Below are 198578 nucleotides of genomic sequence, written 5' to 3'. Positions count from 1 at the left end.
AGTTCGATTTATTCAACAAAGCTCTCAGCAAAAGTTCGATTTATTCAACAAAGCCCTTTTCTGTCTGTCCGTTTCCTTGCGGACTCAACATCCGCAGCCACCGCCGGGACGTTTGTCTCGCTCACCCGGCCACTGACGCTCCCCTGCGGGGAACGCCAGCGTTTTCCTCTCTCTTTCCCCGTCGCCGGTTAGCGGAACGGCGGTTCGTTGAAGGTGCGTAGCTTACGCGAGTGCATGTGATCCCCCTCGGCGCGCAGCAGGTCGATGGCCCGAATGCCGATCTGCAGATGCTCAGAGATGGCCCCCTCATAAAAGCGGTTGGCCTGACCGGGGAGCTTGATCTCACCGTGCAGCGGCTTGTCCGAGACGCAGAGCAGCGTGCCGTAGGGGACGCGGAAGCGATAACCCTGGGCGGCGATGGTCGCGCTCTCCATATCGATAGCCACCGCGCGGCTGAGATTAAAGCGCAGCGCGGAAGCGGAATAGCGCAGCTCCCAGTTACGGTCGTCGGTGGTGACCACCGTCCCGGTACGCAGCCGCTGCTTCACTTCCTCGCCCGGCATCCCGCTCACCTGCTTGGTGGCGTCGTACAGGGCGCGCTGCACTTCGGCAATGCTGGGGATGGGAATATCCGGCGGTAGCACCGCATCCAGTACATGGTCGTCGCGCAGATAGGCGTGGGCCAGCACATAGTCGCCGATGGCCTGGCTTTCACGCAGGCCGCCGCAGTGGCCTATCATCAGCCAGACATCCGGGCGCAGCACTGCCAGGTGGTCGCAGATGGTTTTGGCGTTGGCCGGGCCGACGCCAATGTTAATCAGGGTGATCCCTTTGCCATCGTGGGTGATCAGATGCCAGGCCGGCATCTGGTGCTTCTTCCACGCCAGATCGGAAATGGCCTGCTCCGGCGCTTCGGTTTCGGCGGTGATCCAGATCCCGCCGGCGCAGGAGAGGGCGATATAGGGGCTGTCAGGATCGAGGATCTGGCTGCAGCCCCAGCTGACAAACTCATCCACGTAGCGGGTATAGTTGGTGAACAGCACGTAGGGCTGGAAGTGTTCCGCCGGGGTGCCGGTATAGTGCCGCAGACGCGCCAGCGAAAAATCGACGCGCCGCGCGTCAAAGTGCGACAGCGGATAGAACTCGGTAGGATGGAACAGGCCGTCCGCGGTCTCATCGCCAATCTGCGACAGCTCGGTGGTGGGGAAATAGCGCGTCAGACCGGCGCTCATCGAACGGTCAAGGGTCAGGGTGGAACCGTCTATCACGTAAGGGTAGGGGATTTCATGCTGCGACAGCTCGACGCTAATATGGGCGCCATAGTCCTGATACAGCAGGGTCAGCTGTTCGAGTAAATAGTGGCGGAACAGTTTCGGGTTGGTGATAGTGGTGGTATAGCACCCGGCATGGGTGAAACGTCCCCAGGCGCGCGTTTTAAGGGCTTTATGATCGGCGCCGTCCCAGGAGACCGACAGCTGCGGATAGACAAAAAGGCCTTCCGCGCGGGCTTCGGTATCAGGGAGCGTATGATGGTCAATATAGTCGCCGATGGCTTTGCGCAACGCCGTGACCGAGGCTTCATAACGCGCTTCCAGCTCGGCAAGCGCTTGTTCCGGGGTCAGACTGCGGCCTTGTTATTCATGATTCGCTCCTTGTTTCAGGTCTGCTGACATTCCCGATAGTATGTCACAGCGGGAAAAGGGCGAAGGGGAATTTATCTGTCAGTTGCGAAGATACTCAGCTCAATACCGGCACAGGGGCCGGACTCGATTTATTTGCCGGCGTTTGCCCAGCGCGCGCTGCTATAATGGCTGGCGTTGCGGATCTTCAATGTTTGCGTCGGATTATTATTCAGACAATAGCGCGCATCGGCCAGCGGTGTGAGTTTATCCCCTTCCCGCAGGCGGAGGCGACAGGCTTCAATCTCAGCGATCATCTCCAGTGCGCCGCTCTGGAGCACGACGCGGCAGGGGCTGGACGGAGAATTATCCTGGACTTTTTTTACCCACCACTCCATCTGTTTTTTTCCTCTCCTGGTGACACATCCGCCGATAATTCATGTTTCTTAAAAATCTGACAATAAGATTATCCCGCTGGTTTATGCAGTGTTTAAAAACAGGCGACCAAACGTTGATCTCAGCGGTAGGTTTTTTTTCGCCGGCAGGGAATGATCTGCCGGGTTTAATTTGCCGGAAGCGATGACTATGCTGAAAAGCAGACCGTGAGAAGCGCTTGTCAGGAATAGGGCAGAACGCGTTCGGCTACGCGATAAATATCAGAGAGAGCGTTATGAAGCATCTATTACGACACTGGCGAACGTCGGGCGCCGTTATCGGCTCACTGCTGAAAAAAGGGAGCATTGCGGTGCTGGCGCTGCTGGTGGTGTTTCTCGCCGGACGGATCTATGAGTCGCAGCGCGGCCCGGCGCTGCATCGCTGGCATACCTGGCGCGGCAATGAGATGGCGGCCAAAGAGATCGACCAGGCGACCTTTGCCCAATATCTGGCGCGGGAGAAGACCATTTTCGCCGATCTCCAGCGCGAGGTGACGGATGCTTTACCGGAGGAAGATAAAACCCCCGTCAACCGCTTTTATCGCCACAGCCGCGTCTGGCCGGGACAGTTTACGCAGGACTGGAACCGTTCTTTTATACTGTTGCCGCAGGGCAAGCCGCGCGGCAGCGTGGTGCTGCTCCATGGCCTGACCGATTCGCCCTACAGCGTGCGCTATCTGGCGCAACTCTGGCGGCAGCGGGGCTATGTGGCGGTGGCGCCGCGTTTGCCGGGCCACGGCACCGCGCCGGGGGCGTTAACCGCCGTTGACTGGGAGACCTGGCTGGCGGCAACGCGTCTGGCGGTGCGGGAAGCGACGCGCCTGGCAGGGGCGGACGTGCCGCTGCATCTGGTCGGCTACTCTAACGGCGGCGCGCTGGCGCTCAAGTATGCCCTCGATAGCCTGGAGGACAGCCACTTGCGCCAGCCGCAGCAGATTATCCTGTTGTCGCCGATGATCGGCGTGACGGCGTTTGCCCGTTTCGCCGGTCTCGCCGGGCTGCCGTCCATCTTCCCGGCGTTTGCCCGCGCGGCCTGGCTGAACGTGGCGCCTGAGTTTAATCCGTTCAAGTACAACTCGTTTCCGGTAAAAGCGGCGAGACAGTCCTGGCTGTTGAGCCAGGCGCTGCAGCAGCAGATTATTCGCGCGTCCCGTCAGGGGGCGCTGAAAGCGCTGCCGCCGGTCCTCACCTTTCAGTCGGTAATGGATTCCACCGTCAGCACCCGGGCGGTGGTGGAGTCCCTGTATCGCTACCTGCCGGACAACGGCAGCGAGCTGGTGGTGTTCGACATAAATCAGGCGGCGGATCTCCGGGTCCTGTTCCGTCCCGCGCTCTATGCGGCGGTGAATACGCTGTTGCCGCCGGCGCCGCGGGCCTATACCACGACGGTGGTGACCAACGCGACGGCGCACACCCTGCAGACCATCGCCCGTACCACGCTGGCGCAGGAACGGGAAGAGCATCGTTATCCTTTACACCTTGCCTGGCCGGCGGATATGTACTCCCTGTCGCATGTGGCAGTGCCGTTTCCCCTGAGCGACTCGCTGTATGGTCGTGAGCCGGACGAGAAGAACCGCTACGGCATTAGCCTGGGCACCATTTCACTGCGCGGAGAGACCGGGACGCTGAGCGTGGGGCTGGAGACGTTAATGCGCGTCACCTCCAATCCTTTCTTTCCGTGGATGCTGGCCCGCGTCGATGAGTATATCGCCTGCGGCGAGCAGGCGGCGGTGGTGGCCTGCCTGAAGGCGCAGGCCAGCGCGGAGGCGTTAAAAGAGGATCAGGTGCAGGACGGTGCGCAGCAGAATGCCGACGATCGCCGCGGGAGCCACGAAGCGAAACAGGCGGACAAACCGTGAGCTGATGCCGAGGAAAATACCGATTCCGGGCAGATCGAAGGTCTGGATCAGCAGGCCTGCCGAGGCGTTGACCTGGCTGACGGTGACTTTGCCCTGCTGGATCAGCTCGGAAATGACGCCAAAATAAGCGGTGCCCCCGGCGACGTACTTCACCAGCGCCGGTAGCACAAAGTTCTGCGGAATATGCAGCCAGCCGAGCACCGGTTTCAGCAGCTGCTGTAGGAGGTCGATGACGCCTGCGCCCTGCAGCAGTCCGACGATGGTTAACGACAGGATCAGCATCGGCACCGCGCCGAGCGCCAGGCGGATGGCGTCGGAGCCGGCGCTGTTGATCACCGCCAGAATGCCCTGACTGTTCTGCTCGGCGTTGGGCAGCGCTTCCGCGCGAGGGTTCTCGGCGACCGATAGGCGCCGTCCGGTGACGTGCCAGGCGACCGCCGCCGCGCACAGGCCGCCGACCACTGAGATAACGATCGAGGCCAGCCAGTGCAGGCCGAAAGGGGTGAGGGGATAAAAGACGTTGCCTTGCCCCATGGCGAAGACCATGGCCAGGGTGGCGGCCATTTGCCGGTCAGAAACGCCGCATTTGTCCATAATCGACAGCGTGGCCAGCGGGGCGGCGAAGCTGACAAAGTTAATCTGGATCAGGGCGAAGGCGCTCATCCCGGTTAAGCCGAAGGGCTTCAGCAATGGCGCAACCCAGCGCACAATCACATCGAGGATGCCGCGGACCTCCAGATATTTCATGATAATCAGCATGATCACCATGATCGGCAACAGCGTATACAGCGCGACGTCAACGGACGATTTGCCCGCCGCCATAATGATGCTTATGACATCCATTTACGTTCTTTACCACTCGCAAAGCCATTCGTTCGCGTCATCATAATCCCGTGGGGAAGGAAATGATATGTCAGGATCGCCCCGGGGACCGGCGCCGTGGGGCGCCGGGAGGAGAGGATTACCGGCCGATGTTGACCAGCGTGCGGCCATGAATATTGTTGCTGAGGAAATCTGCGGCATACGCTGGCGCCTGCTCCAGCGTGATTTCCGTGGCTGCCTGTTGGTAGTAGCTTTCCGGCAGCAGCTGGGCCAGACGCTGCCACACCGCGTCGCGTTCTGCGGTGGGCACCATCACCGAATCCACCCCCTGCAGACGCACATTGCGCAGAATAAACGGCATCACGGTGGTTGGCAGATCGAAGCCCCCGGCCAGACCGCAGGCGGCGACGCAGCCGCGATAGTGCGTTTGCGCCAGCACTTTGGCCAGCATCGTGCCGCCAACGGTATCCACCGCGCCCGCCCACAGCTGTTTCTCCAGCGGGCGGGTCTCTGCAAAGTCGCTGCGCGGCAGGATGGCGTCGGCCCCGAGCTGGCGAAGGTAGTCGTGCGTCGACTCGCGGCCCGATACGGCCGTCACCCGGTAGCCGAGCGCTTTCAGCAGTACCACGGCGGTGCTGCCGACCCCGCCGCTGGCGCCGGTGACCAGGATATCACCGCTTTCCGGGGTGATGCCCGCGCTGACGAGGGCATCGACGCACAGCATCGCGGTGAAGCCGGCGGTGCCGATGATCATCGCCTGGCGCGCGCTGAGCGCCTCCGGCAGGGCAACCAGCCAGTCGCCTTTGACACAGGCCTCGGTGGCCAGACCGCCCCAGTGGTTTTCGCCCACGCCCCAGCCGGTGAGGATCACGGCCTGGCCGGGAACAAAGCGCGGATCGCGGCTTTCACTTACCCGGCCGGCAAAATCAATCCCCGGCACCATCGGGAACTGGCGGATGATTTTGCCTTTGCCGGTGATCGCCAGGGCATCTTTATAGTTGAGACTCGACCAGTCGATGGCGACCCGCACGTCGCCTTCGGTAAGGGCGGGCAGGTCAATCGCTTTGACGTCGGCCACGGTGCGGTTGTCAATCTGGTCCAGAACTAATGCTTTCATGACTGAGTATTCCTCGTCTGAAGGGAGTTATCGGCGCTATCGCCGTCCTGTGCAGGTGTTATTGCCATCATAGTGTGCGCAAAGAAATCCCAGTACTGGTTAAGGGGAGCGGCGGACTGGACCAGCCTGGCGCGCATCACCGCGCCTTCCCAGCCGATCCAGAACACCTGGGCCAGCGCCTCCGGCGAGGTGTCGCTGGCGATCGTCCCGGCAGCTCGCGCCTCGTGCAGGCAGCGGGCCACGCGCGCCTCCCATGCCGCCAGGATGGTCTGCAACCGCTGGGGAAATGCCTCGGGCAACAGGGGAGCTTCCTGCAGCAGGTTGCCTACCAGGCAGCCGCGACGAAACTGGTATTTCTCCATTCCCTGACCGGCATCACGCACGAAGGCCGCCATCCGTTCCAGCGGCGGCATGGCGTCGTCCAGCAGGAATTTATCTAATTTATGCGCAAAGTAGTCGCCATAGGCGGCAAGCACGGCGAGGCCAAAGGCCTCCTTGCTTTTGAAACAGTGGTAAAACGACCCCTTCGGCACGGCGATGTTCTTGATCACCGCATCAATACCCGCCGCGAGATAGCCCGTTTCGGTCAGCACCTCCAGGCCCGAGCGAATCAGCGCCTGTCGCGTGTCGACAAACTGGCGATCGGCCTTTGGCGGTCGGCCGCGGCGGGGCTTCTGGTTGGCGGAGGTAGCGGGATTCATCATTTAGACCGTATGGTTTAATTGTTTGTCAGGGTACCCCCAATCCCGGTGGGGGGCAAGCCATGTAAGGCAGAGAAGGGCGGGATTTCGAGGCAGTCAGCTTATGAAGGCGACGCGGATTATCATCAATTATTAATGCGTGGTTCTCCGCGCGGCTGCTGCAGAGAATATCAATCCGCTGACCATATATCTCTCTGGTCGCCACGGAATGATAAGGATGAATGGTAGCGATTATATTGCCGGGCTGGCGATGATTGGCAGACCCTGGCGGATTGACAACACCGGCCTGATAAAACACATTGTCCCCCCTGAAGGGGCGCCGGTTGCCAGCTCAGTTTAAATAAAAACGCCGCAAGACAGGAAAGCCTGTCCTTTATTATCGGCGTCTGGATAAATAACCCGCCGCCGAAACCACACCTGCGAAAAAGGAATAACAGCCTGATGTACAGAATGAATATTGCCGTCAAAGGAGGGGATGAATGTCGCTAATCGCTATTGTGCTGGTCTTTATGATGGCCATCGTGGTGACGGTGTTCATTTCCCATCTTCTGCCCGTTAAAGTGCCGCTGCCGCTGATCCAGATCGCCGCGGGCGCCGCGCTGGCCGCCGGTGGTTTTCAGGTCGATTTCGATCCGCACATCTTTTTGCTGTTGTTTATCCCGCCGCTGCTTTTCCTCGATGGCTGGCGGATCCCGAAAGACGCGTTTTTCCGCGATATGAAGCCGATTCTGTCGCTGGCGATAGGCCTGGTGATGGTCACTATCCTCGGCATTGGCCTGTTTATTCACTGGCTTATTCCGGCGATCACCGTGGCGGCGGGGTTTGCCCTGGCGGCGATTCTGTCACCCACCGATCCGGTGGCGGTATCGGCAATGACCGCCAGCTCGCCGCTGCCTTCCCGGATGGCGCATATCCTCGAAGGGGAATCGCTGTTAAACGATGCTTCGGGCCTCGTCGCTTTTAATTTCGCCATCGCCGCGGTGCTGACCGGCAGCTTCTCCCCGGGAGAGGCGGTGATGAAGTTTTTCCTGATGGCGTTCGGGGGCATCCTCAGTGGGCTCGTGGTGGTGTGGGTCACCGGCAAATGTAATAACTTTCTGGTGCGGCGCACCCGCGAGGAGCCGGCCATCCAGATCCTGATCAGCCTGCTTATCCCCTTCGCCGCCTACCTGCTGGCCGAGGCGTTCCAAGTCTCCGGCATTCTTGCCGCCGTCGCCGCCGGCATTGCGATGCACTATGAACAGCTGTCGGGGCCCCGGCTACCCGCGACGCGCATGAAAAGCAGCGCGGTGTGGTCCATGCTGCAGACTACCCTCAACGGGATGATCTTCCTGATGCTGGGCGAGCAGTTGCCCCGCATGCTCAGGACGTTGCCGGCGGTAGCCAGCCAGGCCGGCGTCCCTTCGCCCTGGTATCTGCTGCTGTACGCCGTGGCCATCACCCTCGCGCTCGGTCTGATGCGTTTCGCCTGGGTATGGCTGTCGATGACGTTGACCATTTTTCGCCGCAAACGCCGGGGCAAAGCCATCACCGTCCGTCCGCGATTCAGCATCCTCGCCGTCATGGCGCTGGCGGGGGTCAAAGGCTCCGTGACGCTCGCCGGTATTCTGACGCTGCCGGCGGTGCTGGCGGATGGTTCACCATTCCCGGGCCGCGAACTGCTGATCTTTCTCTCAATGGCGGTGATCCTGATGTCGCTGGTGGTGGCGGCTATCGGTCTGCCGTTCATGACCCGCTATCTTGCCGATGATTTACCCCATGACACCGGCAAAGACGATATTGGCGCCGTCATGACCGAAGTGGCTATCAACCGGCTGAATGCGCTACTCGACGAGCCGGTGGAGGATCCGACTGAGCAGGCCCTGCGTGCTGATGCCGGCAATATGCTGCTGGAAACCTACCAGCGGCGGCTGCACTATAACGACAATGACGAAGGGCAGGACGTCGGGCTGGAGCTGGCTAAGCGCGCCAGGCTGGAGAAATATATGCAAAGAGAGGTCATTATCGCCCAGCGTCAGGAGCTGTTCCGGCTGCGTCGCGCCCACAACATTAGCGATATCACCTTTTATGAGGTGCTGCGAGAGATAGACCTGAAGGAAGAGAGCTTGCGCTAGGGGCGCCATCGCCGGAGGGGGGATCCTTCGCCTTCCGGCAGCGCGGCTGGCGCGGAAAAGCAAAAAGCCTGCTCGAAAGCAGGCTTTTTAAATTTGGCTCCTCTGACTGGACTCGAACCAGTGACATACGGATTAACAGTCCGCCGTTCTACCGACTGAACTACAGAGGAATCGTGTGAACGGGGCGCATATTAACGATGCCACCCGGCCTTGTCAAAGCCTGATTCAAAGAATTGCGTTCGACTGCTGACAATTTCAGCAACCCCCGCGCATGCGCTGTTTTTTTCACCAGATTGCACCGTTGTAGTGCGAATGTACCCCTAATGGGGCATACCACAATCTGCTTACCGGGCAAATAAAAACCGGATTGCTATCACTATCCCTTATAACACCGCCTGTGGCGGGCAACGGCAGCGGAAATGAAAAGCTGGCAAGCAAATTGCACAACCAGTTTCATCATACTTCCAGCGTTGACGCTGGCGTTCCTTACAGGAGGCAAAATGAACTTAAGACGACTGAAATATTTTGTGAAAATCGTCGATATCGGCAGTCTGACCCAGGCCGCTGAAGTCTTGCACATCGCCCAACCGGCCCTCAGCCAGCAGGTCGCGACCCTGGAAGGTGAAATGGACCAGCAGCTTCTGATACGCACCAAGCGAGGGGTCACGCCAACGGAAGCCGGTAAAATCCTTTATACCCATGCGCGGACCATTCTGCGCCAGTGTGAGCAGGCGCAGCTGGCGGTCAATAACGTCGGCCAGACGCTGCGTGGCCAGGTCTCGATCGGCCTGGCGCCGGGCACAGCGGCCTCCGCCATTACCATGCCGTTGCTGCAGACGGTGCGTAATGAGCTGCCCGAGGTGATGGTCTATCTGCAGGAGAGCAGCGGCACTGCGCTGAATGACAAGCTGCTGGCGGGCCAGCTGGATATGGCGGTGCTGTATGAGCGTTCGCCGGTGGCCGGCATCGTCAGCCAGCCGCTGCTGAAAGAAGACCTCTACCTGGTCGGCACCCGCGACTGCCCGGGGCAGAGCGTGGACCTCACGGCGGTGGCGGAGATGAACCTGTTCCTGCCGCGAGATTACAGCGCGGTACGGGCGCGGGTCACCGAGGCGTTCACCCTGCGTCGTCTGTCGGCGAAAATTATCGGCGAGATCGAATCCATTACCACCCTGACCGCGGCCATCGCCAGCGGCATGGGGGCGACGGTCCTGCCGGAATCCGCTGCCCGCTCCCTGTGCGGCGCGGCGAACGGCTGGATGGCGCGGATTAGCACGCCGTCAATGAGCCTGTCGCTGTCGCTGAACATGTCGGCGCGCGGCGGTTTGTCGCCGCAGGCGCAGGCGGTGAAGGAGATCCTGCTGTCTCTGGTGAGCCGTCCGTCGCTGGAGAACCGCGAACTGCAGCTGGTTAGTTAAGCTATATTCTCTTAAGGAATAAGTTGCTGGTTTTTATTATTTGTTACCCGGGACAACAGACTTTAACAATAGCAGATACGTTAAGTCCATTGGCCCGGAGGAAAGGGTGAACTTCCAGCAACTGAAAATTATCCGTGAGGCGGCCCGTCAGGATTACAACCTGACGGAAGTCGCGAATATGCTCTATACCTCGCAGTCAGGCGTCAGCCGCCATATCCGGGAACTGGAAGAGGAGCTGGGGATTGAGATCTTTATCCGTCGCGGCAAACGCCTGTTAGGCATGACCGAGCCGGGTAAAGCGCTGTTATCCATTGCTGAGCGGATCCTCAATGAAGCCAGCAACGTCCGGCGGCTGGCGGATCTCTTCACTAACGATGCCTCCGGCGTCTTAACCATCGCCACCACCCATACCCAGGCGCGCTACAGCCTGCCCCCGGTGATTAAAGCTTTCCGCGAGCTGTTCTCCGACGTTCGCGTCGAGCTGGTGCAGGGCACCCCGCAGGAAATCGAAGCGCTGCTGCATAACGGCGGGGCGGATATCGGCATCGCCAGCGAGCGTCTGAGCAACGACCCGACGCTGGCGGCTTTCCCCTGGTTCCGCTGGCATCACAGCCTGCTGGTACCCAAAGAGCATCCCCTGACCCAGGTGTCTCCTCTGACGCTGGAGGCGATTGCCCGTTGGCCGTTAATCACCTATCGCCAGGGGATCACCGGCCGTTCGCGGATCGATGAGGCCTTCAACCGCAAAGGGCTGATGCCGGATATTGTGCTGAGCGCCCAGGATTCCGATGTGATCAAGACCTACGTCGAGCTGGGGCTGGGCGTCGGGCTGGTTGCCGAGCAGTCCGGGGATGCCCGCGAAGCGGACACCTTTACGCGGCTCGATACCCGCCATCTGTTTGATGCCAATACCGTATGGCTGGGACTGAAGCGGGGTCAGCTGCAGCGTAATTACGTCTGGCGCTTTATCGAATTGTGCAATGCCGGACTGTCGCTGGATGAGATCAAGCGCCAGGCGATGGAGCCGGAAGAGGCCGCTATCGACTATCAGATTTAAGGAAATGCTGGCCAGCGGATCGGGGAGAGGAAATGCCGCTATAATTCACACACGAGAGTCGCGACTGAGGAAGGGAAAATGACGATGCGGCGTGTGACATTACTCTGTTCGGCGCTGATGCTGTTCGCCAGCCACAGCGCGCTGGCCGTCAGCTATCCGCTGCCGCCGGAGGGGAGCCGTCTGGTGGGCAGCGCTTTTACCATTGCCGTGCCGGAGAACAACACTCAACCACTGGAAAGCTTTGCCGCCCAGTACGGCCAGGGGTTGAGCAATATGCTGGAGGCTAACCCCGGCGTCGATGTCTATTTGCCGCACTCCGGTTCGACGCTGACCATTCCGCAGCAGCTGATCCTGCCTGACACCGTGCGTGAGGGGATCGTTATCAACGTCGCCGAGATGCGCCTCTATTATTACCCGCCGCTGGGCAATAGCGTGGAAGTCCTGCCAATCGGCATTGGCCAGGCGGGACGCGAAACGCCGCGTAACTGGGTGACGGCGGTAGAGCGCAAGCAGGAAGGGCCCACCTGGGTACCGACCGCCAATACCCGCCGTGAATATGCGAAAGAGGGCAAAACCCTGCCGGCGATGGTGCCGCCCGGCCCCGATAATCCGATGGGGCTGTATGCGATCTATATCGGCAGGCTGTACGCCATCCACGGCACCAATGCCAACTTTGGCATCGGGCTGCGCGTCAGCCAGGGATGCATCCGCCTGCGCAATGACGACATTAAATTCCTGTTTGATAACGTACCGGTGGGGACGCGCGTCCAGCTGATCGATCAGCCGGTGAAGTACACCGTGGAACCGGATGGCAGCCACTGGCTGGAGGTGCACGAGCCGCTGTCGCGCAACCGGGCGGAATTTGAATCCGACAGAAAAGTCCCCTTGCCGATGACCTCGGCGCTGCGCGAATTTACTCAGGGGCCGGGAGTGAGTCCTTCGCAGGCCGAGCAAACCCTGCAGCGCCGCTCCGGCATGCCGGTGAATATCAGCGCCACAGCGGCGCAGGGGAGTTTGTAGCGGGTCGTTTAGTCTGATTAACGGCTATTGAAAGAAGGCTCTTTTGCTGTCGATGTATTCAACGTTGTTGGGGATAAGGATCGGGAAACCGATCCTTAACTTATCAACAGTGGCGGTGATGGCGTGTTAATGAGGGCGCCAGGAGAGGCTCAGGCGGAGATGATAAAGTCTGCAAATATATCTATGGACTTAATATTGTTACTGAGGATCTTTTTTTTGGCTGCCATTGTCCATGAAAGCGAATATCCCCGTTATGATAGCCAATATCCAGAATATAATACTGATGAGTGCTGCAGAATCCCTATTGTCAAAACACGCCTGACCACAGTCACTACTACTGGCCCCCATCGTCGTTGATAAGCGAATCAGGGGGCTGGGATGTCGTTATTTATTGTTGGCAATCGGGACATGCTGCTGCATCACTTCAACGATCCAGTCAATAAAAACGCGCAGCTTGGCGTTGACATGGCGGTTCGGTGGAAACGCCAGGTACAGAGGCATTGGGCTAATCCGCCATTGTGTAAATAATGGAATCAAAGCGCCAACGGCCTGATGCGCTACCGCCATATAGTTGGGCAGCGCAATCACGCCTAAGCCAGCTAACCCAGCTTCGAGGTAAGCATTGCCATCATCCACGGCAAGGACGTAGTTGCCCGTGATTTCAATACGTTCATTCTCACTGCGCAGTACCAAAGGATCAATCTTACTGGTGCGTGAGGACAAGAATCCCACTATGCAATGGTCAGTATTTTGCAGCTCTCGCGGGTGTGCGGGAGCGCCAAGGCGTTCCACATAACGGGGGGCGACGTAGACGCCGATTGGCAAATCGCCGACATGGCGTGCGATTAGGGACTGGTCGGTGATTTCGCCACCGCGCAGGACGCAATCCACGTTGTCGCCGATCAGATCTACCTTCCGGTCGCTCACGCCCATGTCGAACTGGATATCAGGGTAGCGGGCGTGGAAAGCCGGTAGCGCCGGCACCAGGATGAGGCGGGCGAGCGGACTGGGCACATCCACCCGTAGCCGTCCCCTGGGCGTCATCGCCGCACTGGACAGGCTGTTTTCAGCATCCTCCATGTCCGCCAGCAGGCGGATGACGCGCTCGTAGTAGACCGCGCCATCGGGAGTCACTCCAAGCTTGCGGGTGGTGCGATGGAGCAATTTGACGCGCAGTCTCGCTTCCAGTTGCTGAATGAGTTGCGTCACCGTGGTTTTGCTCATATGAAGCGTTTGGGCAGCCTTCGTGAAGCTCCCTGCCTCCACCACCCGAGCAAAGGCGCGCATCGCATCGAAACGATCCATTTCTTATCCTGTCTTTCATCGATTGTTTGGATATTACAAACAATGAGCGACAAAGTCGCTTGTTTATCCGCCCGATCTGGCCGTTGTACAGTGTCTTTACATTCACCGGGCTGATTTCGCCCCAGCATAAAGGTACAAACATGACAGCACGCGAAGCCGTTTTTCCCCTCGGTCGGCAGGCGCTCTATGAGCGCAATCGTTATTCACCGGCCATCAAATCCAATGGTTTCTTGTTTGTTTCGGGGCAGGTAGGTAGCCACGAGGATGGTTCGCCTGAGCACGATCTGAAAGCACAGGTCAGGCTGGCGTTCAAAAATCTTAATGCTGTGCTCGCAGCGGCGGGCTGCACGTTTAGGGACGTGGTTGACGTTACCCTCTTTGTCGTCGATCCTGAGTCAAATCTCGACGCTATCTGGAGTATCCTGCCAGAATATTGGGGAGAAGCGCCTTACCCTACGCTGACCGGGATCGGCGTGACGTGGCTTTATGGATTTAAGTTCGAGATTAAGGTTATTGCCAGGCTACCCTAAGCGTTACGGGTCTTTCCGCCAGTTGGGCAGCCCGCGCTGTCTGCAGCGGTAACTGCCGAATCGGGATCGTCTGCTACCCAGCGCCAGACCCAGTGGTTACCGTCGGATCGAAAGTCGGTAGCCATAAGGTTGGGAGCAGCGGCGCTGCTTTTCACCTGCGGGGATCGCATACGGAACGTTGGACGGTACCAACGGTACGATGCTGCTTATACCCGCTGGCGTGGGGCTCACGGAAAGCAAAAAGCCCGCTCAGGTTTCCCTGAGCGGGCTTTTTAAATTTGGCTCCTCTGACTGGACTCGAACCAGTGACATACGGATTAACAGTCCGCCGTTCTACCGACTGAACTACAGAGGAATCGTGTGAACGAGGCGCATACTACTGGCCCGGCATTTTTGTGTCAACACTAAAATTAACCTGCTGATTCAAATGGCTAAATTTAGCTCAACACGTTGTTTTAGTGAACAATGCGCCGCTCGTCTTCGTCCTGCAGGCCATTTTCACGTCTGCGCGCCAGCGGATCCTGGCGGTAAAAATGGCAAAAACGTTGCCACAGGGCCGGGAAGCGGGGCGCGAACAGTTCAGGCGCGCTGAAAAAATATTCCGAAAGGACGGCGAAGCATTCCGCGGGATCGGTGGCGGCATAGGCGTCAATGCTGGCGGCGCTTTCCCCTACCAGATCTATCTCATCCTGAATGTTGTTCATCGCCGCGTGGAGATCGTGCTCCCAGCCGGCGACTTCGCGCAGTGGGATCAGCGGCACCCCGCTGGCCCGATCACCATTCCGCGCATCAAGCTTATGCGCCACCTCATGCACCACAAGGTTAAAGCCTGACGCATCAAAGGAGTCCTGAATATCCAGCCAGTTCAGCACTACGGGACCCTGCTGCCAGCTTTGCCCCGACTGCACCACCCGCTGGTTGTGGACCAGACCAATATCATCCTCCCATTCATCATCCACGACAAAGGGGGCAGGGTAGATCAGCACTTCGTGAAAACCGTCCAGCCACTCAATCCCCAGCTCAAGTACCGGCAGGCAGAAGAGCATAGCTATCCGCGCCTGGTGCAACGGAGTCAGTTCCAGCCCCTGAAGCGCCACCAGACGTTTTAGCTGTAAGAAACGGGCAGCCATCTGCGTCAGCTTGTGCTGCTCAGCGGGCGAAAGGTGGGCTAAAACCGGAATGGCAAGCGCTTGCTCCCAGGGCATCTCTGCGTTGCCGGACTCATCATCTGCTTTCCAGGGCCATTTAAACATCATATTGCTCGCAAAGTCGTCACTTGAACACGATTACCGAAACGGGAGCTATTAAAATGCCAAAGATCCTGGCATTATAGCAACCACAACAGCGGAGAGATGCCGGAGCGGCTGAACGGACCGGTCTCGAAAACCGGAGTAGGGGCAACTCTACCGGGGGTTCAAATCCCCCTCTCTCCGCCAACTATTCTTTCTCTGACCATTCCCCTTCAATAACACCGTTAGCTTCAGGTATAACGCCTGCGCTGGGGTATCGCCATCATCATCGTCCTGGTTTCAGCGTAAAGACGCGGTAGTGCGCCTTGTCCTTTTGTGGTCTTACCGCCGCAATTTGCCCGAACGAGCTTAAACGCATCATAAAGAGGGAAGGTACGCCTGGAAAGCGGCAATGTTGAAAAGAGTGATCTCAACGGAGCGGGAACAAGAAAAAGCCCGCTGAGCGCGGGCTTTGATGGGGATCAGAACTGGTAAACCAGACCGAGGGCCACGATATCATCGGTCGAGATACCGTTGTTGCGGTAGAAGCGGTCGTCTTCATCCAGCAGGTTGATTTTGTAATCCACATAGGTGGACATATTCTTATTGAAGTAGTGGGTCATGCCGATGTCGACATACTTGACCAGATCCTTGTCGCTATAGCGAGAATAGTTGTAAAGATCTTTCCCCTTCGATTGCAGATAGGCCACGGATGGACGCAGCGGTAAATTATACTCATCGAACTGGTACTGGGCGACGACTTCAAAGTTCTGCGTCTTGTTGGCAATAGCGCCGTTGCCGTAGAAGGTCATGTTGCGGGTTTCCGCATACATGGCGGCCAGATAAATGTTGTTGGCGTCATATTTTGCGCCGACGGTCCAGGCCTCGGCTTTATCACCGTTAGCGTAAATATGGCTGCTGCGTGCTGCCGCCAGCTGGTTATGGGTACGGTCGGAAGCCGAGTAGGCGGCCCCGAAGCTGATGCCCATATCGAGATCGTAGTAGCTGGAAATACCAAACCCGTCGCCATTTTCCCGCGCCAGTTTACGAGCGCCACCGTTGTTTGTGCCTTCGCCAGAACCGGCGTTTTCATTATTCCCCTGATACTGCAGGGCGAAATGCAGGCCGTCGACGAGGCCGAAGAAATCGCTGTTACGGTAGGTGGCCACCCCGTTGGTGCGGCCGGTCATGTAAACGTCGGTCTGAGTGTAGGTATCACCGCCGAATTCCGGCAGCATATCAGTCCAGGATTCGATGTCGTACACCACGCCGTAGTTACGGCCATAGTCCAGTGAGCCATAGTCAGCAAACTTCAGACCGGCGAAGGCCAGACGAGTCCATGAATTCGCGCCTTCTCCTTCGCTGGTGTTCGCTTTGACATTGTATTCCCACTGACCGTAGCCGGTTAACTCGGAAGCGATCTGCGTTTCGCCTTTGATGCCTAAGCGAGCATAGGTCTGGTCGCCGTCCTCGCTGGTGTCGTCAGAGAAGTAACGCAGGCCGGCGACTTTCCCATAAAGGTCCAGTTTGTTGGCGTTGTTGTTATAAATTTCTGCAGCATTAACGGCATTGACCATGAGTAATGCCGATACCATGAGTGCCAGTACTTTTCTTTTCATTATATATTCCCTTTTAATAATAATTTCTGTGAATTATGACAATCCCTCCGGAATGCCTGTCAGATACTAACGACTAAGTTCATTTTTATTTAAAATAAAATATGTAAATAAATAATGTAAGATATTACAAAATGTTTCTGTGTGGTTCATTATATTAAATTTAAATGAATCTGTTTTAATGATTATTTTGTTGTATAGCAATGAGTTATGTGGATGCGTTGCGATCGTGGTTAACAGAATGAAATCATTTATATTAATTTAAAGCGAGTTGGTCATTCAGCCTTTAAATATAATTTATTAGTCAATGCCGCCGGCGGATTGATAATTACACTACGCGGCATGGCTGGGTGTCGTTAATGTTTAAGCCCGTGGGTAAAGAATAAAAAAAACCACCCCTGCGTATTTCCATTGGCAGAATAAGTGATAAGTGGGTGCAGAAGACAAGGATGAAACTGCTGCCTGTGGCGCAGCATGGCGGTATAATGTGATGAGCGTCACGTTTTTGAGTGGCGGTAGTATGATTTGTCACGGAGAGGAATGAGATGGAAGAGCAGGCAAAACGCAGCCCGGGCGGCAAACTCGCGCTATGGGCGTTGTATGCCTTTTGCGGATATTGTGTCTGGGTCATTGTGCGTTACTGGTGGGTGGTGGGAAAAATTCACAGCGTCCCCGGCGCCAGCGCGGAGGGCGACTTTGGCACCATGGCAGGGAAATGGCTTGGCGCCCTGTTGGGAATGCTGGTGCTCGCCGGCATTGGCGCGATCCTCGGCGCTGTCGTCTGGTATACACGGCCCTCCGGAAGCGGGCGGGATCATCGGTCGTAAAGTTGCTATGCTCGAGGCTGACCTACAGATAAAGGAACGCCTATGAACCTGGTTGACTGGCAGCAGCGATTTGAGCACTGGATATTGACGCATCACGCCCGGGAGGATGCGGCGCACGATCTGTCCCATTTTCGTCGCGTCTGGGCCACCGCCACCCGGCTGGCCGCCGGGGAGGAGGAGGTCGACGGACTGGTGCTTCTCACGGCCTGCTATTTTCATGACATTGTCAGTCTGCCTAAAAATCATCCGGAGCGAAGCCGCTCCTCGATGATGGCTGCCGAGAAAACCCTGGCTATTTTGCAGTCGTCGTTTGCCGATTTTCCCGCAGACCGGTATGCGGCGGTCAGCCACGCTATTGAGGCGCACAGCTTCAGCGCGGCGCTCCCGCCGCGCACGCTGGAGGCGAAAATCGTCCAGGACGCCGACCGTCTCGAGTCGCTGGGGGCGATAGGCCTGGCGCGGGTCTTCGCCGTCGCCGGCGCCCTGAACACCATTCTGTTTGATGCCGACGATCCTTTCGCCGACCGGAGATCGCTGGATGACAGAAAATATGCCCTCGACCATTTCCAGTGCAAGCTCCTGCGCCTGCCGGAAACCATGCAGACCGCCGGAGGAAGGGCTATGGCGCAGCATAATGCGCGCTTCCTCGTCGAGTTTATGGCCAAGATCAGCGCGGAGCTGAAGGGGGAACCCCTGGCGCTGGATGAGGCGGTTTTACGCCGCTTTGCACCACAGCCGTCAACCGACCAGTGATTTATGGTACTCTCTGCAAAAATTGTCCGCGCTGGTTGAGGATATGCCACAAAAGTTAAGCAAGGAAAACATGTCGTTGTCATTGACGGAACAGGCCGGTGAAGAGGCTCAGGCGCTGCTGCGCCAGCTGATGACGATCTACGATGTGAAAACGCTGGTCGCCGAGCTGGTGAGCGTCGGGGAGCAGCACTGGAGCGCGGCGATCCTCAAGCGCGTGGCGGCCCTCAGCCGCGCGGCAGCGCGTTTGCGTCCGCAGGAGGTCGCTCATCTGGCGACGCTCCTGCCGTCGCCGCCGGCCCATCATCCGCACTATGGATTCCGCTTTGTCGATCTGTTTGCCGGTATCGGCGGGATCCGCAGCGGTTTTGAAGCTATCGGCGGGCAGTGCGTCTTTACCAGCGAGTGGAACAAGCATGCGGTGCGCACCTATAAGGCCAACTGGTATTGTGATCCGCAGCAACACCGTTTCAATGAAGATATTCGCGATATCACCCTCAGCCATCGCCCCGACGTTAGCGATGACGAGGCGGCGCAGCATATCCGCGAGACTATCCCGCAGCATGATGTGCTGCTGGCCGGCTTTCCCTGCCAGCCTTTCTCACTCGCCGGCGTGTCGAAAAAAAATGCCATGGGTCGCGCCCACGGCTTTGCCTGCGAAACCCAGGGGACGCTGTTTTTTGATGTGGTGAGAATTATCGCTGCCCGTCAGCCGGCGATCTTTGTGCTGGAGAATGTTAAAAATCTCAAAAGCCACGATCAGGGGCGGACCTTCCGCATCATCATGCAGACGCTGGATGAGCTGGGGTATGAGGTCGCTGACGCCGCGCATAGCGGGCCGGACGATCCGAAGGTGATCGACGGGCGCCATTTCTTACCGCAGCACCGGGAGCGCATCGTGCTGGTGGGCTTCCGTCGCGATCTGCAGCTGCACGAGGGCTTTACGCTGCGCGATATCGCGGCGCTGTACCCGACGGTTCGGCCAACATTTGGCGAGCTGCTGGAGCCGACGGTGGATGCCAAATTTATCCTCACGCCGGTACTGTGGAAATATCTTTATCGATATGCCCGCAAGCATCAGGCGCGGGGCAATGGCTTTGGTTATGGCCTGGTGGACCCCGCCAATCCCCACAGCGTGGCCCGGACGCTCTCCGCCCGCTACTATAAAGATGGCGCCGAAATTCTCGTCGATCGCGGCTGGGACCGGCCGCTGGGCGAGACGCATTTTGACGATCCGCAGAATCAACAGCGGCGTCCTCGTCGGCTGACGCCGCGGGAGTGCGCCCGGTTGATGGGTTTCGAATCGCCTCAGGGGGCGCGTTTCCGCATTCCGGTGTCGGATACCCAGGCCTATCGTCAGTTCGGCAACTCGGTGGTGGTTCCGGTCTTCGCCGCGGTGGCGAAGCTCCTGGCCCCGCGCATCGCTCAGGCGGTGGCGCGTCGCGAAGCGGGTGATAACGATGGCGGATGTTCACGATAAAGCCACGCGCAGTAAAAATATGCGGGCTATCGCCACGCGCGATACGGCGATCGAGAAGCGGATAGCGGCGCTGTTGACTCAGGCGGGATTCACCTTTGTTGCCCAGGAGCGTGAGCTGCCGGGACGCCCTGATTTCGTTTTACCCGATTACCGTTGCGTCATCTTTACCCACGGCTGTTTCTGGCATCACCATGACTGTTACCTGTTTAAGGTGCCGGCCACCCGGACGGCGTTCTGGCTGGACAAGATCGCCGGCAACGTGGCGCGCGATGCCCGTGACCGGCGAAAGCTGGCCGAGCAGGGCTGGCGGGTGCTTATCGTCTGGGAATGCGCCCTGCGCGGTCGGCTGAAGCTGAATGACGAGGCGCTCACCGAGCGTCTGGAAGAGTGGATCTGCGGCGCCGGACACGACGCGCAGATCGACACCCAGGGGATCCGCGAACTGGCGCTTATTTCGACGCCTTACAAGGGGTAGCTTCGCTGCGAACCGGGAAGAGATATTTCCCCAGCGTCACCAGCACGACGGCGAAAATAATCACCGCCAGCGCCAGCCACTCGATCAGGGACAGGCTTTCGCCACCGAATCCGGTACCAAGCAGAACCGCCACCACCGGGTTGACATAGGCGTAGCTGGTGGCCACCGCCGGGGTGACATTGCGGATCAAAAACATATAGGCGTTGATGGCAATCAGCGAGCCAAAGATAGCCAGGTAGGCCACAGCGGCGATCCCGGACCACGACGGAACACGGGTTAAGGTTTCGCCGCTCAGCCATGACGCGGCCAGCAGGACGATCCCGGCGGCAAGCATCTCGATTGCCCCCGCCATCATGCCGGTCGGCAGTTCGATCCGCGAGCCGTAAACCGAGCCGAAGGCCCAGCTCAGGGAGCCAATCAGGATCAGCAGCGCGCCCCAGGGGTTGCCGTTCAGGTTGCCTCCGCTGTTAAGCATCACAATACCCGCGAGGCCAATGGCAATCCCCAGCCATTCCAGTTTACGAGTGGCGATGCCGAAAAAGCGGCTGAAGCACAGGGTGAACAGCGGAACGGTGGCGACCATGACCGCGGCGATCCCGGAGGGAACGTGCTGATGTTCGGCCAGGGTGACAAAGCCGTTGCCGACGGCCAGCAGCAAAACCCCGATCAGCGCGGCGTTAAGCAACGGTCCGCGGGCCGGCAGTTTATGGCCGGTGGCCAACAGCCATCCCAGTAGCAGCACGCCGGCAGAGAGAAAGCGAATTCCGGCCATCATCAGCGGCGGCCAGCTGGCGACGCCGACGGCGATGGCGAAATAGGTAGAGCCCCAAATGATATACAGCGCAAACAGCGCCCCGATAAGCGGTAACAGCTGACGGGTAGACATACTTCCTCACGACGGTGCAGAGATAGAAAGGGGACATATAGTAAACGTGAAAACTATCCTGCTGGCGAGCGCTTAATTTGCGTCAGGTTGTTAAATTTATATTGACTAATTGTACCTTGGGCAGCGGCCGTTTTTTAACGCATACTCGAGGGAGACATTGATGAAAAGAGAAGGAAAATCATTTTGGCAGGAAGTAGTCTTTTAACATTACTCGATGATATCGCCACGCTGCTGGACGATATTTCCATGATGGGCAAGCTGGCGGCGAAAAAAACGGCGGGGGTGCTGGGCGACGATCTCTCCCTCAACGCCCAACAGGTGACCGGCGTGCGGGCAAATCGTGAGCTGCCTGTGGTCTGGGGCGTGGCGAAAGGGTCGTTCGTCAATAAAATCATCCTCGTGCCGCTGGCCCTGCTAATCAGCGCCTTCATTCCCTGGGCGATTACGCCGCTGCTGATGTTGGGCGGCGCGTTTCTCTGTTTTGAAGGGGTGGAAAAGGTGCTCCACAGCCTGGAAGCGCGTAAGCACAAAGAGGACCCAGCGCAACGGCAGCAGCGTCTTCAGGCGCTGGCGGATCGTGATCCGCTGGCCTTTGAGCGTGACAAAGTCAAAGGGGCGATCCGCACCGACTTTATTTTGTCCGCGGAAATTGTCGCCATCACCCTCGGCATTGTCGCGGAAGCGCCGCTGCTGAATCAGATCCTCATTCTGTCGGGGATCGCGATTCTGGTCACCGTCGGGGTCTATGGCCTGGTGGGGGTGATCGTCAAACTGGATGACATGGGCTACTGGCTGGCGGAGAAACGCAGTACCCTGGCGCAGTGGCTGGGCAAAGGGTTATTGACCGTGGCCCCCTGGCTGATGAAAGTGCTCTCTATCGTCGGAACGCTGGCCATGTTCCTCGTGGGCGGCGGGATTGTGGTTCACGGTATTGCGCCGCTGCACCATGCCATTGAGCACTGGAGCGCGGGGCTGGGCGGCATGTTGGCCGCCTTGCTGCCGATGGTCGCTAATCTGGTGCTGGGTTTTATCATCGGCGCGGTGGTGCTGGCGGGCGTCAAGGCGGTCAGTCGCCTGCGTGGCGCGGTGAAGTAGTCAGGTGCGGCGCCGCATGACGGCGCCGCGTGGTCTACGCTAAAAGCGCCTCCGGTATCGACAGAGACCGGGCGTGCTGACGACGTCAGATTTGCGCAACGTACTGCGAGAGAAAGATGGAAAAGCCACTACGGTTGAAGTTGAAAAAACTCTACCACCTGACTCGCCCGGCGCATGTGGTTAACATTTGTTTTATCGTGGTGCTGTTTTTCTCCACGCTGCTGATCTGGCGCGAAATCAATGTCCTGGAAGAGGCCTACGTGGCGAACCAGCGCAATAATCTGGCTAACGTCGCGCATGAAATGGATGGCCTGCTGCAGTTCAACATCGACAGGATGATGTTTTTTCGCCACGGTATGCAGTCCGCGCTTGAACGCCCGCTCGACGTCGATGTGTTGCACGAAGCCAGCCAGCGCTATCTGAGCCAACGCCACCAGGAGACCTGGCGGGTGGCGCTCCCCAACCGCCGGACGCTGCCGGTGTTTGGCGTCTCGGAGGGCGTCGTCAGGGATCACCCGCTGCTCTTGCCGGACGATCCGCTGGTGGTCAATGAACTGATGGCGACGCTGGAGCTGGGTTATCTGTTAAACCTGACGCAGCATGACCGCGATTTTGCCGAGCGGATGCAATATATCTCCCGCAGCGGTTTTTTCACCTCGACCCTGCCGCTGCGCGATGAATCGCAGGTGAAGACCTACTATTCGCGCGCCATCAGCGCCCTCTGGTTTACCCGGCAGACCCAGCGGAACAATCCGCACCGCGGCGTTATCTGGCAAACCTTTCCTGACGATGACCCGCAGCTGGAAGAGCAGGTGGTCACCGCCTCGATACCGCTGGATTTTGCCGGTTACTGGCGCGGCGTGCTGGCGATGGATTTCTCAGTCAGCGAAATAAAAGCATTTTTAATCAGCGCGATGCAGGGCGGGCAGGAGGGGGAATACCAGCTTTACGACAGCCATCTTAGCCTGCTGGCCTCTTCTGCGCCGGGGAATGTCCTGACGCTGCTGTCGCCGCGCGAACAGGAACTGCTCAGCCGCGCGTTTGCCCATGATAATCAGGGCGGCCTGCGTCTGCTGACGCGCTATATCAGCTGGGCCAAACTGCGCAATTTTGACGGCGTGCTGCTGCGGATCCATACCCTGCGGGAAGGCGTACGCGGCAACTTTGGCACCATCACCATCGCCCTGACCCTGATGTGGATCCTCTTCACCTTAATGCTGCTGCTCTCCTGGCTGGTGATCCGCCGTATGGTCCGCAATATGAGCGTCCTCCAGACCTCCCTGGAGTGGCAGGCCTGGCACGATGCCTTAACCCGCCTGCTCAATCGCGGGGCGCTGTTTGAGAAGGCGATGGCGGTAGCCAGCGACTGCCAGCGCAGCGGACGACCGCTGGCGGTCATCCAGCTCGATTTGGATCACTTTAAGGGCATTAACGATCGCTATGGCCATCAGGCGGGTGACAGAGTGCTGTCGATGGTGGCCAGTACGCTTGCCGGCACCGTCCGGGACGGTGATTTGCTGGGCCGCGTGGGCGAAGAGGAGTTTTGTGTCGTGCTGCCGAATACCACGCTGCAGGAAGCGGCGGCGGTAGCGGAGCGGCTACGCCTGCGTATTCATGGCCGGGAGGTCTTTTTGCATAACAACGTGACGCTGCGGGTCAGCGCGTCGTTAGGGGTAAGCGGCAGCGAAGAGCGGGGGGAGTATCATTTTGAAGCTCTGCAGTCGGTCGCCGATGGTCGACTGTATCTGGCCAAGCAAAATGGCCGCAACCAGGTCTGGTATCGCAGCGAAGCGTGAGCAAAACGTTTCGCCCGAATCAGGCAAAATGAGATTTTTCTTAAAGTGTTCGACGGGGATCGCGCTATCGAATGAAACCGGTTTGCGGCTAAGCCTTATCGCATCAGCCCTGCAGCCCTTTCTGCTGCGAAGCGCCAACTTTCTCAATATTTTGCGCCATGAATATCGCTTGTCATGCAAAATAATTGAGGATAATGTTTCAACGCATCGGATTTCCCGGTGTAACGAATTTTCAAGTGCTTCTTGCATTAGCAAGTTTGATCCCGACTCCTGCGAGTCGGGATTTTTTTCGCCCATCGCTAGCGGTTGGCTTCACTGGCGCTGAAATCATGAATATCGAGTTCAAATGCCTCCGCCAGTTCACGCCAGGTATGCGCCCCGCGGCCATCGATACTGGCGCGCTGTGGGTCATCGAGGATGCGATGGACTTCGCTTTCGCTGATCTCATTAATCGCCGCCAGCAGAGCATCAACGTTGACATCAACGTCGCTCCCGGTCTGGTCTGTCAATCGGTTCTTCATCATTACCCCCCTCGCTGAGCGTCGCTCAAGCCTCTTTAAGTATAGTCGGTCTAAAAAAACGCCAGTCACTGCCCGCGACGCTGCGAGCGGCGTGGTTTTGTTCTACACTGGCTGGAAATAGAGAGGAGATGGATTATGCAGGTGAACGATCGTGTCACGGTGAAGACCGACGGTGGCCCACGTCGATCGGGCGTAGTGCTGGCAATTGAGTCGTTTAGTGAAGGGACGATGTATCTGGTTTCGCTGGAAGACTATCCCCTGGGGATCTGGTTTTTCAATGAAATAGGGCACCCGGATGGGATCTTCGTGGAAAAAGAAATCTCGTAAAACCGAACTGGCGGGACCACCGCCAGTTTGTTTCAGCGTAGATTCACCTGAATACCGCTGGTAATGTTTTCGGTCAGCCGAACGATGTGGTAAATCACCTGCTTATTATGCGTCTGTATTTTCTTTTTAATATTGCCTTTATGCGATGATACCGTTTTCGCTTTGATGTTCATTTGCGTTGAAATTTGCGAAGTACCATGCCCGGCCATCCACATTTGCAGCATATTTGATTCTGTTTTGCTCAGCGACAACGTCGGTAAATTTAACTGCCCCAGACTCGTGTTCTTGTATTTAAGATAATTAACCAGAATGACATCAAGGTCTTTTGGAGTGATCGATTTTGAGCTGATTAGCAGGTTCTTACGCACCCGTAGATAGCGGTCAAAATGGATGTTCGCCAGCGACATAAAAATCACAAACAACGTCGCCGGATTTTGCGTGATGATCTGGCGAATAATGCCATTACTTTCATCATCATGCACAAAGCAATCTTCATTCAGAAACACCACCGCCGGGCAACATGACGCACAGTGCCTGTGCAGATCCTCAGCGCAGTTGACCTCAACGATTTCCTGTTTTTTAATTCCCCGACTGGTCAGATATCCCGTTAGTCCCAACCGGGTATAACTGCACAAATCCATAATCATCGTTGACATGACCCATCCTCAATCAACACGTAACGATATACACTTCACACTGGCTGTGCGAAGCAGTCCTTGCAGGCGGTGATAATAGTAGGTTTAAGAAAGAACCCATTAGTTCCATTAAACTATTCCGCATCTCTGTAAATAATTTGCCAGGAAAACTCTTAAAGTAAAGTCAAGAACCGGTAGTGTGAGCGAATTAAAAACAAAAAGTGCCCGCGGATGCTATGGTTAGGCCCCAAACATTCTTTTACTTTCAGAATTTCCTTATTTCAAATGAAGGCTGCGATGCCTGGCCGTGTGTTGCCCGACTTCTCCGCCTGCGGCGGGGGTGGAAGGCTTAACGCTTTAATGCCACAATACTTTTTTATCAGCTTGTGGGATGAATGATGAAACAGTTAGTTTTTGCTGGCATGGTGCTGGCGCTGGCCGGATGCGTGCAGGTTGATCGTTACGAAGACGTTGTTAAAGCGCCAGCGCCGGCAGGCCTGGAAGGCTACTGGCAGACGAAAGGGCCGCAGAGTGAGATGATGAGTCCGGACGCCATCGCCAGCCTGATCGTCACCAAAGAAGGGGACACCTTCGACTGCCGCCAGTGGCAGCGTGTGATCGCCCAGCCGGGGAAACTGATGAACCGCGATAGCGATATCTACAACGTGACCGCTTCCCTGGATATCTACCCGATCGAGCGCGAGGGCAACACCCTTTCCTACGATCGTATGACGTTGACCCGCGTTGAACGTCTCACCCCGGAGTGCGAGAAGGCGTGGGCTAAAGCGCGTGCGGCCGCTCCGGTCAGCGCGCCGACCACCGCGCGCTAAGGTTCCGGCGGGCCACTGCTGGCCCGTCCGGCGTCAGATGACTACAGCACCGCTTCCAGCACCCACACGCTGACGCTTCCCCCGTTACAGGTAAAGGTTGCGCAGCCTTCGTCGTCGGTTTCGACAATCTCTTCCCGGTTGCCCAGGAAATCCCGCCAGCGTTTGTTGCCATAGTTCTCGCCCAGCGTCAGGGTCTTTTCTCCCTCATCACCATTGGACATCACCACCACGCAGCCGGGATCCTCGTCGGTGCCGCTGCGGCTGAAGGCAATGCAGTTGGGGTGATCGAACCAGAGAGTCTGCACGCCGTGGGCAAAGCGCTGACGGGCATCGATCAGTTCGTGTAGCTGCTCGATGACGGGCATTTCTATGGCGTAGGTTTGTCCGTCGCCGCCGGTATCTTCATAGGAAGCGCCGAAGAGATCGGCATAGAAGACCGAGGGCACGCCATTTTCACGCAACAGGATCAGCGCATAGGCCAGCGGTTTAAACCATGGCTCAACCGGCGCCTCGAGCGCCTGCAGCGGCTGGGTATCATGGTTGGTGACCAGGGTGACGGCATGGAAGGGGTCGGCTTCCACCAGCGTCCCGCTGAAAATCTGGCTCATGTCGTAATCGCGCCCCTGGCGGGACGCTTCATGAAATTTCATCTGCAGCGGGGCATCGAACAGCATCGTCTTGCCCTCGACGAGGTCGATATACTGCTGGAGCTTTTCCACTTCATGGGACCAGTATTCCGCGACAATAAACAGCGGCTGCGGGGCCACCTCCTGAACATGTTCGATCCACGCTTTGTAAAACCAGGCGGGGATATGCTTCACGGCGTCAAGACGAAAACCGTCGCAGCCGGTCTGCTCCATCACCCAGCGCGCCCAGTATTTGATCTCTTCGGTGACGGCGTGATTACGAAAATCGATATTAGCGCCCATCAGGTAGTCGAAGTTGCCAAGCTCATCATCGACCTGCTCATTCCAGCCTTCGCCGGTGTAGTCGTTGACGATTTTAAATACTCCGTCTTCCGTCGGATTCTCGATGTGGTCAATGCCGCTAAAACACTTGTAGTCCCAGACAAACTGCGAATACTGCCCGGCGCGCACCGGGAAGGTATAGCGAGTCCATGCCTCGCACTCTATGATCGTCTCGTCAATTTGCGTGCGATCCTGCTCATCGACGCGCTGCACGCGCAAGGCCTCTTTTTCATCGGCGCCCATTTTATGGTTCACTACCACGTCCAGCAGCACGGCGATGTCGTGCTCCTTCAGGGCGTTAACCGCCGCCAGCAGCTGGGTTTTATCGCCATATTTGGTGGCGACAGAACCTTTTTGATCAAACTCGCCGAGGTCGAAGAGATCGTAGGTGTCATAGCCGACAGAATAACCGCCCGAGGCGCCTTTGTAGGCGGGTGGCAACCAGACCATATTGATGCCGATTTCGTTAAGACTGGGGGCCAGCGCTTCGACTTCACGCCACAGTTCGCCGCCGGCGGGGTAGTACCAGTGAAAACATTGCAACAAGGTGGGGTTTTTCATCTTCCATGCTCCAGACGTCAACAGGCTGACCTTTGCAGTATGGGAGATATCCCGCAAAACGGGTGAGGAAAGCCCTGAATTTCGCTATACCCTAAAGCGGATCATATATAATAAATTTGCATAAGATGTAGCGTAACGATGTTGGTGTCGGGCCGTTAAGCGCCTTACACTACAGGAAAATCCTAATCTTCGGGGTATCTATGAAATTAGCACTTCTGGGTCGTCAGGCGCTGATGGGCGCAATGGCCGTTGTTTTAATGGCTGGCGTTAGCGTGAAAACTTTTGCGGCGGAAAACCTGCTCAATCAGATTAAAGAGCGCGGCACGCTGCGCGTGGGCCTCGAAGGCACCTATCCTCCCTTTAGCTTCCAGGGTGATGACGGCAAGCTGACCGGCTTTGAAGTGGAGTTCGCCAACGAGCTGGCGAAACATCTGGGCGTGAAGGCCGACCTCAAACCGACCAAGTGGGACGGTATGCTGGCCTCGCTGGACTCCAAACGCATTGACGTGGTGATTAACCAGGTCACTATCTCCGATGAGCGTAAGAAGAAATACGATTTCTCTACCCCGTACACGATCTCCGGTGTGCAGGCGCTGGTGAAGAAAGGCAACGAAGGCGCGATTAAAACCGCGGCGGATCTGAAAGGCAAGAAAGTGGGCGTCGGGCTGGGCACTAACTATGAAGAGTGGCTGCGTCAGAACGTCCAGGGCGTGGATGTCCGCACCTATGACGACGACCCGACCAAATACCAGGATCTGCGCGTAGGCCGTATTGACGCCATTCTGGTTGACCGTCTGGCGGCGCTGGATCTGGTGAAGAAAACCAACAATACGCTGGCGGTCACCGGCGAAGCGTTCTCCCGTCAGGAAGCTGGCGTTGCGCTGCGTAAAGGCAACGATGACCTGCTGAAAGCGGTAGATGGCGCGATTGCGGATATGCAGAAAGATGGCAGCCTGAAGGCGCTGTCCGAGAAATGGTTTGGCGCTGACGTGACAAAATAACGGCCAGCGGTGAAAAAAGGCGCTCCTGGAAGCGCCTTTTTTTATTTAGCGCGTAACTGTGTGCATAATGAAGCATAACTGAGTCAGGAGGGGCCATGTCACTGCAAAATTTAACCCGCTTTCCGCGTCTGGAACTGATCGGCGCGCCGACGCCGCTGGAGTATCTTCCGCGTCTGTCCGATCACCTCGGGCGCGAAATTTTTATCAAACGTGATGATACGACGCCGCTGGCGATGGGGGGCAACAAACTGCGTAAGCTGGAGTTTCTCGCCGCCGATGCGCTGCGCGAAGGGGCGGATACGTTAATCACCGCCGGCGCGATCCAGTCTAACCATGTGCGCCAGACGGCGGCGGTCGCCGCCAAACTGGGCCTGCACTGCGTAGCGCTGCTGGAAAATCCCATCGGCACCCGGGCGGAGAACTATCTGAGCAATGGCAACCGCCTGCTGCTGGATCTGTTTAATACCCAGATTGAGATGTGCGATGCCCTGACCGATCCCGCAGCCCAGCTCGACGAGCTGGCGACCCGTATCGAAGCGCAGGGGTACCGCCCGTATGTCATTCCGGTCGGCGGCTCTAACGCCCTTGGGGCGCTAGGCTATGTAGAAAGCGCGCTGGAAATCGCCCAGCAGTGCGAAGACGCAGTGGAGATTTCGTCGGTGGTGGTCGCCTCCGGGAGCGCTGGCACCCATGCCGGACTGGCGGTCGGCCTTGAACAGCTGATGCCGCAGGCGGAACTGATCGGGGTGACGGTGTCGCGCGCTGTTGCCGACCAGCTGCCGAAAGTGGTGGCGCTGCAGCAGGCCGTGGCCAACAGCCTTGAGCTGCAGGCGAAAGCCGACATCATCCTGTGGGATGATTACTTTGCACCGGGCTACGGGACGCCAAACGAGGAAGGGATGGCCGCCGTGAAGCTGCTGGCGCAACTGGAAGGTATTTTGCTTGACCCGGTCTATACCGGCAAAGCGATGGCCGGACTTATCGATGGCATTACGCAGAAGCGCTTTAAGGATGAAGGGCCGATTTTGTTCGTCCATACTGGCGGAGCGCCAGCGCTGTTTGCCTATCATCCTCACGTCTAATATAGAAACCACAGCATGCAAGAAAGTATCCAACTGGTCATCGATTCCGCGCCTTTTCTGCTGAAAGGCGCCGTCTTTACGCTGCAGCTGAGCATTGGCGGGATGTTTTTCGGCCTGGTGCTGGGCTTTATCCTGGCGCTGATGCGCATGTCGCCCCTCTGGCCGGTAAAATGGCTGGCGCGCATGTATATCTCCATTTTTCGCGGGACACCGCTTATCGCCCAGCTGTTCATGATCTACTACGGTTTGCCGCAGTTTGGCATTGAACTTGACCCGATCCCGGCGGCGATGATCGGCCTGTCGCTGAACACGGCGGCCTACGCGGCGGAAACCCTGCGCGCGGCCATCGCCTCGATTGACAAAGGGCAATGGGAAGCGGCGGCCAGTATCGGTATGACCCCGTGGCAGACAATGCGTCGGGCTATTTTACCCCAGGCGGCGCGGGTCGCTTTGCCGCCGCTCTCTAACAGTTTTATCAGCCTGGTAAAAGATACCTCGCTGGCGGCGACGATCCAGGTGCCGGAGCTGTTCCGTCAGGCGCAGCTTATCACCTCGCGAACGCTGGAGGTCTTCACCATGTATCTGGCAGCCTCTCTGATCTACTGGGTGATGGCGACGGTACTCTCCTCGCTGCAGAACTATTTTGAAAACCAGCTGAACCGCCAGGAGCGTGATCCGAAATGAGTGCGATTGAAGTAAAAAGCCTGGTGAAAAAATTCCATGGCCAGACGGTGCTCCACGGTATCGACCTGGAGGTGCAGGAAGGCGAAGTGGTGGCGATCATCGGTCCCAGCGGCTCGGGGAAGACTACCCTGCTGCGCAGCATTAATCTGCTGGAGCAACCGGAGAGTGGCACTATCCGCGTCGGCGATGTGACGATCGACGCCGGTCGCAGCCTCGGGCCGCAAAAAGGGCTTATTCGGCGGCTGCGCCAGCACGTGGGTTTTGTCTTCCAGAACTTTAACCTGTTTCCCCACCGGACGGTGCTGGAGAACATTATTGAAGGGCCGGTCATCGTAAAAGGCGAAGACAAGCAGGAGTCGATGGCGCGGGCGCGCGATCTGCTGGCGAAGGTAGGCCTCAGCGGCAAAGAGAACAGCTATCCGCGCCGCCTCTCCGGCGGTCAGCAGCAGCGGGTCGCCATTGCTCGCGCGCTGGCCATGCGTCCGGACGTGATCCTGTTTGATGAACCGACCTCGGCCCTTGATCCTGAGCTGGTAGGGGAGGTGCTCAATACCATCCGCCAGCTGGCGCAGGAGAAACGCACCATGGTTATCGTGACCCATGAAATGAGCTTCGCTCGCGACGTTGCCGATCGGGCGATTTTTATGGATCAGGGACGCATCGTTGAACAAGGCGAGGCCAAAGCGCTGTTCGCCTCGCCTCAGCAGCCGCGTACCCGCCAGTTCCTCGAAAAATTCCTGATGCAGTAGAGCAGGCGCTGGCGCGGCGGCGCTCCATCGCGAGGGCCGCCGCGTTCAGCCCGCTTCCACGCCGGGGGAACGCCCCATCATCACATTTTCGTGCTATTGACTCCCCTGGCCGTATACACCGCTTCCCATCCCCCCGTGTAGGGTGTAGAAAATGAAAGGAGGGCCTTAGTTTCAGCGCAGCGAGCGGAAAAAAGGCAAGCCTTCAGGCTAATAAATGCGACAGCCACGATATTTTATACATATAAATAAGATTTATGTGTTAGTTTTCTGTATTTATAATAATGATTATCAATCAGGAGTTATTTGCACAGCTATGAGGGACAATGATTTTTTCAGCTGGCGGCGGGATATGCTGCATCAATTTCAGTCCATGGCCGCCGGTGAGGAGGTTTATAATCTCCTGCAACGAGAAACAGAAACGCTGGAATATGATTACTACACGCTTTGTGTGCGTCACCCGGTGCCTTTCACTCGCCCCCGCGTCACGTTTCAGTCGACCTATCCCCGCGCATGGATGTCTCATTACCAGGCAGAGAATTATTTCACGATAGATCCCGTGTTACGCCCGGAGAATTTTATGCGTGGCCATCTGCCATGGGAAGATGGGCTGTTTCGCGATGCGCAGGCATTATGGGACGGGGCGCGCGACCATGGTTTGCAAAAAGGGGTGACACAGTGTCTGACGTTGCCGAATCATGCTCAGGGTTTTCTCTCCGTCTCCGCGAACAACCGTTTGCCGAACGCTTATCCTGATGATGAACTGGAGCTGCGCCTGCGAACGCTGACGGAGTTGAGCCTGTTGACGCTCTTGCGTCTGGAAGATGAGATGGTGATGCCGCCGGAGATGAAGTTCAGCCGGCGCGAACTGGAGATCCTCAAATGGACCGCGGAAGGAAAGACCTCGGCGGAGGTGGCGATGATTCTCTCGATTTCGGAAAATACGGTTAATTTCCATCAGAAGAATATGCAACGGAAATTTAACGCGCCGAATAAAACGCAAATTGCCTGTTACGCCGTGGCGACAGGGCTAATCTGAATGCGCCTGCCGTTCTGCGTGCCAGACGTGATACCGGCTGTCAGTCATACTTTCAGCCGGTACAAGATTACTGCCGGTATGCTTGTTTAATTTGCTTAACGGTGCTGGAGAATACGGCGGCCTGAGCCTCATCTTCCATCTGCGCGATCTGCTTTTCCATTTTAATAATCACGCGACCCGCGTCTGCCTGACCCATCGCCTGCAGCATTAGCGTCATCAGCGCTTTCAGGCAGGAGACTTCCTGCGCCAGTTCTTGATTATTTTCTGCAGTGGAAAAATCTGGTGTGCTCATCGATATCCTCGTTTGCTCGCTGCGCTATTGCGCCTGTCTGAATGTGAAGGCCGCGCAGTATACCACAAGCGACAGAAAAAAAAGGAGTGCTTAATTTCTGTTCTCTCATCTGAGTTGTGAATGATTTTATGCATCAGATAAGACGTAATAGCTGTCAGCAGCGCAATAATTTCCCCCCATTATTTAGCACGTTAATAATTGTTACATATTTTGCCTCGTATTTATGCGCTACGTAATCTGTTGTGTTTTTTGTGCCTTCTGTATGAGGATTGTTAAAAAATAAGCCCCGGGCAACTGATTGTTCGCAATGACTTTCCACTCAGTGTGCACAGACATTGCCATAAATGAGAGCCAAATCGAGGGGACGGCATTTTTTTGCCTTTTAAATTAGCAATAAAACCCGGTAATATGTGGGAGATAAAGTATCAGTAGCGTTATCCCTCATTCTGGAGATTATTCCTTTGATCAACGTTCTTCTTGTTGATGACCACGAACTGGTGCGCGCAGGGATACGACGCATTCTGGAAGATATAAAAGGGATTAAAGTCGCTGGCGAAGCCTGCTGCGGCGAAGACGCCGTCAAGTGGTGCCGGGCTAATTCCGCTGATGTCGTCCTGATGGACATGAACATGCCCGGGATCGGTGGTCTGGAAGCGACGCGCAAAATCGCGCGCTCGGTAGCGGGCACGAAAGTGATCATGTTGACCGTACATACCGAGAATCCTTTACCTGCCAAGGTCATGCAGGCAGGGGCGGCAGGGTATCTCAGTAAGGGCGCTGCGCCACAGGAAGTGGTGAATGCGATTCGCTGCGTCGCGTCCGGGCAACGTTACATTGCCTCCGATATTGCTCAGCAAATGGCGTTAAGTCAGATTGAACCGGAAAAAACGGAATCGCCGTTTGCCAGTTTGTCTGAACGCGAATTGCAGATTATGCTGATGATCACCAAAGGTCAGAAGGTGAATGAGATCTCAGAGCAGCTGAATCTGAGTCCTAAAACGGTTAACAGCTATCGCTATCGGATGTTCAGCAAATTGAACATTCATGGCGATGTCGAGCTGACCCACCTGGCAATTCGCCATGGCCTGTGTAATGCGGAGTCGTTAGCAAGCCAGTGAGTGATGTTTTTGACGCAAAAGCTTTCCTGAAAACGGTAACCAGCCAGCCCGGTGTATATCGGATGTATGATGCTGGCGGAACCGTCATCTATGTTGGCAAAGCCAAAGATTTGAAAAAGCGGCTCAGCAGCTACTTCCGCAGCAACCTCGCGTCGCGTAAAACGGAAGCGCTGGTGGCGCTGATCGCGCAAATCGACGTGACCGTCACCCATACTGAGACGGAAGCGCTGCTGCTTGAACACAACTATATCAAGCTGTACCAGCCGCGGTACAACGTGCTGTTGCGCGACGATAAGTCGTATCCTTTTATCTTCCTCAGCGGCGATACCCATCCGCGTCTGGCGATGCATCGTGGCGCCAAACATGCGAAGGGCGAGTATTTTGGTCCTTTTCCCAACGGCTATGCCGTGCGCGAGACCCTGGCGCTGCTGCAGAAAATCTTTCCCATCCGTCAGTGTGAAAACAGCGTCTACCGCAATCGCTCCCGTCCCTGTCTACAGTATCAGATTGGCCGCTGCCTGGGGCCGTGCGTGGCGGGGCTGGTCAGTGAAGACGAGTATGCTCAGCAGGTGGAGTATGTGCGGCTGTTTCTCGCCGGCAAAGATGATCAGGTGCTGACTCAGCTCATCGCGAGGATGGAGAAGGCGAGTCAGAACCTCGAGTTCGAAGAGGCGGCGCGCATTCGCGACCAGATTCAGGCCGTCCGCCGCGTGACGGAGAAACAGTTTGTCTCTAACACCGGCGACGATCTTGACGTGATCGGGGTTGCCTTTGATGCCGGAATGGCCTGCGTCCATGTGCTGTTTATCCGCCAGGGGAAAGTGCTGGGCAGCCGCAGCTACTTCCCGAAAGTGCCGGGCGGCACCGAGCTGGGCGAGGTCGGGGAGACCTTTGTCGGCCAGTTCTACCTGCAGGGCAGCCAGATGCGCACGCTGCCGGGAGAGATTTTGCTCGACTTCAACCTCGGGGATAAGACGCTGCTGGCCGAGTCGCTGTCGGAGCTGGCGGGGCGCCGAATTCATGTGCAGACTAAACCGCGCGGCGACCGGGCGCGTTACCTTAAGCTGGCGCGCACCAATGCCGCCACGGCGTTAACCACGAAATTGTCTCAGCAATCGACCATCCATCAGCGTCTGCAGGCGCTGGCCTCCGTGCTGGAGCTGCCGGCCGTGAAGCGGATGGAGTGCTTTGATATCAGCCACACCATGGGCGAACAGACCGTCGCCTCCTGCGTGGTATTTGACAGCAATGGCCCCCTGCGCGCGGAGTACCGGCGCTACAATATCGCCGGCATCACCCCGGGCGATGACTATGCGGCGATCAATCAGGTCCTGCGCCGTCGCTATGGTAAAGCGATTGATGACAACAAGATTCCGGATGTGATCCTGATAGACGGCGGCAAGGGGCAGCTGGCGCAGGCGAAAGCGGTGTTTGCCGAGCTGGACGTCCCTTGGGATAAACATCATCCGCTGCTGCTGGGCGTGGCGAAAGGTAGCGATCGTAAAGCCGGCCTGGAAACGTTATTCTTTGAACCAGAGGGCGAGGGGTTTAGCCTGCCGCCGGATTCGCCGGCCCTGCACGTGATCCAGCATATCCGCGATGAATCGCACGATCATGCGATCTCCGGACATCGCAAAAAACGGGCGAAAGTGAAGAGCACCAGCTCGCTTGAGACTATCGAGGGGGTGGGGCCGAAGCGTCGCCAGATGCTGCTGAAGTACATGGGGGGGCTGCAGGGGCTGCAGCAGGCCAGCGTCGAAGAAATTGCCAAAGTACCGGGCATCTCTCACGCTCTGGCAGAAAAGATCTTCTACTCGTTGAAACATTAGGGGCTCTGTAGCAACATAGGGCTAATTTTTACTTACAACAGATAGTTACCCGTCACTATGCAATTTAATATCCCTACGTTGCTTACTCTGTTCCGCGTCATCCTGATCCCGTTCTTTGTGCTGGCGTTTTATCTGCCTTTTAGCTGGGCGCCGTTTGCCTGCGCGCTGATTTTCTTTGTTGCCGCCGTGACCGACTGGTTTGATGGTTTCCTCGCCCGTCGCTGGAACCAGAGTACCCGGTTCGGCGCCTTCCTCGATCCGGTGGCCGATAAAGTCATGGTGGCTATCGCCATGGTGCTGGTCGCTGAGCACTATCACACCTGGTGGGTCACGCTGCCGGCGGCGACGATGATTGCCCGTGAAATTATTATCTCCGCGCTGCGCGAGTGGATGGCGGAGCTGGGAAAACGCAGCAGCGTGGCGGTCTCGTGGATTGGCAAAGTGAAAACCACCGCACAGATGACTGCCCTGGTGTGGATGCTGTGGCGTCCTTATCCGTGGGTGGAATGGGCCGGGATCGCGCTTTTCCTCGTGGCGGCGGTGCTGACGCTGTGGTCGATGCTGCAATATTTGAACGCGGCGCGCGGCGATTTGCTTGATCAGTGATCGTTTCGCCGTTATTTTCAGCAAACGATGCAAAGTTGCGAAAAATACCGTTGACTCACCGCGAGAGATAAGTAGAATGCAACGCATCGAACGGCGGCACAGTCTTCCAGACGATAACAAAATCAAGTGATTAGCAAATAACTTGATGATGCGGGAATAGCTCAGTTGGTAGAGCACGACCTTGCCAAGGTCGGGGTCGCGAGTTCGAGTCTCGTTTCCCGCTCCAGATTAACAGCATCGGCAGTAGCGGGTGCTTCAGAATTAAAGGCGCGTTAGCAAAGCGGTTATGTAGCGGATTGCAAATCCGTCTAGTCCGGTTCGACTCCGGAACGCGCCTCCACTTTATATCCCGAGCCCGGATGGTGGAATCGGTAGACACAAGGGATTTAAAATCCCTCGGCGTTCGCGCTGTGTGGGTTCAAGTCCCACTCCGGGTACCATTGGGATAAAAGCAGAATAATCAAAGCAATAAGCAGTGTCGTGAAACCACCTACGGGTGGTTTTTTTGTTTTCAACCCCGCTTTATCACGACATGTCATCCTGTTTTTCTTCTCCACCTTGTCCTGCACCCGAAACATTGTTATTGGCTAAGCCTGCGCCTGATGATACGGGATGCCGTTCTGACTCCGGGCAAGGAGAGGCCTGAAGTCATGGTCTGTGATCGGCACAGACCTCTGGCGTAGAGGCTTACCGTAGTGAAGCCGGTCCGGGTCGCGGCGGATAATAGGCTTAGCGGGTGGGGGATTATATGATCGGAACGATCTCGCTCCCCCAGGCCAGCAGGGGGAGGCAAGCGGGTACACAGCGAACCGGCGTTGAAACCGTCTCTACAGTTCGAGGTTGAAAGAAAGTACTTTCGATATAAATACCATCTCATCCGTAAGCGAGGGGAATTTGCCGGTAAATCTTTCTTCAGACTCAGGGGTAAAACGATATAGCGAATAATTCTCCCCGGACGCGATGCTCTCCAGCTGAAGGTGAGAGGGTTTCCGCAGTGAAAAAGCTAACAGATAAAAGTTCGTCGTGTGCTGAGCAAGTTCAGCGACTAATGCCGGGAGCGCCTTGGCAAGGTCGATCTCTTCTCTGCAGCAAATGACAAAAAGCTTGCCATCCGCGCTTTTTAATATGTTCCTGAATCTCTTTACTGCGCGGAGGTAATACGCATAATCGGCTGGGGTGGTGGGATCGCGATGGGTGAAGATATCATTCAGGTTATATTTTTGTTTATATTTATTGTGGTGGGCGCCGGGTTCTTTGGACTGGCGATTTAATGAGCTATATTCGTTTTTGTCTAAAAAAATCTGAAAATCGTCCCTCAGGCAATCGATGACCATCGCCGGGCAGGAAAAAATCCAGTCAAAAGGCAGAGAGTTTTTTTTCAGATTAAATTTTTTCAGTGTCCACGACGTTAAACAATGGCTTCCTAATGACACAATGTGCTTCACAGCCCATTGTCCTTGAGTTTCAATCCCTGATACAGGATGTGGCGGGATACATACAATCTCGAATGCCATTCTGGATGGTGTTAATCCCTTGAACTCGTCACTATTCATCAGCGATGCGTTAAGAAGTTGTGCTGATTCGGCAAGCGACTTGTCAGAAATTGCATGGTAATAATTTTTAAGACCGTCAGGATCTGCGGGGCGACCCAGTAATGTTTTATACGTAGACTTTATTAACAATATTTTGAGATATTTTTTCTGGATGTCATTTGCCATTTTTTATCCGCTTGAAGCCATAGTGTTGCTTTATTTAATTGCTGCTTAAATATATAGCCATATAAATTGCGCGGGATTATGACAAGTTGATTTAAGATTGGCAATCCAGCAAAAAATAGCGACTGCAGGGCACGGCGTCGTTGAATATCCTCGGCAGAATCTGGTGGCTATCGATGACTGGGCTGACGGCGGCAATCTCGCGAACGGGATCACCACGTAGTGGGAAACAATCCATTGTCACCGGCAATCGCTCATTTGTCCCAGGACAAAACGATCTCTCCCTGCTACTATCGTCCGGACACTTCATCCAGCCTGCCGGAGGCATCATGTTCACAGGGCTTTGCGCATTTCCGCTGACGCCGCTGCATCAGCAAACTATCGATGAAAAAGCGTTTATTCGTCTTCTTGCTCGTCTTACCGATGCCGGCGTCGACTCCCTGGGCATCTTAGGCTCAACCGGCAGCTACGCCTATCTCAGTCGTGAACAGCGCAAGCGGGTGGTGCAGGTGGCGAAGGCGCATGCCGGGTCGACCCCGATAATGATCGGCGTCGGCGCCATCGCCACCAGCGAGGTGCTCCGGCTGGTGGAGGATGCCCAGCAGGCCGGGGCGGATGCATTGCTCCTGCCGATGATGTCCTATCAGCCGCTCTTTGCGGAGGAGATCTACGCTTTTTACGAGGAGGTCTGCCGGCATGCCTCGGTGCCGGTTTGCCTGTATGACAACCCCCGTACCACCCACGTGACGTTATCGGATGAGCTGCAGGGGCAGATTGCTGCCTTACCGGCCATCGCCTCGATAAAAATTCCCGGTCTGCCCGCGCCGCAGGCGAGTGAACGAGTGGCGGCTCTGCGTCGTCATCTGCCTGGCGGCGTGACGCTTGGCGTTAGCGGTGACGTTCGCGCGACAGCGGGCTTGCAGGCCGGCTGCGAGGTCTGGTACTCGGTCTGCGGCGGCCTCTTTCCTCGTATCTCTCTGGCGCTGGTGAAAGCCATCCGTCACGGCGATGCGGCACAGGTGGCGGCGCTGAATAAGCAACTTGCGCCCCTCTGGCGGTGCTTTGACCGCTACGGCGGCAGCCTGCGGGTGGTCGCCGCCGCTGCGGCCATTCTGGGATTGTGTGATCCTGACTCGCTTCCCCGCCCCTTGCTGCCGTTAGGGGAGGAGGCCTGTCGCGACGTGGCGGCGGCGCTGCACGGGCTGGCCTGATTGTGTCGGGTCGACGCAGGCGCAATGGGCGCTGCCGGGTGGCTTTCTGCCGGCATTTCGGCTACTGTAGGCCCGATTTTTACCATGCGAGCCTGTGAATGAATACCGGACCTTTAAACGAAAACGAACTGGAATGGCTGGACGAGACGCTGGCGAAATACGCCACCGAAGGCGCTATTCTGGATGTCTCTGAACTGGATGGCCTGCTGACGGCGATCCTCTCGGCGCCCACCGCTATCGAACCCGCCCAGTGGCTGCTGGCTATCTGGGGTGGTGCCGATAATGTGCCACGCTGGGCCAACGACCGCGAGCGCGATCGCTTTGTCAATCTGACGCTGCAGCATATGAGCGATATCGCCGAACGGCTGGAGTCTTATCCCGATCAGTTCGAACCGCTGTTCGGCACCCGTGAAGCGGAAGGTCAGGAGCTGACCATCGTTGAAGAGTGGTGTTTTGGCTATCTGCGCGGCGTGGCGCTGAGCGACTGGTCGACGCTGCCTGCTGAACTTCAGCCTGAGCTGGAGGCGATTGCGCTCCACGGTAGCGAAGAACAGTTTTCCGCGCTGGATAATCTGACGGCGGATGAATTTATCGCCAGCATCGAGCGCATCACCCCGGCGGCGCTGGCGCTTTACCAGTACTGGATGGCGAATCCACAGCCGGAGGTGGTCCCGCAGCCGGTAAGAAATGAGACGAAAGTCGGACGTAACGATCCCTGTCCGTGCGGCAGCGGTAAAAAGTATAAGCAGTGTTGCTTAGCGAAATGAAAAAGGGGCCAGCTGGCCCCTTTTTTTATCCCACCGCCGGTAACAGCCCGGCGACGATGCAGAACTGGATCGCTACGATGCCGATCCCGCACAGCAGGACCAGCCACAGCGCCGGGGCGCCGCCGGCCACCCGCCAGGCCGCCTGCGGATGCAGTCGGCGGCTCTTCATGACCAGCATGGCCGGTAACATCAGGGCCAGCACGGCCAACGCCACCCCGGCGTAGCCCAGGGCCATGACGAAGCCGCGGGGATAGAACAGGGCGAACGCCAGCGGCGGCAGAAAGGTGATCATCCCGCTCTGCAGACGCCCGCTGACGCTGTTTTTGCGCTGAAACATATCGGCCAGATAATCAAACAGCCCGAGCGAGACGCCGAGGAAGGAGGTCGCCAGCGCAAGGTCGGCAAACAGGTGTACGGCCAGCTCCACGTGCGGTGACGCTACCACTTCGCGGATCGCCTCCAGCAGACCGTTCAGACCGGCATGTTGCGCCAGCAGGGCGGTAAAGGCCGGAGCGTCGATACTGCCCAGCGTCGCCAGCTGCCAGAAAATATAGGCCACCAGCGGAATAAAACTGCCGATAATAAACACCCGGCGCAGCTTACGGATATCGCCCCCCAGATAGCTGACGACGCTCGGCACGCTGCCGTGAAAGCCAAAAGAGGTAAAGATCACCGGAATGGCCGACAGCGCCAGGCCTTGCTCAACCGGCAGTGTGAGCAGGTTCACCTGATGAATGTGCGGCATCAGCAGAGCCAGCATAATCACCAGGAAGACGATTTTGGCGCTAAACAGGAAGCGATTGAACAGGTCGACCAGCGCGGTGCCAATGCACACCACCGCCCCGCCGAGCAGGGTGAAGATCAGTACGCCGGCAGCCGGCGGCAGCTGCCAGTCCAGCCACTGGTTGAGGCTGGAAGCGAGTAATTCGCCGGCGCCACTGATGTAGGCCGCCGTGAGGGCGTACAGCAGAAACAGCATGCAGAACCCGGTGATCCATTGTCCATAACGGCCCAGATAGCGCGCCGCCAGGGAACCGAGCCCCATATCGGCAGGGACATGCTGGTAGACTTCCAGCAGCAAAAGGGCGGTATAGCACATCAATGCCCACAGGGTGAAAAGTAAACCCAGCGTGACGGTAAAGCCGACGCCTGCGGCGGCCAATGGCATCGCCAACATACCTGCACCGATTGTGGTGCCGGCTACGATTAAAATACTGCCCAGAGTGCGGTTCTTCACGCTTTTCGCTATCCCTACAGCAAATCACAATAATTTATGCCGCGCAGAGTAGGGGATATTGCGTCTTTCGTCAAATCAGGGTTACAAGCTCTGTAATTAAAACTTTACAAGGTCCAAAGGATGAAAGCCTGCGCTGGCGCAAGGCGCGGGCCGTCGGTCTGGCCTAAGCTGGCGTTTTTTTCCGGAGGGGTTATGTCTTCTATTCATGGTCATGAAGTGCTGCAGATAATGCTGGCGTCGAAGGAGTGCTGGACGGTGGCTTCGCTGGAGGCGGCCATTCACCGTCGCTTTGGCGCAGAGGCGCGCTTTCACACCTGTTCGGCGGAAAATCTGAGCGCTGCGGAGCTGGTGGCGTTTTTAGAGCAGAAAGGCAAATTTATTGCCAGAGAGGCAGGATTTACCACCGCAGAAAACAAGATTTGTCAGCATTGAAAATGCCGCGACGGAGAAGCGTCGCGGCGCGGGCAATTAATTCTGCGTATCGAGGGTGGCCAGCTCTTTGTCGATAAAGTACAGACCTTCACCGCTTTTCCCGGCGAGGGTCAGTTTATCAATTACCGATTTAAATAATTTCTCTTCTTCATGCTGTTCGGCGACATACCACTGCAGGAAATTAAAGGTCGGGTAATCCTGACTGGTCATAGCCGCGTGCGCCAGTTCATTAATTTTTTGCGTGATCAGCTGCTCGTGCTCATAGGTCTGGCGGAACAGTTCATCCAGTGACGCATACTCGGCAAACGGGGAGGCGATAGCGTTGATGCGCGGCAGGCTGCCGGTGTCGGTCAGGTAGTCGAACAGGCGCTGCATATGGGTCATCTCTTCCTGGGCATGGCGACGCAGGAAGGCCGCAGCCCCTTCAAAACTATGGTAACTGCACCAGGCACTCATCTGCTGATAAAGAAGAGAAGAATAGAGTTCAAGATTCATCTGTTCATTCAGTTTGTCGATCATTTCCGTTTTCAGCATCGTCGCGCTCCTGGAATTAAAATATAGATGTTATCGGCTGCCACTATAATTTGTTATTTAATTATTTGCAAAAAGTAAATTTAAAAAGATTTTATTTAAAATGCTAATGGGAATAACACGCATTGGCAGTTTAATAATAAATGAGAATGGTTTTAATTTATTATTAGTTTTTTGCGGAGGCGAAATGACTGCCTCGGCGGATTGCGAGGCGGGGAGCGCCAGGCGGAGTCGTCCTGATGAGGAGGCGACACGCTAACCTGAGCGACAGAGGCGGCGAAAGTGTGAAGCGATGCGTAATTTTTAAAACAACTTTTCATAAAATTTGAAAGTTTGTTTTCCAGGTAGTAGAGTGCAGTCAATGCCAATGACATTTTGCGGGCAGGCCCGCACAGCATTCAGGAGAGTAAACCATGAAGATTGCACTGATGATGGAGAACAGCCAGGCGAACAAAAACGCCATCATCCTCAAGGAGCTTAACGCGGTTGCCGACGAAAAAGGATTTCCGGTCTATAACGTCGGTATGAGCGATGAGAACGATCATCATCTGACCTATATTCACCTCGGGATCATGGCCAGCATCCTGCTGAATTCGAAGGCGGTCGACTTCGTGGTCACCGGATGCGGTACCGGCCAGGGAGCGCTGATGTCGCTGAACATCCATCCTGGCGTGGTCTGCGGCTACTGTATCGACCCGGCGGATGCGTTCCTGTTTGCCCAGATCAACAACGGTAACGCGCTGTCGCTGCCGTTTGCCAAAGGTTTCGGCTGGGGCGCCGAGCTGAACGTGCGGTTTATCTTTGAAAAAGCCTTTACCGGTCGTAACGGCGAAGGCTATCCGCCGGAGCGCAAAGAACCGCAGGTGCGTAATGCCGGGATCCTCAACCAGGTCAAAGCGGCGGTAGTCAAAGAAAATTATCTCGATACCCTGCGCGCCATCGATCCGGAACTGGTGAAAACCGCGGTCTCTGGCCCTCGCTTCCAGCAGTGCTTCTTCGAAAACTGCCAGGATAAAGCGATCGAAGCGTTTGTCCGCCAGATCGTCGGGTAATCGTTATCAGGGCCAGCGCCGCTGGCCCTTCCATCCTCTACGATTTCTTCGCCGACACGCTGCTGCCTGCCGTTTTGGCCAGATGCAGGCTGTCGATCATCCCCACCAGACAAATCACCGCGATAAACACAAACGCCAGGCGAAAGCTGATCCCCGGTACGGCGGAAAGGTGCAGCCAGTCGCCGACCTGTTCACCCAGGCGAATGCCGATTGCCCCAAGGGTGATCCCCAGCCCCACCGCCAGCTGCGACGCGGTACTGAACAGGGTATTGGCATCGCTCATCTGCGCGGCGGGGACATCGGCAAAGGCCAGCGTGCTCACGCCCGTGAACTGGACTGAGCGAAACACCCCGCCGAGATAAAGGATCAGCATGATCGCCCAGACCGGGGTTTGCGGCGTGAGCAGCGCGCAGGCCAGCAGCGAACAGACGTTCAGCGCGCCGTTGATCAACAGCAGGCGACGAAAACCCAGCCAGCGGATCAGCGGCGTGGTGGCGGGTTTAATCGTTAAATTGCCGACAAATACCGCCAGCACCAGCAGACCAGAGTGAAAGGGATCCATGCCGAACCCCACCTGAAACAGCAGCGGCAGGAGAAAGGGGACCGCGCTGATGGAGGCCCGGAACAGCGAGCCGCCGTACATCGTCACGCGGAACGTCGGCACCTGCAACGCCGTCAGACGAACCATAGGCGCTGTCGCCCGGCGGAAGTGGCGGATAGCATACGCCAGACAGCCGAAGCCAAGCGCGGCGAGGGCCAGCGTCGGCCAGATCTGCGGCTGACGATCGCCGAGCCGTTCCATCGCCGTGACCAGGCTGACCATCGCCACCGCGGTCGTGATAAACCCTGTCATATCAAAGGCGCGCCGCTCTGCTTCGCGGATATCAGGAATGATGCGCAGCGACAGGATAATCGCCGCGACGCCCAGCGGGACATTGATAAAGAAGATCCAGTGCCAGCTGGCGTAGCGGGTAATAAAGCCTCCCAAAGGCGGGCCGATAATAGGGGCCACCAGCGCCGGCCAGGTGAGGGTGGCGATGGCCTTTATCAGCAGGTGTTTCGGCGTGGTGCGCAGTACCGCCAGACGACCGACGGGGACCATCAGCGCGCCGCCGATCCCCTGCAGGATACGCATGGCGACAAAGATATGCATCTCGCTGGAGAGGCCGCAAAAGATCGAGGCAAGGGTAAAAATGGCCAGGGCGAGGGTGAAGATAGCCCGGGCGCCGAAGCGATCGGCGATCCAGCCGCTGGCGGGGATCAGCACCGCGAGGGTAATCAGATAGGCGCTGATGCCGATATTCAGCTCGACGGCGGTAACGCCAAAATCTCTCGCCATGTCGGGCAGGGCGGTAGCGATCACCGTCCCGTCGAGAAACTCCATAAAAAAGGCGCCAGCCACCAGCAGCGCTGGGGCTGAAAAAGCACGTTCGTTCCCGGAAGAGATCGCGGTATTCATGTTGTCGCTGCCATCAAGGGGATCCTCGGCAAAGCGGCAGCAAAGGTGCCGCCAGCCACTCGGGTGGCCAAAAAACCTGCCACGGCAGGTTTTATTATCGTTAACGATTTAGGGTACTATTACGCTCCTGGAAAAAGGAGTAATTAATGTCTCAACATCTTACCGAACACGACGAGCTGGTTTCCGATGTGGTTGCCTGCCAGCTGGTTATCAAGCAGATCCTCGACGTGATTGACGTCATCGCGCCGGTGGAAGTGCGTGAAAAAATGACCAGCCAGCTGAAAGCCATTGACTTCGCCAGCCACCCGGCCTCTGCCGATCCGGTGACGCTTCGTGCGGTGCAAAAAGCGATTGCCCTGATTGAGCTGAAGTTTACCCCGCAGGAAGAAACGCATTAATAACCGGCCCCGCGGGTGACCGACGGGGCCTTTTCCTTTAATGGGAAACCACGGTCTGCGTTGGCGCAGCCTCAGCGGTTTTAAACAATTTGCTGTTGCCCCAGCACTCTTCGTAGCGATGGCCAACCAGATCCTCAACGATTGCCCGCACCTCCGGCGCAATATCACTGATTTTACCGCCCGCTTTAATCCGCGCGACTTCCTGCAGGACCACCAGATGGGCTTTACGGTCCAGTTTCATCTGCTTACTGAAGACGATAGCGGCCAGGGCTAAGGCGACGACACCGACACAGAATACCACCGCGATGGCGGTCACAGCGCTTTCCGGTTGGCTGTGCGCTTTTGACTGGAAACCGTAAAAGCTCAGGATGGCCCCCATCGAAAACACCACAATCGAGCGCAGAATTTTCCCTGAGAAGGTCATGGCGCCGGCATAGATCCCTTCCCGGCGGCGTCCGGTGTAGATCTCGTCGACATCGGCGAGGAAGGTGTAAACGGTCCAGGGAATATAGTAAACCCCGCCGGTCCCCAGGCCGAACAGCACGGTAATACCGAACATCAGCACGGTCGCCAGGCCTGACGGCAGATGGAAGAACCACAGCGAGGTATACAGCAGGACTGCGAAAATCACGATCCCCAGCGCGAGGATATAGGGTTTGCTGAAGCCCTTTTTCACACACAGGCCGATAAACAGCGCGGTGGAGATCAGCTGCAAAATCGAGTTCAGGCTGTTCAGCCCGGCCACCATTGCCGGATCGTGCTGCAGAACGAATATCACGAAATAGGTGAAGATGGAGGCAAACAGCCATTCCGCGCCAAACCCGCACAGGTACATACCGAGATGTTTGCGGAACACGCGCAGATAAAAGGTGGAACGCATGTCTTTCGCCAGCGACAGCAGGGTGCTCAGCAGCCCCTTTTTCGCGCTGGTATCCACGGCTTCCGCACGCTCGCGCTCCCAGCTGCACAGCCACAGACAGGTAATCGCGACGATCAGGATCGCGCCGTAGGTCAGGCCGGTGAGGAAGAAAGGGGTGGCGGAATCTTTGCCGTACAGCAGAATGAACTGTCCGGGAATAAATGCGGCGAGGAAGTTGGCCAGCTTGCCGAAGATGGCTTTATAGCCGGTGAGCTTTGAGCGTAGCGAGAAATCATCGGTCATCTCTGTCGCCAGCGTTTCATAGGGCACCATGATGGAGGTGTAGATGATCTCAAACACCACGTAGGTGCACAGGTAGTACCAGAAACTCAGGCCCTCTACCCACAGCAGCGGGTAGAACAGCATCAGCGGAATGCCGATCAGCAAAAAGAAGCGCCGACGGCCAAAGCGCTTGCCTAACCGCGTTTTGCCAAAGTTATCCGTCAGATAGCCCATCAGCGGGTTGCTGATGGCGTCGATGATGCTGGCGACGGAGAAGATAAATGAGGCCTCGATCAGCGTCAGGCCGCAAAAGGTCGTATAAAAATAGAGTAGCCATGCCCCGCTTATCGCCAGTGCGCCACTCCCTAACAGATTACCGCCGCCGTAGGCTAACTGATGGCGTAACAAGATCGGTCTTCCCTGCAGCCCTTCAGAGGCTGAAGCCGTGTATCGAGCCATAAAAAATAAACCTCATGTTTTATATTTTTGAAACACTGTTTTTATATTTCTTTGTGGCTCAACAAAAAGTGACCGCGCTCACTAATCCCCCCAAAGGGGTAACGGTGAGGAGGGAATGGGATCGAGTTAAAACTTTTTTATTCTTTTGAGGAATAAATGGCAGGGGAGTATAGCGATAACGGATTAATAAACAGGGCGGGGCAGCGCGAACGCGCTCCCCCTGATCGGGCGAGAAAGGCCCGACACCTCTGATTAATGAGGTTTCTGTGACGCTCCGACGAGGGCCATCAGACGGCGATCGGTCTGTTCCATACCGATCCCGGCTTTGTCGGCATTGCGAATTTCCTCGAGCACGCTTTGCAGCAGCAGCCCATCCTGCTGCTGCTCTTCCGCCAGCCGGGTCAGAAAACGCCAGGTGTTGTCATCGCTCTGCGCTTTGGCTTCTTCGGCGAGACCGCTCAGCATACTGCTACGCTGGCGGTAATCGACCAGGGTTTGGGTAAAGAGATCTTCCAGCGAGGTACATTCGGGATTACAGGCGCGGTCGGGATTCACTATCGGCCAGCTGCCGGCTTTTTTCAGATAGTCAAATACGCGCATGGTGAGGGTGATGCTGCATTGCGCGCGGTTGCGCAAAAATGTCGCGGCGCCGTCGAAGCGATGCCGGGCGCACCACTCGCTTAAGTTCAGGTAAACGTTAGAGGCGTGGAACTCAAGGTTCATCTGGGTGTTTAGCTTTTGTGCCATTCCTGGAACTGCCATAAAAATATCCTTATTAACCGGGAAGGGGTTACTGGTGCGCGTCAGCGGTTCCTGCGGTAAACAACAGGATAAAAGAGTGGCGCGCTGCACTGTTGCAGAATAATAAAACTCTACACATTCCGTATGAGTCGGGTAATTTTTCCTCTTGCCGACAATTTTAGAATACTCGCTGAATGGAATTAAGAAAACTCTCAAGATGGATAATTTACGTTTTGTTACACGATTATTCCTGAATGACGACTGGCGGGGGATTGGCGGCGTAGACCGGGGCGCTAGCGCGGTGTACCAGGTATAAGTTATAGGTATTTGACTACGAGATTCGTCGTATAACGCAAAGCTATAAGTTATTTCAGAGAGCAATGTTTCATGGTGATGATAATTATTTTTATTTTTTGTTGCAGGCTTTTTTATGTATCCGGAATATCTTTTTCAATTCGGAATAAATTACGCAAAAGATCCGTTTCATCGCGATATAAAACGGCCGATGCGCGGACTGGCGACGCGCGTCTGCTGATCTTCAGCGCCGGCAGGCAGTTGACCGCCGCTGCGACCCCGTTAGCCACTGGATATACCAGTGCCGTAACCCTCTGTTAAACACCCTCTGACATCACAGGGATAACCCTGCTGGTGGTATAGATGATCCTGCTATTCGCCGGTTAAATTGTATGATAATTATGTCTTTTTTTATGTCTTTTTTTGCTAAATCTATGTACGCAATTACTGTAATTCCGCGATGTGATAATGCTCTCGTATGGAGAAATAATTTCCGGGTATTACTACTCTAACAACGGCAGTAGGGAATGTGATTTTTCTAATGCCTTGTTTTGATGCTGATAAAAAAGTTAATTCCGATTTTTCCCTACATGAAAGCGAATTAAAGCTGGAGTTTACCATGCACAAATTTACTAAAGCGCTGGCGGCCATTGGTCTCGCAGCGGTTATGTCACAATCAGCTATGGCGGAAAACCTGAAATTGGGTTTTCTGGTGAAACAGCCGGAAGAGCCATGGTTCCAGACCGAGTGGAAATTTGCTGATAAAGCAGGAAAAGATTTAGGCTTTGACGTCATTAAAATTGCGGTGCCGGATGGTGAGAAAACCCTGAACGCCATCGATAGCCTGGCGGCCAGCGGCGCGAAGGGCTTTGTCATCTGTACCCCCGATCCTAAGCTCGGCTCGGCGATTGTCGCTAAGGCGCGCGGCTATGACATGAAGGTGATTACCGTCGATGACCAGTTCGTCAACGCCAAAGGTAAACCGATGGAGAGCGTGCCGCTGGTGATGATGGCGGCCAGCGAAATCGGCGCCCGCCAGGGGCAGGAGCTGTATAAAGAGATGCAGAAACGCGGCTGGGATGTCAAAGACACCGCGGTGATGGCCATCACCGCCGATGAGCTGGACACCGCCCGCCGTCGTACCACTGGCTCCATCGATGCCCTGAAGGCGGCCGGTTTCCCGGAAGCGCAAATCTACCGCGTTCCGACAAAATCTAACGATATCCCGGGGGCGTTTGACGCCGGTAACTCGATGCTGGTCCAGCACCCGCAGGTTAAACACTGGCTGATCGTTGGGATGAACGATAACACCGTGCTTGGCGGCGTGCGTGCCACTGAAGGCCAGGGCTTTAAAGCGCCGGATGTGATTGGCATTGGCATCAACGGCGTGGATGCCGTCAACGAACTGTCGAAGGCGCAGCCGACCGGTTTCTATGGCTCCCTGCTGCCTAGCCCGGATATTCATGGCTATAAAACCAGCGAAATGCTCTACAACTGGGTCACCAAGGGCGTTGAGCCGCCGAAGTTCACTGCGGTGACCGATGTGGTGCTGATTACCCGCGATAACTTCAAAGAAGAACTGGCGAAAAAAGGGCTGTAACAGCCCGGTTGAACTGGCCCCCGCCGCGGCGGGGGCTGAGTGCAGAAGAGCGGAGTCGTTATGCAACAGTCTACCCCTTATCTCTCATTTCGCGGCATCACCATGACGTTCCCTGGCGTAAAGGCCTTGTCCGATATCAGTTTTGACTGCTACCCAGGACAGATCCACGCGCTGATGGGCGAAAATGGCGCAGGCAAATCGACGCTGCTGAAAATCCTCAGCGGTAACTACATCCCCACCGCGGGCCACCTGCAGATCGGCGGTCAGCAGATGGCGTTCACCAATACGATGGCGGCGCTCAACGCCGGCGTGGCGATTATCTATCAGGAACTGCATCTGATCCCGGAGATGACCGTCGCCGAAAATATCTATCTTGGCCAGCTGCCGCACAGAGGCGGCATCGTCAACCGCTCGCTGCTCAACTACGAGGCCCGCCTGCAGCTTGAGCATCTGGGGCTGGATATCGACCCGGAGACGCCGCTGAAGTATCTCTCCATTGGCCAGTGGCAGATGGTGGAGATTGCGAAAGCGCTGGCGCGTAACGCCAAAATTATCGCCTTCGATGAACCGACCAGTTCGCTCTCTGCCCGGGAGATCGACAACCTGTTTCGCGTTATCCGCGAGCTACGGGAGGAGGGGCGCGTCATCATCTATGTTTCACACCGGATGGAAGAAATTTTTGCCCTCAGCGATGCCATCACCGTCTTTAAAGATGGCCGCTACGTCTGCACTTTTGACGATATGCCGAGCGTCAGCCACGACGCGCTGGTTCAGGCGATGGTGGGACGCAATCTGGGGGATATTTACGGCTGGAAACCTCGCCCCTACGGCGAAGAGCGACTGCGTCTGGAGGAGGTGAAGGCCCCGGGCGTACGCACGCCGGTCAGCCTCTCGGTGCGCAGTGGCGAAATCGTCGGCCTGTTTGGGCTGGTGGGCGCCGGGCGCAGCGAACTGATGAAAGGTCTGTTCGGCGGGACGCGGATCACCGGCGGTCAGGTGTATATCGATGGCCAGCCCGTCGACATACGCAAACCGGCCCAGGCCATCCAGGCCGGGATGATGCTGTGCCCGGAAGATCGGAAAGCGGAGGGGATTATTCCGGTTCACTCCGTGCGCGACAACATCAATATCAGCGCCCGGCGCAAGCATATCCACGCCGGGTGCCTGATCAACAACGCCTGGGAGGCGGAAAACGCCGATCAGCATATCCAGTCGCTGAACATTAAAACGCCGGGCCCGGAACAGCTGATCATGAACCTGTCTGGCGGCAACCAGCAGAAAGCGATCCTGGGCCGCTGGCTGTCGGAAGAGATGAAGGTGATCCTGCTCGATGAGCCCACCCGCGGTATCGATGTCGGCGCCAAACATGAAATTTACAACGTGATATATGGCCTCGCCGCCTCCGGTGTCGCCGTGGTATTTGCCTCCAGCGACCTGCCGGAAGTGCTGGGCGTCGCCGACCGCATCGTGGTGATGCGTGAAGGGCAAGTCGCCGGCGAACTGCTGCATGAAGAAGCCAATGAACAGCAGGCGTTAAGCCTTGCGATGCCAAAAGTGAGTCAGGCTGTCGCCTGAGTAAGGAGTAAATGATGTCATCAGTGACTACGTCCGGCGCTACCCGCTCTGCCTTTAGCTTTGCCCGTATCTGGGATCAGTTTGGCATGCTGGTGGTGTTTGCGGTGCTGTTTATCGGCTGCGTAATTTTTGTGCCTAACTTTGCCTCATTCGTCAATATGAAGGGGCTGGGGCTGGCGATCTCGATGTCCGGGATGGTGGCCTGCGGTATGCTCTTCTGCCTGGCCTCCGGCGATTTCGACCTGTCGGTGGCGTCGGTTATCGCCTGTGCCGGGGTCACTACCGCCGTGGTGATTAACCTGAGCGAAAACCTGTGGCTGGGGATTGCCGCCGGTCTGCTGCTGGGGGCGATCAGTGGCCTGGTCAACGGCTTTGTCATTGCCCGCCTGAAGATCAACGCCCTGATCACCACGCTGGCCACTATGCAGATTGTCCGCGGTCTGGCCTACATTATCTCCGACGGTAAAGCGGTAGGGATCGAAGATGAACGCTTCTTCACCCTCGGTTACGCCAACTGGTTTGGTCTGCCGGCGCCGATCTGGCTGACGGTCGCCTGCCTGGTGGTTTTCGGATTATTACTAAACAAAACCACCTTTGGCCGTAATACGCTGGCTATAGGCGGCAATGAAGAGGCGGCGCGTCTGGCCGGTGTTCCGGTGGTGCGCACCAAGATTATTATCTTTGTGCTCTCCGGTCTGGTATCGGCCGCGGCGGGAATTATCCTGGCGTCGCGGATGACCAGCGGCCAGCCGATGACCTCGATTGGCTATGAGCTGATTGTTATTTCGGCCTGTGTGCTGGGCGGGGTATCGCTGAAGGGCGGGATCGGCAAGATCTCCTACGTGGTGGCCGGGATCCTGATCCTCGGGACCGTGGAGAACGCGATGAACCTGTTGAACATCTCGCCGTTCTCACAATACGTCGTGCGCGGGGTCATCCTGCTGGCGGCGGTAATTTTTGACCGCTACAAACAAAAAGCCAAACGTGCGGCCTGATTTCAGGCATAACTTTTAAGTCTACAGAGTAATTACCGCCAGCGCCCGTTTCGCTGGCGGTAACTATCAAAAATGGCGAGGTTGGTCACACTGTCTATACTTACATGGCTAACATATAATTAACAACCAGCTTCGGCTGGCCATGATAAGGAGGAAACAGGGTGGATAACCAGATATCTGTACCGCCTGCGCTAACCGGAAACTACGCTTTTTTCTTTGACCTCGACGGTACTCTTGCCGATATCCAGCCGCACCCCGATCAGGTGGTGATACCCGACAACACGCTGCAGGCGCTCAACGCGCTGGCCCGGCAGCAGGGCGGGGCGGTGGCATTGATTTCAGGGCGCTCAATGTCTGAACTTGACGCGCTAACCCATCCCTGGCGGCTACCGCTGGCCGGTGTTCACGGGGCTGAACGCCGTGATATCAATGGTAAAACCTATATTGTCTCTCTGCCGTCGGCTCTGCGCGATGAAATCGCGGCTGAGCTGACCTCGGCGTTGCAGGCGCTCCCCGGGTGCGAGCTGGAGAGTAAAGAGATGGCCTTCGCGCTCCACTACCGCCAGGCGCCGCAGCAGCAGAGCGCGGTGCTGGAGCTGGCGCAGCGCATCGTTCAGCGCTACCCGCTGCTGGCGCTACAGCTTGGCAAGTGCGTAGTGGAGATTAAACCCCGCGGTGTCAACAAAGGGGAGGCGATCACCGCCTTCATGCAGGAAGCGCCGTTTGCCGGTCGCGAACCGGTTTTTGTCGGCGATGATTTGACCGACGAAGCGGGATTCAGCGTGGTGAATCAACTGCAGGGAATGTCGATAAAAGTGGGCGCCGGGGAAACCCAGGCGCACTGGCGGTTGGCGGATGCCGCCGCCGTAAGGACGTGGTTGCAACATCTGGCGTATGACGCGCAAACCGAAAGGAGGGATGACCATGAGTCGTTTAGTCGTAGTCTCTAACCGTATCGCCTTACCGGACGATAAAAAATCGAGCGCTGGCGGTCTGGCCGTCGGCATCCTGGGGGCACTGAAAGCGGCAGGGGGTCTGTGGTTTGGCTGGAGCGGCGAAATTGGCGATGACCAGCAACCGCTGAAGCAGGTCTCCCGCGGAAATATTTCATGGGCGTCGTTCAACCTTAATGAACGTGACCATGATGAATACTACAACCAGTTCTCTAATGCCGTGCTGTGGCCGGCCTTCCATTATCGTCTAGATCTGGTCAGCTTCCAGCGCGAAGCCTGGGAGGGATATCAGCGAGTTAACGCCATGCTGGCGGACAAGCTTCTGCCGCTGATCGAACCAGACGATACGCTGTGGATCCATGATTACCATCTGCTACCCTTCGCCAGCGAACTGCGCAAGCGTGGGGTCAACAACCGGATCGGCTTCTTTTTGCATATTCCGTTCCCGACGCCGGAGATTTTTAACGCGCTACCGCCGCACGCTGAGCTGCTGGAACAACTGTGCGATTACGACCTGTTGGGCTTCCAGACTGAAAGCGACAGAACCGCGTTTCTTGACAGCATTGCCATGCAGACCCGACTCTCCGACCTCGGAGACAAACGCTATCAGGCGTGGGGTAAGGCGTTCAGCACTGAGGTTTATCCGATAGGGATCGATCCGGACGAGATTATGCGCAATGCCAAAGGTCCGCTGCCGCCGAAACTGGTCCAGCTGAAAAACGAGCTCAAAAACGTGAAGAATATCTTCTCGGTGGAGCGGCTTGACTACTCGAAAGGGTTGCCGGAGCGGTTCCTCGCCTATGAGACGCTGCTCGAAAAGTATCCTCAGCATCACGGTAAGATCCGTTATACCCAGATCGCACCGACCTCCCGCGGCGATGTGCAGGCCTATCAGGACATCCGCCACCAGCTGGAAACCGCATCCGGGCGCATCAATGGCCAGTTTGGCCAGCTTGGCTGGACCCCGCTCTACTACCTGAACCAGCATTTTGACCGTAAGCTGCTGATGAAGGTCTTCCGCTACTCTGACGTCGGCCTGGTGACGCCCCTGCGCGATGGTATGAACCTGGTGGCGAAGGAATACGTGGCAGCGCAGGATCCGGATAACCCTGGCGTACTGGTCCTGTCACAGTTTGCCGGCGCGGCGCAGGAGCTGACCAGCGCCCTGATCGTCAACCCCTACGATCGCGACGAGGTTGCCGCCGCGCTGGATCGCGCCCTTAGCATGCCGCTGGCGGAACGTATTGCCCGTCATTCTGCGATGCTGGACGTGATCAGAGAAAATGATATTCATAACTGGCAGGCGCGCTTTGTCGACGATCTGCAGCATATTTCACCGCGCAGTGAGGAGAGCCGCCTGCGGGGGAAGATAGCCACGTTCCCTAAACTGGCCTAGTTCAGGAAAAGGGCTAACCGGCGTTAGCCCTTTTCAAGGGAAACCAGCAGGACATCGACGCCGCAGCTGCCGACGATATTTTTCGCCGAGCAGGTGGCGCGCGAAAAAAGGGAATGGTTATGATTGCCGCAGATCACCAGATCGACCTGGTGCGACCGGCAGAAGTCCTTAATATGATGGCCCAGTTCGCCGCAGGCGATGGTCATTTTCTCTATCGGGTAGTCCGCGTGACGCGCCAGCTCGTTGAGAAAATCACGCGTCTCTTCCTGCATCACCTCGCGCAGATTTTCCATCATCGGCGCAGCGAACTGGTTATACAGCTCCGGATCCGTGGCGAGGGTGATAAAGCTCACTTTCGCGTTCACGGGCCGGGCAATCGACACCGCTTTTTTAATTAATACCTGACTCTCCGGCGTTGGCGCGACGGCAACCAGCAGATGTGAATAAGGCATCTGGCCTCCTTGAGATACGCGGAATAACCCTCTCTTTCCTTCTTTCTTTACTCCTGTTTACCCGGCTGCGCAAGGGCCGATCCCGGGATTTGCGAGCCTCTTCGCCAGTCGGTGTTTTTCCGGTCAGATTACAATGATGAACCTATCTTTTGATTTAAAAGAAATGCCGTTTTATAAATGAGTGAAGTGAAGACGTCATCTCTTTGTCATTTTGCCACCGGCGGCGGTTGCGTGGCAAAAGCACAAAGGTAACGTCGTTTCGCTGCTTTTAGTGTAGCCAGGTACCCACTCCCTTCCGGTGGCAAATCCGGAAAGATTGTCGGCGTTCTCTTAAAAAAAGACACAGGATCACGGCGATGAAAACACGAAAGATTGGACTGGCTAACTACCTGGCCTACGGCGCGGGCGATTTCCTCGGCGCCGGCACCACGGCGCTAACCGCCGCATGGCTGCTCTACTTTTACACCACCTTCTGCGGACTCTCTCCGATAGAAGCCACGCTGATATTCGCTTCCGCCCGCGTACTGGATGCGGTGGTGAGCCCGCTGATGGGCTTTCTCACCGATAACTTCGGCACCACCTGGCTCGGCAAGCGCTTCGGCCGCAGAAAATTCTTTATTCTGCTCGGCATCCCGTGCGTATTCAGCTACTCGGCGATGTGGGTTGGCGAGATGGGCTTCTGGTACTACCTGATCACCTATCTGCTGTTTGATATGGTCTACACCATGATTCTGGTGCCCTACGAGACGCTGGTGCCGGAGATGACCGATGACTTTAAACAGAAAACCAAATTCTCCGGCGCGCGCATCTCAATGGCGCAAATGTCGGCGATTTTAGCCTCCTTTCTGCCGGGGATCCTCCTTACCTGGCTCGGCAAAGACAATGCCAGCTCGTTCTTTTATGCCAGTCTGGTGTTCTCGGTCCTGTGCGCGGTGATGCTGACCTTCGTCTGGTGTTTCACCTGGGAGCGGCCGCGTGAGGCCTGGTCAGAGGCGGCGCTGCGGGCGGAAGCGGAAAAACAGAACTTAACCCTCGCCCAGAGCCTCAATCGCCTGGTGATTGAGCTGAGCTCCACGCTGCGGATAAAAATTTTCCGCCAGCACCTCGGCATGTATCTGGGGGGCTATATCGCCCAGGACGTCTTCAATGCCGTGTTCACCTATTACGTGGTCTTTGTTCTGATGCAGGAGGCCTCTGTCGCCTCGAATCTGCTGGGGACGATGGCGATTTTCCAGTTTATCGCCGTGATCGCCATGATCCCGCTGTGCATTCGCTTTGGCCCCGCGCCGTCGTACCGCATGGTGGTGGTCCTCTTTGGCCTGAGCTCGCTCTCCTATGCGCTGCTCTACTACGCCGGACTGAGCGACGTCTATTCGTTATTGCTGCTCATCTCTGCTGTCGCCGGACTGGGACGCGGCGGGATTAACTACGTACCGTGGAATACCTACACCTATATTGCCGACGTCGACGAAGCGATCACCGGCCAGCGCCGGGAGGGGATTTTTGCCGGCATCATGACGCTGACCCGCAAAGCCTCGCAGGCGGGGGCGGTGATGCTGGTGGGCATCATCATGCAGCTGTCCGGGTTTGTCTCCGGGCAAAAAATACAGCCTGAAGGGGTCAGCCATACCATTTTGCTGATCCTCAGCGTCGGCACGCTGGTGGTCTTAGCCTGCGGCTTCCTCGTTTCGCTGCGCTTCAAACTCAATCTGCATACCCACAGCGTCCTGCGCAGCGAAACCCTAAGAATGCGCGAAAGCGGTCACGCCCAGCCGGAACTGACCAGTGCGGAACATCGCGCGGTCGTCGAGATGCTGGCGGGGATGCCCTACGACTGCCTGTGGGGAAATAACAATATTGGCTACCTGAATCGTCATAAACCTGCTGCCCCGGCGCCCACCCAGGGCGGCGCTTTGAATTCGACATATACCCGAGGTTAACAACATGAAAGTTTGGCCGGTCAAACATAGCCCATTACTCTGTCAGCCTGAGCGTTTTATCGCCCGTAGCGAACTGCAGGCGCTCATCCGCAACGTGACGCAAAACCTGGTGAATATTAAGGATGAGAGCGGGCAATTTTTACTGCGCCTGGATGACGGGCGCGTTATTGATACCAAAGGCTGGGCCGGCTGGGAGTGGACCCACGGCGTCGGGCTGTATGGCATCTATCAGTATTATCAGCAAACCGGCGATCTCGAGATGCGCGATATTATTGACCGCTGGTTTGCCGACCGTTTCGCCGAGGGGGCAACGACCAAAAACGTCAACACCATGGCGCCGTTCCTGACCCTGGCCTATCGCTTTGAAGAGACCGGATGTAAGGCGTATCTGCCGTGGCTGGAGAGCTGGGCGGAGTGGGCAATGTATGAGATGCCTCGTACCGAGCAGGGCGGCATGCAGCACATCACCCTGGCGGAAGAAAACCACCAGCAAATGTGGGATGACACCCTGATGATGACCGTGTTGCCGTTAGCCAAAATTGGCAAGCTGCTTCACCGTCCGCAGTATGTGGAGGAGGCGACCTATCAGTTCCTGCTCCACGTGCAGAACCTGATGGACCGGGAAACCGGGCTGTGGTTTCACGGCTGGAGCTATGACGGTCGGCATAATTTTGCCCGGGCGCGCTGGGCGCGGGGCAACAGCTGGCTCACTATGGTGATCCCGGATTTTCTTGAGTTAGTGGATCTCCCGGAAGGGAATGCGGTACGGCGCTATCTGACCGAGGTGCTGAACGCGCAAATTGCCGCCTTAGCGAAATGTCAGGACGACAGCGGCCTGTGGCATACCCTACTGGACGACCCGCACTCTTATCCAGAGGCCTCGGCGACCGCCGGCTTTGCCTACGGCATACTCAAAGCGGTGCGCAAGCGATATGTCGGGCAGCACTACGCCGGGGTGGCTGAAAAAGCGATTCGCGGAATTGTGCAGAATATTTCGCCGCAGGGGGAGCTGCTGCAGACTTCCTTTGGCACAGGAATGGGGTCAGACCTTGATTTCTATCGCCAGATCCCGCTCACCTCGATGCCCTACGGCCAGGCGATGGCGATCCTCTGTCTGACCGAGTATCTGCGCAAGTATTTCTGAGCAGGAGACCCCGCAGGCGCGGCGCCTGAAAAAACTAACCCGGCTTTCGCCGGGTTGGTTTTACATACGCTCGACGGTTTCGATACCGAGGGTATCGAGGCCCAGCTTGAGGGTTTTCGCCGTCAGCAGCGCCAGCTTCAGGCGGCTGTTGCGGGTCGCTTCGCTTTCCGCGCTGAGGATCGGGCAGTGCTCGTAGAAACCGGAGAACAGGCCCGCCAGATCGTAGAGGTAGGCGCACATCACGTGCGGCGTCCCTTCGCGAGCGACCACGGAGAGGGTCTCTTCAAACTGCAGCAGGCGCGCGGCCAGCTGGGCTTCGCGATCTTCCGCAATCACCACCGGCGCGTCGGTGAGGGCGTTTTCGTCAATGCCGGCTTTGCGGAACACGGAGAGCACGCGGGTATAGGCATACTGCATATACGGCGCGGTGTTGCCTTCGAACGCCAGCATATTATCCCAGTCGAAAACGTAGTCGGTGGTGCGGTTTTTCGACAGGTCGGCGTATTTCACCGCGCCGATACCCACCACTTTCGCCAGATTTTCCAGCTCATCAGCGGACATCTCCGGGTTCTTCTCGGCCACCAGGCGACGCGCGCGCTCCAGCGCTTCGTCCAGCAGATCCGCCAGCTTCACGGTGCCGCCGGCGCGGGTTTTAAACGGCTTGCCGTCTTTACCCAGCATCATGCCGAACATATGGTGTTCCAGCGGCACGGAGTCCGGCACATAGCCTGCTTTACGCACGATGGTCCACGCCTGCATCAGGTGCTGGTGCTGACGGGAGTCGATGTAGTAGAGCACGCGGTCGGCGTGCAGTGTTTCATAGCGATACTTCGCACAGGCGATATCGGTGGTGGTATAGAGGTAGCCGCCATCCTTTTTCTGGATGATGACGCCCATCGGTTCGCCTTCTTTGTTTTTATACTCATCAAGAAACACCACGGTGGCGCCTTCGCTCTCCACGGCCAGCCCTTTGGCTTTCAGATCGGCGACGATCCCCGGCAGCATCGGGTTGTACAGGCTTTCGCCCATCACGTCATCGCGGGTCAGCGTCACATTCAGGCGATCGTAGGTGATCTGGTTCTGCGACATGGTGATGTCCACCAGCTTACGCCACATCTGCAGGAAGTACTCATCGCCGCCCTGCAGCTTAACCACGTAGCTGCGCGCGCGCTCGGCGAAGGCTTCGTCTTCGTCGTAGTGTTTTTTCGCTTCGCGATAAAAACCTTCGAGGTCGGCCAGGGCCATCTCGCCGGCGTTTTCCTGCTGCTGTTTTTCCAGATACGCGATCAGCATGCCGAACTGGGTGCCCCAGTCGCCGACGTGGTTGGCGCGGATCACCTTATGGCCCAGGAACTCCAGGGTACGGACCGAGGCATCGCCAATGATGGTCGAACGCAGATGGCCGACGTGCATCTCTTTCGCCACGTTTGGCGCCGAGTAGTCGACGACGATGGTCTGTACCTGCGGCGTGGCGACGCCCAGGCGTTCTGACTGCAGCGCGCGGTTGACGTTGTCCGCCAGGAACGCGGGGTCGAGGAAAATATTGATAAAGCCCGGCCCGGCGATTTCAACCTTGCTGGCAATGCCGTTGAGGTCAAGATGAGACAGTACCTGCTCTGCAAGTTGTCGCGGCGCCATGCCCAGTTTTTTGGCGACAGCCATCACGCCGTTGGCCTGATAGTCACCGAACTGAACTTTTGCTGACTGGCGGACCTGAGGTTCGCAATCGGCAGGCGCGCCTGCCGCGATCAGGGCCTGGCTGACTTTTTCTGAGAGAAGAGCCTGAATATTCACCGGAATACCTTACGTGTAATGCGCCAGCCCCCGAGGGAGGCGGCGCCGGAATGTGGACAAATTAGGGCGGGAGTATACTGCATTTGTCCCCGTCCGTCAGCATCGCGCGCGGCGCGGCGGCATGGGCAATCCATCGTCGGTCGGTCACGCAGCGGCAGGGTGGCGGTTGGTCCGCGGCCTAAAACACGGTAGATTAGCCTTTTTATTATTGATGAACATAAGTGACGAGCAAACCCATGGCGAACTGGCAGCAGATTGAACAACTGGCCGATATTACGGCGGATCTCCCGCGATTTTCCGATGCGCTACAGCGCTTCGCTGCGCGACTGGGACTGGAGATCGGCGGACTCGACGCCGACCATATCTCCCTGCGCTGTCATCAGAACGCCACCGCGGAGCGCTGGCGCAGTGGGTTGGCGCAGTGCGGAACCCTGCTGTCGGAGAATATGATCAACGGTCGGCCTATCTGCTTGTTTAAACTGGCGGAGCCGGTCTGCGTGGCGCACTGGCGCTTTCATATCGTAGAGCTGCCGTGGCCGGGTGAAAAGCGTTATCCCCATGAAGGCTGGGAGCATATTGAAATTGTCCTGCCCGGCGATCCGGCTACCTTAAATGCCCGCGCTCTGGCGCTGCTGGCCGATGACGGACTCAGCCAGCCGGGGATCGTCGTCAAAACCAGCTCGCCGAAAGGGGAACATGAGCGTCTGCCGAATCCCACCCTGGCGGTCACCGACGGCAGCGTGACGGTCAAATTTCACCCATGGTCTATTGAACAAATCGTCGCCAGCGAGCAAGCCGATACATAACAGTGTGAAGCCGCGCGGCGTCTGCCGCGTGAAATCATGACATGCTGAGAAGGTTGTCTGGATCAGGGAGTGAGCAATGGCGGTACTGGAAGTTTGTTGTTACAGCATGGCGTGCGCCCGGGAGGCTGAGCGCTGCGGCGCCGATCGTATTGAACTCTGCGCCGCGCCGCAGGAAGGGGGACTAACACCCTCTTACGGGGTGCTGGTCTCGGTCCGCGAGGCGATTACCCTCCCGGTGCATCCGATTATCCGCCCGCGCGGCGGCGATTTCTGCTACACCGAAGAGGAGTTCGCCGCGATGCTTGGCGATATCCGCATGGTGCGGGAGCTCGGCTTTCCCGGGCTGGTGACCGGCGTGCTGAATGCCGATGGTCAGGTCGATATCCCGCGGATGAAAAAAATAATGGCCGCAGCCGGGCCGCTGGCGGTGACCTTTCATCGCGCGTTCGATCTGTGCGCCGACCCGCGTCAGGCCTGGGAGACGCTGGGTGAGCTGGGGGTTAAACGTATCCTGACTTCCGGTCAGCAATCCTCGGCGGAGAAAGGTATTTCATTAATTACGGAACTTATTGCCGCAGGGGATACTCCAATCATTATGGCCGGTGCGGGAGTGCGCGCCGCGAACCTGCCGCTGTTTCTGCAGGCGGGGGTGAAAGAGGTTCATAGCTCTGCAGGCCAGTGGTTGCCATCGGAAATGCGCTTTCGTCATCCAGGCGTTTCGATGTCAGCCGATCCCGATGCGGACGAATACAGACGCTACGCCGTCAATGGCGCAGCGGTGGCGGAGATGAAAAAGATAATTTCCGCTGACAGAAGTTAAACGGTTTTTGCTGCACATCATGTCGCCCAATATGATGATTGCCCGTACCAGGCCCCTGCCCATTAAACAGGGGCCTTTTTTTATCTCGCTTTCTTCGCCAGCGACTGCTGCGTTTCCGGTTTGGTGGCGATAATCACCGCGCGCAGCGGCGCCGGATAGCCTTCCACGGTTTTGCGCTGATCCTGTGGGTCGAGGAAATCGGCCAGCGATTCGCTGGTCATCCATTCGGTGCGCCGCTGCTCTTCCGTCGAGGTGACGCAGGCGTCGACGATGCGCACATCGATAAACCCGCACTTCTCCAGCCACATTTTCAGGGCCGCCGCGGAGGGAATAAAATAGACGTTGCGCATCTGCGCATAGCGATCGCCCGGAACCAGCACCGTATTTTCATCGCCTTCGACCACCAGCGTCTCCAGTACCAGCTCGCCACCCGGCGCCAGCTGATCTTTCAGCTGCCACAGGTGGTCCAGCGGCGAGCGGCGATGGTAGAGCACGCCCATCGAGAACACGGTGTCAAAGGCCTCCAGCGCCGGGAGCTGCTCGATGCCCAGCGGCAGGAGATGCGCCCGCTGGTCGTTGCCAAGCAGCTTACGCACCGCTTCAAACTGGCACAGGAACAGCTGGGTGGGATCGATGCCGACCGCCAGATGCGCGCCCGCGCCGATCATCCGCCACATGTGATAGCCGCTGCCGCAGCCCACGTCGAGGATGGTCCGTCCGCTAAGATCGGACAGATGCGGCAGGACGCGCTCCCATTTCCAGTCGGAGCGCCATTCGGTATCGATGTTGATGCCGTACAGCGAATAAGGGCCTTTGCGCCATGGCATCAGGTTTTTAAGCAGGTTTTCTACCCGCAGCCGATGGCCTTCGCTGAGCGGCGTTTCGCTTTCGGCGGTGACGCTGTGCAGGAGGTCCAGACGCCAGGGCGTTAATTCCGGAAGAAACTCAACGGCGCGCTCCCATTCGCGAAACTTGCCGTGCAGGGCCTCGCGCTGCCAGGCGGCTACCTGGGCAGGCAGCGTCTCCAGCCAGTGAGACAGCGGGCTTTTGGCGATCAGCTGATAAAAGTTACTGAAGTCGATCATGCCTGCTCCCCGGATTTTACTGCCACCAGCGAGCCAAAGTTAAAGCACTGGAACCACAGTTCAGCATGTTCGAACCCCGCCTGACGCAGGCGTTTTTTATGGGTTTCCACAGAGTCGGTCAGCATCACGTTTTCCAGCATGCTGCGTTTCTGGCTAATCTCCAGCTCGCTGTAGCCGTTCGCGCGCTTAAAGTCATGATGCATATTGAACAGCAGCTCACCGACGTGGGCGTCTTCGAAGCTGAATTTCTCCGATAGCACCAGCGCGCCGCCGGGATTCAGCCCCTGATAGACTTTATTCAGGATCGCCTGACGATCGCCCGGCTCAAGGAACTGAATGGTAAAGTTCAGGATCACCAGCGAGGCGTTTTCAATGGCCACATCGCGGATATCCCCTTCAATCACCTCGACCGGCGTCGGCGCTTTATAGGCGTCAATATGGCGACGGCAGCGCTCCACCATCGCCGGGGAGTTGTCGATGGCGATAATGCGACATCCCGGATGGCTAATATTGCGGCGCACGGAGAGGGTGGCGGCGCCCAGCGAACAGCCAAGATCGTAAACCTGGGTGTGGGGCTGAACGAAGCGCTCGGCCAGCATGCCGATCATCGAGATGATATTGGAGTAGCCAGGCACAGAACGCTGGATCATATCGGGGAAGACTTCAGCAACCCGTTCATCAAAGGTCCAGTCGCCAAGGCTGGCAATCGGCGCGGAAAAAAGCGTATCGCGGTGAGACATAACGTTAAACCCGAAAAAACGAAAACGGCGTATTGTGCGCTAACGGAGGGAGAAAACCAACTCCCAGGGCATATACCAGAGATTGGCCAGCACCATCAGCAACAACGCGCACCAGGTGGCGCTCATGCCGGAGCGGCGCCAGTGGTAGACGCGGTGATGAAAACCCCAGGAGTGCATCAGTCGTCCGACGATCAATAAAATGCCGCAAACGTGCACCATCCAGGTCTGGGCGCCGTTCATCTCCATAAATAACAGTAAAATGAGGCCAATCGGCACATATTCGACGGCATTGCCGTGAACGCGGATGGCGACCTGCAGCTCGCTGAAGCCGCCGTCGCCGTAGCCTACATGGTATTGGGTGCGCAAACGCACCACGTCAAATGAGAACTTCACTAACAATAACGCACCTAAAACGGCATACAGCGCGCTGACCATACGAAAACTCCCTTTAACTCTGGCAGATGGCTCCGGATATGATAGCAGGATATCAGAAAAGAGAAGATTGCTGCGGAATCGACGGCGCATTTCCTGCCGCCGGCAGGGCGGCGCGCAGATCGCCCCACAGGGTATCGACCAGCGTCGGCGCGTAGGCAATATCGGGGGTATGCAGGAACAGCCACGGCGTCCCTGACTGATGCCATTTCGGCAGCGTCTGCAGCCAGACGCGAAACAGTTCCCGGTTATGGACCATATCGTCGCCGCCGATAAAGCGCACCATTGGCTGCCGGGCGGTCATCACCGCATGCACCGGCACCTTCGGTTTCTTTTGTTGCGCGTCGATCATCGCCGGACTGGTGGCCGCGGCGCTATGGACCGGGCGGCTGTCGAGGATCACGCGGTTGACGTTGCGCTGGTGCAGCCCGCGGTTGAGCTGCTGTTCCGCTTCCCCTTTGGCGAAGAACTCGGGGTGACGAACTTCGACGCCGTAGGTGAAATCCTTCGGCAGTGCGTCGAGAAAATGCCATAGCGCCGGGAGATCGCGAGGGCCGAAGGTCGCCGGCAGCTGCAGCCAGTACTGGCCGATGCGCGAGGCCAGCGGCGCCAGGCGGGTGAAGAATTCACGGCTTAAATCGTCGCAGTGGCGCAGGGCGGCCTGGTGCGAGATAGTCGCCGGGAATTTAAAGCAGAAGCGGAAGTCATCGTGGGTCTGCTCGTACCAGCGGGCGACAATCTCCGGCTTCGGTAGCGCATACAGGGTGGTGTTGCCCTCGACGCAATTGAAGTGGCGGGCATACTCTTCAAGGCTGGTGATGCCAAGGCGCACCCATTTCGGGTGCGACCACTGGGGAAGCCCAATATAAATCATAACGCGGCGAGGATCTCCTCGGTGCTGCGCACACGGCCGATGCGCGGGAAAATATGCGTCATGCTGCCCTGATGCTGCTCGGCGGAGCCGGCGCTGCAGGCATCTTCGGCAATGACCAGGTTAAAACCCAGCTCCCAGGCGTTGCGGGCGGTGGATTCGACGCCGATGTTGGTGGCGATGCCGCAGAGAATAATGGTGTCGATACCGCGGCGACGCAGCTGAAGCTCAAGGTCGGTGCCATAGAACGCGCCCCACTGGCGTTTGGTCACTTCGATATCGCTCTCCTGCTTACCCAGCGTGGCCGGATAGGTCCACCAGTTCTCAGGCAGCGTATGCGCCCCGGCCTGCGCGTCGACAGGCTGTTTCAGCGCTTCGGCGAAATCGGCCGACCAGCCGACGCGGACCATGATGACCGGCGAACCCTGTTGTCGGCACTTGTCTGCCAGGCGGGCGGCGCGAGCCACCACCTCGTCAGCCCGATGTGGGCCGCCGGCAAAAGGCAAAATGCCTTCCTGCAGATCGATCACCACCAGCGCCGTGTTTTTCGCATTGAGTTCTAACATGGTATCCCCGTATCTTCATCTGTTGTCAGGCGGCTACAATACCTTTGCGGCTTCAGCAAAAGGGTAACAAATTTTGTTAATTTATGTGAGTGTGGACGTTAAGCGCGCAGCAAAGCAGCGTACATCGTGCGTCGGACTTATCGAACGACAGAATTTCCAGTATAATAGCCGCCTTTTTTCATTCAGTTGTGACATCAGCTAAAGCTGCGACCTCGTCGCCTGCAGGGCAGACGACAATCCGCCGACGGCTAAGTTAAGGGATATCTCATGCGTACAGAATATTGCGGACAGCTTCGACAGTCCCACGTTGGGCAGCAGGTGACTCTGTGTGGTTGGGTCAACCGCCGTCGCGATCTCGGTAGCCTCATTTTTATCGATATGCGCGACCGCGAAGGCATCGTTCAGGTGTTTTTCGATCCGGATCGTGCGGATGCGTTGAAGTTAGCCTCTGAACTGCGTAATGAGTTCTGCATTCAGGTCACTGGCACCGTTCGCGCGCGTGAAGAGAAAAACATCAACGCGGACATGGCCACCGGCGCTATCGAAGTGCTGGCTTCCGATCTGACGATCATTAACCGCTCAGAATCGCTGCCGCTGGACTCCAATCACGTCAACACCGAAGAAGCGCGTCTGAAATACCGCTACCTCGACCTGCGTCGTCCGGAAATGGCGCAGCGTCTGAAAACCCGCGCGAAAATCACCAGCTTTGTGCGCCGCTTTATGGATGACCATGGCTTCCTCGACATCGAAACCCCGATGCTGACCAAAGCCACCCCGGAAGGCGCCCGCGATTACCTCGTGCCTTCCCGCGTGCACAAAGGCAAATTCTACGCGCTGCCGCAGTCGCCGCAGCTGTTCAAACAGCTGCTGATGATGTCCGGCTTCGACCGCTACTATCAGATCGTCAAATGCTTCCGCGATGAAGACCTGCGTGCCGACCGTCAGCCTGAATTTACCCAGATCGACGTGGAAACCTCCTTTATGACCGCGCCGCAGGTGCGTGAGATCATGGAAGCGATGGTGCGTCAGCTGTGGCTGGAGATTAAAGGCGTCGATCTGGGCGACTTCCCGATCATGACCTTCGCCGAAGCCGAACGTCGCTACGGCTCCGATAAACCGGACCTGCGTAACCCGATGGAGCTGGTGGACGTCGCCGACCTGCTGAAATCAGTGGAGTTCGCGGTCTTTGCCGGCCCGGCCAACGATCCGAAAGGGCGCGTGGCGGCGCTGCGCGTGCCGGGCGGGGCTTCTCTGACCCGCAAGCTGATCGACGAATACGGCAACTTTGTCAAGATCTACGGCGCGAAAGGGCTGGCCTATATTAAAGTGACCGAACGTGCCAAAGGCATGGACGGGATCAACAGCCCGGTGGCCAAGTTCCTGACCGCTGAAATCGTGGAAGCGATCCTCGACCGCACCGGCGCGCAGGACGGAGACATGATCTTCTTCGGCGCCGACAACAAGAAAGTGGTGGCCGACGCGCTGGGCGCGCTGCGTCTGAAGCTGGGCAAAGATCTGAGCCTGACTGACGAGAGCAAATGGGCGCCGCTGTGGGTGATCGACTTCCCGATGTTCGAAGACGACGGCGAAGGCGGCCTGACGGCGATGCACCATCCGTTCACCTCGCCGAAAGATATGACGGCGGACGAGCTGAAAGCTGCGCCGGAAGAGGCCGTGGCCAACGCCTACGATATGGTCATTAACGGTTATGAAGTCGGCGGCGGTTCGGTGCGTATCCACCGCGGCGACATGCAGCAGACGGTATTTGGTATTCTGGGCATTAACGAACAGGAACAGCGTGAGAAATTCGGCTTCCTGCTCGATGCGCTGAAATACGGTACCCCGCCGCATGCGGGCCTGGCGTTCGGTCTTGACCGTCTGACCATGCTGCTGACCGGCACCGATAACATCCGCGACGTTATCGCTTTCCCGAAAACCACCGCGGCCGCCTGCCTGATGACCGAAGCGCCAAGCTTCGCCAATCCGGCGGCGCTCAGTGAACTGGGTATTCAGGTTGTGGAGAAAGAGGCAAAAGCGTCTCTGGAGAACAAGTAATATGTCATTTAAGCTGCCCGTTTCGGTGCTGGTGGTGATTTACGCCGAAGATACCAAACGGGTGCTGATGTTGCAGCGGCGCGACGATCCCGCGTTCTGGCAGTCGGTCACCGGCAGCCTGGAAGCAGGAGAGACCGCGCTGCAGGCCGCCGCGCGTGAAGTAAAGGAAGAGGTCGCCATTGACGTTGCCTGCGAGCAACTGACCTTAATCGACTGTCAGCGCACGGTGGAGTTCGAGATATTTTCTCATTTGCGTCATCGCTATGCGCCGGGAGTGGAGCGTAATACGGAATTTTGGTTCTGTCTTGCGCTGCCTCATGAGCGGGAAATTACCTTTACCGAACATCTGGCCTACCGCTGGGTCAGCGCGACGGAAGCCGCTGCGCTGACCAAGTCGTGGAGCAACCGGCAGGCGATTGAAGAATTTGTAATTAACGCCGCCTGAAAGGGCGCGCTTTTTGGAGAGTTTTTTATGGCAGGTCATAGTAAATGGGCCAACACCAAACACCGCAAAGCGGCACAGGATGCCAAGCGCGGTAAAATCTTTACGAAAATCATTCGCGAACTGGTTACCGCAGCGCGTCTGGGCGGCGGCGATCCGGCGTCCAACCCGCGTCTGCGTGCGGCGGTGGATAAAGCGCTGTCTAACAACATGACCCGCGACACCCTGAACCGCGCCATCGCGCGCGGCGTCGGCGGCGATGAAGACGCGAACATGGAAACCATCATTTATGAAGGCTATGGCCCTGGCGGCACCGCGGTGATGGTGGAATGTCTGTCGGACAACCGTAACCGTACCGTTGCGGAAGTGCGTCACGCCTTCACTAAAACCGGTGGTAACCTCGGCACCGACGGTTCCGTCTCCTACCTGTTCAGCAAAAAAGGCGTCATCTCCTTCGAGAAAGGCGATGAAGACACCATCATGGAAGCGGCGCTGGAAGCTGGCGCTGAAGACGTGGTGACCTATGACGACGGCGCGATCGACGTCTACACCGCCTGGGAAGAGATGGGCGCCGTACGCGACGCGCTGGAAGCCGCTGGCCTGAAAGCCGACGCTGCCGAAGTCTCGATGATCCCGTCCACCAAAGCGGATATGGATGCCGAGACGGCGCCGAAGCTGCTGCGTCTGATCGATATGCTCGAAGACTGCGACGACGTGCAGGAAGTGTACCATAACGGCGAGATCTCCGACGAGGTCGCAGCCACCCTGTGATGCAGTCGCATCCACGGTTAACCGGAGGCGCGTGATGGCTATTATTCTCGGCATTGACCCGGGGTCGCGCGTTACCGGTTATGGCGTGATTCGTCAGGTTGGCCGGCAGCTGAGCTACCTTGGCAGCGGCTGTATCCGCACCAAAGTGGACGATTTGCCGTCGCGGCTGAAGCTGATCTACGCCGGAGTGACGGAGATCATCACCCAGTTCCAGCCTGACTTTTTCGCCATTGAGCAGGTCTTTATGGCCAAGAATGCCGACTCGGCGTTAAAGCTCGGGCAGGCGCGCGGGGTGGCGATCGTGGCGGCGACCAATCAGTCGTTACCGGTGTTTGAATATGCCGCCCGCCAGGTTAAGCAGACGGTTGTCGGCATCGGCAGCGCTGAAAAGAGTCAGGTCCAGCACATGGTGCGCACCCTGCTCAAGCTGCCTGCCAATCCGCAAGCGGATGCGGCGGATGCGCTGGCGATCGCCATCACCCATTGCCATGTCAGCCAGAATGCCGCGCAGATCAGCGAGACCCGGCTCAATCTGGCGCGAGGGCGCTTACGATAATCGCAAATCAGGCTGGATATCTATCCAGCCTTTTTTTATGATACCGCCAGATACTTAGACCATAACGCAGGAGCCCCACGTGATAGGCAGACTCAGAGGCATCATTCTCGAAAAACAACCCCCGCTGGTGTTGCTGGAAACGGCGGGCGTCGGCTATGAAGTGCACATGCCAATGACCTGCTTCTATGAGCTGCCGGAAGCCGGGCAGGAGGCGATTGTCTTCACCCACTTTGTGGTGCGTGAAGATGCCCAGCTGCTGTATGGGTTTAACAACAAACAGGAGCGTACCCTGTTTAAAGAACTGATCAAAACCAACGGCGTAGGGCCAAAGCTGGCGCTGGCGATCCTCTCCGGCATGTCGGCGCAGCAGTTCGTCAACGCCGTTGAGCGGGAAGAGGTTGCCTCGCTGGTGAAGCTGCCGGGGATTGGCAAAAAAACCGCTGAACGCCTGATCGTTGAGATGAAAGACCGCTTCAAAGGGCTGCACGGCGATCTGTTTACCCCGGCCGCCGATCTGGTACTGACCTCACCGGCAGGCCCGACGGCGGACGATGCCGAGCAGGAAGCGGTTGCCGCGCTGGTCGCGCTGGGCTATAAACCGCAGGAGGCCAGCCGGATGGTCAGCAAGATCACGCGTCCGGACGCCAACAGTGAAACGCTAATCCGCGAAGCGCTGCGCGCCGCGTTGTGAGGTAAGGGATGATTGAAGCAGACCGGCTGGTATCGGCAGACAGCAGCGGCTTCGAAGAGGCCGCTGACCGCGCCATCCGCCCAAAATTGCTGGCAGAGTATGTCGGCCAGCCGCAGGTGCGTTCGCAGATGGAGATTTTTATCCAGGCGGCGAAGCTGCGCGGCGACGCCCTCGATCACCTGCTGATTTTTGGCCCGCCAGGGTTGGGGAAAACCACCCTGGCCAATATCGTCGCCAATGAAATGGGGGTGAATCTGCGTACCACCTCCGGCCCGGTGCTGGAGAAAGCGGGCGATCTCGCCGCGATGCTCACCAACCTTGAACCGCACGATGTGCTGTTTATCGATGAGATCCATCGCCTCTCGCCGGTGGTGGAAGAGGTGCTCTATCCGGCAATGGAAGATTACCAGCTGGATATCATGATTGGCGAAGGTCCGGCGGCGCGCTCGATTAAAATCGACCTGCCGCCGTTTACCCTGATCGGCGCCACCACCCGGGCCGGTTCATTGACTTCGCCGCTGCGCGACCGCTTTGGCATCGTGCAGCGTCTGGAGTTCTATCAGATCCCCGATCTGCAGCATATTGTCAGCCGCAGCGCCCGCCATATGGGGCTGGAGATGAGCGACGAGGGCGCGCTGGAAGTGGCCCGCCGTTCACGCGGCACGCCGCGTATTGCCAACCGTCTGCTGCGTAGGGTGCGTGACTTCGCGGAAGTGCGCCACGACGGCACCATCTCCGCCGACATTGCCGCCCAGGCGCTGGATATGCTCAACGTCGATGCGGAAGGGTTCGACTATATGGACCGCAAGCTGCTGCTGGCGGTGATAGATAAGTTCTTCGGCGGACCGGTGGGGCTGGATAACCTCGCCGCCGCGATTGGCGAAGAGCGGGAAACCATTGAAGATGTGCTGGAGCCCTACTTAATTCAGCAGGGTTTTCTGCAGCGTACGCCGCGGGGAAGAATGGCGACGGTGCGCGCCTGGAATCATTTCGGGATTACGCCGCCGGAGATGCCGTAGTTCGCTACGGATGTGTCGTTCATCGGGAGACCCGGTCAGCAGCGCGACCGGGTTTTTCATTTTTAGCTGGCGGCTTTTTTCGTCATGCTGAGAATAAACAGCACCGCGGCGCACAGCACCACCGATGGACCGGCCGGCGTGTCGTAGAAAGCCGAGAAGGTTAACCCGCCGGTGACGGCCAGCATGCCCACGCCCACCGCCACGGCGGCCATCTGCTCCGGCGTGCGGGCAAAACGGCGGGCGGTGGCGGCCGGGATAATCAGCAGGGAAGTGATGATCAGCGCCCCGACGAACTTCATCGCCACGCCGATAGTCAGGGCGGTGACCAGCATCAACAGCAGCTTGACCCGCTGCAGCTTCACGCCATCGACAAACGCCAGGTCCGGACTGATGGTCATCGCCAGCAGATTCCGCCACTGCCAGAGCAGAATGCCAATCACAATCACCACGCCCATGGCAATGGCGATCAGGTCCTGCGGGGTGACCGCCAGCAGATCGCCGAACAGGTACGCCATCAGATCGACGCGGACGTTAGACATCAGACTGACCACCACCAGCCCCAGGGAGAGCGCGCTGTGCGCCATGATGCCCAGCAGGGTATCGATCGCCAGATGCGGCCGTTTTTCCAGCCATACCAGCCCGCCGGCCAGCAGCAGGGTGACGGCGATCACCGCATAAAACGGATTGACGTTCAGCAGTAAACCGAAAGCGACGCCGAGCAGCGAGGCATGCGCCAGCGTGTCGCCGAAATAGGACATACGGCGCCAGACCACAAAGGAGCCCAGCGGGCCGGCGGCGCAGGCCAGCATCATCCCGGCCAGCCAGCCAGGTAACAAAAGTTCAATCATTAGCGGCTGTTTCCCCGACGCAGTACAATTCGCCCCTGAAGATCGTGGCGGTGATTATGGTGATGGCGGTAGATCCCCAGCTGTTCCGCGCCGCGTGGGCCGAACATGGAGATAAACTCCGGATGCATTGAGACGACCTCTGGTGCGCCGGAGCAGCAGATATGCTGGTTCAGGCACAATACCTCGTCGGTTTTGGCCATGACCAGATGCAGGTCGTGGGAGACCATCAGCACCGCGCAGTCCAGCTCATGGCGCAGCTGGTCGATAAGATCGTAGAGCGCAACCTGACCATTGACGTCGACGCCCTGGGTCGGTTCATCCAGCACCAGCAGCTGCGGGCGATTGAGCAGGGCGCGAGCCAGCAGCACGCGCTGGGTTTCTCCGCCGGAAAGTTTTTGCATCGGGGCGTCGATCAGATGCCCGGCCTGCACGCGCTTCAGCGCCGGCAGGATGTCGTCTTTGCGGGTGCCTGGACGCAAACGCAGGAAGCGGCTGACGGTCAGCGGCAGCGTGGCGTCGAGATGCAGTTTCTGCGGCACATAGCCGATCCGCAGGCGTTCTTCGCGCTTGATAACACCCTCTGTCGGTGCTACCAGCCCCAGAACCACCCGCACAAGCGTCGATTTGCCGGCGCCGTTGGGGCCCAGGAGGGTCAATATTTTGCCTGGCGTGAGAGCCAGCGAGATGTCAGACAGCACGCGGCGTTGGCCAAAGGCCACCGAGACATTTTCCAGCGTTACAAGGTTTGTCATAATCATTTAGGGGTTGCACAAGCTAGTGAATGTTATAATATCACATCACACTCACTCGTTTCGATGACTAGACGCATTATGTTACATAAAAATACGCTTCTTTGCGCTGGACTTGGCGCTGTTTTTTTGTTCGCACAGGTACCGCAGGCCAGTGCCGCCGTGGTGACTTCCATGAAACCGCTGGGCTTTATCGCGGCGGCTATCGCCGATGGGGTTACCGACACCCAGGTGCTGCTGCCTGATGGCGCCTCCGAGCATGATTATTCTCTCCGTCCTTCCGATGTAAAACGCTTACAGAACGCAGACTTAGTGGTGTGGATCGGTCCGGAAATGGAAGCCTTTATGGATAAGTCGACGCAAAGCATTGCGGCGAATAAAAAGGTGACTATCGCAGAGCTGGATGGGGTCAAACCGCTGCTGATGACCGGCGCTGACGACGATGACGATCATCATGGTCATGACCATGGCGCAGCGGAAAAAAGTGACGGCGATCACCATCACGGTATCTACAATATGCATCTGTGGTTATCCCCAGAGATAGCGCGGCTTTCGGCGGTTGCAATCCACGATAAATTATTGGAACTTATGCCGCAGAGTCGAGCCAAACTCGACAGCAACCTGCAGCAGTTCGAGGCCGCGCTGGCGGCGACCGACAAGCAGGTTAGCAATGAGCTGGCACCGCTGAAAGGAAAGGGCTATTTCGTTTTTCATGACGCCTACGGTTACTTTGAAAAACACTACGGTTTGACCTCGCTGGGGCATTTTACCGTCAACCCTGAAATACAGCCCGGTGCGCAGCGTTTACACGAAATCAGAACACAACTGGTTGAGCAGAAAGCCACTTGCGTTTTTGCTGAGCCACAGTTCAGGCCAGCGGTTATCGAAGCTGTTGCCCGGGGCACGTCTGTGCGCATGGGGACCCTGGATCCACTGGGTAGCGGAATTAAGCTGGGTAAAGCGAGTTACCCGCAATTCCTCACCCAGCTGGCGAATCAGTATTCGAGCTGCCTGAAAGGAGATTAACGAGGAAGTGAATACGTGCAACAGATAGCCCGCGCTGTCACTCAGGCATTTAACAATCTGCCACGACCTCATCGCGTCATGCTGGGGTCGCTTAGCGTTCTTACCTTAGCGGTCGCCGTCTGGCGACCGTACATTTACCACCCGGAATCCGCCCCCATCGTCAGAACCATTGAACTGGAAAAAAGCGAGATCCGCTCCCTGCTGCCGGAAGCCTCCGAGCCGATCGACCAGGCCCCGCAGGAAGAAGAAGCCATTCCTCAGGATGAACTCGACGAAAAAGCCGATAGCGATGCCGGCGGGCACGAATACGTGGTGTCGACCGGCGATACCCTCAGCAGCATCCTGAACCAGTACGGTATCGATATGGGTGATATCGCCCAGCTCTCCTCCGCCGATAAAGAGTTGCGTAATCTGAAGATTGGCCAGCAGCTCTCCTGGACCCTGACCGCCGACGGCGATCTGCAGAGTCTGACCTGGGAGATGTCCCGCCGCGAAACCCGCACCTACACCCGCGTGGCTAACGGCTTTAAAATGAGCAGCGAGCTGCAGAAAGGCGACTGGGTCAACAGCGTGCTGAAGGGCACCGTCGGCGCCAGCTTTGTCTCCAGCGCGCGCGATGCCGGGCTGACCAGCACGGAAATCAGCGCGGTGATCAAGGCCATGCAGTGGCAGATGGATTTCCGTAAGCTGAAGAAAGGCGATGAGTTCTCGGTATTGATGTCGCGCGAAATGCTTGACGGCAAACGCGAGCAAAGCCAGCTGCTTGGCGTGCGTCTGCGTTCTGACGGGAAGGACTACTTTGCCATCCGTGCCGAAGACGGAAAATTCTACGACCGCAACGGGACGGGGCTGGCGAAAGGCTTTATGCGCTTCCCGACGGCGCGTCAGTTCCGCGTCTCCTCTAACTTTAACCCGCGTCGTCTGAACCCGGTCACCGGGCGCGTCGCGCCGCACCGTGGCGTCGATTTCGCGATGCCGCAGGGAACGCCGGTGCTGGCGGTGGGTGATGGCGAAGTGGTGGTGGCCAAGCGTAGCGGCGCCGCCGGGTATTACGTGGCCATCCGCCACGGTCGTACCTATACCACTCGCTACATGCACCTGCGTAAGCTGCTGGTGAAGCCGGGGCAGAAAGTGAAGCGCGGGGATCGTATTGCGCTGTCGGGGAATACCGGACGCTCAACCGGGCCGCACCTGCACTACGAAGTGTGGATCAACCAGCAGGCGGTCAACCCGCTGACGGCGAAACTGCCGCGTACTGAAGGGCTGAGCGGTTCCGACCGTACCGATTATCTGGCGCAGGTCAAAGAGGTCGTTCCGCAGCTGCGGTTTGACTAACCACCGGTCAGTGGAAAGCCGGTGCCCCAGGGCGCCGGCTTTTTATTTTGTAGGATACCCAACGTCTCGCTACACTATCCCATTATCTTGATTAAGCAGTCGATCTGCGGATTGGGCATGGAAACGAAAAAAAATAATATTGAGTTTATCCCTAAGTTTGAAAAATCTTTTTTACTGCCGCGCTACTGGGGCGCCTGGCTGGGGGTCTTTGCCTTCGCCGGTATTGCGCTGACTCCGCCTTCCTTTCGCGATCCGCTTCTCGGCAAACTCGGTCGTCTGGTCGGGCGTCTGGCGAAAAGCTCGCGCCGCCGGGCGCAGATTAATTTGCTGTATTGCTTCCCGGATAAAAGCGAGCACGAGCGGGAAGCGATCATCGACGCCATGTACGCCTCGGCGCCGCAGGCGATGGTGATGATGGCCGAGCTGGGCCTGCGCGATCCGCAGAAAATTCTCGCCCGCGTCGACTGGCAGGGTAAAGCTATCATCGACGAGCTGCAGCGCAATAATGAAAAGGTGATTTTCCTCGTCCCGCACGCATGGGGCGTGGATATCCCGGCGATGCTGATGGCCTCCGGCGGGCAGAAGATGGCGGCGATGTTCCACAACCAGGGTAACCCGGTCTTCGATTACGTGTGGAATACCGTACGTCGTCGTTTTGGCGGAAGGATGCACGCGCGCAACGACGGGATCAAACCATTTATTCAGTCGGTGCGCCAGGGTTACTGGGGCTACTATCTCCCCGATCAGGATCACGGCGCCGAGCACAGCGAGTTTGTGGATTTCTTCGCGACCTATAAGGCCACGCTGCCGGCGATTGGCCGTTTAATGAAGGTATGCCGCGCCCGCGTCGTTCCGCTGTTCCCGGTCTACGATGGCAAAACGCATCGCCTGACGGTGCTGGTGCGCCCGCCGATGGACGATCTGCTGGACGCTGACGATACAACGATCGCCCGGCGGATGAACGAAGAGGTGGAGGTGTTTGTTACGCCGCACACCGAGCAGTACACCTGGATCCTGAAGCTGCTGAAGACGCGCAAGCCGGGTGAAATCGAGCCCTACAAACGCAAAGAGCTGTACCCTAAGAAGTAGTCTGCAAGCGCCAGTGGGCATTCCCGGCTCACTGGCTATATTGCGTCAGCAACATCATGTTCTCAGCCGCAAGCCGGTAACGATACTCCGGTCGGCCGGTGATACCGTAGTGATTGCTGGTGAAGAGCACGTTGATCTGCTCCAGCCAAATCAGGTATTTGCGGCATGAAACTCTGGAGATCTGCAGTGCCGCCGCCAGCTCATTGGTTGAAAAATCTCGCGCCTGATGAGCGATTATCCACCGGCACACCAGGCGAAGCGTTTGCGGCGTCAGCCCTTTCGGCAAGCGGCGGGGGCCGTCCTGTTGTTGAACCCCGCGGCGTAGCAGGGTGTCGATATCCGCCTGGGCGTAGCAGGATTTCGCTTGCTTCGCATCGCGTTTATTGCGCCAGGTTCGCAGGGCTTCCTCAAAGCGCGGAAACTGAAACGGTTTAATCAGGTAATCAACCACGCCATAGCGCAGCGCCGTCTGCACGGTGAGCGCATCGGCGGCGGACGTCATCATGATGACATCAATATTCCGCCCATCAGCGCGAAGCGCCGGCAGCAGGTCCAGGCCGCTCTCCTGTTGCATATAGACATCCAGCAGCAGCAGATCGATCGGCGCCAGATGGCTCAGCATCGCGTTAGCATCGGCGATCGTCGCCGCGACTCCGCAGCAGTGAAAATCAGCTACCTGGCTGATAAACAACCGGTTCAGTTCGGCCACCATAGGATCATCATCGACAATCAGCACATTGAACATGGGTGGTTCCCCCGAGTGGCGGGAAGCCAGCCGGCTTCCCGCGAGATGAGCGATCACAATGACGAACGTTTATACGCGGTGTAGCGCGCTCGCCAAAAGGTTTTATCGATATTCGCCGCCAGCTGCGCCTCGTCAATCTGCGGCGCTACGCCGTCCAGTTGAGCCGCGCGGGCGACCTCTGCGGCAATAGCCCGTGAGATCATCTCGATCTCTTCTACCGGCGGCAGTAAACCGCCGGTTTCGCGGGTCGCCAGAGGCGAGTGGGCGGCCAGCGTTTTACTGCAGGTGATAAGCATTGCTTCGGTGACGCGCTCGGCTTTACTGGCAAGGATCCCCAGCCCCAGACCGGGGAAAATATAGGCGTTGTTGCACTGGGCAATGTCGTAGGTTTTGCCGTTATAGAAGACAGGGTCGAACGGGCTGCCGGTGGCGATGAGCGCGCTACCCCGGGTCCACTCCAGCAGATCCTTCGGCTGGGCCTCGGCTCGGGAGGTGGGGTTAGAGAGCGGCATAATAATCGGGCGCGGGCAGTGCCGATGCATCTCTTTCACTATCTCTTCGCTAAACAGCCCCGGCTGGCCTGACACGCCGATCAGCACGGTAGGGTGGACGTTGCGTACGACATCCATCAGCGACAGCTGGGCCGCCTCGGTATCCCAGTGGGCGATATTGGCTCGGGGGGTGACCAGCTCGCGCTGAAAATTGAGCAGATTAGGCATCTCATCAGTCAGCAGACCAAAGCGGTCAACCATAAAGATGCGGCGACGTGCTTCCGTTTCTGAGAGCCCATCATTCACCATCAGCGCAATGATTTTTTCCGCAATTCCGCATCCGGCCGAACCGCCGCCCAGGAAAACCACCCGCTGGTCGCGGAGCGACGTCCCGGCGGCTGCGGCGGCAGCGATCAGGGTTCCCGAGGTCACGGCGGCGGTTCCCTGAATATCATCGTTAAAACAGCACAGCTGGTGTCGATAGCGGTTGAGCAGTCGCGTGGCATTCTTTTGGGCAAAATCTTCAAACTGGAGCAAGACAGTCGGCCAGCGCTGCTGAATGGCATGGACAAACATGTCCATAAACTCCAGGTACTGCTCATCGCTGATGCGCGGATGTCGCCAGCCCATATACAGCGGATCCTCCAGATGCTGCGGATTGTTGGTCCCGACATCTAACATAATGGGCAGCGTTGATGCCGGGTGAATGCCCCCGCAGGCGGTATATAACGAGAGTTTGCCAATGGGGATCCCCATACCGCCGATCCCCTGGTCGCCCAGCCCCAGAATACGCTCGCCATCGGTTACCACGATGACTTTGATATCGTTGCGGGAAAACCCCTGCAGCATCTCGTCAATATGGTGACGGTTGGGCCAGGAGATGAACAGGCCGCGTCCCCGGCGATATATTTCTGAAAAGTGTTCGCACGCTTCGCCCACCGTCGGGGTATAAATAATGGGCAGCGTCTCTTTCATATGGCTGCGCAGCAGGTTATAGAATAACGTCTCGTTTGTGTCCTGAATATTTCTGAGATAAATATGGCGCGAAATGCTTTTTTTGAACTGACAAAACTGACCCCATGCGCGCTCGGTTTGTTCCTCAATGGTTTCCACATTGTGCGGTAACAGTCCCTGAAGATTAAACGCTGTGCGTTCGCTTTCCGTAAACGCGAGGCCTTTATTTAATAACGGGTTTTCCAGCAGGACAGCACCGTTATAGGGGGTGTATAAGGTTTCTGTGGCTAACATTACGTGACTCCTGAATATCAAATTAAAACATTGCCTGATGTCTTGGTGTTTTATTTCTGTGATTACGAAATGAGATAAATCATGACGCCTTCGGTGACCACGCCGATGGCGGTGCCCAGCAAAATAGAAGATGAGGCGGGTTCAATATAGGTATCGCTGCGCAGGGCAAACATCCCCGCCGCGATAGCGGAAGGCGTGGCGCCAATGATAATAACCTGTTGCATCAGGGAATGACTGAGCCCAAAGGCCAGCCCGGCCAGCGCCATCATGGCCGGCTGGATCAGGTTTTTAATACTAATGTTGGTGCAGGTTTGAATATTGACCGTCGGACGTTCACCGTAAAACAGCAGCCCAAGGGCGAACAGTGACAGACCGCCGGCGATTTTACCCACCATTTCGACGGGCACGCTGAGCAGAGGCGGCAACTGGATCCCGGCCAGGCTGAGCAGCACCCCGGAAATGGGGATCCAGACAATGGGATTTCGCACGGCGTTAAGCAGGTTTTGCAGGATCAACTGCCCGGCGTGGAGCTGGGGAGCCTCAGCGTCTCCGGGCTGGTCTCCCATGCGGATCAGGATGATGGTCAGAGGGATCATCAACACGCTGGTCACCAGGTTTCCGATAAGCACCCCGAGAAAGCCCTCCGGACCTATCAGCACCGCCAGCACGGGGGCGCCAAAGTAGGCCATATCGGGGAAGGCGCAAACCAGCGACTGAATCGCGCTGGTTTTAATATCATGACGAAAAACGTAGCGCGAGATCAGTAGCGTAAGAAAATACGACCCCATCAGACCAATAACCAGCACCGCCATAAAGGTGAAGTTTTTTATTTTATCCGGGCTGGTATGTAATGCGCCGATAAAAAGATGAAAAGGAAGGGCAAAGCGGATAACCACCGTGGCAAGAACGGAGGCGTCCTCACGGCGGGTATAGCCGAGTTTGCCGCTAAGCCATCCGAGCAGCATGATAAATACCAACGGGAAAAGAGATTGCAAGAGCAGTGAAGGCATAAAATGTCCTGACATATATTATCGGATTGTTGTGCTGCCAATCTAACGATCCCCTAATATTTAAAAGGTGATAGCCATCACAGTCATCTGGCTTTAAATAATTTCGCCTTGGCTACTTTACTTACAAATAGAGAAAAGATTATTAAATCATTGCGTTGTATTAACAGAGTTCATTATTTTAGCTGGCGATAACTTTAGCTTCGCGATAATAAATTAAATTACTTAAAATAAACTTTATGGCTCAGTCACAAAGCCGGCAGCGTGAATACGGTTGTCGTTTTTAGTTTTAAAGTCCTGTGCTACCGTTTCAGTGTATTTAGTTGATACGGCGTTTAGTGCTTTTTAGTTCATAGTGCTGCGCGATTTTAATATTGCATCCTGACCCTACGTGACCTCCTTATTATTCAGGTAAAAATATGAAAAATAATTCACTCAACCACCCGATAGATAAAACGTTGCCGAACGGGCAAGCGACTCGACTTTTCGCCAATATCGAAGTCGGCGCCGTGCCGTTAACGCTGTTTATAGGTATCGCCGCGATAGTGGCGCTCTCCGCTGGCGCGGGGTTGTTGCCAAAAAACATGATTGGCGGACTGGCGGTCATCATGACCCTCGGGTTCGCACTGGCGAAAATTGGCCGCATGGTGCCGGTGTTAAAAGATATTGGCGGTCCGGCGATTTTGTGTCTGATGACGCCCTCAGTGCTGGTCTACTTTGGCGTATTTGAAGCGCATACGCTCGATACCGTGCATTTGCTGATGAAGGAGGCCAATCTCCTCTATTTCGTCATCGCCTGCCTGGTGGTCGGCAGTATCCTTGGCATGAACCGCATGATTCTGATCCAGGGGATGGTGCGCATGTTTGTCCCGTTGGTGGTCGGAACCGGCGCGGCAATCGTAACCGGCCTGCTGGTGGGCAGCTTATTCGGCTACAGTATGTATCACACCTTCTTCTTTATCATTGTGCCGATTATCGGCGGCGGCATCGGCGAAGGGATCCTGCCGTTGTCGCTGGCTTATTCGGCGATCCTCGGACAGGCGCCAGATGTCTACGTGGCCCAACTGGCGCCGGCGGCGGTGGTGGGTAACATCTTCGCCATTATCTGCGCCGGCTTTCTGGCCCGCATGGGCGCTCGTCGCCCGGCGCTGTCCGGCAACGGGATGCTGATCCGCAGCCATGAAGATAATAGCGTCTTTGCGCAGAATCAGAGTACGCAGCCCACCGATTTTCAGCTCATGGGCGCCGGGTTGCTGATGATTTGCGCCTTTTTCATCATCGGCGGTCTGCTGGAGAAGGTGGTGCATATTCCGGGGCCGGTTCTGATGATTCTGGCGGCGGTATTCTGCAAATATACAAAAGTTATCCCGGCGGCGATGGAGCTGGGGGCGCACAGTTGCTACAAGTTCGTCTCCGCCGCGCTGGTGTGGCCGCTGATGATCGGCCTGGGCATGCTGTATGTACCGCTGGAGAGCGTGGTCTCGGTCTTCTCCGTTGGCTACGTCGTGGTGTGCGGCTCCATTGTCATTGCCATGGCGTTGAGCGGGTTCTTTATCGCTTCACGCCTTAATATGTATCCTGTGGAAGCCGCCATCGTTACCAGCTGCCACAGCGGGCTGGGCGGAACGGGGGATGTCGCCATTCTCTCGGCCTCAAACCGCATGGGATTGATGCCGTTTGCACAGATTGCGACGCGTATCGGTGGGGCGTCGACGGTGATCGCTGCGACGCTATTGCTGAGCTGGATGGTGTAGCCTGCCGGGCGTTGGGCAAAAAAATACCTGCCAGCCGTAGCGCTGGCAGGTAGAGACCGAGGCTTACTCGACGGTGAGGATACGCGTGGTATTGGTGCTGCCGATGGTGCTCATCACGTCACCCTGGGTAACGACCACCAGATCGCCGGAGACCAGGTAGCCTTTGTCCCGCAGCAGATTGACGGCATCGTGCGCAGCGGCCACCCCGTCATTCTGGCTGTCGAAGAACACCGGCGTCACCCCGCGGTAGAGGGCGGTCAGGTTCAGGGTGCGCTCGTGGCGGGACAGGGCGAAAATCGGCAGACCGGAGCTGATGCGCGAGGTCATCAGCGCGGTGCGGCCCGATTCGGTCATGGTGATGATGGCCGTGATGCCTTTCAGATGGTTGGCGGCATACATCGCCGACATGGCAATCGCTTCTTCCACGTTGTCGAACTGGACGTCCAGACGGTGTTTGGAGACGTTGAGGCTCGGGATTTTTTCAGCGCCCAGACAGACGCGCGCCATCGCGGCCACGGTTTCCGACGGGTACTGACCGGCAGCGGTTTCCGCGGAGAGCATCACCGCATCGGTACCATCCAGCACGGCGTTGGCCACGTCCATGACTTCCGCACGGGTCGGCATCGGGTTGGTGATCATCGACTCCATCATCTGGGTGGCGGTGATGACGGAACGGTTCAGCTGACGCGCACGACGAATCAGCGCTTTCTGGATGCCCACCAGCTCCGGATCGCCGATTTCGACGCCGAGGTCACCGCGGGCAACCATCACCACATCGGAGGCGAGGATCACGTCGTCCATGGCGTCCTGGTCGCAGACGGCTTCCGCACGCTCGACTTTGGCGACGATTTTCGCATCGCAACCGGCATCGCGCGCCAGGCGACGGGCGTAGTTCAGGTCTTCGCCGCAGCGCGGGAAGGAGACGGCGAGATAATCGACGCCAATTTTAGCGGCGGTGACGATATCGGCCTTGTCTTTGTCAGTCAGCGCTTCGGCAGACAGGCCGCCGCCCAGCTTGTTAATCCCTTTGTTGTTGGACAACGGGCCGCCGACGGTCACTTCGGTGAACACTTTCATCCCCTGAACTTCGAGGACTTTCAGCTGCACGCGACCATCGTCGAGCAGCAGGATATCGCCGGGCACGACGTCCGCCGGCAGGCCTTTATAGTCGATTCCGACTTTCTCTTTGTCGCCTTCGCCCTTGCCGAGGTTGGCGTCGAGCAGGAATTTGTCGCCGACGTTGAGGAAAATTTTGCCTTCTTTAAAGGTCGATACGCGAATTTTTGGTCCCTGGAGGTCGCCGAGGATGGCTACGTGACGGCCCAGTTTTGCCGCAATCTCACGCACTTTATCGGCACGGAGCTGATGATCTTCCGGGGTGCCGTGAGAGAAGTTCATACGCACTACGTTTGCGCCCGCGGCGATAACTTTTTCCAGGTTGTTATCGCGGTCAGTTGCCGGGCCTAAGGTAGTAACGATTTTGGTTCTGCGAAGCCTTCTGGACATGTAATACTCCGTTGACTGATACAACTTTGGTGTTGCGTGAACATGGATTCGGTAGCGCCAGCCTGCAACGTCGCACAGCCGGATCGTTATCGAAGGTGTAATGGGGTACTGCTTGTTATCAACTTTTATTGATTATCACTGGGTACGAACGGTTCTTTATCAAAACGCGATTCCTTCAGCGCTTCCTTGACCCTCTTCAAGTTATCTCTGAATTTTGCTCCCCGGCGCAGGGTAAAGCCAGTCGCCAGCACGTCAATGACGGTCAACTGGGCCAGACGCGAGACCATTGGCATATAGATGTCGGTATCTTCCGGCACATCCAGGGTAATGGCCAGCGTGGCTTCCCGGGCCAGCGGCGAGCCGGGGGAGGTGAGGGCGATCACCATGGCATCGTTTTCACGGGCCAGCTGCGCCAGCTCCACCAGGCTCTTGGTCCTTCCGGTATGCGAGATAATCACCACCACATCATCGTCATCGCAATTCATACAGCTCATGCGTTGCAGGACAATGTCGTCGGAATAGATGACCGGCACGTTAAAGCGGAAAAATTTGTTCATCGCGTCATGAGCGACCGCCGCCGAAGAGCCCAGGCCGAAAAAGGCGATTTTTTTGGCCTGAGTCAGGAGATCCACCGCGCGATTCACTGCCGACATGTCGAGAGAATGATGGACCTGATCTAAACTCGCCATGGCCGATTCAAATATTTTTCCCGTGTATGACTCAACGCTGTCGTCTTCATCAACATTGCGGTTAACATAGAGTGTGCCGTGCGCAAGGCTCTGGGCGAGATGCAGTTTGAAGTCAGGAAAGCCGCGGGTTTCGAGACTGCGGCAAAAGCGATTGACGGTCGGTTCGCTCACCCCGGCCTCAAGAGCGAGGGCGGCGATGCTCGAATGAATGGCCTGCGCGGGGGTGGCAAGGATCACTTCCGCCACTTTGCGTTCAGATTTGCTAAGGTGTTCCAGTCGGGACTGGATTTTTTCCAGCATGTTCATTAGTAACAGGGCGCTCATCAATGGAAACGATTTCATTAATGGGTGAAATCATCGGGCGTTTTAGCAAGAATATACCCCTCCGCAAGCGCAAGCGGTGAGGAATGACGGGAAAAAATGTTGTTTTTTTTCATTACATGATCAGAGTCGTATTTTACTGACCTGAAACAGGTACAAACAACGAACAATATCAGCCAGATGCCCAAATCATCGCCGAATGTTTTCACCCTGTGCGGTTTTCCCGCCGCAAACGGAGGGGAAGGCTTTCGGGAAATACGTAAACACAGTACAGTGCAGTGTAAGAAAATTACAAATATAGCCTGGCAAAAGCACCAGACTATCAACTGAGGAGAATGACATGGCGGTAACGCAAACGGCCCAGGCATGCGACCTGGTCATTTTCGGCGCGAAGGGCGACCTGGCGCGGCGTAAATTGTTGCCTTCCCTGTATCAGCTTGAAAAGGCGGGCCAGATCCACGCCGACACCCGGATCATTGGCGTCGGCCGTGCCGACTGGGATAAAGCGGCTTACACCAAAGTGGTGCGCGAAGCGCTGGAAACCTTCATGAAGGAAAAAATTGATGAAGGTTTGTGGGATTCCCTGAGCGGACGCCTGGAGTTCTGTAATCTTGACGTCAATGACACCAGCGGCTTCACCCGCCTGGGCGACATGCTGGACCAAAAGAATCGCGTCACCATCAACTATTTCGCCATGCCGCCGAGCACCTTTGGCGCCATCTGTAAAGGTCTGGGCGAAGCGAAGCTCAATGCCAAGCCTGCGCGCGTGGTCATGGAAAAACCGCTGGGCACCTCGCTGGAAACCTCGCGGGAAATCAACGATCAGGTCGGCGAGTTTTTTGAAGAGTGCCAGGTCTACCGTATCGACCACTACCTCGGAAAAGAGACGGTCCTCAACCTGCTGGCGCTGCGCTTTGCCAACTCCCTGTTCGTCAATAACTGGGACTGCCGTACCATCGATCATGTGGAAATCACCGTCGCGGAAGAGGTAGGCATTGAAGGGCGCTGGGGGTACTTCGACCAGGCCGGACAGATGCGCGACATGATCCAGAACCACCTGCTGCAGATCCTGTGCATGATTGCCATGTCGCCGCCGTCCGATCTCAGCGCCGACAGCATCCGTGATGAAAAGGTTAAAGTGCTGAAATCCCTGCGCCGTATTGACCGCTCCAACGTGCGCGAGAAAACCGTTCGCGGCCAGTACACCGCCGGCTTTGCCCAGGGCAAAAAAGTGCCAGGCTACCTCGAAGAAGAGGGGGCGAACAAAACCAGCAACACCGAAACCTTCGTGGCGATCCGCGTTGATATCGATAACTGGCGCTGGGCTGGCGTACCGTTCTATCTGCGCACCGGCAAACGTCTGCCGACCAAATGTTCCGAAGTGGTGGTTTATTTCAAAACGCCGGAGCTGAACCTGTTTAAAGAGACCTGGCAGGAGCTGCCGCAGAACAAGCTGACCATTCGTCTGCAACCGGACGAAGGGGTGGATATTCAGGTCCTGAACAAAGTGCCGGGCCTCGACCACAAGCATAACCTGCAGATCACCAAGCTGGATCTGAGCTACTCCGAAACCTTCAATCAGACGCATCTGGCCGATGCCTATGAACGTCTGCTGCTGGAGACCATGCGCGGTATCCAGGCGCTGTTCGTCCGCCGTGATGAAGTGGAAGAGGCGTGGAAGTGGGTGGACTCCATCACCGAAGCCTGGGCGGCCGACCGCGATGCGCCGAAACCGTATCAGGCCGGGACCTGGGGACCCGTGGCCTCGGTGGCCATGATCACCCGCGATGGCCGCTCGTGGAACGAGTTCGAGTAAGCTCGCGGTCTCATCCGTCAGGGGTATTTTACCGGTAACATGATCTGACGCAGAAAGTCGCACGCTTTTTAATCTTTTAAGCCCCGTGAGGATTCACCCACGGGGCTTTTTTTATTACACTGCCTACAGACATTTTGCCCCTGAGCGCTGGTGTTGGTGGCTTCGGGCACCAAAACACGTCATCTCGCAGCGGCCGGACAGATAAAATTTTGAGGAGCCTTTATGAATTCGACAATGTTACGGGTAACAAATCGCATTATCGAACGGTCGCGTGATACCCGCGCGGCTTACCTCGCAAGGATTAACCAGGCCAAAACCGACACCGTGCATCGTGCGCAACTGGCCTGCGGCAATCTGGCTCACGGTTTCGCGGCCTGTCAGGCCGACGACAAAGCCTCCCTGAAAAGCATGTTGCGCAACAACATCGCCATCATCACCTCCTACAACGATATGTTGTCCGCGCATCAGCCCTACGAACACTACCCGGATATCATTCGCAAAGCGCTGCACAGCGCCAATGCGGTCGGCCAGGTGGCCGGCGGCGTGCCGGCGATGTGCGACGGCGTGACCCAGGGACAGGACGGCATGGAGCTCTCTCTCCTGAGTCGCGAAGTGATCGCCATGTCCGCGGCCATCGGCCTGTCGCATAACATGTTCGATGGCGCGCTGTATCTCGGCGTGTGCGATAAAATTGTGCCCGGACTGACCATGGCGGCGCTCTCATTCGGCCACCTGCCGTCGGTCTTTATTCCCTCCGGTCCGATGGCCAGCGGCCTGCCTAATAAAGAGAAGGTTCGCATTCGCCAGCTGTACGCAGAGGGCAAAGTTGACCGCATGGCGCTGCTGGAGTCCGAAGCCGCTTCTTACCACGCTCCGGGGACCTGTACGTTCTACGGTACGGCAAACACCAACCAGATGGTGGTGGAGTTTATGGGCATGCAGCTGCCGGGATCGTCCTTCGTCCATCCGGATGCCCCGCTGCGGGAAGCGCTGACCGCCGCCGCCGCGCGCCAGGTCACCCGCATGACCGGCAATGGCAACGAGTGGATGCCGTTGGGCAAAATGTTTGACGAAAAAGTGGTGGTCAACGGCATTGTGGCGCTGCTGGCGACCGGCGGTTCCACCAACCACACCATGCACCTGGTGGCGATGGCCCGCGCGGCGGGCATCATCATTAACTGGGATGATTTCTCCGACCTGTCAGACGTGGTGCCGCTGCTGGCGCGCCTCTACCCCAACGGCCCGGCGGATATCAACCATTTCCAGGCGGCGGGCGGCGTTCCGGTTCTGGTGCGCGAGCTGCTGAAAGGCGGCCTGCTGCATGAGGACGTTCACACCGTCGCCGGCTTCGGCCTGTCGCGCTACACCCTCGAGCCGTGGCTCAACAACGGCGAGCTGGACTGGCGGGAAGGCGCGACGGCGCCGCTTGACGATCAGGTCATCGCGACTTTCGAGAAACCGTTCTCCCGTCACGGCGGCACCAAGGTGCTGAGCGGTAACCTCGGCCGTGCGGTCATGAAAACCTCGGCAGTCCCGGTAGAGAACCAGGTGATCGAAGCGCCGGCGGTGGTGTTCGAGAGCCAGCACGACGTGTTGCCGGCCTTTGAAGCGGGTCTGCTGGACAAAGACTGCGTGGTGGTGGTCCGTCATCAGGGGCCAAAAGCGAACGGGATGCCAGAATTACATAAACTTATGCCGCCACTTGGTGTATTATTGGACCGCCGTTTCAAAATAGCGCTGGTGACCGATGGCCGACTCTCTGGCGCCTCCGGTAAAGTCCCGTCAGCCATCCATGTCACGCCTGAAGCCTATGATGGTGGGTTGCTGGCGAAAGTGCGCGATGGCGATCTTATTCGCGTGAACGGGCAGACGGGGGAACTGACGCTGCTGGTGGACGATGCCGAACTGGCGGCGCGTCAGCCGCATATCCCTGACCTCAGCGCGTCGCGCGTAGGAACCGGTCGGGAGATGTTTGGGGCGCTGCGTGAGAAGCTCTCTGGCGCGGAGCAGGGCGCAACCTGCATCACTTTTTAAGACGATTTAATTTCTAGATCTGGCGAGAGAAAATCCTGATGAAAAACTGGAAAACAACAGCAGAAGCAATCCTCACCTCCGGTCCGGTTGTCCCGGTTATCGTAGTGAAAAAGCTGGAACACGCGGTACCGATGGCGAAAGCGCTGGTCGCGGGCGGCGTGCGCGTCCTGGAAGTGACTCTGCGCACCGAGTGCGCCCTGGAGGCGATCCGCGCGATTGCTAAAGAAGTGCCGGACGCGATTGTCGGCGCGGGCACGGTTACCAACGTCGAGCAGCTGAAAGCGGTAACAGAAGCCGGCGCGCAGTTCGCTATCAGCCCGGGGCTGACCGAATCTCTGCTGAAAGCGGCGACCGAAGACGGCACTATTCCGCTGATCCCGGGGATCAGCACCGTCTCCGAGCTGATGCTGGGCATGCAGTACGGTCTGAAAGAGTTTAAATTTTTCCCGGCGGAAGCCAACGGCGGCGTGAAAGCGCTGCAGGCGATTGCTGGTCCGTTCGGTCACATTCGTTTCTGCCCGACCGGCGGTATCTCCCCGGCCAACTACCGTGATTACCTGGCGCTGAACAGCGTGCTGTGCATCGGTGGTTCCTGGCTGGTGCCGGCCGACGCCCTGGAAGCTGGCGACTACGATCGCATCACCACCCTGGCGCGTGAAGCGGTGGAAGGCGCGAAGTAAACCGCGCCTCAAGGTCAACAACCCGGTCAGCGGCAACGCGACCGGTTTTTTTTATTATTTATCCTTCGACGATAACCGCCGCGGCGGCGGTTTTAGCCCGCGCCACGGCCTCTTCCACTGAATCGGCGACGGCGAGGGTCACCCCCAGACGACGGGTGCCGTCAATCTCCGGCTTGCCGAACAGACGCAGCTGCAGGCCAGCTCCGACGGCCGACTGCAGCTGGCCGAAGCTGACGTTCTGGCTGGTCAGCTGCGGAAGGATCACCGCGGAAGCGGCTGGGCCATACTGGCGGATGGCGCCGACGGGCAGCCCAAGAAAGGCGCGAACGTGCAGAGCGAATTCCGAGAGATCCTGCGAAATAAGCGTCACCATTCCGGTGTCGTGCGGGCGCGGGGAGACTTCGCTGAAGATCACCTCGTCGCCGCAAACGAACAGCTCCACGCCGAACAGGCCATGCCCCCCCAGCGCCAGCACTACCTTACGGGCGATATCCTGAGCGCGTTCAAGGGCCAGGTCGCTCATCTGCTGCGGCTGCCAGGATTCACGATAATCGCCATCTTCCTGACGATGGCCGACCGGGGCGCAGAAATGCACGCCATCGACGGCGCTGACGGTGAGCAGGGTGATTTCAAAGTCGAAATTCACCACCCCTTCGACGATCACCCGCCCGGCGCCGGCGCGGCCGCCCTGCTGGGCGTAGCGCCAGGCTTCGCTGAGCTGGTCAGCCGAGCGGATAAAGCTCTGGCCTTTACCGGAGGAGCTCATCACCGGTTTGACGATGCACGGCAAGCCGATCTCCGCGACCGCCGCGCGGAAGGCGTCTTCACTGTCGGCGAAACGGTAGCTGGAGGTGGGGAGCTGCAGCTCTTCCGCCGCCAGACGGCGAATACCTTCGCGGTTCATGGTGAGCTTCGCTGCCCGCGCCGTGGGGACCACTTTCTGCCCGGCCTGCTCCAGTTCTACCAGGGTATCGGTGGCGATAGCTTCGATCTCCGGCACGATGTAATCAGGTTTTTCCTGTTCGATCAGCGCGAGCAGGCTCTCGCCGTGCAGCATATTGATGACGTGGGCGCGGTGGGCGACCTGCATCGCCGGGGCATCGGGGTAGCGGTCGACGGCGATAGTTTCAATGCCCAGACGCTGACATTCAATGGCGACTTCTTTACCCAGCTCGCCGGAGCCTAACAGCATAACTTTGGTGGCTGCCGGGCGCAGCGCGGTGCCTAATACAGTCATAACTCTCTTCCGCAGTAAAAAAAGATGCGGTCGATTATAAACGAAAACGTTTGCGTCTGTCTTTACGCGCGTGAGTTGAGTCCGGAAGTGAAATTTGTTATACTGTATAAAAATACAGTATCGAGAGGCTGCAGCATGGCGGTTGAAATTAAATATGTGGTGATCCGCGAAGGTGAGGAAAAAATGTCTTTTGCCAGCAAAAAAGAGGCCGACGCTTACGACAAAATGCTCGATCTGGCAGAGGTGCTGAATGACTGGCTGGTAGCATCGTCGCTGGAAATGGACGATGCCCAGCGCGATACCATGGCGATGTGGCTGGCGGAGCGTAAAGAGGCGCTGCAGCATATCCTGCGCGCCGGCAAACTGCCGGAGCAGGATGCGACTGCGCACGATGCGCCCGCGCCGTCAACGGACGCAGAGGCTACCCCGGCGGAAGATGCCGCCGCGCCGGCTGCCAAAACGCGGAAAGCCAAAGCGGCCTGATGGCTGGCGGTCAGCCACTGGCGGGCTGGCGGGCTGGCGGGCTGGCGGGCTGGCGGGCTGGCGGGCTGGCGGGCTGGTCGGTTGGTCGGCTGAACCCGGTACCGCCGCCGCGCGCACCTTTGCGCATCTTTAGCCATATCTAACATTTCCTGACATCGCGTCGTTTAGGCTGATAACAGTGTTTGTCACCTGAGAGGAAAACCATGGCTAACTGGCTAAATCAACTGCAGTCGCTGCTCGGACAGCAGGGCGCGTCGCCGTCCGGCGAATCGTCAAAAGGGAGCGCCCTGCTGCCCGGCGCCATCGGCGGGCTGGCAGGGCTGTTGGTGGCCAGCAAATCGTCACGCAAGCTGCTGGCGAAATATGGCACCAGCGCGCTGCTGGCTGGCGGTGGGGCAGTGGCGGGTACCGTGTTGTGGAACAAGTATCAGCAGAAAATGCGCGCTCAGAACACGCCCGCCCCGACACCAGAGACGGCTGCGGCGCCGGCGGATGTCGATCCGCGCAGCGTGCGGCTGATCACCGCCCTGGTGTTTGCCGCCAAAAGCGATGGGCATATCGACGATCACGAGCGGGCGAGGATTGAAGCCCAGCTTCGGGAAGCCAATATTGACGTTCAGGCGCGGGTGCTGATTGACCAGGCGCTGGCTCAGCCGCTGGATCCGCAGCGTCTCGCCGAGGGCATCGTTGACCCGCAGGAGGCGCTGGAGATCTACTACGTCAGCTGCGCGGTGATCGATATCGACCACTTTATGGAGCGCAGCTATCTCAACGCCCTGGGTGAGGCCCTGGCGTTGCCAAAAGATGTCCGGGCCGACATCGAACAGGATATCCAGTCACAAAAACAGGCGCTAAGCGTTTAAATTATCACGTTTCGCTTGCATCGCCCGCGTCTTTTGCCACCCTTATAGACACGTCATCATTCAGGCGCCACCCTGCGGCCTGAATGCTCTTGTGTCACGAAAAAGCAGCAGAAGAATAACATGCCACCTAAAGCCAAACGGATCCCTCACGCCATGACCTTGCATGGCGATACACGCATCGATAACTATTACTGGCTGCGCGACGATGAACGCGCGCGGCCTGATGTGCTGGAATATCTGCACGCGGAAAACGCCTACGGCAAGCAAGTGATGGATTCGCAGCTCAGCCTGCAGGAGCGTCTGCTGAAAGAGATTATCGACCGCATTCCGCAGCGGGAAGTCTCGGCCCCCTACAGCAAAAACGGCTTTCGCTATCGTCAGGTGTACGAGCCGGGCTGCGAATACGCTATCTACCAGCGCCAGTCGGTGCTGAAAGAGGAGTGGGACGAGTGGGAGATCCTGCTTGATGCCAACCAGCGGGCGGCGAAAAGCGAGTTTTACACCCTGGGCGGGCTGGGCATTGCGCCCAACAACCAGCTGATGGCGGTGGCGGAAGATTATCTCTCCCGCCGCCAGTACGGGCTGCGCTTTTGCGATCTCAGCAACGGCGAGTGGTATCCGGAGACCCTAGAAAATGTCACCTCCGGCTTTGCCTGGAGCAACGATTCACGCTTTGTGTGGTATGTGCGTAAACATCCCACCACACTGCTTCCTTATCAGGTCTGGCGCCACACCGTCGGGACGCCGGCGCAGAGCGACGCGCTGGTCTATGAGGAAAAAGATGAGACCTTCTACGTCAGCGTGCATAAAACCACATCCCAGCAGTTCGTGGTGATCTATCTCTCCAGCGCCACCACCAGCGAAGTGCTGCTGCTCAACGCCGAACTGCCAGACGCCGAACCGGTCTGCTTCCTGCCGCGGCGTAAAGATCATGAATATAGCCTCGATCACTATCAGCACGCTTTTTATCTGCGATCCAACCGGGAGGGGAAGAATTTTGGCCTCTACCGTACCGTGCTGCGCGATGAAGAGCAGTGGACCACGCTGATCCCGCCGCGTCACGACGTAATGCTCGAAGGATTTACCCTGTTTACCGACTGGCTGGTCGTCGAGGAGCGTCAGCGCGGCCTGACCAGTTTGCGGCAGATTAACCGCAGGACCCGGGAGGTGGTAGGGATCGCCTTTGACGATCCGGCCTATGTCACCTGGCTTGCCTATAACCCGGAGCCTGAAACGTCGCGCCTGCGCTACGGCTACTCCTCGATGACCACGCCCGACACCCTGTTTGAGCTGGACATGGATACCGGCGAACGACGGGTGATCAAGCAGCAGGAGGTGAAGGGGCTGGACACCCGCTGCTATCAGAGCGAGCACCTGTGGGTAACCGCCCGTGATGGCGTCGAAGTGCCGGTCTCGCTGGTCTATCATCGCGACCATTTTCGTAAAGGGAGCAATCCGCTGCTGGTCTATGGCTATGGCTCCTATGGCGACAGTATCGATGCCGATTTCAGCGCCAGCCGGCTGAGCCTGCTCAACCGGGGCTTTGTCTACGCTATCGCCCACGTTCGCGGCGGCGGCGAGCTGGGGCAGCAGTGGTATGAGGACGGTAAATTCCTGTGTAAGAAAAATACCTTCAACGACTATCTGGACGTCTGCGACGCGCTGCTGGCCCAGGGGTACGGCGACCCGCGGCTCTGCTATGGCATGGGCGGCAGCGCCGGCGGGATGCTGATGGGGGTGGCCGTTAACGAGCGTCCAGAGCTGTTCCACGGCGTAATAGCTCAGGTGCCGTTCGTCGACGTGGTGACCACCATGCTGGATGAGACCATTCCGCTGACGACCGGCGAATTTGAAGAGTGGGGGAACCCGCAGGATGAAACCTATTACCACTACATGAAAAGCTACAGCCCCTACGACGGCGTGAAGGCGCAGGCGTATCCGCATATGCTGGTGACCACCGGGCTGCACGATTCACAGGTGCAATACTGGGAGCCGGCGAAGTGGGTGGCGAAACTGCGTGAACTGAAAACCGACGATAACCTGCTGCTGCTCTGCACCGATATGGACTCCGGCCATGGCGGAAAATCCGGGCGCTTTAAAAGCTATGAGGGGGTGGCGCTGGAGTACGCCTTTTTCATCGCCCTGGCGCAGGGGACACTGCCGGGGAAAGCGGCAGTGTAGGGGCTATTCCCCGAGGTAATGCTTGAGCGTGAGGCGCAGCTCGGGGCTCATGCGGTCGAGATTGTTGAATAACCAGCGCAGATAGCCTGGATCGTTTTCAGCAATCTCGGCGACGGCTTTACCGCGGTATTTGCCGAAGGTGAAGGTGGTGAGCAGCGCCGGCCGACCGGTGATATCGGCCATTTCGTCAGGCGTCCAGCCGGAAACGTTGATGATATCCAGCAGCAGCGCAGCGGTGATATAACAGTCATACAGCGCCCGGTGGTGATGCAGCCCCGGCGGCGTGGCCACGTTCAGCTTACGTGATTTATAGAGCCCCATATTACTGTATTTGATGCCCGGCCACAGCCGGCGGGCCAGCTTCATGGTACAGATCCACTCGCCATGCATCTCCGGTAACACCCGACGATCGAAACTGGCGTTATGCGCGACATACCACGGGCTGCCATGATAGTGCGGAATAATCTCCTCAATCCACGGCTTATCGGCGACCATCTCTTCGGTAATCCGGTGGATAGCCATCGCCTGCGGGCTGATGGGGCGGTCAGGACGCACCAGATGGCTCATGGGATTGGTGATCTGCCCGTTGACAATGTCGACCGAGGCGACTTCAACGATGCCCCCCTGCAGTCCGCAGGTTTCGGTATCAATGACGCGCAGCATGGCTCGCTCCAGAGCAAAACAATAAGCGTAAAGTAATTGGCTGGGCTTGCCAACCGACGGTGAGGGGGGAAGTAGGCATTATTTCTGTTTCGGCTCCCAGGGCAGGCGGGACAGCGAGACGGAGGCCAGCCGATGGGCGATCAGTCGTTCGCGGAACCAGTCGCGCAGATGGGCGGGCTGTTCACGCTCGACCAAATCAGCGACCACCGGCATATTATACCGCTCTTTAAAGGCGACGCCGGCGGCGGCGAGATCGACGTTGACTTTATCCATCTCATCTTGCGAAATTTTGGCCAGATTTCTTTCCATCATACACTCCACTCTGCTTGTAAACCCGGTCAGGGCCTGACGCCCGGCTCGACTCTGCCATTATACAGGGTTATTCTCTGTGCTACAGACATAACAAAAGGGAATGACGAATATGCGACTTCTTGCTGGACGCGCGATGCGCCTCTCCGTTGCGTTTGCCGGGCTATTAACCGCGACGGGCGCGCTCGCCCACGCTCACCTGCAGCAGCAGATCCCCGCCGCCGGCGCGCAGCTGGCGGCTTCTCCGCAGACGCTGACGCTCAGTTTCTCCGAAGGCATTGAACCCGCGTTCAGCGGGGTGTCCGTCACCGGTCCGCAGCAGCATGCGGTGGCCACCGGCAAACTGACCCGCAGCGCCGACAATCCCACCCAGGTCACCGTGCCTGTGGCGGAAACCTTGCGGCCGGGAGAATACACTGTGGCATGGCATGTAGTTTCAGTGGATGGCCATAAAACCAAAGGGCAATACACCTTTAGCGTGAAGTAAGCGATGCTGACCGGGCTCTATATTACCCTGCGTTTTGGGCATTTTATCGCCCTGATGCTGGCTTTTGGCTGCGTGCTGTATGGCGCCTGGTGGGCGCCGGTGCCGCTGCGACGCGTACTGATGCTGCGCTTCTATCCGCTGTTGCGCCCGCTGCTGCTGATCGGCGCGCTCTCTACCCTGGCGCTGTATCTGCTGCAGGGGGGAATGATGGGCGAGGGCTGGGCGGATGTCTGGCAACCCGCCGTCTGGCAGGCGGTGGCGGGTACCCGCTTCGGCGGGGTGTGGATCTGGCAGATCCTGCTGGCGTGGATCGCCCTCGCCGTGGTGTGGATCCGTCCCCGCCACGGCGCTCGCCAGCTGGTGGCCCTGCTGGCGGCTCAGCTGCTGCTTTCCGCTGGGGTAGGGCATGCCGCCATGCATGATGGTTTACTCGGCGCCCTGCAGCGGACTAATCATGCTATCCACCTCTTCTGCGTTGCCAGCTGGTTCGGCGGCCTGTTGCCCTTTATCTATTGCCTGCGCCTGGCGCAGGGGCGCTGGCGGCAGGCCGCGGTCTATACCATGGCGCGCTTTTCACGCTACGGGCATCTGGCCGTCGCCGGCACCCTTGCCAGCGGGGCGATCAATGCGCTGTTGATCCAGGGAGGATTGATTGGCGCATCGCCCTGGGGACGTCTGCTGTTGATCAAATGTGCGCTGGTGGCCGGGATGGTGGTAATTGCGTTAGTGAACAGGTATGTTCTGGTACCGCGCATGTCGGCAAACGGTTCGCGGGCGGAAAGCCTGATCCTGCGAACCACGCAGGCCGAGATAGGGCTGGGCGCGCTGGCGCTGCTGGCCGTCAGCCTGTTTGCCACCTGGGAACCTTATTGAATTAACTGGCAAAATCATGAAAAAAATTGTTCTGACCATGTTGTTACTGGCAAGCTCCGGCGCTGCTCTGGCGGCGCCGCAAATTATCACCGTGAGCCGCTTTGAGGTAGGAAAGGAGAGCTGGGCGTTCAACCGTGAAGAGGTGATGTTGACCTGTCGTCCGGGCAATGCCCTCTACGCTATCAACCCGAGCACCCTGGTCCAGTATCCGCTCAATGAGGTGGCTGAGCAGCAGGTCAAAGCCGGCAAAACCACTGCCCAGCCGATCTCGGTGATCCAGATCGACGATCCGCAGCACCCTGGGCAAAAAATGAGCCTCGCGCCGTTTATCGAGCGCGCGCAGAAGCTCTGCTAGATTTTCACGCTATCTCGCTGTAATGACATAAAAAAAACCGCCCTTGCCGGACAACGGCAGTGGCGGTTTTTTCGCTAACAGCGCCCTCTTTTCCAGGAATTATTCGGCCACATTGGCCGCAGACTGGAAAAGCTGACGCGTTAAACTATTCTTATAGTGCAAGGCGACTTAGCCTGCATTAATGCCAACTTTTAGCGCACGGCTCTCTCCCAAGAGCCATTTCCCTGGACCGAATACAGGAATCGTATTCGGTCTCTTTTTATCTTAATCTGTCTGCTTTCGCGATGACCAGCGACATCCTGTCAGTCAATCACCAGGCTGGCCTCTGGATGTCCCGTTATAGCACACCGTTTTTAGCATACACAATTCATTTACACACAAATTGCATCCTGCGGAAGAACGATATGGGGAAGGCGGAACCGTAAGCGAGGGGAGAGGAAAAGAAAAACCTGCACCTAAACAGGCCCGGCGTGCAGGTTAACTGGCGGGCCAACATCGGAAGTCTGCTAGTATAGCTATTTGTATGATAAATAGAATAAACAAAACCTTATTGATTTGGCAATTCATGCGATTAGTCGTCCGCGCCCCACTACGTGGCGGGAAATAATATTCAGAGGTGTAGTTTCGGGCAAACAGTATTATTCCGGAACGCTGAAGGTGGGAAATATCTGACTCTCCAGATAGCAGAGTAAAAGCCAAATTTCATCGCTGAAAATAAACCATATGCTGCCCAGCAGCACGACCGCCAGAATAATCAGCAGAAAAATTTCGGTTTTACTCATCATGCTAACGACTATCCAATGGCCTGCGGGACCATGATAGTAGCGAAATAAGAACATAATAAGCAAACGCTGCGTAACGGGGCGGGTTCGCTGGTCGCGAAATTTACATGCCCGGCAGCGGCTGCGTCAATATTGCCACCTGCTCCGCCAGCTGATCCAGCAGCTGGAATCGACGTCGGTATTCGGCCCGTTTTTTACTGGCGATGCTCTCCAGCGGTTTTCTTTCCAGACGCAGCGGTAGCTGCCAGCGCCAGAGGCTTTCCGGCTTGCCGTCGATGGATTGCCAGAACTCGTCATAGCTGGCGTGGAAATGGCGCCCCTTGCTCAGGCGATAGCGCAGGGCGCGGAACACATGGCCGTTATCGCTGACGCCGTAAATCGCCGCGATATGGCTGCGAGCGGCCAGCAGCCAGATAAACTCCAGCAGCAGGCGCTTCGGGAACAGACCGTAGCAGGCGCGGGTCGCCTGCTTGATTACCTCATGAGAAACGTGGCGTCGCGGTCCCTGTAAACCGCCGATGACCAGCTGCCAGGCGTCGCCCTCCCGGGTCACGCTGAAGGTCGCGCTGGCCAGCAGGGTATGGTCGCTGTCGCGCAGCCATAGGGTGGTTTCACCCTCACGCTCGGCTTTCCCGGCCGAAGAGGCCGAGAGGGTAAACTGGCGTTCATCCTTTCCATTGAGCGTCAGCAACGGGACCTCGCACACCGCGGTCATGGCATGCGCCAGCCGTGACCCGCGCAGGGTATCGACATAGCGATAATGGCTTATGACCGCCATCGCCCGCTGCCAGGCGTTGAGATCGCGCGTCAAATATTGACGGTGCACTTTCCCCGGCAGCGTCGCCTGCGCCGTCAGCAGCTGGTTAAAATCGTCACGAGCGCTCAGCGCCTCCAGCATCGCTTTGGTAGGGCTATAAAATAACGCCGTGCGCAGCAGAAACTTAAAGCGGTAATTTTTCTGCCGCCAGATAGGTGCGGGTGTTAATCTGCCCATCACCAGATCGGCAATGAGATGCGAGCGCGGCGTAAGCACGCTGGATGAATGCAGGCTATTGTCTGTCACGATAAACACCTCGTTGTTATTTCCTGCTATTTTAAAGCGAGGCACTGATAAGCTTAATGCTCTGGCCGACTATATTTGCGGTTTGTTTAAAATCGATTGAGGTGTAAATAAAAAACAGCGGCTGTAAGCTGGAATTACCTATAATTACGGCAGAGAGGTAATTATATGTATCAGCGTATTAATGGCAGCGACTGGCGTAATATCTGGCTGATGGGCGATCTGCATGGCTGCTTTGCGCTGCTGATGGAGCGCCTGCGCCGGCTGCGCTTTGATCCCTGGGCCGATCTGCTGATCTCGGTTGGCGATCTGATCGATCGCGGGCCGCAAAGCGCTGACTGTCTCGGCCTGTTGCGCAGCCGCTGGTTCAGGGCCGTGCGCGGGAATCATGAGCAGATGGCGCTGGAGGCGCTGGAGAGCGGAGATATGACGCTCTGGCAGATGAACGGCGGCGACTGGTACGCCCGGAGCAACGTGCGGCAGCGGGCTGACGTCGATCGGCTGCTGGCGCGCTGCCAGCGGCTGCCGTTGATTATTGAAGTGGAGTGCGCAAAGGCGCGGCATGTGATCGCCCATGCCGATTACCCGGCGCCGGTCTATCGCTGGCAGCAGCCGGTGGATCCCCAGCGGGTCCTGTGGAGCCGCCATCGTCTGAGTGAACATCTGGCGGGGCGTCATGGCGCTATCGCCGGGGCTGACCATTTCTGGTTTGGCCATACGCCGCTTCGCGCGCGTTGTGACTACGACAATCAACACTATATTGACACCGGCGCCGTGTTCGGCGGCACGCTGACCCTGGTGGCGCTGCAGTCGGCAGGCTAAAAGTCACTGTATTCGCTGGCGGGTTGCCAGAAGCCGTCAATAAAATCTTCTATCGGGTAGCAGCCGCCGTGGCGGATCCGCTGATCTTCCATCGCCACCAGGCACTGCGTTTCCTCGCGGTAGACGTCAACCACGATGTCCTCGCAGCCGCCATCCAGATAGCAAATAAACAACACTAAGGCAAACATCCTGGCCTCATGTCCGGGGGCACATACTCTTTAGTGTAGGGGATGACGGCGGGACGGGGAAATAAATAACCCGTCTCAGGCGACGGGTTCATTGGTGTCAGGCAAGGCGCATGACCCAGGCATCGGACTGGCGGTCGTAATGTTTACGGTAGAGGACGGAATGTTCACCATTGAGAATCGCGGGAACGCTGGTATCGGCATCCCAGGCGTCAAGCTGCATACATAAATCTGGATCGGATTTGCAGGGAATGCTTAACGTTCGCTCACCCTGATGTTCACCATGCAGTTCGGCATCGTCTATCTCAAACGCGCCGATGCGGACATTGGTTTTACTCATCGCTTCACCCCATTTTTCAGCTGAGTTGTGGTACGACCAGTTGCGGCCGTCATTTTTCAGCGTAGTCAATGGGGGGAAAACCGCCAGTCAAAAAGTGCGTATTTTTTGCGCGGTGTCACACCTTGCCGGCAAAAAGTTTCCCATCGCGTACCAGCTCGCGCGGATAACTGTTCTTCAGACGGGAGCCGACGCGCTTGGCCAGGCCCAGCGGCACGCCCTGGAAGGTCACAATGGCTTCGTCCTGCGCTGGCGGGGTTTGTGGATAGACATCGCGTCCGCGATACCACGCTTCCGCCTCCTCCAGCGTCAGCTCGAAGGCGCGCTGCGGCGCGGCAAAGGCAATAACCGCCTCATGCTGCCAGCGATAACCCTTATTGTGCAGCTCCGCCAGGCGCACGCCAATGCGCGAAAACCGCACCCGACCAAACAGAGGCTCCATAGACTGCGGAAACAGCCATAGCTCTTTATCTCGTTGCCACAGCGTGTGGCTCGCGTCCCATTCCAGGCCGGCAGCGCGTGCGGCGGCGGTCGCCGCGGCGGCTTCCCGGCCCTTCAGCGGGACAAACGGGAACTTGCCGACCTTATAGCCCGGCGCCGGGAGCGGATCGATCGCCGCAGTCTTGCGCAGGCGAGCGACAAAGAAGCCTTCACAATCGTAGATCTGCGGGAAGACATGCAGAAATCCCTCCGCGGTTAGGGCATCGGCCGCGCCGGGAAACAGCGCTCCCAGCGGCTGGATCTCTACCGCCTGCGGGTAACGGGACAGCAGCCAGTGAATGATTGACTGATTTTCTTCGCGGTTCAGGGTGCAGGTCGAATAGACCAGCGTCCCGCCAGGGCGCAGGGCATGGAAAGCGCTGTCGATAAGTTCGCGCTGGGTGGCAGCGATGTCGAGGTTGCTCTCCGGCGACCAGTTTTTCAGCGCGTCCGCATCTTTGCGTACCACCCCTTCGCCGGAGCAGGGGGCATCAAGCAGAATGGCGTCGAAGGCTTCGGGCAATGCCGCGCCAAACACCCGGCCGTCGAAATGGGTCAGGGCGACGTTGCTGATGCCGCAGCGGCTGATGTTGGCATGCAGCACTTTCACCCGGCTGGCGGAGAACTCATTCGCCAGGATGCCGCCCGCATTGCCCATCCGGGCGGCGATCTGGGTGGTTTTCGACCCCGGGGCGGCGGCAACGTCCATGACCCGTTCAGGCTGCGGGTTGTCGGCGAACAGGGCGGCGACCGGCAGCATTGAGCTTGCTTCCTGAATATAGAACAGCCCGCTGAGGTGTTCGGCAGTGCTGCCCAGCGGCAGCGCATCGTCGTCCCGTTCGATCCAGAATCCCTCCTCACACCAGGGGACCGGCGTCAGCTGCCAGCCATAGGGCGCGACCAGAGAGAGGAAATCATCGACGCTAATTTTCAGCGTATTGATGCGAATACTACGGCGTAGCGGGCGCTGACAGGCGGCGATAAAGTCGTCGAAAGAGAGGTGCGCCGGCATCGCCGCGCGCATTTGAGCGAGAAACGCTTCAGGGAAATAGACAGTATTTTCGGCCACGGGCAGCGCACCACAGAAAAAAAGGGTGCGCAGTTTAGCACAAACGCCCCGGTGCAGGACACCGGGGCGTGCGGTTTGTCGTCTGCCCGCCTCCGGCGTTTGCCGGGGCGGGAGAAGGGGAGGCGAGGATTACTGCGGCAGGGCGGTGCCCCACTCCCGCCACTCTTTCGGCTCGCTCTCCAGCAGCAGGAAGTGCTTGCCGTCCTGGGCTTTCGGCGCCAGCGGCGTACCCGGCGGCGTGGCAAAGGCGATCCCGCCGCGGATAAACTGATTGAAGGTCCCGGTTTTCACCACGCCGCCAACCAGGCCGAAGTCGAGGCTGTAACCTGAGGCCAGCCAGAACACCGAGTTATTGCGCACCAGGTACTGGTAGCGCTTGCTGATGCGCATCTTAACCATGACCCGGTCAGACATCGATCCCAGCGACAGACCGGTCACCGTCCCGACTTCCAGGCCGCGGAATAGCACCGGCGTACCGATGCCAAGCGATCCGGCCTCCGGCGCTTCCACCACGATATTCAGACCGTCGATATAGCGCGAGTCGCTGATCGTCGTATCCTGAATCTCAAAGTCGCGACGCGCCGGGCCGCGTCCGGGCTCAACGTTAATATAGGACTGGAACAGGGTATCGAGATGCTCCACGCCTGCTGCGGAGATCTGCGGGGTGATCACCGAAAAGCGAGTCCCGGCGCGGGCAAACGTGCCGACGTATTCCGGGTAAAGCACGGCTTTCGCCTGCACCTCGTTTTTGGCGGTGATCAGCTCCAGGGACTGGATCTGACCGATATCAATGCCGAGATAGCGAATCGGCATCCCGGCCGCCATCTTCCCGGCGTCAAACGCGTGCAGGGTGATCTGGCCGCCCACGGCGCGCGCCGCCGTTTCAGAAGCGTAAAGGATGCGTTTATTATTCAGCCGCGCGTTGGCGCTGCTGCCGTTGAGGTTATCGAAACTGATCGCTCCTTTAATGGCGCGGGCCAGCGGCGAGGCCTGAACGGTGAGCCCGTTGCCGTCAAGTTTGACCTTCGCACCCCCTTCCGCCCAGAAGACGCTGTTGTTTGTCAGCAGGTAGCGGTACTCCGGCTTGATATGCAGATCGATATCGAAAGCGTCTTTGCGCGGTTTGACGGCGATGATCTCGCCGACGGCGAATTTACGATACAGCACCACCGAGCCAGCCTGAACGTCAGGCAGCGTCTCAGCGGAGAGGCTCAGGGTGGTGGTCGGCACTTCGCTCAGGCTGTTTTCCTGCGCCTTTTCGAGGTTGGCATACAGCGGATAGCTGCTCTGCATTTCGCCTTTTTCACCCGGGATCACCCGGATCCCGCCGTTCACCCATTCGCTGGCGCTGGCGCCCAGCACCTGCACGCCATCGAGCCCCACTTTGACGTCCAGACGACTGTTCACCACAAACTTGCTGTCGCCGCGAATCAGATCGCGGTATTCCGGGGCAATCGCCACCTGGAAGGTCACCCCTTTGGCCGTCAGCTTGCGCTCCAGCACCTGGCCGACTTTCACCCCGTGCAGCACCAGCGGCTGGCCGCCGTCGATCCCGTAGCTCTCCGGCGCCGAAAGGGTGACGGTGGCGACATTGGGCTCCTCCAGCAGCGCTTTATCCGCTGGCATGACGGAGAAGTGATTACGCGGTTCGCCTTCGCCGGGCACCAGCTCAAAGGTATTGCCGGTGAGCAGGGCGCTGACGCTGGGGTTATCAAGGGAGATCTTCGGCTTCTTCATCTGAATCAGCGTTTTCTCCCGCAGCAGGGTCACCACGCTCGGGTCGACGGTCATCTCGCCCGTGACTTTGCCGCCAGGGTTAAGATTCAGTTTGCTTAACTGGCCCACTTCCAGCCCCTGATACATCAGCGGCGTCGAGCCCGCTTTCAGGCCGTCGCCGTCCGGCAGGTCGAGGGTCACCACCACCCCGCGCTGACTGTGCGCCAGGTCTTCGTACAGATGATAGTCATCGTTTTGCGACGCGACCTGCGAATCGGCAGGGGAGTCAAAGGCGATGGCGCCGTTCACCAGCGCGGAAAGGTTCTCCAGCTGCACTTTGGCCCCGCTCAGGCCGACGTCGGCTTTGATCCCGGAGACGTTCCAGAAACGGCTGCCTTTTTTCACCAGGTTGGTAAACCGGCGCTCGATCAGCACATCAATGGTGACCCCCTGGTTATTGTCATTCAGCGTGAAGTCATACACGCGCCCGACCGGGATCTTACGGAAGTAGACTAGCGAGCCGCTGCTCAGAGAGCCAAGGTCGGGCGCCTGCAGGTGGATCATCAGCTCGCCGTTGTTGATGCGGTATTTGGGCTGGGTGTCGAGGGCGACGAAGTGATCTTCGGGTTCGCCCTTGCCCGGCATCATGCCGATGTAGTTCCCACCCACCAGGGCATCCAGTCCTGACACGCCGGCCAGAGAGGCTTTCGGCGTCACCAGCCAGAACTGCGTATCTTTGCGCAGCGCCTCTTTCATATCGCGTTTGATGCTGGCGGAAACTTCAATTTTACTCAGGTCTTTACTGAGACTAATGTCCTGGACGGTACCGACTTCCACCCCCTGATAGCGGATAGGCGTCCGCCCCGGCACGATGCCGTTAGCAGACTGGAAATCGATAGTGATCGTCGATCCACGGTCGTCAAAGCTGGTCCAGATGAGCCAGGCGGCAATCAGCAGCGCGATGACCGGCAGCAGCCAGAATGGCGAGATACGACGTTTGGTTTTTATTCTGGCTTCAGTCTGCGAAGCGGGCGTTTCCTGACTCATGTGCGTCCCAAAGTAAGCGGCTGTCCAGCCATTCAACTGCAAGAATAGTTAAAATTACCGCGCCACCGAAGTAAACCGCGGCCGGCCCCATCGTAAAGGCGAGGAGCTGATCGCGATTGATTAGCGACATGGTGAGTGAGATAACAAACAGATCCAGCATCGACCAGCGGCCAATCCAGGTTATCAGCCGCAGCAGCAGGATGCGGGTGCGCAGCCCCTGCTCGCATTTGAATTGTATGCTGAGCAGCAGGGTAAATAACACTATAACTTTGGTGAATGGCACCAAAATACTGGCGATAAACACCACGCCGGCGATGGCGATATTGCTGCTGGCGAGGGAGATGATCCCGGAGAGGATGGTGTCTTCCTGGCGCGCGCCGTTAACGTAAATGATGGAGATCGGCAGCAGGTTGGCCGGTAAGAGCAAAATCAGCGAGGCAATCAGCGCCGCCCAGCTGCGCTGCAGGCTCTGCGGTCGGCGATGGTGCAGCGGCGTGTGGCAGCGCCGGCAGCGGCCGCGGGCGTCGCGGTAGCCGGTGTAGTGGCAGCCGGTGCACACCTGCAGATTGTTATCGGCGCGGGTCGCCGGCCGTTCGGGATAGAATCGCTCCCACAGCTCTTCGACGTTCATATGGATAAGCGTCAGGATGCTCAGCAGCGTCAGGGAGATAAATGCCACGAGGCCGATGCCGGGCTGCAGAAAGGCGTAATCCTGCACCTTGATGGAGGCGACGCCGATGCCCACCAGATAGATATCCAGCATGACCCACTCCTTGAGCTTACCGAGCATAAGCAGCACCGGACGCAGGTTCATCCCCAGCACGTTGCCCAGCCACAGATAGCTAATCGAAACCACCAGCAGCACCGGGGCGACCACCGCGCAAAACAGCACCATCGCGGCGGTAAGCGGGTCGCCCTGCGCGGTCATCTGCCAAATTCCATGCAGGACGTTGGCGTCAATGCGAACCCCCAGCAGGTGAAGACGCAGCAGGGGTTCGGACCAGGCAAAGGGCATTAACAGCAGCATCGCCAGGGCCATGCTGCCCAGACGGGTCAACGACCAGTCGCGGCCATCGCGCACCTTCGCGTTACAGCGCGGACACCAGGCGCTTTGGTTGCGTTTAAGCACCGGTAAGCGAAAGAGCATGTCACACTGCGTACAGCGCTGATAATGCGCATAGGGAAGCGGTGTGCTCACGGCATGCACGACCATCTTATTCGCAGGCTTAAGGGTGGATGTTTTTATCGGCATTTAATACGTACAGGAATGAATGTATCCCACTATCTTAACCTATGAATGAATTCATCTTGAGCCCAAGCGCATTTAATGCTTATTTTAGTAGGCTGTACGTATCAGGCAGTAAGACAACCAAGTGAAGATATAATGAGCAAAACAGAATTTTACGCGGATTTGAACCGCGATTTCCAGGCATTAATGGCAGGTGAAACCAGTTTCCTGGCGATGATCGCCAATACCAGCGCGCTGCTGTTTGAACGACTGAGCGAGGTCAACTGGGCCGGTTTTTATCTTCTGGAAGGCGATACCCTGGTGCTGGGGCCGTTCCAGGGCAAACTGGCCTGCGTGCGGATCCCGGTCGGGCGCGGCGTATGCGGCGCGGCAGTGGCGCAAGCCCAGGTGCAGCGCGTCGAGGACGTCCACGCGTTTGACGGCCACATCGCCTGCGATGCCGCCAGTAATTCGGAAATTGTCTTCCCCCTGCGCGTGAACGACCAGATTATCGGCGTGCTGGATATCGACAGTCCGGCTTACGGCCGCTTCACTGCTGAAGATGAGCAGGGGTTGCGCACGCTGGTCGAGCATCTGGAAAAACTCATCGCGGCCACTGATTATCAAAAAATCTTTACCCGTGTCGTGGGATAATCAACGGATAACGTAGCATTTAGCGAGGACGTCATTATAATGTCGCCTGTTCATGCCTGCGGCTTGTTGGCTACGTCCGTTGTAATCAGGAAATTTCATGGAAAATCAACCTAAGTTGAATAGCAGTAAAGAAGTTATCGCCTTTCTGGCCGAACGTTTCCCTCAGTGCTTCAGCGCTGAAGGCGAAGCGCGCCCCCTGAAAATCGGAATTTTTCAGGATCTCGTTGAGCGAGTGGGTGGTGAGATGAATCTCAGCAAAACCCAGCTTCGCGCTGCATTACGTCTCTATACCTCGAGCTGGCGCTATCTCTACGGCGTAAAAGCCGGCGCTATCCGCGTTGACCTGGACGGCAACCCGTGCGGCGAACTGGAAGAGCAGCACATTGCCCATGCGCGTCAGCAGCTGGAAGAAGCGAAAGCTCGCGTTCAGGCGCAGCGCGCTGCCCAGCAGGCGAAAAAACGCGAAGCCGCTGCCGCTGCAGGCCAGCCGGATGAAGGCGTTCGCCGCGAGCGTAAACCGCGTCCTCAGCAGCCGCGTCGTAAAGAGGGTGCTGAACAGCGTAAACCGCGTCCTGTTGCAGCCAAAGCTCCGCGTGAAGAGCGTCTTACTCCGGTATCGGATGTTTCCGTTCTGACCGTCGGCCAGGCGCTGAAGGTAAAAGCAGGCAATAACGCAATGGACGCCACCGTTGTGGAAATCACCAAAGATGGCGTTCGTGTACAGCTGACTTCTGGTATGTCAATGATTGTACGCGCAGAACACCTGGTGTTCTGAAACGGAGGCCGGGCCAGGCATGAACACATTTTTTAAAATCACCGCGCTTGCGGGCCTGCTGGCAATAGCAGGCCATGCGTTCGCTGTTGATGAAATAACCCGTGCAGATCAAATCCCCGTGCTGAAAGAAGAGCCGCAGCACGCGACGGTGAGCGAGCGCGTGACATCGCGCTTTACCCGCTCTCACTACCGTCAGTTCGATCTCGACAACGCCTTCTCGGCAAAGATTTTTGACCGTTATCTGAACCTGCTGGATTACAGCCATAATGTGCTGCTGGCCAGCGATGTGGCGAAGTTCGCGGCGAAAAAAGACCAAATCGGCGACGAACTGCGCACCGGGAAACTGGACGTCTTCTATGACCTCTACAACCTGGCGCAGCAGCGCCGCTTCGAGCGCTATCAGTATGCGCTGAAGGTGCTGGAACGTCCGATGGACTTTACCGGCAACGATAATTTCAACCTTGACCGCTCCAAAGCGCCGTGGCCGAAAGACGAGGCCGAGCTGAACAAGCTGTGGGACGCCAAGGTGAAATTTGACCAGTTAAGCCTGAAGCTGGCGGGGAAAGACGATAAAGAGATCCGCGACACCTTAACCCGTCGCTATAAGTTCGCTATCCGTCGTCTGGCGCAAACCAACAGCGAAGATGTCTTCTCGCTGGCGATGACCGCCTTCGCCCGCGAAATCGACCCGCACACCAACTATCTGTCGCCGCGCAATACCGAGCAGTTCAACACCGAGATGAGTCTCTCACTCGAAGGGATCGGCGCTGTGCTGCAGATGGATGATGACTACACGGTCATTAATTCGCTGGTGGCGGGTGGTCCGGCTGCGAAGAGCAAAGCGATCAGCGTCGGCGACCGCATTGTCGGCGTCGGCCAGACCGGGAAGTCGATGGTCGATGTGATTGGCTGGCGTCTGGATGACGTCGTGGCGCTGATTAAAGGGCCGAAAGGCAGCAAGGTTCGCCTTGAGATCCTGCCGGCCGGCAAAGGGGCCAAGACGCGTATCGTCACCCTGACCCGCGAACGTATCCGTCTGGAAGACCGCGCGGTGAAGATGTCGGTGAAAACCGTCGGTAAAGAAAAAGTCGGCGTGCTGGATATCCCGGGCTTTTACGTCGGCCTGACCGATGACGTGAAAGTGCAGCTGCAGAAGCTGGAAAAACAGAACGTCAGCAGCGTGGTTATCGATCTGCGCAGCAACGGCGGCGGGGCGCTGACCGAAGCGGTATCGCTCTCGGGGCTGTTTATTCCGTCCGGCCCGGTGGTGCAGGTGCGGGATAACAATGGCAAGGTGCGCGAAGACAGCGATAACGATGGCGTAGTCTATTACAAAGGGCCGCTGGTGGTGCTGGTTGACCGCTTTAGCGCCTCAGCGTCTGAGATCTTTGCCGCCGCAATGCAGGATTATGGCCGCGCGCTGATCGTTGGCGAGCCGACCTTCGGTAAAGGTACCGTACAGCAGTATCGCTCGTTGAATCGTATCTACGATCAGATGCTGCGTCCGGACTGGCCGGCGTTAGGTTCCGTTCAGTACACCATCCAGAAGTTCTACCGCATTAACGGCGGCAGTACTCAGCGCAAAGGCGTAACGCCGGATATCATGATGCCAACCGGAAATGAAGATCGCGAAACCGGCGAGCAGTATGAAGACAACGCGCTGCCGTGGGATAGCATCAACGCGGCCACCTACGTGAGGTCCGGGGACCTCGCCCCGTTTGGACCGGAACTGCTCAAGCGCCACGACGAGCGTATTGCCCAGGATCCTGAGTTCCAGTACATCATGAAGGATATTGCCCGTTATAACGCGATGAAGGACAAACGTAACATCGTCTCTCTGAACTACGCGCAGCGTGAAAAAGAGAACGAAGAGGATGATGCGATTCGTCTGGCGCGGATTAACGATCGCCTGAAACGCGAAGGCAAACCGCCGCTGAAAAAACTGGACGATCTGCCGAAGGATTACCAGGAGCCGGATCCGTATCTTGATGAAACGGTCCATATCGCGGTAGACCTGGCGCATCTCGAAAAAGCGCGCCCGGCGGTGGAACCGCCGGCCAGCCAATAAGTCGCCAACGGGCACCCTGAGAGGTGCCCGTTTTTTTTTGCGCCTGGTCATCGCCATTCAGCTCAGCTAACAAAATGTCAACCTGCTCTGCCGCTGTCAGCAAGATGCTACAAAATGTAAAGTTGTGTTTTTATCGTGACTTAGCGGGGGCTGATGGTTGAAAATTGCAGCCTGACCCATACGATGTGGGTAATCGCATAGTGCGTTTTGTTAAATTGAGGTAAAAAGAAAATTATGATGCGAATCGCGCTTTTCCTGCTGACGAACCTGGCAGTGATGGTCGTGTTCGGGCTGGTGTTAAGCCTCACGGGGATCCAATCCAGCAGCATGACCGGTCTGTTGATTATGGCCCTGCTGTTCGGCTTCGGTGGTTCTATCGTTTCGCTGATGATGTCGAAATGGATGGCGCTGAAGTCTGTGGGTGGGGAAGTGATCGAGCAGCCGCGCAACGAAACGGAACGCTGGCTGATGAACACCGTTGCACAGCAGGCGCAGCAGGCGGGCATTGCCATGCCGCAGGTGGCTATCTATCACGCCCCTGACATCAACGCCTTCGCTACCGGCGCGCGTCGTGACGCCTCGCTGGTCGCCGTCAGTACCGGGCTGTTGCAAAACATGAGCCGTGATGAAGCGGAAGCGGTCATCGCCCATGAAATCAGCCACATCGCCAATGGCGATATGGTCACCATGACGCTGATCCAGGGGGTGGTAAACACCTTCGTTATCTTTATCTCCCGCGTTATCGCGCAGATTGCGGCCGGCTTCCTCGGCGGCAACCGGGAAGATGAAGGCGAGAGCAGCAATGGCAACCCGCTGATCTACTTCGCTGTCGCCACGGTGCTGGAGCTGGTGTTCGGTATTCTGGCCAGCATTATCACCATGTGGTTCTCTCGTCATCGCGAGTTCCATGCTGATGCCGGCTCGGCGCGCCTGGTGGGCCGCGAGAAGATGATTGCCGCCCTGCAGCGTCTGAAAACCAGCTATGAGCCGCAGGAAGCCAGCAGCATGATGGCGTTCTGCATTAATGGTAAAGCGAAATCCATGAGCGAGCTGTTTATGACCCACCCGCCGCTGGACAAGCGTATTGAAGCCCTGCGTAGCGGTGAATATCTGAAATAGTCCGTCATCTGACGCTGAAAATAAAAATCCGCAGCCCGAAGGCTGCGGATTTTTTTTGTCCTTCATCGTCAGGCTGCGCGCGGCTGGGTGACGCGCAGACCGCTAATCAGCGCCGCGACGGTCGCCAGGATGCCGGCCAGCAGCAGGGCGGTGTGGGTGCCGCTGTTGCCGAGCAGGTTGAACAGCAGGGCCACCAGCGCGGCGCCGGTGCTCTGGCCGAGCAGGCGAGCGGTGCCCAGCATGCCGCTGGCGCCGCCGCTGCGATGGCTCGGCGCCGAGGCGACAATGGTGTGGTTGTTGGGCGACTGGAACAGCCCGAAGCCGGCGCCGCACAGCGCCATACGCCAGATAATATCCAGATCGGTGGGCGACGCCGGAAGCAGCGCCAGACCGAACAGGCCGCAGGCCATAACCAGCAGCCCAATGGCCCCCAGCAGCCCCGCATGGCATTTCTCGATTAAATAGCCGGCCAGCGGCGCCATCACCATCGTCGCCAGCGGCCACGGCGTCAGCAGCAGGCCGGTTTCCACTTCGCTGCGCCCCATCATCGTCTGCAGGAAGAAAGGCAGAGAGACCATCGCCAGCATCTGTGCACAGAAGGAGCAGATGGAGGTGCAGATTGAGAGGGAGAAGAGCGGGATGCGCAGCAGATCGACCGGCAGCAGCGGGACGGGCATCGTGAGCTGACGGCGAACGAAGAAAAAGCCTACCACCAGCATAGCGGCGACCTCCGCCAGCACCAGCTGCGTGGACTGACCCTGGGCGAAACCGCTCAGGGCGGTGATCAACAGCCCGAAGGTCAGCGCGTTCATGATGGCGCTCGGCAAATCGAAGCGGACGATTTTGCTGCGCGCGCTGTTGGGCGGCAGAAAGCGCATGGCCAGGACAAAGGCGACGATGCCGAGAGGCACGTTAATTAAAAACAGCCATTGCCATGAGGCGAGGGAGAGGATGGCGGCGGCGATCGTCGGGCCTGCCGCCGAAGAGACGGCGACGACAAAGGAGTTGATACCCATGCCGCGACCGAGAAAGCGCTGAGGATAAATCAGGCGGATCAACGCCGTGTTTACGCTCATCAGCGCAGCGCCGCCCAGTCCCTGGGCGACGCGGGCGAAGGTCAGCATTTCGAGGCTGCGCGACAGGGCGCAGGCCAGCGAGGTAAAGATAAACACCACCAGGCCTATCTTATAGATACGGCGATAGCCGACCATGTCGCCGAGGAAAGAGAGCGGCAGCAGGGCGATAACAATGGCGATTTGGTAGGCGTTAACGATCCAGATTGAAGCCGCCGGCGAGGCGTTAAGATCGCTGGCGATGGTTGGCAGCGCGACGTTGGCGATAGCCCCGTCGAGCACGGCCATGGTCAGCCCAAGCACAATGGTCAGAATGGCGCCATAGCGTTGCGGCAGCGGCACGCCATCGGATGAATTTTTATCCATGGTGAATATAAGTCTTAAATGAAACGGTTTTTTGAATGATGAGTTTAGCATTGATTATTCCGCAGTATGTCGCAGATTTGTAACGAAGTGGCAGAAGAATGATTGCGGCGCAGAGGCGGCGAATTTATAATAAAAACCGGTTCTAAATTTTATAAAACAGTTACGACGAGGTGATAAATGGCAGGTGCAGATTTGGATAAACAGCCAGATTCTGTCTCTTCGGTATTGAAGGTTTTCGGCATCCTGCAGGCGCTGGGTGAAGAGCGTGAAATTGGCATTACCGAACTGTCCCAGCGCGTCATGATGTCGAAAAGCACCGTTTATCGCTTTTTACAGACCATGAAATCACTGGGCTATGTGGCGCAGGAGGGAGAGTCTGAGAAATACTCCCTCACGCTCAAACTGTTCGAGCTGGGCGCGCGCGCGCTGCAGAACGTCGATCTGGTGCGCAGCGCCGATATTCAGATGCGGGAACTCTCCCGCCTGACGAAAGAGACGATTCATCTCGGCGCGCTGGATGAAGACAGTATTGTTTACATTCACAAGATTGATTCAATGTATAACCTGCGGATGTACTCGCGTATCGGCCGTCGCAACCCGCTGTACAGCACCGCGATTGGCAAGGTTCTGCTGGCGTGGCGCGATCGGAGCGAAGTGGAGCAGATCCTTGACGGCGTGGAGTATAAACGCAGCACCGAGCGGACCATCACCAGTACCGCTGAGTTGCTGAAGGTGCTGGATGGCGTTCGCGAGCAGGGGTATGGCGAAGATAACGAAGAGCAGGAAGAGGGGCTACGCTGCATCGGGGTGCCGGTATTCGACCGTTTCGGCGTGGTCATCGCCGGGCTGAGTATCTCTTTCCCGACCTTACGTTTCTCTGAAGAACGTTTGCATGAATATGTGGCGATGCTGCACCAGGCGGCGAGCAAGATTTCTGAGCAGATGGGATATAACGACTACCCCTTCTGACACGGCGCTGAAGCATTCGGCGACCGCGGCGCTATCGTCGCGGTCGCCGGTTCGATCTTAGCCGTTATCGACGACGGTTGCGCTTTTACGCAGCAGCGGGCAGCTGCTGACGCCGATCACGCCGCTATTGGAATGCACATAAAGTGCGGTACTGACCCCACGGGCGGTGAGATATTGACACTTCAGGCCCAGACCGCCGACGTTTTCTTCACTGTGGAATAATACCCCGTAGCCGCTTAATAATACGCCAATCCATAAGATAGCCACTACGACAATAGTACGAATGATTAATCGCATTGATGCCTCATTATTTGTAAGATCCTTGCCGTGATTTTGACACGAACACGTTTTGAAACAAGTCGATGATTCCTAAACTTGCCTTTCGTATTACAGTTAGCCGCGGTTTAAGAAGGCCGTGTTATCCTGGCGACATAAAGTACTGATGCGGAGAGTGGAGTGAAAAAATTACGGTGGGTTTTACTGATAGTCATCATAGCAGGCTGCCTGTTGCTGTGGACTCAGATGCTTAACGTAATGTGCGACCAGGATGTTCAGTTTTTCAGCGGCATTTGCACTATCAATAAATTTATCCCGTGGTAAGACATTTTTCTGACGACTGATTTCCTTCTGCGCCGCGGGTGGTAGAATGAACGCCTTCTCTTTGAGGTGGTGAAATGAGTGAGTTACTAAATCCTGGGATCTTAAATCTGGCATCGCTGGCCGTGTCTGTGGCGTTGCTGCTTGTCGGTCTGTTGTTATGGTTCTTCGTCAACCGCGCCAGCTCGCGGGCGAATGAGCAGATAGAACTGCTGCAGGCGCTGTTGGATCAGCAAAAGCGGCAGAATGCGCTGCTACGTCGCCTGTGCGAAGCCAGTGCGCCGGAAAAAGAGGACGTGGCTGAGCCGACCGTCGCCGGTAAGGCGAAAGGGGAGGACGAGTTTATCCGCCTGGTGGCAGAGCGCTAAGTACCTCGACAGGTGTGCATCATAAGATGCGCACCTGCATGATAGCGGTCGGTAATATCTTATTCTTATTCCATTATTCCATTATTCCTTTCTCAATGTACTATCCTCTTTTTTACACGCTGTAAATAAAGTGATCCCCGCCGCGTTTATTGTTGGATAACGTGACGCTGTCATCTTTTTTTCATTAATAAGGTGCAGAATTAGCACTATTTTTAGCGTGACGACTAACAGGTTTTATTATCACTACACTGGCGTGGCTTTAGCGATTTTTCGTCTGGGGTTATAACGAATTTTGCGCATCAATATTCATCACGGCCCGCCAGTCGCCTGTATACTGGCAGTTCGTATACGGACATACCTGGACGAAGCGAAGTTGTTGAGCTATGGTAAAAAAGTTGCCGTTACCGGGCTGCGCTCTTGCGTTATTAACAACCGCCATAGCGCCTTGCCAGGGGCGACAAACACGCATAAATGTGCAGGCGATCAAAGGATTACCTTATAATTTGTGCGAACGATCGAGACACGTTTAAAAATGGCTTGCCATTATTTACGTAGTGTGTGATAACACCTTTCGGGTTAAACGAGGTACAGTTCTGTTTATGTGTGGCATTTTCAGTAAAGAAGTCCTGAGTAAACACGTTGTCGTTGAATACCGCTTCTCTGCCGAACCTTAAATTAGTGCCTCATGCAGTTATGTGTCAGTTTTATCTATGTAAACGCCAGCAGGCGAAGAAAACAGTCTAAGGAATTTTGCAAATGGCAAAGATTAAAGGTCAAGTTAAGTGGTTCAACGAGTCTAAAGGTTTTGGTTTCATTACTCCGGCTGATGGCAGCAAAGACGTGTTCGTACACTTCTCCGCTATCCAGGGTAACGGCTTCAAAACTCTGGCTGAAGGCCAGAACGTTGAGTTCGAAATTCAGGACGGCCAGAAAGGTCCGGCTGCAGTTAACGTAACTGCTATCTGATACAAGACCACTCTTCTTGTATAAAAGCCTCGCCTGCGCGGGGCTTTTGCGTTTTTATTGCAAAGCATGTCATTTTTCCCCCTCTCGTCGCGTCTTGTTGCAAATACTCAACTTTATTAGCATTGTGTAGCAGTCTGTTTTGCTAATTTTCTGTTAAATCAGTTGGTTGCAAAACAATGCCGGAGCTATGGTGCTAAATAAAAAAATGAAGTCCGCCGCCAGCTTTACCCCGATTCGCTTCGGGTTACTCTGCGTGGCCATACTCGGTTGTCTGGGACTGCTATTGGCCCGCGTGGGCTGGCTGCAGATTATTTCCCCCGATAATCTGGTAAAACAAGAGGATATGCGTTCTCTGCGCGAAGAGCCCGTTGCGGTTGAGCGGGGGATGATCACCGACCGGGAAGGACGACCGCTGGCGGTGAGCGTTCCGGTCAGCGCAATCTGGATCGACCCGCAGACCACCATGGAGAAGGGCGGCGTCGGCTACGGACCCCGCTGGCAGGCGATGGCCGAAGCGCTGCATCTCAACCTCGGGGAACTGGCCCAGCGGGTACAGAGCCATCCCCACGCCCGCTTTCTCTATCTGGCGCGGCAGATCAATCCCGAGCAGGCGGCGTGGATTGATAAACTGCATCTGCCAGGCGTCTACCTGCGCGATGAATCGCGGCGTTTCTATCCGGCAGGCCATGTGGCTGCCAATCTGCTGGGCTTTACCAATGTCGATAATCAGGGCATCGAAGGGGTGGAGAAAAGCTTCAACGCCCAGCTGACCGGTAAACCCGGGCGACGTCTGGTGCGGAAAGATAAACATGGCAATGTGATTGAGAACATTACCGAAGTACCGCCAGTGCCGGCGCATAATCTGCAGCTGAGTATCGATGAGCGCCTGCAGACGGTGACGGAAGATGCCCTCGACAACGCTGTTCGCTGGAATAAAGCCGAGTCCGGGGCGGCGGTGCTGATTAAAATCGATACCGGCGAGATCCTGGCGATGGCCAGCTATCCGGACTTCAATCCCAACAATCGCGATGCCGCAACGCTGGATGATTTTCGCAACCGGGCCATCAGCGATACCTTCGAGCCGGGGTCGACCGTCAAACCGCTGGTGATCATGACCGCGCTGCAGCAGGGGATTGTCCAGCCGGACAGCGTCGTGGACACTCATCCGTTTGTCCTCGACGGCCACCGTATCCGCGATGTCGGCTATTATCCGGAGCTGAGCCTGACCGGCATCCTGCAGAAATCCAGCGATACCGGCGTATCGCATCTCTCGCTTGCCATGCCGGTGCAGCATCTGATTGACACCTATACGGCTTTCGGCTTCGGCGAGCCGACGGGGTTGGGGTTGACCGGCGAAAGCGCCGGGCTGATGCCGCATCGTCGTTACTGGGGGCAACTGGATCGCGCCACCTTCGCTTTCGGCTATGGTTTGATGGTTACCCCGCTCCAGCTGGCGCACGTTTACGCCACCATCGGCGGCTTCGGCATACAACGACCGTTGTCGATCACCCGCATCGACCCGCCGGTGATTGGCACGCGCGTAATGCCGGAGAATATTGTTCACAGCGTGGAGCATATGATGGAGAGCGTGGCGCTCCCGGGCGGGGGCGGTACCAAAGCGGCGGTGCGCGACTACCGGGTGGCGGTAAAAACGGGGACGGCGAAGAAAATCGGTCCGGACGGCAAATATATCGACAAATATGTCGCCTATACCGCCGGCGTGGCGCCCGCCAGCCGTCCGCAGTTCGCGCTGGTTGTAGTGATGAACGACCCGAGCAATGGCTCCTATTACGGCGGGGCCGTTTCCGCCCCGGTATTCAGCCAGATTATGGGCGATGTCCTGCGGCTGGAGAACGTCATGCCGGACGGCATGCCACAAGGGGCGGAGAATCTGATCGTTATGCACGACAGCCACCCGCTGGCGCCGGCGCTGTAACAGTGGTCTGCAGGGGCGAATAGCGCTACACTTTCGCCCTTTCAGCGACACCGGAGCCGTCATGTCATACAGTTGCCCCCTTTGCCACGCGCCGCTCAGCCGTAGCGACAATCACTATTCCTGCCCGCAGCGGCACCAGTTCGATCTGGCGAAAGAGGGGTACGTCAATCTGCTACCGGTGCAGTTCAAACGGTCGCGCGATCCCGGCGACAGCGCTGAGATGATGCAGGCCCGTCGGGCGTTCCTCGACGCCGGGCATTATCAGCCGCTGCGGGACGCTATCGCTGAGCGACTGCGGAACGCTGCCCCTCAGGCATTACTGGATATCGGCTGCGGCGAAGGCTATTACACCCACGCATTTGCCGCCATCGCCAGCCGTAGCTGGGGGCTGGACGTGTCGAAGCCGGCAATCCGCGCGGCGGCGAAACGCTATCCGCAGGTGAATTTTTGCGTCGCCTCCAGCCAGCGGCTGCCATTCTCCGATAACAGCTTCGATGCGGTGGTGCGCATTTACGCCCCCTGCAACGCCGGTGAGCTGGCGCGGGTGGTACGGCCTGGCGGATGGGTGATCACTGCCACGCCGGGACCCCGCCATCTGCTGGAGCTGAAAGGGCTGATTTACGATGAGATCCGCCTGCATGAGCTGAAGACGGAAGCGATGCCGGGGTTCCGCCTGGATGCTCAGCAGCAGCTGGCTTATCCGATGACCCTGACGGGAAGTGAAGCGCAGGCCCTGCTGCAGATGACGCCGTTCGCGTGGCGGGCCAAAGCCGAAGTGCATGACGCGCTGCGTCAGCAGGCGACCTTTGGCTGCCAGACCGATTTTATGATCCATTGCTGGCAGCGTGAGGAGTAAAGCTTAACCGGCGAAATGGCTCCAGAGAATTTCGCTGCCGATGCCAATCAGTACGATACCGCCGAGAATTTCGGCCCGTTTGCCCAGCAGCGGGCCGATAAAGCGACCCACCATGATCCCCAGCGTCGACATGATAAAGGTGGCGCAGCCGATCGCCAGCGCGGTGGTCACAATGCTGACCTGCAGGAAGGCCAGACCGACGCCGACGGCCATCGCGTCAAGGCTGGTGGCGAAGGCGGTGGTGACCAGCAGCCAGAAGCCATGCCGGCGAGGCGCCTCGCACGCCTCGTCGCTATCGCCGCGAAGCCCTTCGACAATCATCCGCCCGCCGAGAAACACCAGCAGAATAAAAGCAATCCAGTGATTCCACTCGAGCACAAACTGGCTGGCCAGCATGCCCAGTCCCCAGCCGACCAGCGGCGTCAGGGTTTCAATGGCGCCAAAAATCAGCCCGGTGCGTACAGCTTCTGAGAATTTGGGTTTATGCAGGGTGGCGCCTTTGCCGATAGAGGCCGCGAAGGCGTCCATAGACATGCCGAAAGCGAGAAGAAGGGTTGCGGATAAATTCATGTGCCTGTCCTGACCGGGGATAATCCATATGACACATCGCTGCCCCCAGTAAATATACGCGGAGCCGCTCAATGGCTGAGCAATACGTACAGCAGTGATGTATCTATGGTCTCGCCTGATTGAATCACTTCAACCCGTACGTGCCACGTTTTGCAACGAGTATGTTGACACGTACATTTCCTGACGGGCAGGAAATCGGCTACTCCCCAACGACGGGCGCAACCTTAACATATTTTTAGAATATAAAACAATAACAGAAGAGCGCTATTTTAATAACCAAATGATAACGATTTTCATTTGAATTTATAAGTAAATAAATAGTTAATGAAAAACAGAAGGGTAGGTGGGGAAATATAGCCATGGCTATATAATTCCCCAGACGAAATCTGAAAAAACATAGCGTTGGCTATATTTTTAACTCATTGAGTTGAAACGAGAAGTTTGTATATTTTTTCCAGATTGTCGATATTTCGTACGCGAATCAGCAGCCGCCGTTGCTCTAATTGCATCACCAGTACGCCGTCTTCGGATAAATTCATCTCTTTAATTCGCTGATATTCTATCCACACGTTGGCGAAGAAAAAGCCGCGCGGTTTAAAAATGATTTTCGGCGTACGGATCCAGAATAAATAGAGTCCCATCAGCGCCAGCGCAGATAATAGCCAGGTGGTGATCGCGGTGCCGTGCTGGGTGATGTTGTTATAGATCAGAATGGCGATGAGGCCGACAAAGATCATGCCGTCAACGCGGCTGCGGCGAAGCAGGGGGATCGCCAGCAGCACCGGGCCGTTGCGCCTCGGCATAATAAACTGGTCATACACCGCGTAGGCCAGTAGCGCAAGGATAAACAGGATGATCACCAGGTCCGTGAATGTCATTGCTTTGCGTTCCTCCTGATAAAAAAAAGCCGGGGGCAAGCCCCCGGCGTACAACCTGGAAATTACAGACCCAGCAGACCGACAGCGTAGCCCGCGATACCGATGACAAAGAAGCCAACGATGATCCACAGCGGGTTAACTTTCTTACGCAGCAGCCACATACAGGCGAAGGTCAACAGCAGCGGTACCAGGCCCGGCATCAGCTGGTCGAGGATCGTCTGTACCGTGGTGACGTGAACCTGTCCGTCAGAGCCGGTGATTTTTGACACCACCATCGGAATGTTCACGTGCGTCCACTTGTTAACCAGCGCCCCCATGACAAACAGGCCGAGGATTGACGCCCCCTCAGTCAGTTTCTGCAGGAAGCCGCCGCCCATATCTTTCACGATGTCCACGCCTTTGCGGTAACCGTAGGCGACGCCATAGTAGCGGGTCAGTAGTCGCACCGCGTTGAACAGGATAAAGAACAGCAGTGGTCCGAGCAAGCTTCCGCTCATCGCGATCCCGGCGCCTAAGGCCGCGAACACCGGACGCACCGTACCCCAGAAGATCGGGTCGCCGACGCCGGCCAGCGGCCCCATCAGACCGACTTTGATGCCGTTGATGGCGCCATCGTCAATCTCTGCGCCATTGGCGCGCTGCTCTTCCATCGCCAGCGTTACGCCCAGTACCGGCGCGGCAACGTAAGGATGGGTATTGAAGAACTCAAGGTGACGCTTAATCGCCTGCTTACGCGCATCGTTGTTCTCCGGGTAGAGACGACGAATCGCCGGAACCATAGAGAAGCAGAAGCCCAGCGCCTGCATACGTTCGAAGTTCCATGAACCCTGGAACAGGTTAGAACGAATGAACACGCCACGAATATCACTCTGAGTGAGTTTTTTCTCGGTGGTATTTTTAGTCATATCAACCATTTCGCTCACCTGTTAGTCCAGTTCGTTATCGAGATCGTTGTTACCAGCCGCCTGAGCCGGGGCACCGGCGACGCGGTTATATTTCGGGCTCAGCTGGATGTAGAGGATTGCCATGACCGCGCCAATCACGCCCAGGGCCACCAGGTTGAAGTTGGTGAAGGCGGCGGTGACGAAGCCGAGGTAGAAGAACGGCATCAGGTAGCCCGCGCGCATCATATTGATGACCATCGCGTAACCTACAACCACGATCATGCCGCCGGCGATGTTCAGGCCGCTGGTAACCACTTCAGGGATCGCATTCAGCAGGCCCTGGACTTCGCTGGTACCGACGGAAATGGCCACGATGACGGCCGGGATAGCGATACGCATCGCCTGCAGGAACAGGGATGAGACGTGCAGCCACGACAGGGCGGTCAGGTTGCCATTCTCCGCCGCTTTATCCGCTGCGTGCTGGAAGGCTACGGTGATGGTACGCACGATGATGGTCAGCACCTGGCCTGCAGCCGCCAGCGGGATAGCCAGCGCGATGCCGGCGCCGATGCTCTGATGGCCGGCAATAACCAGAACGGTGGAAATAATGGACGCCAGCGCGGCATCAGGGGCAACCGCCGCACCGATGTTCATCCAGCCCAGGGCGATCATTTCCAGCGTACCGCCGATGATAATACCGGTTTTCATATCGCCGAGAACGGCGCCGATCAGCGTACAGGCGACCAGTGGACGGTGGAACTGAAATTCATCAAGCACCGACTCCATACCCGCAATACACGCGACGATGAACACCAGCACAATCTGAAGAAGGGTAATCTCCATTGTACTTCTCCTGTTGATTAAGTCTTAAAGTGAAAACTGGGGCGCGATCGTCCGGGTTATTTATCAACCTTGGCGATCAGATCCATCATTTTCAGTTTCGGGTCGGTGGACACTTTACGTGCCTCCAGCTCGATACCGCGTGCGTTCAGCTTGTTAAACGCCTCAATATCTTTGGCATCGACCGAAATCGCGTTGTTAACCTGGGTTTTGCCCTGGCGGAACGCCATACCGCCGATGTTGACGCTGGTGATTTTCACGCCGCCCTCGACGACGCGCTCAACGTCGGTCGGGTTAGTAAACAGCAGCATCACGCGCTGTCCGGCGTACATCGGGTTGTTGTAGACGCGGATCATTTTGGCGACGTCCACCACGTGGGCGGTGACGCCCGGCGGCGCAACCTGGGTCAACAGGGTTTTGCGCACGGTATCCGCGGCGACTTCGTCGCTGACGACGATGATGCGGGTGACGTTGGTCTCTTTGGTCCAGCGGGTGGCGACCTGACCATGGATCAGGCGGTCGTCGATACGCGCAAGGCCAATGACCATGTAGTCATTCGGGCCCATCGGTTTGGCCGGGGCGGCGGCTTTTGGCGCCGCGGCAGGAGCGGGCGCAGGGGCCGCTTTTTCCACCGGTTTGGCCTTCAGCGCTTTCACGCCTTCGCTGCCGGTCTCTACCGCTAAGGCGACCAGCTCATCAAAGGAAGGATCGTCATCGCGGGCCATGAAGGTTTCCACCAGCATCGGGATGTTGACGCCGGCGATGACTTCGTAATGCTCTTTATCGACGACAATGCGGCTCGCAGCGTTGAACGGGCTGCCTCCCCATGTATCGACGAGAAACAGCACGCCTTTACTGGTATCCAGTTTTGCCAACTGGGCATTGTATTTCTCGATCAGCGTTTCGGCGTTTTCACCCGGAACGAAATCGATCCAGCCAACGTTTTCCTGCTCGCCCAACAGCATCTCTGCTGTTTTCAGCAGCTGTTCTGCAGCCCAACCATGTGTGCCTATTACAATAGCAATCGTCACTTGCTACCTCCTTTATTATCGTGAATGCATCATCTGCTTTGATACATCCTGAATCACTCTTGAGGACAAAATCGATTCAGTTAGGGTGTAAGATAGAAAATAGTTACTACCGCGAATTATTTTAGACAGTGAAAAAATAATTAATGTGATGAAGATCCGTTAATCAGGCATCGCCTGGTAATAATTTTGCAGCGCAAAAAATAGCCTTAGTTATTGCAAATTCAGGTAAATCTTTTCCAATTTCGATCTATATTTTGCTATGTTTAACTTCCGTTTAATTACTCAGGAGTATAGGGCATAGCCCGCAGTATGGACCGTCATCGACGTCTTTTCACTTTCTGGCACCTGGTTGCCACCTCCACGCATCACGCTTATCTCTCAGCATCTATTGTCGCGTCCGCGCATGACATGGCGATGACTGACGTTGCCGCTAACCGGAGTCGCACATGGAATTGTTAATGGATCCCTCAATCTGGGCCGGCCTGTTGACGCTTATCGTTCTGGAAATTGTGCTCGGTATCGATAACCTGGTGTTTATTGCCATCCTGGCGGACAAGCTGCCGCCGAAGCAGCGTGATAAAGCGCGACTGATCGGCCTGTCGCTGGCGCTGGTGATGCGCCTGGGGCTGCTGTCGGTGATCTCCTGGATGGTGACGCTGACTAAACCGCTGATTACTATCGCCGATTTCTCCTTTTCCGGGCGTGACCTCATCATGCTGCTCGGCGGGATCTTCTTGCTGTTCAAGGCGACAACCGAGCTGCATGAACGGCTGGAAAACCGCCAGCATGACGCCGGGCACGGGAAAGGCTATGCCAGTTTCTGGGTGGTGGTACTGCAGATCGTGGTGCTGGATGCTGTCTTCTCTCTGGATGCGGTGATCACCGCGGTCGGGATGGTGAACCATCTGCCGGTGATGATGGCGGCGGTCGTGATCGCGATGATTATGATGCTGCTGGCGTCCAAGCCGTTGACGCGCTTTGTCAACCAGCACCCGACGGTGGTGGTGCTCTGTCTGAGCTTCCTGTTGATGATCGGCCTGAGCCTGGTGGCGGAAGGGTTTGGCTTCCATATTCCGAAAGGGTACCTGTACGCGGCGATCGGTTTCTCGATCATCATTGAGTTCTTTAACCAGGTGGCGCGCCGCAACTTTGTTCGTCACCAGTCGACGCTGCCGCTGCGCGCCCGTACCGCGGATGCGATCCTGCGCCTGATGGGCGGCCGTAAACAGGCCTCCGTCAACCATGACGCCGACAGCCCGGCGTCGGTGCCGGTACCGGAGGGCGCCTTTGCGGAAGAAGAGCGCTACATGATTAACGGCGTGCTGACGCTGGCTCAGCGCTCTCTGCGCAGCATCATGACCCCGCGCGGGGAAATCAGCTGGGTGGACGCTGAGCAGAGTGAAGATGAAATTCGCCGTCAGCTGCTTTCGTCGCCGCACAGCCTGTTCCCGGTCTGCCGCGGAGAACTGGACGAAATCATTGGCATCGTGCGGGCGAAAGAGATGCTGGTGGCCCTGGAGTCGGGCGAAAACGTCGCGGCGCTGGCCTCCGCCTCTCCGGCGATTGTGGTGCCTGAAACGCTGGACCCGATCAATCTGCTCGGCGTCCTGCGTCGCGCGCGCGGCAGTTTCGTCATCGTGACCAATGAATTTGGCGTGGTGCAGGGGCTGGTGACGCCGCTGGACGTCCTGGAAGCGATCGCCGGTGAATTCCCGGACGCCGATGAGACGCCGGAGATCGTTATCGATGGCGACGGCTGGCTTATTAAGGGGTCGACCGACCTGCATGCGCTGCAGCAGGCGCTGGGGCTGGATCCGCTGATCAATGACGATGAGGATATTGCCACCGTTGCCGGTCTGGTGATCTCCGCCAATGGCCATATCCCGCGCATTGGCGACGTGGTGTCGCTGCCGCCGCTGCATTTCACCGTGGTGGAAGCGAATGACTACCGGGTCGATCTGGTTCGCGCGGTGGTCACCCGTCCGCCGAGCGACGAAGAAGAGTAATCGTCCTGCGCGCCGGTCCCCGTGGGGGCCGGCGAGTTATTCTGTTGCCTCTTGACTGGCCAGCCACGCCGGGAACGCCTCCACCGGCATCGGCCGCGCATAATAAAACCCCTGCAGCACATCGACGCCGTGGTTTCTGAGGTAGCTTTCCTGCTCCAGCGTCTCCACCCCTTCGGCAACGGTAAGAATATTCAGCCGGTTGGCGAGGGAGATAATGATATCGGTCACCGTGGCATTGACGCTGTCTATCCCCACCGAGCTGGTAAACGAGCGGTCAATCTTCAGCACGTCCGGGCGCAGTTTTTCCAGCCATGAGAGCGAACTGTTGCCGGTGCCAAAGTCATCGATCGCCAGCTGTACGCCTTTCAGGTGCAGATCTTCGGCCATATGCTGGTCGCCATCCTGCAGGACATCGCGTTCGGTCAGCTCGACCACCAGCTGTTGTACCGGGTTCATGCTGAACCAGTAATTATGCAGGTCATGCAGCAGTAAGCCGTTGGCGAAGTGGCGGGCAGCGACGTTAATGGCGATATGAAATTGGCGGTCGCTGGGAAAAACATCCAGACGGCGGGCGGTTTCGGCAATGACGTAGCGGGTGAGGGGGATGATCAGATTGTCCCCTTCGGCGATGGGAATAAACACCTCCGGCGAAATCGCTCCGCGGCGAGGGTTGTTCCAGCGCAGCAGGATCTCCACCCCGCAGCAGCGGCCGCTGCGCGCATCCTGCAGCGGCTGGCACCAGAGGGCAAACTCCCGGGCGGAAATACCGAGGCTTATCTCCCGCGAGAAGCTCATTCTTCCGGCGGTGGCCAGCCAGGCGATGCCGGTCATTAGCAGGCTGAAGATCAGCGCCAGCGGCAGCTCGCCGGGCAGTTCTTCGAGGGCGATTGTCGAGGCGCCAGGGCCGTTGATGTTGATGGTAAACGGAAACTCGCTAGAGCGTTGGCGATAAATCACCGTTCCCTGCGGGGTATGCGTTTTATCGAGAAGCCCATGGCGGCTGCTAAAATAACGATCGCCAACCTGCAGGCTGACGTCGCTTATCAGGGATGATTTTTCGTTGAGAATTAAGGTCCCCAGCAGCTCGATATTGACAATCAACATCACGCCGTCCTGGCCGCTTTCCGGGGTGGATACCACTGGATCAATACCGGCGTCCCTTTAAGCAGCGATTTTTCGGTTGAAAAGAGCAATAAGGGATGGGGGGCTGGCAGCGAGGGCTGTAGCTGGTGTAAATCCGCCTGCCGTTGCCCGAAAATACTCGAACAGTAAACGATACCGTCCGTCACGAGGACGACGGAACGAACGGTCTGCAACGAGGCTGCCATTTTGCGCAGGGTCAGATGGATATCCGGGCAGCGTTTGCCCACCAGAGGAAGCAGGGTGCTGCGCTCCGCGCTTAGCGGGCGCAGGATGTTATTCAGCGCCGCCACCCGCTGGCTGGCGGCCGTGCGGATATAGTCTTCATTTTCGCTACGCTGCGAAATAAATCGAATGGCTAAGGTGGCGCCCAGGGTCACCAGGGCGACCAGCAGGCAGACTATAATGCGTTTGCGGCGATAGGCCGTAATGACTTTTTGTGCAGTCTGCATGTGCGACACCCTGTCGACAGGACGAGAGGTTAAGCGTGGCTTATTTAATAGAGCAATTGTAGTGGCAGAATATCGCCAGGTATAGAAAAAAGAAAATGCGCCACGGAGGGCGCATCAGGAAGGCAGGGGCTTTTAGTTACCCTCGCTCCGCGCCTGCGCCCCGGGAGGCGGCAGGCGAAAGCCAACATGTTAGTCACACTGAACTTTAATCGCCAGGCCGCCTCGCGAGGTTTCGCGGTACTTGGCGTTCATGTCTTTGCCGGTTTCGTACATGGTCTCGATCACTTTATCGAGCGAGACGCGCGGTTCGCTGGTGCGGCGCATCGCCATCCGCGCGGCGTTGATCGCTTTCACGGAGGCGATGGCGTTACGTTCTATGCACGGCACCTGTACCTGGCCGGCGACCGGGTCGCAGGTCAGGCCGAGGTTGTGTTCCATACCGATCTCCGCCGCCACGCAGACCTGCTCCGGGCTGGCGCCGAGCAGTTCAGCCAGACCCGCCGCCGCCATCGAGCAGGCGACGCCCACTTCGCCCTGACAGCCGACTTCGGCGCCGGAAATGGAGGCATTCATCTTGTACAGCGCGCCGATCGCACCGCAGGCCATAAAGTAGCGGATATAGATCTCCGGGCTGACGGATTCGATAAAGTGATCGTAATAGGCGAGTACCGCCGGAACGATGCCGCAGGCGCCGTTGGTCGGCGCGGTCACCACGCGACCGCCGGCGGCGTTCTCTTCATTGACCGCCAGCGCGAACATGTTGACCCAGTCAACGACGTTCATCGGATCGCTGGAGAGCTTATCGCTGGCCACCAGCAGACGACGCAGCGCCGAGGCGCGACGCGGCACGCGCAGCGGGCCAGGCAGCACGCCTTCGGTGTTCATGCCGCGGTCGATACAGGCGCGCATGGTCTGCCAGACATTAGCGAAATAGTCCTCGATCTCTTTTTTGCTGTGCAGCGCCAGCTCGTTCTGCATTACCATCCCGGAGAGCGACAGGCCGGTCTCTTTGCAGTAGGCCAGCATTTCCTGCGCCGATTTAAACGGGTAGGGCACCTGTAGTTCGTTGGCGTTCTCTTTGCCGAAGTGCTCTTCGTCGACGATAAAGCCGCCGCCAATCGAGTAATAGGTCTTGCAGTAGATCTCTTTCTCGCCGGCCCAGGCATGAATGGTCATGCCGTTTTCGTGCAGCGGCAGATTGTCGCTGCGAAAACGCATGCCGTCATCCGCCGGGAAGTCGACTTCGTGCTGACCGTTGGCCAGCAGCAGACGGCCGCGTGTCTCGACGTCACGGATAAATGCCGGTATCGCGTCTATATCGACCGTATCGGGCTGATTGCCCGCCAGTCCCATGATAATGGCGATGTCCGTATGGTGGCCTTTGCCGGTTAATGACAGCGAACCGTAGACGTCAACCGCCACGCGGGTCACTGCATTAAGCAATCCTTTTTCGACCAGGTCATCGACGAACTGTTTACCGGCCTTCATCGGGCCAACAGTGTGGGAAGATGAGGGACCAATCCCCACCTTGAACATGTCGAATAGACTAATCACGATAATACTCCTGACAGGGTTACCGCGGGTGCGGTAACGATGTAATAACTGCGCATAGTGTAAGAGGGAAGCGCCCTGTCAGTTCAACTATTCACATGAATTAAACTAATGGATAACCGCGATTTTACTAATAGTGAGAGCGCCCTCTCATAATCAGTATAGCTAAGGGCGCGCGCCTATCTGCAGCGCCAGCTCGCGAATGATCCCGGCGGTCATCCCCCAGACAAAATAATGCTGGTACCAGGAGAGCCAGACGCGGTGGTCGTTGCCCCGGCGGTGGATATCGAGCGGATGATAGCGCCCGAGGCGCAGGGCCTCGGCGAGCGGCATTTCAAATACCGCGGAGACTTCGTCCTGGCTGGCGTGATAGTGCAGATCCGGCGGAATAATACCCACCACCGGCGTCACCTGGAAGCCGGTGACGCTGTCCACCGGCGGCAGAACGCCAATCACCTCAACCGTCTCCGGCGGGATCGCCACCTCTTCCTGGGCTTCGCGCAGAGCGGCGGCGATAAGGGTCGCATCGGTATTATCTACCGCCCCGCCGGGAAAGGCGACCTGGCCGGCGTGCTTGCGCAGCAGCGGCGAGCGCTGGGTCAGCAGCAGGCCAGGCTGCGGCCGGCGCACGATCGGCACCAGTACCGCCGCCTGCCGCTGATTGAGCGCATGGCGCGAAGGCTGAGGGCGCAGCAGCTGGAAGCGGGACAGAAAATCATCCAGATTGAGGGCGTGGTCCGCCATGGTCTAGTTCTCCAGTTGGTGCAGGATACGATTAACTTTATCAAAAGTTTCCTGATATTCCGCATCTTCCTCGCTGTCCGCGACGATACCGCCCCCGGCGGAGCAATACAGTTGCCCCTGCCAGGCCGTCAGGGTGCGAATGGTGATGCTGGTATCCATATTGCCGCAATAGCTCAGATAGCCGACGCTCCCGCACCAGGCGTTGCGTCGCTGGGGTTCCAGTTCATCAATAATCTCCATCGCCCGTACCTTCGGCGCGCCGGTGATCGACCCTCCGGGGAAGGCGGCGCGCAGCAGATCGCTGGCATGTAGCGTCGCCGGCAGGCGAGCGGTGATGGTGCTGACCAGATGATGGACCGCCGGGAACGGCTCCACGACGAACAGCTCGGGGACCCGCACGCTGCCCGGGACGGCGACGCGGCCGATGTCGTTGCGCATCAGGTCGACAATCATTAAATTCTCAGCGCGGTCTTTCGGCGAGTTCGCCAGCTTCTCCGCCTGCTGCGCATCCGCCAGCGGCGAATCGAGCCGCGGCAGGGTGCCCTTAATCGGGCGCGTCTGGATCTCACCCTGGCGGAGCTGAATAAATCGCTCCGGCGACAGGCTTAAAATTGCCCCTTCCGCAAGGCGGATGAAGGCGCTAAAGGGGGCGCGGTTGGCGGCGTTCAGCCGGCGGAAGGCCAGCCATTCATCCCCGACGTAGCGGGCCTGAAAACGCTGGGCGAGGTTGACCTGATAGCAGTCACCGCTGCGCAGATAGGCCTGCACCTGACGAAATTTCTCGCCATACTGCTGGCGGCTCATATTTGACTGCCAGGCCGAGGTCAGGGCGAAGGTTTCACCCGGCGTCGGCGTTTGCACCTCCAGCCACTGCAGACGCTGCTGCGGGTCGTCATAGCTGAGCAGCGACACCTGCTGGCGCTGATGGTCGACGATCAGCGCCCAGTCATAAATCCCCACCGCCATATCCGGCAGCGCGATATCGGCCTGGGCGGCAGCGGGAAGTCGCTCAAAACGGCGGCCCAGATCGTAACCGAAAAGCCCCAGCGCGCCGCCAAGAAACGGCAGATCCTCATGGGGCTGCGGCGTGAACGGCTGACGATCCAGCTGCTGCTGAAGCAGTTGCAGCGGATCGTCAGCCGAGACACAAACGGTCTCGCCGTCATCGATCCAGGTCTGTTCACCGCGCGTCAGCAACGTGGCGCGCGGGGCCGCCACCAGGATATCAAAACGGTTATGCGGATGGTCGGCAAAGCCGGAATGCAGCAGCATCGCCCAGGGCGTGGCGCTTAACGGCGTAAAATAGTATTCGGCGGCATCCGGGCGCCAGGGCAGGGTAATAATCGCGGGGGACAACATCTTTCTCGATCCTGAACGTTACCGTCCCTCTGGCGTAGGCGGGGACGGCGTGAAATAATTACGCCCCACAATGTAGCAGGAGTACAAGATGTTTGCAGGTTTACCTTCGCTGAGCCACGAGCAACAGCAAAAAGCGGTCGAACGTATCCAGGAACTGATGGCCCAGGGGATGAGCAGCGGCCAGGCGATTGCCCTGGTGGCGGAAGAGCTACGCGCGACGCATACCGGCGAACGGATCGTCGCGCGCTTTGAAGATGAAGACGAAGACGAGTAATTACACCGCGGCGATGATTTTGATTTCAACTTTATATTGCGGGTTCATCAGCGTCGCTTCCACCGTGCAGCGCACCGGGGCGTGACCGGCTACCACCCAGGCGTCCCAGGCTTTATTCATCGCCGCAAAGTCGCTTTTGTCGGCAAGGAAAATAGTGGCGTCAAGAATACGCGACTTGTCGCTGCCCTGTTTTTCCAGCACCGCGTCAATCTGCGCCAGGGTGTTGGCGGTCTGCTCGAAGGCATCGGCATCAAGATTCGCCGGTACGCCGGTGTAGTAAAGGGTCTGATTGTGGATCACTACATCTGACCAGCGGGCTTCGGCATCAATACGCGTAATTGTCATTTCTCATTCCTCTTTGAGCATTCCATTCGGCAGCGGCAAGACTGCCATAATGTTCCGCTCGCGTCACTACCCGGACTGGCGAAACGCCGTCCTCCCTGACATAATCACTGTCCAAATAACCAGGGGGCAATGTGATCGACGATTTTGCAGCAGACGGCCAGCTAGCCAAAGCCATACCGGGATTTAAACCGCGCGAGCCGCAGCGCCAGATGGCGGTGGCGGTCAGCGAAGCGATTGAGGCCTCCCGGCCGCTGGTGGTGGAAGCGGGGACCGGAACCGGTAAAACCTACGCTTACCTGGCGCCGGCGCTGCGGGCGAAAAAAAAGGTGATTATCTCCACCGGGTCGAAAGCGCTGCAGGATCAGCTCTACAGCCGCGATCTGCCCACCGTCGCCAAAGCGCTCAAATTCACCGGCAAACTGGCGCTGCTAAAAGGGCGCTCCAACTACCTGTGCCTCGAACGCCTGGAACAGCAGGCGCTGGCGGGGGGCGATCTGCCGGTGCAAACCCTCAGCGACGTGATCCTCCTGCGCTCCTGGTCGAACCAAACCCAGGATGGCGATATCAGCACCTGCGCCAGCGTGGCGGAAGATTCCCAGGCCTGGCCGCTGGTCACCAGCACCAACGATAACTGCCTCGGCAGCGATTGCCCGCTGTATAAAGATTGCTTCGTGGTGAAGGCGCGTAAAAAAGCGATGGATGCCGACGTGGTGGTGGTCAACCATCATCTGTTTCTTGCCGATATGGTGGTCAAAGAGAGCGGCTTTGCCGAACTGATCCCCGAGGCGGAGGTGATGATCTTCGACGAAGCCCATCAGCTGCCGGATATCGCCAGCCAGTACTTTGGCCAGTCGCTCTCCAGCCGCCAGCTGCTGGATCTGGCGAAAGACATCACCATTGCCTACCGCACCGAACTGAAAGACACCCAGCAGCTGCAAAAATGCGCCGACCGCCTCGCGCAAAGCGCCCAGGATTTTCGCCTGCAGCTGGGGGACCCGGGCTACCGCGGCAACCTGCGCGAGCTGCTGGCGGACAGCCACATTCAGCGGGCGCTGCTGCTGCTCGATGATGCTCTTGAACTGTGTTACGACGTCGCCAAACTCTCGCTGGGGCGCTCGGCGCTGCTCGACGCCGCCTTTGAGCGCGCCACGCTTTATCGCGGGCGTCTGAAGCGGCTGAAAGAGATCAATCAGCCGGGCTACAGCTACTGGTATGAGTGCACCTCGCGCCACTTTACCCTTGCGCTGACGCCGTTGTCCGTGGCCGAGAAGTTTAAAGAGGTGATGGCGCAGAAGTCGGGAAGCTGGATCTTTACCTCGGCGACGCTGTCGGTAAATGACGATCTCCACCACTTTACCGCCCGGCTGGGGATCGACGAGGCGCAGACTCTGCTGCTGCCTAGCCCCTTTGACTATCAGCATCAGGCCCTGCTCTGCGTACCGCGTAATCTACCGCTGCCGAACCAGCCCGGCGCGGCGCGCCATCTGGCGGCCATGCTTAAACCGCTGATCGAGGCTAACGACGGTCGCTGCTTTATGCTGTGTACTTCGCACGCCATGATGCGCGATCTGGCGGAGCAGTTCCGCGCCACCATGACCCTGCCGGTGCTGCTGCAGGGGGAGACCAGTAAAGGCCAGCTGCTGCAGCAGTTCGTCAGCGCCGGCAACGCCCTGCTGGTGGCCACCAGCAGCTTCTGGGAAGGGGTCGATGTGCGCGGAGACGCGCTGTCGCTGGTGATCATCGATAAGCTGCCGTTTACCTCGCCGGACGACCCGCTGCTGAAAGCGCGGATGGAAGATTGCCGGCTACGCGGCGGCGATCCGTTCGATGAAGTGCAGCTCCCGGACGCGGTGATCACCCTCAAGCAGGGGGTGGGCCGGCTGATCCGCGATATCGACGACCGTGGGGTGCTGGTTATCTGTGACAACCGGCTGGTGATGCGCCCTTACGGCGCGGTGTTCCTGGCCAGTCTGCCGCCCGCGCCGCGGACCCGCGATATCCGCCGGGCAGTGCGCTTCCTCGCCGTGCCGCCGGCAAGGTAATCCGCCCTAAAATGTGTTAAGCTGCGCGCCATTTTGTTAATTAGCGGTTCCCACTAGACTTCGGGCGGTGTGGCGACGGATTGAGCGTCTGCCGGTAAACAGGCTGCCTGAAGGCCTGAACTATGTAACGAGAGCGTGACCACCCATGCGAATTTTGGCTATCGATACCGCCACAGAGGCCTGCTCCGCGGCGCTGTGGAATGATGGCACCCTTAGTGCTCATTTCGAAATTTGTCCCCGCGAACACACCCAACGTATCCTGCCGCTGGTGCAGGAGGTTCTCACCGAGAGCGGCACCACCCTGACCGAGCTGGACGCGCTGGCCTTTGGCCGCGGCCCGGGCAGCTTTACCGGCGTGCGTATTGGCATCGGTATCGCCCAGGGGCTGGCGCTCGGCGCGGAGCTGCCGATGATCGGCGTTTCCACGCTGGCCACCATGGCGCAGGGCGCCTGGCGCAAAACCGGCGCCACCCGCGTGCTGGCGGCGATTGACGCCAGGATGGGTGAAGTCTACTGGGCTGAGTACCAGCGCGACGAGCAGGGCGTCTGGCACGGCGAAGAGACGGAAGCGGTGCTCAAACCGGACGCGGTGGCCGAACGGCTGGCGCAGCTTTCCGGCGAATGGGCCACCGTCGGCACCGGCTGGCAGGCGTGGCCGGATCTGGCGAAAGAGAGCGGACTGACCTTAAGCAGCGGCGAAATTGAACTGCCGGCGGCAGAGGATATGCTGCCGTTAGCCTGTTATCTGCTGGCGGCAGGGAAAACCGTGGCCGTGGAGAAAGCGGAGCCGGTTTATTTGCGTAACGAGGTGGCGTGGAAGAAACTTCCGGGCCGCGAGTGAATCTCAGTAACAAGAAGACTGAGAAAAGGAGTCGCATCATGGCGGGTCAAAAACAGGGCGTTCGCTGGCTGCTGGCCGCGGCGGTTGCCGTTGCGCTGAGCGGCTGCGTATCGGTGCCGGATGCCATCAAAGGCACCAGCCCCACGCCGCAGCAGGATTTGGTGCGGGTGATGAACGCCCCGCAGCTGTACGTTGGTCAGGAAGCGCGCTTTGGCGGCAAGGTGGTCAACGTGCAGAACCAGCAGGGTAAAACCCGCTTAGAAATCGCTACCGTGCCGCTGGACAGCGGTGCGCGGCCGGAACTGGGCGAACCCTCGCGCGGGCGAATCTTTGCCGATGTTAACGGCTTCCTCGATCCGGTGGACTTCCGGGGCCAGCTGGTGACCGTGGTCGGGCCGATTGCCGGGGTGGTCGATGGCAAAGTGGGTAGCACGCCCTACAAATTTATGCTGATGAACGCCACCGGCTACAAACGCTGGAACGTGGTGCAGCAGGTGGTGATGCCCCCGCAGCCCATCGACCCGTGGATGCTGGGTCCCCGCCCCTGGGGGTACGGCTATGGCGGATGGGGATGGTACAACCCCGGCCCTGCTGAGGTAAGAAACGTTGTAACTGAATGATTTTGTTGTTTTTGTTAGTTCAAAGAAACAGCGGCCAGTCCGCTGTTTCTTTGTTTTCAGTCGAATAAGAAAAAAAATAGTGACGCGCTTCGCAACCTGCTCATTGCCTAATTAATAAACTGGTACGCTGAGTTAATATAATGTTAACAAAATGTATTTCCCAGGGGCTGTGATGACGACGAATAACTATTTCAGAGGTGATGCAGTGAAAAAGGTTTGGCTAAACCGTTATCCCGCAGATGTTCCGGCGGAGATAAATCCTGACCGCTATCAATCCCTGGTTGAACTGTTTGAACATGCCACCACCCGCTACGCCGACCAACCGGCGTTTATCAATATGGGTGAAGTGATGACCTACCGTAAGCTGGAAGAGCGCAGTCGCGCCTTCGCCGCTTACCTTCAGGAGGGCTTAGGGTTACAGAAGGGCGATCGGGTGGCCCTGATGATGCCTAACCTGCTGCAGTATCCGGTGGCCCTGTTTGGCATCCTGCGCGCCGGGATGATCGTGGTCAACGTCAACCCCTTATATACCCCGCGTGAACTGGAGCATCAGCTCAACGACAGCGGCGCGGCGGCGATCGTCATCGTCTCCAACTTTGCCCATACCCTGGAAAAAGTGGTGGCGAAGACCCAGGTGAAACACGTGATCCTGACGCGCATGGGCGATCAGCTCTCCACCGCCAAAGGCACGCTGGTGAACTTTGTGGTCAAGTACATCAAGCGCCTGGTGCCGAAGTACCATCTGCCGGATGCCATCTCGTTTCGCAGCGCGCTGCAGCACGGCTATCGCATGCAGTACGTGAAGCCGGAGATCGTAGCGGAAGATCTGGCGTTTCTGCAGTACACCGGGGGCACTACCGGGGTGGCTAAAGGGGCGATGCTGACCCATCGCAACATGCTGGCCAACCTCGAGCAGGTCAATGCCACCTACGGCCCGCTGCTGCATCGCGGCAAAGAGTTCGTGGTGACCGCGCTGCCGCTGTATCACATTTTCGCCCTCACCATGAACTGCCTGCTGTTTATCGAGCTGGGCGGGCAGAATCTGCTGATCACCAACCCGCGCGACATACCCGGACTGGTGAAGGAGCTGGCGAAATATCCCTTTACCGCCATGACCGGGGTCAATACCCTGTTCAACGCCTTGCTGAACAACAAAGAGTTCCAGCAGCTTGATTTCTCCTCGCTGCACCTCTCCGCCGGCGGCGGCATGCCGGTGCAGCAGGCGGTGGCTGAGCGCTGGGTGAAACTGACCGGGCAATATCTGCTTGAGGGCTACGGACTGACCGAGTGTTCGCCTCTGGTCAGCGTCAACCCCCACGATATCGACTACCACAGCGGCAGCATTGGTCTGCCGGTGCCTTCCACCGAAGCCAAACTGGTGGATGATGACGATAACGAAGTGGCGCCGGGCCAGCCTGGCGAACTCTGTATCAAGGGGCCGCAGGTGATGCTGGGCTACTGGCAGCGACCTGACGCGACGGATGAGATCATCAAGAACGGCTGGCTGCACACCGGGGATATCGCGGTGATGGATGAAGAGGGGTTCCTGCGCATCGTCGATCGGAAAAAAGATATGATCCTGGTGTCGGGTTTTAACGTCTATCCGAATGAAATCGAAGATGTGGTCATGCAGCACAGCGGCGTGCTGGAGGTGGCGGCCATCGGCGTGCCGTCCGGCAGCAGCGGCGAAGCGGTGAAGATCTTCGTGGTGAAGAAAGATGCCGCGTTAACCGAAGAAGCGCTGATTACGTTCTGCCGACGCCATTTGACCGGCTATAAGGTGCCGAAACTGGTGGAATTCCGTGACGAACTGCCGAAATCCAACGTCGGGAAAATTTTGCGGCGAGAACTGCGTGACGAAGCGCGCGCTAAAGTGGACAATAAAGGCTGAGTAACGAATGAGTCGCCAGACGCCGGCTACGCCGGCGTTTTTTATGGGCGCAAGTTAAGAGAGTATGCTTTGAACTATCAGATGATCACCACCGACGATGGCCTGCGCGCTGTCTGCGAAGCGGCAAGCGCGGCCTCCGCCGTCGCTCTGGATACGGAATTTGTCCGTACCCGCACCTATTACCCGCAGCTGGGCCTGCTGCAGCTGTTCGACGGCCACCAGGTCTCTCTGATCGATCCCTTGACGATTAACGACTGGGCGCCGATGCGCGACCTGCTGCTCAATCCGGATGTGACCAAATATCTGCATGCCGGCAGCGAAGATTTAGAAGTCTTCCTCAACGCGTTCAACCTGATGCCGCAGCCGCTGATCGACACCCAGATCCTGGCGGCTTTCTGCGGTCGGCCGATGTCCTGGGGCTTTGCCTCGATGGTGGAAGAGTATTCCGGGGTCGCGCTGGACAAAAGCGAATCCCGCACCGACTGGCTGGCGCGACCGCTGACCGAGCGTCAGTGTGAATACGCTGCGGCCGACGTCTGGTACCTGCTGCCGATCGCCAGCCAATTAATGGCGGAGACCGATCGCGCGGGCTGGCTATCGGCGGCACTGGACGAATGTCGCCTGATGCAGCAGCGCCGTCAGGAGGTGGTCGACCCGGCCGAGGCCTGGCGCGATATCGGCAACGCCTGGCAGCTGCGTACCCGCCAGCTGGGCTGCCTGCAGCTGCTGGCGGAGTGGCGTCTGCGCAAAGCGCGTGAGCGCGACCTGGCGGTGAACTTTGTGGTGCGGGAAGAGCATCTGTGGAGCGTGGCGCGCTATATGCCCACCAGCCTCGGCGAGCTCGACAGCCTCGGGTTGTCCGGTAGCGAAATTCGCTTCCATGGCAAAACGCTGATCGGCCTGGTCGAGAAAGCCCAGGCGCTGCCGGAGTCGTCGCTGCCGGCGCCGCTGCAGAATCTGATCGACATGCCGGGCTACCGCAAAGCCTTTAAAGAGATTAAAGCGCTGGTGCAGGAAGTGAGCGCGGAGAAGGGCGTAAGCGCGGAGCTGCTGGCGTCGCGTCGACAGATCAACCAGCTGCTGAACTGGCACTGGCAGCTGAAAACGCAGGCCGCTGAGCCTGAGCTGATTTCCGGTTGGCGTGGTGAGCTGATGGCCGAACGGCTGAAGAGGCTGTTAAACGACTATCCGCGCTAGCGGGCGGTCTGGTTCAGGGTATATAAAAACCGGCGGCGCGTGGCGTAGCCGGTTTTTTTTTCGGGATGGAACAGCAGGTCAGGGTTTCGACTCTTCCGTTTCGGGTAGGGTCACGTTCAGCTCAAGAATGGAAATATCACCGTCCCGTTGCTCCAGCTGCACGCTGACCATTTCCGGGTCGATCTGCACGTATTTGCAGATCACTTCCAGGATATCTTTGCGCAACTGCGGCAGGTAATGCGGCTCCGCGTCCCCGCGGCGGCGCTCGGCGACGATGATTTGCAGGCGTTCTTTCGCAATATTAGCCGTGTTCTTTTTTCGCGAGAGAAAAAAGTCGAGTAAAGCCATAATTTATCCTCCGAACAGGCGTTTGAGGAATCCTTTCTTCTCTTCTTCAATGAAGCGGAAAGGGCGTTCTTCTCCGAGCAGACGTTCAACGGTATCGGCATAGGCTTTGCCTGCGTCCGACGCGGCATCGAGGATCACGGGCTCACCCTGGTTGGATGCGCGCAGGACTGACTGGTCTTCCGGGATCACGCCCACCAGGTTGATGCGCAGAATCTCCAGCACGTCTTCCATGCTCAGCATATCGCCTTTATTGACGCGGCCTGGATTGTAGCGGGTCAGCAGCAGGTGCTCTTTGATCGGCTCTTCGCCATTTTCCGCGCGGCGGGATTTGGAGGCGAGAATGCCAAGGATACGGTCGGAGTCGCGAACGGAGGAGACTTCCGGGTTGGTGGTGATAATGGCTTCATCAGCAAAATAGAGCGCCATCAGCGCACCGGTTTCAATGCCTGCCGGGGAATCACAGACGATGAAATCGAACTCCATCTTCTTCAGTTCTTCGAGAACTTTGTCGACGCCTTCGCGGGTCAGGGCGTCTTTATCCCGGGTCTGGGAAGCCGGGAGAATGTAGAGGTTTTCCGTGCGCTTATCTTTGATCAGCGCCTGGTTCAATGTGGCATCGCCCTGGATGACGTTGACGAAATCATAAACGACGCGACGTTCGCAGCCCATAATCAGGTCGAGGTTACGCAGGCCGATGTCGAAGTCGATAACGACGGTTTTCTTTCCCTTCTGGGCCAAACCTGTAGCGATGGCCGCGCTGGAGGTGGTCTTGCCAACGCCCCCTTTACCCGAAGTCACAACAATAATGCGTGCCATAGAAATTCCTTGTTAAAAAGGGATTAATTTAACGGTTGAATTGTCAAAGCGCTTTCGCCTAAACGCAGGCGTGCCGCTTTGCCATAAAATTCGGCCGGGATGTTATCGCTCAGCCAATATTCCCCGGCGATGGAGACCAGCTCCGCCGCAAGGTGGGTACAAAATATCTGGGCGTCTCTGTCGCCACCGGCGCCTGCCAATGCGCGTCCTCGCATCATGCCATATACATGGATATTGCCGTCAGCGATAAGTTCCGCGCCGGCACTCACATGATTTGTAACAATAAGATCACAGTGTGGCGCATAAATGCGCTGACCGGAACGTACCGGCTGGTCAATCAAACGCGTTTTTGTGATCTGGTTAGCAACTGGCGGCGGCGGGGCGGGTTCGGACGGTGCCGGACGAGGGGCTTTTTCTTTCCCTTCGGTTAATAACGGGATACCGGCGCGGTCGATTTCGGTTTTCAGGCGCGGGATTTTGCATCCGCTGACGCCCATAATACGTAAACCGGTCGCGGCGATAGCCTCGTTGACGGCGCGCCATTCGACACTCTCCTCGACGCTGGCGATATTCACCACCACCGGAGCATGGCGTAAAAAGGCGGGAGCCTGGGCGATTTTGTCTTCTAACGCCTGACGAATAACCTCGGGATTTGCATCGTGCAAATGAACGACAGATAACGTGAAGCTACTGCCTTTAAGTTCGATTGGCGTATTTGACATCCTGGCCTTACTCAATTTGCTGTTTATCGACCGCCGAAGTGCGGTGATATTCCGAAGACTAAAAGGCATGTTATAGTCACTCATATATTGAGGCAAGTGACCACGGGTCTAATTCCGAGTAAAACTATGTTTTGTGTGATCTATCGAAGTACTAAACGTGAACAAACCTATTTATACGTCGAAAAAAAGGACGATTTCTCACGCGTTCCTGACGAGCTGATGCGCGGCTTCGGCACGCCGCAAATGGCGATGCTGCTGCCGCTGGATGGGCGCAAAAAACTGGTTAACGCCGACCTGGAAAAAGTGAAACAGGCGTTAAGCGAACAGGGCTATTACCTGCAACTTCCTCCGCCGTCTGAAAATCTACTAAAGAAACACCTGGCGGAACAGGGGAAACAATCCGATTAACCCACGAGGGAAAATAATGTACCAACATCATAACTGGCAGGGAGCGCTCCTGGATTATCCGGTGAGCAAAGTGGTTTGCGTCGGCAGTAATTATGCAAAGCACATCAAGGAAATGGGCAGTGCGACGCCGGAAGAGCCGGTGCTGTTTATTAAACCTGAGAGCGCGCTGTGCGATCTCCGTCAGCCGTTGGTGCTTCCTGAGGGGCTGGGCTCGGTGCATCACGAAGTCGAGCTGGCGGTGCTGATCGGCGGTACGCTGCGTCAGGCGACGGAAGAGCATGTGCAGAAAGGGATTGCCGGCTATGGCGTCGCATTGGATCTCACCCTGCGCGACCTGCAGGCGAAGATGAAAAAGGCCGGGCAGCCGTGGGAAAAAGCCAAAGGCTTCGATAACGCCTGTCCGATCTCCGGCTTTATTCCGGCCGCCGAGTTCCACGGCGACCCGCAGAATACGCCGTTAAGCCTGAAGATTAACGGCGAGGTGCGCCAGCAGGGCACCACCGCCGACATGATCCATAAGATCGTGCCGCTGATCGCCTATATGTCGCGCTTCTTTACTCTCAAAGCCGGGGACGTGATCCTCACCGGCACCCCGGAAGGGGTAGGGCCGCTGCACAGCGGCGACGAGCTGGTGGTCGGCTTCAACGGCCTGTCGCTCACCACCCGGGTACTGTAAGCGTGGTTTGCCGCCTTTTGGGGCGGCAAAACTTGCATCGTCGTGCCAGACTGGTTATAAGGTGCACCCTTAACTGGCAACGACGGACACTTCGATGAGCGAACAACCTTTCTGGCAACAAAAAACCCTGGATGACATGACCGACGCGGAGTGGGAATCGCTGTGTGACGGTTGCGGCCAGTGCTGCCTGCATAAGCTGATGGATGAAGATACCGATGAGATCTACTTCACCAACGTCGCCTGCCGTCAGCTCAATATCAAAACCTGCCAGTGCCGTAACTACGAGCGTCGCTTCGAATATGAGCCGGACTGCATCAAGCTCACGCGCGAAAATCTGCCGACTTTCGAATGGCTGCCGCCAACCTGCGCCTATCGCCTGCTGGCGGAAGGCAAGCCTCTGCCGGCCTGGCACCCGCTGCTGACCGGCTCAAAAGCGGCGATGCACGGCGAACGCATCTCCGTCCGTCATATTGCGGTGCCCGAGTCCACCGTTGTCGACTGGCAGGACCACATCCTTAATCTGCCTGACAGGGCGCGGTAAGCGCCGTCACGCTTTTTTCGCGTGGAACAGCCCGTTTTCACCGTCGGTTTCATCCGCCACCCAGAAGTGAATATTGAAGCGGGCATCGTCGCTGAGTTCGACGCGGTGCCAGTACTGCGGCGGACTGGTGGCAAACTGCCCGGCATGAATGACGACTTTTTTCTCCGGCTCCGTCGCCTGTTCATTGGCAAAACCGTAATAGGTCACCGTACCTTCCATGACGCACAGCTGACCGAAGACGCCGGCTGCGGTGTTGTGGTGGCTCAGCAGGGCGGCGGGGACGTTCTCTTTGGTAAAGAACGGGGTGGAGCGTTTAACTTTCCAGTCTGCGGGGATCAGTAAAGATGACATGTGAGCTCCTGTGGGGCTATATAAGATGTATTTAATATGCATCTTTTGATGGCCGTGGTCAACCACAGACAGGAAACGATTCAGCGATGAACAGCAGGCACAAAAAAACGCCCCGGAGGGCGTTTCATGATGCGCGGGACTCACAGCGGCTTAGCGGCCAAACAGATCGCGCTTTTTCGCTTTAAAAGGCTGAGCAACGATCACCAGGATAGCCACCACCAGATAGGCCGCGAAAATGCCCACCAGCCATTGCGGCATCTCCAGCGACAGGAACTGCCACTGGCGTACCGAACAGTCGCCGGACGCGACAAACACCTGCGGCAACCATTTATCCAGCGGCAGCCAGCTCGGGAAGCGGGCGGCGAAATCACAGGTTTGGAACGGCGATGGGTGCAACTGGATCATCGTATGTTCCCACGCCAGCTGCAGCCCACGTACCGCGCTGTACAGCCAAATCAGCATGGCGACATAGCGCAGCGGCGTTTTGGGGGCAATGGCGCCCACCAGCCCCGCGCCCATGATGCCAAACAGGGCGCAGCGTTCATAAATGCACATCACACACGGCTGCAGCAGCATCACGTGCTGGAACCACAGCGCGACGAGTTCGAGAATGAACGCGGTCAATGCCATCAGGAGCCAGGCGCCGCGTCCCCGCGAGCACTGGTTTAAATATTGCAACATAATCATTTCCCTGGAAGATGCTAAATCATGGCAGTGTAAACGAAAACCGAACCGACGCCAGCGGCCCGGCGGAAAATATTACGTAACTGGTTATTGAATCGCCCGGGCGAACCCGGGCGACAGGTGGATCAGGGCAGGGTGGGGGTAACCAGCCAGCCGTGAGCCAGCAACCATTCGGTGACCGGCATCAGGGTGAACTCGACGCACAGCAGGCCGACCAGCGTCAGCACGAGGGTGTAGGGCAGAGCCATCCACACCATGCGGCCATAGGAGAGCCGGATAAGCGGCGCCAGCGCGGAAGTCAGCAGGAAGAGGAATGCCGCCTGGCCGTTCGGGGTGGCCACTGACGGCAGGTTGGTGCCGGTGTTGATCGCCACCGCCAGCATCTCAAACTGCTTCAGGCTGATGGCGCCATGCTCGAGGGCGGTTTTCGCTTCGTTGATGTAGACCGTACCGACAAAAACGTTATCCGAGATGGACGACAGCAGGCCGTTAAACAGATAAAACAGCGACAGCTGCGCGTGCGGCGAGGCCTGCAGAACAAACTCGATGACCGGCGTGAACAGCTGCTGGTCGATGATCACCGCCACGACGGCAAAGAATACCGTCAGCAGCGCGGTGAAGGGCAACGCCTCGGTGAACGCCTTGCCAATCGCATGTTCATCGGTCACGCCGGTAAAGGTGGTAGCGAGAATGATCACCGACAGGCCAATGAGGCCGACTTCGGCAAGGTGCAATGCGAGGGCTGCGATCAGCCAGACGCCAATCAGCGCCTGGGCAATCAGCCGCAGCCGTTCCTGACGACTGCGCTGCGCGCGGCTGCGATCGTCAAAGTCCTGCAGCACCTTTCGGACCGCCGGCGGCAGCGGTTCGCCGTAGCCAAACAGGCGATACTTTTCCACCAGCAGACAGGTCAGCAGCCCGCAGACCAGCACCGGCAGCGTGATGGGCGACATGCGAATGAAGAATTCGCCAAAATGCCAGCCCGCCGCTTTGGCGATAATCAAGTTTTGCGGCTCGCCGACCATGGTCATGACGCCGCCGAGCGCGGTACCGACGCCGGCGTGCATCATCAGGCTGCGCAGAAAACCGCGGAACTGCTCCAGCACCTCGCGGTAGTGCTGATCGATATGGCTGTCGTCCTGCACATCGCTATCGTCGGGGCGCGCCGAGGCGACGCGGTGATAGATGCCGTAAAACCCGACGGCGACGCTAATCACCACCGCCACCACGGTGAGCGCATCGAGAAAGGCGGAGAGGAAGGCGGCGGCCAGGCAGAAGGCCAGCGACAGCAGCATTTTGCTGCGGATGCCGAGCAGCAGGCGCGTAAAGACGAAGAGCAGCAGCTGCTTCATAAAGTAGATGCCCGCCACCATGAACATCAGCAGGAGCAGCACTTCCAGGTTGCTGGCGATCTCTTCCCGCACATGACCCGAGCTGGTCATGCCGATCAGCACCGCTTCAAATGCCAGCAGCCCCCCCGGCAGCAGTGGATAGCACTTCAGCGCCATGGCGAGGGTAAAGATAAACTCAACCACCAGCAGCCAGCCGGCGACAAACGGCGCTAAGGCGAACACCAGCGGATTGATGATTAAGAAAATAATTAATGCCAGCTTGTACCAGTCAGGCGACTGGCCAAGAAAATTGCGCCACAGCGCGCGGCCATAAGAAATTTCCACGACAGAATCCTTCCCCGTCAATTAGTACATGATTTTGTGCGTAACGATTGGCAAGAGTATCAGCTGAGCAAAATGAGAAGCAACTTTCTTCGCAGCGCGGCGGCGGTTACGGGAGAGAAGGAAAAGCGAAAAGTAAAAACGGAAAATGAAACGGCGATCCCTTTTTAATTCACTTGCGATGCTATCTGCGCTATAGCGGCTCTGGTATGATGAGTGCAATTGCAACAATGTGTAATGGAAATATTATTATGGTCATTAAGGCGCAGAGCCCTGCGGGTTTCGCGGAAGAGTATATCATTGAGAGCATCTGGAATAACCGCTTCCCACCTGGATCGATTCTCCCCGCTGAACGCGAGCTTTCTGAGCTGATCGGTGTCACCCGCACCACTCTGCGCGAAGTGTTGCAGCGTCTGGCGCGTGACGGCTGGTTGACCATTCAGCACGGCAAACCCACCAAAGTGAACAACTTCTGGGAGACCTCCGGACTGAATATCCTTGAAACGCTGGCGCGTCTCGATCACGACAGCGTCCCGCAGCTGATTGATAACCTGCTCTCCGTGCGCACCAATATTTCCACGATTTTTATTCGCACCGCGTTCCGTCAGCATCCGGATAAAGCGCTGGCGGTGCTGGACAGCGCCCGGGAAGTGGAAGATCACGCCGACGCTTTCGCCGACCTCGATTACAACATTTTCCGCGGTCTGGCGTTCGCCTCCGGCAATCCGATCTATGGTCTGATCCTCAACGGCATGAAGGGGCTGTATACCCGCATTGGCCGCCACTATTTCTCCAGCCCGGAAGCGCGCAGCCTGGCGCTGGGCTTTTATCATCAGCTGGCGAAGGTGTGCGAAGGCGGCCTGCACGATCAGGTGTATGAGCTGGTGCGTCGCTACGGCCATGACAGCGGCGAGATCTGGCACCGGATGCAGAAATCGCTGCCCGGCGATTTAGCCATGAATGTGCGTTAAGCTGGCTATTCGCCATCGATAAACACAATAAGGGGGCCGATGGCCCCCTTCGTCGTTTTATACGTCCCGCAAAGCTATAGCGCGTTCGGCCGCGCCGGGCAGCGGTCCAGTAGCTCAATGCTGCCGTCGGCGTTCTGCTGCTCCAGCAGCACATCGAACCCCCACAGACGATGCACATGTTTCAGCACTTCGCGCCGCCCTTTGTCCAGCGGGACGCGGTTGTGCGGCACATAGCGCAACGTCAGCGAGCGGTCGCCGCGCAGGTCAACGTTCCACACCTGGATATTCGGCTCAAGATTGCTGAGGTTATATTGCGCTGAGAGCTTGTTGCGGATCTCGCGATAGCCCTCTTCGTTGTGGATCGCCGAGATCTCGAGATAATTGTTGTGGTCGTCGTCGAGCACCGTGAAGAAGCGGAAATCGCGCATGATCTTCGGCGACAGGAACTGGCTGATAAAGCTCTCATCCTTGAAGTCGCGCATGGCGAAATGCAGCGTTTCCAGCCAGTCGGAACCGGCGATATCCGGGAACCAGTACTTGTCCTCTTCGGTGGGCGACTGGCAGATGCGCTTGATGTCCTGGAACATGGCGAAGCCCAGCGCGTAGGGGTTAATCCCACTGTACCACGGACTGTTGTATGGCGGCTGGAACACCACGTTCGTGTGGCTGTGGAGAAACTCCAGCATAAAGCGCTCGGTCACTTTCCCTTCGTCATAGAGATGATTGAGGATGGTGTAGTGCCAGAAGGTGGCCCACCCCTCGTTCATCACCTGGGTCTGTTTCTGCGGGTAGAAATACTGGCTGACTTTGCGCACGATGCGCAGGATCTCGCGCTGCCACGATTCCAGCAGCGGGGCGTTCTTCTCCATAAAGTACAGCAGGTTCTCCTGCGGTTCGGAAGGGTAGCGGCGGGCGGACTCAATCGCCTTCTCCTCTTCGCGCTTCGGCAGGGTGCGCCACAGCATATTCACCTGGCTCTGCAGATACTCTTCCCGGCTTTTCTGCCGCGCCTTCTCCTCCTGCAGAGAGATTTTTTGCGGACGTTTATAGCGGTCGACGCCGTAGTTCATCAGCGCATGGCAGGAGTCGAGCAGTTTCTCCACTTCGTCGACGCCATAGCGTTCTTCGCACTCGGTAATGTATTTGCGGGCGAAGATCAGGTAGTCGATGATTGAGCTGGCGTCGGTCCAGCTGCGAAACAGGTAATTGTTTTTAAAGAACGAGTTATGCCCGTAGCAGGCGTGCGCCATCACCAGCGCCTGCATGGTGATGGTGTTTTCTTCCATCAGGTAGGCGATACAGGGGTTGGAGTTGATGACAATCTCATACGCCAGGCCCTGCTGGCCGTGCTTATAGGCCTGCTCGGTCTCAATGAATTTTTTGCCGAACGACCAGTGCGGATAGTTGATGGGCATGCCGACGCTGGAGTAGGCGTCCATCATCTGCTCGGAAGTAATGACTTCGATCTGGTGCGGGTAGGTGTCAAGACGATAGAGCTTAGCGACCCGGTCCACTTCGGCCAGGTAGGTCTCCAGTAACTCAAACGTCCAGTCGGGTCCATCGCTTAAACGGGTGGTGTCCCTGTTCATGGAGTCAATCGTAGCCATTAGCGCGCCCTCGTTGTTGTTGGTTTTCTCTGAACGGAAAACCTCTAAACAAGCATAGAACACCGCACAGCAAACTGTGTTGTCAGCCAATCGCTTTTCTTCGCGATTTCCCCATCTCAAAGCCGTTTTTTGCGCTTATTTACAGAATATAATGCTGGGTAAAAATAAAGCGCAGCATGAGATCGTAAATCTCACAGCGCAGTGCTGGTGCGGTTTGCTGTGAGTTAAGTCACCATAAATAAAGCGTATGTTGAATAATATTTTCATCTGAGTTATCAATTTGTAATTAGATGATTGTTCTTTAACTGTTACGGAGTCGCTATGCGTGTCGTCATACTGGGAAGTGGGGTGGTTGGGGTAGCCAGCGCGTGGTATTTGAGTCAGGCGGGTCATGAGGTGACGGTTATCGACCGTCAGCCCGGTCCGGCAGAGGAGACCAGCGCGGCCAACGCCGGGCAGATTTCTCCCGGCTATGCGGCGCCCTGGGCGGCGCCGGGGGTGCCGCTGAAGGCGATAAAATGGATGTTCCAGCGCCATGCGCCGCTGGCGATCGGCCTTGACGGCACGTCGTTCCAGCTGAAGTGGATGTGGCAGATGCTGCGCAACTGCGACACCCGCCACTATATGGAGAACAAAGGCCGGATGGTGCGCCTGGCGGAGTACAGCCGTGACTGCCTGAAGGCGCTGCGCGACACCACCGGCATTCAGTATGAAGGGCGTCAGGGCGGGACGCTGCAGCTGTTCCGTACCGCCAAACAGTATGAAAACGCCACCCGCGACATCGCGGTGCTGGAGGACGCCGGCGTGCCGTATCAGCTGCTGGAGGCGAAGCGGCTGGCGGAAGTGGAGCCCGCGCTGGCGGAGGTCAGCCACAAACTGACCGGCGGCCTGCGCCTGCCAAACGATGAAACCGGCGACTGCCAGCTGTTTACCACCCGTCTGGCGGCGATGGCGGAACAGGCCGGGGTCACTTTCCGCTTCAACACCCCGGTGGACGCCCTGCTGCAGGAGGGCGATCGCATTGCCGGGGTGAAATGCGGCGATGAGATTATCAAAGGCGACGCCTATGTGATGGCCTTCGGCTCCTACTCGACGGCGATGCTCAAGGGGCTGGTGGATATTCCGGTCTACCCGCTGAAAGGCTATTCGTTAACCATCCCGATTGCCCAGGAAGACGGCGCGCCGGTTTCCACTATCCTTGATGAGACGTATAAAATCGCCATCACCCGTTTCGATCAGCGCATTCGCGTCGGCGGTATGGCCGAGATCGTCGGTTTTAACAAAGCGCTGCTGCAGCCGCGTCGGGAAACTCTGGAAATGGTGGTGCGCGACCTGTTCCCGCGCGGCGGCCACGTTGAGCAGGCCACCTTCTGGACCGGCCTGCGGCCGATGACGCCGGACGGCACGCCGGTGGTCGGGCGCACGGCGTTTAAAAACCTGTGGCTCAACACCGGTCACGGTACCCTCGGCTGGACCATGGCCTGCGGCTCAGGGCAGCTTATCAGCGATTTGATCTCCGGCCGCACGCCGGCGATCCCTTACGACGATCTGGCGGTCGCCCGCTACAGCCCCGGGTTCACCCCGGCGCGTCCGCAGCATCTGCATGGCGCACACAACTAAGGAGCTTGCATGACCCGTCCGGTAGTGGCCAGCATCGACCTGCTGGCCTTGCGGCAGAATTTACAGATAGTGCGTCGCGCGGCCCCCGGGTCGCGCCTGTGGGCGGTGGTCAAAGCTAATGCTTATGGCCATGGCGCGGCGCGGGTATGGAGTGCGTTGAGCGCGGCGGATGGTTTCGCCTTGCTCAACCTGGAAGAGGCGATCCTGTTGCGCGAGCAGGGCTGGAAAGGTCCGATCCTGCTGCTGGAGGGCTTCTTCCATGCCGATGAGCTGGCGGTGCTGGATCAATATCGCTTAACCACCAGCGTTCACAGCAACTGGCAGATTAAGGCGCTGCAGCAGGCGAAGCTGCGCGCGCCGCTGGATATCTATCTCAAGGTGAACAGCGGCATGAACCGGCTGGGCTTTATGCCGGAGCGGGTGCATACCGTCTGGCAGCAGCTGCGGGCAATAAGCAACGTCGGCGAGATGACGCTGATGTCGCACTTCGCGGAGGCGGAGAACCCGCAGGGGATTGTCGAGCCGATGCGCCGTATTGAACAAGCGGCGGAGGGACTGGATTGCCCGCGCTCGCTGGCTAACTCGGCGGCGACCCTCTGGCATCCGGAAGCGCATTTTGACTGGGTTCGACCGGGCATCGTGCTGTATGGCGCGTCGCCCTCAGGGCAGTGGCAGGACATCGCGAACACCGGCCTGAAGCCGGTGATGGCCCTGCGCAGCGAAATCATCGCCGTGCAGAACCTGCGCCCCGGCGAGGCGATTGGCTATGGCGGCCTGTATCGCACCACCCAGGAGCAGCGGATCGGCATTGTCGCCTGCGGCTATGCCGACGGCTATCCGCGGGTGGCGCCGAGCGGCACGCCGGTGCTGGTGGACGGCGTGCGGACCACCACCGTCGGGCGCGTGTCGATGGATATGCTGGCGGTCGATTTAACCCCCTGTCCGCAGGCCGGGATTGGCGCGCCGGTCGAACTGTGGGGCAAAGAGATTAAAATCGACGACGTGGCGGCCAGCTGCGGCACCGTCGGCTATGAGCTGATGTGCGCCCTGGCGCCGCGGGTGCCGGTTGTGACCCTGTAACGTATTCCGGGGCGGATCACTCCGCCTCGTCTTCCGCGACCCGGACCCCTACCTTCAGCACGTGATCGTTCTCTTTTTCCGCTACTGTCCACACCATCCCGGCGAACTCCACCTGGTCGCCCACCACCGGCGCGGCGCCCAGCAGCTGCTGAACCACTTCCCCCAGCGACTGCTGATGTTCGCGGAACTCCTCTCCGCCGTCGATGCCGTAGATTTGCGCCACATCGGCGAAGCGGGCCCCGGCATCAAGGATAAAGTCGCCGAAAAAGCGCTGATCGAGCGCCACCGGCGGCGACTGGCTGAACATTTTGCCCAGCGCAGGCAGGTCGTGTTCCCGGCCAATGACGCACAGGATATCGCCTTCCCGCAGGCGGGTGCTGCCGGTGGGGTGCAGCAGGGCATTGTTGCGAAACAGCGCGGCAATCCGCGTCTCCGGCGGCATATGCAGGTCGCGCAGCGCCGCGCCGATGCACCATTTATCGGCCCCCAGCTGGTAGACGAACTGCTCCCACGGGTTTTCCGGGTGAATATCCAGCCCGACGCGGGAGATGGGCCAGCTGATGGGCGGCACCACCACTTTGGCTTTTTTCGCCGCCCACGATAGCGAGGTGCCCTGCAGCAGCAGCGACACCAGCACCACGAAGAAGGCGACATTGAAGAACAGGCGGGCGTTGTCCAGGCCGGCCATCATCGGGAACACCGCGAGAATAATCGGCACCGCGCCGCGCAGGCCAACCCAGCTGATAAACACCCGTTCACGGAGGTTAAACCCGCGGAACGGCAGCAGACCGGCAAACACCGACAGCGGACGGGCAATGAAAATCATCCACATCGACAGCAGCAGCGCCGGGATAGCGATCGGCAGCAGGTCGGAGGGCGTCACCAGCATGCCCAGCACCAGGAACATGGCGATTTGCGCCAGCCACGCCAGACCGTCGAAGTTCTGCAGGATACCGTGCCGGTTGCGGATCGGCCGGTTGCCCAGCAAAAAGCCGCAGAGATAGACGGCGAGGATACCGCTGCCGTCGAGGGTGGTGGTGACGGCGAAAATCATGATCCCGCCGCTCAGCGCCAGCAGCGGATAGAGCCCGGCGGGCAGCACGATGCGGTTGATCATCTGCAGCAGCAGGTAGCCGCCGCCGAGGCCGATGACGATCCCGAGGCCAAACTGTTGAATGATATGCACGGCGAACATCCAGCTGAGGCCGGTCTGGTGCTGCTGGATCATTTCGATCAGGGTGATGGTCAGGAAAACCGCCATCGGGTCGTTACTGCCTGACTCAATTTCCAGCGTCGAGCCGACGCGCTCGTTGAGCCCCTTGCCGCCGAGCAGCGAGAAGACCGCTGCGGCGTCGGTGGAGCCGACAATGGCGCCGATCAGCAGGCCTTCGATCATATCCAGTTTGAACAGCCAGGCCGCCATCATCCCGGTGAGCGCCGAAGTGATCAGCACCCCGACCGTCGCCAGCGACAGCGCCGGCCACAGCGCGACGCGAAAGGAGCTGGCCTGGGTGCGCATCCCGCCGTCCAGCAGGATCACCGCCAGCGCCAGGTTACTCACCATGTAGGCGAAGGGGTAGTTGTCGAAGGGGATGCCGCCGATGCCGTCAATGCCTGCCAGCATCCCGATAGCCAGAAAGATGACCAGAATCGGGATGCCAAGGCGAGAAGAAAAGGAGCTCAATAAGATACTGCAGGTTACTAAAACAGAACCCAGAATAAACAGACTAATGACCGCAGCGGCGTCCAATGTTCACGTACTCCCTGACTGGCGTGAAAAAATGGCTAAAAGTGACACTATTTTAACAATTCGCAGGGGATCCGCCTATGCGTCTGACAAATTTATTCTGCCAGCACCGGGTGGCCGCTGATTGTCAGGGTGGTGGCCGCCGCCTGATTCACCAGCCGCGCGCGCCCCCCCAGCGGCAGGGTCACCGTGCGCTGCTCGTGACCAAACTCCAGTCCGCTAATCATCGGAACAGAGAGCTGCTGGCGCAGGTAATCAAAGACCTGCGGCAGGTCGTAACCCGCGTCATAGTCGTTCGGCGTGCCGCCGGTGAAGCTGCCGAAGATCACCGCCCTCTGCGCCGCCAGTACGCCGCTGTGCAACAGCTGAAGCAGCATGCGTTCGACGCGGAACGGGTGCTCATTGATATCCTCCACCACCAGGATGCCGTCGCGGATCGCCGGCAGCCACGGGGTGCCGATAAGCGAGGTCAGCATCGCCAGATTCCCGCCCCACAGGGTGCCTTCCACCCGGCAGTTCGGCCCTTCGCCCGGCCATTCGAGGGTGAATTCCGGCTGGCGCAGCGCCTGCCAGAAATGGTGTTCGGTAAACGGATCGAGGGTCTCCGCGCCGAAGTTGCCCGCGAGCATCGGCCCGCTGAAGGTGACGACATTGCCCAGGGCCAGCAGGCCCGACTGGATGGCGGTGAAATCGCTGTGGCCGCAAATCAGCAGCGGGTCGCGCTGCTGGCGGGCAATCAGCCCCTGCCAGTCGATATGCGGCAGCAGACGACTGGCGCCGTAGCCGCCGCGCACCGCGAGGACGATCCGGTTGCGCCCGGGCAGCTGGGCAAGCTGGTTAATATCGGCCAGCCGTTCATGTTCAGTCCCGGCGAAACGCTGCAGCCGGCGGGGAATGACCTGCTGGTGGGCCACCTCGTGTCCGGCCTGCTGCAGACGCTCGACGCCGCGGGCCGCCGCCTGCTGGTTGATGCAATAACCGGATGGCGCGACCAGATAAAACTGAGACATGATAATTCCTTGCTATGAATGAAAGGGTTATGATGCCGCCTGGAATGGCGATTGTCATCTCCAGGTGGCTAACTTCAGTCCGCACCCGTCATCCTTCTGGCTGTCGGCGGGCGGGGGTCGTACCGCTGCCGTCGTTCTGCAGCATGATGGCGTTTGGGTAGATAAGGATAGATGTGTGAAATTGAGATGGTTGCTTATTTTAGTCGTTTTTCTTGCCGGTTGTAGTTCGAAACATGATTACACCAATCCGCCGTGGAACCCCGAGGTCCCGGTGAAGCGGGCGATGCAGTGGATGCCGATCAGTGAAAAAGCTGGCGCCGCCTGGGGCGTGGATCCGCAGCTGATCACGGCGATCATCGCCATCGAGTCGGGCGGTAACCCTGCGGTAGTGAGTAAATCCGGCGCCGTCGGGCTGATGCAGCTTAAGCCGTCGACCTCCGGACGCGATGTCTACCGGCGGATGGGCTGGCGCGGCGAGCCGTCGGTCAGCGAGCTGAAAAACCCGGAACGGAATATCTCGATGGGGGCCGCCTATCTGAGCATTCTGGAAAACGGCCCGCTGGCGGGGATCAAAGACCCGCAGGTGATGCGCTACGCGGTGGTGGTCTCCTACGCCAACGGCGCGGGCGCGCTGCTGCGCACCTTCTCGTCAAACCGGCAGGACGCCATCGAGGAGATTAACGATCTCGACGCCGATGAGTTCTTCGAGCATGTGGTGAAAAAACACCCGGCTCCGCAGGCGCCGCGCTATATCTGGAAGCTGCAGAAAGCGCTGGATGCCATGTAATCCCTCGTTTGGCCTCCGGGAGTCTCCCGGAGGCCACGTCCTCAGAAATCGTAGCCGACGGTAGCCATCACGCTGCGCTCAGCTCCCCAGTAGCAGTTGCCGGTGCCGTAGCAGCCGGAAACGTATTCACGATTGCCGATATTGTTGGCGTTAACCTGCACATAAGCGCCTTTCAGCCCCGGCGACCAGACGCCGAGGTCGGCCCGCATCATGGCATCCATCAACGTCACCGACGGCAGCCGTGCGGTGTTGGCATCATCCGCCCACTGTTTGCCGATGTAGCGGACGCCGGCGCCCACCGAGATCCCCGCCGGGAATTGATAGCGCGCCCAGAAGGAGGCCATCTGATCCGGGGTCAGCTGCGGCGTGTTGTTGTCGGTACCGTCCTTAGTATCCTGGAAGCGCAGACGATTCCAGGTATACGAGGCGATAGTGCTCAGCTGCGGCGTGATCTGATGGTGCGCTTCCAGTTCGACGCCCTGGGAATGCACTTTCCCCGCTGGAATATAGGTGGCGGTGGCGATGTTCGGGTCGCGGGTGGCGACATCCTTTTGCGTCAGGTCGTAAATCGCGATGCTGTAGAGGTCGCTGCTGCCCGGCGGCTGGAACTTCAGGCCGGCTTCAAACTGTTCGGCGGTGGTCGGTTTCAACGGTTTGCCATCCGCGCCGGGCAGCATCGCCGGGGTAATCGCCTGACTGTAGCTCAGATAGGGTGAAAGCCCGTTGTCCAGAGCGTACAACAGCGAGGCGCGGCCGCTGATATGGTCGTCTGAACGGCGGTTTGAGGTGCCCTGGGTGTCGCTGACCTGCTGGGAAACGATGCGGTCATAGCGGGCGGAAACATCCATATGCCAGCGGTCCCAGACCATCTCATCCTGTAGATACAGCCCGGTCTGGTAATAGCGGCGATTATTGTCATCGCTGTAGGTCACAGTATGCCCGGTCTGGGCGGTATAGCCGGTAAACGGGTTAAGCGGCGCCGCGCCGCCGGCGCCGGTCCACAGATCGTTGCGGAAGCGATGATATTCGGCGCCGAGGATCAGGGTATGCGCCAGATCGCCAGTATTGAAATCGGCGCGCAGGCGGTTATCGGTTGACCAGCCGTCCAGCGAACCGCGCGAGCCGCTGTAGCCGCGGGCCAGCCTATCGCTGTCATCTATCCAGCCGACCTGGTAGACCTGATCGAGGGAGACGTTGGTGTGGGTGTAGCTCCCGGCGGAATAGACCGACCAGACGTCGGTGAACTGGTGGTCAAACTCATAGCTGTAGATCTGCTGGCGGCGCTGATAGCCATCTCCCGGATCGCCCTCGTTGGTGCTGGTGGAGAGCTTACGGCCATTGTGCGCGTAGCGGGTGCCGTCCAGCGGCAAAGAGCCATGATAGCCGCCGGAAGGATCTTTTTGCAGATAGGCGCGCAGCAGCAGCGAGGTGTCGCTGTCCGGCTGCCACAGCAGGGAAGGCGAAATGGCGTAGCGCTCTTCGCGGGTATGGTCATACTGCGTGTCGCTGCTGCGGGTCATACCGATCAGCCGCCATGCCCACTGCTCATTGATGGCGTCGGTGTAATCGAAGGCCGCGCCTTTGGTATTTTGCGTTCCGCCAGTCAGGCGGACGTGGCCCTGCTGACTGAACTGCGGGCGCTTGGAGGTCAGGTTGACCACGCCGCCCGGCACGCTTTGCCCGTAGAGCGCGGAGGAGGGGCCGCGGATCACATCGACGCGTTCGATAAACCATGGGTCGATCTGCACAACGTTATGGCTGCCGCCGTCGCTCATCAGGCGCATGCCGTCGAGGAACAGGTTATCGACGTCGCCGCCGTGGTAGCCGCGCAGGGAGATGGCGTCAAACCGGGTGGCGCCGCCGCCGAAGCTGGAATAGACCCCTGGGGTATATTCCAGCGCCTGGCTGATGGTATTCGCCCCCTGATCCGCCATCTGCTGGCGGGTGACAACCGACACCGACTGGGCGGTGGTGATTAACGGCTGGTCGGTTTTCGTCGCCCCGAGCGAGGTGCTGGCGCTATAGCCTTCAGTCGGCGCGCTGGCAGACGCCGGCGGGCTGGCCGTCACCACCACCGTCTCTTCGGCCTGCGCGGTGAAGGGAAGTGCGACCGCGAGGGCGTACAGCAGCCCCGGGCGTTTTCGAGAAATAGCCACGTTCATAAGATCATCCTGAACCAGCGCGGTCTGGTACTCCTGTACGCCGCCGCGGGAAAAACGAATCTGTCATTATTCGTTAAAAAGTAATGCGAATTATTATTGTTTGTATTTGTGCAATCAAGCGAAAAGGTGACCTGTTCAGCGCGAGGGGGTGGAGAGGTGTTTCCCGCGAGCCGCAGAATGGCCCTGCGCGGGAGGGTCGTGACCAGGGAGACCGCTTCACCCCTACCGATTTTGGTAGGGGGAAGCGGAACAGCGTCAGGAGCCGGTCTTTTGCGGTGCCGCAGGGGCGGGGTCGTTAGCGGCGGGTTTGTCCTGTAGTGAAGGCGTTGTCGCCGGACGGGTGGCGGGCAGCGCATCGCAGGGTTTCTCCTGCGGACAGATCAGGTCCAGCATCTTAAGGGTGACGCCGTTGGTCCAGCCAAAACCGTCCTGCAGTGGATATTCCCCACCGCCGCCGCCGGTGCCGGTCGAACTCACATCATACTTCTCCACCAGCTTTTGTTTGCTGTCATAGGTATGCTGCACGTTGGTCAGGAAACGCCAACTGACCTCCATGGCGATCTTCTGCTGGCCATAGTTTTGCAGCCCCTCGACGGCCACCCACTGCAGCGGCGCCCAGCCGTTGGGGGCGTCCCACTGCTGGCCGCTGTTGATGGTGGTGGTGGTCAGCCCGCCGGGTTTGAGCAGCCGCGACTTGGCGGCGGCCGCCACTTTCGTCGCCCGCTCGCGTGACGCGGCATTGACGTACAGCGGGAACAGCGCCGCGGCGGTCAGCTGATTGCGCACCTTGTGGCTTTTCAGATCGTAATCGGCGTACCACCCCTCTTTTTCATTCCACAGGTATTTCTCGATAGCCTGCTGGCGGGTGTTGGCCAGCGCATCGTACCGCGTAGCGCCAGCGCTGTCCCCCGCAGCTTTACTGGCGCGGGCGAGGGTTTTCTCCAGATGGAACATCAGGGCATTGAGATCGACCGGAACAATCGAGGTGGTGCGAATGGTGGCGAGCTGCTGCGGATTGTCCATCCAGCGGGAGCTGAAATCCCAGCCGGAAGCGGCGGCGGAGCGCAGGTCGCGATAGATCTCGGTGGCCGGACGATTCGGGTTGCTTTTGGCGGTTTTGACGTCGTCAAGCCAGGACTCGGGGCGCGGGGTGTCGTTATCGTCCCAGTAGCGGTTGAGCAGCGCGCCATCGGCCATCCGCACCGCCCGTTTGTCGGCGCTGCCGGGAGCCAGCGCGTCCGCCCCGGCCATCCAGTAGCGATACTCTTTCTCCAGCTGCGGCTGGTAGGTTTTCAGCACCTGGTCGCCATCGTGCGTCGCCAGCAGGCTTACCATAAAGGAGAAGAAGGGGGGCTGCGAACGGCTGAGGTAATAGGTGCGGTTACCGTTGGGGATATGGCCCCAGGTGTCAATTTCCGCGGCGAAGTTGGCGACCATATCTTCGACTTTATCCCAGTGACCGCTTTCGGCAAGACCCAGCATGGTGAAATAGCTGTCCCAGTAATAGACTTCGCGAAAGCGTCCTCCGGGGACCACGTAGGGCTTAGGCAGCGGCAGCAGCGAGTCCCACTTTTCCACCTCGACGGTGCTGCGGGTCAGGACCGGCCACAGGCCGTCGATATGCTGACGCAGGGTTTGCCCTTTGGGCGGCACATAGGTGTCGTTCTCTTTCGGCAGCGTGAAGTTCAGCTCGACGAAGTGGCGCAGGTCGAAGCTGGCCTGGTTTTTTTGCATCCGGTAATCGGCAAGGATCATCAGCGGATCGCTGTTAGGGATCGCGTCGGCGAAGGTTTTTTGATCGGCAAAGAGCTTTGCGCTCTGGACATCATTAAACAACGGGCCCAGCAGAATATCCGGCGAGGGTGGCGGCGCGGTTTTGCCGTCTTCCGCCTGGACATTCAGGCTCATCAGGGCGAGCAGGGCGCCGCCGATCGCCAGGCGCAGGGAACAGGGCAAAGCAGCGGGACGATGTGCATCAGTACTCGTCATGGGGAGTTCTCCTTATCATTATCGACTGCGGGCCACGACGTTTGGCCATCCAAAAACCTTAGACGAATATCTGCCGCTGCGCGTGTCAGGGGTAACATTTTGCGCGAAAACAGAGGATTTACCTGCCTGGTTTTCTGCTACAACCGCCGGCAACGCGATTAGGCTTACCGGCAAGCCAAGGAGCCCGGGCCACTGGCCACGGCGCGCTGGAGGCGAATACCAGCGGATCGAGAAGGGTTGTGAGGCCCGGCCTGCGGCACACCGGCTGACGGCGCTGGCGTCCACCATGGCGCAAAAATCGTCGCCCTGCCTCACGACGGTGCAACCGCAGCCGGGCGCAGGCGGCCATTGTGGCGATTTTTTGCACAATCAGACGGCGGGTCAGAACCGATTTGCACAACGCCGCGGCGGCGGATGACCTGGCATAATTAATGCTTATCTCTTACCGGGATTACCACAAAGTGAGTACAACCGGAGGAGACGGCCATGATAAAAATAACGCTTCCTGACGGGCATTATTATGACGAGATGCTGACCGCCCAGGGTGAACAGCGGCCGCACTATAATGCCTGGTGGCAATGGTTTCGCAACACCGATCAATTCTCTATCCGGCAGAAAAAAGCGCAAGCGGAACTGCTCTTTCACCGTATCGGCATCACTTTTAACGTTTACGGCGAGGATGAAGGGACCGAGCGGCTGATCCCGTTTGACAGCGTGCCGCGGATCATCCCCGCCGGGGAGTGGCAGCGCATTGACCGCGGTATACGCCAGCGGGTGAAAGCGCTGAACGCTTTTCTCTATGACATCTATCATGAGCAGAATATCCTGCGTGCGGGGCTGATCCCGGCCGAACAGGTGCTGGCCAACGAGCAGTATCAGCCGTGCATGCAGGGCATCAACCTGCCAAACAACACCTATGCCCATATCACCGGCGTCGATATGGTGCGCAATAACGACGGTCAGTACTACGTGCTGGAGGATAATCTGCGCACGCCGTCCGGTGTCTCCTACATGCTCGAAAACCGTAAGATGATGATGCGCCTCTATCCGGAGATGTTCGAGCAGCATCACATTGCGCCGGTGGAGCGCTACCCGAGCTACCTCCTGCAGACCCTGCGCGAAAGTTCGCTGGTGGATGATCCCTGCGTCGTGGTGATGACGCCGGGTCGCTTCAACAGCGCCTACTTCGAGCACAGCTTCCTGGCGCAGCAGATGGGGGTCGAGCTGGTGGAAAGCGCCGACCTGTTTATTAAAAACGGCGCGGTGTATATGCGCACCACCGAGGGGCCGCGGCGGGTGGATGTGATTTATCGCCGCATCGATGACGCCTGGCTCGACCCGCTGGCCTTCCGCGCCGATTCGATGCTCGGCGTACCGGGGCTGCTGTCCGTTTATCGCGCCGGCGGCGTGGTGCTGGCCAACGCCATCGGCACCGGGGTGGCCGACGACAAATCGATCTACCCGTACGTCCCGGAGATGATCCGCTTTTACCTCGGCGAACAGCCGATCCTCAGCAATATCCCCACCTGGCAGTGCCGGAAAGCGGAGGACCTGCGCTACGTGCTGAGCAATCTGGAGCTGATGGTGGTCAAGGAGGTCCATGGCGCCGGGGGCTACGGCATGCTGGTCGGCCCGCGTTCCACCAAAGAGGAGCGGGAGGCCTTCCGCCAGCGCCTGCTGGCCAATCCGGCCAACTATATCGCCCAGGACACCCTCGCGCTGTCGACCTGCCCGACCTTCGTTGATGAAGGGCTGTCGCCGCGGCATATCGATTTACGTCCCTACGTGCTGTCCGGGCAGGAGATGCGGCTGGTGCCTGGCGGCCTGACCCGCGTGGCGCTGACCGAAGGGTCGCTGGTGGTCAACTCGTCGCAGGGCGGCGGAACCAAGGATACCTGGGTGATGGAGGATGACGCATCATGCTAAGTCGTACGGCGAGTGAACTGTTCTGGATGGCCCGCTATCTTGAGCGGGCGGAGAGCTACGCCCGGGTGCTGGACGTGACCTGGAAATTATCAATGATCCCCCGCCACAGTCAGCAGTCGCGGGATCTGGCGCTGCCGCTGAATTTGTCGATGACCCACGAGCTGTTTCAGGCGCGCCACGCCCGCTTTACCATGAGCAATCTGCTCAACTTTTTTGCCCTCGATGGCAACAACCCCTGCAGTATTTACAGCTGCGTGGAGATGGCGTGGAACAACGCGCACGCGGTGCGCGGCAGTCTGTCGGCCGAAGTGTGGGAGAGCATCAATGCCACCCGCATCGAGCTGCGAACCCTCCGCCAGCAGGGGCTGGGCGAGCTGGGGAGCGACGGCTTTTTCGAGTGGGTGAAAGAGCGGGTGCATCTGTTTCGCGGGGCGGTGATTGGCACGCTGCTGCGCAACGACGCCCTGAGCTTTATCGGTATCGGCACGCTGATCGAGCGTGCGTTCGCCACCACCCAGCTGCTGCTGATTAAGGATCAACAGCTGACCAACGATCCGGACCCGGTGCGTGAATACTACCGGCTGGATACCCTGCTCAATGCGGTCAGCGCCCGCGAAGCATACAACAGCCTCTACCGCCAGCCGGTCAGTCGCGAAACGGTGATGGAGCTGCTGATCCTGCGTAACGATATTCCACGTTCGCTGCGCGCCAGCATTGCCGACCTGGTGGGCGAACTGGAGAAGATCGCCAACGATCGCTCCTATCAGCCGCTGCGCCTCGCCCATCAGCTCAACGTTGACCTGCGCTTCAGCACCCGTGACGACCTGGCGCAGGCGGACCTGCAGACCACGCTTAACGGACTGCTGGCGAGAATTAACGCCCTGTCCGACAGCATCAGACAAACCTATCTGGAGGCCTTATGAAACTGGTCATCGATCATCTCACCCGCTACGGCTACGATGAAGAAGTGAAGTTTTCCACCCAGTATCTGCGCCTGACGCCGCGCAGCACCGGACGGCAGACCATCACCGCCTGGACGCTGACCCTGCCGGACGGCGCGGCGGTGACCACCACCGACGGCTGGGGCAATGTGCTGCATGTGCTGACGCTGGATAACCCGCACAAAGAGATCACCATCCGCGCCAGCGGGATTGTCGATATCGCCGACGAGGGGGAAGAGACGCGTGATGAAGAGGCCGAGCTGCTGTCGCCGCTGGTTTTTCTGCGCTCTACGCCGCTGACCCGCGCCGATACGGCGATCCGTGAGTTTGCCCAGCGCCTCTATCGTCCCGATGCGGCGGAAGAGAGTTTGAATCAACTGATGGCGGATCTGCTGTTAAGAATGCCATACTCCCCCGGCGCGACCCAGGTGCAGGACTCCGCTGCCGACGCCTTCGCCCGGGCGAAGGGTGTGTGCCAGGATCATACCCATGTTTTTCTCGCCTGCTGCCGGGCGCTGGACATCCCGGCGCGCTACGTCAGCGGCTATGTCTACAGCGATAACGCCCAGCATGTGGCGATGCATGCCTGGGCGGAAGTGTGGCTCGACGGCCGCTGGCTGTCGTTTGATATAACCAATAATACCCGTCGTCTGAATCAGCATCTGCGGCTGGCGACCGGGCTGGATTATCTCGACGCCTGCCCGGTACGGGGCACCCGGTTGGGCGGCGGCGGGGAGATTATGTTAACCAACGCTGAAGTGCGCGAACACAGCCAGCAGGCGCAGCAGCAATAATACGGGAATAACCGCAATGACCTACTGTGTGGCCATGTGCCTGGCGGATGGACTGGTGTTTGCTTCCGACTCCCGCACCAACGCGGGCGTCGACCATATTGCCACTTTTAAAAAGCTGCACGTTTTCCATCAGGAAGGGGAACGGGTGCTGGTGCTGCAATCCGCCGGCAACCTGGCCACCACCCAGAGCGTGATAAGCCTGCTCAGCGCGCGGATCCGTACCCAGCAGGAGCCGAACCTGATGCAGGTGACTTCCCTCTACGACGCCGCCATGCTGATCGGGAAAACGCTGCTGGAGGTGATCCAGCGCGACAGCAGCAACCAGCAAAACTGCAGTAACACCAACTTCAACTGCAACCTGCTGCTTGGCGGCCAGATCGCCGGCGAAACCCATCGTCTGTTCCATATTTATCCGGAGGGCAACTTTATTGAAGCCACCCGCGACACGCCTTATTTCCAGATTGGCGAAAGCAAGTACGGCAAGCCGATCATCGATCGGGTGCTGACCATCGATACGCCGCTGGAGCAGGCGATGTGCTGCGCGTTGATCTCCATTGACTCGACGCTGCGCAGTAATCTGTCCGTCGGTCTGCCGCTGGATACGCTGCTCTACCGCAGCGGCAGCCTGTGCAGCGCCGGGCAGCATCGCATCACCGACAGCGATCCCTACTTCAACCGCATCCGCAAGGCGTGGTCGGAAGGGCTGTTGCACACCTTCCGGACCCTGCCGACCTGGACCCCAGCGGAGCGGGAAGAGGAGTAGTCTCTGCGCCGCTCCGCCGGCCACGCCGGCGCGAAGGCGGATAAGGCGCCAGCCTCCAGCGGGCAAGAAGGGGGGTACGTTGCCTGCGGTGGATTGCCGGGCGGCGCTGCGCTAACACCGGCCTGCAGTGACCGGGGATCGACGTTCATCCCGTAGGCCCGGCAAGCTTAGCGCCGCCGGGCGATGGGCCATCTTAACCGGATGGTGGTTGCAGCGAACGTCTCCCCTTAACTCATACCACGGCTGTCAGAATCCCACGTTATTTGCACGCCATCGACCCGTTGCGCCATCGACGGCATTCTCTGAGTCATGCGGAACGCAAACGCGCTTTTTGGCAAAGCTAAGTAAATTAAATACTTTGTTATTTAACGTGTTATCTCACATCTTCGGAGGAAATGAGGCAACACGGCAAGGTATGGGAAGTGACGGAAAAGAAGACGGCTGTCTATGTGGATGACCAACAGCGCATCCTGATCCGCCAGCTGGCGCGCAGCTGGCTGTGGCGCAGCGAGCTGCCGACCTGGCTGCTGATTGTGACGGTTTACGGCGGCTGGTTTGCCTGCGTGACGAGCTGGCGGACGCTGGGACTGTTTCCGGCCACGCTGCTGCTAATCTGGTTTACCGCCTGGTATATGTCCTTACAGCATGAGCTGATCCATGGGCATCCCACCCGGCTGGCATGGTTCAACCAGCTGCTGGGGACGCTGCCGCTGGCGGTCTGGTATCCCTATGGCGTCTACCGCGACAGCCATCTGGCGCATCATCGCAACCATCTGCTGACGCACCCCGAGGACGACCCCGAGTCGTACTATGTGACGGCGGAAAGCTGGCAGCGCTTCTCTGCCTGGCAGCGCCGCCTTATCCACCTGCGCAATACCTTCTGGGGGCGTCTGCTTCTGGCGCCGCTGATGGATATCGTTCACACCCTGCGTAGCGCGCTGCGGGCTTTCCGCGCGGGCGACCGCCGCGCCATTGCCATGTGGAGCCTGCATCTGTTTCTGTTGACGGGTCTGCTGGCCTGGATGGCGGCGCAGGGTTTTTCCCCGCTGTGGTTTGTGCTGGCGGTGAGCTACCCGGCGCTGGCCCTGACCAAAGTGCGCTCTTTTCTCGAACACCGGGCCGCGGATGACCCGCTGGCCCGCTCGGTGATCAACGAGGCCGGGCTCCCCTGGCGGGTGCTGTTCCTCAATCTCAACTACCATGCGGTACATCATGACCTGCCAGGGGTCCCCTGGTACGCTTTACGTCGGCTGTATCTGCATCGCCAGACGGCTTATCTGCAGCGTAATCAGGGGTTCCTGGTGCGCGGGTACGGTGAGTGGCGACGCCATTTTAGCCGCCGGGCGGTGGCGGTGAACGCCCATCCAGGCTTTGGCGAACAGGCGCAGGCGGGAGGAGAACATGGCTGAACGTATGACCTTTCCCATGTATGCCATCCACCGACAACAGACCCAGGCCCTGTGGCTGGCGGTGCAGTCGCTGCTGGCTGAACGCGGCGTGAGGGTGGTGGGGGACCCTCCGGCGGCCGATCCCGAGGATCTGCTGGCCCACTGGCGCCAGCCGGGGCTGTTGCTGAGCCAGACCTGTGGCTATCCGCTGGTGACCCAACTGCCGGAGGTGCAGACGGTGGGCTGCTTCCACTACGCCGCGCCCGGTTGCGAGGGGCGCCGCTACCGCAGCCTGCTGGTGGTCCGCGAAGCGGATAGTCACCGGATGCTGGTGGACTTTTTGGGCCGTCGGGCCGTATGCAATGCCGAGCACTCGCAGTCTGGCTACAACGTGCTGCGCAAAATGGTCGCGCCGCTCTCCCGGGAGGGGCGTTTTTTTTCGGCGGTGGTGTTCAGCGGCAGCCATCGGCAGTCGCTGCGCGAGCTGCAGCAGGAAAACGCCGATATCGCCGCCATCGACTGCGTGACCTACGCTCTGCTGCAGCGCCATCAGCCGGAGGCCCTGGCAGGCCTGGCGGCGATCGGCTGGAGCCCGGCCGCGCCAGGGCTGCCGCTGATCACCGCCGGCGCCACCCCGGCGGCGACGCTGAACAGCCTGCGCGAGGCGCTCCAGCAGCTGGTGAGCGATGCGCGCTATCGTCCCCTGTGCGACGCCTTGCTGATCTGCGGCTATAGCGATATGTCGCGGGAGGCCTATGCTCCGCTGCTGGCGTGGCGGGATGAGGCCGCGGCGCTGGGGGTCAGTCAGCTGTAGGTAAAATGCCCCGGCCAGCGATCTGCGCCGGGGCGGGCCATGGCAAGTTACGGCGTCGGCGGTAACGCGGAGCGGGACGGGGCGGTGAAGCGGTTTTCCACCGCCGGCAGACCGAGCTTTTCACGCAGGGTGCCGGGCGGATAGCGGTCGCGCATGACGCCGTTACGCTGCAGAAGCGGCACCACCTGGTCAATAAAGCGGTCAAAGTCTCCCGGCAGCAGCGGGAACATCAGGTTGAACCCATCGGCGGCGCCCGCCTGCCAGGTCTCCGTTAAGGTGGCGGCAATCTCCTCGGCGCTGCCCAGCAGCAGCCAGCTATCAGAACTCTGTAATAACAACTTCCCCAACTCCAGCAGGGTGAGCTGCGGATCGTACTGGCGGATAAGCTTCAGCGCGGTACGGATGCCGTCAAAGCTCTCCTCATCGGGGAGCGGCGGCAGAGGTTGGTCCCGCGGCAGGGCGCTGAGATCCATTCGAAGATAAGAGGAGAGCAGATCGATAGCCATCTGGTCGCTCATGAGCTGCTCGTTAAGCTGCTGGCGGGCCGCCTTCTCCTCGCCGGCGTTCACCACCACCGGCAGGACCCCGGCGATGATTTTGAAATGGGCCGGATCGCGTCCGTGCTGGCGCAGCCGCTGGTTCATCTCTTCGCGATAGGCCAGCCCCTCGGCGACCGAATGAATAAACACGAAGTGCATATCAGACCAGGCGGCGGCCAGCGCTTTTCCCGCCTCCGAAGAGCCGGCCTGCACCAGCAGCGGATGGCCCTGCGGCGGGCGAGGTACGTTGAGCGGGCCGCGGACGCGGAAGTACTCGCCCTGATAGTCGAGGTGATGCACCTTGTCGGCATCGGCGAAGACTCCGCGCGCTTTATCAAAGATTGCCGCGCCATCTTCCCAGGAATCCCACAGGCGAGTGACCACGTCGATGAATTCATTGGCCCGCTGGTAGCGGGTGCCGTGGCGGGGAAGCTGCTCCAGACCGAAGTTTGCCGCTTCTTCTTCCAGCCACGACGTCACCACATTCCAGCTTGCCCGGCCATTGCTGAGGAAATCCAGCGAGGCAAAGTAACGGGCGAGATTATAGGGTTCGTTATAGGAGGTCGACGCGGTGGCCATCAGGCCGATATGCTCTGTTACCGCGGCGAGGGCGGAGAGCAGCGTCAGTGGTTCAAGCCGGGCGTTGGCATAGTGGCTCAGGCCGCTGGGCACCGTATCCCACACCGCGATATGGTCGGCGACAAAGATAGCGTCCAGGGTCGCCGCTTCGGCCTTACGCGCCAGGCTGGCGTAATAGTCGAGGGTAAATATGTCCGCTTCAGGCGCGTCAGGGTGGCGCCAGGAGAAACGGTAATCCCCCTGTGGGTTATAAAAGAAGAGGTTCAGGATCATGTGTCGGTTAGACATAGCGTAGACTCGCGGCTGAACGCCATCCGTGGCGGGGTGACGGTCAGTGTTGGGATAGGTTGGCATTAACCCACTGTTCGGCGACGGCCGCCGGATCTTTATGCTGGAGATCGACCTGCTGGTTGAGGGCAATCAGCGTGGCATTGTCCAGCTTGCCGGAAACCTCATTGAGCACGGCGCCTATCTCCGGCGTCAGACTGGCTTTGCGCACCAGCGGCACGACGTTCTGACTCGGTTGTTCATGTTTATCATCCTCGAGGACCACCCATTTCTCCTTCGCCAGATTGCCCTGGGTGGAGACGACCGTCGCGACGTCGATTTTGCCCGAATTGAGCGCCAGCCGGGTGAGCGGCCCACCCATGTCCAGCGATTTCACCGCTTTGAACTCAAGACCATAGACGCGCTTCAGCCCCGGCAGGCCGAGGGCACGTACCGCCAGCTCTGGCGGTCCGCCGATCACCAGCTGCGGGGCGACGGGCTTCAGGTCGGAGAGGGTGCGCAGATGGTATTTCTCCGCGGTCTCGGCACGTACCGCCCAGGCGGTGATCGAGGTGGCCGGGGCCGGGTTCAGCAGGGTGAAATCGGCGGGCAGGGCCTGGGCCAGCTCTGCGCTGACGTCCTGCTGGCTGGTGGCCTCGGTTTTGCCGTTATAGAAATTGAGCAGGGCGCCAAGATATTCCGGAACGATATCGATCTCACCGCTCTGCAGCGCCGGAATAATAATTTCCCGGTTGCCGAGGTTGAGACGGGTGTTGGCCTCAATATGATTTTTCTTTAGCGCGCTGGCGTAGATGTTGGCGAGAATGGAGCTTTCGGTAAAGTTGGCCCCGCCCACGGTGACGCCGGCGGCAAAGGTGTTAACGCTCAGACTGAAGAGCCCGGCGGCCAGCAGCGAGAGACGAAATCGACGGGCGGTGACGGCCTTACCAAATAATTGCTTCATAATACCTCTTGTATTTTCAGGTTAATCAGCGCCAGGCGCTGAGGGTAATGTCAGGTACACGCTAATAAGGCGCGGCAATTCGGCGGTGGGTCAGGCGTCCGGCGCAGCGGACGAAAAGCAGTTCGCCGCCTATCGCCAGCAGGGAAACCACCAGCGAGCCGCCGATCACCTGCGGGATATCCCGCTGCCCGAGGCCATCGATCAGAAAACGTCCCAGCCCGCCCAGGCCGGCATAGGCTGCGACTACCGCCGTGGCGATAAGCTGGACCAGCGCGGTGCGCATCCCGGCGAGGATCAGCGGCGCCGCCAGCGGGATCCGCAGCTGCCACAGGCTTTGCCATGGGGTCATGCCCAGCGCGATGGCCGCATCGCACAGCGGGCGGTCGGCGTGATAAATCCCCACCCAGGTGTTAGTGAGAATGGGCGGAATAGAAAGCGCGATAAGCGCCGCCAGCACCGGGATATCGTTAAAGCCAAAAACGATGATGCATAATAAAATCAGCCCTAACGAAGGGATGGCGCGGCCAAGATTAAACAGGTTGATCACCACGAAGGCGCCTTTGCGCCAGTAACCCAGGGCGATGCCGAGCGGCAGGGCAATGGCGCAGGCAACGGCCATGCTGACCAGCACGTAATATAGGTGTTGGCCCAGGCGCAGCAGGATGCCATCGTCGCCCAGCCAGTGCTCCGGCTGGGTTAACCAGTGAAAGGTGGCGAGAAGCAGCGTCATCATTTCGTCCACGGCGTTAGCCAGTCGCCGAGACGGGCAATCAGCCCGTCAAAGACCAGCGAAAGTACAAGACTGAGGACCAGGCTGACGACAATTGGCGTCAGAAAGTCCTGATTAAAGCCCGCCATCAGCAACTGCCCGAGCCCGCCCTGACCGATCAGCGCGGTGACAGTGACCAGGCCGACCAGCGTCACCGAGGCAATGCGCAGCCCGGCAAACAGAGAGGGCAGCAGCAGCCACAGCTCGATATCGAAGAAGCGGAAACCGCGGGTGTAGCCGAGCGCCCGCGCCGACTCCAGCGCCGCCTGCGGCAGCTTCTCCATGCCGGCCAGCACGTTGCGCAGCAGGATCAACAGCGAGTACAGCGTCAGGCCAATCAGCGAGGTGGTCAGCGACAGGCCGGTAAACGGCAGCAATAAAATAAACAGCGCCAGCGAGGGAATGGTAAACAGCACGCCGCAGAGGGTGATGAGCGGCTGCGCCGTCGCGGGCCAGCGCAGGGTAATGGCTAACAGGCCGCCGGTGAGCAGGGAGCCGAAAAACAGCGCCAGCAGGACCATCCGCGCATGCTGCCAGAGAAGATCGCCGATCATCGCGCGGTTATCGATAACCCAGCCCCAGTCAATCATGAGGTCTCACCCCCACCGCGCCGTCGAGCACCTGCTGCAGCAGGGCGTGGGACACCGCCCCCTGGTATTGTCCTTCGCTATCCACATGCACCAGCACGCCGGTCGCCACGTCGAGCAGCGCGCTGTAGGCGAAACGCAGGCTGTGGCTGCTGGTGAGCGGGCGCTCCACCGGCAGGGAGAGACCGTGTTGCGGATCGAACCAGTGCAGCGGACGTCGCTGGCGGTCAAGCACCAGGCGCAGCGGGCTGGCCAGCGGTGGATGGGCGCTGGCGATCGGCGTCAGCGCTTCGTCGAGCAGGGGGACATCGTGACGCGGCAGCTGGCCGACCTGAATCATACCCAGCCGTTTCAGATTGGGCTCCGGGCCGATAAAGCGGCGCACGAACTCGCTCGCCGGGTGGGCCAGAATACGGTCGGGGGTATCAAACTGCGCCAGCACGCCGCCTTCCTGGAAAATGGCGATTTTATCGCCGAGGCGGATCGCTTCATTGATGTCGTGGGTCACTAATACAATGGTTTTCTGCAGCCGCTGCTGCAACAGCAACAGCTCGTCCTGGAGGCGTTCACGGACCACCGGGTCGATGGCGGCGAAGGGCTCATCCATCAGTAAAATCGGCGGATCGGCGGCGATGGCGCGGGCGATGGCCACGCGTCCCTGCTGGCCGCCGGAGAGCTGATGCGGATAGCGGTGCAGCAGATGGCTGTCGAGCGACATCAGCGCTACCAGTTCGTCAATGCGCGCGCTGATGCGCGCTTTGCTCCATCCCGCCAGCCGCGGCACGGTGGCGATATTTTGCGCCACGGTACGATGGGGAAAGAGCGCGGCGCTTTGCATCACGAAGCCGATCTGGCGGCGGACCTGGATAATATCAGCGTCAGCGAGGCGGACGCCCTGAATATAGACGTCGCCGCTGTCGGGAATATCCAGCTGGTTGATCATCCGCAGGATGGTGGTTTTTCCGCAGCCGCTCGGGCCGACGAAAGTGCAGAATTCGCCATGATCAATATCCAGACTGAGGTCGCGAATGGCCGGCTGGGCGCTGCCTGAATAGGTTTTGAAAAGATGCGCTAATTTTATCATGGCGGAATTCAACACTCTGAATAATAAAGTCCTGACCCGGAAAAAGTGGCGCCGGGATCCTGGCTCAAACTACAGAGCGCCTGCGGGGAGGGCAAATACGTTATTTGCATTTGCATAGTGAAAAGCTGGTTAATCAGTTGCGGTGGAAGAGAGGCCGGGAGGTTGTTTTATGGATTTGTGATCGGCAACACAAATGACTGCCTGCCAGGCGCTGTAAAAGATAAATTGCCAGGGTTGATTTTAATCAAAGTATGACCGCCTGCGATATGGCGGAAAAAGTCGCCCCCTCCGCCGCATAAGAAAAACAAGATTGTGAATTTAATGTTTCTTTGATGTAAATAATGCCTGCGCCTTTTTCCCGCCCGCCGCCGATAAAATGTGATGCCAAACCGACTTGTCGTTAAATAATGGCGTTGATTACGTCCGCTGTTTATTCTTTACAGCATTAATTTAATTTTCACCTTTTTTATCGCCCTGACGGCGCGGGTCAAATAGCGTACGAAAAGCGTATTTTTTATCGCCATTTTACCGTCGATGTTATCGCCATCAATTATTTTTATCCCCGCATTCGGTTACGACAAAAAACGCGCAAACAACGTTCGTAATGATTTTAATGAATTGATTTTAAATGGATTATTCCGGATGGGGAATCCTGCTAATCGGCCACGGCGGAGCCTTTGTGAGAGCTCTCACATAACCCGCTAATCGCGATTTGTTACACTTTCCGCCGTCAACAAAGGAATGAAAGCGAGACGTGATGAATACTTTTTCTCTGCCTAAAACTCAGCATCTGGTGGTTTTCCAGGAAGTGATCCGCAGCGGGTCTATCGGGGCCGGAGCAAAAGCGTTAGGACTCACACAGCCGGCGGTCAGTAAAATCATTGGCGACATGGAAAGCTATTTTGGCAGCGAATTAATCGTCCGGCGAAATACCGGCGTCTCGCTCACCGAGGTCGGGCAGGTATTTCTGAACTGGTCAGAGGCGATCACCCGGGAAATGAAAAATATGGTCAATGAAATGAATGCGTTGACCAACAGCACGGTGGTGGATGTCTCCTTTGGTTTTCCTTCGCTGGTGGGGTTTACCTTTATGTCGGAGATGGTGCATCAGTTCAAAATGACCTTCCCCAAGGCGCGGGTATCGATGTATGAGGCGCAGCTCTCTGCCTTCTTGCCGGCGATCCGCGACGGGCGCCTCGACTTCGCCATCGGGACGCTGAGCGATGAGATGAAGCTGCAGGACCTGCACGTCGAGCCGCTGTTTGAGTCTGAGTTTGTGCTGGTGGCGAACCGGGCGCGGATCGGCAACGGCACCGTCCGCCTGGCCTCGCTCCAGCACGAGCAGTGGGTGCTGCCGGAGACCAATATGGGCTACTACAGCGAACTGCTGACCACCCTGCAGCGCAGCGGCATCCGCCGTGAAAATATCGTGAATACCGATTCGGTGGTGACGATCTATAACCTGGTGCTCAATGCCGATTTTTTGACGGTCATTCCCTGCGACATGACCACGCCGTTCGGCTCGAGCCAGTTTGTCACCATCCCCATTAAAGAGGCCTTGCCGGTGGCGCGCTATGCGGCGGTGTGGTCGAAAAATTATCGGCTGAAAACCGCGGCGGCGTCGCTGGTGGAGATGGCGAAACAGTATTCATCGGGGCAGGGCAACCGCCACTGGCAGCCAATAGAAATTGCCTGACTGATATTAATTAAATAATCCAACAACCATCCTCGCTGTTGTCAGCAGGATGACGCCCGGTCATTGACTTTATATTAAGATACAGAGGCCAAAATGCATATTACCTACGATCTTCCGGTATCCATTGACGATATTCTCGAAGCGAAGCAACGCCTGGCGGGAAAAATATATAAAACGGGTATGCCGCGGTCGAATTATTTTAGCGAACGCTGCAAGGGTGAAATATTTCTTAAATTCGAAAATATGCAGCGTACGGGTTCATTTAAAATTCGCGGCGCCTTTAATAAGCTCTGCGGCTTAACCGCAGCGGAAAAACGCAAAGGGGTGGTGGCCTGCTCAGCGGGCAACCACGCCCAGGGCATCTCGCTCTCCTGCGCCATGCTCGGCATTGACGGGAAAGTGGTGATGCCGAAAGGGGCGCCGAAATCGAAAGTCGCCGCCACCTGCGATTATTCGGCGGAGGTGGTGCTGCATGGCGATAATTTTAACGATACCCTCGCCAAAGCCAGCGATATTGTTGAACTTGAAGGCCGTATCTTTATTCCCCCCTATGACGATCCCCAGGTTATTGCCGGGCAGGGCACTATCGGTCTCGAAATATTAGAAGATCTGTATGACGTGGATAATGTCATTGTGCCGATTGGCGGCGGGGGCTTAATTGCCGGCATCGCGATTGCGATTAAATCTATTAACCCGACGATCCGCATTATCGGCGTGCAGTCGGAGAATGTTCACGGCATGGCCGCCTCCTGGTACGCCGGAGAGATCACCAGCCATCGCCACGCCGGCACCTTAGCCGATGGCTGCGATGTCGCCCGCCCGGGAAAACTGACCTATGAAATCGCCCGCCAGCTGGTGGATGACATCGTCCTCGTCAGCGAGGACGACATTCGCCAGAGCATGGTCGCCTTAATTCAGCGCAATAAAGTGATCACCGAAGGGGCCGGAGCGTTGGCCTGCGCCGCGTTATTAAGCGGCAAATTAGACAGCTATATCCAGAACCGCAAAACGGTCAGCCTGATTTCCGGCGGCAATATCGATCTCTCGCGGGTATCGCAAATTACCGGTTTTGTTGACGCTTAATTCAATACATAAGTGAGGACAGGATATGAGTACGACTGAGAGCATTGCATCCAGCCAGACAAGCCTTTCGTCCTGGCGTAAATCCGACACCACCTGGACCCTGGGCCTGTTTGGTACCGCCATCGGCGCCGGGGTGCTGTTTTTCCCCATCCGCGCCGGCTTCGGCGGGCTGATCCCGATCCTGGTGATGCTGGTGCTGGCCTATCCCATCGCCTTCTATTGCCACCGGGCGCTGGCGCGGCTGTGCCTGTCGGGGGCTAACCCCTCCGGCAATATCACCGAAACGGTGGAAGAGCATTTTGGCAAAACCGGCGGGGTGGTGATCACCTTTCTGTACTTCTTCGCCATCTGCCCGCTGCTGTGGATTTATGGCGTGACGATCACCAATACCTTCATGACCTTCTGGGAGAACCAGCTGCAGATGCCGGCCCTCAACCGCGGAGTGGTGGCGCTGCTCCTGCTGCTGCTGATGGCGTTTGTCATCTGGTTTGGCAAAGACCTGATGGTCAAGGTGATGAGCTATCTGGTGTGGCCGTTTATCGCCAGCCTGGTGGTGATCTCCCTGTCTCTGATCCCTTACTGGAATAGCGCGGTGATTGATCAGGTGAACCTCAGCGATATCGCCTTAACCGGTCACGACGGCATTCTGGTGACAGTGTGGCTGGGCATCTCCATTATGGTGTTCTCCTTTAACTTCTCGCCGATCGTCTCCTCGTTTGTGGTCTCCAAACGCGAAGAGTATGAAGCGCAGTTTGGCCGGGAATATACCGAACACAAATGCTCGCAGATCATCTCCCGGGCCAGCATGCTGATGGTGGCGGTGGTGATGTTCTTCGCCTTCAGCTGCCTGTTTACCCTCTCGCCGCAGAACATGGCGGACGCCAAGGCGCAGAATATCCCGGTGCTCTCCTATCTGGCGAACCACTTTGCCTCGATGTCGGGCGCCAAATCCACCTTTGCCACCCTGCTGGAGTATGGCGCGTCGATCATCGCCCTGGTGGCCATCTTCAAATCGTTCTTCGGCCACTATCTTGGCACCCTGGAGGGGCTGAACGGTTTGATCCTGCGCTTCGGCTATAAAGGGGATAAAACCCGGGTCTCCAGCGGCAAGCTCAATACCCTGAGCATGGTGTTCATCATGGGCTCGACCTGGGTGGTGGCCTATGCCAACCCCAATATCCTCGACCTGATTGAGGCCATGGGCGCGCCGATTATCGCCTCGCTGCTGTGCCTGCTGCCGATGTACGCCATTCGTAAAGCGCCTTCGCTGGCCAAATACCGTGGCCGTCTCGATAACCTCTTTGTGACCGCCATTGGTCTGCTGACCATCCTCAATATCGTTTACAAACTGTTCTAATCCGGCTCAGGCCACGCGGAGTACAACATGACTGAATTTCCGGTAGTGCTGGTGATCAACTGCGGCTCGTCGTCGATCAAATTTTCCGTACTGGACGCCGCCAGCTGCGACTGCCTGCTCAACGGCGTAGTCGAGGGCATCAACGCGGACCAGGCGTCTCTCTCGCTCAACGGCGGCGAGCCGGTGGCGCTGGCGCCGCGCGGCTACGAAGGCGCCCTGCAGGCGATTGCCGGGGCATTAGCCCAACGCGATCTTATCGACAGCGTGGCCCTGATTGGCCACCGCGTCGCCCACGGCGGCGACCTCTTCACCGAGTCGGTCATTATCAGCGAGGAGGTTATCGACAATATTCGCCAGGTATCGTCCCTGGCCCCGCTGCATAACTACGCCAGCCTTAGCGGCATCGCCTCGGCGCAGCGGCTGTTCCCGGGGGTCATGCAGGTGGCGGTCTTTGATACCAGCTTTCACCAGACCCTGGCCCCGGAAGCCTTTCTCTATGGCCTGCCGTGGGAGTATTACCAGAACCTCGGGGTGCGCCGCTATGGCTTCCACGGCACCTCCCACCGCTATGTCTCCCGGCGCGCCCTGGCGTTGCTCGGGTTGCCGGAGCAGGAGAGCGGCCTGGTGATCGCCCACCTGGGCAATGGCGCCTCGATCTGCGCGGTGCGCAACGGCCGCAGCGTGGACACCTCGATGGGTATGACGCCCCTGGAGGGGCTGATGATGGGCACCCGCAGCGGCGATGTCGACTTCGGCGCCATGGCGTGGATTGCCGCGGAAACCCGGCAGACTCTCAGCGACCTGGAGCGGGTGGCCAACACCGCCTCCGGCCTGCTGGGGATCTCCGGCCTTTCCTCCGACCTGCGGGTACTGGAGCAGGCCTGGCATGAGGGCCATGCCCGCGCCCGCCTGGCGATCAAAACCTTCGTCCATCGCATCGCCCGCCATATCGCCGGCCACGCCGCCGCGCTGCAGCGTCTCGACGGCATTATTTTCACCGGTGGGATTGGCGAAAACTCGGTGCTGATCCGTCGGCTGGTGAGCGAGCGGCTGGCGGTCTTTGGCCTTGAGATGGACGCTGCCCGCAACCAGCAGCCTAATTCGGCCGGCGAGCGCCTGATCTCCGCCGACGGCAGCCGGGTGCGCTGCGCGGTTATCCCCACCAATGAAGAGCGCATGATTGCCCTCGATGCGATCCGCTTAGGCCGGATCCACACCGCGGCGGCGCTGGCCTGATTTTTTTATTCTGTAGAGAGACGATGTTCATGAAAGTAGATATCGACACCCACGACGCACGATACGCCGACGCCTGGCAGGGCTTTCGCGGGACGGCGTGGCAAACGCAGATTAACGTTCGCGACTTTATTCAGCATAACTACACCCCTTACGAGGGCGATGAGTCCTTCCTCGCCGACGCGACGCCGGCCACCACCGCCCTCTGGGAGCAGGTGATGGCCGGGATCCGCGTCGAGAACGCCACCCATGCGCCGGTGGATTTCGACACCAATGTCGCCACCAGCATCACCGCCCACGCGGCGGGCTATATCAACCAGCCGCTGGAAAAGATCGTCGGCCTGCAAACGGACCGGCCGCTGAAGCGCGCCCTGCACCCCTTTGGCGGCATCAATATGATCAAAAGCGCCTTCGAGGCCTATGGCCGCGAAATGGACCCCGATTTTGAGTATCAGTTTACGGCGCTGCGCAAGACCCACAATCAGGGCGTATTTGACGTCTATTCCCCGGATATGCTGCGCTGCCGTAAGTCCGGCGTGCTGACCGGGCTGCCGGACGGCTACGGTCGCGGACGGATCATCGGCGATTACCGCCGCGTGGCGCTGTACGGCATTCGCTATCTGGTCCGCGAACGTGAGCTGCAGTTTGCCGACCTGCAGCCAGCCCTTGAACGCGGCGAGGCGCTGGAGGCCACCCTGCGCCTGCGCGAAGAGCTGGCCGAACAGCGGCGCGCGCTGCAGCAGATGCAGGAGATGGCGGCCCGTTACGGCTGTGATATCTCCCACCCGGCGCGCACCGCCCGGGAGGCGGTGCAGTGGCTCTACTTCGCCTACCTGGCGGCGGTGAAGTCGCAGAACGGCGGCGCCATGTCGCTGGGACGCACGGCCACCTTCCTCGATATCTATATTGAACGCGATCTGCGCGCCGGTTTACTCAATGAGGAGCAGGCCCAGGAGCTGATTGACCACTTCATCATGAAGATCCGCATGGTGCGTTTCCTGCGTACCCCGGAATTTGACTCGCTGTTCTCCGGGGATCCCATCTGGGCGACGGAAGTCCTGGGCGGTATGGGGCTGGATGGCCGCACCCTGGTCAGTAAAACCACCTTCCGTTACCTGCATACTCTGCACACCATGGGGCCGGCGCCGGAGCCGAACCTGACCGTGCTCTGGTCGCAGGCGCTGCCGGTGGCGTTTAAAAAATACGCCGCCCGGGTCTCTATCGCCACCTCGTCGCTGCAGTATGAGAACGACGATCTGATGCGCAGCGATTTTCACAGCGACGACTACGCCATCGCCTGCTGCGTCAGCCCGATGGTGATCGGCAAGCAGATGCAGTTCTTCGGCGCCCGCGCCAATCTCGCCAAAACGCTGCTCTACGCGATTAACGGCGGGGTGGATGAGAAACTGAAGATCCAGGTGGGGCCGAAAACCGCGCCGCTGCGCGATGAGGTGCTGGACTACGACAGCGTGATGGCCAGCCTCGACCACTTTATGGACTGGCTGGCGGTGCAGTACATCAGCGCGCTGAACATCATCCACTGCATGCATGATAAGTACAGTTACGAAGCGGCGCTGATGGCCCTGCACGACCGCGACGTCTACCGTACGATGGCCTGCGGCATCGCCGGCCTGTCGGTGGCAGCGGATTCGCTGTCGGCGATAAAGTACGCCCGGGTGAAGCCGGTGCGCGACCATCACGGGCTGGCGGTGGACTTTGTCATTGAGGGGGATTATCCGCAATATGGCAACAACGACGATCGCGTCGATGCCATCGCCTGCGACCTGGTGGAGCGCTTTATGCGCAAAATCCAGGCGCTGCCCACCTGGCGCCAGGCGGTGCCGACCCAGTCGATCCTGACCATTACCTCCAACGTGGTGTACGGGCAGAAAACCGGCAACACGCCGGACGGACGTCGGGCGGGGACGCCGTTCGCCCCGGGGGCCAATCCGATGCATGGCCGCGACCGCAAAGGGGCGGTGGCGTCGCTGACCTCGGTGGCGAAACTGCCGTTTACCTACGCCAAAGATGGCATCTCGTACACCTTCTCCATCGTGCCGGCGGCCCTCGGCAAAGCGCCGTCGGCGCAGGAAAACAACCTGTTAGGGCTGCTGGACGGCTACTTCCATCACGAGGAGACGGTGGAGGGGGGACAGCACCTCAACGTCAATGTACTGAACCGGGAAAAGCTGCTCGATGCGATAGAACATCCGGAGCAGTATCCGAATCTGACGATCCGCGTCTCCGGCTATGCGGTCCGCTTTAACGCGCTAACCCGCGAGCAGCAGCAGGATGTTATCTCGCGAACGTTCACCAGCCAGCTCTGAGCGGCCGCCGGGCCACAGGGGAGCCCTTAACGGGCTCTCCTGTTATCATCTTCACATTACCGCAACAAAATAATCACCACTGTTGATCATATTCGCATTTTTGCACCACGCTGGCGCGCAGCGACCGCTAACTGCATCTATGTTTAGCTCACGGGCCGGTACGGATACCGCGTTGTCCGGCTCGCCACGTGATGGCAACCGATCTCCTGACCTGAAAGGGAATGCGCCCTTGCCGGATGCGGCACGGGTTGTCGTCGCGTGCGCACCGACCGGGGCGTCCGCTCTCCGGCGCGATCTCTCTACCTGGCGGGATTTTTGCTTCTTCCACCCTGGCCGTCCTGGCGCTGCGCCTGCGTCGGTACCACACGGTAAGTGATATTTTCTGCGTCATTCCATGACGCCAGGCTCTAAATCGCTGAGGAATATCCGAATGTCTTTGAAACTGAAAACAATGACGCTTCATGTTGTGATAGCAGGTTGTATGAGCATGGCCTTTTACGCCCAGGCTGACGTGAAGATCGGCGTCGCCGGGCCCTTCACCGGCCCCAACGCTACCTACGGCGCCCAGTACTGGAAGGGGGCCTCGCAGGCGGTGGCTGATATCAATGCCGCCGGCGGCATCAAAGGCGAAAAGATTGTGCTGGTGCAGGGGGATGACGCGTGCGAACCGAAACAGGCGGTAGCGGTGGCCAACCGGCTGGTGGACGAAGCGAAAGTCTCCGCCGTGGTGGGGCACTTTTGCTCTTCCTCAACGATGCCGGCCTCCGAGGTGTATGACGAAGCCGGGATTCTGACCATTACCCCCGGCTCCACCAATCCGCAGATCACCGAGCGCGGCATGAAGGATCTCTTCCGCATGTGCGGCCGCGACGATCAGCAGGGGGCGATTGCCGCCAACTATATGCTGGACGTGCTGAAGGCGAAGAAAATTGCCGTCATCCACGATAAAGACACCTATGGCCAGGGGCTGGCCGATGCCACCCGCGCGGCGCTGGCGAAGCGGGGCACCAAAGAAGTGTTGTACGAAGGCCTCTCCCGCGGTGAAAAAGACTTTAACGCCCTGGTGACCAAGATCGGCGCCCTCAAGCCGGACGTGGTCTATTTTGGCGGCTGCCACCCTGAGGCGGGCCCGCTGGTGCGCCAGATGCGCGAGCAGGGAGTGCAGGCGAAATTCTTCTCCGGCGACTGTATTGTCACCGAGGAGCTGGTGACGGCCGCCGGCGGGCCGCAGTTCACCAACGGCGTGCTGATGACCTTTGGTCAGGACCCGCGCACCCTCCCGGAAGGCAAAGCGGTGATCGAGAAGTTCCGCGCCAGCGGCTTTGAGCCAGAAGGCTATACCCTCTACGCCTACGCCTCCATTCAGGCTATTGCCGCGGCCTGGAACGCCGTCGGCACCGATAACGCCAAAGCCAGCGACTGGCTGAAGAACCACGACGTCGAGACGGTGATGGGCAAGAAAGCCTGGGATGGCAAAGGCGACCTCAAGGTGTCCGACTACGTGGTCTATCAGTGGGATGACAAGGGCAAATATCACCAGCTCTGATCGGCCACGACCTGAGGACGTTCTGTCCTTTTGACTTGCGAATCGTCACATGACGGCGGTCGACCGGGTACCCATCCCGGCGGCCGTCGGCCTGGCGGCTGGAGGGGCTATGACGGCGTTTTTTCTACAACAACTGATCAATGGGTTGACGCTGGGGGCGGTGTACGGCTTAATCGCCATCGGCTACACCATGGTGTATGGGATCATCGGCATGATCAACTTCGCCCACGGCGAGGTGTATATGGTCTCCGCCTACCTGTGCGCCATCGGCCTGGCGCTGCTCTCTTTCTTCGGGATCCACTCCTTTCCGCTGCTGATTTTCGCCACCCTGGTGTTCACCATCGTGGTCACCGGCGTGTACGGCTGGGCGATCGAGCGCATCGCCTACCGGCCGCTGCGCAACTCGACGCGCCTGGCGCCGCTGATCTCGGCTATCGGGATGTCGCTGATCCTGCAGAACTATGTTCAGCTGAGCCAGGGGCCAAACCAGCAGGGGATCCCGACGCTGCTCAGCGGCGCGCTGCGTATGACGGTGGGCGATGGGGTAGTGCAGATCACCTGGACCAAGGTGTTTATTCTCGTCGCCGCGCTGGTGGGGATGCTGATCCTGACCTGGATTATCCAGTACACCCGGCTGGGGCGCATCTGCCGCGCCACCCAGCAGGACCGGCGCATGGCGGCGATCCTCGGCATCAATACCGACCGGGTGATCTCCCTGGTGTTTGTCATCGGCGCGGCGATGGCCGGCCTGGCCGGGGTGCTGGTGACCATGAACTACGGCACCTTCGACTTCTACATCGGATTTATTATCGGCATCAAAGCCTTCACCGCCGCGGTGTTGGGCGGGATTGGCTCGCTGCCTGGCGCGATGCTGGGCGGACTGCTGCTCGGGGTGGCCGAGGCGCAGTTCGCCGGAATGGTGAATTCGGATTACAAAGACGTTTTTTCCTTTGCGCTGCTGGTGGCGATCCTGATTTTTCGCCCGCAGGGGCTGCTGGGTCGTCCGCTGGTGGCCAAGGTCTGAGGGGGCTCTATGGGTGAACTGACGCGCCAGCCTGCGCGGGATATCAAAAGCGCGCTGATCGACAGCGTGCTGGCCGGTCTTTGCGCGTTAATTGTCTTTGGCCCGATCGTCGGCGTGGTGCTCAAAGGCTATGGCTTTACCCTCGCGCCCGCGCGGGTGGCGATCCTGGTGGCGGTGGTGATGGCCGGCAGACTGGCGCTCAGCCTGCTGCTGCAGAGCCGGCGGGGCAAGGCCTTGGTTGCCCGCTTTGAGGGGGCGGATGACGGGGTGTACGTCCGGCCCCCGGGCTACCGCTCGCGGCTGCGCTGGATAATGCCGCTGCTGGTGGGCCTGGCTATCGCCTTTCCGTTTCTCGCCAGCAAATACCTGCTGACCGTGGCGATCCTCGGGCTGATCTACGTCCTGCTCGGTTTGGGGCTGAATATCGTGGTGGGTCTCGCGGGGCTGCTCGATCTGGGCTATGTGGCGTTCTATGCTATCGGCGCCTACGGCCTGGCGCTGGGCTACCAGTACCTGGGCCTCGGCTTCTGGGCGATGCTGCCGCTGGGAGCGGTGATGGCGGCCCTCGCCGGGGCGTTGCTGGGCTTTCCGGTGCTGCGCATGCACGGCGACTATCTGGCCATCGTCACCCTCGGCTTTGGCGAAATCATTCGCCTGGTGCTTAACAACTGGGTGAGCTTCACCGGCGGCCCCAACGGCGTCCCGGTGCCGTCCCCGACGCTGTTTGGCCTCGAATTTACCCGCCGGGCAAAGGATGGCGGTATCCCTATCCATGAGTTCTTCCACGTCAGTTACAACCCCAACCTGAAATTCATCTTCCTCTACGCCGTGCTGTGCATGGTAGTGATACTGGTGCTGCTGGTGAAGCATCGCCTGACGCGGATGCCCATCGGCCGCGCCTGGGAGGCGCTGCGCGAGGATGAGATCGCCTGTCGGGCGATGGGGCTCAACCATGTGCTGGTCAAGCTCTCGGCGTTCATGCTCGGCGCGTCGACCGCCGGCATCGCCGGAGTGTTCTTCGCCAGCTATCAGGGATTTGTTAATCCGACGTCGTTCACCTTTTTTGAGTCGGCGCTGATCCTGGCGATTGTGGTGCTGGGGGGAATGGGCTCCACCCTTGGGGTGGTGCTGGCGGCGTTTGTCCTGACGGTCACCCCGGAGCTGCTGCGCGGGTTTGACGAATATCGCGTGCTGCTGTTTGGCGTGCTGATGGTGCTGATGATGATCTGGCGGCCGCGCGGCCTGGTGCGCACCAGCCGCAGCGGGGTCGCGTTGCGAAAAGGAGTCGCGCCATGAGCGACAGCATCTTACGCGTTGAGCATCTGATGATGCATTTCGGCGGCATCAAAGCGCTGAATGACGTCAATCTGGAGGTGGAGCGGGGGTCGATCACCGCCCTGATCGGCCCCAACGGCGCGGGCAAAACCACGGTATTTAACTGCCTGACCGGCTTTTACCGGGCGACGGGGGGGAGTATCGTGCTACGGGCGCGGGAAAAGGTCACCGACGTCATTCAGGTGCTGGGGCAAAAGCTTCACCCGGACGATTTCCTCCACCCGGCGCAGCTGGGGCGGCGGATCTATTACAAAATGTTCGGCGGCACCCATCTGGTGAACCGCGCCGGTCTGGCCCGCACCTTCCAGAATATTCGCCTGTTCCGCGAGATGTCGGTGATTGAGAACCTGCTGGTGGCCCAGCATACCCAGGTCAACCGCCATCTGCTGGCCGGGATCCTCAACACCCGCGGCTATCGGCAGGCGGAAAGTCAGGCGCTGGATCGCGCGTTTTACTGGCTGGAGGTGGTGGAGATGGTGGACTGCGCCAACCGTCTGGCGGGAACGCTTTCCTACGGACAGCAGCGGCGGCTGGAGATCGCCCGCGCCATGTGCACCCGTCCGGAGATGATCTGTCTGGACGAGCCGGCGGCCGGACTCAACCCGGTTGAAACCCAGGCGCTGAGCCGGATCATCCGCTTTCTGCGCCAGCAGCACGGCATCACGGTGCTATTGATCGAACATGATATGGGGATGGTGATGGAGATTTCAGATCATATCATCGTCCTCGATCACGGGGACGTCATCGCCCGCGGCGCGCCGCAGGCGATTCAGGCCAACGCCAGCGTGATTGCCGCCTATCTTGGCGCTGAGGAAGAGGAGACGCGCCGATGAGCCAGCCACTGCTTGCCTTTGATGAGGTGGATGTCTTCTACGGGCCGATCCAGGCCCTGAAGCAGGTCTCCCTGACCGTCAACGAGGGGGAGACGGTGGCGCTGATCGGCGCCAACGGCGCGGGTAAATCGACGCTGTTGATGTCGGTCTTCGGGCAGCCGCGTATTGCCGGCGGGGAGATTTTCTATCGCGGGGAGGCGATCAGCCGGAAATCGACCCACTTTATCGCCAGCAACGGCATCGCCCAGGCCCCGGAAGGGCGGCGCATCTTTCCCGATATGACCGTCGAGGAGAATCTGCTGATGGGGACCATTGCCATTGGCAACCGCTATCAGGCCGAGGACAAGGCCCGGATGTACCAGCTGTTCCCCCGGCTGGAAGAGCGGCGGGGACAGCGGGCGATGACCCTCTCCGGCGGCGAACAGCAGATGCTGGCCATCGCCAGGGCGCTGATGAGCCGGCCGCGCCTGCTGCTGCTGGATGAGCCGAGCCTGGGACTGGCGCCGCTGGTGGTGAAGCAGATATTTCAGATCCTGCGCGAGCTGACGGCCCAGGGGATGACGCTGTTTCTGGTGGAGCAGAACGCCCGCCATGCCCTCAACCTGTCGGACCGCGCCTACGTGATGGTGAACGGCCAGATCCGCCTGAGCGGTAGCGGCCAGGCGCTGCTCAACGACCCGGAGGTGCGTAAGGCGTATCTGGGGATCAGCGGCTGAGAGGGTTAATCCCGCGGTTGGTTACGGGTTTTAATGTGCTGCCAGAAACGTTCGGCGGCCTGGTTAAGCCGCGAGCCGGAGCGGTAGAGCCAGGCGCCGATCGGCAGCGACAGGCTCTCATCGAGGATCGTCAGTCGGCCTTCGTCCAGCTCGCGCTGAATGGAGTACTGCGGCAGCCAGCCCACGCCGTCGCCATTGAGGATCATGCGCTTGAGCAGCTCGCTCATGGAAGAGACAAAGGTGAGGGAGAAGGTGATCTCTGGCGTGCGGTCGATGACCTGGTTCACCTGGCGCCCCATATAGCTATCGTTGGCGTATTTCATCAGCGGCAGCACGCCGCGATGTAAATGAAACAGCGGCCGGCCATGTTCGTCGCAGGGGGAGACCAGGTGCAGGTAAGAATCAAAAATTTTATGATTAATAAACGGATAGTTCATTAATTCTTCATTATAGAAGGAGAGGATAAAATCGCTTTTACCCTCTTTCAGGTTAAATACGGCGTCGTTGACGTTAATCGATTCAACATGAAAAGTCTTATTTTTACGGTCGGTGTAACCGGCGATAATTTCCGGCAGCAATAACACCGACAGCGACGGGGCGGCGTCGATTCTTATTTTTTGCGTGGTGTTATTTAAACCTTTAATTCGGCTGATCTGAAAATCCATGTCGTCGAGCATATTTCGCGCATAGCCGACAAAAATTTTCCCGCGGTTGGTCAACTGCAGGGGGTTGGCGCTGCGGTCGAAGATGCTGAATCCGAGGGAAGCCTCCAGCGACTGGATGCGTCGGCTGAACGAGGACTGCGAGATATTGCGGGCTTTGGCCGCCAGGGTAAAGCTGCGTGACTCCTCGAGAGCAATCACATCATACAGCCATTTAACTTCCAGATTTGCCAACACCGATCCAGTCCTCAAAAACGCAATAAAGGCTATGCAATTTTAGCATAGCGCATAGAAACTATGCAATTAACATAATTATCGACAGGTGTTAACATTTTTTGGAAAGTTGAGATTTAAGAATGCGTATCGGCGACCCTACATGAGCACGATATGAAATCGCGACTCACGGTTATTTATTGCTTTATTTCATTGCCCAGGATTTATCTTATTAAATAGCTGGCGACGATGACGAAAGCAATGAATAACCCAGGCCTCTTACCTTAAATAGTTTGTCAGGAGTTCCATGTCACAACAAATTGAATCAGTAAAAATGGCTCTGCAGGAGCTGGGGATTAATGCAAGCGGCGAATTGTTTTACAACCCTGATTACGATTTGCTTATTGCACATGAAACCGCTCCTGAGCTGACCGGCGCGGCCCGCGGCGTAATGACCGACTCTGGCGCTGTGGCAGTGGATACCGGCATCTTCACCGGCCGCTCGCCGCGCGATAAATATATCGTCAGAGACGAGCAGACGCGCGACACCGTATGGTGGGCTGACTCCGGCCTCGGCCGCAATGACAATAAGCCGTTATCGCCAGAAGTGTGGCGCAGCCTGAAAAGCCTGGTCGCAGGCCAGCTGAGCGGCAAAAAACTGTACATCATCGACGCCTGGTGCGGCGCCAGCCCGGACACCCGCCTTGGCGTGCGCTTCGTCACCGAGGTGGCGTGGCAGGCCCACTTTGTCAAAAACATGTTTATCGTGCCGAGCGCCGACGAACTGGCCAGCTTTACCCCGGACTTCGTGGTGCTCAACGGCGCCGGCTGCACCAATGCCAACTGGCAGGCGCAGGGCATGAACTCCGAGAACTTCGTCGCCTTTAACCTGAGCGAGCGTATTCAGCTCATCGGCGGCACCTGGTACGGCGGCGAAATGAAAAAAGGGCTGTTCTCGGTCATGAACTACCTGCTGCCGCAGAAAGGCATCGCGTCGATGCACTGCTCGGCCAACCGCGGCGAAGCAGGGGACGTCGCGCTGTTCTTCGGCCTCTCCGGTACCGGCAAAACCACGCTGTCCACCGATCCGCATCGTCAACTGATTGGCGATGACGAGCACGGCTGGGACGATGATGGGGTGTTTAACTTCGAAGGCGGCTGCTACGCCAAGACCATCAATCTCGACCCGCAGGCGGAGCCGGAGATTTATGGCGCCATCCGCCGCAATGCGCTGCTGGAAAACGTGGTGGTGCGCGCCGACGGCAGCGTGGATTACGCCGACGGCAGCAAAACCGAGAACACCCGCGTCTCCTATCCGCTGTCGCATATCGACAATATCGTCAAGCCGGTGTCCCGGGCGGGCCATCCGTCGAAGGTGATTTTCCTTGCCGCAGACGCGTTTGGCGTCCTGCCGCCGGTCTCCCGTCTGACCACCGAGCAGATGCAGTACCATTTCTTGTCGGGCTTCACCTCGAAGCTGGCGGGCACCGAGCGCGGCATTACCCAGCCGACGCCGACCTTCTCCGCCTGCTACGGCGCGGCGTTCCTGCTGCTTCACCCGACCCAGTACGCCAGCGTACTGGCGGCGAAGATGGCGGAATCCGGTGCGGAAGCCTGGCTGGTCAACACCGGCTGGAACGGCGAGGGCAAACGCCTGTCGCTGCGCGATACCCGCAGCATCATCAGCGCGATCCTCAATGGCACCACCGGCCCGCTGCGCGATGAAGCGATCCCGGTGTTCAATCTTGCGATCCCGCAGAGCATTCCGGGCGTCGACAGCGCAGTGCTGGATCCGCGTAATGGCTGGAGCTCAGCGGATAAGTGGCAGGAGAAGGCGGAGAGTCTGGCTCAGCTGTTTATGGATAACTTTAAGCAGTACAGCGATACCGAAGCGGGCGCGCGTCTGGCGCTGGCCGGTCCGCAGCTGCAGAATAGCGCGGTCGAAGCCTGATCCGCGGCAAGCAGGTCGACGCCTGGCGCCGACCTGCTGGCGAGCCGCTTTACTCCGCAAAGGCCTGCAGCGTATCGCCAGTGAGGCGATAACGCACCCACTCATCCTGCGGCTGCGCGCCAATGCTCAGATAGAAATCAATCGCCGGCTGGTTCCAGTCGAGCACGCTCCACTCCAGACGCCCGCACTGACGCTGTACTGCATATTGCGCGATGGTTTTCAGCAGCGCTTTTCCGGCGCCGATCCCGCGATAGTCGGGGGTTACGTACAGATCCTCCATATAGATGCCGTTACGGCCAAGCCAGGTGGAGTAGCTGGTGAAGAACACGGCGTAGCCCACCGCTTTGCCCGCCACCTCGCAGATCAGCGCCTCGGTTTTGCTGCTGCTGGCAAACAGCGTCTCTCTGATCTCCTCTGCCGTCGTCACCACCTCTTCGGGGGCTTTCTCGTAGACCGCGAGTTCATAAATCATGTCATAAATAGCGGTGGCGTCGTCCGGGGTGGCCTGGCGGATCGTGATGCTCATGGGTCGTCCTGTCTGAATGGTATGAAGGAAAGCAAAATTGCTGACCCAGAGCATAAGCGGTATTGTGAAAAGAATTAAGTGCAATGAAATCAGCAAACGATGAATATTATGCATCCTGTCCTGCGCCGTATCGACCTCAACCTGCTGCCAGTCTTTGACGCGGTCTATCGCTCCCGCTCGGTGCGCCTGGCGGCAGAAGAGCTGGCAATGAGCACCTCGGCGCTGAGCCATGCGCTCTCCCGGCTGCGCAGCGCCCTCAACGACCCGCTGTTCTATCGGGAAGGTCACCGGATGTGCCCCAGCGTCTATGCCAGCCAGCTGGCGCCCTCTATCGCTTCGGCGCTGAAATTTCTCAATCAGGAGCTGACGCCGCCGGCGGCGTTTGTGCCGGCCGCCAGCACCGACTGCATGCAGATTGCGATCACTGATTTCACCGCGTTCTGCGTCTTTCCGACGCTGATGCACCACCTGCAGCGTGAGGCGCCCGGGCTGCGGTTTGAGCTCCGTTATCTGCCCCACAGCCCGGCGCTGACCGAGCTGCTGGCGGGGGAGGTCGATCTGGCTCTCGGGTTCAATACCCCTGACGAGCCAGCTCATCCCGATCTCGAGGAGATTAACTGGCTGCGGGACGAATATGTGGTTATCAGCCAGGCCGACCGAACGGCGCTCACCCTGGACGCCTACCTTGCGGCCCGTCATCTGGTGGTGACCCCGTGGAATGAGCGGCAGGGGGTGCTGGACTGTGAGCTGGAGCGGCAGGGCTATTCGCGGCAGGTGGCGGTGAAAACGCCCTCGATGCTGAGCGCTCCCTTTATTATTGAGCAGAGCGATCTGCTGATGGCGCTGCCCCGGCGGGCGGCGGAGACGATGGCTCGCGCCGCCCGGCTGACCATTTTCCCGCTGCCGTTTCCGGTTCCCCCGTTTGACGTCAAGATTTACGCCCACAAACGCAGCGGGAAACGCGAGGCCACCCGCTGGCTGATCTCCCTGTTGCAGACGCTGGGGAACGCCGCCGCGGCGCCGGCGCCCTGAGGTCACGTCCGGATTATTCACATCTCGCCGCTCCGCGTCGCGTTAACCCTGCCGGGCCGGGTATGTCTTTTACCGCCTGGCGCCCGGGGCGCAGTGGCGTACCCTGGCCTCGGTCACAAAACGGAAAACTCACCTTTTCATCCCTGCCGCCGACGCTGATGGCGTAGAGAGTGTTAAATGATTGTATATAAAAGTAATGTTAATTAGCTAAATGTTATTTATGCGTAAATTGCATCAATGGATGCGTTTATTACGCTTATTTCATTCCCGGTTCTGTTTCAGTCTTCAGCAACAGGCGCGCGACAACGCGTGGATAACAAACTGGAGACCTGCATGCATTCGACAACCTCACTGATGAGTACCCGTGACCGGCTCGGCGCCATTCTGCGCGTCACGTCCGGTAACTTTCTCGAACAGTTCGACTTTTTCCTGTTCGGGTTTTATGCCACCTACATCGCACATACCTTTTTTCCGGCGAGCAGTGAATTCGCCTCGCTGATGATGACCTTCGCGGTCTTTGGCGCCGGCTTTCTGATGCGGCCCATCGGCGCCATCGTGCTTGGCGCCTATATCGACAAGGTAGGGCGGCGTAAAGGGCTGATTGTGACTCTGTCGATCATGGCCACCGGCACCTTCCTGATCGTGCTGATCCCCTCTTACCAGGCCATTGGCCTGTGGGCGCCGCTGCTGGTGCTGATCGGCCGCCTGCTGCAGGGCTTCTCCGCCGGCGCTGAGCTGGGCGGGGTATCCGTCTATCTGGCCGAGATCGCTACCCCGGGGCGCAAAGGGTTTTACACCAGCTGGCAGTCGGGCAGCCAGCAGGTCGCCATTATGGTGGCGGCCGCGATGGGCTTTGCCCTAAACGCCGTGCTGGAGCAGAGCGCCATCAGCGACTGGGGCTGGCGTATTCCGTTCCTTTTCGGCTGCCTGATCGTCCCGTTCATTTTTGTGCTGCGCCGTAAGCTGGAGGAGACCCAGGAGTTTACTGCCCGCCGCCATCATCTGGCGATGCGCCAGGTATTCGCCACCCTGCTGGCGAACTGGCAGGTGGTCATCGCCGGGATGATGATGGTGGCGATGACCACCACCGCGTTCTATCTGATCACCGTCTATGCGCCGACCTTTGGCAAAAAAGTGCTGATGCTCAGCGCCTCGGACAGCCTGCTGGTCACGCTGCTGGTGGCGATTTCCAACTTCTTCTGGCTGCCGGTGGGCGGGGCGCTGTCCGACCGCTTTGGCCGCCGGCCGGTGCTGATTGCCATGACCCTGCTGGCGCTGGCTACCGCGTGGCCTGCGCTGACCATGCTGGCGAACGCGCCGAGCTTTTTGATGATGCTGAGCGTGCTGCTGTGGTTGTCCTTTATCTACGGCATGTACAACGGGGCGATGATCCCGGCGCTGACCGAAATTATGCCCGCCGAAGTGCGCGTGGCAGGCTTCTCGCTGGCCTATAGCCTGGCGACCGCGGTGTTTGGCGGCTTCACGCCGGTGATTTCCACGGCGCTGATTGAATATACCGGGGATAAAGCTTCCCCAGGCTACTGGATGAGCTTTGCCGCCGTCTGCGGCCTGCTGGCCACTTGCTACCTCTATCGCCGCAGCGCCGTTACGCTGCAGACGGCACGTTAATCAGGGAGATGATGATGCGTAAAACGACAGGAACCCTGCTGGCCACGCTGCTGCTGGCCGCCACCGGCGGCAGCGCGCTGTCCGCTGAGGTCACCGTGATGATCTCCGGCGGCTTCAAAGCGGCGCTGGAAAATCTGGCCCCGGCATGGGAAAAACAAAGCGGCAACCACCTCGTGGTGATCCCCGGCCCGTCGATGGGGAAAACGCCGCAGGCGATCCCTAACCGCCTGGCGCGGGGCGAACACGCGGACGTGGTGATTATGGTCGGCGACGCGCTGACCAGCCTCGAGAAAGCGGGCCGTACGCAACCGGATTCGCGCCGGGAGCTGGCCGACTCGCCCATCGGCGTGGTGGTGAAAGCGGGAGCGCCGCTGCCGGCTATCCGCAGCGCAGACCAGCTGCGGGCGGCGCTGCTGGCTGCGCCGTCGGTCGCGTACTCCGACAGCGCCAGCGGACGCTATGTCAGCTCGACGCTGTTCCACCGCCTGGGCATTGATAAGGCGATGCAGAGCAAAGCGCAGATGGTGGAGCGTATTCCGGTAGCCTCGGAAGTGGCGAAGGGACGGTATGCGATCGGTTTTCAGCAGGTGAGCGAACTGCTGCCGGTGCCCGGCGTGACCTTTGTCGGCGAACTGCCGGATAACCTGCAGTACATCACCCGCTTTGCCGGGGCGGTGACCGTCAGCGCCGACCACCCGCAGGAAGGAAAGGCGCTGCTGACGTATCTGGCCTCACCGGCGGCGCAGGAGACCATCCACGCCACCGGTATGCGAAGCGTAGCTGCCGCCGCGCCGGTCAGCCAGAAGGATACTGTTCAATAATCAGCTTCTCCAGCTCTGCCGCCACGTAGGACTGAATACGGCCGCTGAGGCGGATCAGGCCTACCGTACGGGTGACCACCGGGTCGGTAAGCGGTACGGCGCGGAGAACGGAATGCTCCCCGGCGGGCATCGACATCGCGGGCACGGCGGCAATGCCGATGCCCGCTTCCACCATCCCCAGCATCGTGGTGACGTGGCGGGTTTCGCAAATGCTTGGCCGCGCCGGCGTCAGATGCGCCAGCTCCCTGTCGAGCAGCGTCCTGTTGCCGGAGACCCGATCGAGGCCAATATAATCCTGTTCAAAGTATGCCTGCCAGCTGAGGTGCGTCCTGCTCGCCAGCGGATGGTCGTGCCGACAGGCGGCGACATAGCGGTCGTCGGCAAGCGGGGTGAATTCGATGCTGGCCGGCAGGTTTTTGGCAAAGCAGAGGCCAAAGTCAGCCTGTCCGCTGCTCACCGCCTCAATGACATTCCCGGCGCTGCTGTCGATCAGCCGGATACGCACCTGGGGAAAGCGCGCCTGAAAGCTGCGGATGATTTCCGGCATAAAGTAGTAGGCGGCGGAAGGTACCGTCGCCACTGTCACCAGCCCGGTACGCGCCTTGCTGACCTGGCTGATATCCGCCAGCACCGTCTCGACGTGGGCCAGCAGCTGCTCCGAACGTTCGGCAAAATTCTGTCCATACAGCGTAAGGGTCACGCGGCGGGTGGTGCGCTCGAACAGCCGGTTGCCTAACGCGGTTTCCAGCTTTTCGATGCGGCGGCTGAGGGCCGACTGCGACAGGCAAATGGATTCTGCGGCCAGCCGAAAGCTGCCATACTCCATCAGGGCGCGAAAGGCATAGAGATCGTTGAAGTCAAAATTTACGGGCATGGCGGCGGCATCCTTATCGGCTGTCTGGCGCCTCGCCCCGTCCGGTGAGGGGCGATGGCGACGAAAATCGGCTCGGCAGGTGACTGGGCGCGCGGCTGACCGCACGCCGGGTCGTCATACCTTGAGCAGTTTTACCGTGGCATCAATATCGATTTCGTCTTCCGAGAAGATCAGGGTTGTCCCCTGAAAGGTGGTGATCGCCAGCTTTTTCACCGAGCGCATCTCTCCCGGCTGCACCGCGGATTTTGGCCGGATGCTGTTCATCAGCAGCCCGACCGACAGCACCGCGTTTTCTTTATCCACGCGGGTCTCGACCGGCTCTTCTTCCCGGTAAACCACATAGGACTTGATGGAGGTCAGCTTCAGCCGCTCGCCGGCGATATAGATATATTTGCTTTCCGGAATGACCTTCACCGCGTAGGCCGACAGCCCTTTATTGTTGGTGGTAGGTTCAAAAGTCACCGCCGCGTCTTTCTTGATGAGATCGGGATTGGCGACCTTAATCACATGAAAATACCGGTTTTCGCCGTTTTCATCTTTGATAAATCCAAAACCTTTATCTTTAAACCACGTTGTGATTGTTCCGTTCATCGCCATTACCGTTCTTACTCGTTGGTTAACTCAAATTTTGCAGCGCGCAGTGTAAAGCACATTGCCTGCGCAGACCATGCCTTTGCGATAAGTGTGGGTGATAAATGACGCCGCCGCGAGGGCGGATCGTGCGCCAGCGTCGTACCGGCGGGCAAAATGGGGTACTATCGCCGGCCACTCCTTCTTCGGGCCGTCTGATGTCCACCATTATCGATACCTTTGTCGCTCCGCCGTGCCGCGAGCAGATAACCCTCCTGTATCAGGACGAACACCTGCTGCTGATCAATAAACCTGCCGGGCTGCTGAGCCTGTCAGGCAAAGATCCGCGTAACCTCGACTCCGTGCATCATCGACTGGTCCAGCGCTTTCCGGGCTGCACCCTGGTACACCGCCTTGATTTCGGCACTTCCGGTCTGATGGTGGTCGCCCGCAACAAGGTGATTAACGCCGCGCTGTGCCAGCAGTTCAGTCAGCGCACGGTGGGTAAAGTCTATACGGCGCTGCTGTGCGGCCATCTGCCGGAAGATGAAGGGATAGTGGAGGCGGCGATCGCCAAAGACCCGGCCCGTTTCCCGCGCATGTCGATCTGCGCCCGGCACGGCAAACCGGCGCGTTCGCGCTACCGGGTAATTGACCGTATGTACCAGACGCGGGAAGGGGAGAGGGCGCTGGCGCTGACGAGGGTGGCGCTCACCCCGGAGACCGGGCGCACCCATCAGCTGCGGATCCACTGTCAGCTGCTGGGCTATCCGATCCTTGGCTGCGATCTGTATGGCGGCCGGGAATTGCCGGGCACGGAACAGGCTCCGCGGCTGATGCTGCACGCCAGCGAACTGCGTTTTCGCCACCCCGTCAGCTGCGAGCCGATGCATATCCAGCAGGCAAGCTCGTTCTGATCGCCTGCCGCTGGAAGCCCGCGATCACCACATCAGGTCGTCGGGCACCTTAAAGTCGGCGTACGGATCGTCTTCATCCTGCTCATCCTGGCTCAGGGCGCTGTGCAACACGATGCTGCTGGCATCGCGCTGGGCAATTTTCTCTGCCACAATCGCCGGAATAATTGCATATTCCCCTTCAGGTTTGTTATCCACCGCCAGGCGGGCAATCGCCAGGCGACCGTTAATCAGCTGGGTTTGGGTGGTCTTGTCGACCATGATTTTTTTGATCAGATTATTATCGGTAAAGTTAAAGCCGATATCGCCCCGGGCGACCGTAATGCGGTTCATCTCAATCAGCTGCTTGACCTGAGCTTTATACTCTTTCGCCAGCACCGCCTGCTTTTGCTGCTCGCTGAGCTGTTTATCGCGCTCCAGCTGGGCTTTTTTATTCTCTTCCACCGCTTCCCGGGCCTCACGGGCCTGCACGCGGGATTTTTTCGCCGTTCTCTGGACTTTGGCCATTTTTTTGCTGCTGACCAGGCCGGCTTTGAGCATCTGCTCTTGTAAGGTAAGTTTTGTCATTTGCGTATCTGAAGCTTAGGAAACATCTGGCAAGTATACCTGCATTGGCGGAAACGACGCCAGACCCGCGGACGTACTGGGCCGCTGTGCCCGGTAGCGCGAGACTGGCCGGGGATTACTCCCGGGGCTGGAGCTGATAAATCCAGGCGCTGACCTGCTGTCCATCGTCGGTAGTCACCTCCACCGACACCCGATCGTACCCCTCCTCAAAGTCGTCCAGCATGGGCCAGTGCGCCGCCAGCCGGTCGGACAGGAACAGATAACCGTTGACCCGCGGGCCGTTGGCATCGAGGACGATCCCCGGAAAATCAGCGGCTGCGCCCCAGCCACGCGCGTAAAAGGTACCGGTAACGTAACCCGGACGCCACTCGCCCCCGATCGCCTCCAGAATATGCGCATTGCTGCGACCGGGACAGAGCGTCCCATAGACAAATAGCGGTTTCATTTTCTCTCTCTCTCGTTCGCCCTGATACCCGCCCCCAGCGGAGCGGAAAACCAAAATACGGGGTAATTCAGCGCCTGGCAATGGCCGGGTGGGGGCAGGCATCTCTCTGATGCCGGGGAGATTCAGGCGCCGGCGCTGTCGGTGGCATATTTACTGCAGTGACAATTTTAGTGTTGAGTTTTTTTTTATTATTTGCAGGTGAATATAAATAATATTTAATAGCGAAATAATAAATGGACGGCTTATGGAATAAGCTGCGTGAATGGAATGAAGAGGAATTATAAAACTTCCTTGGGTTGAATTCAGATATTATTTAGGGCCAGGCGTTACCTCCCCTGGCTATTTCACTTTAAGATAAACCTCCCTTGAACAAAAAAATACCATCTGATTTCGAAATTCTCGCGGGCAGGGGAGATATTTCCTTTCCTTGAAGCGGCAGGCAATCAATCGAGACGAACGACGTTCGGGAGAAAAACCGCTAGTGAGGAACAGGCCAGAGCAAATGCAGGGGCTGAGGCGAACGCAAGGTATATGAAGGATATCCCACCGGGCATTTGGTCCTGTCTGCAGACAGATGAAAGTGAAAGGCACAGGAGGTGCGATGAAGATTTTCCGCCCATTATGGCGCGATGGGGCTTTTCTGGTTCCGCAGCAGTTTCAGCAACAGGCCCGCTGGGAGGCGCACGTCGCCGATACGGTCTCCCGCATGGCGCTCGCCCACCCCTGGGGGGTATTGCGCGCGGAGTTTGACGCCAGCGCGCTCACCCTTTCCCGGCTCAACGCCACCCGGCTGATCGTGCGTTTCGCCGACGGCGCGCTGATTGACACCGAGCTGGCGGATATTTTGCCACCGGTCCGCGATGTATCGGACGTGATGCAGGACAACGTGGAGGTTCTGCTCGCTCTGCCGCTGCTTAGCGCCAGCGGTGGCAATCTTGATGACGGCCTGGAAAGCGCCCGCCCGCGCCGCTGGCGCGCCGAGCAGGTGACCGTGCAGGAGCTGGCAGGCCATGAACGCAGCGAGCTGGCCGTCCTGCGGCACACGCTGACGCTGCGTCTCTCCATCGAATAAAACGCAGCCTTCCTAACCTGCCCGGTAGCGCGTCTGGTACGCGACGCCCAGGGGCAGTGGATCTTTGACCCGAAATTCATCCCGCCGCTGCTGTCGCTGGCCGCAAGCCCGACGCTGGTCAGCGAGCTGGGCGAGCTGCTACATCGCCTGCAGGCCCGACGCAGACGCCTCATGGCCATGCGCCGTGAAAGCAATGCGCGGATGGCTGATTTTGCCGTGGCGGATGTTTCCCTGTTCTGGCTGCTCAACGCACTGAACAGCGCCGAGCCGGTGCTCAGCGAGCTGCATCAGGACCCTTCGCGCCATCCGGAGCTGCTCTATCGTGAACTGGCCAGGCTGGCCGGCAGTCTGCTGACCTTCTCTCTTGAACATCATCTGGACGCGATCCCCCGCTACCGGCATGCCTCGCCGGAGCAGGTATTCCCACCGCTGTTTGCCCTGTTGGATACGCTGCTCGAAGTCAGCTTGCCCTCAAGGGTGATCGCCATCGCGCTGGAGCAGGGTGCTGACCGAGAGATCTGGCGGGGGAGGCTGCACGATGCACGGCTGCGCGAGGGGGCGGATTTTTATCTGTCGGTGCGTTCTTCACTTCCCCCTCACCAGCTTCAGAGCCGCTTTCCGCAGCTCTGTAAGGCGGGTAGCCATGATGATGTCGCCGAGGTCGTCAACATTGCCCTCAGCGGCATTGCGATCAAACCGCTGAGCCATGTGCCGGCGGCCATTCCGCTACGTCTGGAAAACCAATATTTCGCTCTGGATCTTTCCACGGATGCCGCCCACGCGATGCTGGAGGCTGGCAACTGCACCTTCTATACCCCGGAATCGCTTGGCGACGTGAAACTTGAACTCTTTGCGGTACTGCGCTCATGAATATCTCTGAAAGCGATCTAATCAACAAAACCTTTTACCCGGGCTGGCTGATGGTCAGTCAGTTACGCTGCGGCCAGCCGGTGACCGATGGCGAGGCGCTCTATCGTCAGGCCTGTCGATGGGTGACCGAGGCGCGCGAGGCGCTGGCGGCGGCAGGCGTCAGTGAAGCCAGCGCTGAGCAGATGCTCTATGCCTACTGCGCGCTGCTTGATGAGAGCGTCCTTAACCGCGCCAGTCAGGATGATGGCTACCGCAGGTGGCGCAAGGATCCGCTGCAGGCGCGTTTTTTCAGCACTCTCAACGCCGGGGAAGAGCTCTGGGAACGGATCCGCCAGCTGCTGCGAGAGCCCACGGCGGATGCGGCAGTGCTGACTTGTTTCTATCGTACTTTGCAACTGGGGTTTGTCGGGCAGTACCGCGCCCAGGATGACGAACGGCGTGAGGACGTGGCGCATGCGCTTGGCGCACGGGTCCCGCCGTTCAGCCTGACCCAGGAGGCGCCGGTGGTGGTTCGTGCCTCCCGGCTGCGCAGCGGACGGCGGATGTACTGGTGCGGCTGGGCGGCTGGCATTGTGGCGCTGGCGGCGCTGTGGTTGACCTTCTCCTCCATGCTGTCACAGATGGTGGCGCAGATAGCAGGGCAGGGATAAGAGATGCGTGATAACGCCCGGCGTCTGCTTACGATATTGACCGTCATCCTGGCCCTGTGGCTGGCGCTGGGCTTCTGGCCGCTGTCCATCGGCAACCAGGTGATATTCAGTCTGTGCATCCTGCTGGCGGGCAGCGCGGCGCTCTGGCGTCAGCGTCGCCGGGCAGTCAGCCGTCAGCGACCGGAAATCGTCCTGCCGCCCGAGGATTTTCAGGGGGCGGTGGTTCTGGTCTGCGGGGATACCGACGGTCTGTTTCCCGGGCGTTCGGCGCACTGCGAAACCCGCCTCGGCTGGTATCTACGGGGGGAAAGCGCGGAGCAGTTGCCGCTGCTGGCGCAGTACCTGGCGGCGGCGCGTCCAGCACTGGTATCGCAGGTTTCCGTGCTGCTGGCGGTGGTACCGGAGCACCACACCACCGGGGAGCACCTGGTGCAGTCGCTGTGCGACTGGCGGCGGAGTATTGTTCAGTGCCGAACCTGGTTAAACGGTCTGCCGCCGGTGTGGAGCGTGTTCTGGGTGACGCCGCCTGGCGGCCAGGCAGCGGAAAGCCGCTGGTTTACCGTCACGCCGGATCGGCCTGGTCTCCAGGTGCGGCAGAAGGGACAAGCGCCCCAGTCGATTGCCGACTGGCAGCGAGAGGGCAGCTCTGCCTCACGCCTGCATCATACGCTGTGGCTGGAAAGCATTCTGGCGTTGGCAGAAAACGTTCTTTTCCGGCCACTAAGCACTCGCCAGGCGGAACTTTCGCCGTTGGACCTGTGCGCCATGGGCATCTGCCTGACGCCGGTGACGGCGGTGGCAAATAACCTCTGGCAGCGGCAAATCGCCGGGATCACCACGCTCTCCCCGGGCAACGCCGCGGCGCCAGGTCCTCACCCGCTGCCGGATCTTCTTCTGTCAACACTGCCGCACCGCCACGGGGTCAGCCGCCGGATGCGCGCTGCCGGTCTTGCCGCTGGCATGGGCTTCCTCTTTCTGGCGCTGGCGATGCTGGCTTCCTTTATCAACAACCAGCGCCTCGTGCGCAGCGTCGGCGATCATCTGGCGGTGTACTACCGCCTCAGCGGCACGCCGCCGATGCCGAAGCTGCAGGCGCAGCAGCGTCTGCGTACCGACAGCCGCCAGCTGGATGACTGGCTGCGCCGGGGAGAGCCGTTGCGTTACCGGCTGGGGCTGTATCAGGGGATGCGGCTGATCCCCTTCGTGGAAACCGCGATCAATGACTGGGCACCGCCCCCGCCGCCGCGTCCGGTCATTAAGCAGGTAGTGCAGGGGCCGCAGACGATCCGCCTCGATAGCATGGCGCTGTTCGATACCGGCAAATCGACGCTGAAACCGGGTTCGACAAAGCTGCTGGTGAACTCGCTGCTGGGCATTAAGGCGAAACCCGGCTGGCTGATCGTGGTGGCAGGCCATACCGACAGCATCGGCAACGATAGATCCAATCAACAGCTCTCTCTGAAGCGTGCCGAGGCGGTCCGCGACTGGATGCGCGATACCGGCGATGTGCCGGAGAGCTGTTTTGCGGTGCAGGGCTACGGCGAAAGTCGTCCTGTCGCCAGCAACGAGACGCCAGACGGGCGGGCGCAAAATCGCCGGGTGGAGATCAGTCTGGTCCCGCAGAAGGACGCCTGTCTGACGCCGGGCACGGCTAATACCTCAGGAGCCGGGGCTGCCGCATTAAAAAACGAAACCGAGTAATCCGCGACCCCGAACGAGGACGGTGAACAACAACAATCTGCCTGCCTGACCCTGTGCGCTACGGGTCCCTGATAAACAGGAAATAGCGATGGGCGGTAGCGTGCCTGCAGCCAAACAATCTTGTCGGCAAGTGAGGCCTCTGCGGGGGTGAAGTGCGGGACAGGGGGATGGATAAAGGAGATCTGCATCGACAGCGCTAAGGACATTGCCAGAGAAATGCTGGCAGCGTTAAACGTTGAAGGTTCCGGTTTCTGTGTGCTTTTTTATTTCTCAGTAAGTGAAAATAAATATCCCTGGGGTTTCCTTTTAGTAATGAAACTCCTGGTGGGGTATCTGAGATATCGATATGCACTTAAATATATTTATGATGAATGAGATGATTATCATTAAACAAAATTAAACCGTATGGCCTGTTAATCGATGTTTGATGGTCATTACTGCGGAGTAAAACAGGAATATAATGGATACCTCTTCAATAATTACAGGCACCACCCTCAACCGTTACCAGCTGGATATTCCGTCATGTACTGCATCGCTTGATGTGGAAGAATTCAGCGGTGCAGAAAAACTCAGTGAAACGTATCTCTGGACAATTTATTTCACCAGCACGGATAAAAATATCGACACCAGCCAGTTACTGAGCAAACCGGCGACGCTGACGATGGGCGGCGGCATATTACAGAGCCTGACCGAATGCAAACGGGTGCATGGCGTGGTCACGCATTTTGAGCGTATCAGTGGCTCTGCCGACCAGGCAGAGTACATGATAACCCTCGAACCCTTCCTCTCGCTGCTGGACAAACAGTTCCGCACCCATCGTTTCTTCGTCAATAAATCGGTGCCGGAAGTGGTGGAGCAGGTATTGCAGGAACATCACCTGCATGACTGGGAGTATGAGTTTAATCTCAAGCAACACTATCCGCGGCGCGAGCAAATTAATCAGTATCAGGAGAGTGACCTGGCGTTTATCCAGCGCCTGCTGGCAGAGGTGGGGATATTTTATTTCTTCACCCTGCAGGAAGAGGCCCAGAGCGAAGTGGTCCACTTCGCCGACGCGCAGCGGGCGCTGATGTTCGATAAGACACTGCCGGTTAACAGCCCGTCCGGGATGAGCGACAGCGGTGCGGAATCGATATGGGGTCTGAACATCACGCACAACGTCGTAGAGGCGAACGTCACTACCCGGGATTATAACCCCCGCGATGCGCAGAGCGTTCTCCAGTCGGCAACAGCGGATATGACCCGGGGAAATGGTGAAGGCATCACTTACGGAGAGGTATACCACTATAAGCTTCGCCACCGGGAGCGGGGCGATAAAATCGACCCGCAGGCGGAGACCGCCAACTTCTATGCCCGTCTCGACCATGAGCGTTTTCTCGCTCGCCAGACGCTGATTACCGCGAGCAGTACGGCAGCCTGGCTGGCGCCGGCCCAGGTGCTGACCCTCACCGACAGCCTGCCGTCGACCCTGCCTGTGCCCGTGCAGGACCCACTGTTAATCACCGGCACCGGTTTTACCGCCAGCCGCCGGGAGGCGCTGCGGGTGACCCTGCTGGCGGTGCCCTACAGCGAAACATTGTGCTGGCGTCCGCCGCTGCTGCCGCGCCCGAAGGTGACTGGCACCATGACGGCGCGGGTGACCAGCGCGAAGGCGAATGATATCTACGCCTGGCAGGATGCGTCCGGCCTGTACCGGGTGAAATTTGACGCTGACAGAGAGGAGAAAGGGCAGGGTCAGGAAAGCATGCCAGTGCGTCTCGCCAAACCCTACGGCGGCGACGTGTATGGCTTTCACTTCCCGCTGGTCCAGGGCACGGAGGTGGCGATTGCTTTCCATGAAGGCGATCCTGACCGGCCGTACATTGCGCATGCGCTGCACGACTCGCGGCATGTCGACCCTGTGACGGAGAAAAACAGCACCCGCAATGTGATTCGTACTCCGACCAACAATAAGCTGCGAATGGAGGATAAGCGCGGCGAGGAGCATATCAAGCTCAGCACCGAGTACGGCGGCAAGACGCAGCTGAACCTGGGGCATAACGTGAATGCGCAGAGGGAATTGCGGGGGGAGGGGGCGGAACTGCGTACGGATAAATGGGTGAGCATCCGGGGCGGTGCGGGAGTGTTTATCAGTGCGGATAAACAGCCTTCGGCAGGCGACAGGATGCTGGCAATGGAGGAGGCGATTGTGCAGCTTGAAAATGCGCTGGGTATTGCGAAAAGCCTGGCGTCGGCAGCGGAATCGGCTCAGGCCCTGCCATCGGATACCGGCAACCAGCAGACGCTGAACGATGCGCTGAAAGAGCTGGCGCAGCCGGGGATAGTGCTGAATGCGCCGCAGGGCGTGAGCATCAGCAGTCCGCAGGCGGTACGGTTGTCTTCGGGTAGCGCCAGTGTGGGGATTGTGTCACAGCAGAATACGGACATCAGTGCGCTGAAGCGTTTTACGGTAGCGGCGGGAGATGCCGTCAGCCTGCTGGCACGAAAGACGGGGATTAAGCTGTTTGCGGCGAAGGGAAAGATGGAAATCCAGGCGCAGGATGATGCGCTGGAGGCGACGGCGAAAAAGGATATCACCGTGACCAGCGTGGAAGGGCGAGTGGAAATCACGGCGGCGAAGGAACTGGTGGTGAACTGTGCGGGAGCGTATATCAGGCTAAGTGGTGGCAATATCGAGCTGGGCTGCCCGGGGAATATTCTGCTGAAATCGGCCAATGTGCAGAAAATGGGCGCAGCTGATTATGATGCAAACAAACCTGAGCTTCCCGTCGGTTTCAGTGAGTTTTTTACTGCAAAAGATGAAGAGTCCGGGGAGATTTTACCTTTTACCCGGTACAGGATAACAACCGGTGAAGGTAAAGTATTTGAAGGCAGGACCGATGCGGAAGGTAAAACTGTTGCAGTTTATACTGCCCTGCCTGATGCCCTGCATATAGAATTACTTTAAAGAATGAAGGAATAGCATATGGCTACCGGAGAAGAGAAAAGTAAAACATCGGTACAAGGGACGGGAACGGTTGTAAAAGGAAAATATGGCCCAGAATGTTATTTTCACCCAGGTAGCGCAACATTGCTTTTTCTGGAGGCTTCAGATACTAAAATTATCGAACAGGAGCATGATTTTCTGTCTGGCTTGCTTGAAACTCAGAAACAGGCGCAAAAAAATCTTGATGATATTAATTTTGAAGCAATCACTCAGGCAGGCAGAGTGCCAGCAAGAAAATTTGAAAGTGAAATCACTAAAGCCTATGAAGCCTTAAACAAAGCAAATCAGGCTTTGCGGAAAGAGCTTATGTCACTAACAGCGAATCCTCCGGAGGGGGAATTGCTTAATGATAAAATGAAAGATACTGCCATTGGTATAATGGAACTTATTCCGCTTAAAAATAACACAGTGAAAGGATTCAAGAAAACTTATGTGCGTTCCGATAAAATAAAACAACAGTGGCGAACATATAAGCTCAGCGAAGTTGATAAAGAAAGTGGTGAAGCCAGTTTCATAAAATATAAAAACAAAACTATTGTTTCTCAGGATGCGAATGGTAATCAGGTTAATAAAACCATACGTCAGGGAAAAATAGATACAGCGGAACTAAAAAAACAACTAAGTAACGTACCTGTTTCACTGAAATTCGATCTTGTTGACGATACGAATGTTATTGTCAGTCACTGGGCAGAGGAAATGAACAAATCTCTGACCTGGCCAAAGGGGGATGGTAAAGTCGACGAATCTGTTTATCACCAGTATGTTGATATCAGCGCGCAGGCTCAACTGATGCGCTACAGCCATGGAGCGGGTGCATCAGCGGAATATAATCCGTCAGAAAAAAAACTGGAGGGCAAAATAGAAGGTCATGCCAGTTTTGCACTGGGGGAGGCGAAGGCCGAAACGGCCCTGTACCTGCCGGACAGGTTAGGTGTCAGCCTTTTATTTCCGGCGAAAAAAGTGACTCCACAGACACCGGATGGTGTCTGTAATATGGGAGCGCTGCGTTTTGCCATGAAACTGGTATTGTCAGGTAGCGTTGGTGCCAGTGCTGCAATTGAATTAGGGGTGACAGTAGACTGGAGTGGGGAAATGGAAAAGGGCTATGGCATTAAAGGCCGTCCTGCAACCCTGACTGCTCCACCGTTGCCAGGACAGCAGCAGGTGAATTTAAAGACCTCAACAATACCTGAAGCACAGGGGGGAGGTGAAATTGGTGTTTTTGTTGGTGCTCAGGCGGGAGGTAATATCAGTGGTGCCATTGAGTGGTTTGACCCGCATCCTGATGATACGCCAGTAGCTATAGGTGTTGAGAAAGATAACAAACCCCTTGTCAATAAAGAGAAGAAGTTTGCCGCGATAGCCAAACTGGAAGCGGGGATGACGGTGCAGGCAGGCGCTGGGGGAAGTGGGGTTTTTTATATCACCTATATTCAGGGACGTTTTCGTATTTACTGTAAAGCGGCTTTATGTTGGGGAGTGGGAGCCAAAGGGGAAGTCGGTTTTGAAGTTGATGGCAGCAGTTTTGCGGCTTTTATGAAGAGCTTTATGTTTATGCTAAGGAATGTGGATTATCAGAAGTTAGAAGATATGATGGGAGAGAATGCTTTTAGAGGATTATGTGCAATCCCAATAATTATAGCAGCAGAAGGAATACAAGCATTGGAGAAAAGATATAATCAAGTTGTGGATATATTGGACAGCTTAAGAGTAGATCTTCTGGAAGAAAATAAACGTGTGGATTTGATGAGCAGTATTTTATCTAATCCTGATCAGCTTAAGTATACCCCTCCGGAAACAAAAGGGGCAGTGATTGCCACATTAATTGATCAGAACTGGGTGGACTGGCTTGACCCTCGCAATCAGAATAATGATTTTTTTTCCGTTAACAGCTGGAAGCTCGGTCCTCTAAAGAGGCGAAAACAAGCGGTGTTTATGGCGTTAAAGTGGGTACAAAGTCAGGCAGATTATAACAATGTCATGCAGCATTTGACGTTGTCGCCAGGGGAGAAGAAAGGTAATAAAGAACTGAATGAAAAAGATGTGATTAACTTTTTAGGTATCGGGGAACAAAAATTGTTTTTTTACACCAATTATGGCGAAAAGCTCACCTTACTGCATAATAACCTCCCGGTTTTTGTTGACCCGGATGAGCCATTTAAACCCATACCTGAAATCCTGATGTCAGAATATCTTGCCATGATCGACGACCAGCACCCGACGGGGACAATGACTGCCTGATGCAATGGCTGAGGTGATAAGATGAGAAAATTAATTGTAGTTGCTTCCGTTGCTGCCAGTTTACTGCTCGGGTGTGACCAGAAGAGTACTGACAAGCGTGAAACCCTGTCTGAAGCGCTTGTTGCTAAGTCGCTTTCTAACATGGTTCCCGTTAAGGGCGGCGAGTTCTTAATGGGGGATTTTGGCCCATTAGTTGGTGAAAAACTGCCTTTCAGCATAAACCAGGATGATAAGGTATTACATAAGGTTGTATTAAGTGATTTTTCGATATCAAAGTTTAAAGTTACCAATGATGATTATAATAAATATCTGCAGATAACAGGAATAAAAAAACCTCCCATTAATATTCGGGTAAAAGAGTACCCATCCTTGCAAAAAGGTGATTACTCTGTTGGTGTTACCTGGCAACAGGCAAAAGATTATTGTCAGTGGCTAGGTAAGGAGTCCGATAAAAATATTGATTTACCGACAGAAGCACAATGGGAATATGCGGCAAGGTCAAGAGGGCAGTATCTTCCTTTTGCGACAAATAATGGAAATTTCGAGCTTGGTTCTAATATACCTGAACAAAAGAAATTAGATGAATGGCTTTGTTGAATAAATCGAACTTTTGCTGAGTTGAAGGATCAGATCACGCATCT

General features: G+C 58.1%; 186 protein-coding genes, 6 tRNA genes and 10 pseudogenes. 120 read left to right on the top strand and 82 right to left on the bottom strand.

Translation table 11 applies throughout. The annotated features are described in order from the left end of the window. Positions 1–192, top strand: a 192-nt coding sequence (locus tag ABLV54_RS26795; protein ID WP_348814260.1) for a hypothetical protein, incomplete at its 5' end; no start/stop codon positions are given. Here ABLV54_RS26795 and ABLV54_RS26790 read toward each other — a convergent pair. Beyond that, on the bottom strand, positions 189–1622 hold the full coding sequence (locus ABLV54_RS26790) for an AMP nucleosidase (RefSeq protein WP_248860825.1): 1434 nt from the start codon (positions 1620–1622) through the stop codon (positions 189–191). The two genes, ABLV54_RS26795 and ABLV54_RS26790, sit on opposite strands and share 4 nt — an antisense overlap. 149 nt (positions 1623–1771) lie before the next feature. Continuing rightward, positions 1772–2017 carry a signal transduction protein PmrD gene (pmrD, locus tag ABLV54_RS26785; RefSeq protein WP_032453423.1) on the bottom strand — a complete coding sequence of 82 codons (246 nt, stop codon included), beginning with the start codon at positions 2015–2017 and terminating at the stop codon, positions 1772–1774. Positions 2018–2289: 272 nt separating this feature from the next. Here pmrD and ABLV54_RS26780 point away from each other — a divergent pair, with 272 nt between their 5' ends. Beyond that, positions 2290–3912 carry an alpha/beta hydrolase gene (locus ABLV54_RS26780; protein ID WP_248860781.1) on the top strand — a complete coding sequence of 541 codons (1623 nt, stop codon included), beginning with the start codon at positions 2290–2292 and terminating at the stop codon, positions 3910–3912. On the opposite strand, the gene ABLV54_RS26775 is transcribed toward ABLV54_RS26780, so the two are convergent. The 3 genes and pseudogenes from ABLV54_RS26775 to ABLV54_RS26765 form a co-directional block, all read right to left on the bottom strand. Then, positions 3823–4755 carry a nucleoside recognition domain-containing protein gene (locus ABLV54_RS26775; protein WP_348814259.1) on the bottom strand — a complete coding sequence of 311 codons (933 nt, stop codon included), beginning with the start codon at positions 4753–4755 and terminating at the stop codon, positions 3823–3825. The two genes, ABLV54_RS26780 and ABLV54_RS26775, sit on opposite strands and share 90 nt — an antisense overlap. A 118-nt stretch (positions 4756–4873) precedes the next feature. After that, positions 4874–5788, bottom strand: a complete 915-nt coding sequence (locus tag ABLV54_RS26770) for an MDR family oxidoreductase (RefSeq protein ID WP_248860826.1) — start codon at positions 5786–5788, stop codon at positions 4874–4876. Further along, positions 5727–6552, bottom strand: a pseudogene (locus tag ABLV54_RS26765) (TetR/AcrR family transcriptional regulator). Before ABLV54_RS26765 ends, ABLV54_RS26770 begins: the two are co-directional and overlap by 62 nt. Positions 6553–6769: 217 nt before the next feature. Between ABLV54_RS26765 and ABLV54_RS26760 the strand changes: the two are divergent. Both ABLV54_RS26760 and ABLV54_RS26755 read left to right on the top strand, forming a co-directional pair. Further along, positions 6770–6892, top strand: a complete 123-nt coding sequence (locus ABLV54_RS26760) for a hypothetical protein (RefSeq protein ID WP_256204754.1) — start codon at positions 6770–6772, stop codon at positions 6890–6892. A 139-nt stretch (positions 6893–7031) separates the two neighbouring features. Beyond that, the gene (locus ABLV54_RS26755) at positions 7032–8666 is read left to right on the top strand and encodes a Na+/H+ antiporter (protein WP_205425530.1); all 1635 of its coding nucleotides are present in this window, start codon (positions 7032–7034) and stop codon (positions 8664–8666) included. 94 nt (positions 8667–8760) lie between these two features. On the opposite strand, the gene ABLV54_RS26750 is transcribed toward ABLV54_RS26755, so the two are convergent. After that, a tRNA-Asn gene (locus ABLV54_RS26750) sits at positions 8761–8836 on the bottom strand. Between the two features lie 330 nt (positions 8837–9166). On the opposite strand from ABLV54_RS26750, the gene nac reads away from it, so the two are divergent. The 3 genes from nac (at position 9167) to ldtA (ending at position 12161) form a co-directional block, all read left to right on the top strand. Further along, positions 9167–10084, top strand: coding sequence for a nitrogen assimilation transcriptional regulator NAC (nac, locus tag ABLV54_RS26745; RefSeq protein WP_004203498.1), 918 nt, complete (start codon positions 9167–9169; stop codon positions 10082–10084). Between the two features lie 106 nt (positions 10085–10190). After that, entirely contained in the window at positions 10191–11141 is a 951-nt protein-coding gene (gene cbl, locus ABLV54_RS26740) for an HTH-type transcriptional regulator Cbl (RefSeq protein ID WP_023287797.1), read from the top strand. 78 nt (positions 11142–11219) lie between these two features. Continuing rightward, positions 11220–12161: a L,D-transpeptidase gene (gene ldtA / locus ABLV54_RS26735; RefSeq protein WP_023290298.1), complete on the top strand. Its 942-nt coding sequence runs from the start codon at positions 11220–11222 to the stop codon at positions 12159–12161. Between the two features lie 384 nt (positions 12162–12545). Here the strand turns inward: ldtA and ABLV54_RS26730 are convergent, their stop codons facing one another. After that, on the bottom strand, positions 12546–13466 hold the full coding sequence (locus tag ABLV54_RS26730; protein WP_226563993.1) for a LysR family transcriptional regulator: 921 nt from the start codon (positions 13464–13466) through the stop codon (positions 12546–12548). 140 nt (positions 13467–13606) lie between these two features. On the opposite strand from ABLV54_RS26730, the gene ABLV54_RS26725 reads away from it, so the two are divergent. Then, on the top strand, positions 13607–13996 hold the full coding sequence (locus tag ABLV54_RS26725; protein ID WP_101978053.1) for a RidA family protein: 390 nt from the start codon (positions 13607–13609) through the stop codon (positions 13994–13996). 279 nt (positions 13997–14275) lie between these two features. Here ABLV54_RS26725 and ABLV54_RS26720 read toward each other — a convergent pair. Continuing rightward, positions 14276–14351: transfer RNA gene (locus ABLV54_RS26720), tRNA-Asn, on the bottom strand. A 100-nt stretch (positions 14352–14451) separates the two neighbouring features. Then, positions 14452–15252, bottom strand: coding sequence for a DgsA anti-repressor MtfA (gene mtfA, locus ABLV54_RS26715; RefSeq protein WP_248860783.1), 801 nt, complete (start codon positions 15250–15252; stop codon positions 14452–14454). A gap of 90 nt (positions 15253–15342) precedes the next feature. Between mtfA and ABLV54_RS26710 the strand changes: the two genes are divergently transcribed. After that, positions 15343–15432 (top strand) — tRNA-Ser (locus tag ABLV54_RS26710). Positions 15433–15707: 275 nt separating this feature from the next. Here ABLV54_RS26710 and ompC read toward each other — a convergent pair. Continuing rightward, entirely contained in the window at positions 15708–16844 is a 1137-nt protein-coding gene (gene ompC, locus ABLV54_RS26705; protein ID WP_348814258.1) for a porin OmpC, read from the bottom strand. A gap of 542 nt (positions 16845–17386) precedes the next feature. On the opposite strand from ompC, the gene drpB reads away from it, so the two are divergent. The 4 genes from drpB (at position 17387) to ABLV54_RS26685 (ending at position 20373) form a co-directional block, all read left to right on the top strand. Next, positions 17387–17668: a cell division protein DrpB gene (drpB, locus tag ABLV54_RS26700; RefSeq protein WP_023290293.1), complete on the top strand. Its 282-nt coding sequence runs from the start codon at positions 17387–17389 to the stop codon at positions 17666–17668. 42 nt (positions 17669–17710) lie between these two features. Then, complete coding sequence (locus ABLV54_RS26695) at positions 17711–18421, top strand: phosphohydrolase (RefSeq protein WP_348814257.1); 711 nt, start codon at positions 17711–17713, stop codon at positions 18419–18421. 76 nt (positions 18422–18497) lie between these two features. Further along, complete coding sequence (locus ABLV54_RS26690) at positions 18498–19898, top strand: DNA cytosine methyltransferase (RefSeq protein WP_183442149.1); 1401 nt, start codon at positions 18498–18500, stop codon at positions 19896–19898. Then, positions 19879–20373 carry a very short patch repair endonuclease gene (locus ABLV54_RS26685; protein WP_226564150.1) on the top strand — a complete coding sequence of 165 codons (495 nt, stop codon included), beginning with the start codon at positions 19879–19881 and terminating at the stop codon, positions 20371–20373. The genes ABLV54_RS26690 and ABLV54_RS26685 overlap by 20 nt, the downstream gene beginning before the upstream one ends. Here ABLV54_RS26685 and yedA read toward each other — a convergent pair. Then, entirely contained in the window at positions 20348–21259 is a 912-nt protein-coding gene (yedA, locus tag ABLV54_RS26680; RefSeq protein ID WP_023290289.1) for a drug/metabolite exporter YedA, read from the bottom strand. The genes ABLV54_RS26685 and yedA overlap by 26 nt on opposite strands. 183 nt (positions 21260–21442) lie before the next feature. Here yedA and ABLV54_RS26675 point away from each other — a divergent pair, with 183 nt between their 5' ends. Both ABLV54_RS26675 and dgcQ read left to right on the top strand, forming a co-directional pair. Then, positions 21443–22354, top strand: a complete 912-nt coding sequence (locus tag ABLV54_RS26675; protein ID WP_044524012.1) for a DUF808 domain-containing protein — start codon at positions 21443–21445, stop codon at positions 22352–22354. Positions 22355–22470: 116 nt separating this feature from the next. Next, positions 22471–24150, top strand: coding sequence for a cellulose biosynthesis regulator diguanylate cyclase DgcQ (gene dgcQ / locus ABLV54_RS26670; RefSeq protein WP_348814256.1), 1680 nt, complete (start codon positions 22471–22473; stop codon positions 24148–24150). A gap of 299 nt (positions 24151–24449) precedes the next feature. On the opposite strand, the gene yodD is transcribed toward dgcQ, so the two are convergent. Continuing rightward, positions 24450–24671 carry a YodD family peroxide/acid resistance protein gene (gene yodD / locus ABLV54_RS26665; RefSeq protein ID WP_050533859.1) on the bottom strand — a complete coding sequence of 74 codons (222 nt, stop codon included), beginning with the start codon at positions 24669–24671 and terminating at the stop codon, positions 24450–24452. A gap of 135 nt (positions 24672–24806) precedes the next feature. On the opposite strand from yodD, the gene dsrB reads away from it, so the two are divergent. Beyond that, positions 24807–24998, top strand: a complete 192-nt coding sequence (dsrB, locus tag ABLV54_RS26660; protein WP_004203477.1) for a protein DsrB — start codon at positions 24807–24809, stop codon at positions 24996–24998. A 32-nt stretch (positions 24999–25030) separates the two neighbouring features. Here dsrB and rcsA read toward each other — a convergent pair whose 3' ends face one another. Further along, complete coding sequence (gene rcsA, locus ABLV54_RS26655) at positions 25031–25654, bottom strand: transcriptional regulator RcsA (RefSeq protein ID WP_023290286.1); 624 nt, start codon at positions 25652–25654, stop codon at positions 25031–25033. A gap of 374 nt (positions 25655–26028) precedes the next feature. Between rcsA and yedD the strand changes: the two genes are divergently transcribed. Continuing rightward, positions 26029–26463: a lipoprotein YedD gene (gene yedD, locus ABLV54_RS26650; RefSeq protein WP_072096626.1), complete on the top strand. Its 435-nt coding sequence runs from the start codon at positions 26029–26031 to the stop codon at positions 26461–26463. 41 nt (positions 26464–26504) lie between these two features. Here the strand turns inward: yedD and amyA are convergent, their stop codons facing one another. After that, positions 26505–27992, bottom strand: coding sequence for an alpha-amylase (gene amyA / locus ABLV54_RS26645; protein WP_044524008.1), 1488 nt, complete (start codon positions 27990–27992; stop codon positions 26505–26507). Positions 27993–28192: 200 nt separating this feature from the next. On the opposite strand from amyA, the gene tcyJ reads away from it, so the two are divergent. From tcyJ to sdiA, 5 genes are all read left to right on the top strand, one after another. Then, a complete protein-coding gene (tcyJ, locus tag ABLV54_RS26640) occupies positions 28193–28993 on the top strand; it encodes a cystine ABC transporter substrate-binding protein (RefSeq protein ID WP_004203468.1) in 801 nt (266 codons plus the stop codon). Positions 28994–29088: 95 nt separating this feature from the next. After that, the gene (gene dcyD / locus ABLV54_RS26635; protein ID WP_044524005.1) at positions 29089–30075 is read left to right on the top strand and encodes a D-cysteine desulfhydrase; all 987 of its coding nucleotides are present in this window, start codon (positions 29089–29091) and stop codon (positions 30073–30075) included. A gap of 15 nt (positions 30076–30090) precedes the next feature. Next, positions 30091–30759 (top strand): cystine ABC transporter permease, encoded by a 669-nt coding sequence (tcyL, locus tag ABLV54_RS26630; RefSeq protein WP_008804215.1) that lies wholly within the window; start codon positions 30091–30093, stop codon positions 30757–30759. Then, positions 30756–31508, top strand: a complete 753-nt coding sequence (gene tcyN, locus ABLV54_RS26625; RefSeq protein ID WP_004203465.1) for an L-cystine ABC transporter ATP-binding protein TcyN — start codon at positions 30756–30758, stop codon at positions 31506–31508. The genes tcyL and tcyN overlap by 4 nt, the downstream gene beginning before the upstream one ends. Before the next feature lie 313 nt (positions 31509–31821). Then, positions 31822–32544: a transcriptional regulator SdiA gene (gene sdiA / locus ABLV54_RS26620; RefSeq protein ID WP_044524003.1), complete on the top strand. Its 723-nt coding sequence runs from the start codon at positions 31822–31824 to the stop codon at positions 32542–32544. A 67-nt stretch (positions 32545–32611) separates the two neighbouring features. Here the strand turns inward: sdiA and ABLV54_RS26615 are convergent, their stop codons facing one another. Further along, positions 32612–32836, bottom strand: a complete 225-nt coding sequence (locus ABLV54_RS26615; protein ID WP_023290279.1) for a DUF2594 family protein — start codon at positions 32834–32836, stop codon at positions 32612–32614. 461 nt (positions 32837–33297) lie between these two features. On the opposite strand from ABLV54_RS26615, the gene uvrY reads away from it, so the two are divergent. The 6 genes from uvrY to ABLV54_RS26585 all read left to right on the top strand — a co-directional run bounded on the left by uvrY (position 33298) and on the right by ABLV54_RS26585 (position 36829). Beyond that, on the top strand, positions 33298–33954 hold the full coding sequence (uvrY, locus tag ABLV54_RS26610; RefSeq protein WP_002911539.1) for a UvrY/SirA/GacA family response regulator transcription factor: 657 nt from the start codon (positions 33298–33300) through the stop codon (positions 33952–33954). Continuing rightward, positions 33951–35783 (top strand): excinuclease ABC subunit UvrC, encoded by a 1833-nt coding sequence (uvrC, locus tag ABLV54_RS26605; protein WP_348814255.1) that lies wholly within the window; start codon positions 33951–33953, stop codon positions 35781–35783. The genes uvrY and uvrC overlap by 4 nt, the downstream gene beginning before the upstream one ends. 57 nt (positions 35784–35840) lie before the next feature. Next, the gene (gene pgsA / locus ABLV54_RS26600) at positions 35841–36389 is read left to right on the top strand and encodes a CDP-diacylglycerol--glycerol-3-phosphate 3-phosphatidyltransferase (protein WP_004141115.1); all 549 of its coding nucleotides are present in this window, start codon (positions 35841–35843) and stop codon (positions 36387–36389) included. Positions 36390–36539: 150 nt separating this feature from the next. Then, positions 36540–36615, top strand: a tRNA-Gly gene (locus tag ABLV54_RS26595). Positions 36616–36655: 40 nt separating this feature from the next. Beyond that, positions 36656–36729, top strand: a tRNA-Cys gene (locus ABLV54_RS26590). Positions 36730–36742: 13 nt separating this feature from the next. Continuing rightward, a tRNA-Leu gene (locus tag ABLV54_RS26585) sits at positions 36743–36829 on the top strand. A gap of 387 nt (positions 36830–37216) precedes the next feature. Here ABLV54_RS26585 and ABLV54_RS26580 read toward each other — a convergent pair. Beyond that, positions 37217–38107 (bottom strand): DUF1796 family putative cysteine peptidase, encoded by an 891-nt coding sequence (locus tag ABLV54_RS26580; protein WP_348814254.1) that lies wholly within the window; start codon positions 38105–38107, stop codon positions 37217–37219. A 326-nt stretch (positions 38108–38433) separates the two neighbouring features. On the opposite strand from ABLV54_RS26580, the gene ABLV54_RS26575 reads away from it, so the two are divergent. Together ABLV54_RS26575 and ABLV54_RS26570 are read left to right on the top strand one after the other, a co-directional pair. Then, positions 38434–39315, top strand: a complete 882-nt coding sequence (locus ABLV54_RS26575; RefSeq protein ID WP_044524002.1) for a dihydrodipicolinate synthase family protein — start codon at positions 38434–38436, stop codon at positions 39313–39315. A gap of 98 nt (positions 39316–39413) precedes the next feature. Continuing rightward, a complete protein-coding gene (locus tag ABLV54_RS26570) occupies positions 39414–40082 on the top strand; it encodes a YecA family protein (RefSeq protein WP_004203454.1) in 669 nt (222 codons plus the stop codon). 25 nt (positions 40083–40107) lie between these two features. On the opposite strand, the gene tyrP is transcribed toward ABLV54_RS26570, so the two are convergent. Further along, positions 40108–41319 carry a tyrosine transporter TyrP gene (gene tyrP / locus ABLV54_RS26565; protein ID WP_032428925.1) on the bottom strand — a complete coding sequence of 404 codons (1212 nt, stop codon included), beginning with the start codon at positions 41317–41319 and terminating at the stop codon, positions 40108–40110. 192 nt (positions 41320–41511) lie between these two features. On the opposite strand from tyrP, the gene ABLV54_RS26560 reads away from it, so the two are divergent. Beyond that, a complete protein-coding gene (locus tag ABLV54_RS26560) occupies positions 41512–41751 on the top strand; it encodes a YecH family metal-binding protein (protein ID WP_050533823.1) in 240 nt (79 codons plus the stop codon). Between the two features lie 36 nt (positions 41752–41787). Here the strand turns inward: ABLV54_RS26560 and ftnA are convergent, their stop codons facing one another. Further along, on the bottom strand, positions 41788–42285 hold the full coding sequence (ftnA, locus tag ABLV54_RS26555; protein ID WP_004203451.1) for a non-heme ferritin: 498 nt from the start codon (positions 42283–42285) through the stop codon (positions 41788–41790). 57 nt (positions 42286–42342) lie between these two features. After that, positions 42343–42450, bottom strand: a pseudogene (locus ABLV54_RS26550) (hypothetical protein); the annotation flags it as partial. 245 nt (positions 42451–42695) lie between these two features. Between ABLV54_RS26550 and ABLV54_RS26545 the strand changes: the two are divergent. Then, positions 42696–43334, top strand: coding sequence for an RpiB/LacA/LacB family sugar-phosphate isomerase (locus ABLV54_RS26545; protein ID WP_023290273.1), 639 nt, complete (start codon positions 42696–42698; stop codon positions 43332–43334). 37 nt (positions 43335–43371) lie between these two features. Here the strand turns inward: ABLV54_RS26545 and ABLV54_RS26540 are convergent, their stop codons facing one another. After that, the gene (locus ABLV54_RS26540; protein ID WP_032453401.1) at positions 43372–44793 is read right to left on the bottom strand and encodes an MFS transporter; all 1422 of its coding nucleotides are present in this window, start codon (positions 44791–44793) and stop codon (positions 43372–43374) included. 146 nt (positions 44794–44939) lie between these two features. Between ABLV54_RS26540 and ABLV54_RS26535 the strand changes: the two genes are divergently transcribed. After that, positions 44940–45191 carry a DUF2766 family protein gene (locus ABLV54_RS26535; protein ID WP_004203448.1) on the top strand — a complete coding sequence of 84 codons (252 nt, stop codon included), beginning with the start codon at positions 44940–44942 and terminating at the stop codon, positions 45189–45191. Between the two features lie 37 nt (positions 45192–45228). Here the strand turns inward: ABLV54_RS26535 and ABLV54_RS26530 are convergent, their stop codons facing one another. Beyond that, complete coding sequence (locus ABLV54_RS26530; protein WP_032453400.1) at positions 45229–46740, bottom strand: MFS transporter; 1512 nt, start codon at positions 46738–46740, stop codon at positions 45229–45231. 65 nt (positions 46741–46805) lie between these two features. Here ABLV54_RS26530 and ABLV54_RS26525 point away from each other — a divergent pair, with 65 nt between their 5' ends. Then, complete coding sequence (locus tag ABLV54_RS26525) at positions 46806–46940, top strand: succinate dehydrogenase (protein WP_065805780.1); 135 nt, start codon at positions 46806–46808, stop codon at positions 46938–46940. A 103-nt stretch (positions 46941–47043) separates the two neighbouring features. On the opposite strand, the gene ABLV54_RS26520 is transcribed toward ABLV54_RS26525, so the two are convergent. Next, positions 47044–47553, bottom strand: coding sequence for a non-heme ferritin-like protein (locus ABLV54_RS26520; protein WP_032453399.1), 510 nt, complete (start codon positions 47551–47553; stop codon positions 47044–47046). Positions 47554–48445: 892 nt separating this feature from the next. Here ABLV54_RS26520 and ABLV54_RS26515 point away from each other — a divergent pair. The 5 genes from ABLV54_RS26515 (at position 48446) to otsA (ending at position 54345) form a co-directional block, all read left to right on the top strand. Continuing rightward, a complete protein-coding gene (locus ABLV54_RS26515; protein ID WP_004203441.1) occupies positions 48446–49426 on the top strand; it encodes an arabinose ABC transporter substrate-binding protein in 981 nt (326 codons plus the stop codon). Between the two features lie 60 nt (positions 49427–49486). Next, positions 49487–51001: an L-arabinose ABC transporter ATP-binding protein AraG gene (gene araG / locus ABLV54_RS26510; RefSeq protein WP_109547156.1), complete on the top strand. Its 1515-nt coding sequence runs from the start codon at positions 49487–49489 to the stop codon at positions 50999–51001. A gap of 14 nt (positions 51002–51015) precedes the next feature. After that, positions 51016–51996 carry an L-arabinose ABC transporter permease AraH gene (gene araH, locus ABLV54_RS26505; RefSeq protein WP_109547157.1) on the top strand — a complete coding sequence of 327 codons (981 nt, stop codon included), beginning with the start codon at positions 51016–51018 and terminating at the stop codon, positions 51994–51996. A 161-nt stretch (positions 51997–52157) separates the two neighbouring features. Then, positions 52158–52946: a trehalose-phosphatase gene (gene otsB / locus ABLV54_RS26500; protein ID WP_023290265.1), complete on the top strand. Its 789-nt coding sequence runs from the start codon at positions 52158–52160 to the stop codon at positions 52944–52946. Continuing rightward, positions 52921–54345 carry an alpha,alpha-trehalose-phosphate synthase gene (otsA, locus tag ABLV54_RS26495; RefSeq protein WP_109547158.1) on the top strand — a complete coding sequence of 475 codons (1425 nt, stop codon included), beginning with the start codon at positions 52921–52923 and terminating at the stop codon, positions 54343–54345. Before otsB ends, otsA begins: the two co-directional genes overlap by 26 nt. 23 nt (positions 54346–54368) lie before the next feature. On the opposite strand, the gene uspC is transcribed toward otsA, so the two are convergent. Continuing rightward, entirely contained in the window at positions 54369–54797 is a 429-nt protein-coding gene (uspC, locus tag ABLV54_RS26490; RefSeq protein WP_004203433.1) for a universal stress protein UspC, read from the bottom strand. A gap of 356 nt (positions 54798–55153) precedes the next feature. On the opposite strand from uspC, the gene ABLV54_RS26485 reads away from it, so the two are divergent. Next, positions 55154–56737, top strand: a complete 1584-nt coding sequence (locus tag ABLV54_RS26485; RefSeq protein ID WP_348814253.1) for an MFS transporter — start codon at positions 55154–55156, stop codon at positions 56735–56737. 4 nt (positions 56738–56741) lie between these two features. Next, positions 56742–57881 (top strand): glycoside hydrolase family 105 protein, encoded by a 1140-nt coding sequence (locus tag ABLV54_RS26480; protein WP_048336026.1) that lies wholly within the window; start codon positions 56742–56744, stop codon positions 57879–57881. A gap of 60 nt (positions 57882–57941) precedes the next feature. Here the strand turns inward: ABLV54_RS26480 and argS are convergent, their stop codons facing one another. Next, the gene (gene argS, locus ABLV54_RS26475; protein WP_004203428.1) at positions 57942–59675 is read right to left on the bottom strand and encodes an arginine--tRNA ligase; all 1734 of its coding nucleotides are present in this window, start codon (positions 59673–59675) and stop codon (positions 57942–57944) included. A 236-nt stretch (positions 59676–59911) separates the two neighbouring features. Here argS and ABLV54_RS26470 point away from each other — a divergent pair, with 236 nt between their 5' ends. Next, positions 59912–60481 (top strand): VOC family protein, encoded by a 570-nt coding sequence (locus tag ABLV54_RS26470; protein WP_023290260.1) that lies wholly within the window; start codon positions 59912–59914, stop codon positions 60479–60481. A gap of 76 nt (positions 60482–60557) precedes the next feature. Next, positions 60558–61301: a copper homeostasis protein CutC gene (cutC, locus tag ABLV54_RS26465; RefSeq protein ID WP_023290259.1), complete on the top strand. Its 744-nt coding sequence runs from the start codon at positions 60558–60560 to the stop codon at positions 61299–61301. 80 nt (positions 61302–61381) lie between these two features. Here cutC and cmoB read toward each other — a convergent pair whose 3' ends face one another. From cmoB to ABLV54_RS26440, 5 genes are read right to left on the bottom strand one after another with little or no spacing between them, the layout of a single operon-like run. Then, on the bottom strand, positions 61382–62386 hold the full coding sequence (gene cmoB / locus ABLV54_RS26460; RefSeq protein ID WP_023290258.1) for a tRNA 5-methoxyuridine(34)/uridine 5-oxyacetic acid(34) synthase CmoB: 1005 nt from the start codon (positions 62384–62386) through the stop codon (positions 61382–61384). Continuing rightward, positions 62383–63126 carry a carboxy-S-adenosyl-L-methionine synthase CmoA gene (cmoA, locus tag ABLV54_RS26455; RefSeq protein ID WP_004203422.1) on the bottom strand — a complete coding sequence of 248 codons (744 nt, stop codon included), beginning with the start codon at positions 63124–63126 and terminating at the stop codon, positions 62383–62385. The genes cmoB and cmoA overlap by 4 nt, the downstream gene beginning before the upstream one ends. Positions 63127–63165: 39 nt before the next feature. Continuing rightward, on the bottom strand, positions 63166–63561 hold the full coding sequence (locus ABLV54_RS26450) for an MAPEG family protein (protein ID WP_008804243.1): 396 nt from the start codon (positions 63559–63561) through the stop codon (positions 63166–63168). Positions 63562–63613: 52 nt separating this feature from the next. Then, a complete protein-coding gene (locus ABLV54_RS26445; RefSeq protein WP_087827153.1) occupies positions 63614–64432 on the bottom strand; it encodes a DUF72 domain-containing protein in 819 nt (272 codons plus the stop codon). Further along, positions 64429–64995: a hydrolase gene (locus ABLV54_RS26440; RefSeq protein ID WP_049013741.1), complete on the bottom strand. Its 567-nt coding sequence runs from the start codon at positions 64993–64995 to the stop codon at positions 64429–64431. Before ABLV54_RS26440 ends, ABLV54_RS26445 begins: the two co-directional genes overlap by 4 nt. 267 nt (positions 64996–65262) lie before the next feature. Here ABLV54_RS26440 and aspS point away from each other — a divergent pair, with 267 nt between their 5' ends. The 6 genes from aspS to ruvB all read left to right on the top strand — a co-directional run bounded on the left by aspS (position 65263) and on the right by ruvB (position 70529). Beyond that, positions 65263–67050, top strand: a complete 1788-nt coding sequence (aspS, locus tag ABLV54_RS26435; RefSeq protein ID WP_023290254.1) for an aspartate--tRNA ligase — start codon at positions 65263–65265, stop codon at positions 67048–67050. 1 nt (position 67051) lies between these two features. After that, complete coding sequence (nudB, locus tag ABLV54_RS26430) at positions 67052–67495, top strand: dihydroneopterin triphosphate diphosphatase (RefSeq protein ID WP_002911477.1); 444 nt, start codon at positions 67052–67054, stop codon at positions 67493–67495. Between the two features lie 27 nt (positions 67496–67522). Further along, positions 67523–68263 (top strand): YebC/PmpR family DNA-binding transcriptional regulator, encoded by a 741-nt coding sequence (locus tag ABLV54_RS26425; protein ID WP_002911459.1) that lies wholly within the window; start codon positions 67523–67525, stop codon positions 68261–68263. Positions 68264–68297: 34 nt separating this feature from the next. After that, a complete protein-coding gene (gene ruvC, locus ABLV54_RS26420) occupies positions 68298–68819 on the top strand; it encodes a crossover junction endodeoxyribonuclease RuvC (RefSeq protein ID WP_004203412.1) in 522 nt (173 codons plus the stop codon). Positions 68820–68898: 79 nt separating this feature from the next. Further along, a complete protein-coding gene (gene ruvA / locus ABLV54_RS26415; RefSeq protein ID WP_348814252.1) occupies positions 68899–69510 on the top strand; it encodes a Holliday junction branch migration protein RuvA in 612 nt (203 codons plus the stop codon). 8 nt (positions 69511–69518) lie between these two features. Continuing rightward, a complete protein-coding gene (gene ruvB / locus ABLV54_RS26410; protein WP_004148860.1) occupies positions 69519–70529 on the top strand; it encodes a Holliday junction branch migration DNA helicase RuvB in 1011 nt (336 codons plus the stop codon). Between the two features lie 62 nt (positions 70530–70591). Here the strand turns inward: ruvB and znuB are convergent, their stop codons facing one another. Then, complete coding sequence (znuB, locus tag ABLV54_RS26405; RefSeq protein ID WP_022066253.1) at positions 70592–71377, bottom strand: zinc ABC transporter permease subunit ZnuB; 786 nt, start codon at positions 71375–71377, stop codon at positions 70592–70594. Beyond that, a complete protein-coding gene (gene znuC, locus ABLV54_RS26400) occupies positions 71377–72129 on the bottom strand; it encodes a zinc ABC transporter ATP-binding protein ZnuC (protein WP_004203406.1) in 753 nt (250 codons plus the stop codon). The genes znuB and znuC overlap by 1 nt, the downstream gene beginning before the upstream one ends. A 78-nt stretch (positions 72130–72207) precedes the next feature. On the opposite strand from znuC, the gene znuA reads away from it, so the two are divergent. The 3 genes from znuA (at position 72208) to lpxM (ending at position 75576) form a co-directional block, all read left to right on the top strand. Beyond that, positions 72208–73152: a zinc ABC transporter substrate-binding protein ZnuA gene (znuA, locus tag ABLV54_RS26395; RefSeq protein ID WP_032428922.1), complete on the top strand. Its 945-nt coding sequence runs from the start codon at positions 72208–72210 to the stop codon at positions 73150–73152. A 15-nt stretch (positions 73153–73167) separates the two neighbouring features. After that, complete coding sequence (gene mepM / locus ABLV54_RS26390) at positions 73168–74487, top strand: murein DD-endopeptidase MepM (RefSeq protein WP_023290249.1); 1320 nt, start codon at positions 73168–73170, stop codon at positions 74485–74487. 117 nt (positions 74488–74604) lie between these two features. Then, complete coding sequence (gene lpxM, locus ABLV54_RS26385; protein ID WP_044523984.1) at positions 74605–75576, top strand: lauroyl-Kdo(2)-lipid IV(A) myristoyltransferase; 972 nt, start codon at positions 74605–74607, stop codon at positions 75574–75576. Between the two features lie 28 nt (positions 75577–75604). Here the strand turns inward: lpxM and dcuR are convergent, their stop codons facing one another. The 3 genes from dcuR to ABLV54_RS26370 form a co-directional block, all read right to left on the bottom strand. After that, positions 75605–76321: a two-component system response regulator DcuR gene (gene dcuR, locus ABLV54_RS26380; RefSeq protein ID WP_023290248.1), complete on the bottom strand. Its 717-nt coding sequence runs from the start codon at positions 76319–76321 to the stop codon at positions 75605–75607. A 53-nt stretch (positions 76322–76374) separates the two neighbouring features. Then, the gene (locus ABLV54_RS26375) at positions 76375–78060 is read right to left on the bottom strand and encodes an NAD-dependent malic enzyme (RefSeq protein WP_226564436.1); all 1686 of its coding nucleotides are present in this window, start codon (positions 78058–78060) and stop codon (positions 76375–76377) included. A 62-nt stretch (positions 78061–78122) separates the two neighbouring features. Then, entirely contained in the window at positions 78123–79070 is a 948-nt protein-coding gene (locus ABLV54_RS26370; protein ID WP_048297816.1) for an AEC family transporter, read from the bottom strand. A gap of 416 nt (positions 79071–79486) precedes the next feature. Between ABLV54_RS26370 and ABLV54_RS26365 the strand changes: the two genes are divergently transcribed. Continuing rightward, positions 79487–80821: a 2-hydroxycarboxylate transporter family protein gene (locus tag ABLV54_RS26365; protein ID WP_117135928.1), complete on the top strand. Its 1335-nt coding sequence runs from the start codon at positions 79487–79489 to the stop codon at positions 80819–80821. Between the two features lie 63 nt (positions 80822–80884). Here the strand turns inward: ABLV54_RS26365 and pyk are convergent, their stop codons facing one another. After that, positions 80885–82327, bottom strand: a complete 1443-nt coding sequence (pyk, locus tag ABLV54_RS26360) for a pyruvate kinase (protein WP_002911440.1) — start codon at positions 82325–82327, stop codon at positions 80885–80887. A gap of 125 nt (positions 82328–82452) precedes the next feature. After that, positions 82453–83358, bottom strand: a complete 906-nt coding sequence (locus ABLV54_RS26355) for a MurR/RpiR family transcriptional regulator (RefSeq protein WP_072096624.1) — start codon at positions 83356–83358, stop codon at positions 82453–82455. Between the two features lie 159 nt (positions 83359–83517). Between ABLV54_RS26355 and ABLV54_RS26350 the strand changes: the two genes are divergently transcribed. From ABLV54_RS26350 to ABLV54_RS26335, 4 genes are all read left to right on the top strand, one after another. Continuing rightward, positions 83518–83667, top strand: coding sequence for a hypothetical protein (locus tag ABLV54_RS26350; protein WP_032453387.1), 150 nt, complete (start codon positions 83518–83520; stop codon positions 83665–83667). Between the two features lie 10 nt (positions 83668–83677). Next, positions 83678–85153 carry a glucose-6-phosphate dehydrogenase gene (gene zwf, locus ABLV54_RS26345; protein ID WP_004203394.1) on the top strand — a complete coding sequence of 492 codons (1476 nt, stop codon included), beginning with the start codon at positions 83678–83680 and terminating at the stop codon, positions 85151–85153. Between the two features lie 222 nt (positions 85154–85375). After that, entirely contained in the window at positions 85376–87187 is a 1812-nt protein-coding gene (gene edd / locus ABLV54_RS26340; RefSeq protein ID WP_023290242.1) for a phosphogluconate dehydratase, read from the top strand. Positions 87188–87225: 38 nt separating this feature from the next. Continuing rightward, on the top strand, positions 87226–87867 hold the full coding sequence (locus tag ABLV54_RS26335) for a bifunctional 4-hydroxy-2-oxoglutarate aldolase/2-dehydro-3-deoxy-phosphogluconate aldolase (RefSeq protein ID WP_002911423.1): 642 nt from the start codon (positions 87226–87228) through the stop codon (positions 87865–87867). Between the two features lie 58 nt (positions 87868–87925). On the opposite strand, the gene purT is transcribed toward ABLV54_RS26335, so the two are convergent. Then, positions 87926–89104 (bottom strand): formate-dependent phosphoribosylglycinamide formyltransferase, encoded by a 1179-nt coding sequence (gene purT, locus ABLV54_RS26330; protein ID WP_048297814.1) that lies wholly within the window; start codon positions 89102–89104, stop codon positions 87926–87928. Between the two features lie 135 nt (positions 89105–89239). Here purT and ABLV54_RS26325 point away from each other — a divergent pair, with 135 nt between their 5' ends. From ABLV54_RS26325 to ptrB, 4 genes are all read left to right on the top strand, one after another. Then, positions 89240–89587: a YebG family protein gene (locus tag ABLV54_RS26325; RefSeq protein WP_226566172.1), complete on the top strand. Its 348-nt coding sequence runs from the start codon at positions 89240–89242 to the stop codon at positions 89585–89587. Continuing rightward, entirely contained in the window at positions 89587–89730 is a 144-nt protein-coding gene (locus ABLV54_RS26320; RefSeq protein ID WP_348814251.1) for a hypothetical protein, read from the top strand. Before ABLV54_RS26325 ends, ABLV54_RS26320 begins: the two co-directional genes overlap by 1 nt. A gap of 60 nt (positions 89731–89790) precedes the next feature. After that, positions 89791–90450, top strand: coding sequence for a tellurite resistance TerB family protein (locus ABLV54_RS26315; protein ID WP_048336014.1), 660 nt, complete (start codon positions 89791–89793; stop codon positions 90448–90450). A 120-nt stretch (positions 90451–90570) separates the two neighbouring features. Beyond that, the gene (gene ptrB, locus ABLV54_RS26310; protein WP_048297811.1) at positions 90571–92631 is read left to right on the top strand and encodes an oligopeptidase B; all 2061 of its coding nucleotides are present in this window, start codon (positions 90571–90573) and stop codon (positions 92629–92631) included. 3 nt (positions 92632–92634) lie between these two features. Here the strand turns inward: ptrB and exoX are convergent, their stop codons facing one another. After that, positions 92635–93294, bottom strand: coding sequence for an exodeoxyribonuclease X (exoX, locus tag ABLV54_RS26305; RefSeq protein ID WP_048297810.1), 660 nt, complete (start codon positions 93292–93294; stop codon positions 92635–92637). Positions 93295–93372: 78 nt separating this feature from the next. Then, positions 93373–93603, bottom strand: coding sequence for a DNA polymerase III subunit theta (locus ABLV54_RS26300; RefSeq protein ID WP_002911406.1), 231 nt, complete (start codon positions 93601–93603; stop codon positions 93373–93375). A 112-nt stretch (positions 93604–93715) separates the two neighbouring features. Here ABLV54_RS26300 and yobA point away from each other — a divergent pair, with 112 nt between their 5' ends. The 3 genes from yobA to ABLV54_RS26285 are packed head-to-tail and all read left to right on the top strand — an operon-like array spanning position 93716 to position 95318. Beyond that, positions 93716–94090: a CopC domain-containing protein YobA gene (gene yobA, locus ABLV54_RS26295; protein WP_032453372.1), complete on the top strand. Its 375-nt coding sequence runs from the start codon at positions 93716–93718 to the stop codon at positions 94088–94090. 3 nt (positions 94091–94093) lie between these two features. Beyond that, on the top strand, positions 94094–94963 hold the full coding sequence (gene copD, locus ABLV54_RS26290) for a copper homeostasis membrane protein CopD (protein WP_226564020.1): 870 nt from the start codon (positions 94094–94096) through the stop codon (positions 94961–94963). Positions 94964–94979: 16 nt separating this feature from the next. Then, positions 94980–95318 (top strand): YebY family protein, encoded by a 339-nt coding sequence (locus ABLV54_RS26285; protein ID WP_002911404.1) that lies wholly within the window; start codon positions 94980–94982, stop codon positions 95316–95318. 638 nt (positions 95319–95956) lie between these two features. On the opposite strand, the gene ABLV54_RS26280 is transcribed toward ABLV54_RS26285, so the two are convergent. Continuing rightward, a complete protein-coding gene (locus tag ABLV54_RS26280; RefSeq protein WP_032425946.1) occupies positions 95957–96100 on the bottom strand; it encodes an Ecr family regulatory small membrane protein in 144 nt (47 codons plus the stop codon). A gap of 103 nt (positions 96101–96203) precedes the next feature. Further along, positions 96204–97172, bottom strand: coding sequence for a VirK/YbjX family protein (locus ABLV54_RS26275; RefSeq protein ID WP_072413392.1), 969 nt, complete (start codon positions 97170–97172; stop codon positions 96204–96206). A 156-nt stretch (positions 97173–97328) separates the two neighbouring features. Here ABLV54_RS26275 and pphA point away from each other — a divergent pair, with 156 nt between their 5' ends. After that, on the top strand, positions 97329–97982 hold the full coding sequence (gene pphA / locus ABLV54_RS26270) for a protein-serine/threonine phosphatase (protein ID WP_023290232.1): 654 nt from the start codon (positions 97329–97331) through the stop codon (positions 97980–97982). On the opposite strand, the gene ABLV54_RS26265 is transcribed toward pphA, so the two are convergent. The 5 genes from ABLV54_RS26265 to yebS all read right to left on the bottom strand — a co-directional run bounded on the left by ABLV54_RS26265 (position 97979) and on the right by yebS (position 104068). Beyond that, the gene (locus ABLV54_RS26265) at positions 97979–98170 is read right to left on the bottom strand and encodes a YebW family protein (protein WP_002911395.1); all 192 of its coding nucleotides are present in this window, start codon (positions 98168–98170) and stop codon (positions 97979–97981) included. The genes pphA and ABLV54_RS26265 overlap by 4 nt on opposite strands. A 97-nt stretch (positions 98171–98267) precedes the next feature. Further along, a complete protein-coding gene (locus tag ABLV54_RS26260; protein ID WP_002911393.1) occupies positions 98268–98507 on the bottom strand; it encodes a YebV family protein in 240 nt (79 codons plus the stop codon). Between the two features lie 115 nt (positions 98508–98622). Further along, a complete protein-coding gene (gene rsmF / locus ABLV54_RS26255; RefSeq protein WP_226564018.1) occupies positions 98623–100053 on the bottom strand; it encodes a 16S rRNA (cytosine(1407)-C(5))-methyltransferase RsmF in 1431 nt (476 codons plus the stop codon). Between the two features lie 129 nt (positions 100054–100182). Next, a complete protein-coding gene (locus ABLV54_RS26250; RefSeq protein WP_017900210.1) occupies positions 100183–102816 on the bottom strand; it encodes a PqiB family protein in 2634 nt (877 codons plus the stop codon). Beyond that, positions 102785–104068: a membrane integrity lipid transport subunit YebS gene (gene yebS, locus ABLV54_RS26245; RefSeq protein WP_032428915.1), complete on the bottom strand. Its 1284-nt coding sequence runs from the start codon at positions 104066–104068 to the stop codon at positions 102785–102787. Before yebS ends, ABLV54_RS26250 begins: the two co-directional genes overlap by 32 nt. Positions 104069–104200: 132 nt before the next feature. On the opposite strand from yebS, the pseudogene ABLV54_RS26240 reads away from it, so the two are divergent. The 4 genes and pseudogenes from ABLV54_RS26240 to htpX all read left to right on the top strand — a co-directional run bounded on the left by ABLV54_RS26240 (position 104201) and on the right by htpX (position 108660). After that, positions 104201–104714 (top strand): annotated as a pseudogene (locus ABLV54_RS26240) (GAF domain-containing protein). Between the two features lie 81 nt (positions 104715–104795). After that, complete coding sequence (gene proQ, locus ABLV54_RS26235; RefSeq protein WP_023290227.1) at positions 104796–105473, top strand: RNA chaperone ProQ; 678 nt, start codon at positions 104796–104798, stop codon at positions 105471–105473. A 19-nt stretch (positions 105474–105492) separates the two neighbouring features. Further along, positions 105493–107541 carry a carboxy terminal-processing peptidase gene (prc, locus tag ABLV54_RS26230; protein WP_123822623.1) on the top strand — a complete coding sequence of 683 codons (2049 nt, stop codon included), beginning with the start codon at positions 105493–105495 and terminating at the stop codon, positions 107539–107541. Positions 107542–107775: 234 nt separating this feature from the next. Further along, a complete protein-coding gene (gene htpX, locus ABLV54_RS26225) occupies positions 107776–108660 on the top strand; it encodes a protease HtpX (protein WP_023290225.1) in 885 nt (294 codons plus the stop codon). Between the two features lie 68 nt (positions 108661–108728). On the opposite strand, the gene ABLV54_RS26220 is transcribed toward htpX, so the two are convergent. Beyond that, entirely contained in the window at positions 108729–110099 is a 1371-nt protein-coding gene (locus ABLV54_RS26220) for an MFS transporter (protein ID WP_044523967.1), read from the bottom strand. A 177-nt stretch (positions 110100–110276) separates the two neighbouring features. Here ABLV54_RS26220 and kdgR point away from each other — a divergent pair, with 177 nt between their 5' ends. Next, positions 110277–111068 carry a DNA-binding transcriptional regulator KdgR gene (kdgR, locus tag ABLV54_RS26215; protein WP_226564016.1) on the top strand — a complete coding sequence of 264 codons (792 nt, stop codon included), beginning with the start codon at positions 110277–110279 and terminating at the stop codon, positions 111066–111068. 57 nt (positions 111069–111125) lie between these two features. On the opposite strand, the gene ABLV54_RS26210 is transcribed toward kdgR, so the two are convergent. Then, entirely contained in the window at positions 111126–111365 is a 240-nt protein-coding gene (locus tag ABLV54_RS26210) for a YobH family protein (protein ID WP_023290223.1), read from the bottom strand. A gap of 159 nt (positions 111366–111524) precedes the next feature. Between ABLV54_RS26210 and mgrB the strand changes: the two genes are divergently transcribed. From mgrB to rlmA, 6 genes and pseudogenes are all read left to right on the top strand, one after another. Continuing rightward, entirely contained in the window at positions 111525–111668 is a 144-nt protein-coding gene (gene mgrB, locus ABLV54_RS26205; RefSeq protein WP_002911375.1) for a PhoP/PhoQ regulator MgrB, read from the top strand. Between the two features lie 74 nt (positions 111669–111742). Beyond that, positions 111743–112033: a YebO family protein gene (locus ABLV54_RS26200; RefSeq protein ID WP_023290222.1), complete on the top strand. Its 291-nt coding sequence runs from the start codon at positions 111743–111745 to the stop codon at positions 112031–112033. 599 nt (positions 112034–112632) lie between these two features. Beyond that, positions 112633–112704: pseudogene (locus tag ABLV54_RS26195) on the top strand (DUF2627 domain-containing protein); the annotation flags it as partial. Between the two features lie 85 nt (positions 112705–112789). Beyond that, the gene (gene cspE, locus ABLV54_RS26190) at positions 112790–112999 is read left to right on the top strand and encodes a transcription antiterminator/RNA stability regulator CspE (RefSeq protein ID WP_001062678.1); all 210 of its coding nucleotides are present in this window, start codon (positions 112790–112792) and stop codon (positions 112997–112999) included. A gap of 187 nt (positions 113000–113186) precedes the next feature. Beyond that, on the top strand, positions 113187–114935 hold the full coding sequence (gene ftsI, locus ABLV54_RS26185) for a peptidoglycan glycosyltransferase FtsI (RefSeq protein ID WP_032428912.1): 1749 nt from the start codon (positions 113187–113189) through the stop codon (positions 114933–114935). 61 nt (positions 114936–114996) lie between these two features. Continuing rightward, complete coding sequence (rlmA, locus tag ABLV54_RS26180) at positions 114997–115791, top strand: 23S rRNA (guanine(745)-N(1))-methyltransferase (protein WP_123822626.1); 795 nt, start codon at positions 114997–114999, stop codon at positions 115789–115791. 3 nt (positions 115792–115794) lie between these two features. Here rlmA and mntP read toward each other — a convergent pair whose 3' ends face one another. The 5 genes from mntP to manX all read right to left on the bottom strand — a co-directional run bounded on the left by mntP (position 115795) and on the right by manX (position 119994). Continuing rightward, on the bottom strand, positions 115795–116361 hold the full coding sequence (gene mntP, locus ABLV54_RS26175) for a manganese efflux pump MntP (protein ID WP_023290219.1): 567 nt from the start codon (positions 116359–116361) through the stop codon (positions 115795–115797). Between the two features lie 419 nt (positions 116362–116780). Further along, entirely contained in the window at positions 116781–117239 is a 459-nt protein-coding gene (locus ABLV54_RS26170; protein WP_123822627.1) for a DUF986 family protein, read from the bottom strand. 62 nt (positions 117240–117301) lie between these two features. Beyond that, positions 117302–118153, bottom strand: a complete 852-nt coding sequence (locus ABLV54_RS26165; RefSeq protein WP_004145526.1) for a PTS mannose transporter subunit IID — start codon at positions 118151–118153, stop codon at positions 117302–117304. 12 nt (positions 118154–118165) lie between these two features. After that, positions 118166–118966 (bottom strand): PTS mannose/fructose/sorbose transporter subunit IIC, encoded by an 801-nt coding sequence (locus ABLV54_RS26160; protein ID WP_004203359.1) that lies wholly within the window; start codon positions 118964–118966, stop codon positions 118166–118168. 56 nt (positions 118967–119022) lie between these two features. Beyond that, positions 119023–119994 carry a PTS mannose transporter subunit IIAB gene (manX, locus tag ABLV54_RS26155; protein ID WP_004203357.1) on the bottom strand — a complete coding sequence of 324 codons (972 nt, stop codon included), beginning with the start codon at positions 119992–119994 and terminating at the stop codon, positions 119023–119025. A 446-nt stretch (positions 119995–120440) separates the two neighbouring features. On the opposite strand from manX, the gene yoaE reads away from it, so the two are divergent. After that, the gene (gene yoaE / locus ABLV54_RS26150) at positions 120441–122000 is read left to right on the top strand and encodes a CNNM family cation transport protein YoaE (RefSeq protein ID WP_023290217.1); all 1560 of its coding nucleotides are present in this window, start codon (positions 120441–120443) and stop codon (positions 121998–122000) included. Between the two features lie 36 nt (positions 122001–122036). Here the strand turns inward: yoaE and ABLV54_RS26145 are convergent. From ABLV54_RS26145 to pabB, 4 genes and pseudogenes are all read right to left on the bottom strand, one after another. Then, positions 122037–123592, bottom strand: a pseudogene (locus ABLV54_RS26145) (EAL domain-containing protein). Between the two features lie 189 nt (positions 123593–123781). Then, entirely contained in the window at positions 123782–125146 is a 1365-nt protein-coding gene (gene sdaA, locus ABLV54_RS26140) for an L-serine ammonia-lyase (RefSeq protein WP_004203344.1), read from the bottom strand. A 162-nt stretch (positions 125147–125308) separates the two neighbouring features. Then, entirely contained in the window at positions 125309–125887 is a 579-nt protein-coding gene (locus tag ABLV54_RS26135; protein WP_023290215.1) for a CoA pyrophosphatase, read from the bottom strand. Positions 125888–125890: 3 nt separating this feature from the next. Next, complete coding sequence (gene pabB / locus ABLV54_RS26130; protein WP_348814250.1) at positions 125891–127246, bottom strand: aminodeoxychorismate synthase component 1; 1356 nt, start codon at positions 127244–127246, stop codon at positions 125891–125893. Positions 127247–127334: 88 nt separating this feature from the next. Between pabB and ABLV54_RS26125 the strand changes: the two genes are divergently transcribed. Further along, positions 127335–127520 (top strand): YoaH family protein, encoded by a 186-nt coding sequence (locus ABLV54_RS26125; protein ID WP_004203339.1) that lies wholly within the window; start codon positions 127335–127337, stop codon positions 127518–127520. Here the strand turns inward: ABLV54_RS26125 and ABLV54_RS26120 are convergent, their stop codons facing one another. Continuing rightward, on the bottom strand, positions 127521–127865 hold the full coding sequence (locus ABLV54_RS26120; RefSeq protein ID WP_002910910.1) for a RidA family protein: 345 nt from the start codon (positions 127863–127865) through the stop codon (positions 127521–127523). Between the two features lie 131 nt (positions 127866–127996). Between ABLV54_RS26120 and ABLV54_RS26115 the strand changes: the two genes are divergently transcribed. The 5 genes from ABLV54_RS26115 to rnd all read left to right on the top strand — a co-directional run bounded on the left by ABLV54_RS26115 (position 127997) and on the right by rnd (position 134456). After that, on the top strand, positions 127997–129907 hold the full coding sequence (locus ABLV54_RS26115) for an ATP-dependent DNA helicase (protein ID WP_226563732.1): 1911 nt from the start codon (positions 127997–127999) through the stop codon (positions 129905–129907). Between the two features lie 145 nt (positions 129908–130052). Next, positions 130053–130748, top strand: coding sequence for a tRNA (adenosine(37)-N6)-threonylcarbamoyltransferase complex dimerization subunit type 1 TsaB (gene tsaB, locus ABLV54_RS26110; protein WP_023290213.1), 696 nt, complete (start codon positions 130053–130055; stop codon positions 130746–130748). A gap of 38 nt (positions 130749–130786) precedes the next feature. Next, the gene (locus tag ABLV54_RS26105; protein ID WP_032453356.1) at positions 130787–131368 is read left to right on the top strand and encodes a Slp family lipoprotein; all 582 of its coding nucleotides are present in this window, start codon (positions 130787–130789) and stop codon (positions 131366–131368) included. 205 nt (positions 131369–131573) lie between these two features. Next, positions 131574–133259, top strand: coding sequence for a long-chain-fatty-acid--CoA ligase FadD (gene fadD / locus ABLV54_RS26100; RefSeq protein WP_085551111.1), 1686 nt, complete (start codon positions 131574–131576; stop codon positions 133257–133259). A gap of 81 nt (positions 133260–133340) precedes the next feature. After that, entirely contained in the window at positions 133341–134456 is a 1116-nt protein-coding gene (gene rnd, locus ABLV54_RS26095) for a ribonuclease D (protein WP_226563737.1), read from the top strand. A 78-nt stretch (positions 134457–134534) separates the two neighbouring features. Here the strand turns inward: rnd and minE are convergent, their stop codons facing one another. From minE to minC, 3 genes are read right to left on the bottom strand one after another with little or no spacing between them, the layout of a single operon-like run. Continuing rightward, entirely contained in the window at positions 134535–134804 is a 270-nt protein-coding gene (gene minE / locus ABLV54_RS26090) for a cell division topological specificity factor MinE (RefSeq protein WP_004103270.1), read from the bottom strand. Between the two features lie 3 nt (positions 134805–134807). Beyond that, the gene (gene minD / locus ABLV54_RS26085) at positions 134808–135620 is read right to left on the bottom strand and encodes a septum site-determining protein MinD (protein ID WP_002910900.1); all 813 of its coding nucleotides are present in this window, start codon (positions 135618–135620) and stop codon (positions 134808–134810) included. A gap of 23 nt (positions 135621–135643) precedes the next feature. Continuing rightward, entirely contained in the window at positions 135644–136342 is a 699-nt protein-coding gene (gene minC / locus ABLV54_RS26080; RefSeq protein WP_023290209.1) for a septum site-determining protein MinC, read from the bottom strand. Between the two features lie 126 nt (positions 136343–136468). Here minC and ABLV54_RS26075 point away from each other — a divergent pair, with 126 nt between their 5' ends. The 3 genes from ABLV54_RS26075 to ABLV54_RS26065 all read left to right on the top strand — a co-directional run bounded on the left by ABLV54_RS26075 (position 136469) and on the right by ABLV54_RS26065 (position 137967). Next, a complete protein-coding gene (locus ABLV54_RS26075) occupies positions 136469–136750 on the top strand; it encodes a YcgL domain-containing protein (protein ID WP_004203320.1) in 282 nt (93 codons plus the stop codon). Between the two features lie 16 nt (positions 136751–136766). Beyond that, a complete protein-coding gene (locus ABLV54_RS26070) occupies positions 136767–137426 on the top strand; it encodes a fumarylacetoacetate hydrolase family protein (RefSeq protein WP_023290208.1) in 660 nt (219 codons plus the stop codon). Positions 137427–137520: 94 nt separating this feature from the next. Next, the gene (locus ABLV54_RS26065) at positions 137521–137967 is read left to right on the top strand and encodes a YcgN family cysteine cluster protein (protein WP_017900197.1); all 447 of its coding nucleotides are present in this window, start codon (positions 137521–137523) and stop codon (positions 137965–137967) included. A 6-nt stretch (positions 137968–137973) separates the two neighbouring features. On the opposite strand, the gene ABLV54_RS26060 is transcribed toward ABLV54_RS26065, so the two are convergent. The 3 genes from ABLV54_RS26060 to nhaB all read right to left on the bottom strand — a co-directional run bounded on the left by ABLV54_RS26060 (position 137974) and on the right by nhaB (position 140678). Beyond that, on the bottom strand, positions 137974–138318 hold the full coding sequence (locus ABLV54_RS26060; protein ID WP_032453353.1) for a DUF1971 domain-containing protein: 345 nt from the start codon (positions 138316–138318) through the stop codon (positions 137974–137976). Positions 138319–138468: 150 nt separating this feature from the next. Beyond that, positions 138469–138999, bottom strand: coding sequence for a disulfide bond formation protein DsbB (gene dsbB, locus ABLV54_RS26055; RefSeq protein ID WP_004203315.1), 531 nt, complete (start codon positions 138997–138999; stop codon positions 138469–138471). Positions 139000–139127: 128 nt separating this feature from the next. After that, positions 139128–140678 (bottom strand): sodium/proton antiporter NhaB, encoded by a 1551-nt coding sequence (nhaB, locus tag ABLV54_RS26050; protein WP_205425515.1) that lies wholly within the window; start codon positions 140676–140678, stop codon positions 139128–139130. 248 nt (positions 140679–140926) lie between these two features. Between nhaB and fadR the strand changes: the two genes are divergently transcribed. Continuing rightward, complete coding sequence (gene fadR, locus ABLV54_RS26045; protein ID WP_004203311.1) at positions 140927–141646, top strand: fatty acid metabolism transcriptional regulator FadR; 720 nt, start codon at positions 140927–140929, stop codon at positions 141644–141646. Positions 141647–141720: 74 nt separating this feature from the next. Here fadR and ABLV54_RS26040 read toward each other — a convergent pair whose 3' ends face one another. Next, positions 141721–143253 (bottom strand): SpoVR family protein, encoded by a 1533-nt coding sequence (locus tag ABLV54_RS26040; RefSeq protein ID WP_004203310.1) that lies wholly within the window; start codon positions 143251–143253, stop codon positions 141721–141723. A gap of 76 nt (positions 143254–143329) precedes the next feature. Here ABLV54_RS26040 and ABLV54_RS26035 point away from each other — a divergent pair, with 76 nt between their 5' ends. The 3 genes from ABLV54_RS26035 (at position 143330) to dadX (ending at position 145953) form a co-directional block, all read left to right on the top strand. Next, a complete protein-coding gene (locus ABLV54_RS26035; protein ID WP_171996945.1) occupies positions 143330–143476 on the top strand; it encodes a hypothetical protein in 147 nt (48 codons plus the stop codon). A gap of 98 nt (positions 143477–143574) precedes the next feature. Continuing rightward, positions 143575–144873, top strand: a complete 1299-nt coding sequence (locus ABLV54_RS26030; RefSeq protein ID WP_044523951.1) for a D-amino acid dehydrogenase — start codon at positions 143575–143577, stop codon at positions 144871–144873. Between the two features lie 9 nt (positions 144874–144882). Beyond that, positions 144883–145953 (top strand): catabolic alanine racemase DadX, encoded by a 1071-nt coding sequence (dadX, locus tag ABLV54_RS26025; RefSeq protein ID WP_226563729.1) that lies wholly within the window; start codon positions 144883–144885, stop codon positions 145951–145953. Positions 145954–145969: 16 nt separating this feature from the next. Here dadX and ABLV54_RS26020 read toward each other — a convergent pair whose 3' ends face one another. Together ABLV54_RS26020 and ldcA are read right to left on the bottom strand one after the other, a co-directional pair. Beyond that, positions 145970–147703: a potassium/proton antiporter gene (locus tag ABLV54_RS26020; RefSeq protein ID WP_348814249.1), complete on the bottom strand. Its 1734-nt coding sequence runs from the start codon at positions 147701–147703 to the stop codon at positions 145970–145972. A 92-nt stretch (positions 147704–147795) separates the two neighbouring features. Then, positions 147796–148710, bottom strand: coding sequence for a muramoyltetrapeptide carboxypeptidase (gene ldcA, locus ABLV54_RS26015; RefSeq protein ID WP_226563725.1), 915 nt, complete (start codon positions 148708–148710; stop codon positions 147796–147798). A 175-nt stretch (positions 148711–148885) separates the two neighbouring features. Here ldcA and emtA point away from each other — a divergent pair, with 175 nt between their 5' ends. Further along, positions 148886–149497, top strand: coding sequence for a membrane-bound lytic murein transglycosylase EmtA (gene emtA / locus ABLV54_RS26010; protein WP_002910846.1), 612 nt, complete (start codon positions 148886–148888; stop codon positions 149495–149497). Positions 149498–149538: 41 nt separating this feature from the next. On the opposite strand, the gene ABLV54_RS26005 is transcribed toward emtA, so the two are convergent. After that, entirely contained in the window at positions 149539–151659 is a 2121-nt protein-coding gene (locus ABLV54_RS26005) for a TonB-dependent siderophore receptor (protein ID WP_064157417.1), read from the bottom strand. Positions 151660–151914: 255 nt separating this feature from the next. Next, positions 151915–153648 carry an alpha,alpha-trehalase gene (locus ABLV54_RS26000; protein ID WP_135704179.1) on the bottom strand — a complete coding sequence of 578 codons (1734 nt, stop codon included), beginning with the start codon at positions 153646–153648 and terminating at the stop codon, positions 151915–151917. A gap of 486 nt (positions 153649–154134) precedes the next feature. Here ABLV54_RS26000 and ABLV54_RS25995 point away from each other — a divergent pair, with 486 nt between their 5' ends. The 6 genes from ABLV54_RS25995 (at position 154135) to ABLV54_RS25970 (ending at position 160274) form a co-directional block, all read left to right on the top strand. Further along, positions 154135–155574 carry a circularly permuted type 2 ATP-grasp protein gene (locus ABLV54_RS25995; protein ID WP_004180417.1) on the top strand — a complete coding sequence of 480 codons (1440 nt, stop codon included), beginning with the start codon at positions 154135–154137 and terminating at the stop codon, positions 155572–155574. After that, on the top strand, positions 155568–156497 hold the full coding sequence (locus tag ABLV54_RS25990; RefSeq protein ID WP_002910835.1) for an alpha-E domain-containing protein: 930 nt from the start codon (positions 155568–155570) through the stop codon (positions 156495–156497). Before ABLV54_RS25995 ends, ABLV54_RS25990 begins: the two co-directional genes overlap by 7 nt. Beyond that, positions 156494–157309 (top strand): transglutaminase family protein, encoded by an 816-nt coding sequence (locus ABLV54_RS25985; protein WP_032453344.1) that lies wholly within the window; start codon positions 156494–156496, stop codon positions 157307–157309. The genes ABLV54_RS25990 and ABLV54_RS25985 overlap by 4 nt, the downstream gene beginning before the upstream one ends. 16 nt (positions 157310–157325) lie before the next feature. Beyond that, the gene (locus tag ABLV54_RS25980) at positions 157326–158072 is read left to right on the top strand and encodes a proteasome-type protease (RefSeq protein ID WP_123822639.1); all 747 of its coding nucleotides are present in this window, start codon (positions 157326–157328) and stop codon (positions 158070–158072) included. A 422-nt stretch (positions 158073–158494) separates the two neighbouring features. Next, positions 158495–159481, top strand: a complete 987-nt coding sequence (locus ABLV54_RS25975) for a fatty acid desaturase (RefSeq protein ID WP_164481489.1) — start codon at positions 158495–158497, stop codon at positions 159479–159481. Next, entirely contained in the window at positions 159474–160274 is an 801-nt protein-coding gene (locus tag ABLV54_RS25970) for a PhnD/SsuA/transferrin family substrate-binding protein (RefSeq protein WP_226563723.1), read from the top strand. Before ABLV54_RS25975 ends, ABLV54_RS25970 begins: the two co-directional genes overlap by 8 nt. Positions 160275–160321: 47 nt before the next feature. Here ABLV54_RS25970 and ABLV54_RS25965 read toward each other — a convergent pair whose 3' ends face one another. From ABLV54_RS25965 to ABLV54_RS25940, 6 genes are all read right to left on the bottom strand, one after another. Further along, a complete protein-coding gene (locus tag ABLV54_RS25965) occupies positions 160322–161665 on the bottom strand; it encodes an LLM class flavin-dependent oxidoreductase (protein WP_226563735.1) in 1344 nt (447 codons plus the stop codon). A gap of 58 nt (positions 161666–161723) precedes the next feature. Then, positions 161724–162623, bottom strand: a complete 900-nt coding sequence (locus ABLV54_RS25960) for an ABC transporter substrate-binding protein (protein WP_023290194.1) — start codon at positions 162621–162623, stop codon at positions 161724–161726. Positions 162624–162684: 61 nt separating this feature from the next. Then, positions 162685–163353, bottom strand: coding sequence for an ABC transporter permease (locus ABLV54_RS25955; protein WP_248860828.1), 669 nt, complete (start codon positions 163351–163353; stop codon positions 162685–162687). Further along, positions 163353–163982, bottom strand: a complete 630-nt coding sequence (locus tag ABLV54_RS25950) for an ABC transporter permease subunit (protein ID WP_023290192.1) — start codon at positions 163980–163982, stop codon at positions 163353–163355. Before ABLV54_RS25950 ends, ABLV54_RS25955 begins: the two co-directional genes overlap by 1 nt. After that, entirely contained in the window at positions 163975–165063 is a 1089-nt protein-coding gene (locus ABLV54_RS25945; RefSeq protein ID WP_060591636.1) for an ABC transporter ATP-binding protein, read from the bottom strand. Before ABLV54_RS25945 ends, ABLV54_RS25950 begins: the two co-directional genes overlap by 8 nt. A gap of 437 nt (positions 165064–165500) precedes the next feature. Continuing rightward, positions 165501–165623, bottom strand: coding sequence for a hypothetical protein (locus tag ABLV54_RS25940; protein WP_032428907.1), 123 nt, complete (start codon positions 165621–165623; stop codon positions 165501–165503). A 197-nt stretch (positions 165624–165820) separates the two neighbouring features. Here ABLV54_RS25940 and tdcA point away from each other — a divergent pair, with 197 nt between their 5' ends. The 5 genes from tdcA to pflB all read left to right on the top strand — a co-directional run bounded on the left by tdcA (position 165821) and on the right by pflB (position 172759). Next, a complete protein-coding gene (gene tdcA / locus ABLV54_RS25935) occupies positions 165821–166759 on the top strand; it encodes a transcriptional regulator TdcA (RefSeq protein WP_226564205.1) in 939 nt (312 codons plus the stop codon). 93 nt (positions 166760–166852) lie between these two features. Then, on the top strand, positions 166853–167842 hold the full coding sequence (gene tdcB, locus ABLV54_RS25930; protein WP_214183867.1) for a bifunctional threonine ammonia-lyase/L-serine ammonia-lyase TdcB: 990 nt from the start codon (positions 166853–166855) through the stop codon (positions 167840–167842). 25 nt (positions 167843–167867) lie between these two features. After that, the gene (tdcC, locus tag ABLV54_RS25925; protein WP_032453337.1) at positions 167868–169199 is read left to right on the top strand and encodes a threonine/serine transporter TdcC; all 1332 of its coding nucleotides are present in this window, start codon (positions 167868–167870) and stop codon (positions 169197–169199) included. A 27-nt stretch (positions 169200–169226) separates the two neighbouring features. Then, positions 169227–170435: a propionate kinase gene (gene tdcD, locus ABLV54_RS25920; protein WP_123822642.1), complete on the top strand. Its 1209-nt coding sequence runs from the start codon at positions 169227–169229 to the stop codon at positions 170433–170435. Positions 170436–170464: 29 nt separating this feature from the next. Beyond that, entirely contained in the window at positions 170465–172759 is a 2295-nt protein-coding gene (pflB, locus tag ABLV54_RS25915) for a formate C-acetyltransferase (RefSeq protein ID WP_123822930.1), read from the top strand. Positions 172760–172810: 51 nt separating this feature from the next. Here the strand turns inward: pflB and ABLV54_RS25910 are convergent, their stop codons facing one another. Next, a complete protein-coding gene (locus ABLV54_RS25910) occupies positions 172811–172957 on the bottom strand; it encodes a hypothetical protein (protein WP_004225356.1) in 147 nt (48 codons plus the stop codon). 289 nt (positions 172958–173246) lie between these two features. Between ABLV54_RS25910 and ABLV54_RS25905 the strand changes: the two genes are divergently transcribed. The 5 genes from ABLV54_RS25905 to ABLV54_RS25885 all read left to right on the top strand — a co-directional run bounded on the left by ABLV54_RS25905 (position 173247) and on the right by ABLV54_RS25885 (position 178213). Further along, a complete protein-coding gene (locus tag ABLV54_RS25905; RefSeq protein WP_025999207.1) occupies positions 173247–174305 on the top strand; it encodes a branched-chain amino acid ABC transporter substrate-binding protein in 1059 nt (352 codons plus the stop codon). A gap of 109 nt (positions 174306–174414) precedes the next feature. After that, complete coding sequence (locus tag ABLV54_RS25900; protein WP_023290184.1) at positions 174415–175329, top strand: branched-chain amino acid ABC transporter permease; 915 nt, start codon at positions 174415–174417, stop codon at positions 175327–175329. Between the two features lie 9 nt (positions 175330–175338). Continuing rightward, positions 175339–176625, top strand: coding sequence for a high-affinity branched-chain amino acid ABC transporter permease LivM (gene livM, locus ABLV54_RS25895; RefSeq protein ID WP_023290183.1), 1287 nt, complete (start codon positions 175339–175341; stop codon positions 176623–176625). Continuing rightward, positions 176622–177497: an ATP-binding cassette domain-containing protein gene (locus tag ABLV54_RS25890; protein WP_044523916.1), complete on the top strand. Its 876-nt coding sequence runs from the start codon at positions 176622–176624 to the stop codon at positions 177495–177497. The genes livM and ABLV54_RS25890 overlap by 4 nt, the downstream gene beginning before the upstream one ends. Continuing rightward, positions 177494–178213 (top strand): ABC transporter ATP-binding protein, encoded by a 720-nt coding sequence (locus ABLV54_RS25885; RefSeq protein ID WP_023290181.1) that lies wholly within the window; start codon positions 177494–177496, stop codon positions 178211–178213. Before ABLV54_RS25890 ends, ABLV54_RS25885 begins: the two co-directional genes overlap by 4 nt. Positions 178214–178218: 5 nt before the next feature. On the opposite strand, the gene ABLV54_RS25880 is transcribed toward ABLV54_RS25885, so the two are convergent. Next, positions 178219–179112, bottom strand: a complete 894-nt coding sequence (locus tag ABLV54_RS25880; RefSeq protein ID WP_023290180.1) for a LysR substrate-binding domain-containing protein — start codon at positions 179110–179112, stop codon at positions 178219–178221. 283 nt (positions 179113–179395) lie between these two features. Here ABLV54_RS25880 and pckA point away from each other — a divergent pair, with 283 nt between their 5' ends. Continuing rightward, the gene (pckA, locus tag ABLV54_RS25875) at positions 179396–181039 is read left to right on the top strand and encodes a phosphoenolpyruvate carboxykinase (ATP) (RefSeq protein WP_023290179.1); all 1644 of its coding nucleotides are present in this window, start codon (positions 179396–179398) and stop codon (positions 181037–181039) included. 49 nt (positions 181040–181088) lie between these two features. Here the strand turns inward: pckA and ABLV54_RS25870 are convergent, their stop codons facing one another. Further along, on the bottom strand, positions 181089–181565 hold the full coding sequence (locus ABLV54_RS25870; protein ID WP_226564159.1) for a GNAT family N-acetyltransferase: 477 nt from the start codon (positions 181563–181565) through the stop codon (positions 181089–181091). Positions 181566–181664: 99 nt separating this feature from the next. Between ABLV54_RS25870 and ABLV54_RS25865 the strand changes: the two genes are divergently transcribed. The 3 genes from ABLV54_RS25865 (at position 181665) to ABLV54_RS25855 (ending at position 185047) form a co-directional block, all read left to right on the top strand. Then, positions 181665–182597: a LysR family transcriptional regulator gene (locus ABLV54_RS25865; protein ID WP_044523914.1), complete on the top strand. Its 933-nt coding sequence runs from the start codon at positions 181665–181667 to the stop codon at positions 182595–182597. Between the two features lie 333 nt (positions 182598–182930). Then, positions 182931–184226, top strand: a complete 1296-nt coding sequence (locus tag ABLV54_RS25860) for an MFS transporter (protein WP_044523912.1) — start codon at positions 182931–182933, stop codon at positions 184224–184226. Between the two features lie 11 nt (positions 184227–184237). Next, positions 184238–185047: a substrate-binding domain-containing protein gene (locus tag ABLV54_RS25855; protein WP_226564163.1), complete on the top strand. Its 810-nt coding sequence runs from the start codon at positions 184238–184240 to the stop codon at positions 185045–185047. Here the strand turns inward: ABLV54_RS25855 and ABLV54_RS25850 are convergent. Together ABLV54_RS25850 and ABLV54_RS25845 are read right to left on the bottom strand one after the other, a co-directional pair. After that, a complete protein-coding gene (locus ABLV54_RS25850) occupies positions 185022–185921 on the bottom strand; it encodes a LysR family transcriptional regulator (protein ID WP_044523908.1) in 900 nt (299 codons plus the stop codon). The two genes, ABLV54_RS25855 and ABLV54_RS25850, sit on opposite strands and share 26 nt — an antisense overlap. 114 nt (positions 185922–186035) lie before the next feature. Beyond that, positions 186036–186518, bottom strand: coding sequence for a cold shock domain-containing protein (locus ABLV54_RS25845; RefSeq protein ID WP_032453327.1), 483 nt, complete (start codon positions 186516–186518; stop codon positions 186036–186038). Between the two features lie 191 nt (positions 186519–186709). Between ABLV54_RS25845 and ABLV54_RS25840 the strand changes: the two genes are divergently transcribed. Then, positions 186710–187408 carry an RluA family pseudouridine synthase gene (locus tag ABLV54_RS25840; RefSeq protein ID WP_044523904.1) on the top strand — a complete coding sequence of 233 codons (699 nt, stop codon included), beginning with the start codon at positions 186710–186712 and terminating at the stop codon, positions 187406–187408. 24 nt (positions 187409–187432) lie between these two features. Here the strand turns inward: ABLV54_RS25840 and ABLV54_RS25835 are convergent, their stop codons facing one another. After that, positions 187433–187972 carry a DUF2058 domain-containing protein gene (locus ABLV54_RS25835; RefSeq protein WP_023290173.1) on the bottom strand — a complete coding sequence of 180 codons (540 nt, stop codon included), beginning with the start codon at positions 187970–187972 and terminating at the stop codon, positions 187433–187435. Positions 187973–188087: 115 nt separating this feature from the next. After that, positions 188088–188417, bottom strand: a complete 330-nt coding sequence (locus ABLV54_RS25830) for a gamma-glutamylcyclotransferase family protein (protein ID WP_023290172.1) — start codon at positions 188415–188417, stop codon at positions 188088–188090. 601 nt (positions 188418–189018) lie between these two features. On the opposite strand from ABLV54_RS25830, the pseudogene tssK reads away from it, so the two are divergent. The 8 genes and pseudogenes from tssK to ABLV54_RS25790 all read left to right on the top strand — a co-directional run. Further along, positions 189019–190359 (top strand): annotated as a pseudogene (tssK, locus tag ABLV54_RS25825) (type VI secretion system baseplate subunit TssK). Next, positions 190356–191009 carry a type VI secretion system protein TssL, short form gene (gene tssL / locus ABLV54_RS25820; protein ID WP_226564155.1) on the top strand — a complete coding sequence of 218 codons (654 nt, stop codon included), beginning with the start codon at positions 190356–190358 and terminating at the stop codon, positions 191007–191009. Before tssK ends, tssL begins: the two are co-directional and overlap by 4 nt. Positions 191010–191012: 3 nt before the next feature. Then, the gene (locus ABLV54_RS25815; RefSeq protein ID WP_123822648.1) at positions 191013–192710 is read left to right on the top strand and encodes an OmpA family protein; all 1698 of its coding nucleotides are present in this window, start codon (positions 191013–191015) and stop codon (positions 192708–192710) included. A gap of 186 nt (positions 192711–192896) precedes the next feature. Next, positions 192897–193020 (top strand): annotated as a pseudogene (locus tag ABLV54_RS25810) (hypothetical protein). A gap of 150 nt (positions 193021–193170) precedes the next feature. After that, positions 193171–195657: a type VI secretion system Vgr family protein gene (vgrG, locus tag ABLV54_RS25805; RefSeq protein ID WP_123822649.1), complete on the top strand. Its 2487-nt coding sequence runs from the start codon at positions 193171–193173 to the stop codon at positions 195655–195657. Positions 195658–196578: 921 nt separating this feature from the next. Continuing rightward, positions 196579–197608: pseudogene (locus ABLV54_RS25800) on the top strand (hypothetical protein). Positions 197609–197856: 248 nt separating this feature from the next. After that, positions 197857–197937, top strand: a pseudogene (locus ABLV54_RS25795) (hypothetical protein); the annotation flags it as partial. 21 nt (positions 197938–197958) lie between these two features. Beyond that, positions 197959–198525, top strand: a pseudogene (locus tag ABLV54_RS25790) (formylglycine-generating enzyme family protein); the annotation flags it as partial. Positions 198526–198578: the final 53 nt, after the last annotated feature.

Source organism: Klebsiella sp. JB_Kp042 (genome assembly GCF_040065275.1).
Taxonomy (GTDB): domain Bacteria; phylum Pseudomonadota; class Gammaproteobacteria; order Enterobacterales; family Enterobacteriaceae; genus Klebsiella; species Klebsiella quasipneumoniae.
This window is presented reverse-complemented; position numbering and strand designations above follow the sequence as displayed.

Coding starts and splice junctions, on each gene's coding strand:
- pmrD (WP_032453423.1), bottom strand. CDS start 2,017: ATGGAGTGGTGGGTAAAAAAAGTCCAGGATAATTCTCCGTCCAGCCCC.
- ABLV54_RS26780 (WP_248860781.1), top strand. CDS start 2,290: ATGAAGCATCTATTACGACACTGGCGAACGTCGGGCGCCGTTATCGGC.
- ABLV54_RS26775 (WP_348814259.1), bottom strand. CDS start 4,755: ATGGATGTCATAAGCATCATTATGGCGGCGGGCAAATCGTCCGTTGAC.
- ABLV54_RS26760 (WP_256204754.1), top strand. CDS start 6,770: ATGAATGGTAGCGATTATATTGCCGGGCTGGCGATGATTGGCAGACCC.
- ABLV54_RS26755 (WP_205425530.1), top strand. CDS start 7,032: ATGTCGCTAATCGCTATTGTGCTGGTCTTTATGATGGCCATCGTGGTG.
- nac (WP_004203498.1), top strand. CDS start 9,167: ATGAACTTAAGACGACTGAAATATTTTGTGAAAATCGTCGATATCGGC.
- ldtA (WP_023290298.1), top strand. CDS start 11,220: ATGACGATGCGGCGTGTGACATTACTCTGTTCGGCGCTGATGCTGTTC.
- ABLV54_RS26730 (WP_226563993.1), bottom strand. CDS start 13,466: ATGGATCGTTTCGATGCGATGCGCGCCTTTGCTCGGGTGGTGGAGGCA.
- ABLV54_RS26725 (WP_101978053.1), top strand. CDS start 13,607: ATGACAGCACGCGAAGCCGTTTTTCCCCTCGGTCGGCAGGCGCTCTAT.
- mtfA (WP_248860783.1), bottom strand. CDS start 15,252: ATGATGTTTAAATGGCCCTGGAAAGCAGATGATGAGTCCGGCAACGCA.
- ompC (WP_348814258.1), bottom strand. CDS start 16,844: ATGAAAAGAAAAGTACTGGCACTCATGGTATCGGCATTACTCATGGTC.
- drpB (WP_023290293.1), top strand. CDS start 17,387: ATGGAAGAGCAGGCAAAACGCAGCCCGGGCGGCAAACTCGCGCTATGG.
- ABLV54_RS26695 (WP_348814257.1), top strand. CDS start 17,711: ATGAACCTGGTTGACTGGCAGCAGCGATTTGAGCACTGGATATTGACG.
- ABLV54_RS26685 (WP_226564150.1), top strand. CDS start 19,879: ATGGCGGATGTTCACGATAAAGCCACGCGCAGTAAAAATATGCGGGCT.
- yedA (WP_023290289.1), bottom strand. CDS start 21,259: ATGTCTACCCGTCAGCTGTTACCGCTTATCGGGGCGCTGTTTGCGCTG.
- dgcQ (WP_348814256.1), top strand. CDS start 22,471: ATGGAAAAGCCACTACGGTTGAAGTTGAAAAAACTCTACCACCTGACT.
- yodD (WP_050533859.1), bottom strand. CDS start 24,671: ATGAAGAACCGATTGACAGACCAGACCGGGAGCGACGTTGATGTCAAC.
- dsrB (WP_004203477.1), top strand. CDS start 24,807: ATGCAGGTGAACGATCGTGTCACGGTGAAGACCGACGGTGGCCCACGT.
- rcsA (WP_023290286.1), bottom strand. CDS start 25,654: ATGTCAACGATGATTATGGATTTGTGCAGTTATACCCGGTTGGGACTA.
- yedD (WP_072096626.1), top strand. CDS start 26,029: ATGATGAAACAGTTAGTTTTTGCTGGCATGGTGCTGGCGCTGGCCGGA.
- amyA (WP_044524008.1), bottom strand. CDS start 27,992: ATGAAAAACCCCACCTTGTTGCAATGTTTTCACTGGTACTACCCCGCC.
- tcyJ (WP_004203468.1), top strand. CDS start 28,193: ATGAAATTAGCACTTCTGGGTCGTCAGGCGCTGATGGGCGCAATGGCC.
- dcyD (WP_044524005.1), top strand. CDS start 29,089: ATGTCACTGCAAAATTTAACCCGCTTTCCGCGTCTGGAACTGATCGGC.
- tcyL (WP_008804215.1), top strand. CDS start 30,091: ATGCAAGAAAGTATCCAACTGGTCATCGATTCCGCGCCTTTTCTGCTG.
- tcyN (WP_004203465.1), top strand. CDS start 30,756: ATGAGTGCGATTGAAGTAAAAAGCCTGGTGAAAAAATTCCATGGCCAG.
- sdiA (WP_044524003.1), top strand. CDS start 31,822: ATGAGGGACAATGATTTTTTCAGCTGGCGGCGGGATATGCTGCATCAA.
- ABLV54_RS26615 (WP_023290279.1), bottom strand. CDS start 32,836: ATGAGCACACCAGATTTTTCCACTGCAGAAAATAATCAAGAACTGGCG.
- pgsA (WP_004141115.1), top strand. CDS start 35,841: ATGCAATTTAATATCCCTACGTTGCTTACTCTGTTCCGCGTCATCCTG.
- ABLV54_RS26580 (WP_348814254.1), bottom strand. CDS start 38,107: ATGGCAAATGACATCCAGAAAAAATATCTCAAAATATTGTTAATAAAG.
- ABLV54_RS26575 (WP_044524002.1), top strand. CDS start 38,434: ATGTTCACAGGGCTTTGCGCATTTCCGCTGACGCCGCTGCATCAGCAA.
- ABLV54_RS26570 (WP_004203454.1), top strand. CDS start 39,414: ATGAATACCGGACCTTTAAACGAAAACGAACTGGAATGGCTGGACGAG.
- ABLV54_RS26560 (WP_050533823.1), top strand. CDS start 41,512: ATGTCTTCTATTCATGGTCATGAAGTGCTGCAGATAATGCTGGCGTCG.
- ftnA (WP_004203451.1), bottom strand. CDS start 42,285: ATGCTGAAAACGGAAATGATCGACAAACTGAATGAACAGATGAATCTT.
- ABLV54_RS26545 (WP_023290273.1), top strand. CDS start 42,696: ATGAAGATTGCACTGATGATGGAGAACAGCCAGGCGAACAAAAACGCC.
- ABLV54_RS26540 (WP_032453401.1), bottom strand. CDS start 44,793: ATGAATACCGCGATCTCTTCCGGGAACGAACGTGCTTTTTCAGCCCCA.
- ABLV54_RS26535 (WP_004203448.1), top strand. CDS start 44,940: ATGTCTCAACATCTTACCGAACACGACGAGCTGGTTTCCGATGTGGTT.
- ABLV54_RS26525 (WP_065805780.1), top strand. CDS start 46,806: ATGTTTTATATTTTTGAAACACTGTTTTTATATTTCTTTGTGGCTCAA.
- ABLV54_RS26520 (WP_032453399.1), bottom strand. CDS start 47,553: ATGGCAGTTCCAGGAATGGCACAAAAGCTAAACACCCAGATGAACCTT.
- ABLV54_RS26515 (WP_004203441.1), top strand. CDS start 48,446: ATGCACAAATTTACTAAAGCGCTGGCGGCCATTGGTCTCGCAGCGGTT.
- araG (WP_109547156.1), top strand. CDS start 49,487: ATGCAACAGTCTACCCCTTATCTCTCATTTCGCGGCATCACCATGACG.
- araH (WP_109547157.1), top strand. CDS start 51,016: ATGTCATCAGTGACTACGTCCGGCGCTACCCGCTCTGCCTTTAGCTTT.
- otsA (WP_109547158.1), top strand. CDS start 52,921: ATGAGTCGTTTAGTCGTAGTCTCTAACCGTATCGCCTTACCGGACGAT.
- uspC (WP_004203433.1), bottom strand. CDS start 54,797: ATGCCTTATTCACATCTGCTGGTTGCCGTCGCGCCAACGCCGGAGAGT.
- ABLV54_RS26485 (WP_348814253.1), top strand. CDS start 55,154: ATGAAAACACGAAAGATTGGACTGGCTAACTACCTGGCCTACGGCGCG.
- ABLV54_RS26480 (WP_048336026.1), top strand. CDS start 56,742: ATGAAAGTTTGGCCGGTCAAACATAGCCCATTACTCTGTCAGCCTGAG.
- ABLV54_RS26470 (WP_023290260.1), top strand. CDS start 59,912: ATGGCGAACTGGCAGCAGATTGAACAACTGGCCGATATTACGGCGGAT.
- cutC (WP_023290259.1), top strand. CDS start 60,558: ATGGCGGTACTGGAAGTTTGTTGTTACAGCATGGCGTGCGCCCGGGAG.
- cmoB (WP_023290258.1), bottom strand. CDS start 62,386: ATGATCGACTTCAGTAACTTTTATCAGCTGATCGCCAAAAGCCCGCTG.
- cmoA (WP_004203422.1), bottom strand. CDS start 63,126: ATGTCTCACCGCGATACGCTTTTTTCCGCGCCGATTGCCAGCCTTGGC.
- ABLV54_RS26450 (WP_008804243.1), bottom strand. CDS start 63,561: ATGGTCAGCGCGCTGTATGCCGTTTTAGGTGCGTTATTGTTAGTGAAG.
- ABLV54_RS26445 (WP_087827153.1), bottom strand. CDS start 64,432: ATGATTTATATTGGGCTTCCCCAGTGGTCGCACCCGAAATGGGTGCGC.
- ABLV54_RS26440 (WP_049013741.1), bottom strand. CDS start 64,995: ATGTTAGAACTCAATGCGAAAAACACGGCGCTGGTGGTGATCGATCTG.
- aspS (WP_023290254.1), top strand. CDS start 65,263: ATGCGTACAGAATATTGCGGACAGCTTCGACAGTCCCACGTTGGGCAG.
- nudB (WP_002911477.1), top strand. CDS start 67,052: ATGTCATTTAAGCTGCCCGTTTCGGTGCTGGTGGTGATTTACGCCGAA.
- ABLV54_RS26425 (WP_002911459.1), top strand. CDS start 67,523: ATGGCAGGTCATAGTAAATGGGCCAACACCAAACACCGCAAAGCGGCA.
- ruvC (WP_004203412.1), top strand. CDS start 68,298: ATGGCTATTATTCTCGGCATTGACCCGGGGTCGCGCGTTACCGGTTAT.
- ruvB (WP_004148860.1), top strand. CDS start 69,519: ATGATTGAAGCAGACCGGCTGGTATCGGCAGACAGCAGCGGCTTCGAA.
- znuB (WP_022066253.1), bottom strand. CDS start 71,377: ATGATTGAACTTTTGTTACCTGGCTGGCTGGCCGGGATGATGCTGGCC.
- znuC (WP_004203406.1), bottom strand. CDS start 72,129: ATGACAAACCTTGTAACGCTGGAAAATGTCTCGGTGGCCTTTGGCCAA.
- znuA (WP_032428922.1), top strand. CDS start 72,208: ATGTTACATAAAAATACGCTTCTTTGCGCTGGACTTGGCGCTGTTTTT.
- lpxM (WP_044523984.1), top strand. CDS start 74,605: ATGGAAACGAAAAAAAATAATATTGAGTTTATCCCTAAGTTTGAAAAA.
- dcuR (WP_023290248.1), bottom strand. CDS start 76,321: ATGTTCAATGTGCTGATTGTCGATGATGATCCTATGGTGGCCGAACTG.
- ABLV54_RS26375 (WP_226564436.1), bottom strand. CDS start 78,060: ATGTTAGCCACAGAAACCTTATACACCCCCTATAACGGTGCTGTCCTG.
- ABLV54_RS26370 (WP_048297816.1), bottom strand. CDS start 79,070: ATGCCTTCACTGCTCTTGCAATCTCTTTTCCCGTTGGTATTTATCATG.
- ABLV54_RS26365 (WP_117135928.1), top strand. CDS start 79,487: ATGAAAAATAATTCACTCAACCACCCGATAGATAAAACGTTGCCGAAC.
- pyk (WP_002911440.1), bottom strand. CDS start 82,327: ATGTCCAGAAGGCTTCGCAGAACCAAAATCGTTACTACCTTAGGCCCG.
- ABLV54_RS26355 (WP_072096624.1), bottom strand. CDS start 83,358: ATGAAATCGTTTCCATTGATGAGCGCCCTGTTACTAATGAACATGCTG.
- ABLV54_RS26350 (WP_032453387.1), top strand. CDS start 83,518: ATGCCCAAATCATCGCCGAATGTTTTCACCCTGTGCGGTTTTCCCGCC.
- zwf (WP_004203394.1), top strand. CDS start 83,678: ATGGCGGTAACGCAAACGGCCCAGGCATGCGACCTGGTCATTTTCGGC.
- edd (WP_023290242.1), top strand. CDS start 85,376: ATGAATTCGACAATGTTACGGGTAACAAATCGCATTATCGAACGGTCG.
- ABLV54_RS26335 (WP_002911423.1), top strand. CDS start 87,226: ATGAAAAACTGGAAAACAACAGCAGAAGCAATCCTCACCTCCGGTCCG.
- purT (WP_048297814.1), bottom strand. CDS start 89,104: ATGACTGTATTAGGCACCGCGCTGCGCCCGGCAGCCACCAAAGTTATG.
- ABLV54_RS26325 (WP_226566172.1), top strand. CDS start 89,240: ATGGCGGTTGAAATTAAATATGTGGTGATCCGCGAAGGTGAGGAAAAA.
- ABLV54_RS26320 (WP_348814251.1), top strand. CDS start 89,587: ATGGCTGGCGGTCAGCCACTGGCGGGCTGGCGGGCTGGCGGGCTGGCG.
- ABLV54_RS26315 (WP_048336014.1), top strand. CDS start 89,791: ATGGCTAACTGGCTAAATCAACTGCAGTCGCTGCTCGGACAGCAGGGC.
- ptrB (WP_048297811.1), top strand. CDS start 90,571: ATGCCACCTAAAGCCAAACGGATCCCTCACGCCATGACCTTGCATGGC.
- exoX (WP_048297810.1), bottom strand. CDS start 93,294: ATGCTGCGCGTCATTGATACCGAAACCTGCGGACTGCAGGGGGGCATC.
- ABLV54_RS26300 (WP_002911406.1), bottom strand. CDS start 93,603: ATGGAAAGAAATCTGGCCAAAATTTCGCAAGATGAGATGGATAAAGTC.
- yobA (WP_032453372.1), top strand. CDS start 93,716: ATGCGACTTCTTGCTGGACGCGCGATGCGCCTCTCCGTTGCGTTTGCC.
- copD (WP_226564020.1), top strand. CDS start 94,094: ATGCTGACCGGGCTCTATATTACCCTGCGTTTTGGGCATTTTATCGCC.
- ABLV54_RS26285 (WP_002911404.1), top strand. CDS start 94,980: ATGAAAAAAATTGTTCTGACCATGTTGTTACTGGCAAGCTCCGGCGCT.
- ABLV54_RS26280 (WP_032425946.1), bottom strand. CDS start 96,100: ATGAGTAAAACCGAAATTTTTCTGCTGATTATTCTGGCGGTCGTGCTG.
- pphA (WP_023290232.1), top strand. CDS start 97,329: ATGTATCAGCGTATTAATGGCAGCGACTGGCGTAATATCTGGCTGATG.
- ABLV54_RS26265 (WP_002911395.1), bottom strand. CDS start 98,170: ATGTTTGCCTTAGTGTTGTTTATTTGCTATCTGGATGGCGGCTGCGAG.
- ABLV54_RS26260 (WP_002911393.1), bottom strand. CDS start 98,507: ATGAGTAAAACCAATGTCCGCATCGGCGCGTTTGAGATAGACGATGCC.
- ABLV54_RS26250 (WP_017900210.1), bottom strand. CDS start 102,816: ATGAGTCAGGAAACGCCCGCTTCGCAGACTGAAGCCAGAATAAAAACC.
- yebS (WP_032428915.1), bottom strand. CDS start 104,068: ATGCCGATAAAAACATCCACCCTTAAGCCTGCGAATAAGATGGTCGTG.
- proQ (WP_023290227.1), top strand. CDS start 104,796: ATGGAAAATCAACCTAAGTTGAATAGCAGTAAAGAAGTTATCGCCTTT.
- prc (WP_123822623.1), top strand. CDS start 105,493: ATGAACACATTTTTTAAAATCACCGCGCTTGCGGGCCTGCTGGCAATA.
- htpX (WP_023290225.1), top strand. CDS start 107,776: ATGATGCGAATCGCGCTTTTCCTGCTGACGAACCTGGCAGTGATGGTC.
- ABLV54_RS26220 (WP_044523967.1), bottom strand. CDS start 110,099: ATGGATAAAAATTCATCCGATGGCGTGCCGCTGCCGCAACGCTATGGC.
- kdgR (WP_226564016.1), top strand. CDS start 110,277: ATGGCAGGTGCAGATTTGGATAAACAGCCAGATTCTGTCTCTTCGGTA.
- ABLV54_RS26210 (WP_023290223.1), bottom strand. CDS start 111,365: ATGCGATTAATCATTCGTACTATTGTCGTAGTGGCTATCTTATGGATT.
- ABLV54_RS26200 (WP_023290222.1), top strand. CDS start 111,743: ATGAGTGAGTTACTAAATCCTGGGATCTTAAATCTGGCATCGCTGGCC.
- cspE (WP_001062678.1), top strand. CDS start 112,790: ATGGCAAAGATTAAAGGTCAAGTTAAGTGGTTCAACGAGTCTAAAGGT.
- ftsI (WP_032428912.1), top strand. CDS start 113,187: ATGGTGCTAAATAAAAAAATGAAGTCCGCCGCCAGCTTTACCCCGATT.
- rlmA (WP_123822626.1), top strand. CDS start 114,997: ATGTCATACAGTTGCCCCCTTTGCCACGCGCCGCTCAGCCGTAGCGAC.
- mntP (WP_023290219.1), bottom strand. CDS start 116,361: ATGAATTTATCCGCAACCCTTCTTCTCGCTTTCGGCATGTCTATGGAC.
- ABLV54_RS26170 (WP_123822627.1), bottom strand. CDS start 117,239: ATGACATTCACGGACCTGGTGATCATCCTGTTTATCCTTGCGCTACTG.
- ABLV54_RS26165 (WP_004145526.1), bottom strand. CDS start 118,153: ATGGTTGATATGACTAAAAATACCACCGAGAAAAAACTCACTCAGAGT.
- ABLV54_RS26160 (WP_004203359.1), bottom strand. CDS start 118,966: ATGGAGATTACCCTTCTTCAGATTGTGCTGGTGTTCATCGTCGCGTGT.
- yoaE (WP_023290217.1), top strand. CDS start 120,441: ATGGAATTGTTAATGGATCCCTCAATCTGGGCCGGCCTGTTGACGCTT.
- ABLV54_RS26135 (WP_023290215.1), bottom strand. CDS start 125,887: ATGGCGGACCACGCCCTCAATCTGGATGATTTTCTGTCCCGCTTCCAG.
- pabB (WP_348814250.1), bottom strand. CDS start 127,246: ATGTTGTCCCCCGCGATTATTACCCTGCCCTGGCGCCCGGATGCCGCC.
- ABLV54_RS26125 (WP_004203339.1), top strand. CDS start 127,335: ATGTTTGCAGGTTTACCTTCGCTGAGCCACGAGCAACAGCAAAAAGCG.
- ABLV54_RS26120 (WP_002910910.1), bottom strand. CDS start 127,865: ATGACAATTACGCGTATTGATGCCGAAGCCCGCTGGTCAGATGTAGTG.
- tsaB (WP_023290213.1), top strand. CDS start 130,053: ATGCGAATTTTGGCTATCGATACCGCCACAGAGGCCTGCTCCGCGGCG.
- ABLV54_RS26105 (WP_032453356.1), top strand. CDS start 130,787: ATGGCGGGTCAAAAACAGGGCGTTCGCTGGCTGCTGGCCGCGGCGGTT.
- rnd (WP_226563737.1), top strand. CDS start 133,341: ATGATCACCACCGACGATGGCCTGCGCGCTGTCTGCGAAGCGGCAAGC.
- minE (WP_004103270.1), bottom strand. CDS start 134,804: ATGGCTTTACTCGACTTTTTTCTCTCGCGAAAAAAGAACACGGCTAAT.
- minD (WP_002910900.1), bottom strand. CDS start 135,620: ATGGCACGCATTATTGTTGTGACTTCGGGTAAAGGGGGCGTTGGCAAG.
- minC (WP_023290209.1), bottom strand. CDS start 136,342: ATGTCAAATACGCCAATCGAACTTAAAGGCAGTAGCTTCACGTTATCT.
- ABLV54_RS26075 (WP_004203320.1), top strand. CDS start 136,469: ATGTTTTGTGTGATCTATCGAAGTACTAAACGTGAACAAACCTATTTA.
- ABLV54_RS26070 (WP_023290208.1), top strand. CDS start 136,767: ATGTACCAACATCATAACTGGCAGGGAGCGCTCCTGGATTATCCGGTG.
- ABLV54_RS26065 (WP_017900197.1), top strand. CDS start 137,521: ATGAGCGAACAACCTTTCTGGCAACAAAAAACCCTGGATGACATGACC.
- ABLV54_RS26060 (WP_032453353.1), bottom strand. CDS start 138,318: ATGTCATCTTTACTGATCCCCGCAGACTGGAAAGTTAAACGCTCCACC.
- dsbB (WP_004203315.1), bottom strand. CDS start 138,999: ATGTTGCAATATTTAAACCAGTGCTCGCGGGGACGCGGCGCCTGGCTC.
- fadR (WP_004203311.1), top strand. CDS start 140,927: ATGGTCATTAAGGCGCAGAGCCCTGCGGGTTTCGCGGAAGAGTATATC.
- ABLV54_RS26040 (WP_004203310.1), bottom strand. CDS start 143,253: ATGGCTACGATTGACTCCATGAACAGGGACACCACCCGTTTAAGCGAT.
- ABLV54_RS26030 (WP_044523951.1), top strand. CDS start 143,575: ATGCGTGTCGTCATACTGGGAAGTGGGGTGGTTGGGGTAGCCAGCGCG.
- dadX (WP_226563729.1), top strand. CDS start 144,883: ATGACCCGTCCGGTAGTGGCCAGCATCGACCTGCTGGCCTTGCGGCAG.
- ldcA (WP_226563725.1), bottom strand. CDS start 148,710: ATGTCTCAGTTTTATCTGGTCGCGCCATCCGGTTATTGCATCAACCAG.
- ABLV54_RS26005 (WP_064157417.1), bottom strand. CDS start 151,659: ATGAACGTGGCTATTTCTCGAAAACGCCCGGGGCTGCTGTACGCCCTC.
- ABLV54_RS26000 (WP_135704179.1), bottom strand. CDS start 153,648: ATGACGAGTACTGATGCACATCGTCCCGCTGCTTTGCCCTGTTCCCTG.
- ABLV54_RS25995 (WP_004180417.1), top strand. CDS start 154,135: ATGATAAAAATAACGCTTCCTGACGGGCATTATTATGACGAGATGCTG.
- ABLV54_RS25990 (WP_002910835.1), top strand. CDS start 155,568: ATGCTAAGTCGTACGGCGAGTGAACTGTTCTGGATGGCCCGCTATCTT.
- ABLV54_RS25985 (WP_032453344.1), top strand. CDS start 156,494: ATGAAACTGGTCATCGATCATCTCACCCGCTACGGCTACGATGAAGAA.
- ABLV54_RS25980 (WP_123822639.1), top strand. CDS start 157,326: ATGACCTACTGTGTGGCCATGTGCCTGGCGGATGGACTGGTGTTTGCT.
- ABLV54_RS25970 (WP_226563723.1), top strand. CDS start 159,474: ATGGCTGAACGTATGACCTTTCCCATGTATGCCATCCACCGACAACAG.
- ABLV54_RS25965 (WP_226563735.1), bottom strand. CDS start 161,665: ATGATCCTGAACCTCTTCTTTTATAACCCACAGGGGGATTACCGTTTC.
- ABLV54_RS25960 (WP_023290194.1), bottom strand. CDS start 162,623: ATGAAGCAATTATTTGGTAAGGCCGTCACCGCCCGTCGATTTCGTCTC.
- ABLV54_RS25955 (WP_248860828.1), bottom strand. CDS start 163,353: ATGACGCTGCTTCTCGCCACCTTTCACTGGTTAACCCAGCCGGAGCAC.
- ABLV54_RS25950 (WP_023290192.1), bottom strand. CDS start 163,982: ATGATTGACTGGGGCTGGGTTATCGATAACCGCGCGATGATCGGCGAT.
- ABLV54_RS25945 (WP_060591636.1), bottom strand. CDS start 165,063: ATGATAAAATTAGCGCATCTTTTCAAAACCTATTCAGGCAGCGCCCAG.
- tdcA (WP_226564205.1), top strand. CDS start 165,821: ATGAATACTTTTTCTCTGCCTAAAACTCAGCATCTGGTGGTTTTCCAG.
- tdcB (WP_214183867.1), top strand. CDS start 166,853: ATGCATATTACCTACGATCTTCCGGTATCCATTGACGATATTCTCGAA.
- tdcC (WP_032453337.1), top strand. CDS start 167,868: ATGAGTACGACTGAGAGCATTGCATCCAGCCAGACAAGCCTTTCGTCC.
- tdcD (WP_123822642.1), top strand. CDS start 169,227: ATGACTGAATTTCCGGTAGTGCTGGTGATCAACTGCGGCTCGTCGTCG.
- pflB (WP_123822930.1), top strand. CDS start 170,465: ATGAAAGTAGATATCGACACCCACGACGCACGATACGCCGACGCCTGG.
- ABLV54_RS25905 (WP_025999207.1), top strand. CDS start 173,247: ATGGCCTTTTACGCCCAGGCTGACGTGAAGATCGGCGTCGCCGGGCCC.
- ABLV54_RS25900 (WP_023290184.1), top strand. CDS start 174,415: ATGACGGCGTTTTTTCTACAACAACTGATCAATGGGTTGACGCTGGGG.
- livM (WP_023290183.1), top strand. CDS start 175,339: ATGGGTGAACTGACGCGCCAGCCTGCGCGGGATATCAAAAGCGCGCTG.
- ABLV54_RS25890 (WP_044523916.1), top strand. CDS start 176,622: ATGAGCGACAGCATCTTACGCGTTGAGCATCTGATGATGCATTTCGGC.
- ABLV54_RS25885 (WP_023290181.1), top strand. CDS start 177,494: ATGAGCCAGCCACTGCTTGCCTTTGATGAGGTGGATGTCTTCTACGGG.
- pckA (WP_023290179.1), top strand. CDS start 179,396: ATGTCACAACAAATTGAATCAGTAAAAATGGCTCTGCAGGAGCTGGGG.
- ABLV54_RS25870 (WP_226564159.1), bottom strand. CDS start 181,565: ATGAGCATCACGATCCGCCAGGCCACCCCGGACGACGCCACCGCTATT.
- ABLV54_RS25865 (WP_044523914.1), top strand. CDS start 181,665: ATGAATATTATGCATCCTGTCCTGCGCCGTATCGACCTCAACCTGCTG.
- ABLV54_RS25860 (WP_044523912.1), top strand. CDS start 182,931: ATGCATTCGACAACCTCACTGATGAGTACCCGTGACCGGCTCGGCGCC.
- ABLV54_RS25855 (WP_226564163.1), top strand. CDS start 184,238: ATGATGCGTAAAACGACAGGAACCCTGCTGGCCACGCTGCTGCTGGCC.
- ABLV54_RS25850 (WP_044523908.1), bottom strand. CDS start 185,921: ATGCCCGTAAATTTTGACTTCAACGATCTCTATGCCTTTCGCGCCCTG.
- ABLV54_RS25845 (WP_032453327.1), bottom strand. CDS start 186,518: ATGGCGATGAACGGAACAATCACAACGTGGTTTAAAGATAAAGGTTTT.
- ABLV54_RS25840 (WP_044523904.1), top strand. CDS start 186,710: ATGTCCACCATTATCGATACCTTTGTCGCTCCGCCGTGCCGCGAGCAG.
- ABLV54_RS25835 (WP_023290173.1), bottom strand. CDS start 187,972: ATGACAAAACTTACCTTACAAGAGCAGATGCTCAAAGCCGGCCTGGTC.
- ABLV54_RS25830 (WP_023290172.1), bottom strand. CDS start 188,417: ATGAAACCGCTATTTGTCTATGGGACGCTCTGTCCCGGTCGCAGCAAT.
- tssL (WP_226564155.1), top strand. CDS start 190,356: ATGAATATCTCTGAAAGCGATCTAATCAACAAAACCTTTTACCCGGGC.
- ABLV54_RS25815 (WP_123822648.1), top strand. CDS start 191,013: ATGCGTGATAACGCCCGGCGTCTGCTTACGATATTGACCGTCATCCTG.
- vgrG (WP_123822649.1), top strand. CDS start 193,171: ATGGATACCTCTTCAATAATTACAGGCACCACCCTCAACCGTTACCAG.